Annotated in this window: 228 protein-coding genes, 1 tRNA gene, 1 pseudogene and 1 riboswitch (2 of these 231 cut by a window edge); of the genes and pseudogenes, 112 read left to right on the plus strand and 118 right to left on the minus strand. The window is 66.8% G+C overall.

Going from position 1 to position 224,029, the window contains the following annotated elements; translation table 11 throughout:
• Positions 1-383: the 3' portion of an adenosylmethionine--8-amino-7-oxononanoate transaminase gene (locus tag GV044_RS16920; RefSeq protein WP_159873045.1), read on the plus strand. Its footprint begins 871 nt before the window's first position; 383 of the gene's 1,254 nt are visible here — the last part of the coding sequence; its start codon lies off the left edge, out of view; the stop codon is at positions 381-383.
• 317 nt (positions 384-700) lie between these two features.
• Positions 701-1,309: a CDP-alcohol phosphatidyltransferase family protein gene (locus GV044_RS16925; protein WP_159873753.1), complete on the plus strand. Its 609-nt coding sequence runs from the start codon at positions 701-703 to the stop codon at positions 1,307-1,309.
• 75 nt (positions 1,310-1,384) lie between these two features.
• Here GV044_RS16925 and GV044_RS16930 read toward each other — a convergent pair whose 3' ends face one another.
• From GV044_RS16930 to GV044_RS16940, 3 genes are all read right to left on the minus strand, one after another.
• Entirely contained in the window at positions 1,385-2,428 is a 1,044-nt protein-coding gene (locus GV044_RS16930; protein ID WP_159873047.1) for a hypothetical protein, read from the minus strand.
• Between the two features lie 246 nt (positions 2,429-2,674).
• A complete protein-coding gene (map, locus tag GV044_RS16935) occupies positions 2,675-3,502 on the minus strand; it encodes a type I methionyl aminopeptidase (protein ID WP_159873049.1) in 828 nt (275 codons plus the stop codon).
• Between the two features lie 68 nt (positions 3,503-3,570).
• Positions 3,571-4,395, minus strand: coding sequence for a DUF4163 domain-containing protein (locus tag GV044_RS16940; RefSeq protein WP_159873051.1), 825 nt, complete (start codon positions 4,393-4,395; stop codon positions 3,571-3,573).
• Positions 4,396-4,441: 46 nt separating this feature from the next.
• Here GV044_RS16940 and GV044_RS16945 point away from each other — a divergent pair, with 46 nt between their 5' ends.
• The 5 genes from GV044_RS16945 (at position 4,442) to glnA (ending at position 9,513) form a co-directional block, all read left to right on the plus strand.
• Positions 4,442-5,824, plus strand: coding sequence for a M17 family metallopeptidase (locus tag GV044_RS16945; RefSeq protein ID WP_159873053.1), 1,383 nt, complete (start codon positions 4,442-4,444; stop codon positions 5,822-5,824).
• Positions 5,825-5,913: 89 nt separating this feature from the next.
• Positions 5,914-6,267, plus strand: coding sequence for an SH3 domain-containing protein (locus GV044_RS21925; protein WP_201299144.1), 354 nt, complete (start codon positions 5,914-5,916; stop codon positions 6,265-6,267).
• On the plus strand, positions 6,264-7,187 hold the full coding sequence (gene argC / locus GV044_RS16955; RefSeq protein ID WP_159873055.1) for an N-acetyl-gamma-glutamyl-phosphate reductase: 924 nt from the start codon (positions 6,264-6,266) through the stop codon (positions 7,185-7,187). The genes GV044_RS21925 and argC overlap by 4 nt, the downstream gene beginning before the upstream one ends.
• A gap of 452 nt (positions 7,188-7,639) precedes the next feature.
• Positions 7,640-7,978 carry a P-II family nitrogen regulator gene (locus GV044_RS16960; RefSeq protein WP_159873057.1) on the plus strand — a complete coding sequence of 113 codons (339 nt, stop codon included), beginning with the start codon at positions 7,640-7,642 and terminating at the stop codon, positions 7,976-7,978.
• 125 nt (positions 7,979-8,103) lie between these two features.
• Complete coding sequence (gene glnA / locus GV044_RS16965) at positions 8,104-9,513, plus strand: type I glutamate--ammonia ligase (protein ID WP_159873059.1); 1,410 nt, start codon at positions 8,104-8,106, stop codon at positions 9,511-9,513.
• Positions 9,514-9,590: 77 nt separating this feature from the next.
• On the opposite strand, the gene GV044_RS16970 is transcribed toward glnA, so the two are convergent.
• The 5 genes from GV044_RS16970 to GV044_RS16990 form a co-directional block, all read right to left on the minus strand.
• On the minus strand, positions 9,591-9,872 hold the full coding sequence (locus tag GV044_RS16970) for a hypothetical protein (protein ID WP_159873061.1): 282 nt from the start codon (positions 9,870-9,872) through the stop codon (positions 9,591-9,593).
• Positions 9,873-9,998: 126 nt separating this feature from the next.
• Entirely contained in the window at positions 9,999-11,384 is a 1,386-nt protein-coding gene (locus GV044_RS16975; protein WP_236555051.1) for a HAMP domain-containing sensor histidine kinase, read from the minus strand.
• Positions 11,385-11,720: 336 nt separating this feature from the next.
• Positions 11,721-12,566 (minus strand): arginyltransferase, encoded by an 846-nt coding sequence (locus tag GV044_RS16980; RefSeq protein WP_159873063.1) that lies wholly within the window; start codon positions 12,564-12,566, stop codon positions 11,721-11,723.
• A 200-nt stretch (positions 12,567-12,766) separates the two neighbouring features.
• Entirely contained in the window at positions 12,767-13,549 is a 783-nt protein-coding gene (locus tag GV044_RS16985) for an SDR family NAD(P)-dependent oxidoreductase (protein WP_159873065.1), read from the minus strand.
• A 64-nt stretch (positions 13,550-13,613) separates the two neighbouring features.
• Positions 13,614-14,915 (minus strand): threonine ammonia-lyase, encoded by a 1,302-nt coding sequence (locus GV044_RS16990; protein WP_159873067.1) that lies wholly within the window; start codon positions 14,913-14,915, stop codon positions 13,614-13,616.
• Positions 14,916-15,252: 337 nt separating this feature from the next.
• On the opposite strand from GV044_RS16990, the gene GV044_RS16995 reads away from it, so the two are divergent.
• The 3 genes from GV044_RS16995 (at position 15,253) to GV044_RS17005 (ending at position 18,686) form a co-directional block, all read left to right on the plus strand.
• Complete coding sequence (locus GV044_RS16995; RefSeq protein ID WP_159873069.1) at positions 15,253-16,149, plus strand: NAD(P)-dependent oxidoreductase; 897 nt, start codon at positions 15,253-15,255, stop codon at positions 16,147-16,149.
• Between the two features lie 133 nt (positions 16,150-16,282).
• On the plus strand, positions 16,283-18,031 hold the full coding sequence (locus GV044_RS17000; RefSeq protein WP_159873071.1) for an amidohydrolase: 1,749 nt from the start codon (positions 16,283-16,285) through the stop codon (positions 18,029-18,031).
• Between the two features lie 19 nt (positions 18,032-18,050).
• Positions 18,051-18,686 carry an SOS response-associated peptidase gene (locus GV044_RS17005; RefSeq protein WP_159873073.1) on the plus strand — a complete coding sequence of 212 codons (636 nt, stop codon included), beginning with the start codon at positions 18,051-18,053 and terminating at the stop codon, positions 18,684-18,686.
• A gap of 3 nt (positions 18,687-18,689) precedes the next feature.
• On the opposite strand, the gene tatC is transcribed toward GV044_RS17005, so the two are convergent.
• From tatC to argS, 8 genes are all read right to left on the minus strand, one after another.
• Entirely contained in the window at positions 18,690-19,499 is an 810-nt protein-coding gene (gene tatC, locus GV044_RS17010) for a twin-arginine translocase subunit TatC (protein WP_159873075.1), read from the minus strand.
• A gap of 25 nt (positions 19,500-19,524) precedes the next feature.
• Positions 19,525-19,899: a Sec-independent protein translocase protein TatB gene (gene tatB / locus GV044_RS17015; RefSeq protein WP_159873077.1), complete on the minus strand. Its 375-nt coding sequence runs from the start codon at positions 19,897-19,899 to the stop codon at positions 19,525-19,527.
• 26 nt (positions 19,900-19,925) lie between these two features.
• Positions 19,926-20,246 carry a twin-arginine translocase TatA/TatE family subunit gene (locus GV044_RS17020; RefSeq protein WP_159873079.1) on the minus strand — a complete coding sequence of 107 codons (321 nt, stop codon included), beginning with the start codon at positions 20,244-20,246 and terminating at the stop codon, positions 19,926-19,928.
• 153 nt (positions 20,247-20,399) lie between these two features.
• Positions 20,400-20,987, minus strand: coding sequence for an SMC-Scp complex subunit ScpB (gene scpB, locus GV044_RS17025; protein WP_159873081.1), 588 nt, complete (start codon positions 20,985-20,987; stop codon positions 20,400-20,402).
• Positions 20,984-21,784, minus strand: a complete 801-nt coding sequence (locus GV044_RS17030) for a ScpA family protein (protein ID WP_159873083.1) — start codon at positions 21,782-21,784, stop codon at positions 20,984-20,986. The genes scpB and GV044_RS17030 overlap by 4 nt, the downstream gene beginning before the upstream one ends.
• Positions 21,781-22,785, minus strand: coding sequence for a beta-N-acetylhexosaminidase (gene nagZ, locus GV044_RS17035; RefSeq protein ID WP_159873085.1), 1,005 nt, complete (start codon positions 22,783-22,785; stop codon positions 21,781-21,783). The genes GV044_RS17030 and nagZ overlap by 4 nt, the downstream gene beginning before the upstream one ends.
• A gap of 234 nt (positions 22,786-23,019) precedes the next feature.
• Positions 23,020-23,802, minus strand: a complete 783-nt coding sequence (locus tag GV044_RS17040) for an SPOR domain-containing protein (RefSeq protein ID WP_159873087.1) — start codon at positions 23,800-23,802, stop codon at positions 23,020-23,022.
• A 2-nt stretch (positions 23,803-23,804) separates the two neighbouring features.
• On the minus strand, positions 23,805-25,550 hold the full coding sequence (gene argS / locus GV044_RS17045) for an arginine--tRNA ligase (protein ID WP_159873089.1): 1,746 nt from the start codon (positions 25,548-25,550) through the stop codon (positions 23,805-23,807).
• Positions 25,551-25,627: 77 nt separating this feature from the next.
• Between argS and miaB the strand changes: the two genes are divergently transcribed.
• Positions 25,628-26,962 carry a tRNA (N6-isopentenyl adenosine(37)-C2)-methylthiotransferase MiaB gene (miaB, locus tag GV044_RS17050; RefSeq protein ID WP_159873091.1) on the plus strand — a complete coding sequence of 445 codons (1,335 nt, stop codon included), beginning with the start codon at positions 25,628-25,630 and terminating at the stop codon, positions 26,960-26,962.
• 31 nt (positions 26,963-26,993) lie between these two features.
• Here the strand turns inward: miaB and GV044_RS17055 are convergent, their stop codons facing one another.
• On the minus strand, positions 26,994-27,485 hold the full coding sequence (locus GV044_RS17055) for an RcnB family protein (RefSeq protein ID WP_159873093.1): 492 nt from the start codon (positions 27,483-27,485) through the stop codon (positions 26,994-26,996).
• 255 nt (positions 27,486-27,740) lie between these two features.
• Here GV044_RS17055 and GV044_RS17060 point away from each other — a divergent pair, with 255 nt between their 5' ends.
• From GV044_RS17060 to GV044_RS17085, 6 genes are all read left to right on the plus strand, one after another.
• Positions 27,741-28,769: a PhoH family protein gene (locus GV044_RS17060; RefSeq protein WP_159873095.1), complete on the plus strand. Its 1,029-nt coding sequence runs from the start codon at positions 27,741-27,743 to the stop codon at positions 28,767-28,769.
• A 128-nt stretch (positions 28,770-28,897) separates the two neighbouring features.
• Positions 28,898-29,218 (plus strand): hypothetical protein, encoded by a 321-nt coding sequence (locus GV044_RS17065; protein WP_159873096.1) that lies wholly within the window; start codon positions 28,898-28,900, stop codon positions 29,216-29,218.
• A gap of 39 nt (positions 29,219-29,257) precedes the next feature.
• Positions 29,258-29,749, plus strand: a complete 492-nt coding sequence (gene ybeY / locus GV044_RS17070) for an rRNA maturation RNase YbeY (RefSeq protein WP_159873098.1) — start codon at positions 29,258-29,260, stop codon at positions 29,747-29,749.
• 22 nt (positions 29,750-29,771) lie between these two features.
• A complete protein-coding gene (locus GV044_RS17075; RefSeq protein ID WP_159873100.1) occupies positions 29,772-30,695 on the plus strand; it encodes a hemolysin family protein in 924 nt (307 codons plus the stop codon).
• A gap of 52 nt (positions 30,696-30,747) precedes the next feature.
• Positions 30,748-31,632: a LysR substrate-binding domain-containing protein gene (locus tag GV044_RS17080; protein WP_159873102.1), complete on the plus strand. Its 885-nt coding sequence runs from the start codon at positions 30,748-30,750 to the stop codon at positions 31,630-31,632.
• A 154-nt stretch (positions 31,633-31,786) separates the two neighbouring features.
• Positions 31,787-33,973, plus strand: a complete 2,187-nt coding sequence (locus tag GV044_RS17085; protein ID WP_201299145.1) for a prolyl oligopeptidase family protein — start codon at positions 31,787-31,789, stop codon at positions 33,971-33,973.
• Between the two features lie 178 nt (positions 33,974-34,151).
• On the opposite strand, the gene GV044_RS17090 is transcribed toward GV044_RS17085, so the two are convergent.
• Together GV044_RS17090 and GV044_RS17095 are read right to left on the minus strand one after the other, a co-directional pair.
• Positions 34,152-35,264, minus strand: coding sequence for a hypothetical protein (locus tag GV044_RS17090; protein ID WP_159873104.1), 1,113 nt, complete (start codon positions 35,262-35,264; stop codon positions 34,152-34,154).
• A 99-nt stretch (positions 35,265-35,363) separates the two neighbouring features.
• Entirely contained in the window at positions 35,364-35,819 is a 456-nt protein-coding gene (locus tag GV044_RS17095; protein ID WP_159873106.1) for a peptidylprolyl isomerase, read from the minus strand.
• A gap of 126 nt (positions 35,820-35,945) precedes the next feature.
• On the opposite strand from GV044_RS17095, the gene mgtE reads away from it, so the two are divergent.
• The 3 genes from mgtE to GV044_RS17110 all read left to right on the plus strand — a co-directional run bounded on the left by mgtE (position 35,946) and on the right by GV044_RS17110 (position 39,329).
• A complete protein-coding gene (gene mgtE, locus GV044_RS17100; RefSeq protein ID WP_159873108.1) occupies positions 35,946-37,376 on the plus strand; it encodes a magnesium transporter in 1,431 nt (476 codons plus the stop codon).
• A 183-nt stretch (positions 37,377-37,559) separates the two neighbouring features.
• Positions 37,560-37,967, plus strand: coding sequence for a DUF1489 family protein (locus GV044_RS17105; protein WP_159873110.1), 408 nt, complete (start codon positions 37,560-37,562; stop codon positions 37,965-37,967).
• An 84-nt stretch (positions 37,968-38,051) separates the two neighbouring features.
• Positions 38,052-39,329, plus strand: a complete 1,278-nt coding sequence (locus GV044_RS17110; protein WP_159873112.1) for a cell wall hydrolase — start codon at positions 38,052-38,054, stop codon at positions 39,327-39,329.
• A gap of 66 nt (positions 39,330-39,395) precedes the next feature.
• Here GV044_RS17110 and GV044_RS17115 read toward each other — a convergent pair whose 3' ends face one another.
• From GV044_RS17115 to hemC, 3 genes are all read right to left on the minus strand, one after another.
• On the minus strand, positions 39,396-40,256 hold the full coding sequence (locus GV044_RS17115; protein ID WP_236555053.1) for a hypothetical protein: 861 nt from the start codon (positions 40,254-40,256) through the stop codon (positions 39,396-39,398).
• Positions 40,257-40,375: 119 nt separating this feature from the next.
• Positions 40,376-41,083 (minus strand): uroporphyrinogen-III synthase, encoded by a 708-nt coding sequence (locus GV044_RS17120; RefSeq protein WP_159873114.1) that lies wholly within the window; start codon positions 41,081-41,083, stop codon positions 40,376-40,378.
• A complete protein-coding gene (gene hemC / locus GV044_RS17125; RefSeq protein WP_159873116.1) occupies positions 41,080-42,021 on the minus strand; it encodes a hydroxymethylbilane synthase in 942 nt (313 codons plus the stop codon). The genes GV044_RS17120 and hemC overlap by 4 nt, the downstream gene beginning before the upstream one ends.
• Before the next feature lie 62 nt (positions 42,022-42,083).
• On the opposite strand from hemC, the gene tsaD reads away from it, so the two are divergent.
• The 5 genes from tsaD (at position 42,084) to GV044_RS17150 (ending at position 46,955) form a co-directional block, all read left to right on the plus strand.
• Positions 42,084-43,121 (plus strand): tRNA (adenosine(37)-N6)-threonylcarbamoyltransferase complex transferase subunit TsaD, encoded by a 1,038-nt coding sequence (gene tsaD, locus GV044_RS17130; protein ID WP_159873118.1) that lies wholly within the window; start codon positions 42,084-42,086, stop codon positions 43,119-43,121.
• Complete coding sequence (locus GV044_RS17135) at positions 43,118-44,137, plus strand: NAD(P)H-dependent glycerol-3-phosphate dehydrogenase (RefSeq protein ID WP_159873120.1); 1,020 nt, start codon at positions 43,118-43,120, stop codon at positions 44,135-44,137. Before tsaD ends, GV044_RS17135 begins: the two co-directional genes overlap by 4 nt.
• Before the next feature lie 86 nt (positions 44,138-44,223).
• Complete coding sequence (locus tag GV044_RS17140; RefSeq protein ID WP_159873763.1) at positions 44,224-45,636, plus strand: lipopolysaccharide biosynthesis protein; 1,413 nt, start codon at positions 44,224-44,226, stop codon at positions 45,634-45,636.
• A 73-nt stretch (positions 45,637-45,709) separates the two neighbouring features.
• Positions 45,710-46,327 carry a hypothetical protein gene (locus tag GV044_RS17145; RefSeq protein ID WP_371741641.1) on the plus strand — a complete coding sequence of 206 codons (618 nt, stop codon included), beginning with the start codon at positions 45,710-45,712 and terminating at the stop codon, positions 46,325-46,327.
• Between the two features lies 1 nt (position 46,328).
• Complete coding sequence (locus tag GV044_RS17150; RefSeq protein WP_159873122.1) at positions 46,329-46,955, plus strand: TetR/AcrR family transcriptional regulator; 627 nt, start codon at positions 46,329-46,331, stop codon at positions 46,953-46,955.
• A 17-nt stretch (positions 46,956-46,972) separates the two neighbouring features.
• Here the strand turns inward: GV044_RS17150 and GV044_RS17155 are convergent, their stop codons facing one another.
• From GV044_RS17155 to GV044_RS17165, 3 genes are all read right to left on the minus strand, one after another.
• The gene (locus GV044_RS17155; protein WP_159873124.1) at positions 46,973-47,563 is read right to left on the minus strand and encodes a carboxymuconolactone decarboxylase family protein; all 591 of its coding nucleotides are present in this window, start codon (positions 47,561-47,563) and stop codon (positions 46,973-46,975) included.
• 129 nt (positions 47,564-47,692) lie between these two features.
• Positions 47,693-48,514 (minus strand): sterol desaturase family protein, encoded by an 822-nt coding sequence (locus GV044_RS17160; protein ID WP_159873126.1) that lies wholly within the window; start codon positions 48,512-48,514, stop codon positions 47,693-47,695.
• A gap of 159 nt (positions 48,515-48,673) precedes the next feature.
• Positions 48,674-49,906, minus strand: a complete 1,233-nt coding sequence (locus GV044_RS17165) for an RsmB/NOP family class I SAM-dependent RNA methyltransferase (RefSeq protein WP_159873128.1) — start codon at positions 49,904-49,906, stop codon at positions 48,674-48,676.
• 65 nt (positions 49,907-49,971) lie between these two features.
• Between GV044_RS17165 and GV044_RS17170 the strand changes: the two genes are divergently transcribed.
• The gene (locus GV044_RS17170; RefSeq protein ID WP_159873130.1) at positions 49,972-50,154 is read left to right on the plus strand and encodes a DUF1674 domain-containing protein; all 183 of its coding nucleotides are present in this window, start codon (positions 49,972-49,974) and stop codon (positions 50,152-50,154) included.
• 103 nt (positions 50,155-50,257) lie between these two features.
• Here GV044_RS17170 and GV044_RS17175 read toward each other — a convergent pair whose 3' ends face one another.
• The 9 genes from GV044_RS17175 to GV044_RS17215 all read right to left on the minus strand — a co-directional run bounded on the left by GV044_RS17175 (position 50,258) and on the right by GV044_RS17215 (position 62,996).
• Complete coding sequence (locus GV044_RS17175; protein ID WP_159873132.1) at positions 50,258-51,253, minus strand: sensor domain-containing diguanylate cyclase; 996 nt, start codon at positions 51,251-51,253, stop codon at positions 50,258-50,260.
• A 115-nt stretch (positions 51,254-51,368) separates the two neighbouring features.
• Positions 51,369-51,905 (minus strand): murein L,D-transpeptidase family protein, encoded by a 537-nt coding sequence (locus GV044_RS17180; protein WP_236555054.1) that lies wholly within the window; start codon positions 51,903-51,905, stop codon positions 51,369-51,371.
• A gap of 2 nt (positions 51,906-51,907) precedes the next feature.
• Positions 51,908-53,197, minus strand: coding sequence for an adenylosuccinate synthase (locus GV044_RS17185; RefSeq protein ID WP_159873134.1), 1,290 nt, complete (start codon positions 53,195-53,197; stop codon positions 51,908-51,910).
• 157 nt (positions 53,198-53,354) lie between these two features.
• Positions 53,355-53,801: an SgcJ/EcaC family oxidoreductase gene (locus tag GV044_RS17190; protein WP_159873136.1), complete on the minus strand. Its 447-nt coding sequence runs from the start codon at positions 53,799-53,801 to the stop codon at positions 53,355-53,357.
• Positions 53,802-53,932: 131 nt separating this feature from the next.
• Positions 53,933-56,341, minus strand: a complete 2,409-nt coding sequence (gene treY, locus GV044_RS17195; protein ID WP_159873138.1) for a malto-oligosyltrehalose synthase — start codon at positions 56,339-56,341, stop codon at positions 53,933-53,935.
• Positions 56,338-58,296: a 4-alpha-glucanotransferase gene (gene malQ, locus GV044_RS17200; RefSeq protein WP_159873140.1), complete on the minus strand. Its 1,959-nt coding sequence runs from the start codon at positions 58,294-58,296 to the stop codon at positions 56,338-56,340. The genes treY and malQ overlap by 4 nt, the downstream gene beginning before the upstream one ends.
• A complete protein-coding gene (treZ, locus tag GV044_RS17205) occupies positions 58,293-59,996 on the minus strand; it encodes a malto-oligosyltrehalose trehalohydrolase (RefSeq protein ID WP_159873142.1) in 1,704 nt (567 codons plus the stop codon). Before treZ ends, malQ begins: the two co-directional genes overlap by 4 nt.
• Positions 59,993-62,098 (minus strand): glycogen debranching protein GlgX, encoded by a 2,106-nt coding sequence (gene glgX / locus GV044_RS17210; RefSeq protein ID WP_236555055.1) that lies wholly within the window; start codon positions 62,096-62,098, stop codon positions 59,993-59,995. Before glgX ends, treZ begins: the two co-directional genes overlap by 4 nt.
• Before the next feature lie 109 nt (positions 62,099-62,207).
• Complete coding sequence (locus GV044_RS17215) at positions 62,208-62,996, minus strand: energy transducer TonB (protein WP_159873146.1); 789 nt, start codon at positions 62,994-62,996, stop codon at positions 62,208-62,210.
• A 127-nt stretch (positions 62,997-63,123) separates the two neighbouring features.
• Between GV044_RS17215 and GV044_RS17220 the strand changes: the two genes are divergently transcribed.
• From GV044_RS17220 to GV044_RS17255, 8 genes are all read left to right on the plus strand, one after another.
• Positions 63,124-63,849 carry a PepSY-associated TM helix domain-containing protein gene (locus GV044_RS17220; protein WP_159873148.1) on the plus strand — a complete coding sequence of 242 codons (726 nt, stop codon included), beginning with the start codon at positions 63,124-63,126 and terminating at the stop codon, positions 63,847-63,849.
• Positions 63,850-63,867: 18 nt separating this feature from the next.
• Complete coding sequence (locus tag GV044_RS17225; protein WP_159873150.1) at positions 63,868-64,350, plus strand: DUF2271 domain-containing protein; 483 nt, start codon at positions 63,868-63,870, stop codon at positions 64,348-64,350.
• A gap of 32 nt (positions 64,351-64,382) precedes the next feature.
• The gene (locus GV044_RS17230) at positions 64,383-65,360 is read left to right on the plus strand and encodes a DUF4198 domain-containing protein (protein WP_159873152.1); all 978 of its coding nucleotides are present in this window, start codon (positions 64,383-64,385) and stop codon (positions 65,358-65,360) included.
• A gap of 3 nt (positions 65,361-65,363) precedes the next feature.
• Complete coding sequence (locus tag GV044_RS17235; protein ID WP_236555056.1) at positions 65,364-66,353, plus strand: FAD:protein FMN transferase; 990 nt, start codon at positions 65,364-65,366, stop codon at positions 66,351-66,353.
• 144 nt (positions 66,354-66,497) lie between these two features.
• Positions 66,498-69,023 (plus strand): TonB-dependent siderophore receptor, encoded by a 2,526-nt coding sequence (locus GV044_RS17240; RefSeq protein ID WP_159873154.1) that lies wholly within the window; start codon positions 66,498-66,500, stop codon positions 69,021-69,023.
• 85 nt (positions 69,024-69,108) lie between these two features.
• A complete protein-coding gene (locus GV044_RS17245) occupies positions 69,109-69,789 on the plus strand; it encodes a Fe2+-dependent dioxygenase (protein ID WP_159873155.1) in 681 nt (226 codons plus the stop codon).
• Positions 69,786-70,901 (plus strand): alpha-hydroxy acid oxidase, encoded by a 1,116-nt coding sequence (locus GV044_RS17250; RefSeq protein WP_236555057.1) that lies wholly within the window; start codon positions 69,786-69,788, stop codon positions 70,899-70,901. The genes GV044_RS17245 and GV044_RS17250 overlap by 4 nt, the downstream gene beginning before the upstream one ends.
• A 15-nt stretch (positions 70,902-70,916) precedes the next feature.
• Complete coding sequence (locus GV044_RS17255; RefSeq protein ID WP_159873159.1) at positions 70,917-71,948, plus strand: D-cysteine desulfhydrase family protein; 1,032 nt, start codon at positions 70,917-70,919, stop codon at positions 71,946-71,948.
• Between the two features lie 9 nt (positions 71,949-71,957).
• Here GV044_RS17255 and GV044_RS17260 read toward each other — a convergent pair whose 3' ends face one another.
• Complete coding sequence (locus GV044_RS17260; RefSeq protein WP_159873161.1) at positions 71,958-72,824, minus strand: LLM class F420-dependent oxidoreductase; 867 nt, start codon at positions 72,822-72,824, stop codon at positions 71,958-71,960.
• A 14-nt stretch (positions 72,825-72,838) separates the two neighbouring features.
• Positions 72,839-73,243 carry an EthD domain-containing protein gene (locus GV044_RS17265; protein ID WP_159873163.1) on the minus strand — a complete coding sequence of 135 codons (405 nt, stop codon included), beginning with the start codon at positions 73,241-73,243 and terminating at the stop codon, positions 72,839-72,841.
• Between the two features lie 167 nt (positions 73,244-73,410).
• On the opposite strand from GV044_RS17265, the gene GV044_RS17270 reads away from it, so the two are divergent.
• Positions 73,411-76,092, plus strand: a complete 2,682-nt coding sequence (locus tag GV044_RS17270; protein WP_236555058.1) for a M1 family metallopeptidase — start codon at positions 73,411-73,413, stop codon at positions 76,090-76,092.
• 144 nt (positions 76,093-76,236) lie between these two features.
• Here GV044_RS17270 and bla read toward each other — a convergent pair whose 3' ends face one another.
• Positions 76,237-77,130: a subclass B3 metallo-beta-lactamase gene (gene bla, locus GV044_RS17275; protein ID WP_159873165.1), complete on the minus strand. Its 894-nt coding sequence runs from the start codon at positions 77,128-77,130 to the stop codon at positions 76,237-76,239.
• 105 nt (positions 77,131-77,235) lie between these two features.
• Between bla and GV044_RS17280 the strand changes: the two genes are divergently transcribed.
• Together GV044_RS17280 and GV044_RS17285 are read left to right on the plus strand one after the other, a co-directional pair.
• Entirely contained in the window at positions 77,236-78,111 is an 876-nt protein-coding gene (locus GV044_RS17280) for a LysR family transcriptional regulator (protein WP_159873167.1), read from the plus strand.
• A 294-nt stretch (positions 78,112-78,405) separates the two neighbouring features.
• Entirely contained in the window at positions 78,406-80,901 is a 2,496-nt protein-coding gene (locus tag GV044_RS17285; RefSeq protein ID WP_159873169.1) for an EAL domain-containing protein, read from the plus strand.
• Here GV044_RS17285 and GV044_RS17290 read toward each other — a convergent pair.
• The gene (locus GV044_RS17290; RefSeq protein ID WP_159873171.1) at positions 80,874-81,539 is read right to left on the minus strand and encodes an HAD family hydrolase; all 666 of its coding nucleotides are present in this window, start codon (positions 81,537-81,539) and stop codon (positions 80,874-80,876) included. The two genes, GV044_RS17285 and GV044_RS17290, sit on opposite strands and share 28 nt — an antisense overlap.
• A 207-nt stretch (positions 81,540-81,746) precedes the next feature.
• On the opposite strand from GV044_RS17290, the gene GV044_RS17295 reads away from it, so the two are divergent.
• From GV044_RS17295 to GV044_RS17305, 3 genes are all read left to right on the plus strand, one after another.
• The gene (locus tag GV044_RS17295) at positions 81,747-82,118 is read left to right on the plus strand and encodes a cupin domain-containing protein (protein WP_159873173.1); all 372 of its coding nucleotides are present in this window, start codon (positions 81,747-81,749) and stop codon (positions 82,116-82,118) included.
• Between the two features lie 228 nt (positions 82,119-82,346).
• Entirely contained in the window at positions 82,347-83,843 is a 1,497-nt protein-coding gene (locus GV044_RS17300; RefSeq protein ID WP_159873175.1) for an ATPase domain-containing protein, read from the plus strand.
• Positions 83,833-86,442 (plus strand): ATP-binding protein, encoded by a 2,610-nt coding sequence (locus GV044_RS17305; protein ID WP_201299146.1) that lies wholly within the window; start codon positions 83,833-83,835, stop codon positions 86,440-86,442. The genes GV044_RS17300 and GV044_RS17305 overlap by 11 nt, the downstream gene beginning before the upstream one ends.
• 51 nt (positions 86,443-86,493) lie before the next feature.
• Here the strand turns inward: GV044_RS17305 and nudC are convergent, their stop codons facing one another.
• Genes nudC through GV044_RS17320 form a run of 3 tightly spaced genes read right to left on the minus strand, consistent with a single transcriptional unit; the run spans position 86,494 to position 89,779 of the window.
• Positions 86,494-87,402 (minus strand): NAD(+) diphosphatase, encoded by a 909-nt coding sequence (gene nudC, locus GV044_RS17310; RefSeq protein WP_159873177.1) that lies wholly within the window; start codon positions 87,400-87,402, stop codon positions 86,494-86,496.
• Positions 87,399-88,706: a serine hydrolase gene (locus tag GV044_RS17315; protein ID WP_159873179.1), complete on the minus strand. Its 1,308-nt coding sequence runs from the start codon at positions 88,704-88,706 to the stop codon at positions 87,399-87,401. The genes nudC and GV044_RS17315 overlap by 4 nt, the downstream gene beginning before the upstream one ends.
• Positions 88,703-89,779, minus strand: coding sequence for an A/G-specific adenine glycosylase (locus GV044_RS17320; protein WP_159873181.1), 1,077 nt, complete (start codon positions 89,777-89,779; stop codon positions 88,703-88,705). Before GV044_RS17320 ends, GV044_RS17315 begins: the two co-directional genes overlap by 4 nt.
• Before the next feature lie 29 nt (positions 89,780-89,808).
• Between GV044_RS17320 and GV044_RS17325 the strand changes: the two genes are divergently transcribed.
• From GV044_RS17325 to GV044_RS17340, 4 genes are all read left to right on the plus strand, one after another.
• Positions 89,809-90,417, plus strand: coding sequence for a DUF721 domain-containing protein (locus GV044_RS17325; RefSeq protein WP_159873183.1), 609 nt, complete (start codon positions 89,809-89,811; stop codon positions 90,415-90,417).
• A gap of 2 nt (positions 90,418-90,419) precedes the next feature.
• The gene (locus GV044_RS17330) at positions 90,420-91,133 is read left to right on the plus strand and encodes a thioredoxin domain-containing protein (protein WP_159873185.1); all 714 of its coding nucleotides are present in this window, start codon (positions 90,420-90,422) and stop codon (positions 91,131-91,133) included.
• Between the two features lie 110 nt (positions 91,134-91,243).
• Positions 91,244-91,996, plus strand: coding sequence for a thioredoxin domain-containing protein (locus GV044_RS17335; RefSeq protein WP_159873187.1), 753 nt, complete (start codon positions 91,244-91,246; stop codon positions 91,994-91,996).
• 39 nt (positions 91,997-92,035) lie between these two features.
• Positions 92,036-95,461 (plus strand): chromosome segregation SMC family protein, encoded by a 3,426-nt coding sequence (locus GV044_RS17340; protein ID WP_159873189.1) that lies wholly within the window; start codon positions 92,036-92,038, stop codon positions 95,459-95,461.
• Between the two features lie 87 nt (positions 95,462-95,548).
• Here GV044_RS17340 and GV044_RS17345 read toward each other — a convergent pair whose 3' ends face one another.
• The 4 genes from GV044_RS17345 to thiC form a co-directional block, all read right to left on the minus strand.
• Positions 95,549-95,905: a hypothetical protein gene (locus tag GV044_RS17345; protein ID WP_159873191.1), complete on the minus strand. Its 357-nt coding sequence runs from the start codon at positions 95,903-95,905 to the stop codon at positions 95,549-95,551.
• A 24-nt stretch (positions 95,906-95,929) separates the two neighbouring features.
• The gene (locus tag GV044_RS17350) at positions 95,930-96,319 is read right to left on the minus strand and encodes a DUF4440 domain-containing protein (protein WP_159873193.1); all 390 of its coding nucleotides are present in this window, start codon (positions 96,317-96,319) and stop codon (positions 95,930-95,932) included.
• A gap of 185 nt (positions 96,320-96,504) precedes the next feature.
• The gene (locus tag GV044_RS22610) at positions 96,505-96,633 is read right to left on the minus strand and encodes a hypothetical protein (protein ID WP_256377295.1); all 129 of its coding nucleotides are present in this window, start codon (positions 96,631-96,633) and stop codon (positions 96,505-96,507) included.
• Positions 96,634-96,788: 155 nt separating this feature from the next.
• On the minus strand, positions 96,789-98,651 hold the full coding sequence (thiC, locus tag GV044_RS17355; protein WP_159873195.1) for a phosphomethylpyrimidine synthase ThiC: 1,863 nt from the start codon (positions 98,649-98,651) through the stop codon (positions 96,789-96,791).
• A gap of 35 nt (positions 98,652-98,686) precedes the next feature.
• Positions 98,687-98,797, minus strand: a riboswitch (TPP riboswitch).
• 43 nt (positions 98,798-98,840) lie between these two features.
• Between thiC and GV044_RS17360 the strand changes: the two genes are divergently transcribed.
• The 4 genes from GV044_RS17360 to GV044_RS17375 all read left to right on the plus strand — a co-directional run bounded on the left by GV044_RS17360 (position 98,841) and on the right by GV044_RS17375 (position 102,127).
• Entirely contained in the window at positions 98,841-99,467 is a 627-nt protein-coding gene (locus GV044_RS17360) for an SOS response-associated peptidase family protein (RefSeq protein ID WP_236555060.1), read from the plus strand.
• Between the two features lie 100 nt (positions 99,468-99,567).
• Positions 99,568-100,026 carry a DUF2231 domain-containing protein gene (locus GV044_RS17365; protein ID WP_159873197.1) on the plus strand — a complete coding sequence of 153 codons (459 nt, stop codon included), beginning with the start codon at positions 99,568-99,570 and terminating at the stop codon, positions 100,024-100,026.
• Positions 100,026-101,387, plus strand: coding sequence for a sorbosone dehydrogenase family protein (locus tag GV044_RS17370; protein WP_159873199.1), 1,362 nt, complete (start codon positions 100,026-100,028; stop codon positions 101,385-101,387). The genes GV044_RS17365 and GV044_RS17370 overlap by 1 nt, the downstream gene beginning before the upstream one ends.
• Positions 101,388-101,536: 149 nt before the next feature.
• The gene (locus GV044_RS17375; protein ID WP_371741642.1) at positions 101,537-102,127 is read left to right on the plus strand and encodes a uracil-DNA glycosylase family protein; all 591 of its coding nucleotides are present in this window, start codon (positions 101,537-101,539) and stop codon (positions 102,125-102,127) included.
• Positions 102,128-102,199: 72 nt separating this feature from the next.
• Here the strand turns inward: GV044_RS17375 and GV044_RS17380 are convergent, their stop codons facing one another.
• Both GV044_RS17380 and GV044_RS17385 read right to left on the minus strand, forming a co-directional pair.
• The gene (locus GV044_RS17380; RefSeq protein ID WP_159873203.1) at positions 102,200-103,039 is read right to left on the minus strand and encodes a MipA/OmpV family protein; all 840 of its coding nucleotides are present in this window, start codon (positions 103,037-103,039) and stop codon (positions 102,200-102,202) included.
• Positions 103,040-103,126: 87 nt separating this feature from the next.
• Complete coding sequence (locus tag GV044_RS17385; protein WP_159873205.1) at positions 103,127-103,666, minus strand: GNAT family N-acetyltransferase; 540 nt, start codon at positions 103,664-103,666, stop codon at positions 103,127-103,129.
• A gap of 75 nt (positions 103,667-103,741) precedes the next feature.
• Between GV044_RS17385 and crtY the strand changes: the two genes are divergently transcribed.
• The 5 genes from crtY (at position 103,742) to GV044_RS17410 (ending at position 108,359) form a co-directional block, all read left to right on the plus strand.
• Positions 103,742-104,929, plus strand: coding sequence for a lycopene beta-cyclase CrtY (gene crtY / locus GV044_RS17390; protein ID WP_159873207.1), 1,188 nt, complete (start codon positions 103,742-103,744; stop codon positions 104,927-104,929).
• A complete protein-coding gene (locus GV044_RS17395; RefSeq protein ID WP_159873209.1) occupies positions 104,926-106,404 on the plus strand; it encodes a phytoene desaturase in 1,479 nt (492 codons plus the stop codon). The genes crtY and GV044_RS17395 overlap by 4 nt, the downstream gene beginning before the upstream one ends.
• A complete protein-coding gene (locus tag GV044_RS17400; protein ID WP_159873211.1) occupies positions 106,401-106,979 on the plus strand; it encodes a TIGR00730 family Rossman fold protein in 579 nt (192 codons plus the stop codon). Before GV044_RS17395 ends, GV044_RS17400 begins: the two co-directional genes overlap by 4 nt.
• The gene (locus GV044_RS17405) at positions 106,976-107,929 is read left to right on the plus strand and encodes a phytoene/squalene synthase family protein (protein WP_159873213.1); all 954 of its coding nucleotides are present in this window, start codon (positions 106,976-106,978) and stop codon (positions 107,927-107,929) included. The genes GV044_RS17400 and GV044_RS17405 overlap by 4 nt, the downstream gene beginning before the upstream one ends.
• Positions 107,930-108,212: 283 nt before the next feature.
• Positions 108,213-108,359 carry a lmo0937 family membrane protein gene (locus GV044_RS17410; protein ID WP_159873215.1) on the plus strand — a complete coding sequence of 49 codons (147 nt, stop codon included), beginning with the start codon at positions 108,213-108,215 and terminating at the stop codon, positions 108,357-108,359.
• A gap of 2 nt (positions 108,360-108,361) precedes the next feature.
• Here GV044_RS17410 and GV044_RS17415 read toward each other — a convergent pair whose 3' ends face one another.
• Complete coding sequence (locus GV044_RS17415) at positions 108,362-109,600, minus strand: multidrug effflux MFS transporter (protein ID WP_159873217.1); 1,239 nt, start codon at positions 109,598-109,600, stop codon at positions 108,362-108,364.
• A gap of 256 nt (positions 109,601-109,856) precedes the next feature.
• Between GV044_RS17415 and dinB the strand changes: the two genes are divergently transcribed.
• The gene (gene dinB, locus GV044_RS17420) at positions 109,857-110,969 is read left to right on the plus strand and encodes a DNA polymerase IV (RefSeq protein WP_159873219.1); all 1,113 of its coding nucleotides are present in this window, start codon (positions 109,857-109,859) and stop codon (positions 110,967-110,969) included.
• On the opposite strand, the gene GV044_RS17425 is transcribed toward dinB, so the two are convergent.
• The 3 genes from GV044_RS17425 to GV044_RS17435 all read right to left on the minus strand — a co-directional run bounded on the left by GV044_RS17425 (position 110,951) and on the right by GV044_RS17435 (position 112,600).
• On the minus strand, positions 110,951-111,445 hold the full coding sequence (locus GV044_RS17425) for an NUDIX hydrolase (RefSeq protein ID WP_159873221.1): 495 nt from the start codon (positions 111,443-111,445) through the stop codon (positions 110,951-110,953). The two genes, dinB and GV044_RS17425, sit on opposite strands and share 19 nt — an antisense overlap.
• Before the next feature lie 58 nt (positions 111,446-111,503).
• A complete protein-coding gene (locus GV044_RS17430; RefSeq protein WP_159873223.1) occupies positions 111,504-111,956 on the minus strand; it encodes a Dps family protein in 453 nt (150 codons plus the stop codon).
• 71 nt (positions 111,957-112,027) lie between these two features.
• Positions 112,028-112,600 carry a hypothetical protein gene (locus GV044_RS17435; protein ID WP_236555061.1) on the minus strand — a complete coding sequence of 191 codons (573 nt, stop codon included), beginning with the start codon at positions 112,598-112,600 and terminating at the stop codon, positions 112,028-112,030.
• Positions 112,601-112,751: 151 nt separating this feature from the next.
• Here GV044_RS17435 and otsB point away from each other — a divergent pair, with 151 nt between their 5' ends.
• The 7 genes from otsB to GV044_RS17470 all read left to right on the plus strand — a co-directional run bounded on the left by otsB (position 112,752) and on the right by GV044_RS17470 (position 120,058).
• Entirely contained in the window at positions 112,752-113,528 is a 777-nt protein-coding gene (gene otsB / locus GV044_RS17440) for a trehalose-phosphatase (RefSeq protein WP_159873227.1), read from the plus strand.
• Positions 113,525-115,366 (plus strand): glycoside hydrolase family 15 protein, encoded by a 1,842-nt coding sequence (locus GV044_RS17445; RefSeq protein WP_236555062.1) that lies wholly within the window; start codon positions 113,525-113,527, stop codon positions 115,364-115,366. The genes otsB and GV044_RS17445 overlap by 4 nt, the downstream gene beginning before the upstream one ends.
• Before the next feature lie 55 nt (positions 115,367-115,421).
• Entirely contained in the window at positions 115,422-116,867 is a 1,446-nt protein-coding gene (gene otsA / locus GV044_RS17450) for an alpha,alpha-trehalose-phosphate synthase (UDP-forming) (protein WP_159873229.1), read from the plus strand.
• Between the two features lie 117 nt (positions 116,868-116,984).
• Entirely contained in the window at positions 116,985-117,233 is a 249-nt protein-coding gene (locus GV044_RS17455; RefSeq protein WP_159873231.1) for a hypothetical protein, read from the plus strand.
• Positions 117,234-117,502: 269 nt separating this feature from the next.
• Complete coding sequence (locus GV044_RS17460) at positions 117,503-118,288, plus strand: sulfite exporter TauE/SafE family protein (protein ID WP_159873233.1); 786 nt, start codon at positions 117,503-117,505, stop codon at positions 118,286-118,288.
• 165 nt (positions 118,289-118,453) lie between these two features.
• Positions 118,454-119,458 (plus strand): UDP-glucose 4-epimerase GalE, encoded by a 1,005-nt coding sequence (gene galE / locus GV044_RS17465; protein WP_159873235.1) that lies wholly within the window; start codon positions 118,454-118,456, stop codon positions 119,456-119,458.
• A 15-nt stretch (positions 119,459-119,473) separates the two neighbouring features.
• Positions 119,474-120,058, plus strand: coding sequence for a thymidine kinase (locus GV044_RS17470; RefSeq protein WP_159873237.1), 585 nt, complete (start codon positions 119,474-119,476; stop codon positions 120,056-120,058).
• Between the two features lie 41 nt (positions 120,059-120,099).
• Here the strand turns inward: GV044_RS17470 and GV044_RS17475 are convergent, their stop codons facing one another.
• The 11 genes from GV044_RS17475 to ykgO all read right to left on the minus strand — a co-directional run bounded on the left by GV044_RS17475 (position 120,100) and on the right by ykgO (position 129,860).
• On the minus strand, positions 120,100-120,684 hold the full coding sequence (locus tag GV044_RS17475; RefSeq protein WP_159873239.1) for a hypothetical protein: 585 nt from the start codon (positions 120,682-120,684) through the stop codon (positions 120,100-120,102).
• 241 nt (positions 120,685-120,925) lie between these two features.
• Positions 120,926-121,687: a proteasome-type protease gene (locus GV044_RS17480; RefSeq protein ID WP_159873241.1), complete on the minus strand. Its 762-nt coding sequence runs from the start codon at positions 121,685-121,687 to the stop codon at positions 120,926-120,928.
• An 83-nt stretch (positions 121,688-121,770) separates the two neighbouring features.
• The gene (locus GV044_RS17485; RefSeq protein ID WP_159873243.1) at positions 121,771-122,649 is read right to left on the minus strand and encodes a transglutaminase family protein; all 879 of its coding nucleotides are present in this window, start codon (positions 122,647-122,649) and stop codon (positions 121,771-121,773) included.
• Between the two features lie 13 nt (positions 122,650-122,662).
• A complete protein-coding gene (locus GV044_RS17490) occupies positions 122,663-123,610 on the minus strand; it encodes an alpha-E domain-containing protein (RefSeq protein WP_159873245.1) in 948 nt (315 codons plus the stop codon).
• A gap of 28 nt (positions 123,611-123,638) precedes the next feature.
• Entirely contained in the window at positions 123,639-125,078 is a 1,440-nt protein-coding gene (locus GV044_RS17495; protein ID WP_159873247.1) for a circularly permuted type 2 ATP-grasp protein, read from the minus strand.
• A gap of 162 nt (positions 125,079-125,240) precedes the next feature.
• Complete coding sequence (locus tag GV044_RS17500; RefSeq protein ID WP_236555063.1) at positions 125,241-125,780, minus strand: CAP domain-containing protein; 540 nt, start codon at positions 125,778-125,780, stop codon at positions 125,241-125,243.
• Between the two features lie 492 nt (positions 125,781-126,272).
• Positions 126,273-126,935: a L,D-transpeptidase family protein gene (locus GV044_RS17505; RefSeq protein WP_159873249.1), complete on the minus strand. Its 663-nt coding sequence runs from the start codon at positions 126,933-126,935 to the stop codon at positions 126,273-126,275.
• Positions 126,936-126,941: 6 nt separating this feature from the next.
• Positions 126,942-127,553: a PEPxxWA-CTERM sorting domain-containing protein gene (locus tag GV044_RS17510; protein WP_159873251.1), complete on the minus strand. Its 612-nt coding sequence runs from the start codon at positions 127,551-127,553 to the stop codon at positions 126,942-126,944.
• Between the two features lie 110 nt (positions 127,554-127,663).
• Entirely contained in the window at positions 127,664-128,932 is a 1,269-nt protein-coding gene (locus tag GV044_RS17515) for a cytochrome P450 (RefSeq protein WP_159873253.1), read from the minus strand.
• A gap of 77 nt (positions 128,933-129,009) precedes the next feature.
• On the minus strand, positions 129,010-129,561 hold the full coding sequence (locus GV044_RS17520; protein ID WP_159873781.1) for an HAD family hydrolase: 552 nt from the start codon (positions 129,559-129,561) through the stop codon (positions 129,010-129,012).
• Between the two features lie 173 nt (positions 129,562-129,734).
• Positions 129,735-129,860 carry a type B 50S ribosomal protein L36 gene (gene ykgO, locus GV044_RS17525; RefSeq protein ID WP_003046794.1) on the minus strand — a complete coding sequence of 42 codons (126 nt, stop codon included), beginning with the start codon at positions 129,858-129,860 and terminating at the stop codon, positions 129,735-129,737.
• Positions 129,861-130,072: 212 nt separating this feature from the next.
• Between ykgO and GV044_RS17530 the strand changes: the two genes are divergently transcribed.
• The 3 genes from GV044_RS17530 to GV044_RS17540 all read left to right on the plus strand — a co-directional run bounded on the left by GV044_RS17530 (position 130,073) and on the right by GV044_RS17540 (position 132,744).
• Complete coding sequence (locus GV044_RS17530; protein WP_159873255.1) at positions 130,073-130,807, plus strand: hypothetical protein; 735 nt, start codon at positions 130,073-130,075, stop codon at positions 130,805-130,807.
• A 165-nt stretch (positions 130,808-130,972) separates the two neighbouring features.
• On the plus strand, positions 130,973-131,578 hold the full coding sequence (locus GV044_RS17535; protein ID WP_159873257.1) for a DUF4136 domain-containing protein: 606 nt from the start codon (positions 130,973-130,975) through the stop codon (positions 131,576-131,578).
• Positions 131,575-132,744: a M14-type cytosolic carboxypeptidase gene (locus GV044_RS17540; protein WP_159873259.1), complete on the plus strand. Its 1,170-nt coding sequence runs from the start codon at positions 131,575-131,577 to the stop codon at positions 132,742-132,744. Before GV044_RS17535 ends, GV044_RS17540 begins: the two co-directional genes overlap by 4 nt.
• A gap of 109 nt (positions 132,745-132,853) precedes the next feature.
• On the opposite strand, the gene GV044_RS17545 is transcribed toward GV044_RS17540, so the two are convergent.
• The 4 genes from GV044_RS17545 to GV044_RS17560 form a co-directional block, all read right to left on the minus strand.
• Positions 132,854-133,630 (minus strand): hypothetical protein, encoded by a 777-nt coding sequence (locus GV044_RS17545; protein ID WP_236555064.1) that lies wholly within the window; start codon positions 133,628-133,630, stop codon positions 132,854-132,856.
• A gap of 112 nt (positions 133,631-133,742) precedes the next feature.
• A complete protein-coding gene (locus tag GV044_RS17550; RefSeq protein ID WP_159873261.1) occupies positions 133,743-134,165 on the minus strand; it encodes a cytidine deaminase in 423 nt (140 codons plus the stop codon).
• Positions 134,162-134,878: a glycoside hydrolase family 25 protein gene (locus GV044_RS17555; protein WP_236555065.1), complete on the minus strand. Its 717-nt coding sequence runs from the start codon at positions 134,876-134,878 to the stop codon at positions 134,162-134,164. The genes GV044_RS17550 and GV044_RS17555 overlap by 4 nt, the downstream gene beginning before the upstream one ends.
• An 11-nt stretch (positions 134,879-134,889) precedes the next feature.
• Positions 134,890-135,372: a UPF0262 family protein gene (locus tag GV044_RS17560; RefSeq protein ID WP_159873263.1), complete on the minus strand. Its 483-nt coding sequence runs from the start codon at positions 135,370-135,372 to the stop codon at positions 134,890-134,892.
• A 354-nt stretch (positions 135,373-135,726) separates the two neighbouring features.
• On the opposite strand from GV044_RS17560, the gene GV044_RS17565 reads away from it, so the two are divergent.
• The 7 genes from GV044_RS17565 to GV044_RS22855 all read left to right on the plus strand — a co-directional run bounded on the left by GV044_RS17565 (position 135,727) and on the right by GV044_RS22855 (position 143,859).
• On the plus strand, positions 135,727-137,244 hold the full coding sequence (locus GV044_RS17565) for a replicative DNA helicase (protein ID WP_159873265.1): 1,518 nt from the start codon (positions 135,727-135,729) through the stop codon (positions 137,242-137,244).
• Positions 137,245-137,246: 2 nt separating this feature from the next.
• Positions 137,247-138,002, plus strand: coding sequence for an SDR family NAD(P)-dependent oxidoreductase (locus GV044_RS17570; RefSeq protein ID WP_236555066.1), 756 nt, complete (start codon positions 137,247-137,249; stop codon positions 138,000-138,002).
• A 126-nt stretch (positions 138,003-138,128) separates the two neighbouring features.
• Positions 138,129-140,075 carry a potassium transporter Kup gene (locus tag GV044_RS17575; protein WP_159873267.1) on the plus strand — a complete coding sequence of 649 codons (1,947 nt, stop codon included), beginning with the start codon at positions 138,129-138,131 and terminating at the stop codon, positions 140,073-140,075.
• A 159-nt stretch (positions 140,076-140,234) separates the two neighbouring features.
• Positions 140,235-141,239, plus strand: coding sequence for a serine hydrolase (locus GV044_RS17580; protein ID WP_371741643.1), 1,005 nt, complete (start codon positions 140,235-140,237; stop codon positions 141,237-141,239).
• Between the two features lie 91 nt (positions 141,240-141,330).
• Positions 141,331-141,404, plus strand: a tRNA-Cys gene (locus tag GV044_RS17585).
• 567 nt (positions 141,405-141,971) lie between these two features.
• Positions 141,972-142,592 carry a hypothetical protein gene (locus tag GV044_RS17590; protein ID WP_159873269.1) on the plus strand — a complete coding sequence of 207 codons (621 nt, stop codon included), beginning with the start codon at positions 141,972-141,974 and terminating at the stop codon, positions 142,590-142,592.
• An 871-nt stretch (positions 142,593-143,463) separates the two neighbouring features.
• The gene (locus GV044_RS22855) at positions 143,464-143,859 is read left to right on the plus strand and encodes a PilZ domain-containing protein (RefSeq protein WP_371741644.1); all 396 of its coding nucleotides are present in this window, start codon (positions 143,464-143,466) and stop codon (positions 143,857-143,859) included.
• A 1,015-nt stretch (positions 143,860-144,874) separates the two neighbouring features.
• Here the strand turns inward: GV044_RS22855 and GV044_RS22300 are convergent.
• The 6 genes from GV044_RS22300 to GV044_RS17620 form a co-directional block, all read right to left on the minus strand.
• Complete coding sequence (locus GV044_RS22300) at positions 144,875-145,030, minus strand: hypothetical protein (RefSeq protein WP_236555067.1); 156 nt, start codon at positions 145,028-145,030, stop codon at positions 144,875-144,877.
• A 27-nt stretch (positions 145,031-145,057) separates the two neighbouring features.
• Positions 145,058-145,366 (minus strand): hypothetical protein, encoded by a 309-nt coding sequence (locus GV044_RS22305; protein WP_236555068.1) that lies wholly within the window; start codon positions 145,364-145,366, stop codon positions 145,058-145,060.
• A gap of 38 nt (positions 145,367-145,404) precedes the next feature.
• Positions 145,405-145,641 (minus strand): hypothetical protein, encoded by a 237-nt coding sequence (locus GV044_RS17605; RefSeq protein WP_159873273.1) that lies wholly within the window; start codon positions 145,639-145,641, stop codon positions 145,405-145,407.
• Positions 145,641-145,820, minus strand: a complete 180-nt coding sequence (locus GV044_RS17610; protein WP_159873275.1) for a hypothetical protein — start codon at positions 145,818-145,820, stop codon at positions 145,641-145,643. Before GV044_RS17610 ends, GV044_RS17605 begins: the two co-directional genes overlap by 1 nt.
• Complete coding sequence (locus tag GV044_RS17615; RefSeq protein ID WP_159873277.1) at positions 145,817-146,446, minus strand: hypothetical protein; 630 nt, start codon at positions 146,444-146,446, stop codon at positions 145,817-145,819. Before GV044_RS17615 ends, GV044_RS17610 begins: the two co-directional genes overlap by 4 nt.
• A gap of 489 nt (positions 146,447-146,935) precedes the next feature.
• Positions 146,936-148,471 carry a terminase gene (locus tag GV044_RS17620; RefSeq protein ID WP_201299148.1) on the minus strand — a complete coding sequence of 512 codons (1,536 nt, stop codon included), beginning with the start codon at positions 148,469-148,471 and terminating at the stop codon, positions 146,936-146,938.
• A gap of 198 nt (positions 148,472-148,669) precedes the next feature.
• Here GV044_RS17620 and GV044_RS22660 point away from each other — a divergent pair, with 198 nt between their 5' ends.
• Positions 148,670-150,004 (plus strand): DUF4214 domain-containing protein, encoded by a 1,335-nt coding sequence (locus GV044_RS22660; protein ID WP_305778441.1) that lies wholly within the window; start codon positions 148,670-148,672, stop codon positions 150,002-150,004.
• Positions 150,005-150,243: 239 nt separating this feature from the next.
• Here the strand turns inward: GV044_RS22660 and GV044_RS17630 are convergent, their stop codons facing one another.
• The 10 genes from GV044_RS17630 to GV044_RS17675 all read right to left on the minus strand — a co-directional run bounded on the left by GV044_RS17630 (position 150,244) and on the right by GV044_RS17675 (position 156,296).
• Positions 150,244-150,831 carry a recombinase family protein gene (locus GV044_RS17630; RefSeq protein ID WP_371741645.1) on the minus strand — a complete coding sequence of 196 codons (588 nt, stop codon included), beginning with the start codon at positions 150,829-150,831 and terminating at the stop codon, positions 150,244-150,246.
• 76 nt (positions 150,832-150,907) lie between these two features.
• Positions 150,908-151,339: a hypothetical protein gene (locus tag GV044_RS21930; RefSeq protein WP_201299149.1), complete on the minus strand. Its 432-nt coding sequence runs from the start codon at positions 151,337-151,339 to the stop codon at positions 150,908-150,910.
• Entirely contained in the window at positions 151,332-153,524 is a 2,193-nt protein-coding gene (locus GV044_RS17640) for a bifunctional DNA primase/polymerase (RefSeq protein ID WP_159873283.1), read from the minus strand. The genes GV044_RS21930 and GV044_RS17640 overlap by 8 nt, the downstream gene beginning before the upstream one ends.
• Positions 153,521-154,000 carry a hypothetical protein gene (locus GV044_RS17645; protein WP_159873285.1) on the minus strand — a complete coding sequence of 160 codons (480 nt, stop codon included), beginning with the start codon at positions 153,998-154,000 and terminating at the stop codon, positions 153,521-153,523. The genes GV044_RS17640 and GV044_RS17645 overlap by 4 nt, the downstream gene beginning before the upstream one ends.
• A 129-nt stretch (positions 154,001-154,129) precedes the next feature.
• Complete coding sequence (locus tag GV044_RS17650; protein ID WP_159873287.1) at positions 154,130-154,366, minus strand: hypothetical protein; 237 nt, start codon at positions 154,364-154,366, stop codon at positions 154,130-154,132.
• Positions 154,363-154,593 carry a hypothetical protein gene (locus GV044_RS17655; RefSeq protein ID WP_159873289.1) on the minus strand — a complete coding sequence of 77 codons (231 nt, stop codon included), beginning with the start codon at positions 154,591-154,593 and terminating at the stop codon, positions 154,363-154,365. Before GV044_RS17655 ends, GV044_RS17650 begins: the two co-directional genes overlap by 4 nt.
• Entirely contained in the window at positions 154,590-154,901 is a 312-nt protein-coding gene (locus tag GV044_RS22860; RefSeq protein ID WP_371741646.1) for a helix-turn-helix domain-containing protein, read from the minus strand. The genes GV044_RS17655 and GV044_RS22860 overlap by 4 nt, the downstream gene beginning before the upstream one ends.
• The gene (locus GV044_RS17665) at positions 154,891-155,301 is read right to left on the minus strand and encodes a hypothetical protein (protein WP_159873293.1); all 411 of its coding nucleotides are present in this window, start codon (positions 155,299-155,301) and stop codon (positions 154,891-154,893) included. The genes GV044_RS22860 and GV044_RS17665 overlap by 11 nt, the downstream gene beginning before the upstream one ends.
• A gap of 23 nt (positions 155,302-155,324) precedes the next feature.
• Positions 155,325-155,843, minus strand: coding sequence for a hypothetical protein (locus tag GV044_RS17670; protein WP_236555069.1), 519 nt, complete (start codon positions 155,841-155,843; stop codon positions 155,325-155,327).
• A gap of 270 nt (positions 155,844-156,113) precedes the next feature.
• Positions 156,114-156,296: a helix-turn-helix domain-containing protein gene (locus GV044_RS17675; protein WP_159873297.1), complete on the minus strand. Its 183-nt coding sequence runs from the start codon at positions 156,294-156,296 to the stop codon at positions 156,114-156,116.
• A 124-nt stretch (positions 156,297-156,420) separates the two neighbouring features.
• On the opposite strand from GV044_RS17675, the gene GV044_RS17680 reads away from it, so the two are divergent.
• The 3 genes from GV044_RS17680 (at position 156,421) to GV044_RS17690 (ending at position 158,639) form a co-directional block, all read left to right on the plus strand.
• Complete coding sequence (locus GV044_RS17680) at positions 156,421-157,140, plus strand: hypothetical protein (protein WP_159873299.1); 720 nt, start codon at positions 156,421-156,423, stop codon at positions 157,138-157,140.
• Positions 157,124-158,320, plus strand: a complete 1,197-nt coding sequence (locus GV044_RS17685) for a tyrosine-type recombinase/integrase (RefSeq protein WP_159873301.1) — start codon at positions 157,124-157,126, stop codon at positions 158,318-158,320. Before GV044_RS17680 ends, GV044_RS17685 begins: the two co-directional genes overlap by 17 nt.
• An 82-nt stretch (positions 158,321-158,402) precedes the next feature.
• The gene (locus GV044_RS17690) at positions 158,403-158,639 is read left to right on the plus strand and encodes a hypothetical protein (RefSeq protein ID WP_159873303.1); all 237 of its coding nucleotides are present in this window, start codon (positions 158,403-158,405) and stop codon (positions 158,637-158,639) included.
• 259 nt (positions 158,640-158,898) lie between these two features.
• Here GV044_RS17690 and GV044_RS17695 read toward each other — a convergent pair whose 3' ends face one another.
• Entirely contained in the window at positions 158,899-159,948 is a 1,050-nt protein-coding gene (locus tag GV044_RS17695) for a dihydrodipicolinate reductase (protein WP_159873305.1), read from the minus strand.
• A gap of 110 nt (positions 159,949-160,058) precedes the next feature.
• Here GV044_RS17695 and GV044_RS17700 point away from each other — a divergent pair, with 110 nt between their 5' ends.
• On the plus strand, positions 160,059-160,448 hold the full coding sequence (locus GV044_RS17700) for a PilZ domain-containing protein (protein WP_159873307.1): 390 nt from the start codon (positions 160,059-160,061) through the stop codon (positions 160,446-160,448).
• Between the two features lie 37 nt (positions 160,449-160,485).
• Here GV044_RS17700 and GV044_RS17705 read toward each other — a convergent pair whose 3' ends face one another.
• The 5 genes from GV044_RS17705 to GV044_RS17725 all read right to left on the minus strand — a co-directional run bounded on the left by GV044_RS17705 (position 160,486) and on the right by GV044_RS17725 (position 163,414).
• On the minus strand, positions 160,486-160,953 hold the full coding sequence (locus GV044_RS17705) for a nuclear transport factor 2 family protein (protein WP_159873309.1): 468 nt from the start codon (positions 160,951-160,953) through the stop codon (positions 160,486-160,488).
• A 10-nt stretch (positions 160,954-160,963) separates the two neighbouring features.
• Positions 160,964-161,755 (minus strand): SDR family NAD(P)-dependent oxidoreductase, encoded by a 792-nt coding sequence (locus GV044_RS17710; RefSeq protein WP_159873311.1) that lies wholly within the window; start codon positions 161,753-161,755, stop codon positions 160,964-160,966.
• Complete coding sequence (locus GV044_RS17715; protein ID WP_159873313.1) at positions 161,752-162,255, minus strand: nuclear transport factor 2 family protein; 504 nt, start codon at positions 162,253-162,255, stop codon at positions 161,752-161,754. The genes GV044_RS17710 and GV044_RS17715 overlap by 4 nt, the downstream gene beginning before the upstream one ends.
• Positions 162,256-162,356: 101 nt before the next feature.
• Positions 162,357-162,923, minus strand: a complete 567-nt coding sequence (locus tag GV044_RS17720; RefSeq protein ID WP_159873315.1) for a DoxX family protein — start codon at positions 162,921-162,923, stop codon at positions 162,357-162,359.
• A 68-nt stretch (positions 162,924-162,991) separates the two neighbouring features.
• Positions 162,992-163,414, minus strand: a complete 423-nt coding sequence (locus GV044_RS17725; protein ID WP_159873317.1) for an Rrf2 family transcriptional regulator — start codon at positions 163,412-163,414, stop codon at positions 162,992-162,994.
• Between the two features lie 83 nt (positions 163,415-163,497).
• Between GV044_RS17725 and GV044_RS17730 the strand changes: the two genes are divergently transcribed.
• Positions 163,498-163,941, plus strand: a complete 444-nt coding sequence (locus GV044_RS17730; RefSeq protein ID WP_159873319.1) for a globin domain-containing protein — start codon at positions 163,498-163,500, stop codon at positions 163,939-163,941.
• A 34-nt stretch (positions 163,942-163,975) separates the two neighbouring features.
• Here the strand turns inward: GV044_RS17730 and dcd are convergent, their stop codons facing one another.
• The 3 genes from dcd to GV044_RS17745 are packed head-to-tail and all read right to left on the minus strand — an operon-like array spanning position 163,976 to position 167,073.
• The gene (gene dcd, locus GV044_RS17735) at positions 163,976-164,530 is read right to left on the minus strand and encodes a dCTP deaminase (protein WP_159873321.1); all 555 of its coding nucleotides are present in this window, start codon (positions 164,528-164,530) and stop codon (positions 163,976-163,978) included.
• Positions 164,531-164,580: 50 nt separating this feature from the next.
• The gene (locus GV044_RS17740; RefSeq protein WP_159873323.1) at positions 164,581-165,021 is read right to left on the minus strand and encodes a BLUF domain-containing protein; all 441 of its coding nucleotides are present in this window, start codon (positions 165,019-165,021) and stop codon (positions 164,581-164,583) included.
• Between the two features lie 15 nt (positions 165,022-165,036).
• On the minus strand, positions 165,037-167,073 hold the full coding sequence (locus GV044_RS17745) for a bifunctional diguanylate cyclase/phosphodiesterase (RefSeq protein ID WP_159873325.1): 2,037 nt from the start codon (positions 167,071-167,073) through the stop codon (positions 165,037-165,039).
• A 248-nt stretch (positions 167,074-167,321) separates the two neighbouring features.
• On the opposite strand from GV044_RS17745, the gene wecB reads away from it, so the two are divergent.
• The gene (wecB, locus tag GV044_RS17750; protein WP_159873327.1) at positions 167,322-168,467 is read left to right on the plus strand and encodes a non-hydrolyzing UDP-N-acetylglucosamine 2-epimerase; all 1,146 of its coding nucleotides are present in this window, start codon (positions 167,322-167,324) and stop codon (positions 168,465-168,467) included.
• A complete protein-coding gene (wecC, locus tag GV044_RS17755; RefSeq protein WP_159873329.1) occupies positions 168,445-169,758 on the plus strand; it encodes a UDP-N-acetyl-D-mannosamine dehydrogenase in 1,314 nt (437 codons plus the stop codon). The genes wecB and wecC overlap by 23 nt, the downstream gene beginning before the upstream one ends.
• A gap of 39 nt (positions 169,759-169,797) precedes the next feature.
• Here wecC and GV044_RS17760 read toward each other — a convergent pair whose 3' ends face one another.
• From GV044_RS17760 to GV044_RS17775, 4 genes are read right to left on the minus strand one after another with little or no spacing between them, the layout of a single operon-like run.
• The gene (locus GV044_RS17760) at positions 169,798-170,559 is read right to left on the minus strand and encodes a molybdopterin-dependent oxidoreductase (protein WP_371741647.1); all 762 of its coding nucleotides are present in this window, start codon (positions 170,557-170,559) and stop codon (positions 169,798-169,800) included.
• A complete protein-coding gene (locus tag GV044_RS17765; protein WP_201299160.1) occupies positions 170,556-171,395 on the minus strand; it encodes a cytochrome b/b6 domain-containing protein in 840 nt (279 codons plus the stop codon). Before GV044_RS17765 ends, GV044_RS17760 begins: the two co-directional genes overlap by 4 nt.
• Entirely contained in the window at positions 171,392-172,006 is a 615-nt protein-coding gene (locus tag GV044_RS17770) for a carboxymuconolactone decarboxylase family protein (protein ID WP_159873333.1), read from the minus strand. Before GV044_RS17770 ends, GV044_RS17765 begins: the two co-directional genes overlap by 4 nt.
• A 12-nt stretch (positions 172,007-172,018) precedes the next feature.
• Complete coding sequence (locus GV044_RS17775) at positions 172,019-172,435, minus strand: secondary thiamine-phosphate synthase enzyme YjbQ (RefSeq protein ID WP_159873335.1); 417 nt, start codon at positions 172,433-172,435, stop codon at positions 172,019-172,021.
• Between the two features lie 62 nt (positions 172,436-172,497).
• Between GV044_RS17775 and GV044_RS17780 the strand changes: the two genes are divergently transcribed.
• From GV044_RS17780 to GV044_RS17790, 3 genes are all read left to right on the plus strand, one after another.
• The gene (locus GV044_RS17780; protein ID WP_159873337.1) at positions 172,498-173,313 is read left to right on the plus strand and encodes an enoyl-CoA hydratase-related protein; all 816 of its coding nucleotides are present in this window, start codon (positions 172,498-172,500) and stop codon (positions 173,311-173,313) included.
• Positions 173,295-174,068 (plus strand): enoyl-CoA hydratase-related protein, encoded by a 774-nt coding sequence (locus tag GV044_RS17785; RefSeq protein ID WP_236555070.1) that lies wholly within the window; start codon positions 173,295-173,297, stop codon positions 174,066-174,068. Before GV044_RS17780 ends, GV044_RS17785 begins: the two co-directional genes overlap by 19 nt.
• Positions 174,069-174,249: 181 nt before the next feature.
• Positions 174,250-175,164 (plus strand): endonuclease/exonuclease/phosphatase family protein, encoded by a 915-nt coding sequence (locus tag GV044_RS17790; RefSeq protein WP_159873339.1) that lies wholly within the window; start codon positions 174,250-174,252, stop codon positions 175,162-175,164.
• A gap of 367 nt (positions 175,165-175,531) precedes the next feature.
• Here the strand turns inward: GV044_RS17790 and GV044_RS17795 are convergent, their stop codons facing one another.
• The 3 genes from GV044_RS17795 to GV044_RS17805 all read right to left on the minus strand — a co-directional run bounded on the left by GV044_RS17795 (position 175,532) and on the right by GV044_RS17805 (position 179,138).
• Complete coding sequence (locus tag GV044_RS17795) at positions 175,532-175,744, minus strand: hypothetical protein (protein ID WP_159873341.1); 213 nt, start codon at positions 175,742-175,744, stop codon at positions 175,532-175,534.
• Between the two features lie 280 nt (positions 175,745-176,024).
• Positions 176,025-177,956 carry an ATP-dependent zinc metalloprotease FtsH gene (gene ftsH, locus GV044_RS17800; RefSeq protein WP_159873343.1) on the minus strand — a complete coding sequence of 644 codons (1,932 nt, stop codon included), beginning with the start codon at positions 177,954-177,956 and terminating at the stop codon, positions 176,025-176,027.
• Positions 177,957-178,082: 126 nt separating this feature from the next.
• On the minus strand, positions 178,083-179,138 hold the full coding sequence (locus tag GV044_RS17805; RefSeq protein ID WP_159873345.1) for a histidine kinase dimerization/phosphoacceptor domain -containing protein: 1,056 nt from the start codon (positions 179,136-179,138) through the stop codon (positions 178,083-178,085).
• Positions 179,139-179,355: 217 nt separating this feature from the next.
• Between GV044_RS17805 and GV044_RS17810 the strand changes: the two genes are divergently transcribed.
• Positions 179,356-180,534, plus strand: a complete 1,179-nt coding sequence (locus GV044_RS17810; protein WP_236555071.1) for an aminotransferase — start codon at positions 179,356-179,358, stop codon at positions 180,532-180,534.
• Positions 180,535-180,538: 4 nt separating this feature from the next.
• On the opposite strand, the gene GV044_RS17815 is transcribed toward GV044_RS17810, so the two are convergent.
• The 4 genes from GV044_RS17815 to GV044_RS17830 form a co-directional block, all read right to left on the minus strand.
• Complete coding sequence (locus GV044_RS17815; RefSeq protein WP_201299150.1) at positions 180,539-181,582, minus strand: DUF3667 domain-containing protein; 1,044 nt, start codon at positions 181,580-181,582, stop codon at positions 180,539-180,541.
• Positions 181,583-181,653: 71 nt separating this feature from the next.
• Complete coding sequence (locus GV044_RS17820) at positions 181,654-182,475, minus strand: ParA family protein (RefSeq protein ID WP_159873350.1); 822 nt, start codon at positions 182,473-182,475, stop codon at positions 181,654-181,656.
• Between the two features lie 22 nt (positions 182,476-182,497).
• Positions 182,498-182,842, minus strand: coding sequence for a DNA-directed RNA polymerase subunit omega (gene rpoZ / locus GV044_RS17825; protein WP_159873352.1), 345 nt, complete (start codon positions 182,840-182,842; stop codon positions 182,498-182,500).
• 240 nt (positions 182,843-183,082) lie between these two features.
• Complete coding sequence (locus tag GV044_RS17830) at positions 183,083-184,384, minus strand: UDP-glucose/GDP-mannose dehydrogenase family protein (protein ID WP_159873798.1); 1,302 nt, start codon at positions 184,382-184,384, stop codon at positions 183,083-183,085.
• A 267-nt stretch (positions 184,385-184,651) separates the two neighbouring features.
• Between GV044_RS17830 and GV044_RS17835 the strand changes: the two genes are divergently transcribed.
• The 11 genes from GV044_RS17835 to GV044_RS17875 all read left to right on the plus strand — a co-directional run bounded on the left by GV044_RS17835 (position 184,652) and on the right by GV044_RS17875 (position 193,348).
• A complete protein-coding gene (locus GV044_RS17835) occupies positions 184,652-185,605 on the plus strand; it encodes a hypothetical protein (protein WP_159873354.1) in 954 nt (317 codons plus the stop codon).
• Positions 185,602-186,444, plus strand: coding sequence for a sugar phosphate isomerase/epimerase (locus GV044_RS17840; RefSeq protein WP_159873356.1), 843 nt, complete (start codon positions 185,602-185,604; stop codon positions 186,442-186,444). Before GV044_RS17835 ends, GV044_RS17840 begins: the two co-directional genes overlap by 4 nt.
• Positions 186,441-187,346, plus strand: a complete 906-nt coding sequence (locus tag GV044_RS17845; protein ID WP_159873358.1) for a hypothetical protein — start codon at positions 186,441-186,443, stop codon at positions 187,344-187,346. The genes GV044_RS17840 and GV044_RS17845 overlap by 4 nt, the downstream gene beginning before the upstream one ends.
• A gap of 6 nt (positions 187,347-187,352) precedes the next feature.
• Positions 187,353-187,478, plus strand: coding sequence for a hypothetical protein (locus tag GV044_RS22615; RefSeq protein WP_256377300.1), 126 nt, complete (start codon positions 187,353-187,355; stop codon positions 187,476-187,478).
• Positions 187,475-188,182 (plus strand): FAD-dependent oxidoreductase, encoded by a 708-nt coding sequence (locus GV044_RS22320; protein WP_236555072.1) that lies wholly within the window; start codon positions 187,475-187,477, stop codon positions 188,180-188,182. The genes GV044_RS22615 and GV044_RS22320 overlap by 4 nt, the downstream gene beginning before the upstream one ends.
• Entirely contained in the window at positions 188,152-188,637 is a 486-nt protein-coding gene (locus GV044_RS22325) for a hypothetical protein (RefSeq protein ID WP_236555073.1), read from the plus strand. Before GV044_RS22320 ends, GV044_RS22325 begins: the two co-directional genes overlap by 31 nt.
• On the plus strand, positions 188,634-189,041 hold the full coding sequence (locus tag GV044_RS17855; RefSeq protein WP_159873360.1) for a GtrA family protein: 408 nt from the start codon (positions 188,634-188,636) through the stop codon (positions 189,039-189,041). Before GV044_RS22325 ends, GV044_RS17855 begins: the two co-directional genes overlap by 4 nt.
• Before the next feature lie 5 nt (positions 189,042-189,046).
• Complete coding sequence (locus tag GV044_RS17860; RefSeq protein ID WP_159873362.1) at positions 189,047-189,829, plus strand: glycosyltransferase family 2 protein; 783 nt, start codon at positions 189,047-189,049, stop codon at positions 189,827-189,829.
• 76 nt (positions 189,830-189,905) lie between these two features.
• Positions 189,906-190,943, plus strand: a complete 1,038-nt coding sequence (locus GV044_RS17865) for a mannose-1-phosphate guanylyltransferase (RefSeq protein WP_159873364.1) — start codon at positions 189,906-189,908, stop codon at positions 190,941-190,943.
• A 13-nt stretch (positions 190,944-190,956) separates the two neighbouring features.
• Positions 190,957-191,766 carry a class I mannose-6-phosphate isomerase gene (locus GV044_RS17870; RefSeq protein ID WP_159873368.1) on the plus strand — a complete coding sequence of 270 codons (810 nt, stop codon included), beginning with the start codon at positions 190,957-190,959 and terminating at the stop codon, positions 191,764-191,766.
• 1 nt (position 191,767) lies between these two features.
• Positions 191,768-193,348, plus strand: a complete 1,581-nt coding sequence (locus GV044_RS17875) for a hypothetical protein (RefSeq protein WP_159873370.1) — start codon at positions 191,768-191,770, stop codon at positions 193,346-193,348.
• Positions 193,349-193,413: 65 nt separating this feature from the next.
• Here the strand turns inward: GV044_RS17875 and GV044_RS17880 are convergent, their stop codons facing one another.
• The 10 genes from GV044_RS17880 to GV044_RS17925 all read right to left on the minus strand — a co-directional run bounded on the left by GV044_RS17880 (position 193,414) and on the right by GV044_RS17925 (position 201,341).
• Positions 193,414-194,076: a hypothetical protein gene (locus tag GV044_RS17880; RefSeq protein ID WP_159873372.1), complete on the minus strand. Its 663-nt coding sequence runs from the start codon at positions 194,074-194,076 to the stop codon at positions 193,414-193,416.
• Positions 194,077-194,196: 120 nt separating this feature from the next.
• On the minus strand, positions 194,197-194,799 hold the full coding sequence (locus GV044_RS17885) for a hypothetical protein (RefSeq protein ID WP_159873374.1): 603 nt from the start codon (positions 194,797-194,799) through the stop codon (positions 194,197-194,199).
• Positions 194,800-194,956: 157 nt separating this feature from the next.
• Positions 194,957-195,703, minus strand: a complete 747-nt coding sequence (locus GV044_RS17890; RefSeq protein WP_159873376.1) for a sigma-70 family RNA polymerase sigma factor — start codon at positions 195,701-195,703, stop codon at positions 194,957-194,959.
• Positions 195,700-197,820 (minus strand): flagellar biosynthesis protein FlhA, encoded by a 2,121-nt coding sequence (locus GV044_RS17895; protein WP_159873378.1) that lies wholly within the window; start codon positions 197,818-197,820, stop codon positions 195,700-195,702. Before GV044_RS17895 ends, GV044_RS17890 begins: the two co-directional genes overlap by 4 nt.
• Positions 197,817-198,716 (minus strand): transglycosylase SLT domain-containing protein, encoded by a 900-nt coding sequence (locus GV044_RS17900; RefSeq protein WP_236555074.1) that lies wholly within the window; start codon positions 198,714-198,716, stop codon positions 197,817-197,819. Before GV044_RS17900 ends, GV044_RS17895 begins: the two co-directional genes overlap by 4 nt.
• Before the next feature lie 96 nt (positions 198,717-198,812).
• Complete coding sequence (locus tag GV044_RS17905) at positions 198,813-199,163, minus strand: flagellar protein FlgN (RefSeq protein WP_371741648.1); 351 nt, start codon at positions 199,161-199,163, stop codon at positions 198,813-198,815.
• A complete protein-coding gene (locus tag GV044_RS17910; protein WP_159873380.1) occupies positions 199,160-199,477 on the minus strand; it encodes a flagellar biosynthesis anti-sigma factor FlgM in 318 nt (105 codons plus the stop codon). Before GV044_RS17910 ends, GV044_RS17905 begins: the two co-directional genes overlap by 4 nt.
• A 255-nt stretch (positions 199,478-199,732) precedes the next feature.
• Positions 199,733-200,212 (minus strand): flagella basal body P-ring formation protein FlgA, encoded by a 480-nt coding sequence (locus tag GV044_RS17915; protein WP_159873382.1) that lies wholly within the window; start codon positions 200,210-200,212, stop codon positions 199,733-199,735.
• Complete coding sequence (locus GV044_RS17920; protein WP_159873384.1) at positions 200,209-200,670, minus strand: hypothetical protein; 462 nt, start codon at positions 200,668-200,670, stop codon at positions 200,209-200,211. The genes GV044_RS17915 and GV044_RS17920 overlap by 4 nt, the downstream gene beginning before the upstream one ends.
• Positions 200,670-201,341: a MotA/TolQ/ExbB proton channel family protein gene (locus GV044_RS17925; RefSeq protein ID WP_159873386.1), complete on the minus strand. Its 672-nt coding sequence runs from the start codon at positions 201,339-201,341 to the stop codon at positions 200,670-200,672. Before GV044_RS17925 ends, GV044_RS17920 begins: the two co-directional genes overlap by 1 nt.
• A 225-nt stretch (positions 201,342-201,566) precedes the next feature.
• Here GV044_RS17925 and flgB point away from each other — a divergent pair, with 225 nt between their 5' ends.
• The 13 genes from flgB to GV044_RS17990 are packed head-to-tail and all read left to right on the plus strand — an operon-like array spanning position 201,567 to position 211,144.
• Entirely contained in the window at positions 201,567-201,920 is a 354-nt protein-coding gene (flgB, locus tag GV044_RS17930) for a flagellar basal body rod protein FlgB (protein ID WP_159873388.1), read from the plus strand.
• Positions 201,921-201,923: 3 nt separating this feature from the next.
• Entirely contained in the window at positions 201,924-202,322 is a 399-nt protein-coding gene (gene flgC, locus GV044_RS17935) for a flagellar basal body rod protein FlgC (protein WP_159873390.1), read from the plus strand.
• Positions 202,319-202,621, plus strand: a complete 303-nt coding sequence (locus tag GV044_RS17940; RefSeq protein WP_159873392.1) for a flagellar hook assembly protein FlgD — start codon at positions 202,319-202,321, stop codon at positions 202,619-202,621. The genes flgC and GV044_RS17940 overlap by 4 nt, the downstream gene beginning before the upstream one ends.
• Positions 202,622-202,633: 12 nt before the next feature.
• A complete protein-coding gene (locus GV044_RS17945; RefSeq protein ID WP_159873394.1) occupies positions 202,634-203,428 on the plus strand; it encodes a flagellar hook-basal body protein in 795 nt (264 codons plus the stop codon).
• 26 nt (positions 203,429-203,454) lie between these two features.
• Positions 203,455-204,195 carry a flagellar basal body rod protein FlgF gene (locus GV044_RS17950; protein WP_159873396.1) on the plus strand — a complete coding sequence of 247 codons (741 nt, stop codon included), beginning with the start codon at positions 203,455-203,457 and terminating at the stop codon, positions 204,193-204,195.
• A gap of 17 nt (positions 204,196-204,212) precedes the next feature.
• The gene (gene flgG, locus GV044_RS17955; protein WP_159873398.1) at positions 204,213-205,001 is read left to right on the plus strand and encodes a flagellar basal-body rod protein FlgG; all 789 of its coding nucleotides are present in this window, start codon (positions 204,213-204,215) and stop codon (positions 204,999-205,001) included.
• Between the two features lie 5 nt (positions 205,002-205,006).
• Complete coding sequence (locus GV044_RS17960) at positions 205,007-205,699, plus strand: flagellar basal body L-ring protein FlgH (protein ID WP_236555075.1); 693 nt, start codon at positions 205,007-205,009, stop codon at positions 205,697-205,699.
• A gap of 2 nt (positions 205,700-205,701) precedes the next feature.
• A complete protein-coding gene (locus tag GV044_RS17965) occupies positions 205,702-206,805 on the plus strand; it encodes a flagellar basal body P-ring protein FlgI (protein ID WP_371741652.1) in 1,104 nt (367 codons plus the stop codon).
• Entirely contained in the window at positions 206,802-207,119 is a 318-nt protein-coding gene (locus GV044_RS17970; protein ID WP_159873402.1) for a rod-binding protein, read from the plus strand. Before GV044_RS17965 ends, GV044_RS17970 begins: the two co-directional genes overlap by 4 nt.
• Positions 207,120-207,122: 3 nt before the next feature.
• The gene (gene flgK, locus GV044_RS17975; protein WP_159873404.1) at positions 207,123-208,460 is read left to right on the plus strand and encodes a flagellar hook-associated protein FlgK; all 1,338 of its coding nucleotides are present in this window, start codon (positions 207,123-207,125) and stop codon (positions 208,458-208,460) included.
• 7 nt (positions 208,461-208,467) lie between these two features.
• Positions 208,468-209,391, plus strand: coding sequence for a flagellar biosynthesis protein FlgL (locus tag GV044_RS17980; RefSeq protein WP_159873406.1), 924 nt, complete (start codon positions 208,468-208,470; stop codon positions 209,389-209,391).
• Between the two features lie 36 nt (positions 209,392-209,427).
• Positions 209,428-210,291, plus strand: a complete 864-nt coding sequence (gene motA / locus GV044_RS17985; protein ID WP_159873408.1) for a flagellar motor stator protein MotA — start codon at positions 209,428-209,430, stop codon at positions 210,289-210,291.
• A gap of 1 nt (position 210,292) precedes the next feature.
• Positions 210,293-211,144: a flagellar motor protein MotB gene (locus GV044_RS17990; protein WP_159873410.1), complete on the plus strand. Its 852-nt coding sequence runs from the start codon at positions 210,293-210,295 to the stop codon at positions 211,142-211,144.
• A gap of 317 nt (positions 211,145-211,461) precedes the next feature.
• Here GV044_RS17990 and GV044_RS17995 read toward each other — a convergent pair whose 3' ends face one another.
• The 6 genes and pseudogenes from GV044_RS17995 to GV044_RS18020 all read right to left on the minus strand — a co-directional run bounded on the left by GV044_RS17995 (position 211,462) and on the right by GV044_RS18020 (position 218,807).
• A complete protein-coding gene (locus GV044_RS17995) occupies positions 211,462-212,841 on the minus strand; it encodes a lipopolysaccharide biosynthesis protein (protein ID WP_159873412.1) in 1,380 nt (459 codons plus the stop codon).
• Positions 212,838-214,055 (minus strand): hypothetical protein, encoded by a 1,218-nt coding sequence (locus tag GV044_RS18000; protein WP_159873414.1) that lies wholly within the window; start codon positions 214,053-214,055, stop codon positions 212,838-212,840. Before GV044_RS18000 ends, GV044_RS17995 begins: the two co-directional genes overlap by 4 nt.
• Before the next feature lie 269 nt (positions 214,056-214,324).
• Positions 214,325-215,557 (minus strand): WcaI family glycosyltransferase, encoded by a 1,233-nt coding sequence (locus GV044_RS18005; RefSeq protein WP_159873416.1) that lies wholly within the window; start codon positions 215,555-215,557, stop codon positions 214,325-214,327.
• A complete protein-coding gene (locus GV044_RS18010; RefSeq protein WP_159873418.1) occupies positions 215,554-216,516 on the minus strand; it encodes a GDP-L-fucose synthase in 963 nt (320 codons plus the stop codon). The genes GV044_RS18005 and GV044_RS18010 overlap by 4 nt, the downstream gene beginning before the upstream one ends.
• Before the next feature lie 6 nt (positions 216,517-216,522).
• Positions 216,523-217,092 (minus strand): annotated as a pseudogene (locus GV044_RS18015) (GDP-mannose 4,6-dehydratase); the annotation flags it as partial.
• Positions 217,093-217,979: 887 nt separating this feature from the next.
• A complete protein-coding gene (locus GV044_RS18020; protein ID WP_159873420.1) occupies positions 217,980-218,807 on the minus strand; it encodes a flagellin in 828 nt (275 codons plus the stop codon).
• Positions 218,808-219,057: 250 nt separating this feature from the next.
• Here GV044_RS18020 and GV044_RS18025 point away from each other — a divergent pair, with 250 nt between their 5' ends.
• The 5 genes in view from GV044_RS18025 to GV044_RS18045 are tightly spaced (at most 28 nt apart) and all read left to right on the plus strand, a layout consistent with a single transcriptional unit that may run on beyond the window.
• Positions 219,058-220,332 (plus strand): sigma-54-dependent Fis family transcriptional regulator, encoded by a 1,275-nt coding sequence (locus GV044_RS18025; protein WP_159873422.1) that lies wholly within the window; start codon positions 219,058-219,060, stop codon positions 220,330-220,332.
• Entirely contained in the window at positions 220,329-220,700 is a 372-nt protein-coding gene (fliE, locus tag GV044_RS18030; protein WP_159873424.1) for a flagellar hook-basal body complex protein FliE, read from the plus strand. The genes GV044_RS18025 and fliE overlap by 4 nt, the downstream gene beginning before the upstream one ends.
• Positions 220,701-220,703: 3 nt before the next feature.
• Positions 220,704-222,437 (plus strand): flagellar basal-body MS-ring/collar protein FliF, encoded by a 1,734-nt coding sequence (fliF, locus tag GV044_RS18035; RefSeq protein ID WP_159873426.1) that lies wholly within the window; start codon positions 220,704-220,706, stop codon positions 222,435-222,437.
• Positions 222,437-223,441: a flagellar motor switch protein FliG gene (locus GV044_RS18040; RefSeq protein WP_159873428.1), complete on the plus strand. Its 1,005-nt coding sequence runs from the start codon at positions 222,437-222,439 to the stop codon at positions 223,439-223,441. Before fliF ends, GV044_RS18040 begins: the two co-directional genes overlap by 1 nt.
• Positions 223,442-223,469: 28 nt before the next feature.
• Positions 223,470-224,029, plus strand: partial view of a FliH/SctL family protein gene (locus GV044_RS18045; protein ID WP_236555076.1) — the 5' portion only. The gene runs 31 nt beyond the window's last position; the window shows 560 of its 591 coding nt (coding positions 1-560); its start codon is at positions 223,470-223,472; its stop codon lies beyond the right edge, outside the window.

A 224,029-nucleotide genomic window follows, 5' to 3' on the forward strand; every position in this document is an offset into this window, starting at 1 on the left:
TCCACTCCTCGAGCTACACCGCCAACCCGATCGCCTGCGCCGCGGCCAATGCCAACCTCGCCATCTGGCGCGAGGAGCCGGTGCTCGACCGCATCGCTGCCTTGGCTGCGATGCAGGCGGAGCGGTTGGAGGCGCTGGGGCGCTACTGCCATTTCGATAACCCGCGCCAGCTCGGAACGATCGCGGCGCTAGAGCTCAAGACCGAGAACAACGGCGGCTACCTCGACACGCTTGCGCCGCGGCTCATGGCCTTCTTCCGCGAGCGGGACGTGCTGCTGCGCCCGCTGGGCAACACCGTCTACGTCATGCCGCCTTATTGCATAACGCCCGAGCAACTCGGCCAGGTGTGGGACGCCATTGGCGAGGCCGCGATCACGTTCTGACCACAGCGTCGAAGCCGCAATTAGCAACAAGAACCAGCCACCGCGCCGCTTGAGACCCGCCACGGCCCGCTTTCGCCTCCTCCCGGCGCAACAGATGAAACAGAACTGTCATAGTGTGCCAAGGTCCTGCATAGCGGCCGCTTATGCTCGACTCCGTCACCCACTCGCCCAAAGAGACCGGAGATCCGCTCGCCGCGAAGCCCGCCGATCGCCCCGTGCTGCAGAGCGTTCCGCCCGCTGAACTCAAGACCGTGCGTATCCAGGAGAACATCCTGGCGCGTCACGAGCGGCGCCTGCTCAACTGGCTTTGCGCCCGCATGCCGGCTTGGGTCACGCCCGATTTCCTGACGGCGCTGGGCGTGATCGGCGCGATCCTCACCTTCTCAGGTTACGCGGCCAGCAACCTGTCGGAGAACTGGTTGTGGCTCGCGATCGCGGGCTACGTTATCCAGTGGTTCGGCGATTCCATGGACGGTAGCCTGGCGCGCTGGCGCAAGATCGAGCGGCCGAGTTACGGCTACTTCATCGACCACAGCTGCGACGGCCTGACCACCGCGCTGATCGTCTGGGGCATCGGGACCACCCCTTACGTGACCATGGACGTCGTCATGGTGGCGCTCGTCGGCTACCTGCTACTGTCGATCCATGCCTATTTGTCCGCCCGCGTCTTGGGTGAGTTCAAGCTTTCGTACCTCGCCGCCGGGCCGACCGAACTGCGCTTCCTGCTGATCGGGTTGACGGTGGCGATGATGGTGCTCGGCGCGGGGCCGGGGCTGTTCGGCGCAATTTCCGGCTTCGACATCTTCGTCGGCGCGATCGGCGCGATCCTGATGACGCTGTTCGTAATCCAGACGCTGGTCACCGGCCGTCGTCTGGCTCTGGAGGCCGCCCGAGGCGGCGACCGCCGGCGCGATCCTGGGGTTTGAGGACGTAAATCGCGGCGGCGTCGGCGGGCCCCTCGGCGTAGCTCAAGACAGGCTTAGCCGCGGCTTACACCAACATCAAAGCTTGATCACGCTTGGCTTGCTCGACCGCTCGATCATGCCCACCGTTTCTTCGCCATCCCACACATAGCGCGCGTGCGCCTGCTGCACGATCGGGAAGTCGGGCGGCAGCACCGCGTGTCCCCTCGAGCGCACGTTGACGAAAGTCTCGCCCGCCACTTCGACCCGCCGGCCGTCCACCGTCTCGAGCACGAACGGCACACTCTCGCCGCGCGTGACCAACTGCCGTAGCCAAGGCACCTCGACCGGCCGCGCCGGAATGCGCGTACCGCTCTCGTCGAGGATGAAGCCCTCGGCGTAGCTGGGCTGGCCATCCTCGCGCGGCGGGTAGACGTTGAAGCCGAAGCCCTTGCCGCTCGGGAAGATCGCCGATTGCCAGCAATGCCCGGCAAAGCCCGAGAACGCGCGAAAGCCAGTGCGGCGGATCCGCAGGCCATTGCCGCGGAAGGCATGCTCCTCGCCGTCGATGCGCAAGGACCCTTCGCAGCGGAACAGCTGCTCGTAGCGCGGGCTCATGAAGTCGCCCTGTTCGCCGCCGAGCGCTTCGGCGGCCTCGGGCAGCAGCGAGCCGGGTATCCACGGCACGGCTGCCATCGTCATGGCGAGGTCGATGCCGATGTCCGACTGCAGCAGCTGGCTCTCGTCAGGGATTGGAGTGTCGATCAGCGTCTGCGTGGTGAGCGCGTCGGCCTCGCCCTCGAAAGCGGCGGTCCACAGGCGGAACGGCTCGACGCAGCGGAAGGTCATCGGCCCGGTGCCGCGGATCGTCGGCAGACCTTCCGGCCCGATCGCCGGCAGCGTGTCGGCGGCGATGCGACGCTGGTAGAGGCGGCCATCGGGGAACGCGACGTCGAGCCAAAGCTCATGACGGTCCCACCCTTCGGCCACCGCCTCGACGCCCAGGCGCAGCGCGAAGGCGCCGGTCTGCTCCTCGATCCAGACGTTCACCGCATCGCGTACGCCAGGTTCGGGCCGGTCGACTAGGACGTACTCGCGCTCGATCGGGATGCCGCCGCTCAGGTCGCTTGCGATGGTGGCCATGGGTGTCCTCCTCTTGCTCGACAGGGAGGCTGTCACGGCTCGGCAGTCAGGTCACGCGCGGTTGCGTGCGCAGGAGCGATATTGGCGGTGAGTGGCGCTGCGATCCTCCCCTGCAAGGGGAGGGGGACCACCGAAGGTGGTGGAGGGGTGTAACCCTCTCGGCCGCGCACAACGCCCGCCGCGACACCCCTCCGTCACGCACTTCGTGCGCGCCACCTCGCCTTGCAGGGGAGGATCGAGAGAAAATCAACTATACGGCGGCTTGTGCAGGCCCTTGGGGCTGGTCGTGAAGATCTCGCAACCGTCCTCGGTGATGCCGATCGAGTGCTCGAACTGCGCGGAAAGCGACTTGTCGCGCGTCACCGCCGTCCAGCCGTCGGCCAGCAGCTTCACCGGCGGCTTGCCCAGGTTGATCATCGGCTCGATCGTGAAGAACATGCCGGGCTTCAGCTCCGGCCCGGTGCCCGCGCGCGCCGCGTGGACCACTTCAGGCGCATCGTGGAAAAGCCGGCCGACGCCATGGCCGCAGAACTCGCGCACGACGCCGTAGCGGTTCTGCTCGGCATAGCTTTGGATCGCAGCGCCAATGTCGCCCAGGCGGGCGCCGGGCTTGGCCTTGTCGATGCCGATCATCAGGCACTCGTAGGTCACGTCGACCAGCCGGCGCGCCTTCAGCGAGACATCGCCGACCAAGTACATGCGGCTCGAATCGCCATGCCAGCCATCAAGCAGCGGAGTGACGTCGATGTTGACGATGTCGCCGTCTTTCAGCGTCTTTTCCGACGGAATGCCGTGGCACACCACGTGGTTGATCGAGACGCAGCTGGAATGCTGGTAGCCGCGATAGCCCAGCGTCGCGGGCACCGCCCCGCCTGCGAGCGTGAGTTCGCGCACCTTGTCGTCGATGGCGGCCGTCGTGACACCGGGCTGCACCATCGGCGCGATGTCGTCGAGAATCTCGGCGGCGAGCCGGCCGGCGCGGCGCATGCCCTCGAACGCAGCGGGGCCGTGGAGCTTGATGGTCCCATCACGCAGGGGCGTGTCGGCGGCGTCGATCGTCTGGTATTCGGTCATGCGCGGGATATAGCGGATTTGCGCGAGATTGCGAGGGCCCGCCTGTCCTCCCCATCTTGGGGAGGACTTTACCTCACCGAAAACTCGTCCTTGTACGCCGGTTTCACCGACCCGATGATGCGCTCGGTCACCGGCAGCGTGATGTCGAAGGTCCCTTCCGCATACGCCCCGGCTGCATAAGGCTCCACCAGGATGCCGATGCGGTCGAAGGTCTTGCCGTTGCTCGACCCCAGGATCACCGCATGCTCGGCCGGGTCGATGCACGCGTCGAACTCGTCCCCGCTCTGGCGGTTGACCGGCTCACCGCGCCGCTTGACGCGCTCCTTGTCGAGCGCAGCGCAGAACGGCTCGCGGATCGCGGCGCTGAGCGCGGCCTTGCTGATGAACAGGTCCCCCGCGGTGCGCGCCAGGTTCTGCTCGCGGTCCCACAGCAGTGCGTCGAAGAAGGTCATGCCGTGCGCGCCGCCGCTGTACTCGTACATCTCGGCCGAGAGCGAGAGCCAGCGCGGCAGGTCGGCCACTATTGCCCACTTCGCGCCCGAGCTATGCGCCCGATACGGGTAGCCGTTCTTGTTCGCCTCGACCTGGTCGCTCTTGGAGCTCTTCTCCAGTTCCGCGCGTGATGTCGCCAGCCGCTTGTCGAGCAGAGTCTTCAGCCCTGGAATGGCCGCTGCCTTGGGCGGGTAGGCATACTCGAACTCGTAGAGGTCGTTCGTGACCTTCTCGGTGCGGCCGGCAGGCAATTGCGCCAGCGGCTGCGGCGTGGGCTGGGGGTGGGGCTGGGCGACCGGCGCCGGAGCCTGGCTCGGCTGACCTTCGGGCGCAGGCGGCGTCCTGGCATCGCACCCTGCGGCCAGGAGGGCGATCGCTGCGGCCAGGATGATACGCTCCATGCTTTTCCTCTCGCGCTCGCGGCTCGGCGGGGTCTAGGACGAGGATATGACCGACAAAGACTCCCCGATCCAGCCTGACCGTGGCCAGCCTGCCGTAGCCATCCATCTCGTCGACAAGGATGGACTGGAGCAATTCCTCAAGGCTCGCCCGGTTCCGCAGCGCGCTGCGCTGGAGGGCCAGAAGTTCAAGGCGGAAAGCTCCACTCACGCGGTCATGCCCGATGGCGATGGCTGGGCGGTGGCCGCAGGCGTGGCAGATGCCGGCAAGCTGTCGACCTGGTGCCTGGCCAAGCTGGCGCAGAGCCTGCCCGCCGGAACCTACCGCCTGGCCGCGGGCGAGCCCGGGGCGGCACTGCTCGGCTGGGTCACCGGCCAGTATCGCTTCGAGCGCTATCTCTCCGAACCGTCTAGCGAAGGTATGCGCGTGCTGCTGACGGGCGAGCCCAAGGCGATCCCCGCCGTGCTCGCCGAGGCCGAGGCGACCGCACTGGTGCGCGATCTGGTCAATACGCCGGCCGAGGACATGGGCCCCGCCCAGCTGGAAGAGCACGCCGATACGCTGGCGAAGCGCTTCGGCGCACAGCTGCAGGTCACGCGCGGCGATGTGCTGGAGCAGGAATACCCGATGATCCATGCGGTCGGTCGGGCCGCAGCGCGCAGCCACGCGCCGCGGCTGATCGAGCTGGAGTGGGGCAATCCCGAGCACCCGCGCGTCGCCGTGGTCGGCAAGGGCGTGTGCTTCGATTCGGGCGGGCTCGACATCAAGCCGCCCTCGGGCATGCTGCTGATGAAGAAGGACATGGGCGGCGCCGCGCATGCGCTGGCCCTGGCGCAGCTGATCATGGATGCGCAGCTGCCGGTGCGGCTTCACTTGCTGGTGCCGGCGGTCGAGAACGCGATTGCCGGCAATGCCTTTCGTCCGGGCGACGTGCTGCGCTCGCGCGCGGGGATAAGCGTCGAGATCGGCAACACCGACGCGGAAGGAAGGTTGATCCTGGGCGATGCCCTCACCCGCGCGGGCGAGAAGGAGCCCGAACTGGTGATCGACTTCGCCACCCTCACGGGCGCCGCGCGCGTCGCGGTCGGCCCCGACCTGCCCGCGCTGTTCACCCGTCGCGACGAGACCGCCCGCGAGCTGATCGAGTCCGGCGAGTCGGTCGACGATCCGTGCTGGCGCCTGCCACTGTTCGACGGCTACCGCGAGTTCCTGAAGTCCGACGTGGCCGACATCAACAATGCCGGCTCCAGCGGCTTTGCCGGCGCGAGCACGGCGGCGTTGTTCCTCGACCGGTTCGTGCCCAAGGGCATGGACTGGGCGCACTTCGACACCTTCGCCTGGCGCCCGGCCGCCAAGCCGGGGCGGCCCAAGGGCGGCGACGCGCTGGGCCTGCGCGCGGCCTGGCGCATGTTGCAGGGGCGATATGGCTAAGCCCGGATCCTCCCCTGTCCACCCCCAAACTTGCACCCATCCACCGACCCGTCTAAGCGCGCCCATCCAACTTCGGAGTCACCTGTCAGTTGCCGCTCGAGCTTTCCCCCACGCGTCCGGACGTCGCCGAGCGGCTCCTTGCGCTCAGCGGGCCGAGCCTCGCAGCCGAACCGGGGCACCTGCCGGTCCGCGGTGACCTGGCGCACATCAAGCTCGCCGGTCGCTGCTTCGTGCCGCACTATGCCGTGCCGATGCCGCACCGGATCAAGCCGGGCGCCGAACTGCGCGTGCAGGGCCGCCCGGGTGCGGAGGTGATCGCGCAGCTTCCCGCCGGCGCGCTGTTCGAAGTGCTCGACATCGCGGGCGCCTGGACGTGGGGCCAGCTGGAGAACGACGGCCTGGTCGGCTACGTCGCGCAGGATCAGCTGGAGCCGTTGGCATGACCGCGACCGTCTTCATCGACGGCGCCGCCGGCACCACTGGCCTCGAGATCGCCGATCGGCTGGCCGGTCGCTCCGAGTTCACCTTGGTCACGCTCGACGAGGCGCGGCGCAAGGATCCGGCGGCGCGCGCGGAAGCACTGAATGACGCCGACTTCGTGATCCTGTGCCTGCCCGACGACGCGGCACGGGATGCCGTGGCGATGATCCGCAGCGAGAAGGTGCGCGTGATCGACGCGTCCAGCGCACACCGTACCGCAATCGGTTGGACCTACGGCTTCCCCGAAGTGATCGGGCGTGAGAGCGTAGCCTCGGCCCGCCGCGTCAGCAATCCGGGCTGCTATCCGACCGGCTTCATCGGCCTGCTCGCCCCGCTGGTCGGTGCCGGATTGCTGCCGAAGGACTGGCCCTACGTATGCCATGCCGTCTCCGGCTACTCGGGCGGCGGCAAGGCGATGATCGGCCAGTTCGAGGCCGACCGCGACATTGCCTTTAGGGCCTACGGCTTGGGACTTGGCCATAAGCATGTGCCGGAGATGCAGCGCCACGTCGGCTTGAGCCACGCGCCGCTGTTCGCGCCCGCGGTGGTCCCGGCGCATCGCGGCATGCTGGTCGAAGTACCGCTGCAGCTGAGTGCGATGTCGCTCGCCGCTGCGCCCGATGTGCTGCGCGCCAGCCTGGTCGAGGCCTATCGCGGCAGCCCGATCGTCAAGGTGCGCGAAGACCAGCCGGCCGAACTGCTGCTGCGCGGCTCGATGGCGCCGGTCGACACGCTGGAACTGCTGGTTTTTGGCGCCCGCGATGGTTCGCAGGCGCGGCTTGTCGCCATGCTCGACAACCTGGGCAAGGGCGCGAGTGGCGCGGCGGTGCAGAACCTGAACCTGATGGCCGGGCTCGACGAGACTGCCGGGCTGCGGCTCTAGCCTTCTCCTCCTGCTCGTGTTTTAACATTCTCGTGAAGGCGGGGATTCATCTCCATGGCTAGCGATCGCCGCAAGGGCGCGTTCATGCGCTTCGCGTCGCCACCACGTGCTCGCCGTCATCCTGCCGCTAAGGCGTGGGCGCAAGAGATGGAGCCAAGCCCTCGCGGGAATGACGAAGTGGAAGGTACAGTCTCAGCGTCGCCCTGCCCAACAATCGGGCAGCCCTGCCTCATTATTGATCAGCCTTAACCTTCCCCTACGAAGCATTGCTGCATTCCGTCCCGCGCTCACGCAACAAGTCCAGCATTTCCGCTCTTTTCGCGCCTGCACAAACGGCCTACGACCGACCCACCGGCCTGGCACGATTCTTGATGAGATCGCGCGCGAGGCATCGGGCCGACCTTCGTCGCGGGGACGAATGGACGCGGCCGAATGCAAGGAAACTGGCAGGCGTGAAAAAAATCGAAGCCATCATCAAGCCGTTCAAGCTCGACGAAGTGAAGGAGGCTCTGCACGAAGTGGGTGTGTCGGGCATCACTGTGACGGAAGCCAAGGGCTTCGGTCGCCAGAAGGGCCATACCGAACTGTACCGCGGTGCCGAATACGTCGTCGACTTCCTGCCCAAGGTGAAGCTGGAGGTTGTCGTACCCGACAGCCTGGCCGAGCGCACCGTGGAGGCAATCGCCGAGGCCGCGCAAACCGGCCGGATCGGTGACGGCAAGATCTTCGTCGTGCCGATCGAGACCGCCGTGCGCATCCGTACGGGTGAGCGGGACGACGCGGCGCTTTAAGAGCGCCTCCAATCGGATCGTCACCGGCGCGGGGGCCGGCGGCGATCTGGAAATGTCATCAAACCCCAAGCTTCTTTCGGGCCCAAGGATCGGGACTCCAAAGAGTAACTCGGAGATACATACCCATGTCTAGCGCAAAGGACGTCCTGAAGCGGATCAAGGACGAGGAGATCGAGTGGGTCGATCTTCGCTTCACCGATCCCAAGGGCAAGTGGCAGCACCTGACGATGGTCTCCAGCGTCCTCGGCGAGGATGAGCTGGAAGACGGCCTGATGTTCGACGGCTCCTCGATCGAGGGCTGGAAGGCCATCAACGAGTCAGACATGATCCTCAAGCCCGACCTCGACGCGGTCTATGTCGATCCGTTCAGCGCCACGCCGATGCTGATCCTGTTCTGCGACATCGTCGAGCCTTCGACCGGTGAGCTCTATGCCCGCGACCCGCGCTCGACCGCCAAGCGCGCGGAATCGTTCGTGCAGTCGGCCGGCTTCGGCGACACCGTCTACGTCGGCCCCGAGGCCGAGTTCTTCATGTTCGACGACGTGAAGTTCTACGACGGCTACGACGGCAACGGCTTCAAGATCGACGACATCGAGCTGCCGACCAACACCGCCAAGGAATACGACACCGGCAACCTGGGCCACCGCCCGCGTGCCAAGGGCGGCTACTTCCCGGTCGCTCCGGTCGATCCCTGCACCGACATCCGCGGCGAGATGGTCTCGACCATGATCGAGATGGGCCTGCCCTGCGACAAGCACCACCACGAAGTGGCCGCCGCGCAGCATGAGCTCGGCCTCACCTTCGGCAAGCTGGTCACCACCGCGGACCGCATGCAGATCTACAAGTACGTCGTGATGATGGTCGCGCAGGCCTATGGCAAGACGGCGACGTTCATGCCCAAGCCGATCATGAAGGACAACGGATCGGGCATGCACACGCATATCTCGATCTGGAACGGCGGCGAGAACACCTTCGCCGGCAACGGCTACGCCGGCCTGTCGGACACCTGCCTGTACTTCATCGGCGGCGTCATCAAGCACGCCAAGGCGCTGAACGCCTTCACCAACCCGACCACCAACAGCTACAAGCGCCTGGTGCCGGGCTACGAAGCGCCAGTGCTGCTCGCCTACTCGGCGCGCAACCGTTCGGCGTCGTGCCGCATCCCTTACGGTTCGGGCACCAAGGCCAAGCGCGTGGAGTTCCGCTTCCCCGACGCGATGGCCAACCCCTACCTGTGCTACGCTTCGCTGCTAATGGCCGGCCTCGACGGGATCAAGAACAAGATCCACCCGGGCGAAGCCATGGACAAGAACCTGTACGATCTGCCCCCGGCCGAGCTGGCCGAAGTGCCGACCGTCTGCGGTTCGCTGCGTGAAGCCCTGGAGTCGCTCCAGGCCGATCATGCGTTCCTGCTCGAAGGCGGCGTGTTCACCACCGACCAGATCGAGGCCTACCTCGAACTGAAGTGGCCCGAAGTGCTGCGCTGGGAAACCACGCCGTCGGCCGTCGAATTCGACATGTACTACTCGCTCTAATCCGAGCCAGTCAGTTCACCGAGGGGGCGTCCGGAGCAATCCGGGCGCCCTTCTCGTTGCTGCTTTAGTGCCGAGCGTCAGCGGCAGACGCGGATGCGGCGGTGGTGACGCCACTCGGTATGGCAGCGGGTGCGGTGGCGACGGTCCCAGCGGCTCTGTTCGTAACGGCGGCCACCACGGTTCCAGTCTCGATGATCGCGCCGATTGTCATTGTCATATCGACGTCCGCCGCGATCGCCCCGGTATTCGTCGCGATGCTCATAGCGATCGCGATCCCGGCGATGGTCCTGTGCCTGCGCCGTGGCGGTGGTACCCATCACGGCCAGCAAGCCGGCCGCGATCATCAACTTGATCTTCATGTTCGTTCTCCGTTGCCGACATGGGCAATGAGACCATCTACGCCCTGGCGCAGGTGCGGTTCCTGAACGAATGCGGGGAATGCGGCAAAGCACGGACATCACCGGCCAGGCAGGTCTCGCAGCACGTCAGATTGCGTGCGGCACCTGCACGGTGACGACCAGTCCTCCGCCGGTCCCGCTTGCGAACGACAGCGCTCCGCCGAAGCGGGCCAGCAGGCGATGGGCCATGGGTATGCCGAGACCAAAGCCCTTGGTCGTGCGCCCGCGAGCTTCATCCAGGCGGAAGAACGGCTCCAACACATCTGCGAAGTGGTGAGCGGGGATGCCGGGACCATCGTCGGCGATGGTGATGCGCCACCCGCCCCGGTCCTGCTGTACCTGCACCTTGGCGCTTTGCCCGTATCGGCAGGCGTTCTCGATCAGAGCCGCGAGCGCGAGCTGCACCGGCTCGCGATAGGTTTCGGTCACTGCGGGTTCCGCGCAGTCCAACTGCACGCAATCGCCCAGCGGAGCCACCACAGCTCGCAGCAGTTCGCACAAGTCCACCGGCTCTGGCTCGGACCGCAGATGCTGGGCACGCAGGAACTGCTGCAACGAATCGAGCAGTGCCTCCATCTCCGCATTGCTCTCCAGCAGCAGTGCGCCGAGTTCCGACTCCTCGACCAGCTCCGCTGCGATCTTCTGGCGTGCAAGCGGGGTGCGCAGATCGTGGCCGATCGCCTCGAACGAACGCGCCTGGTCCTCGACCAGGTGAGCAATGCGGTCCTGCATCTCATTCATGGCATGGGCCAGGTTGCGCAAGTCGGTCGGCCCGGTTTCGCGGATCGCCACGCGCCGACCCCCGCCGATCGCGCGCGCGGCGTCGGACATGCGGCGCAGCGGATGGGTGAGCACGCGCAGGGCCACCAGCGCCAGGGCGAGGCAAACAAGCGCGGTCATGACCGTCATCCACGTCGCCCGCAACGCGATCGGCCACATCGACGAGATGTCGCGCGATTCGAAGTTCAGCCAGCGACCGTCCGCAAGCTGCATGGAGCCGACGAAGTCGCGCCGGCCCTTTTCAGCGCGCACGATGGCAAGCTGGAGCGGATTGTCGCCCAGCGATGGCTCCCAGCGGACGATCTGTGCCGCAAGCTCGCGCAAGTCCGGATCCTGCCCTGCGTGCGAGACGCTGGGCTTGGCTGCGAGCGCCACTTCCAGGTGGCCCGAGGTCATGACTTGCGCAAGCGCCTCCGGGCGCAGCCGGGCCACGCGTTCGCTCACCACCAGCAGTTCGGCCACCCGCCGGGCATGGTCCTCACGCAAGGTCCGCGCGTCGATCGCCCGATAGAACGAGACGCTGGCGATCACTTGCACCAGCCCGATCGCCACGACCAGCACGGCGGCATACGCCGACAAGCGCAGCGACTTGGTGCCTGCCATGATCCTCTCTCCACCGCGCGCGGTGCCGCGCGTCAGGCCCTTGTGCCACACCCGGCGGTGCGTGGCGTCAAGGATTGCGGGGTGGCGCAACACTTTGTCTTGCGGCGAGGATTGTGGTGGGTCGATGGCTGGCAAGCTTCGACGCCCTGCAGATCCACCCCTGCAAGGGGAGTGGGACCACCGAAGGTGGTGGAGGGGTGTAACTCTCTCGTCCGAGCACTACGCCGGCGGTGACACCCCTCCGTCATGCACTTCGTGCGCGCCACCTCCCCTTGCAGGGGAGGATCTTGTGAAACGCAGCGTCAGTCGGCGTGCTTCGCCAAGCTCAGCAATGGCGGTATTGAGAGTGATGAAGGCAGGCGGCTGACGGCTGATCCTTGACCGCCCAAGCTGAGCTTGTTGAAGCCCAGCGACTACGCGTCCGGTTTACGCGACCGCACACCCGCCGCTGACCGCAAGTCCGTCCTTGCCCGAACCCTCACCACCGGCCCCGCGCGGGGTGCTGGCAGCGGCGGCGATCAGGCGGTCCTGTTCGGCTTCGGCCATGCGCTCCCAGCCACCCCGGGTGAGGCGCTCCAAAGGACGGTAGCGCACCTTGTACTGCATCCGCGGCGATCCCTCGACCCAGTAGCCCAGGTACACGTAGGCAAGGCCGGTCTCGGCCGCGCGGCGGATGTGGTCGAGGATGATGTAGTTGCCCAGACCCTGGCGCGCCTCGTGCTCGGGGTCGTAGAAGCTGTAGATCATCGACAGCCCGTCGCACTGCTTGTCGGTCAGGCAGGCGCCGACCAGCCGTCCGGGCGTGACGCCGTCCAGCGAGGGCTCGCGGTATTCGATGACGTAGCTGGTGACGGGCGTGTGCTCGACCATGTCGGCAAAGTCGACCTCGTCCATGCTGGTCATGCCGCCTTCGGGATGGCGCACGCCCAAATACTTCTGCAGCAGCTCGAACTGCTCGCTGGTGGACCAGGGACGGCAGACCGTCGCCACCAGGTCGCTGTTGCGCTTCAGGTTGCGCTTTTGCGTCGAGGACGGCGCGAACTCGGTCGCGGCGACGCGCACGGAGATGCAGGCCTGGCAGTCGAGGCACGAGGGGCGATAGGCGACGGTTTGGCTGCGGCGGAAACCGATGCGGCCAAGCGCATCGTTCAGCGAGTCGGCGTGCGGGCCCTTGAGTTCGGTGAACACCTTGCGCTCGCTGCGGCCCGGCAGATACGGGCACGGTGCCGGGCTGGTCACAAAGAAACGTGGAAACCGAACGGGGGCCGTCACTGTGGCGCCTCTTCCTTCTTGAACCCTGGCATGGTGCGTGAAGCCGATATGCATAGCGCTCGGCCGCGTTGAAAGTGTCTTAACCACAAAACGCGCGAGCCCCACGCAAAATCTGTGCAGCGGTGAACCTTTCGGGCGTGCGTTGTCCCAATAAGAGTCGATGTAGGCGTCATCTTTCATGAAGCGCCCGCATCCGCCGTTCAGGCCCCTTGCGCCGTCACCAGCGAGAGTCCGCCGTCGATGGTGACGGTGGTGCCGGTGATGTAGTCGGCGGTATCGGAGAGCAGGAACACCACCAGATCGGCGACTTCCTCGGCCGTGCCGGCGCGACGCCAGGGGATCGACGCCTCCTTGCGCTTGCGCTCCTCCACGTCGTCCAGGGCGGACTGGTTCATCGGCGTCAGGATCATACCCGGCGCCACGCCGTTCACCGCGATGCCCTGCGGCGCCAGCTCGAGCGCCAGCGTCGCGGTCAGCTGCGCGAGACCACCCTTGGCGCTGTCGTAGTCGACGGCGCCGGGTCTTGGTGCACGCTCGTGGATCGAGGAGACGTTGACGATGCGGCCCTTTCCATCACCCTCCTGGCTTGCTTCGAGCCCGCGCACGAAGCGACGGCAGGTGAGGAACGGGCCGGTGAGATCGGACCGCAGCACGCCATCGAATTGCGCCAGTTCCATCTTGGCGATCGGGGTATCGGCCATGTTGACCCCCGCCGAGTTGACCAGCAGGCTGACGGTGCCGAACGCTTTCTCCGCCGCGGCGAACAGCGCCTCGACATCCTCCTCACGGCCGACGTCGGCCTGGCAGGCGATTGCCTTGCCGCCCGCCTCCTCGATCGCGGCGACGACTTCGCGCGCCTCCGCTTCGCTCGAATGATAGGTGAGCGCGACCCGGACACCGGCGCGGCCGAGCGCAAGCGCGCAAGCCTTGCCGATCCCCGAACTGCCGCCTGTGACGACGGCGCAGCGTTGCTTGAAATCCATCACCTCGCTGAACGTGCGAGACAGGGCGGGGTTTCGCAAGCCGCTTGCAAAAATCCCATGAACTTCAGAGCTTTCGCTGGGAGCGGCCGGGCCGGCGGCCCGAGATGGTCATCACCTCGTAGGTGTAGCCCGCCGCTTCCAGATCGTGCAGCAGACCCTCGACCGCGTCCTTGTCGCGGATCTCGTATTCGATCTCCACTTCGCTGCCCTTGGCCGAAAGCACGCCGAAGATGCGCTGGTGCTGCACCTCGATGATGTTGGCATCGTTGCGGGTGAAGATCTCGGCGATCTTCGCCAGCTCGCCGACCTTGTCGGTCAGCAGGATGGCAAGCCGCCCGATACGCCCCGAGCGCGCCAGGTTGCGCAGGATCACGTTGGCCAGGAAGCGCGGGTCGATGTTGCCGCCCGTCAGGATCACGCCGATCTTGCGGCCGGCGAACTCGGGCCGGAACGCCCCATTCTTGAGCGGCAGCAGCGCGGCGAGGCCGACGGCGCCCGCCCCCTCAACCACCGTCTTCTCGATGTCGAGCAGCAAGGAGATCGCCTCTTCGATGCGCGTTTCGGACACCACGCGAACTTCGTCGACATGCAGCGCGACCGCCGCACGGGTGAGCAGGCCCGGTTCCTTGACGGCGATGCCCTCGGCGATGGTATCGCCGCCACCGGCCACTGCCTCTTTGCGGCTGAGCAGGTACATCGCGGGGTACTGGTTCGACTGGACGCCGACGACGCGGATGTCGGGTTTGATGCTCTTGGCCGCGACGGCGCAGCCGGAGATCAGCCCGCCACCGCCGATCGGCACCACGAGCGTGTCGAGTTCCGGCACATCGGCCAGCATCTCCAGCGCGACGGTGCCCTGCCCGGCCATGACCTCGCGATCATCGAAGGGATGCACGAAGATCAGTCCGCGCTCACCTTCGATGCGGCGGGCGATGGCATAAGCCTCGTCGAAGGTCTGGCCTTCGAGCACCACTTCGGCCCCATGGCCGCGGGTCTGCTGGACCTTCACGATCGGCGTCGACCTGGGCATCACGATCGTGACGGGGATGCCAAGGCGCCCGGCGTGATAGGCGAGGCCCTGCGCGTGATTGCCGGCCGAGGCCGCGATGACGCCGCGAGTCTTGGCTTCGGGTGGCAGGGTCAGCAGCTTGTTGAGCGCGCCGCGCTCCTTGTAGGCGGCGGTGAACTGCAGGTTCTCGAACTTGAGCCAGACTTCGGCGCCGACGATCCGGCTCAGCGTCTTGCTGTGCAGCGTCGGCGTATGGACCACCGCGCCAGCAATTCGCGCCGCCGCGGCGTGTACGTCCTCGGCGGTCAGCGCGGCCTGTGCAGGCGGCGCGGCGATGATTTCGAGCTGCTGGTCCATGGGGGCGCGGTACCGGAAACGGGTTGGGTTGGGAAGGTGGCGCCCCGGTCGATTTCCTGCGTGGGGTCGTGGAGGGGGAGGAGGAGGAAAGATGAAAGTGGTTCGCGCAGAGGCGCATAGGCGCAGGGAGAGAGAATGAGAGAGCTGGGCCGAAGGCCCTCTTAGGCTCCGACGTGTCTGCAGGCACTACTGTCGTCGGAGAAGGCGGCTTCGCCGCAAGAGCGATGCTCCCTTTTCCTCTCTGCGCCTCTGCGCCTCTGCGCGAACCCTTCTTCGAGACTTCCTCGCCACGAAACCGCCATTTGCTTTCGCCGCGAATGCGCTAGAGATGCGCGCCATGAGCGATGCACGAAAGGTTTCCTTCCTCGGCCTCGGCGTCATGGGCGGGGCGATCGCGCGCCATATCGGTGAGGCCGGGCACGCGCTGACGATCTACAACCGCTCGCCCAAGCGTATCGACGCCTGGCACGCGGCGAACCCGAGCCTGGACGTGCGCGTCGCCACCAGCCCCGCCGATGCGGCTGAGGGCGCGGACGTGGTGATCACCTGCGTGGGCAATGACGACGACCTTGCCGACGTGGTGCTGGGCCCGCGCGGCGTGTTTAAGACGCTGCAGCAGGGCGGCACCTTTATCGACCATACCACTGTCTCGGCCCGGATCGCGCGGCAGATCTCGGTAGAGGCGCGCGACTTGCAGGTCCATTGCGTCGATGCGCCGATGACCGGATCGCAGATCGGCGCGGAGAACGGTACGCTCACCCTGATGTGTGGCGGCCGCAAGTCCGCGATCGAAGCTGCGCGCCCGGTCATGGAGGCGTATTCGCAGCGGATCGTCCATGTCGGCAAGGCGGGTGCGGGGCAGACTGCGAAGATGGCCAACCAGATCTGCATCGCCGGCATCGTCGCCAGCCTGGCCGAGGCGGTGCGCTTCGCCCAGGCCTCGCACCTCGACATGGACCGCGTCTACGAGGCTATATCGGGTGGCGCGGCCCAGTCTTGGCAGATGGACAACCGGCTCAAGAGCATGAACGCGGACGAATTCGATTTCGGGTTCGCCATTGACTGGATGAGGAAGGACCTCGGCCTGGCGATGGACGAGGGGCGTGGCCTCGGCGTCTCGCTGCCGATGACCGCGCTGATCAACCAGTTCTACGCCGACGTGCAGGCGATGGGCGGCGGGCGTTTGGACACCAGCGCCATCATCAAGCGCCTGCCGCGCAAGGGGAAGGCTTGAGCCGCTCGGCGTGCTTCCGACTTACCCGTGAACGAAAAACACCGTCGCCCCCGCGAACGCGGGGACCCAGCTTTTCTTCAAGCGTTGAGCCGAACGCAGGCAGCGGGATCCCCGCCTTCGCGGGGATGACGAAATGAGAGGACGAAAGATCTTGTCGCGTAGCTGGAAGCTTGTTGCCCTCCCCCTGCTCGTGCTCGCCGCACCGGCCCTCGCCAAGGACCCGCCCCCCACTGGCACACTGGTCGACAACGTCGTCGGCATAACACCTGATGGCAAAGGCGGCGTCGAGCGCTTCACTGGCCTGCTGATTGACGGCAACGGCAACATCGCCGCCACATATCGCGACAAGGAGAGCCGCCCCAAGCGTGTCGCCTACAAGGTCGACGGCAAGGGCCGCGTGGTCGTGCCCGGCTTGATCGACGCGCATGTCCACGTGATGGAAACCGGCTTTGCCAGGATGACGCTCGACCTCTCGGGCGCACGCTCGCTGGAGGAGGCGCTGGTCATGGTCCGCGCCTATGTGGCCGCGCACCCCGACCGTGCCTGGATCGAAGGCGGCGGCTGGAACCAGGCGAACTGGGCTACAGACCGCATGCCCACCAGCGTCGAACTCGACCGCGTCACAGGCGGCAAGCCTGCGTTCCTCACCCGGGTCGATGGCCACGCCGCCTGGGTCAACTCCGCCGCTCTTGCTGCGGCCGGCGTCACCGATGCCACGGCTGACCCTGCGGGCGGGCGGATCGAGCGCACGGCAGGATCGCGCCGGCCCGCCGGCGTGCTGGTCGACGCCGCGCAGGAACTGGTACGCGCCAAGGTGCCGCCGCCGCGCCCTTCGGATAGGGATACAGCGTTCGGGGAAGCGCAGCTGGAGTTCCTGGCGCAAGGCGTCACCGCCGTCGCCGACATGGGCACGACCATCCAGGACTGGCAGGCTTACCGCCGCGCAGGCGACGCGGGCAACCTGCGCATCCGCATCGTCTCCTACGCCAAGGGCGTCGACAACATGGAGCTCATCGGCGGCTCGGGCCCTTCTGCCTGGCTCTATGGCGACCGGCTGAAGATCCAGGGCGTGAAGCTCTACCTCGACGGCGCGCTCGGCTCGCGTGGGGCCTGGCTCAAGGCGCCTTATGCCGATGCACCCGAGACCAGCGGCCTGCCGCGCATGAGCGAGACGCAGCTGGGCAATCTGATGAGCCGCGCCGCGATCGACAACTTCCAGGTGGCCGTCCACGCCATCGGCGACAAGGCCAACGAGACCGCGCTGGATACCATCGACCAGCTGTCCGACACCTACAAGGGCGACCGGCGCTGGCGGATCGAACATGCGCAAGTGCTTGCCCCCGCCGACATCGGCCGCTTCGCCGCGCACGGCACGATCGCATCGATGCAGCCGCAGCACGAGGCGAGTGACCGCCTCATGGCCGAAGCGCGCCTGGGGCCGCAGCGACTGGCGGGCGCCTATGCCTGGAAGTCGGTTTCAGCGGCTGGCGCGCGGCTGGCGTTCGGTTCGGACACACCGGTCGAGCCGCCCTCACCTTTCGTGGGCCTGGCCGTCGCCGTCAGCCGGCAAGGCGCGGACGGGCAACCCGCCGGCGGCTGGCAACCGCAGGAGCGGCTGACGTTCAGCCAGGCACTCGCCGGCTATACCACGGGAGCCGCCTACGCCATGTTCGCCGAGGACCGCCTGGGCCGCATCGCGCCCGGGATGAAGGCCGACTTCCTGTTCATCGACCGCGATCCGACCACGGCCACTCCTGACTCGCTGCGGCAGACCAAGGTGCTCGAAACCTGGATCAGCGGAGTGCAAGCCTGGAGCGCCGCGCGCGGGGTGTCCAGGCAACCCGTCCCCACCGTACCTGCACGCAACAACAGCGGTCACTGAGCCGGCTCGAAACAAGACGATGTGCAACCTTTATCGCATGACCAAGGGCGTGGTGGAGATCGCCCACCTGTTTGACGCGGTGCCCGAGACTGGCGCCAACTTCGCCGAAGAGGTCTACCCTGGCTATGCCGGCCTCGTCGTTGCCGAGGGTCGCGCGCGCACCATGACCTGGGGCTTCCCGCTCGCTCTCAGGGGACGGCAAGGCCAGGCGCTCAAGCCCAAGCCGGTGACCAATGCGCGAGAGGACAAGCTGCTCACCGGCTTCTGGCTACCCAGCTTCAAGAGCCGGCGCTGCCTGATTCCCGTCACGGCCTGGGCGGAGGCGGAAGGGCGGCGCGGTGCCATGACGCGCACCTGGTATCGCGTCGATGCCATGGACACTTTCGCAGTCGCCGGCTTGTGGCGTCCGACGACCGAGTGGGGCGACGCCTACAGCATGGTCATGACCGAAGCCTGTCCGCAGATGGGCGACGTGCACGACCGGATGCCGGTCATCCTGGCACCGGAGCACTGGCGCCGCTGGACCGATGGCTCCGCCGACGAGGCACTGCGCCTGTGCACGACATCCGACCTCACTCTCCACGTGGATCGCACGGAAGAACGCTGGGCGGGTGAACCGAAGCCGCCGCCGGAGCGACAGCCGCGCCTGTTCTGACGGCTATTCCGCCACTGCGGACTGCGACGCTTCCTCGCGCGCCTTCTCGCGCGCGTCGCTGCGTTCGGTGAACCACATCAGGATCAGTGTGCCTTCGAACAGCATCAGGAGCGGCACCGCCAGCAGCAGCTGCGAGATCACGTCGGGCGGGGTGGCAACCGCGGCGACGATGAAGATCCCGACCACCGCATAGCGCCGCGCACCGACCGTCTGGGCACGCGTGATGATGCCCGCGCGGTTGAGCAGCATCAGCAACACCGGCAGCAGAAAGCTGATCCCAAATGCCAGGATGAACTGCATGACCAGCGCCAGGTAGTCGCCGGTGCCCGGCAGCGCCTCCAGCTTCAAGCCGCCTTTCTGCCCTTCGAACCCAAGGAAGAAGTGGAAGGCGGTCGGCATCACCACGTAGTAGGCCAACGCCGCGCCCATCGTGAACAGCACCGGAGTGGCGATCAGGAACGGCAGGAAAGCCCGCTTCTCCTTGGCGTAGAGTCCCGGCGCAACGAAGGCCCATATCTGGTTGGCGATGATCGGAAAGCTGACGAAGAACGCCGCAAAAATGGCGATCTTCACCTCGACGAAGAACGCTTCGTAGAGCTTGGTGTAGATAAGCTTGCCCTGCCCCGGCGGGAACGCCTCGGTCAGCGGGCGCACCAGGAAGGCGAAGATATGGTCGGCGAAATAGAAGCAGATCGCAAAGGCGATGCCGAATGCGAACAGCGCGCGCAGCAGGCGGGTGCGCAGCTCGATCAGGTGGTCGAGCAGCGGCGCCTGGGTGTCGTCGATGTCCTGGATGCGGAAGGGCTTGGCCATTACCGCGGGCCTGCAGCGAGCGCGCTCATGGCGGGGGCAGCGGCAGCTGCGGCTCGGCCTCGTGCCGCGGATCGGCAGGAGCTGGGTGAGAGGGCGCTTCGAGCGAGGCCAGCGCCGCTTCGGCCGACGTGGGATGGGGCGCCATGTCCTCGCCCGACGGCAGCGTCGGGTGCGATTTCATGATGGCTTCGTTCTGCTCGCGCCACTTACGCTCCATCTCCTCCAGCTCGGCTTCGCGCACCATCGTGTCGATGCCGGCGCGGAAGTGGCCCGAGATGCGGCGCATCTTGCCGATCCAGCGCCCGGCGGTGCGCATGGCCATCGGCATGTCCTTGGGTCCGATGACGACGACCGCGACGATCACGATCATCAGCATCTCGGATGCACCGACGTCGAACATGAGGGAAGCCCCGACGCGCTTGCGGCTTACGCGCCGGTCTTGTTCTCGGATGACAGGTGGGTCATGCCGGGCTCCGGAACCGGGACGCCGGTAGCGGGATCGACGATGGTAGCGACAGGCGGCACGGCGGTCTGCACCGGCGCTTGCGGCGCGATCTGCGCGGGCGGCACCACCGGAGGCGGCGGCGGAGCGGCATGACGGTCGCCGCTCTCGTCGTTGATGCCTTCCTTGAAGCTTTTGATGCCCTTGCCGAAGTCACCCATGATGTCCGAGATCCGACCACGGCCGAACAGGATCAGCACGACCAGAAGGACGATGATCCAGTGCCAGAGCGAAAGGCCACCCATAACTGCGACTCCAAGTTCTTGCGCCAGGTGGTGGCGCGGGGCTCATCTAGTGCTTTGTAAGCGCGGATGCCAGTGGGATCAAAGGCCCGTACACCGATGCGAGCGACCGCCATGGCGAGGTGATATGTCTTTCGTGTGACGGGAGGACAGCAGTCAGTCGTCACGCTCCTCGCTCTCGCCCTTCCCGCCCAGGGCCAGTTCGATCATCTCGTCGTCGACCGGATCGAGAAGGCCTGCGGCGCGCATCTCGTCTACGCCGGGCAGTTCCTTGAGCGTACCCAGGCCAAAGTGGGCCAGGAACTCGGGCGTGGTGGCGTAGATCACCGGCCGCCCCGGTACTTCACGCCGGCCCGCGACGCGCACCCAGCCCGCCTCCATCAGCACGTCGAGCGTGCCCTTGGCGGTCTGCACGCCGCGGATCGCCTCGATCTCTGCGCGGCTGACCGGCTCATGGTAGGCGACGATCGCCAGCACTTCGGTGGCGGCACGGCTGAGCGGGCGAACATGCTCGCGCTCGCGCCGCAGCAGGTGCGCCAGATCGGGCGCGGTCTCGAAATGCCAGCGCGCGCCTCGCTCGACCAGCCGGATGCCCCGGTCGGCGTAGTGCTGTTGCAGCTCCCCCAGCGCCGAGCGGACCATCGCGCCACCGAGGTGTTGCGAGATCGCATCCGCCGACATCGGCGCCTCGGCCGCGAACAGCGTCGCTTCTACCGCGCGGACGAGATCGTCAGGCGGTGTCATCCTCCGACCGCCTTCAGCCGCAATGGCCCGAAGGTCTCCTCCTGCGCCAGCTCCGCCCTGCCTGTGCGCGCCAATTCGAGCGCGGCGACGAAGCTGGAGGCGAGCGCCGAGCGGCGCAGGCGCGGGTTCGCCCAGTCGCCCTGACTGCTCGGCGGTAGAAAGTCGCGCAACTCGATCCACTCGAGCGAAACGCCGAGCATCGAGGAGACCCGCGCGATCGCGCTCTCCAGCGTCATCACCATGCGCTCGCGCACCATATGGACCACCGGCTCGCTGCGCACCTTCACGTCGGCATAAGCGCGCACGAGGTCGAACCACTCGCACTGCCAGCGATTGCGACGATCGACGCGCAGGCCTTCGGGCATGCCGCGCAGGAACACGTCTCGGCCCAGGCGATCGCGCCCCATCAGCCGCGCCGCGCCTTCCCGCATGGCGCCCAGCCGCGCCAGGCGCAGCTGCAGCCGCAGGGCGAGCTCCTCCGGGCTGGGGTCCTCCTGTTCGTCCCGGGGCAGCAGCAGCGCCGACTTCAGATACGCCAGCCACGCAGCCATCACCAGGTAGTCGGCGGCCAGCTCCAACCGCAGTTCCTCGGCCTCGTCGATATAGCCGAGGTACTGGTCGACCAGCTCCAGAATTGAGATGCGCCGCAAGTCGACTTTTTGGCGTCGCGCCAGGTCAAGCAGCAGGTCGAGCGGCCCTTCCCAGCCGTCGATCTCGAGGTAGAGCGCGCCTTGCGGATCGGTGCCTGACGCCGGTGGACCGACGGCCCGCCAGTCCTCGGCAGGCTCCGCGATCATCCGGCCAGCGCCAGCAGCGTGTCTCGCTTGGCTGCAAGCTCGGCCTGCGGCGTATCCATGGCCGGGGCTGCGTCGAGTGCCCGGGCGAGGCGCTCGGCGGTGCGCTCCGGCATGGTCGGGCAGGCTTGGGCGATGCTGATCATGTCGTCCATCTTGGCCCAGCAATTGAGCGCGATGTCGCACCCCGCCGCCAGTGCCCGCGCCGCGTGCTCCGGCACCGAGCCTTGCAGCGCCTGCATGTCGAGATCGTCGGTCAGCAGCAGGCCCTCGAAGCCGATGCGGCGGCGGATCACCTCCCCAACCACGAAGGGCGAGAGCGTGCCGGGGTTCTGCGCATCCCAAGCGGTATAGCGCACGTGTGCGGTCATGCCGACGGGCGCGTGGACGAGGCTGCGGAACGGGCGCAAGTCCTCCTCCAGCTCCGCTTCGCTGGCGTCTACGGTGGGCAGTTCCTTGTGGCTGTCCGCCATCGCGCGGCCGTGGCCGGGCATGTGCTTGATGCAGCCGACGACGCCAGCGCGCGCCAGCCCATCAAGCGCGGCGCGGCCCAGGGCGGCGACCCGCATCGGCTCCGACCCGAAGGCGCGATCGCCGATCACATCATGCGCGCCGGGGCGCCGCACGTCGATTGAGGGGTAGCAGTCGACCGTGATCCCCGCTTCGGCCAGATCGAGACCAAGTGCCTGAGCATTGCACCGCGCCGCCTCGATCGCACTGGCGGGTGCGAGCTCATAGAGCCGGTCGAACGCCTCTCCGGTCGGATAAGCCGGCCAAACCGGCGGCTTCATCCGCGCGACGCGGCCACCTTCCTGGTCGATGCAGACGAACAGCCGCTCTCGGCCATGGATCGCGCGCAGTTCATCGGTGAGCGCGCGGACTTGCTCACGGCTTTCGATGTTGCGGCCAAACAGGATGTAGCCGGCCGGATCGGCATCGCGAAAGAAAGCGCGCTCTTCGGCGCTGAGGGTCAGGCCGGCCAAGCCGAAGATTGCGGGGACCATGGTGCGGAAGTCGCAGATTTGCGCGGGCTTCGCAAGTTGGCGGCAGGCGCTGTGCACAGCCTCCACTCGCGGCAGCCCACCAGATCCTCCCCTGCAAGGGGAGGGGGACCGCCGCCGCAGGCGGTGGTGGAGGGGTGTCACCCTGCCGGTCGAGCACTCGACTAGCGGTGACACCCCTCCCTCAGCCGCTAAGCGTCTGCCACCTCCCTTTGCAGGGGAGGATCGTGGCCAAGCTCAGCGCTTGACCTGGCAGCTCAGCCCCGCCGCCTTCAACGTCCCGCACAGTCGGTTTGCCGCTGCCGCATCGCCCGGCACCGCCTGCAGGCGATAGACCGTGCCGATGTCCGCCCGTCCCTCGACGATGCGGTGCTTCACGCTGCCCAGCGCCTCGTACTGCTGCGATAGGCGGGTCCAGCCCTTCTCCGCCGACTCGCGATTGGAATAGGCACCCACCTGCACGCCCACGCCGCTGACATCCGCGGGCGCAGCTTCGCTCGCCGCGGCACTCGGCGAGGCGCCGGGCGTAGTGGCCGCCTTGGGCGTGTTCGCCGGAGCGGGTGTCTCGTTGCCCATGCGCACCTGGCGCGTCTGGCCTTCCGCCACCGCGAAGCTGGTGTCGCCAGTGCCGGCGACCACTTCGCCGCCGGGATCGGCAGGCTTGGTCTTGTAGGGCGCTGCCGGCGCCTGGATAGTCTCGCCGTCGGCGACCAGCGCGGTATCGGGCTTGTCGCGCTGCAGCCACCAGATGCCGCCGACGATCAGCGCCAGCGCGACGAGGCCCAGCAGCACCAGCGCGATCAGCTGGCCGGTGTTGGAACCTACGTCCTCGTAGTCGTCGTCATCGCCTTCGAGCCACGGCAGGCGCACGTCCTCTTCGCCCAGGTCGAGCTCGCCTGTCTCTTCGAAGCGGCTGTCGAATGGGCGCTGGCCCGCGCCATGAGCGGGTGCCGCAGTGTCGTCCCCATCCTTGAACCCGGGCTCATCGCGCCCGCCCTCTCCTGGAAACGACATCGTCATCCTCACATTTCCTCCACCGCCTCGACGCCGAGCAGGGCGAGGCCGTTGCGTATCAGCTGCCCGATCTGGGTCGCAAGGAAAAGCCTAGCGGAGGTAAGGTTACCATCTTGTGCCACGATGAAGCGCTTTTCCGGCCGATCGTTGCCGACGTTCCAGTAACCATGGAACGCGGCGGCGAGATCCTGCAGGAAAAAGGCGATCCTGTGCGCCTCGCGCGCGGCCGCTGCCGCCTCGACGATGCGCGGGAACTGCGCGGCGAGCTTGATCAGCTCCAGCTCCTCATCCCCCAGCAGCTCAACGTGCTCGCCCGACGGCGCGAAACCCTCCGCTGCGCCCTTGCGCAGCGTCGAGCTAACACGGGCATGCGCATACTGGACGTAGAACACCGGATTGTCCTTAGAGGCTTCGACCACTTTGGCGAAGTCGAAGTCCATCTGCGCCTCGGGCTTGCGGGTCAGCATGGTGAAGCGCACCACGTCCTTGCCCACTTCGCGCACGACATCAGCCAGGGTGACGAAGGTGCCGGAGCGCTTGCTCATCTTCACCGGTTCGCCGTTGCGCAGCAGCTGGACCATCTGGACCAGCTTGATCTCGAACGGCGTCGGTTCGCCATCGGCACCCGTCATGGCAGCGACGGCGGCCTTGATCCGCTTGACGGTGCCGGCGTGGTCCGCGCCCCAGATGTCGACCAGCGCATCGGCGCTCTGGGCCTTCTGGTAGTGATAGGCGAGATCCGCTCCGAAGTAGGTCCAACTGCCGTCGGACTTCCTGATCGGGCGGTCCTGGTCGTCGCCGAACTTGGTCGAGCGGAACAGCGGCAACTCGACCGGCTCCCAGTCCTCAAGCGTCTTGCCCTTGGGCGCTTCGAGCACGCCATCGTAGACCAGGTCGCGCGAGCGCAGGAAGGCCTCGGCCTCCTCCGGCTTGCCGGCCGCCTGCAGCTCAGCCTCCGAGGAGAACAAGTCGTGTTCGATGCCGAGCAGCGCCAAGTCCTGCTTGATCATGACCAGCATGGCGGCGACCGCACGGGTCCGGAACAGTACCAGCCATTCGGTGTCGGGCGCGGAGACGTAGCGCGCGCCGAACTCGGCGGCGAGTTCCTGGCCGATCGGCACCAGGTAGTCGCCCGGATAGAGCCCCTCGGGGATCGTCACCGTCTCGCCCAGCGCTTCGCGGTACCGCAAGTGCACCGAGCGGGCGAGCACGTCGACCTGCGCGCCGGCGTCGTTGACGTAGTACTCGCGCGTCACCTTGTGCCCGGCAAACTCGAGCAGCGTGCACAATGCATCGCCCACGACCGCGCCGCGGCAATGGCCCATGTGCATCGGCCCGGTCGGGTTGGCCGAGACGTACTCGACGTTGACCACGCTGCCGCCGCCCATGTCGGACTTGCCGTAGTCCGCCCCAAGCTCGGCGATCGTCCGCAGCTCGGCGAGCCAGGCGGCGGGCGAGAGGCGCAGGTTGATGAAGCCAGGCCCGGCAATCTCGGCGCCAGTCACTTGCGGCAGCTTGGTGAGTTCAGCAACGAGTGCTTCTGCCAGGTCGCGCGGCTTCATGCCGGCAGGCTTAGCCAACACCATCGCGGCGTTGGTCGCCAAGTCGCCATGCGATGGATCGCGCGGCGGCTCGACCGTCACCGCGCCTCGCTTCACACCGCAAGGCAGAGTGCCCGCCGCTTCCAGCGCATCAAGCGCAGTGGCAAGGTGGCCGGTGAAGGCCGCGTAGAGGGTCTGTTGCGCGTTGGTCATGGCGCGCGCGGTTAGCGGGTTTGAGGCGCCAAACCAACCTTCTTCAAATCGCGGCCGCTTTCCTGTATCGGCCCGCGATGCCTCAGGATCAGTCCCCCAAGACCTATAAGGTCAAGAGCTTCGGCTGCCAGATGAACGTCTATGATGGCGAGCGCATGGCCGAACTGCTGGCAAGCCAAGGCCTCACCGCGGCGCCGGACGGCACCGATGCGGACCTCGTCGTGCTCAACACCTGCCACATCCGCGAGAAGGCGGCGGAGAAGGTCTACTCCGATATCGGTCGCCTAAAGCGTGACGATGGCTCATCGCCGCTGATCGCGGTCGCTGGCTGTGTCGCGCAGGCCGAGGGCGAGGAAATCATGGCGCGCGCACCTTCGGTGAAGATGGTGGTCGGCCCGCAAGCCTATCATCGCCTGCCCGAGATGGTGCGCGAGGCTGCGGCCGGTCGCCGCGCGACGGATACCGACATGCCGGCCGAAACCAAGTTCGGGCACTTGCCTGCGCGCCGCCGGTCGGGTCCGAGCGCATTCCTGACGGTGCAGGAAGGGTGCGACAAGTTCTGCACGTATTGCGTGGTGCCTTATACCCGTGGCGCCGAGGCTTCGCGTCCCTACGCCGACCTCATCACCGAGGCGCAGCGGCTGGTGGATGCTGGCGCGCGCGAGATCACGCTGCTGGGGCAGAACGTCAACGCCTGGACCGGCGAGGATACAAAGGGTCGCACGCTGGGTCTAGACGGGCTGATCCGCGCGCTTGCCGCGATGCCGGACCTCGCCCGCATCCGCTACACCACCAGCCACCCCAACGACATGACCCCCGGCCTGATCGAGGCGCATGCCAGCGAGCCCAAGCTCATGCCGTTCCTGCACTTGCCGGTGCAGTCGGGATCGGACCGGGTGCTGAAAGCCATGAACCGCAGCCACACGGCGGAAAGCTACCTGCGGATCCTGGAGCAGGTCCGCGCCGTGCGGCCCGACATCGCGCTATCGGGAGACTTCATCGTCGGCTTCCCGGGCGAGACCGATGCCGAGTTCGCGGACACGCTGCAGCTGGTCGAGACGGTAAGCTATGCGCAGTGCTTCAGCTTCAAATATTCGCCGCGCCCCGGCACTCCGGCGGCGACGATGGGCGATCAGATCGCGCCAGAGGTCATGGACGATCGCCTGCAGCGGCTGCAAGCCGCGCTCAACCGCAGCCAGCTCGTCTTCAACAAGGCCAGCCTGGGTCGTTCGTGCGAGGTGCTGGTGGAGCGCCGGGGCAAGCTCCCCGGCCAGTGGCTCGGCAAGTCGCCGTGGCTGCAGTCGGTGCACTTCATCGGCGATGCCGCCATCGGCGATCTGGTCCGCGTGGACCTGATGGAAGCGGGGCCGAACTCGCTCTCGGCCCGGCCCGCGCTCCAGATGGTAGCCTGACCCCGCAAAGCGGGGCCAGGCGCGTGGCCGCTTACCAGAAGAAGCGGTTGTAGACCTGCAGGACGCGACCGGTGCGCAGGTTCACCAGAGCCACGTCATTGCCATAGCGCACCCACTGCGCGCCGCGGCTCGGCGCCGGCAGGCGATAGCGGCCGTAGTCGCTCACCCAGTAGTTGCGGCCGTAGTAGCTCGGCTGGAAGCGATAGCCGACCGAAACCGGGCGATAGGCGTAGCCGCGCGGACCGACGTAGGCCTGGCGGCGATAGACGTCGCGGTTGGTGCGGCGATAGTCGCGCCAATCCTCACGCAGTTCGCGGCGCGAGTCCCGCACGTCGCGGCGAGCTTCGCGCACGTCGCCACGATCGCCGTAGCGCTGTGCCTCGCGCAAGTCGCGCTGGTCACGGCGCAGGTCGCGCTGACTGTCGCGCACTTCGCGAGCGCTCTGGGCCTGGGCCGCGATCGGAACCAGCGTCGCGGGAACCAGGGTGCTGGCGGCCAAGGCTGCCATGATGATCTTTCGCATTGCTTCTCTCCTACATTCGGCGCCCATCGAGTCCGGGCTGCGAGGGTCAACTTGGCCCTGTCGCGCTTAACCGGCCGGGAACCGCTCCTTCAGGAATGATGCAGAAGTGTCGCAGCGTGTATTCGGTTGCATGAACGCGCCGTTCAGCCGCACGTGACCACCGTTGTGGAAAGATGCTGGCGCCGGTCCTTGCGCAAGCCGCTCCGAAGTCTCAAGTTGAGCCCACACAAGAGCGCTTTCACATGAAAGGAGCGCATGGCCCGAAAGTCAGCGCAGCGTCCGGAGATGACGCAGTTCAGGCCCGACCACCCGGCGCGGCGGGCCCGTGTCGAAGTGGATTTCGACCAACCCGCGCTGCTCGGGACCCTGTTCGGCCAGTTCGACGCCAACCTTGTCCAGGTCGAAAATCGGCTCGGCGTCTACATCGCGGCTCGCGGCAATCGCATCCAGATCGAAGGGTCGGAAGATGCCGTGTCCCGTGCGCGCGAAACCCTGACGGGAATGTACCACCGGCTGGAGCAAGGCCATGACCTTGATTCCGGCGCTATCGAATCGTTGATCACCATGTCCGCAGAACCCACACTGGAAGGGATCATCACCGGCGACGCCGCGCTTGGCACCCCGCCGATCATGATCCGCACCCGCAAGAAGACCATCGTCCCGCGCTCGGCGACGCAGATCGAGTACATGCGCTCGCTCGCCAAGGCCGACATCATCTTCGCGCTCGGGCCGGCGGGCACCGGCAAGACCTATGTCGCGGTAGCGCAAGCGGTCAGCCAGCTGATGACCGGATCGGTCCAGCGCCTGATCCTCAGCCGCCCCGCGGTCGAGGCGGGCGAGAAGCTGGGCTTCCTGCCCGGCGACATGAAGGACAAGGTCGACCCCTACCTGCGCCCGCTCTACGACGCGCTCTACGACTGCATGCCGCCCGAGCAAGTGGAGCGGCGCCTCGCCAGCGGCGAGATCGAGATTGCCCCCATCGCCTTCATGCGCGGCCGCACTCTGGCCGACGCCTTCGTCATCCTCGACGAGGCGCAGAACACCACGCGCGAGCAGATGAAGATGTTCCTCACCCGCTTCGGCCAGAACAGCCGCATGGTGGTCTGCGGCGATCCGCGCCAGGTCGATATTCCCGGCGGCGACCGCATGAGCGGCCTTGCCGATGCCGTCTCGCGGCTGGAGGGCGTCGAAGGGATCGACGTGACGCGGTTCACCTCGGCCGACGTGGTACGCCATCCCATCGTTGGGCGGATTGTGGATGCTTATGAAGGCCCGGATGCCTGAAGCTCGGCACGGATCGATGGTGCGAACGGACTAGAGGCATCGGCAAAGATACTAGCAACGTGCGGTCCGTGGAGCGCGTTGATCGAACCGTACGCCTAACGGCAGAGTTTCGATCAGGAGGAACGCACGTGAAAGCCTTCGCCCTTGCCCTGCTCGGGGCCGCCGCGCTCGGCGCCTGCGCCGCTCCGGCGACTCGCATCTCCACTTCATTGCAGCGTTACGGCCTGGACCAGGCGCGGTCCGACTGTGTGGGCACTCGCCTGCAGAGCGATCTCTCGTTGGGTCAGCTGCAGCAGCTCGGCCGCGCGGCAAAGGCCTATCGATCGGGCGACACGAACCCCGGAGTCCTCACAGTGGGTGATCTCCTGCGCGTTGCGGGCGAACTGAACGATCCGGAGATCGCGCTCGTGCTGGGCAAGGCGGCGATCGGATGCGGCGTCACGCCCTGATTTCTAGGTTACATCGGAGCCTTGCGCTAAGGCACATCGATGAATCTCGAGATCGACGTCGAAGAACCCTGGCCCAACAGCACCGCATGGGAGGCGCTCGCCACCCGCGCAGCCGCGGCCGCGGCGCAAGTGGCCGAGGAGCTCGCCCACCCTCGCCTCACCGCAAGCGTGCTGTTCACCTCCGACGAGGACGTACACGCGCTCAACGCCGAGTGGCGGGGCAAGGACAAGCCGACCAATGTCCTCTCCTTCCCCATGCTGGAGCGTTCCGGCCTGCTCGATCTTGCCCCGAACGGCCCGCCGGAACTCATCGGTGACATCGCCCTGGCTTTTGAGACTTGCGCCCGCGAAGCTGAGGAGAAGGGCATCTCTGTCGAGGACCATGCCGCCCATCTGATCGTCCACGGCTTGCTCCACTTGGCCGGTTACGACCACGAGACCGGGGACGACGAGGCCGAGGCTATGGAAGCACTCGAAACAAAGGCACTTGCGGTCATGGGCCTGGCGGACCCATATGGCCGCGACGTTTAACTGACAGGGGCTGAATCACACGATGGCCGAGAATGGCCGCCACACCGACTCCGGACAGGGAGATCCGGACAGTAGTGGCTCGATCTGGCGGGTGATCCGCCGGATGTTCGTCGCCGACGTTGACCAGTCCCTGCGCTCGCAGATCGAAGACGTCATCAACGAGCACGAGGGCGAGGACAGCCAGGACCAGAGCGGGGACTTGTCTCCGCTCGAGCGCCAGATGCTGCGCAACCTCCTGCACTTCTCCGAGCACGATGCAGACGACGTCGCGGTGCCGCGCGGCGACATCATCGCCATTCCCGCTTCGGCCAGCTGGGACGAAGTGGTCGAGGCATTCGCGGAGCACGGTCACAGCCGCATGCCGGTCTATGGCGAGTCGCTCGACGAAGTCCGCGGCATGATCCACATCAAGGACGTGTTCCCGATACTCGCGCGCGGCAACGTTGCGCCGGCGGACTGGACCACGCTGCTGCGCCAGCCGCTGTTCGTGCCCCAGGCCCGCGGCGCGCTCGACGTGCTGGCCGACATGCGCGCGAAGCGCATCCACCTGGCCGTGGTGATCGACGAGTATTCGGGCACCGATGGCATCATCACCATCGAGGACCTGGTCGAGGAGATCGTCGGCGAGATCGAGGACGAGCACGACGACGCCCCCGAGGTCATGCTCGTCCCGCTGGACGATGGCATGTGGGATGCCGACGCCCGCGTCGAGCTGGAAGAGGTTGCGGAGAAGATCGACCCGCGGCTTGCCGAAGTGGAGGAAGCTGTCGATACTCTTGGCGGCCTGGCCTTCGTGCTGGCCGAGCAAGTGCCCGAGGTCGGCCGGATCCTGGAGCACGAGAGCGGTTGGCGCCTGGAGGTTACTCAAGGCAACGAACGCCACGTGACCAGGCTGCGGCTGCACCCGCCGGTTGAAGTAATTGCCAATGAATACGACGGAGAGTGACCCTGAATAGCTCGACCGGCGCGTTGCCGGCCACATCAAGCATGGTGCCGCGGTGGTAGTCCGCCGGCTACCCCCGTTACGCGCGCTGGAAGCGTTCGTGCGCGTCGTCCGCCTCGGCTCGGCCAAGGCGGCCGCGAGCGAGCTGGCGCTCAGCCCGTCGGCTCTTTCGCGGCGCGTCGCGGCGCTGGAGGACTTCACCGGCAAGCGGCTGTTCACCCGCCAGCATCAATCGATGAAGCTGACCGACGAGGGCCAGGCATTCTACAACGCGATCGCGCCCAAGCTGGAGGAGCTGGCCGAAGCGGTTGAGGCGCAGATCGACCGTGGCCAGGTCCTGCGCCTGCACCTGGGCGTGCCTTCGCTGTTCGGCGGGCAGCGGCTGTTCCCGCGCCTGCCCGAATTGCGCAAGCTGCACCCGCGGCTGCATATCGACATCGAGACCGGGCCGAACCTGGAAACCCAGGTCGGCGACTCGCTTGATTGCGCGATCATCCTGGCCAAGGCGCCCGATCCGGCGTTCTATTCGGTGCAGCTGGACCACAACAAGGTCTACGCGATCGTCTCCAAGCAGGTCGCGCAGGAACTTGGCGACGTGCCCGACCAGGCGAAGCTCTCGCGCCAGACGATCCTGATCCACAACGACTTGCCCGACAGCTTCGATGCCTGGAAGGCGGCGTTGGGCATGCCGAAGCTGGAGCCTGCTTCGGTCGACCGCTTCAACTCGGGCCAGCTTGTGCTCGAAGCCGCGGCGCAAGGGCTGGGCATCGCCATCATGCATGACGATCACTTCCGCCGCGCGGGCGACGATCGCCTGGCCGTGCTCTACGACATCGATGTCGAAAGCCCGTACCGCTACTGGTTCATCTGCCGCCACAAGGACCTGGAAAGCCGACCGGTGAAGATCTTCCACGAGTGGTTGCTGAAGGCTGGGTTGTAGGGTCGCCCCCGGAGCAGAGCAGGACTACAATCCGTTCGTGTCGAGCGAAGGGCGACGTGGTAGGGTCACCCTACCGAGGATGATTGATAAGCTTGTCCGCTGGCGCTCCATGAGCCTATCACTTGTGCATCAAGCAAGATCACAGGGGATCTCCATGGCTCGTCGCATGCTTCTCACCGGCCTTGTCGGCACTGCCGCCATCCTGGCGCTGACGGCCGCCGCTCCACCCGGACCGACGCCGTTCCCTGCGGGCAGCACCACCGACACGATCCAGGGCCAGCAGGTCGCAGACCCCTACCGCGAACTCGAGAACGCGGCCGACCCCAAGGTCACCGCCTGGAGCGATGCGCAGAACGTGCGCACGCGCGCCTACCTCGATGCGCTGCCCGGCCGCGCAGCGGTCGCTGCCAAGCTGACGCGCATGTTCAAGGACCGCTCGCCCGCGTTCGGCGGCCTGCATCACGCCGGCAGCCGCACTTTCGCCTACTACAGTGACCCAGCCTTGCAGCAGGGCATGTTGGTGACGCTCAACGGCGCTGCCGACCCCGCGACCCGCAAGCCGCTGGTCGATCCTAACACCATGGACCCGAGCGGCCACACCGCGATCGACTGGTTCGTGCCCTCGCCCGACGGCAGCAAGGTCGCCGTCTCGATCTCGCAGAACGGCAGCGAAGACGGCACGCTGCACATCTACGACGCGGTGACCGGCAAGGAAGTCGAGGCGCCGATTGACCGCGTGCAGTTCCCCACCGCCGGCGGTTCGCTCGCTTGGACCGGCGACGGCAAGGCCTTCTGGTACACCCGCTATCCCGAGCACTCGCAGCCCGAAAGCGAGTGGCACTTCAACCAAAACACTTACCTCCACGTGCTCGGTACACCGGTCTCGCAGGACAAGCTGGTGCTGAGCGCCACGGACGGCATTCCGCGCACGGCCGAGATCTTCCTCAGCAATGCCGAAGATGGCGCCGCTGCGCTCGCCTCGGTGCAGTGGGGCGATGGCGGGCAGTGGCTGCACTATGTGCTGACGACGGATGGCAAGGCCCGGAAGATCGCCGAGTACGAAGACCGCGTGATCGGCGGCGCGGTGATCGCGAAGGACGGCACCGTCTTTGGCGTTTCGCGCAAGGATGCGCCGATGGGCAAGGTGGTGAAGCTCGCTGCCCCCTACACCGGCGGCCTTGCCAAGGCGCAGGTGATCGTGCCCTCGCGCACCGATGGCGCCATCGTCGACGGCGGCCAGTCGGACGAGCCGTTGGTGCTGGCGAACGGCAAGCTGTTCGTCACTCGCATCGCCGGCGGGCCCAACTCGGTCGGCATCTATGATCTCGCCGGCAAGGATCTGGGTGCGCTGGACGTGCCGCCGGTCTCGTCCGTCAGCAACATCGTGGCGCTGCCGGGCGGTGACGTTCTCTATGACGTCAACGGCTATACCCAGCCGCCGCATTACTTGCGCTGGAGCGCAGGCACGATGAAGTCGACGCCGACCGCGATTCGGATGACCACCTCGGTCTCCTATGCCGATGCCGAGGTGAAGCAGATCTTCGCCACCTCCAAGGACGGCACCAAGGTGCCGGTCACGCTGGTGATGAAGAAGGGCACCAAGCTCGACGGCAAGAACCCGCTGCTGCTCTACGGCTACGGGGGCTACGGCGTGAACATGACGCCGGGCTTCTCGGCCGCGCGCACGCGCATGCTGCTGGACGGCGGCATGATCTACGCGCTCGCCAACATCCGCGGCGGCGGCGAATACGGCGAGACCTGGCACCAGCAGGGCATGCTGACCAAGAAGCAGAACGTCTTCGACGACTTCACGGCGGCGGCGCAGACGCTGATCGCGCAAGGCTACACCAGCCATGACAAGCTGGCGCTGCAGGGCGGCTCCAATGGCGGTCTGCTGATGGGCGCGCAGATCACCCAGCACCCCGACCTTGCCAAGGCGGTGATCTCACAGGTGGGCATCTACGACATGCTGCGCGTCGAGCTCGATCCCAACGGCGCCTTCAACGTCACCGAGTTCGGCACGGTAAAGGACCCGGCGCAGTTCAAGGCGCTCTACGCGTATTCGCCCTACCACCACGTGGTGAAGGGGACGGCCTACCCGGCGGTGCTGCTGATGACGGGTGCCAACGACGGCCGCGTAAACCCGTTCCACTCGCGCAAGTTCGCAGCCGCGCTGCAGGCGGCGACCTCGTCCAAGGCGCCGATCCTGCTGCGCACCTCGGCCAGCTCGGGCCACGGCCAGGGCTCGTCGCTGGACGAGGTGATCGCCCAGCAGACCGACATGACGATGTTCCTGTTCGACCAGCTCGGCGTCGATGCGGCTAGAGCGGCAGCGAAATAGGGCCGTCCTTGCATCGGTGGGCGGCTCACTCCCAGGCCGCCCAGTCTAGCTTGTCGCCAGGACGAGCGTCATGCAAGATCGAAGAGAAAGCGGGATCTCGGCTTAAAGCCGGGATGACGTGGGTTGAGGATGACTTGGGCTGAACAGGCGTGGGCCAAGCGCGTCCAGCCTACCCGCCTCACTCCGTCTTCGGCTCACTGGTCGGAGTAGGCTCCGGCACCGGTGCAGGCTGTAGCGCGGTTTTGCTGCGCCGCTCGCGCTTGATCCGTCCGCTGCGCTTGTCCGCTTTTTTGCGCGCATCCAGCGTCTCGGCGCGAGCCTTCATCTGCGCCTGGACTTCCGGATCGGGCGGCAACCCCCAGTGCAGGTTGGCGAGTTCGCCCTCGGGCTGCACCAGCTTGTTCGTCGCGACAGAGGACTTGGCAACGGCATCGGTCTTGGCGGCGATCCACGTCACGCAGGCGGCGAGATCGCGCACCGAGTGCGAGGCCACCCGGCCCTCACTGGGATGGCAGTTGATGATCAGCATGTCCTGGCGCACCGGCATGGAGCGGTTGCGCAGGACCTCCAGGATGTCGCCGCGCTCGGCAATCGCCACCCGCTCGCTGGCGTTGGGCTGCACCAGCGTGTATCGCGGCGAAGTGTTGAAGACGTAAGCGTCCACCCCCGCGTTCTCCAGTGAGACCTGGATCGCGATGGCGCCACCCAGCGAGTGACCCGTGACCGTGATCGGCACGCCCTGCCCGCCCTCGGCGTCGAGTTTGGCGCGCTCCTCCTTGTAGAGTGCCACGCCCTGGTCGCGCTGGGTGCTGCCGATATTGCCGTAGATCCAGTCGGCCAGCTGGCGGGTGTCGGTTCCGCGGTAGGCGATGACCCGGCGCTCCAGCACACCGGCGGCATTGCGCTTGTCGTAGATGGTGTAGTTGAAGCCGTGCGTCTTGCGCTTGCCCTCGGCCTTGCGGATCGGCTTCAGCTTGGCCTTGGCGGCCTCGTCGCCCTTGGCGGCGGCGCGCTCGAGGTCGCAGATGTCCTGGGTCGGCAAGCGGCGCACGACGGTGAAGCCGGCGGGCAGCTCGAACACGTCATTGTCGTCGCAATAGGCGTTGCTGGCGAGTTGGGCATACTGCCAGGACTTGATCGTGGCCGCGCGGGTGAAGCCGCACCAGCCGCCGTCCTCCTCGGAACAGGGACCGTGCGCCTGGGTCAGGTCGGGCAGCGACTTGGTGACCGCGCAGCCGCCCAGCAGGGTGGCGAGCGTGGCGGCGGCAAGGAAGCGGGGGAGTGCGGGCATCGGCAGCGTACCTGCCAGAGCTACGATCCTCGCGCCAGTGCCTGTGTGGGCTGGCCGGAAAGCGTCGACCCGGGGCTTGGCCCGGGTCGACGTCAATACTCAGCCCTCGGTAACAGTCGCCTTGACGATCTGGCCGGGCTCACGCGGCGGCTCGCCCTTGGGCAGCGCGTCGACGTTTTCCATGCCTTCGACGACCTGGCCCCACACGGTGTACTGCTTGTCGAGGAAGGTCGCATCGTCGAACACGATGAAGAATTGGCTGTTGGCCGAGTTCGGCGCGCTGGTGCGGGCCATCGAGCAGACGCCGCGCACGTGCGGCTCGGCGTTGAATTCGGCCTTGAGGTCGGGCTTGTCGGAGCCGCCGGTGCCGGTGCCGTTCGGGCAGCCGCCCTGCGCCATGAAGCCGTCGATCACGCGGTGGAACTTCACGCCGTCGTAGAAGCCTTCGCTCGCCAACTCCTTGATCCGCTCGACGTGGCCGGGCGCGAGGTCGGGGCGCAGCTTGATCTTCACGTCACCGGTGGTGAGCTGGAGGTTCAGGTATTCGTCGGCCATGAGAGTCTCCTGTAGGTTGGCGGTGCATATAGGGGCTGTGCGGGCGATGTCACCTTCGCACGTCGATCCCGCTGCATCGCACCATCGGCGGTTGCTTTTGAAGCCTGGCCGCGTAGACCCCCGTCCATGGCAGCCGAGCATCTCGAGGACGAACTGATCGAAGGCGTCGAGCGCCCTGATGATCCGTCCCCCGAGAACGAGCACCACGACGAGGACAACCGACTGAAGCCGGAATTCCTGCGCAGCGTCCGCGACGCGCTGCAAGAGGAAGACTTCGATCGGGTCTACAACCTGGTCGAGCCGCTGCACCCGGCGGACATCGCTGATCTGTTAGAGCTGTTCGAGGAAGATCAGCGGCTCGACCTGGCAAGAGCCATCAGCGACCTGATGGGCGTCGAAGTGATCGCCGAGCTCAACGACTGGGTGCGCGAGGCCCTGCTGGACGGCCTGCCCGCCGACGTCGTCGCCGAGATCGCCGAGCAGCTCGACACCGACGACGCGGTCGCCATGATCGAGGACCTCGATCGCGAGGACCAGCAGGCGGTCCTGGCCGAGCTCGATCCCGAAGATCGCGCCGCGATCGAGGCCGCGCTCGCCTACCCCGACGAGTCCGCCGGGCGCCTGATGAGCCGGGACTTCGTCGCGGTGCCCGAATCCATGTCGGTTGGCGACCTGATCGACTTCCTGCGCGAGCAGCGCCACCTTCCCACCGATTTCTGGGAAGTGTTCATCGTCGATCCGCTGCATCATCCGATCGGCACGTGCGCGCTCTCGTGGATCCTGCGCACGCCGCGCTCGATCCCGCTATCGGACGTGATGAAGCGCGAGCAAACGCTGATCCCGGTCATGATGGACCAGGAGGAAGTCGCGCTGCGCTTCCAGAAATATGCGCTGATCTCGGCCGCGGTGGTGGACGAGGCGGGACGTCTGGTCGGTCAGATCACCGTCGACGATGTCGTGCACATCATTCAGGAAGAGGCAGGGGAGGACGCGCTGCTGCTCTCCGGCGCGGGCGATGGCGACATCAACGAGCCGATTTTGCTGACGGTCCGCACCCGCCTCACGTGGCTGGTGGTCAACCTGGGCACAGCGATGATCGCGGCCTCGGTTGTCGGCCTGTTCCAAGGCGCGATCGCCAAGCTGGCGCTGCTGGCGGTGCTGATGCCGATCGTCTCGGGTATGGGCGGCAATGCCGGCACCCAGACGCTGGCCGTGGCGGTGCGCGCGCTTGCGACCAACCAGCTCACCAGTTCCAACACGCAGCGCATGATCCTGCGCGAACTGCGCATCGCGCTCACCAACGGCCTGGCGTTGGGCACGCTGATCGGCATCGGCACCACGCTGGTGTTCGGCAATCCGTTGCTCGGCGGCGTGATCGCGCTCGCCATGGTGATCAACAATCTGATCGCCGGGCTGGCGGGCATCCTGGTGCCGGTGACGCTCGATCGCTTCAACGTCGACCCTGCGGTGTCCTCCGCCGTATTCGTGACCATGGCGACCGACGTGATGGGCTTCTTCAGCTTCCTGGGCCTGGCGGTGCTGACCGGGCTGGCGTGATAGATCCTCCCCCCTTGGGGGAGGTGGCAGTCCGCAGGACTGACGGAGGGGTGTAACCCTCTCGCCCGAGTACTACGCCGGCGGTGACACCCCTCCGTCACGCGCTACGCGCGCGCCACCTCCCCTTGCAGGGGAGGATCTAGCGCGGGTTCAAAACGCGAGCGTCCACTCTACATACCCACGATGCCGCTCCACATGACGAAGATCGCCTACGGAACCGAGAGTCCGGCCACCCTGAAGGCCTGGCTGGAGAGCCACGCCCACAGCTCGGCAGGCGAGGCGCTGATGACCACGCGCTATCTGCCCAAGCGCCACGAGGAGATGGCCGGCGGCTCGCTCTATTGGATCTTCGAGCATGCGCTGATCGGCCGCTCGCCGTTGCTGGGGTTCAACCAGCGTGACGACGGGCGCTGGCACATCCGCCTCGAACCGCGGCTGATCGCGGTACACACCAGGCCCAAGCGTGCGCATCAGGGCTGGCGCTACCTCGACGAAGAGGATGCCCCGCGAGACCTGGCCGACGGCGAGGATGCCGGCGATGCACTTCCGGCACGGCTGATCGGCGAACTGGCGAAGCTGGGTCTGGTTTGACGAAGCGCTCGGCGCCGGCGCCAGCGGCCCGTCCGTCAGGTTCGGCCTAGCCACCCGCCCCCAGCAGGGTATGAGCCACGCGCAATGGCGATAAGCAAGCTTCTGAAAACCGGCACGGGATCGCCGGCCTTGGCGGGTCTTGCCGTGGGCCTGCTGCTTGCCGCACTGACCTTGCTTGTCGCCATGATGCGGATCGGCCCCGCCACTCTGTCTCACCGTGCGGCGCCCATGCCTGCGAGCAGGGCAACGGTGGCGCCGCCCGACGTCGTGCCGCAAGTCGAGCCGGCCGAGTTCCAGGCGCTCGCGCCCGCCGACGCGCGGACGTTCAATGCGTCCGTCCCGTTCAGCACCGCACCCAACCCGGCCGCGCGCCCGTTCGCTTTTGCCGGCAGCGACGAGGATCGCCTGCGCGCGCTCGACTGCCTGGCAGCGGCGGTCCTCTACGAAGCGGGCGACGATCCGGAAGGCCAGCGTGCCGTAGCGCAAGTGGTGCTGAACCGCGTGCGACACCCCGCCTTCCCGCGCACGGTCTGCGGTGTGGTGTTCCAGGGCTCCGAGCGGCGGATCGGCTGCCAGTTCACCTTCACTTGCGACGGCGCGCTCGCCCGTGCCTACTCGGAGGCTTTGTGGACGCGGGCGCGCGCAGTCGCCTCTGCCGCGCTGTCCGGCACCGTCTACAAGCCGGTCGGACAGGCGACGCACTACCACACCGACTGGGTGGTTCCATACTGGAGTGCCAGTCTCGACAAGATCGTGGCGGTGCATTCGCATCTGTTCTTTCGCTGGAGCGGGTGGTGGGGCACGCCCGCCGCCTTCCGCTTCCGCGCAACCGGCCAGGAGCCGCGGATACCGCAGCTATCCATCCGCTTTCCCGAGCACGGCTTCTCGATTGCGCCCGAGGCGGTCGGCGAAGCGGCACCCGGGCTCACGACCGCGTCGATCAGCAACCAAGGTTTCAAGCCCAGCAGCGACAGCCCGGACACCTACCTGGTCGTGCTCTCGCCGGGTCAGGCCGCCAACTTCGCGCAGATCGCCGCCTCCGCCTGCGCTGCGCGGCCACGCTGCAAGTTCATGGGCTGGACCGATCCCGCCAAGCTTCCGCAGAGTGCCTCGTCCAAGCTCTCGCCCGACCAGCTCGGCGCATTGTCGTTCAGCTACTTGCGCGACCGTTCGATCAACCTGGAACGCGCGCTATGGAACTGCGCCCAGTTCAAGCGGCCGGCGGGGCAGTGCCTGTGGAGCAAGTCACCCGCGCCGGTCGCAAAGCCGACCGCTGCTGCGCCGATCCCCTCTGTCGCGGCGCCCGTGATACTGAAGGGCGTGCGCTTCAAGGACTCTCAAGGATTGCCAGCGAAGCCTTAGCCGCTCGCTTTGGTGCACGCGCAGGCGCCGCAGCGACAAGAACCAACACCGTCTGCGCCCATTGGCTTAGCGTGCAGTGGGTATCCCGCTCGGCGTCGGGCTCGGTTCGGGCGTGGAGAGCGGGCTCGACTGTGTCACGTCCTGACCCGAGCCATCCTTCAGCCGACGCGGCTCCAGCATCGCCGTCGTCTCGATCAGGTCCAGCGCGCGCTGCGCGTCCTCGAAGCGGCGGGCGTCGGCGATCCACTTCTGGGCCGCTTCGGCGCCAGGCATGCGCTCCACTTCGTCTATCGCATTGTCGATCCGCCGCGCGGTGAGCATCAGCCGCGCGCGGTCGATGCGGGCCGCCGGAGTCAGCAACGTCGGGGAGTCGCTGTGCACGGTGAACAAGTTGGCCACCTCCTGCCGCGTACGCGACCACAGGTTCATGCTCTGCGAGGTGTCGGTCAGGTCGGGTGCGAGCGCTTCGAGGCGCGCGGTCAGCTGGTCGATCGTCACCGGGTTGCGCGCGAACGTGGTAATCGTCTGCACCGCCTGCGGCTGCGCATCGCCGAAGCGCAAGGTGAGCTGGTCGGCCACGAAACCGAGCTGCGCGCCACGCTCGACCAGGCGGCGGGCGGACGAGGCGATCAGCAGCGCCTCTGCCCGCGCGGCGTTGCCCGAAGCAGCGCTGGCCTGGAAGTCGAGGCGGGAGAAGCGATCCTCGAGCATGGCCAGGCGCGCCTCCATCGAGACCACGGCGTTCATCGCGGGCTGCGTACGGCCACCCGCAACTTGGGAGGCGGCGCCACTGCCGACCGCATCCTGTGCTCCACCGGTCGCGGATGACTGGCCGGCATTGCTTGGGGCGGGCAGGTAGCGAGCCAGGTCGCCATGCCAAGCAAGGTAAGCGACGCCGCCCGCGCCGGCCAGGAAGGCCAGCAGCACGGCGACAAATACGGAGCGAAAAGATCTGCGCCGCCGCGTAACGGGCGCCGCAGGTGCTGCAATCGTATCCGGGCCAATCGCTTCCGGAATCGTCGGGGTATCGTCCTGCATCGGGCCTTTCAGCGGGGGATTTCGGCTTCCCCGCCCAGGTCTTGGCACATCTCGCGAGCCAAGGCCAGAAGCGCTGCGTCGCTCGGCTGGGCGGCACTGCGCACCGCCGCCCAGCCTTTTCCGGCGAAGTCCGACACCCGTGGTCCGATGGTGGCAAGGGCAATGGTCGCGCGATCCACGGCGGCTGGCGTGCATATCCGATCGAAATGACGCGCCGCCTCGCCCGAATGGAGCACGACCACTGCGTCGCCTGTGAGTGCCCGCGCGAGGCCGGCGGACAGCGGCAGGGGATCGCTGGTGTAGACGATGCGCGTCTCGAGCGAAACATGCTCCGGCATATCGAGCGGCACATGCGCGGCGCCGGTCAGGCGCAGCAGGCGCCGATGCGCTGGCGCGAGTTCGACTACGACGTTCTGCAGGCCGCCCGAACCGACCGCGGCAATGGAGAAGCCTGCCGCAGCGGCTGCCTCGGCGGTCGTACCGCCCACGCAATATGCGGGCAGCCCTCGCAGGCTCTCCAGGTTTGGGCCACCATGGCGCAGGGCATTGACGCTGCCCAACAGCACCGCATCCACCGCATCGCGGGGGACCGGAACCCAGGGAAGCGGCCGGACGACGAAGATCGGGTGTGCCTCCGCGCCCAGCCCGATGGCCCGGGCCGCCTCGACAGTCGCGGTCGCGCCGGGCTCCGGGCGCACGACGATCAGCCGCTTCATGCCGGAGCTGGACCGGAGAAATGCACGGTGATGGCCGCTGGCGCGCGGGCCAGCAGGTCCGCTGCAAGCCGTGCCGGCGCCTCGCAGTCTTCCGGCGCGAACGTCGCGGCCGCCTCGACCTGCTCGGCACCATCAGGGCTGTAGAGCACGGCGCGCATCGTCAGGACTCCATCCTCCCGCTGCGTCAGAACGGCGATCGGGCTGTGGCAATTGCCGCCGAGCGCCGCCAGCAGTGCACGTTCGGCCAGCACCGCCTCGCGGCTCGGCGCGTCGTCGACACGCGCCAGGAAGTCTCGCGTGCGCGCATCGTCGGCGCGGCACTCGATCAGGATCGCCGCCTGGCCGGGCGCCGGCAGCCAGGCCTCCGCGTCGAGCGGGTGACCGGTGCCGGTCTCCCCCAGGCGGTTGAGCCCCGCGAGCGCGAGAAAGGTCGCATCCGCCTCACCCGCCGCCAGCTTGGCCAGCCGCGTCGCGACGTTGCCGCGGAAGGTGATCACCTTGCAGTCCGGCCGTGCATGCAGAAGTTGCGCGGCGCGGCGCGGGGCGCTGGTGCCGACAATCGCGCCTTGCGGCAGCGCGGTGACGCTGGCGGCGCCGACCAGCACGTCGCGCACGTCCTCGCGCGGGAGCACGGCGCCGATTGCGATCTCGGGAGGGCGGATCGTCTCCACGTCCTTGGCCGAGTGCACGGCGAAGTCGATCTCACCCGCGAGCAGCCAGGCATCGAGCTCCTTGGTCCACAGCGCCTTGCCGCCGATCTCGGCGAGCGCGCGGTCCTGGATGCGATCGCCGCTGGCAGTGACCGACACGATCTCTATATGCGCTGCCTCGATACCGTGCGCCGTCGCCAGCCGCGTCCGTGCTTCCTCCGCCTGTGCCATGGCGAGCGGGGAGCGGCGGGTGCCGAGGCGAAAGCGCGGGGGTTCAGGTGGGATCATGGGCGAAACGTGCTACTCGGCATTGCCGCTCAGGAAAAGACGGTGCGGGTGACGACGGTAAGATGACGACGGTATTGGGGATCGAAAGCTCGTGCGACGAGACGGCGGCGGCGCTCGTCACCGACGGGCGCGTGATCCTGGCCCAGCGCATCGCCTCGCAGGACGACGCGCACCGGCCCTACGGCGGTGTCGTGCCCGAGATTGCCGCAAGGGCACATGCCGAGCGGCTGACCCCGCTGATCGAAGCTACTTTGGCGGATGCGGGCATGACGCTGGCTGACGTGGATGCGATCGCGGCGACTGCAGGTCCCGGGCTGATCGGCGGCGTGATGGTCGGACTTGTCACGGCCAAGGCGCTGGCGATGGCGAGTGACAAGCCGCTGATCGCAGTCAATCACCTGGAAGGTCACGCCCTCTCTCCACGCCTGGCGGATGAGGCGCTGGCCTATCCGTATCTGCTGCTGCTGGTGTCGGGCGGACATTGCCAGCTGCTGCTGGTCGAGGGCGTGGGCAAGTACCGCCGGCTCGCCACGACCATCGATGACGCGCTGGGCGAAGCGTTCGACAAGACCGCCAAGCTGCTCGGGCTCGGCTATCCCGGCGGACCGGCGGTAGAGCGTCTCGCGCGCGAGGGCGATGCGAGGAAGGTGCCACTTCCCCGGCCGCTGGTCGGGAGCGCGGAGCCGCACTTCTCCTTCGCCGGCCTGAAGAGTGCAGTCATGCGCGCGAAGATGGCGATTGACGCGAGCACCTGCACCGATGCCGATATCGCCGCTTCGTTCCAGCAAGCCGCGATCGACTGCCTCCTCGACCGCACCCGCCGTGCCCTCGCTGCGAGCGGGCAGGTGACTGCGCTCGTGGTCGCGGGCGGCGTGGCGGCCAACACCGCGATCCGCTCGGCACTCCAGGCGTTGGCGGATGCGCATGGGTTGCCGTTCGTCGCGCCGCCGCTTGCCTTGTGCACCGATAATGCGGCGATGATCGCATGGGCCGGCGTGGAACGCCTCGGACAGTCGGACCCGCTCGACACGCCGGCGCGGCCACGCTGGCCGCTCGATCCCTCGGCTGAAGCCGTGCGCGGTGCAGGAGTGAAGGCATGACCGGACAAGTCGGCGTCGTTGGTGCAGGCGCCTGGGGCACGGCCCTGGCGCAGGCGCTCGCCAGCGACGGCAGCGAGGTGCTGCTGTGGGCCCGAGAGCCCGATCTGGTCCGCGAGATCAACACCGAGCGGCGCAACAGGCCCTACCTGCCGAGCGCCACATTGGCGCCGACGATCCACGCCACGCAGGACCTGGGAGAGCTCGCCAATCTAGCGGTGCTGCTGATCGTCGTGCCTGCACAGTTCCTCGCCTCGGTCATCGCGCAGCTGCCCGCGGGCACGCGAGACCTGGTGCTCTGCGCCAAGGGCATCGAGGCGGGCAGCGGCCGGCTCATGGCCGAAGTCGCTGCCGACGCCGATTCGAAGGCCCGGCTGGCCGTGCTATCCGGGCCGACTTTCGCGCACGAAGTCGCTGCCGGGCTGCCGACCGCGGTGACGCTCGCGTGCTCTGGCGGACAGGCGCAATGGGACCGGCTGGCGCCGCTGATCGCGCGGCCGGCGCTTCGTCCGTACTACTCGGACGACGTCGTCGGGGCCGAAGTCGGTGGCGCCGTGAAGAACGTGCTCGCCATCGCCTGCGGCGTGGTGGAGGGTATGAACCTCGGGCAGAACGCCCGCGCCGCGGTAATCGCGCGCGGCTATGCCGAAATGCTGCGCTTCGGCCTTGCACGCGGAGCACGGGGCGAGACGCTGGCCGGCTTGTGCGGCCTCGGCGACCTGGTGCTAACGTGCTCCTCCACTTCCAGCCGCAACTTCTCGCTGGGCCTCGCGCTCGGCCAGGGGCTGACCGCGGTCGAAGCACTGACCGGCAAGAGCAGCGTCGCCGAGGGTGCAGCGACCGCGCCGGTGCTCGCCCAACTCGCAGCGCGCGAAGGCGTGGCCATGCCGATCGTCGAGGGTGTCTGCCGGCTGCTCAGCGGTGAAAGTCCGGCGAGTGCCGTCGTCGCCGACATCCTCTCGCGCCCGCTCAAGGCCGAGCTCGAGGCCGATCGGAAGACATCGGGGCCCGCTGCTTGACCGGACCTGCGGCAATCGAAGGGCAAGGACAGGAGGACCTCGCGGCGATCGCCAAGGGTGGCCGCACGAACTTGCTCGGCTTCTTCATGCGCCTGGCCGCGCGCATCCCATTCCTGTTCATCGCCGGTCGCGCTCCTGGATACGGCCCAGCCGCGCTGGGCGTGTTCGCCTCGGCGCTGGTGCTGATCGAATTGACGGCCATGCTGTGCACGCTGGGCGAAAAGCGCGGGCTGGCGCAGCGCCTGTCGGAATCGGACGAGCATCCTGCCAACCTGATCGCAGATGGCTCGCTGGTAGCGCTGGTCGCCTCCTGCGCGGTGGCGCTGGGGTTCTGGCTGTTCCCTGCGCCGCTGTTCCCGGGCGGCAACTACACCTGGATCGATCGGCTGATGGTGCTGGCGATCCCGCCGCTCGCCCTGACCGAGATCTGGCTGGCTGCTCTCGCCTACCGATTCGATGTCGCCGCCACCGTGCGGGCTCGCGCCGTCGTGGAGCCCTGGACGATTTCGATCGTGGCCGGGATCATGGCCCTTGTCGCGCCTCGGAGCGGCCTCGCCGTGGCCTACCTCGCGTCGGTCTACGCCGCTGCGATCGCTGCCTTCGTACCGTTCCTGCGGGCCTATGGCCGCCCGCAGAACTGGCGGCCGTCGCTCAGGAACATGGGCAAGCTCACCTGGCGCAGCCTGCCGATCGCCACGGCCGACGCGATCGAGTGGGGCACGCGCCGGCTCGACATCTTCATCCTGGGCCTGTTCGCGGCGCCAAGTGCCGTCGGCGTCTACTACGTCGCCCAGCAGATCGCCTCGCTGCCTCAGAAGCTCAAGACCAGCTTTGAGCCGATCCTCGGCCCCGTCATCACTCGCAACCTCAAGACGCGCGACTATGCCGCCATCGGGCGCCAGGTGCGCCAGGTCGGCTTCTGGATCCTGGCGGCGCAGCTCGGCATTGCGATGGCCCTTTGCATCCCGGGCGAAGGCGTGATGGGCCTGATCGGGCCGCAGTTCGTCGGCGGTACGGGAGCCCTCGCCTTCCTGCTCGCAGCCGAGGTCGTCGCCGCCACCGCGGTGGTGAGCGAAGCGGCGCTGATCTACGTCGCGCGGATCCGCAATCTGGTGGTCTCGCTGCTGACCGTGGTGCTCCAGGCGCTGGTCACCGTCGGCGGCATCCTGCTGATGCAGGAGCTGGGCTACAACGAGCTGTTCCAGGCCGCCGCGGCGGCGCTGGGCCTGGCATTGGCGCTGGGGTTCGCCTCGCTGGTCAAGTCGCACATCCTCGCCGGCATTCTTGCCGAGTCGATCAACAACTGGCGTTGGGCACTCGTCCTGGCAGTGGTGCCGGCGGGGCTCGTGGGCTGGGCGGCGACGCGCTTCCTGCCCGAGTGGGCCGAGCTCGCTTTCGGCATCCCCGCGATCCTGGCGGTCTACTTCGGCGTCCTGTGGCGGCGCGCCTTCGGGCCCGAAGATCGCGTGCTGTTCCAGAAGTCTTCCGCCCCGGCTTGACTGGCGTGCCAGCCGGGACAAGGAGTGGCCCGGTATGGGGAGCCATATCGCTCCCGACCCAGAAGGATTTGCGATGACCCTGCTGCAGACGATCGAGGCCAACTGGCTGCTCTTCGCGGTGGCGCTGGTGATCGCGGTGATCCTCGCGTTCTGGCTGTTCGGCCGCGCAAGCAAGCCCAAGGTGCGCGAGCGGCGGCCCGACGTCCTCGACGAAGGCGCTGCCCCGGCACAGCGCAACCAGGCGCTGATCGACGCACCGCCTGCCGCCGCGACGATGCCGGCGCCGATCGTGCCCCCTCCCGTCGTGCCCCCTGCCGCGGCCGGCACTTTCGCGGGCATCGGCGAAGTCATCGCCTACGGCGCGCAGGACGAAGCGCGGGCGGCCGAGATCCCCGCGAGCGACGATCCCGTTGCCGAGCAGTCAGCCGTCGTTCCCGCCACGTCCGAACCCGGCGAAGACGACCTGCGCCGGATCAAGGGCCTGGGTCCCAAGCTCGTGGCGACACTGCATGCGTTGGGCGTGACCCGTTACGCCCAGATCGCGGCCTGGACCGATGCCGACCTCGACGAGCTCGACCCCAAGCTGGGCGCCTTCGCCGGGCGGCCACGGCGCGATTCCTGGGTCGAGCAGGCGCAACTGCTCGCAGGGGGCGACACCGGCGCCTACGAGGCGAAGTTCGGCAAGCTCTGACTTGGCCGCGGTAGTCAGCGAGGCCGATCTGAAGGCGAGTGCGGCCGGCCGGCGCATGGGGGCAAAGTCGTCCGAGACGCGCTCGTTCCTGCTGGACAGCGCCGAGACCATCATGCGCGAAGAGGGCTATGCCGCCGTCACCTCGCGCCAGTTGGCCAAGGCGGCACAGATGTCACCGCAGATCGTCTACTACTATTTCCGCACCATGGACGACCTGTTCGAGGCGCTGTTCCTGCGCTTCGCCGAAGTCCTGCACGCCGCCCTGGAAGAGGCGGCCCAGCATGACGAACCGATCCTGGCGATGTGGAAGCTCAGTTCCGATCCGTCGCGCGCCACCATCGTCACCGAGTTCCTGGCGCTGGCCAACCATCGCAAGGGGATCGCGGCGGTAATTGCGCAGTTCGGCGTGCGCTATCAGGCGCGCCAGGCGGAGATCATCGCGGAGACATTGGATCGGCGCGGCATCAAGTTGGCTGGCTGGACGCCGCAACGCTTGGCGACGGTGCTGGAGAACCTGGCGCGCAGCTTCCTGCTCGGCGCGAACTTTGACATGCCGGGCCACCACGACACGCACGCGTTCGTAACCGAGTGGCTGGCGCAGACGCTTTCCGGCAAGCCTGACGCCTGACGCCTGACGCCTGACGCCTACGCGGGCGCGCCGTACTTCTTCGCCAGTGCCAGCAGGTCGGGCATGCGGGGAATGGCTGTCGCCTTCATCATGTAGGCGACTGTCGTGTAGCAGCCGATCGCAAACAGGAAGTCGAGCATCTGGGCATTGTCCCACTCGGCGCTGAGTGCGGCCCAAGTGGCATCGCTGAGCGTTGAGGACTCGATCAGTTCCTCGGTCGCCAGGATCACCGTGCGCTCGAACGGCGTGAAGTAGGGATCGGAGGCGCCGACCTGGATCGGCCCGTACATCTCGGGATCGAGCCCGCACAGGACGCTCGTGTTGAGGTGGCTGGACCACATGGAGGTCGCCTTGGTCAGCCAGGCGAGCCGCATGATCGCGATCTGCCGCTGCTTCACCGGCAAGGTGCTGGTGGTGAGCACGTGGATGTTGAAGGCCGAGAACACGTCGGCGAGCGCAGGATTGTGCGCGAAGGTCAGCAGCACCGGATGCTGGTCGGCGTCCTTGAAGAAGCCGCCGCTCCACTTGTCCAGGAACGCGCGTGCCTCGGGGCCGATCTCGTCCGGGCGGATCGGCGGCATGCGCGCGGGTGGGTCTGGTGGCAGCATTGGTTCTCTCCCCGCCGGTTTCCACGTCGGCGCTGAGCACTCGGTTAGGACCAGCGGGAGAGGCGTGTCAACGCGAGGACCGGATGCGGGTTGATACGATCGGGCCCGGGATCAAGCGAACGACTGCCTTCAGGCCGCGGCTCGCTCCTCCAGCGCCTTGGTCTCCGCACGCTTGGCCTTGGCCTTGATCCGGGCGCGATGCTCATCACCGTAATCGAGCGTGCCGAACATCCAGTCGTAGAGCAGCGTGATCGTGGCGAAGTTGCCGCCGGTGAACTTGGCGTGGTGGTTGTGGTGCATCTCCGCCGCGTGATTCAGGTAGCGGAACGGAAAGCGATCGCTCTCCCACAAGTCATGGTTGTGCAGGTTGACCTGCGAGAACACGATCCAGGTCGCGACCACCGTCACCACGTGGAAGTCGCCCATGAAGCGAGACAGCGCGAAGATCGTCCCGATGTACAAGCTCAGCCCGATCGCGACCTCCAACGGGTGGATGTAGCTGGAGTCCCCGCGGCAGGGATTGTGCTGGCGGTGGTGCACGGCATGCATCCAGGTCAGCGGCCCTTGCCGGCCGTTGGCGTCGTGAAAAGCGAAACGGTGCGTCAGGTAGTAGACGAAGTCGTAGACCATCAAAATCACGACCATGTCGACCAGGACCTGCCACCAGGGCTGCGGCTGCGCGGTCAGACAGAAGGGCATGATCGCTGCAAAGATCACCGCAACGAAGATACCGCCCCACTTGCGGTTCCATTTCTGGTTGGCCGCGTAATTGGGTTTCGCCATCTTGTCGGCGTAGGCCTTGCGGTTGCGCGCATCCTCGGTGCGGAAGACCGGCACCAGCAGCACCAACTTGGCAAGGACGAAGTTCACCGCGAAGATCGACACCAGCGTCACCGCCGACAATCCCCAGTGATAATCGTTCGCCAGCGCGTCCAGCCAAGTCGCCTGCATGATCCCATCCCGTCGCTATCGGACAGACTCGTCCGTTGACCGGCTTATAGCGAGAACAGCATTCTCATGCAATTGTGAGTTTCGGCGGATCGTAGAAGTGGGGCTGATCTAGACTCTGTCCTGTGGGCCGGTGCCGCTTCCGCTTCATGCGGACAGACCCTAGGGCTTGGTCCAACGCGCTATGAAGAAGCCGTCGAGCCCGCCTACCTCGCGCAACATGCCCGGATCAGTGCGCACCCAGCCTTCGCCTCCCGGCGTAAGTCCCTGCGGCAGTTCGTCCGCTGCGATCGGGTTGGGGGTGAGGGCAACGCCCATGGCGCGCGCCTCGCCTTCCTCCGGCTCCAGCGAGCACACGGCGTAAACCAGCGTGCCGCCGCTCGCGAGCCAGCCACTCGCCCGCTGCAGCAGCGCATCCTGCAGCTCGGTCATCTCGACGATCTGGCGCGCGCCGATGCGATGCAGCACATCGGGATGGCGGCGGCAGGTGCCGGTCGCGCTGCATGGCGCATCGAGGAGGATGGCGTCGTAGGCGCCGTCCGGCTCCCAGGTCCGGGCGTCGGCGGTGACCACCTGCGCGCTCAAGCCTGTGCGATCGAGATTGTCGCGCAGCCGCTCTAGCCGCCGTTTGCTGACGTCCAGTGCGGTGACCTGCCAACCGGCCGCAGCAAGCTGCAGCGTCTTGCCGCCGGGAGCCGCGCACAAGTCCAGCACGCGCCGCCCCTCGCCCGGGCCAAGCAGCCGTGCCGGCAGGCTGGCGGCGAGGTCCTGCACCCACCAGGCGCCTTCGCGATAGCCCGGCAGGCTCTCGATCGATGCGCCGCGCGGCAGTCGCACATGGCCCGGCGCAAACGAGGTTCCGCCCAGCCGGTCGGCCCACTCGGCGGTTGCCCCAGGCTCACGCAAGGTCACGTCGAGCGGGGGCGGCACGGCCAGGCCTTGGGCGATGTCGGCGGCCCGCTCACCCCAGCGCTCGGCGACACCGGGCGGCAATGTCGGTACTTCGGGCAGCTCGGCGCCGCCCTTCATCAGCGTCGAGAACACGCCATGCGCCAGCCGCCGCGGCCCACCCATCAGCAGCGGCAATCCGGTGGCGATCACCGCATGGGCGGGCGTCTCCAGCCGCAGCACTTGCGCCAGCATGATCTCCAGCACCGCGCGTGCCTTGGCATCGTCGGGCAGCACCTGGTGCGTAGCGCCGTCGATCAGCGCATCGAGATCGGCGCGCCAGCGCAGGGCTTCCGAGGCGATCGCGCGGGCGAGCGCACGATCGGCATCGCCACGCACGCGCGCCAGCGCCGAGCTGCCCGCCTGCTCCAGGGTCTCGCCCCGGCGCAGCACCGCATCGATCAGGTTGAGCGCGGCGCGGCGCGCCGGAAGGCCGGGTATGTCCATGGCGCGCACCTAGGCGCACCTGGGAGCGATTGCCAAGCGACGCCGGCCGCCCCACATGGAAAAGCATGACCCAGCGAGCCAACCTTCAGCGAGCCACCCAGCGCCCGGGAACCTTCCACAAGCCCGCGCACTGGACCGACACGCCGCCGCCCGAGCCTGAAGCGGCCAAGCCGGAACAGGATCCCGATGGCCTCTCACCCACGCGCTATGGCGACTGGGTGCAGAAGGGCATTGCGATCGATTTCTGAAGAATACGGCTTGGTTCGTAGCGCGACCAGCTCCTCCTCGCCGAGGCGGGGATGCAGGGCTAGATGATCGGGCTTTGATTGCTTAGTCAGACTCGGCCCAAGTCTACGAAGCACTTGTCTCCGCAGCGACGCAGCGGTTGCGGCCACCGCGCTTGGCTGCATAAAGCGGCACGTCGGCAGCGGCGACCCAGTGCTCGGCATCGCAGATTGCGGGGCTGAGCATCGCCACGCCGAAGCTTGCCGTAACCACCAGGTGAACGCCCGGGGCCGGCTCGATCGAGGCGGAGGCGATCGCCTCGCGGAACCGGTCTGCCGCGGCCAAGGCGGCTTCGCTCCCGGTTTCGGGCATCAGCATGGCGAATTCCTCGCCGCCCAGCCGCCCGAGCAAGTCGTTGGGCCGCTTGGCCGCTTCGAGCACGGCCGCGACTTGGCGCAGCACCGTGTCGCCCGCGGGATGGCCATGCGTGTCGTTGATCGACTTGAAATGATCGATGTCGATCATCGCCAGGCTCGCCGGGCGGCCATAGCGGCGGAACCGCTCGATCTCCTGGTTCGCGCTTTCGACGAAGCCGCGGCGGGTCAGCGCCCCGGTCAGCTGGTCGCGCCCGGCGATGCGGCGCAGTTCCAATTCGTCGACGACGATACGCGCGAACTTGTCGAGGATCGCGATCTCGGCCGGCGAGAACTCGCGCGTCTGCGTGTCGATCGCGCAGAGCGAGCCGACGTTGTACCCTTCGGAGGTGCGCAGCGGCACGCCGGCGTAGCTGCGGATGTTGAGCTCGCCGCGCACGAGCGGATTGTCGGTGAAGCGCTCGTCCTGGGTCGCGTCGGGGATCACCATCGGCTCGCGCTGGGCTACAGTATGCGTGCAGAAGGACACGGCGCGGGAGGTTTCCTGGGCACCGATGCCGCTGCGCGCCTTGAACCATTGGCGGTCCGCATCGACCAGCGAAACCGCGGCCATCGGAACACCCAGCACCGTCCGGATCAGCGCGACCACGTTCTCAAATGGCTCTTCGGGCGGAGTGTCCAGCACCTCGAGGCGACGCAGGGCCGCCAATCGGGCGAATTCATCGTTCAACGCAGGATCTCGATACATCCCTTGCTCTCGTGTTTGACGACCACCGTGCCGCAACGCGGACCACAGATAAGTACACAAGTGATAGTTAAGAAATTTTCCCAGACGCCTCGTCTCACCGCGATCCTGGGTCGGATCAGGGCAGGATTTCGATCTGCGCGTCGTCCGGCACGATCCGCCACAAGGTTTCGATCTCGCGGTCGGACACCGCGATGCAGCCATCGGTCCAGTCGCCGGCCACGCGGCCCTGATAACCGTTGGGCTGACCATGAATCATGATCAGGCCGCCGGCGCTGCGCCCTTGTTCGCGCGCCGCTGCGACCTGCTCGCCGTTCGGATAGGAGACGTGGAGCGAGAGATGATAGGCGCTGCGCGGGTTGCGCCAGTCGATGCGGTACCGGCCCTCGGGCGTGCGGCCATCGCCCTCGAACTGCTTGGCCCCTTGCGGCTCGGGGCCGAGCTGGATGCCTGAGATTGTCAGCAGCAGCTGAGAGCCCGACCAAGCCTCCAGCGTGCGCGCCGCCTTGCGCACGCGCAGGAAGTCGGCCCGGTCGCTCTGGAGCGCAATTGGCGGAGCAGGTGCGGGTTGCGGGGACGACGGCACCGAACTGCAGCCGGTCACCATCAGCAGAGCGATGGGAAGACCTGTCCGCATCGCCCTGCCGCCGATCATTGTCAGTCCTGGAAAGGATCGCGCACGAGGATGGTGTCCTCACGCTCGGGGCTCGTGGAGACCAGCGCGACGGGCGTCTCAATCAGTTCCTGCACGCGCTGGATGTACTTGATCGCCTGCGCTGGCAGGTCCGCCCACGAGCGCGCACCGGCGGTGGTGCCGCTCCAGCCTTCCATCTCCTCGTAGATCGGCTCGACGTTGGCTTGGTCGGCGGCGTGGCTGGGGAAGTAGTCCAGCACTTTACCATTCAATCGATAGCCGGTGCAGATGCGCACTTTGTCGAAACCATCGAGCACGTCGACCTTGGTCAGCGCGATTCCGGTCACGCCGGAGATCGCGCAAGACTGGCGCACCAGCACCGCGTCGAACCAGCCGCAGCGGCGCTTGCGGCCGGTGACGGTGCCGAACTCGTGGCCCCGCTCGCCCAAGCGCTGGCCGGTCTCGTCCTCCAGCTCGGTCGGGAACGGGCCCGAGCCGACGCGGGTGGTGTAGGCCTTGACGATGCCGAGCACGAAACCAGTTGCCGAGGGCCCCAGGCCCGAGCCGCTCGCGGCGGTGCCGCTGACCGTGTTGGAACTGGTGACGAACGGGTATGTGCCGTGATCGACATCGAGTAGCACGCCTTGCGCACCTTCGAACAGGATACGCGCGCCGGCCTTGCGGACCTTGTTCAACCGCTTCCACACCGGCTGCGCATACTGGAGCACGAAGGGCGCGATCTCCTTGAGCGCGGCGACCAGCGCGTCCCGGTCCACCGGCGGCTCGCCGAATCCGGCGCGCAAGGCATCGTGATGGGCGCAGAGACGATCGAGTTGCGGCTCCAGCGCATCCAGGTGCGCGAGATCACAGACGCGGATGGCGCGGCGGCCGACCTTGTCCTCATACGCCGGGCCGATGCCGCGGCCGGTGGTGCCGATCTTGCCCGAGGCCGCCGCGGCCTCGCGCAGGCCGTCGAGCACGCCGTGGATCGGCAGGATCAACGGGCAATTGTCGGCGATGGCAAAGTTCTCGGTGGTGATCGAGACGCCCTGGCCTTCGAGTTTCTCGACTTCGGCCTTCAAGGCCCACGGATCGAGCACCACGCCGTTGCCGATGATCGAGAGCGTTCCGGTGACGATGCCCGAGGGCAGCAGGCTCAGCTTGTAGACCTGCTCGCCGACGACGAGCGTGTGCCCGGCATTGTGGCCGCCCTGGAAGCGCACCACGGCATCGGCCCGGCTCGCCAGCCAGTCGACGATCTTGCCCTTGCCCTCATCGCCCCACTGGGCGCCGATCACGGTTACGTTGGCCACAGTTACACTGCCTCCACCTGCCAGGGTGGATCCACGGAACGCCCTTCGACAGGACTCGGCGATCGGGATGGTTCGGTCGGGCAGCGAACCACCCGGATTGCGGGGGCGCTCGTAGGCAAGCGCAGGGGACGCGTCAAGCGGGCATCAAGGCGCCCCTTCACCTTGGCAGACCCACCCCCTCGTAGAACTCGCCGGTCAGATCGCCCGGGCCCGAATAGAGCAGCTCGTGCAAGCGCCACGAGATGCACCAGGGGTCGCCCCCGTCAACATAGTACTCGTAATAGCGGGCGATGGTCGTAGTGGGCGGGCCGAGGGTCCAGGCGTAATGCTCGGTGACGTAAGTCCGCCCGCTGGCGCGCTCCGCTCCGGTCAATTCGAGGTATGGGGTGCGGTAGCCGACCAGCACGCGCTTTACGCCGGCCAGCGTGCGCTCGAACTCGCGCACGATCTCGTCACGCCCCCGCAGCACCGAGCCGTCGACGCGCCACTCGGCATCGGGCGTGAAGCATTGGGCGAACGCGGCGGCGTCCTTGCGCCAGACCGCATCAGTATAGAGCGCATGCAACTGGCGTATGCGTGCCTCGGCAGTGGCGAAGTCGGTCATCGGCGAGTTGGCGTGCCGCGCTGGCCCCTTGGCGGACGTGAGTGGACGCTAGACCCGCATTCGCTAACCGTGGCAACTGACAGTCCGGTCCGATGCTCCACCGTATCGGATCGATCTGGCAGCCGCGCGCCTCAGTTCACGAAGACCGGGCCTTGCGCGAACACATCGCGCGCGAGCCAGGAACTGCCTTGCGCCTCGATCCGAGTGTCGCCCCACCAGTCGGCATCGGACGCCGGCTGCCGCTTGCCGAACAGCACGCCGCCGAGCCGCACTGCGACGGCGCAGACTACCGTCTCGTCTCCGTGCGCACGGGTGAAAGCAACGACATGCTCCGCGCGCTCGCCGGCGACGGCTACAGGCTCGTAGCCACCATCACGCAAGGCGGCATTGCCATTGCGCAACGCGAGCAGCCTGGCGACGAGGCGCAGCTTGCCAGCCTCGCCCTGCCCGTCATCCCCAGCAAGCAGGTCACGGCGGCGGGCGTAGTCGACCGGCCGGCGATTGTCGGGATCGACCATCGAGAAGTCGAATAGCTCGCAACCCTGGTAGGTGTCGGGCACTCCGGGCATCAGGAAGTGCAGCGCCGTCTGCGCCAATGTGTTCGCCAGCGCCGGCGCCGAGAGATCGTCCATGAAGGCGGCCAAGTCCTCGCGGAAGGCGGCGCCGGCTCCCTCCGTCAGCAGCAGAGTGGCGAGCGCATGGCAGCGCGCCTCGTAGTCCTCGTCGGGTGCTTCCCATGAGGAGCGCAGCTTGGCTTCGCGCAGAGCCTTGCGCTGCCAATCATGCACGCGCTCCAGCAAGCTCGCGTCGTTAGGCTGCCAGGATCCGACCAGCGTCTGGAACAGCAGATAGGCGTCCCCGGCGTCGACGAGCGGCCCATGCTCGGCTGCGACGGCAAGCCAACCCCTGACCCGCTGCTCCCATACGTCCGGGACCGCGCTGAGCATCGCCAGCCGGGCACGCGCATCCTCGCCGCGCTTGTGGTCGTGCGTCGCCGTGGCGAGCATCGCATGCGGCGTGCGCGCGGCACGCTCGCGCATCTCGGCGTGGAACTGCGCAAGATCGCAGGCGAAGTGCTCTGGCTCGAAGCCGACGTCGTTGGCCGAGAGGAGCACGCCGTGGCGGTAGAAGGCGGTGTCCTCCACGCCCTTCGCGGCGATCGGCGCGGAGAGTTGCTGGAAGCGCCGCACGGCGTCGGCCGCAGGTTCACCGCCCTTTCCCGCCAGCCAGCCGAGCACTGCGTCCAGCACCGGCACTTCGCCCGGCGGCATGAGCGGCAATGCCGCCTCGCGCGCGGAAGCCCGGATCGGCGCATCGGCATCGGGCGCGCCCAGGCCGGTCGCGTAAGTGCGGTAGACCGGAAAAACCCAGAGCAACCGCTCGATGGCGCGGCGCAGCATGCCACGCGTGATCCAGCTATGGTCGGAGCTGCCCTGCGCCAGAGTGTAGAAGCTCTCCACGCAAGCCGCCAGCTGGCCTTCAAACTGCCACGCCAGCAAGTCCTGCCGCGCGGGCACCGCCTCGTCTTCGAAGGCCGCGCTGCGACCGCCGATCTCCTCCCAGAGCTGACCGAGGGGTGCCTGACCGGCAGGCTCGTGGAGCACCTCGGACACCTGGCGCATGAAATCGTAGCCGCTGGTGCCATCGATCTGCCAGTCGGTGGCGAAAGGCTCGTCGCCGGCGAGAATTTTCTCGACCACGATATAGGCAGGCCGGTCGGACGCGATACCGTCGAAGCGGGCGCGCAGTGTGCGGCAGTAGCCGGCAGGATCGGTGAGGCCATCGACATGGTCCACGCGCACGCCGTCGATCAGCCCGCGCCGGAACAAGTCGAAGTAGAGCGCGTGGGTGCGTTCGAACACGGCCGGATCCTCGATCCGCACGCCGGCCAGTTCGTTGATCGAGAAGAAGCGCCGCCAGTTCAGCTCGTCATTTGCCGCACGCCAGTAGAGCAGCCGGTAGTGCTGGCGATCGAGCACTTGCGCGATCTCCCCGGCTGAGAACACAGCGTTCGGATCGGCTTGGTGAACCGGGTCGTCAGCCCGGATCGGGTAGGTCGCTCCGCCGTAGAGCTGCACGCCCAAGCGGTCGCCATGCCGCACCAGCTGGATCGCGCCATCGGCCAGCGCCTCGTCCAGCGGCGTGCCGAGCACCGGCAGGGCTACGCGCTCGCGCCAGTCGATGTCGAACACCGGCGCATACTCGCTGGTCTGCCCATGCTCCAGCACGTCCAGCCACCAGGCGTTCTCGTCGCCGGCGACGCCCATGTGGTTGGGCACGATGTCGATGATCAGCCCCAGCCCGTGCCGCTTCAGCGCGGCGACCAAGCTGAGCAGGCCCGCTTCGCCGCCCAGTTCCGGGTTGATGCGGGTGGGATCGATCACGTCGTAGCCGTGCGTCGATCCGCTCGCCGCCGCAGTGATCGGTGAGGCATAGAGGTGGCTGACGCCGAGATCGGCGAGGTAGGGCACCACCGCCTCGGCATCGGCGAAGGTGAAATCCTGGTGGAGTTGCAGGCGGTAGGTCGCTGTCGGCTTCATGCCCGCCGCGCCTCGATCAAGGCCGCCAGGCGGCGCGCCGTGGCGGGCTCGGCGAGCAGATCGGCGAGCGGACCGGACAGGCGGCGGCGCCAGTTGGGATGTTCGTCGATGGTGCCGGGCAAGTTGGGCTGCTCCTCCAGGCCGAGCAGGTCTTCCAGCGGGATGATCGCGAGCACGCTGGGCGTGCGGCCCATCTGCACGATGGCCGCTTCCACGACCGGCGCGGGTGTGTCGGCGGAGGGCTGCGGCGTGCCGCTGCCGATCGCGGACCAGAGTGCCGAGCGGTCGGCCATGCGTTGTGTCTCCTCGTTGTGCCAATTGCCGCGTGCGAGGCGGCGGTTCCAGCCGATGTCGCGGCCGGTCCACCATCCCGCGACGGTCGCGGTGTCGTGCGTGCCGGTCATGGCGATGGCCTGCGCCGGAAAGTCCTCTGCAGGGGCGAAACCGTTCCCGTTGCGCTCGAACCAGAGCACGCGCATGCCCAGGATGCCCTTGTCGGTGACCGGCTCCACGAAGCCGGGTGGGCGCGTGCCGAGATCCTCGCCGATGACGACGGCACCCGCGCGGTGGGATTCCAGCGCGATGATGCGCAGCATGTCGGCGAAGGGATAGCTGAGGTACGCGCCCTCGCTCGCGAGTCGGCCCTCCGGCACCACCCACAGGCGGGCGAGACCGAACGCATGGTCGATCCGCACGCCGCCAGCGTGGCGCAGCGCCGCGCGCAAGGTGGCGATCCACGGCGCAAAGCCGCTTTGCCGCAGGTCTTGCGGCGAAAACCCGGTCAGCGCCCAGTTCTGCCCGTCGGGTCCGAGCGGATCGGGCGGAGCGCCGATCGTCAGGCCGGTCAGCATCGTGCCCTGCAAGGCCCAGGCATCGCTACCCGCCGGGTCGATCCCGACAGCAAGATCGGCGATGAGGCCGATCGCCATGCCGCCCGACTTCGCCTCGCCCTGCACCGCCGCCAGCGAGCGTTCGGCGAGCCACTGCGCGAAGAGGTGAAACGCGATTTCTTCTGTCTGCTCGGTAGCAAAGCCAGCGATGCCCGGTGCTTCGGGATGCGCGTAGTCTGCAGGCCACTTGCGCCAGTCCCTCTCGTCCAAGTGGAGCGACAAAGCGTCGAACACGGCCTGCCGGTGAAGAGCAGATCCTTGCCTCTCGGACCAGGCATCTATCTCCTGCCGCTGCTCGGGCGTGAGGTCAGCGAAGGCGCGGCGCAGTTCGCGCTGCCGGCTCGCGAGGCCACTCGGCCAGTCGATCAGTTCCTGCTCCTTCTGGTCCGATAATCCTGCGTCGGCAGTGGAAGTATCGACCAGCATGGCGTTGAGGAACAACCGGCTCGAGGGGGAGTAAGGGTAGAAGCTTGTCCCGCCAGATAGCAGTGCGTGGACCGGGCTGATCGCCACGGCATCCGCGCCGCGCGCCGCAAACAGGCGCACCGCTTCGCGCAAGTCGGCGAAGGTGCCGTAAGGTGCGGGGCGCTCATGCAGCGAGGGGATCTGGATGGCGGTGCCCCAGAGGCGCTTCCTCGCGACGCCCGGCAAGTCGGCGGGGAGCAGGCAACGCGGCGGCGCCACGGCGAGCACCAGTGCGTGCTCGCCGATCTGCAAGCGATGATACCCGGGCTCGGCAATCGGCGGCAGGACGCCGCGCACGATCGGCAGTGACCGGCGCTCGCCCTGTTCCATCGTGAGCTCGGCGGCTTCAGCTGCCGCGAGCGATGCGGGCAGCGCCAGCGGGGCGTCGATATCGACCGAAAGGAACGCGGGCGGCCGGCTCATCTCTTCGCTGAGCGCGGCCACACTGGCGCTTGCCGCGTCGTCGTCATCGGCCTGATAACCCAGCGCAGCGAGCACGGCGGCAAGCGCATCATCGGAGACGACCTGGTCACGCCCGTCGGCATCCTGCCAGGTTCGCGCGACGCCAGCCGCTGCAGCCAGGGCGTGCAGCTGGCTCAAGCGGGAGCGAGCCGGGCGACGAACCGCCCGCCCTCGGCATGGATGATCTCGCCCGGCGCTTCAGGCAGTTCACCCGCTTGGTCGCCCAGATCGATGGTGATGGTCAGCACCGCGCCATCGCCCATGGTCCATGATGCCGTGACTGCCGCCTCGCCGATCGCCTCCGCGCCGATCGCCTTTGCGCCGACAAGGCGCGGAACGATGTGCTGCGTGCGCAAGGCGATGAGATTGCGGTACAGCGCCTCCCACTCGCCCGCATCCGGACCGGGCTGAGGACGCGAGGCGGTAAAGGTGCTCTCCGCATTGGGATCGGGAATTCGGGCGCGTGCGGCCTCGTCGGCGAAGGCTGCGAACTTGGCGAACTCCTTGCGCCGCCCTTCGCGAACGGCATCGGCCAGTTCGTCATGAAAGTCGGTGAAGAACAGGAACGCGGTTTCGGACCCGCTCTCATCGCCCATGAACAGCAGAGGGATCTGCGGGCTGAGCAGCAGCAAGGCGGTGGCTGCGTGCAGCTTGTCGGCGCTGGTCAGCAGCGTCAGCCGCTCGCCCATGGCACGGTTGCCGACCTGGTCGTGGTTCTGCAGGAAGGCGACGAAGCTGCTGGGCGGCAAGTGCCCGCTCAGCGAGCCGCGGTGCTTGCCGTCCTGGTTCGCGGATGCCTCGCCCTGGTAGATGAAGCCGTCCGCCAGGCACCGGGAAAGGCGCTCGGCAGGGCGATCCGCGAAGTCGGTGTAGTAGGCGTCCGTCTCGCCGGTCAGCAAGACGTGCAAGACGTTGTGGAAGTCATCGTTCCACTGCGCGTCGTAGCGGCCGGGGGCGAGCCGGTCGGCTTCGTTGTGCTCGTTCTCCAGCACCAGATGGACGTGCCGGTCCGGCAAGGCCTCACGGATGTCCTGCGCCAGACTGTCCAGGAACGCGGGATTGCCGATCGCGTGCACCGCATCGAAGCGCAGCCCGTCGAAGCGATAGTCGGTCAGCCACATCAGCGCGTTCTCGCGAAAGAACGCGGCGACCGCGGGCTCGTCGACAGCGACGGCTCCGCCCCATGGCGTGTCGACATCCGTGTGGAAGAAGCCGGGCGCATAGGCGCCAAGGTAATTACCGTCAGGGCCGAAGTGGTTGTAGACGACGTCCAGGAACACCATCAGCCCCAGGCCATGCGCGGTGTCGACCAATGCGCGCAACTCGTCTGGCGTGCCATAGCTTTCGGCCGGAGCGAAGGGCAGGACGCCATCGTAGCCCCAGTTGCGGGTGCCGGAAAAGGCGTTGATCGGCATCAGCTCGACCGCGGTGATGCCGAGCGCGGCGATCCGCTCCAACTCCTGCACGACACCGCTGAAGCCGCCAAGAACGCCGACGTGCAGCTCCTGCACAATCGTCTCTTCCCACGGACGCCCGCGCCAATCGGCGTGCTCCCACGCAAACGGCTCGGCATCGACCAAGACGCTCCAGCCGTGCACCCCGCCGCTCTGCGCGCGCGAGGCCGGGTCGGGCACGGCGAGCCCGTCGTCCAGCACGAAGCGATAGCGCGCACCTGGCGCCGCCGGCACTTCGGCCTCGAACACACCATGGTCTCGCGCGGTGAGAACGACCGGCGGCCGCCCCTCGATCTCCAGCTTCGGCGCGGTCTGCGCAGGAGCCCAGAGTTGGAAGTGCCACAAGCCCGGAGCGGCCTTGCGTGGCCCCCACCACTTCGTCACTGCGCGAACTCCGAGACGGAGCGGATCAGCGCCGCGCTGTGCGAGGCGAGCGTGTACTCGCCGCCGATCTCCTTGTCGGCCACATCGGGGCGAGAGCTGTCGACCAGCAGGGTTCGGGCGGCAACGGCGGTCGTGAGCGTGAAGGAGACGGGGTCATCACTGGCGTTGAGCAGCAGGTTGATCGCCTCCACCGAGCCATCCTCCAGGCGTGTCGCTCGGCGCATCGAGAGCGCGCGGCCTTCGGGGTTCTGCCAGTCCTCCGGGGACAGTTGCTGGCCGCGCTCGTCCCACCACTCGACATCGTTGATGCCCTCACCCGGTGAGTCTTGGCCGTAGAGGAACACCTCGCTGCGCAGAACCTCGTACTGCTTGCGCAGGGCGATCAGCCGCGACGTGAAGGCGTTGAGCGCAGCGCCTTCCTCGCTGTCGAGCAGCGACCAGTCCATCCAGCTGATCGCGTTGTCCTGGCAGTAGGCATTGTTGTTGCCCCCCTGGGTGCGTCCGAACTCGTCGCCCGCCACCAGCATCGGCGTGCCCAGCGATGCGAGCAGCGTCGTCAGCATCGAGCGCTGGACCTTGGCCCGGGTTTCCTTGATGCCCTGATCCTCGGTCGGACCTTCGGCGCCCCAGTTGCGTGAGAGATTGTTGTCGTGACCGTCGCGATTGTCCTCGCCGTTCGCCTCGTTGTGGCGCTCTTCGTAGGAGACCAGGTCGGCCAGCGTAAAGCCGTCATGGCTGGTGAGGAAGTTGACGCTCGCCCAGGGCCGCCGCGCTCGCCGGTCGAACAAGTCGCCCGAGCCCGAGAGCCGCGCCGCCAGATCGGCGCGCGTTCCCGCGTCGCCGCGCCAGAAGCGGCGGGTGGTGTCGCGGAACTTGTCGTTCCACTCGGCGAACCCGGGCGGGAAGTTGCCCAGCTGATAACCGCCCATGCCCACGTCCCACGGCTCGGTAATGAGCTTCAGCCGCCCGAGGATCGGATCCTGGCGCAGCACGTGGAAGAAGGCGGCATTGGGATCGAAGCCGTAGTCGGTCCGCCCCAGGGTCAGCCCCAGGTCGAAGCGGAAGCCGTCGATGCCGTACGATGTGGCCCAATGCCGCAGCGAGTCCGCTACCATCTGGATCACACGCGGATGCGTCAGGTTGAAGGTGTTGCCGGTGCCGGTGTCATTCAGGCAATAGCGCTTGTCGTCGGGCAGCAGGCGGTAATAGGTCGCGTTATCGAGCCCGCGCCAGCTGAGCGTCGGGCCCAGCTCCGAGCCCTCGCAGCTATGATTGTAGACGACGTCGAGGATCACCTCGATCCCCGCAGCGTGCAGGCGGCGCACCGCGACACGCAGCTCGTCCTGCGTGGACTCGTCGGCGAAGTAGCTGGGTTCGGGCGTGAAAAAGTTGAGAGTGTTGTAACCCCAATAATTGCGCAGGCCCTTCTCCTGCAGGAAGCGGTCCTGCGTGAAGGCATGGATTGGCAGCAGCTCCAGCGCGGTGACGCCCAGGCGCTTCAAGTGGTCGATGACCTTGGGGTGGGCGAGGCCGGCAAAGGTGCCGCGCTCCTGCGGCGGCGCTTCCTCCAGCAGCTTGGTCAGGCCCTTGGCATGGGCCTCGTAGATCACCGTCTCGGACCAGGGCGTGTTGGGGCGGCGATCTTCCGACCAGTCGAAGAAATCGTGCGTCACTACTGCCTTGGGCATCGCGGGCGCAGAGTCGCGTTTGTCGAAGCCGAGGTCGGCGCGGCGGCTGCGCAAGGGATAGGCGTGCAGCACGTCGTTCCAGCGGATGTTGCCGGCCAGCCGCCGGGCATAGGGATCGAGCAGCAGCTTGTTGGGATTGAAGCGGTGACCCTGTTCCGGCTCGTAAGGACCATAGGCGCGATAGCCGTAGGTCAACCCTGGTCGCGCGTTCGGGAGATAGCCGTGCCACACCTCGTCGGTGCACTCGGGCAAGGCGAAGCGCCCGACCTCGCGCTTGCCCGCGGGATCGAACAGGCACAGCTCGATTTTTTCAGCATGCGCGGAGAAGATGGCGAAGTTGACGCCAAGACCATCAAAGGTGGCGCCGAGCGGGTAGGGTCTGCCGCTCTCGAGGCGATCGGGAAGAAGGCTCAAGTGTGCTCCGTGCATCTTTTTGGCTTGCGGCAGGGGAAATGCCCGCTGACGCAATTGGATGCAGAGATGCGCGCTCAGCTCACAATAAATCGTGCCTCAGCGCGCAAGATCAGGCCTTGAGCACGAACGGGATGCTGACGATCCCGCGTACGGCCACGGCTGCGCCGTTGACCTTCTGCGGCGCCCAGCGCCAGCGCTTCACCGCAACGAGCGCGGCATTGTCGAGCAGCTGGCTGCCACTGCTGACCGCGATCTGGATATCGGAGACGCGCCCGTCTGGCCCGACCAGGAGGCGCAGCTTGACCGTGCCTTGCACCTTCTGCCGGCGCGCATCGATGGGGTAGGCCGGCGGCTTGGCCGAGATCACCTGGCTTGCCAGATCACCGCCGTCGATGGGCGCGCTCGGCGCTGGAGCAGCAGGCGCTGCGGCTGGAGCGGCGGGCGCCGCGATCACGGGTGCGACGGTGGCAGGCGGTTGTGCGGGCGGCGGCAGGTCCAGTGTCACCTGGGTCGGCCCAGGCGAGGGAAGCTGGATCTTCGGCTGCGGCACAAAGGCCTGCTGCGGCTGCCGAACCGGCGCGTCGAGTTTCTGGGCGGGAGGCGGTGGCGGCGGCGTGGTCTCCAGCTCCTTCATCGAGACGACCGTCAGGTGCGCCTGTTCCTTGTGCTGGGCTACGATGTTGAGCGTTGCGAGCGCGGCACCGATGGCAAGCAGGACGCCGGCCGATGCGAGGAAGGCGACGGGCCCGGACCGCCGCGACGGGCGGTACACGCCGCGCTCATACGCGGGCCCGCCCATCGCAGCCTCTCGCACGTCGGCAAGCGAGACCACCTCACCGCGCGTGACCGGCGTCGGTGCAGCCTGTGGTATCATTCGTGCCGATGCAAGCGTCGCCATGAAAGCTCCTTCTCGAACGCAACAACCAAGCTATTGCGAGTCATTCGCATAGGCACTAAGGACCGTTCCGTCCAGAGCTAATGGAGCCTCTGGCCCCCGGTCTCCCACGGGACGGTTCCATCGCTCCATGTTTCATTCCAGTGGAAAGTCGCGCACGTTGGAAGCCGTCGAACTCGCCGAGCCTGCAGCAGCCCCGCGCAGCGCGACGCAGCCCGCCCGCACGCTGGCAGCGCCGCGCAAGAGCCGCAAGGTGCGCACCTTCTGGCTGAAGCAGCTGCACACCTGGCACTGGATCAGCGCGGCGATCTCGCTGGCGGCGATGCTGCTGTTCTCCGTGACCGGACTAACGCTGAACCACGCAGCTTCGATCGCCGCCGAACCGGTGGTCACGCAGAGCAACGGCCGGCTGCCGATGGCCTTGGTAGAAAGCCTGCCCAAGCCGGGCGACAGCCATGCCCCCCTGCCCGACCGCGTTGCCGCGGCCGTGGCCAAAGTGGTGCCACTCGACCCTGCGGGCTTTGCCGCGGACTGGTCGGACGAAGGCGAAGTCTACGTCGCCATGCCCGGCCCCGGCCGCGATGCCTGGGTCAGCATCGACCGCACGACGGGCGCGGTCAGCGCGGAGCGCACCGAGCGAGGTTGGATTTCCTACGTCAACGACCTGCACAAGGGGCGCAACACCGGCTCGGCATGGTTCTGGTTCATCGACGTGTTTGCGGTCGCCTGCCTAGTTTTCACGATCACCGGGCTGGTCCTGCTCCAGCTCCATTCCAAGCATCGCCCGGCGACCTGGCCGCTGGTCGGCCTCAGCCTCGCCATACCCGTCATCGTTGCCGTCTTCTTCATCCATTAACGTAAAGGTTCGCCTCAGATGAACAAGGTCCTGCCCTCCCTTCCCTTGCTGGTCGCAGGTACGGTGGCGATGCCTGCCGCCGCTGCGACCGTCAGCATCACCGTGCCGCGCGTCGACGTCGCCGAATACCACAAGCCCTATGTCGTGGGCTGGCTGGAGCCGGCTGCCGGTGGCGAGGCGAAGACGATATTCGTCTGGTACGACGTCAAGAAGGGCGGACGCGAACCGGGCACCAAGTGGCTTTCCGACCTGCGCAGCTGGTGGCGCAAGGGTGGCCGCTCGCTCAAGCTGCCCGCCGATGGCGTGAGCGGCGCTACGCGATCGCCCGGCACCTACCAGATCCCCATCCCCGGCAACCTGCCCGCCGGTCAGTACGTGCTGAAGGTGGAGGCCGCGCGCGAAACCGGCGGACGCGAGCTCGTCTCGGTGCCGATCACGCTTCCCAAGGGCCGCGGCGCCGCCTCGGGCAAGACCGAGCTGGGCGCCGTCACCGTTCGCTGAAACATCTGCATCTCTTCCTACAAGGATCCATCATGCGCACTCGTCACGCCCTGATCGCCGCCGCTCTTCTGGCCACCGGCCTGTCCTCGCCCGCCTGGGCTCACCGCCAGTGGCTGCTGCCGTCCACCACCACCCTCGCCGGGACCAGCGAGTACGTCACCGTGGACGGAGCGGTCTCCAACGACCTGTTCTACGCCGATCACTTCCCGATCGACCCGGCGCAAGTGAAGGTCTGGGCGCCTGACGGCACCGAGGCCAAGGTCGAGAATGCAGCCACGCTGCGCTACCGCTCCACCTTCGACGTCAAGATCGACAAGCCGGGCACCTGGGTCATCGGCACCGAGCGCAGCGGCCTGATGGGCACTTTCAAGGTCGATGGCGAGACGTGGCGCGTCGGCAGCCGCGGTCGTAACGGCGGCCAGTTCGGCGGAGCAGGCGGTGCGGGCGGACCGGGTGCGCCCCGCCCCGCTGGCGCGCCGCCGCGGGGTGAGCGTCCGGGTGGCATGGCTCCCGGGGGCGTGGGTCCGGGCGGCATGGGCCCTGGTGGTCCGGACGGCGCGCCGATGAAGTTCGTCGCCACCGCGGCCGAGATCCCCGCCGACGCCACCGACATCAAGCTGACCGAGACGATCGCGCGCAACTATGTATACGTCACCGCCGATGCGCCGACCGAGAACGCCTACAAGGTCACCGGCAAGGGCCTGGAGTTCCAGCCGATCACCAAGCCAGGCGCGCTTTCGTCGGATGAGGAGGGCCAGTTCCGCTTTCTGGTCGACGGCAAGCCGGCAGCCGGCATCACCGTCGGCGTCGTGCCCGGCAGCAAGAAGTTCCGTGAATCCGAAGACGCGCAGGAGCTGAAGACCGGTGCTGACGGCGTGCTCCATGTCAAGTGGCCGGTCCCGGGCATGTACTGGCTCAATGCCAACGTGACTGACAACAAGACGAGCGAGCCACGCGCCACCGAGCGGCGGCTGAGCTTCACCACGACGCTGGAAGTCGTCGCGCCCTAAGCCTTGCGCCTCGCCGTCCCGCTCGAACTCGCCCCGGCCGCGCTCGACGGCTGGCGCGCCCATGCGCCGGTCGTCGACCTCGGCGGCGAGACGATGGGCACGACCTGGCACGTGCGGCTCGCGGCGCCTCTTGTCTTCGATCGCGCAGCCTTGCAGGCGGCGATCGAGGAACGGCTCGAGGCGATCCTGGCGCAGATGAGCCACTGGCGCGCGGACTCGCTGCTGGGCCGCTTCAATCGTGCGAGCGGCGGGTCCTGGTTCACGTTGCCGCCCGACTTCGCCACCGTGTACGAGGCCGCGCTCACCGTAGCCGAGCGCAGCGGCAGCGCCTTCGATCCGGCGATCGGCGCGCTCGTGAACCTGTGGGGCTTTGGCCCGGAGCGGGTCGCAGGTGCGCCCCAGGCATCGCAAATAGAGCATGCCCGCACCGTCGTCGGCTCGGCGCTCCTGGCGTACGATCCGGAGACGAAGCGGCTGCGGCAGCACGGTAGCGTTCAGCTGGACTTCTCGGGCATCGCCAAAGGCTTCGCCGTCGATGCCATCGGCGCCACGCTGCGCCAGCAGGGCTGCCGGCACGCACTGGTGGAAGTCGGCGGAGAGCTCCTCGGGCTGGGACTGCGCCCTGACGGCGATCCGTGGTGGGTGGATCTGGAAACACCGGTGCGGGACATTCCTCCCCTGCGGGTGGCGCTGCACCAGATGGCCGTCGCCACCTCGGGCGACTACGTACGCGGACGGCACACGATCGACCCGCGCAGCGGAGCACCGGTCGAACACGCTCTCAGCGTCAGCGTGCTGCACGCCAGCGCCATGTTGGCGGACGCTTGGGCGACTGCCTTGAGCGTGCTCGAAGGCGCCGAGATGCAGGCACTGGCAGCCCGCGAAGCGCTTGCCGTGCGCTCGCTCACCCGCGTGGCGGGTGGCTTGCGCGAGTGGATCAGCCCTGCGCTCGGAGCCATGATCGACGAGGTGGAAGAGCCGCGCAGCGCTTAAGCCTGGCTCCGCTAAGCCGCTCCAGGACCCCGCGCTTCGCTCTGTAAACACAGCATCTTCGACATAGACCCTTGCTACTGAGTTTGACTCGCAATATCGGGCGCTCAGATCAAAAACACGTCATGTCCTCGAAGGGGGAAATCCATGTCATCCAAGCCGTCGCCGTCGGCCGCGCGCCGTACCTTCCTGGCGCTCTCGTGCATCGCCCCCGCTTTTGCCGGCGCCGCCCACGCACAGCAGGCCGAAACGCCCGAGCGCTCGCTCGGCGGCGTGACCGTCACTGACACCGTGATCGAGGAAGGCAGCTACAAGGTCGACAAGCCCAGCTCGCCCAAGTTCACCGCCCCGCTGGTCAACACGCCGCGCTCTGTCACTGTCGTGCCCGCGCAGGTCATCAAGGACACCGCCTCGGCTTCGCTCGTCGAAGCACTGCGCACGGTGCCCGGCGTCACTTTCGGCGCCGGCGAGGGCGGCAACCCGCTGGGCGACCGGCCCTTCATCCGCGGCTTCGACAGCCAGGCGAGCACTTACCTCGATGGCGTGCGCGACATCGGCGCGCAGAGCCGCGAGATCTTCGCGGTCGAGCAGATCGAGGTGGTCAAGGGTTCGGACAGCGCGATGGGTGGCCGCGGCAGCGCCGGCGGCAGCATCAACCTGGTCTCCAAGATGCCCACGGGCGAGCGCTTCGCCGCCGCAAGCGGCGCGATCGGAACCGACGACTACAAGCGCGCGACGCTGGACGTGAACCAGCCGCTGAACGACCTCGTCGGCGTGCGCGTCGCGGCGATGTGGCACGATCAGGACATCGCCGGCCGCGATGCGCTGTTCTCCAAGCGTTGGGGCGTGGCCCCGTCGGTCAAGATCGGCCTCGATGGTCCGACCAGCCTGACGATCGGCTACTATCACCTGCACACGAACGAGCTGCCGGACTCGGGCATCCCGTACCTCTACACCGGCACCAACGCCCCCGCCGGGGTGACCGAGACCTCGCCCGCGCGCCACTTCACGACGATCTCGGGCGTCGAGGTGAACCGCCCGCGTGACGCCTTCTACGGCCTCAAGGACCGCGACTTCCGCAAGACCGACGTCGACAACCTGACTGCGCGCTTCCAGCATGAGTTCGACGGCGGCGTCACCATCCGCAACACCTCGCGCTATGGCCACAGCACGCAGGGCTACGTCTGGACCCAGCCCGACGACCAGCAGGGCAACGTCTACGGCGTGCGCAATGCAGCCGGCGTGATCACCGCGCCAGGCAACCAGGTCTGGCGCCGTGCCAACACGCGCTACAGCTTCGCCGAAGGGCTCATCAACCAGACCGACCTGTTCGGCGAAAAAACGTTCCTGGGCCTCAAGCACAATTTCGCCGCTAGCCTCGAATTCGCTTGGGAGAACGCGGCCAACGGCACCTACGTCTCCGATGCCGCGACGGGCACCGCGATCTCGACTGGATCGACGGTCTCGCCCCGTTGCTCGGCAACGAACATCAACCGGTTCAACTGCACTAGCGTCGACAATCCCAATCCGAACGATCCATGGGTCAGCTATGCCGCCGACGGCTCCGACACCTTGGCCGGGATCGAGCGCAGCCAGCCCAAGACCTGGACGCTGACCCAGATCGAGAGCTACGGCGCCTCGCTGTTCGACACGATCACCATCAGCGACAGCTTGCTGCTCAACCTTGGCGGCCGTTATGACCACTACAAGGTCGAAGTTAGCCCCGGCCTTGCTGCCACTTCGACTAATGTGTCCCGGACCTGGGTATCGCGCACCGACGACTTGTGGAACTACCAGGCCGGCCTGGTCTTCAAGCCGACGCCGGAGACCAGCCTCTACGTCTCGACGTCCAGCTCGGCGACGCCTCCGGGCTCCTTCCTGGCGCAAGGCTCCGAGGGCAACGCCCTTGGTACCTCCGGCAGCACCGTCAACGGCGTGGTTCTGACGCCCCTTACTGCGCAGCAGCTGACCGACCAGCTCAAGATCGAGAAGACGAAGTCGTACGAAGTCGGCGCCAAGGCCAACCTGTTCAACGAGAGCCTGTCACTCAGCCTGGCCGCGTTCCAGACCGACACCAAGAATGCCCGCACGACCGGTCCGAACAACACCGTCGAATTCATCGGCGAGCGCCGCATCCGGGGCATCGAGTTCGGCTTCAACGGCAACATCACGCCCGAGTGGAGCGTCTTTGGCGGCTACACCTACATGGACGCCAAGATTCGCGACGGCGGCTTTACCGCCACCACGGCTGTCGACAGCGTCACCGGAGTGTCGCGTACGCTGCTCGCCCCGTCCGTGAACACCGGCAAGCCGTTCCCCAACACGCCCAAGCACAGCTTCACCGCCTTCACCAACTACAACGTGACCGACAGGTTCACCGTGGGCGGCGGCGCGATTTACATGAGCAAGGTCTACGGCGGCTTCCAGGAAGTGGGCGCACGCACCATCCGCAATGGCGTGGTCGTGATCCCCAGCCAGGTCATCGGCCGCATGGTGCCCAGCTACTGGCGCTTCGATGCGAACGCCTCGTTCAAGCTGAACGATGCGGTCCAGATCCAGGCCAACGTCCAGAACGTCGCCAACAAGCTGTACTACGACAAGGCCTTCACCGCGCACTACGCCAACCAGGCCGCAGGCCGCACCGCGATCCTGACGGTCAACGTCAAGTACTGAGCCACGGCGCTCTCGCAGGACCCGGCAGGCGCTTCATCACAAGCGCTTGCCGGGTCTTCGCTTTTGGCGGCACAAGGGAGGCGACATGGTCATCGAGATCCCCGAGCTGTTCGATCCTGCCGAAGTGCGCGAGGTGCGCGCCGCGCTGGAAGCTGCCGAGTGGTCCGATGGCCGCGCCACTGCCGGGCACCAGGCAGCGCGGGTCAAGGACAACGAGCAGCTCGCGCTGGACCTGCCGCTGGCGCGCGAGCTGGCGGACAGGGTGCTTGCCCGCCTCGCACGTACCCCTCTGTTCATCGCCGCCGCCCTGCCCGCGCGCGTGCTGCCACCCCGCTTCTCGCGCTATGCCGGCAAGGGTCAGTACGGCGCGCACGTAGACAATGCGATCTTTCCCCTGCCCGGCACCGGCGAGCACGTGCGTTCCGACATCTCGGCCACCCTGTTCCTCTCCGACCCCGCGGGTTACGACGGCGGAGAGCTGGTGATCGAGGACATGTTCGGCACCCACAGCGCCAAGCCGGCCGCCGGGCACCTGATCGTCTACCCCGGCAGCAGCCTTCATCGCGTCACGCCGGTGACGCGCGGCGTGCGCTATGCCGCGTTCTTCTGGGTGCAGAGCTTCGTCGCTTCGGCAGAGCAGCGCCGGCTGCTGTTCGACCTCGACGGCGCGATCCAGTCAGTCGCGACCGACCATCCCGAGCACACCTCGATCGATACCCTGACGCAAGTCTACCACAACCTCCTGCGCCAGTGGTCGCAGACGTGACCCTGCCGCCGCACCCCGGCGTGCCGCCCGGCATCGCCACTCTGGCGGACTACGAGACGGCGGCGCAGGCACATCTGGAACCGAAAGTCTGGCGCCACATCCAGGAAGGCGCCGGAACAGAGCGGAGCCTGGCGGAGAACCGCGCGGCCTTCGCGCGCTGGGGCTTCCTGCCGCGTGCGCTGGCCGACTTGCGTGGCGGCGGCACGGGGCTGACGCTGTTCGGCCATCGCCACGCCGCGCCCCTCCTGCTCGCACCAATGGCGTACCAGCGCCTGGCGCACCCAGACGGCGAGCTCGCCGTGGTGCGTGCCGCTGCCGCGCTGGAGACCGGCATGGTGGTGAGCACGCTCGCCAGCATGACGCTGGAGCAGGTCGCCGATGCTGGGAGAGAGGCCGCGGCAGCGCTCGGCAAACCGTCTCCGCCGCTGTGGTTTCAGCTCTACCTACAACCCGATCGGCAGGACTCGCTTGCACTGGTCCGGCGGGCGGAAGCGTCCGGCTACGAAGCGATCGTGCTGACCGTGGATGCCGCGATCAAGCCTGCAGGCATCACGCTTCCCGCCGGCGTTGAGGCCGCGAACCTGATGGGCATGCACCGCATCCGGCACACCGCGGTTCCTGGCGGCGGCATCGTGCTGGGCACGCCGCTGGCAGACACTGCGCCGCGCTGGGAAGACCTGGAATGGCTGCGCAGCGAGACGCGCCTGCCACTGCTCGTGAAGGGCATGCTGCTAGGCGGTGACGCAGCGCAAGCCGTGGGATGCGGCGCCGATGGGCTGATCATTTCCAATCATGGCGGGCGCGTGCTCGATGGCGTGCCCAGCGCGCTCGACATGCTCGGCGCTGTCGCGGATGCGACCGGGGCCCGCGTGCCGCTGCTGATGGACGGCGGCGTGCGCACCGGCTCCGATGTGGTCAAGGCGCTGGCGCTAGGCGCCTCGGCCGTGCTGCTCGGCCGTCCGCAGATGCATGCCCTGGCGGTCGCCGGCATGGCCGGTGTCGCCCACGCCATTCACCTGCTGCGAACCGAGCTGGAGGCGACTATGGCGCAGCTCGGCTGCGGAACGCTGGATGCGATCAGCTCCGAGCGGCTGTGGGCGTTCGACGGCTGACGCACGGAGGATCGGATGCTGGAAGACCTGAACGCTCGACTGAGCCAATACGGGCGCTACCCGCTCCTGGAGGGGCCGACGCCGATCCAGCGCCTGTCGCGCCTGGAGGCCGTGCTGGGCGACGAAGCCGGCGGTGCCCGGCTCTGGGTCAAGCGCGACGACCTGATGGAGGTTGGCGGCGGCGGCAACAAACTGCGCAAGCTAGAGTTCCTGATCGGCGAGGCGCTCGCACAAGGCTGCGACACATTCATCACCACCGGCGGCCTGCAATCAAACCACGCGCGCCAATCCGCCGCTGCAGCGGCGCGGGCCGGCATGGCTTGCGAACTGATGCTGGCCGACGTGGTGCCGCGCCACGACCAAGATTATCGGAACAACGGCAACCTGCTCCTCGACCAAATCTTTGGAGCTCGCGTCCATCGCTTGTCTCCAGGCGCCGCCCCTGTCGCCGCCGCCCAGGCTCGCGCCGACGAGCTTCGTGAGCAAGGCCACAAGGTCTATGTTGTCGGTAATGGAGGATCGTCGCCGCTGGGTGCATTGGGCTACGCAGCGAGCGCGGCCGAGATCATCGCCTGGGAAGCCACATCGCAGGTCCGGTTCGACACAATCGTGGTACCCAACGGCAGTTCGGGCACTCACGCCGGACTGGTCGCAGGACTGGCCGCTGCCGACGATGCGCCAGAGCGTGTGCTTTCATACACGGTGCTGGCGCCCTTGCACACTGCGCTCAGCGACACCCGGCGGCTGGCAAAGGATGCGCTGCACTTGCTCGATCCGGAGCGGCAGATCGCCGATCAAGCGATCATCGTCGACGGCAGTCAGCGGGGCGAGGCCTATGGCATACCCACCGGAGCCATGCTCGCTGCCGTCCGCACGCTCGCGCGGAGCGAAGGCCTGCTGCTCGACCCGGTCTACAGCGGCAAGGCCTTCGCCGGCTTCCTGGAGCGCGCACGTTCGGACGCCTGGGCCAATCGTGACGTGCTGTACGTGATGACGGGCGGCACTCCGGGCCTGTTCGCCTACGCGCAGGCGTTCGTGGGGCAGTAGCGCCTCACGTCAGCCCTCGTCGAGCATCCGCTTGACCTCGGCGAGGTAGTCGATGTGCGCATCGATGTCGTTGCCAAGGCCCTTGTTCATCGATTGAACCGTGCCGTGGGTGCCGCCCGCATCGCACCAAAGCTTGAGGTGGTCGGCCGCCTCCTGCTGGTTGCGCGCGAAGATCGCCAGGAGATCGCGACCGAAGCCGTCCTCCTCGCGGCCAGCCTCGCGCAAGTGGTGGCGCACCCGGCTCCACGCTTCCACCGCCCCTTCCCCGGGTGCGGCGAAGACGAAGCCATCGCCGATGCGAGCCCCGCGCTCGTAGGCCGGTTCCGAGTGCCCGCCGAGCCACAGCGGGATCGCGCGGTGTGGGCGCGGGTTGATACCGGCGCGGTCTATACGGTCGAAGCGGCCCTGGAAGTCGACCACCGGTGTCGTCCACAGCTGGCGCAGCAGGTCCACCTGCTCCTCGATCCGCTTGGCCCGCGTCTTGAAGTCCTGGCCGAGCGCTTCGTACTCGACGTAGTTCCAGCCGATCCCGATTCCCAGGCGCAGCCGCTTGTCGGAGAACAAATCGACGTCTGCCGCCTGCTGCGCGACTAGCGCGGTCTGGCGCTGCGGCAGGACCAGCACGCCCGTCGCGAACTCGAGGTTCGTGGTGATGGCGGCTGCAAAGCTGAACAGCGTGAACGGATCGTGGAAGCTGTCCTTGTCGGTATAAGGTCCCGTCAGCTTGGGTTCGCGCCCTTCGTGCGGGCACTTCACCACGTGGTCGTAGGCCATCATGTGCGCAAAGCCGAGTTCTTCGGCCGCGCTGCAGAACTTGCGGATTGCCTGCGGATCGCCCGCGACTTCGGTGGTGGGGTAAGCAGCGCCGATCTTCATGGGTTCGCTCTCGATCAGGATTTCAGTGCCGCGCGAACGGCATCGAGGTCGGTGTCGTGCTCGACGACTGTCAGGATCCGGAACGAGGAGCGGTCGAACAGCTGCTCCTCGTCAGCGACGATCTCGGGCGGCATCAGCGAACTGGTGAGATAGGCCAGCGTGCCCCGGAACGTTGCCTCGTCGTCGAACCACAGCTCGGTGATCACATCGTAGGGCAGTTCCCCCGGCTCGCCGGTCTCGGGGTGCGGATGCGCGTCCAGGTAGCGCCGCACGTAGCGGCTGAGCATGCCCGACGACCTGGCGGCCAGCGGCGCGTGGTGCGTCTCGTAGTACTCACGGAAAGCTTCGACCGACATGCCCGGCTTGCGCTTCATCGGCAGCAGGATCTTGTACGTCGTCGCGGCCCTGGCGTCGGGCATGGTCTGGCTCCTCTCGCTCGTTATCGCATGGGGCATAGCGCGCATGCAGGGGATAAGCACCACCGCGTACAAAGGACGAGCAGGCACGGGACTGGATCGGACCGGCGGCTCGGGCTAGACAAAGGCCCAAGTCGTCAAGAATTCCTGTGTGTGGAGCACCTTAGAACATGCGTTCAGCCTTCCGTCCGTTTGCCACCGCTTCCGCCGTGATCGCCCTGGCGGTGTCGCTGCCGGCGCTTGCCGCTCCCGCGAGCACGCCGGCGCCCGCACTTGCAGCGCTGCCCGAGACGGTACCGAGCGACCTGCCGCGCACGGCCCGCCCCACGCATTACCGCATCGAAGTCACGCCGGACGCCAAGGCATTGAGCTTCAACGGTAAGGTCGCCGTAGACTTGGTGGTGTTCACGGCAACGGACGCCCTGACGTTGCACGGCAACGGCCTCAAGGTCGCTTCGGCGCAGCTCGTCGCCCAGGATGGCAAGAAAACGGCGCTGACCGCCTCGACCGACGAGAAGGCGCAGCAGCTGCGCTTTAACGCGCCATCGCAGATCAAGCCGGGCACTTATCGCCTCGACATCGCGTACTCCGGCACCATCGGCACGCAGCCTTCGGGCCTCTTCGCGCTCGACTACCCCGACAAGCGCACCGGCAAGGACACGCGCGCGCTGTTCACCCAGTTCGAGGCGCCCGACGCACGCCGCTTCGTGCCCAGCTTCGACGAGCCCAGCTACAAGGCGACCTTCGACCTCTCCGCTGTCGTCCCCGCCGGCCAGATGGCGCTAAGCAACATGCCGGTCTCGCGCGAGGAGAAGCTTGCCGGCAACCTCAAGCGCGTGACCTTCGCCACCACGCCCAAGATGAGCTCGTACCTGCTGTTCTTCGGTGTCGGCGACTTCGAGCGCGCGGCAAAGATGGCGGCTGACGGGGTCGAGGTCGGCATCGTCTCGCCCGCCGGCAGCGGCACGCAGGCCGAGTACGCGCGCGATGGCCTGGCGCAGATCCTGCCGTGGTTCGACGACTACTTCGGCGTCAAGTTCCCCCTGCCCAAGCTCGACAACATCGCCGCACCCGGCAGCTCGCAGTTCTTCGGGGCGATGGAGAACTGGGGCGCGATCATGACCTTCGAGCGCATCCTGCTGCTCGATCCCGCGACCACCAGCCCCGAAGGCATGCAGGACATCTACAGCACCCAGGCGCACGAGACCGCACACCAGTGGTTCGGCGACCTAGTGACGATGGCCTGGTGGGACGACATCTGGCTGAACGAAGGCTTCGCCAGCTGGGCGGCCGACAAGATCACCGACCACTTCCACCCTGAGTGGAACTATCGCCTCAACGCCATCGACGGCCGCGAGGCGGCGATGTCGCTCGACGCGCTGCCGACGACCCACCCGATCGTGCAGACGATCCGCACCGTGTCGGAGATGGAGCAGGCCTTCGACGCGATCACGTACCAGAAGGGCCAGGCGACGATCGCCATGCTCGAGGACTACGCCGGTGCCGATACCTGGCGCGCCGGCATTCGCGCCTACATGGCGAAGCACGCCTACGCCAACACGCAAAGTCAGGACCTGTGGGCGGCAATCGAAGGCGCGGGCGGCAAGGACGTAAACTTGATCGCCGAGGCGTTCACCCGCACCCCGGGCGTGCCACTGCTGCGCGTCAGTTCGATCACGTGTCAGAGCGGCAAGACCCGGCTCAGCCTGGCGCAAGACGCCTTCTCGCTCGATCCCGCCGACCGTGGCGGGCAAAAGCCGACCTGGCCGCTGCCGCTGCTGGTGCGCGTGGGCGATGCGACGCCTGCGAGGCACCTGATGAGCACCAAGACGGACAGCGTCGTGCTACCGGGCTGCGGGCCCGTGCTCGTGAACAGCGGACAGCTGGGTTACTATCGCACGCTCTACGACACCGCCTCGCTGCAGAAGCTGGTCGCGAACTTCGCCAAACTAGCGCCGATCGATCAGTATGGCCTGCTGCGCGACAACCTCTCGCTCTCCATGGCAGGCTACCAGGACATGGCCGCTGGCCTGTCGCTGCTGTCGGCCGTGCCCGCCACCGCCGACGCGACGCTGACGGACAACGTGGTGGGTCAGTGGCAGACGGTCTACGACCTGCTCGACAAGGGCACGGCGCAGCAGCAGCTCGGTGGATTGATCTCGCGCACATGGTCGCCGCGCCTGCAGAAACTCGGCTTCGACCCGGTCGCCGGCGAGCCGCTGACCGACACCAAGCTGCGCGCGCAGCTGATCCGCACCCTGGGCGCAACGGGCGATGCCAAGGTCGTCGCCGAGGCACGGCGCAGGTTGCAGGGCCTCGCCACCAACCCGGCCGCGCTCAACGGTCCGCTCAAGCGCACCTGGCTCGATGTCGCAGCGGCGAATGCCACGGAGTCGGATTGGGAGCTGCTCCGCCAGCAGGCAGCCAAGGCCAGCGGTGTCGTCGATCGGCAGCTATACTACAGCAGCCTGGGTGCCGCGCGCGACGAGGCACTCGCGACCAAGACGCTGGCGCTGGCGATCTCGGGCACGCCCGACGCAACCAGCGGCTCGCAGATGATCACGTCGGTGTCGCGCGAGCATCCCGAACTGGCGTTCGACTTCGTGCGCTCGCATCAGGCCGAGGTGGACAAGCTGGTCGAGCATGCCGGCCGCCCGCGCTTCATCGCCCGCCTGGTGGCCGCGAGCACCGAGCCCGCCATGATGGGCAAGCTGCAGGCCTATGCCGCCAGACTGCCGGCGGACGAGGCCAAGCCGGTGATCCAGGCGCAGACCGGCCTGAAGCAGCGCCTCGCCAATCGGCCGACCCAGCGGGCGCAGCTCGCCGCTTGGTTGAAGACGCAGGGGAAGTAAGAGCGCATCGGCCTTCGACAGGCTCAGGCCAAGCGGTGCGGGAGTAAACCTGAGGGTGAGCAGACAAAGGCAGTCAGCCGCTCACCCGCCACCGCCTATGCCGAGCTTGTCGAAGCATGCCAGCCGAGGGCGCGGCCTTGTCGGTCACCGCCCGGCCTCCTCCCGCAGCCGCTTGTCGAGAAGCGCCTCGTGCTTGTCCGCATAAGCCTTGCATGCCGCGGGATCGCGGAACGGGTTCGGCCTGGCTCCTGCACGCAAGGCCGCAAGCTTGCGGTCGCCGCCCGATTGGTCCGGGTGCGCGCTGAGCAGGATGTCGCATGGCAGCTGGCGAAAGCGCGCGAATGTGCGGCGGAACATCGAGACGCGTTCGGGATGATCGGAGAACCGCCAGCTGTCCGAGGAGATCGGATTGAGGCTGGAGGCGAAGAGCACGGTGGCGCAGGCCTTCCCCTCGCACGCTTGCCACTGCCAGCTCGTGCTACCTTCCGTATGGCCGGGTGTGGCGACGGCGGTCACGGTGACGTTCCCCAGACGGATCCGCTCACCATCGCGAACCGCGCGCACCGTCTTCACCGCCGGGAATGTCGCGAGGTCCGCCGCTTGCGGATCGGCGGCGTCCCGGCCGCCGTTGCGCAGCACCGGCGCGGCCTGAGCGCCCGCCAGAACCGTCGCACCGCTGTCGCGTGCCAGTGCGGCCAGGCCGCCGGCATGATCCCAGTGCGGCTCGGTCGAGAGGATCAGCTTCACGTCGCGGATCGACAGGCCCACCTTGCGCAGGTTGGCTTCGATCTGTGGCACGGCCTGCGGGACGGCGCCATCGATCAGGATCAGCCCTGCATCGGTGCGAATTACCGCCACCGTGAGACCACCGAAACCGACGAGGTAGGTGTTGCCGAATAAGCGCGTCGGCACTTGCGGAGCGAGCCAGCGCTTTGCGTATTCGGGCGAGATCGGCCGCAGCAGGAGATCGTCCGCAGGTGCGGTGGCCGCCAGGCTCATCGCAGCCACACTGATGGCTGTCGCCCATTTCATGATCATGCTCCGGCTCCCAAGACTTTGATGCCGGCACCTTGGCCACGCCTGTCGACCAGCACAAAGCATTCATTCTCGACTGAGCCATCAGCTGATCTTATGGATTGAGAGATGGACCGTGCGCAGATCCCGCTCAATGCCCTGCGCGCGTTCGAAGCTGCCGCGCGGCACCTGTCGTTCACTCGCGCCGGCGCCGAGCTGTGCGTCAGCCAGGGCGCTGTAAGCCAGCAGGTCGCAGCGCTCGAGGCAAGGCTGCGAACAGCGCTGTTCCGTCGCCTTCCGCGTGGCCTGGCGCTCACCGACGAGGGCCGGGCCTTGTTCCCGGTGGTCGCCGATGCGCTCGACCGGGTGGGCGGCCTGCTTGCCCGGATCGAAGCCGGCCAGCCACGTGAGGTGCTGTCGCTCGGCGTCGTGGGCACATTCGCCAGCGGGTGGCTGCTGACGCGGCTTCGGGACTTCGAGCGAGCCTGCCCGCAGGTGGACCTGCGCCTTTCCACCAACAACAACCGCGTCGACATCGCCGGCGAGGGCCTGGACATGGCCATCCGCTTCGGCGGGGGCGCCTGGCACGGAACCCATGCGGAGCCGATCCTCAATGCACCGCTCACCCCACTGTGCACGCCCGAGATCGCGACACGCCTCTCCGATCCCACGCTGCTGGGCCGAGAGCTGCTGCTGCGCTCATACCGAAGCGAGGAGTGGCCGGCATGGTTCAGGGCCGCCAACCTGCCCTGTCCGCCCCTGCGGGGCCCGGTGTTCGACAGCTCGGTGCTGATGGTCGACGCGGCACGCCGTGGCCTCGGGATCGCGCTGGCGCCCGCCGCGATGTTCGCCGCCGACTTGCGAGCGGGGACCCTGGTACATCCGTTCGCCACCACGATAGAGGCCGGGAGCTACTGGCTCACCCGCCTGCAATCGCGGGCGGATACGCAGGCTATGGCGCTTTTCCGCACCTGGCTGCTGAACGCGGCGGCAACAGGCGCCTGACTTGTTTGCAAAGTCTGGCCCGAACCTTGTCGCAACGTTGCGCATCAGACACAGGCACCGCAGCTACGCCTTCTTAAGCCTTTGCACGCTAACGACCTTTTAGGAAGAGCGCGGCGGAGGGCGCCAATCGTCCGACGCTGCGCTGTCCAGCGCGAGACGCGCACAGGCGATCCTGGAAGGGCTGAGTTGGCACAGATGAAGGAGGTTTCTGAGCACGACGGAAAGGCCCCGATGCCGCTCGAGAGCGCGCGGGCGGCCCACCTCCTTCGCGAGTTACAACGTGTCGCCCCGACTATGGCTTTGGCGCAAAATCCGTACGAGCCCTTGCAGCCGCTCGCACCGCAGGACATCATCGACGCACTCAGCCGCGCCCACGTCGGTGTCGTCTGCCGCTCGCTCGACGGGCGTATCCTGGCGGTAAATGATTGTTTTTGCGACCTGATCGGGCGCAAGCGCGATGAACTGGCGGGCATCTCGCTCGAACAGCACTCGCACCCCGACGAAATCGGCCCGTTGCTGGAGCTCTATCGCCACCACGCACGCAACGGCACGCCGTTTCGGATGGAGCGGCGTTACCTGCGGCCCAACGGCACCCAGACCTGGTGTCTGGTCCATGTCAGCTTCCTGTGCGCCAGCGACGGCCGGCCCACGGCGACCGTGGCCGTGGTGCTCGACGATACCGTCCGCCGCAACGCCGAAGCCGAACTGCGCGAGAGCGAAGCGCATTACCGCAATAGCATCGAGCTCGCGCCGCAGATCCGCTGGACCGCCACGCCCGATGGAGCGATCCTGGAGGTGAGCCCGCGCTGGGCCGACGTCACCGGGACCTCGGCCGAAGACGCGCTCGGCCATGGCTGGATGCGCGCGCTGCACGATGACGATGTGGCTCCGACCTGCCGGGATTGGGAAGCGGCACTCACGACCAAGCAGCCGGTGGACGTCTCCTACCGGCTGCACACCGCCGACGGGACCGACCGATGGTTCCGCGCCCGGGCGGCTCCTAGGCTGGACGAGGCCGGCGAGGTCGTGCGCTGGTACGGCACTCTCGAGGATGTCGACGACCGCATGCGCACGGAGGAGGCCCTGCGCGAGAGCGAGGAACGCTTTCGTCTAGCCGCTCAGGCGGCCGGCCTGGGCATCTGGGACTTCGACGCGGTACAGGGGCGGCGCGAGTGGTCAGACGATTTCAAGCGGATGCTGGGCCTACCCATCGACGCGGAGCCGGAAATCACCACGGCGCTGGCCCTGGTGGTGGCGGAGGACCGCCACCTGCTACAGGAACTGGTCGCGGCGGTGCAGGCCAACGACAGCGAGCACCGCTTCGAGGTGCTCCTGCGCATCCGACGTGCCGACGACGGCGAGGAGCGCTGGATGCAGACCAGCGGCTGGCGGATCGAAGCGCCGAACGGCCGGCTCGACCGCGTCCTGGTGACCATCCGTGACGTGACCGAGCAGCGCAATGCCGACGAACGCGTGAGGTGGACCGCCAATCACGATGCCCTGACCAAGCTGCCCAACCGCGCATTCTTCCACGAGCATCTGGAGACCGCAATCGAGCGCGCGCGTCAGCAAGGCACCGCGCTCGCCCTCGTCATCTTCGATATCGACAACTTCAAAGAAGCCAACGACACCATCGGCCACGATGGCGGGGACGCCTTGCTGCGCACCTTCGCGGCACGTCTGAGCGCCTACATCGGCGAGACCGGCTTCGTTGCCCGCTTGGGTGGCTATGAGTTCGCCGCCTTCGTCCCCATCGAAGATGAGGCACTGCTGCACGCGCTGGTGCTCCCGTCGCTTCAGGACAACCCCGATGGTCCCGAGGGCGACGGCCCGGGCATCGCGTGCGAGGCGAGTGCGGGTGCAGCGCTGTTCCCGCGCGATGGCGGCACGACCGACGAACTGCTCAAGGCGGCGGACATCGCGCTCTATGCCGGCAAGGCCGCGCAGCGCGGTACGCTGACGATCTTCCGGCCGCAGTTGCGCGAGCCGGTGCAGCGCCGCGCCTCGATGCTCGCGACGGCGCGCAAGGTCATCGCGGACGAGCGAGTGATGCCGTACTATCAGCCCAAGGTCAGACTGACGGATGGCAGCATCGCCGGGTTCGAGGCCCTGATGCGCTGGCGGCACGATACGTTGGGCGTGCTCGGGCCCGATCACTTGTGGGCCGCGTTCGAGGACCTCAACCTTGCGACCGCGCTCGGTGCGCGCATGCTGGACGGGGTCTGCCGCGACATGGCGCGCTGGCGCGACGAGGGGTTGAACTTCGGGCGAGTGGCGGTGAACCTCTCCCCCGCCGAGTTCCGGCGCGAGGACTTGTTCGACCGCGTCATGGCCTGCCTGCACCGGCACGCCGTGTCCCCGTCGCTGCTCGAGATCGAGGTTACCGAGACCGTGTTCCTGGGCCGAGGCGCGGAATCGGTCAGCGATGTCCTGGAGCGGTTCCACCGTGAAGGCATTTCCCTGGCGCTTGACGATTTCGGCACCGGCTATGCCTCGCTCACCCATCTGCAGGCGTTCCCGGTCGACGTGATCAAGATCGACCGCAGCTTCGTCACCAATCTCGCGCCCGATTCCGCCAACGCCGCGATTGTCGATGCGATCATCGGACTGGCGGACCGGCTCGGCATGGACGTGATCGCCGAAGGCATCGAAGCGGCGGAAGAGGCGCGCTACTTGCGGACGCGCGGCTGCCGCTATGGGCAGGGTTTTCTGTTCGGCCGGGCCATGGAGGCAGATGCCGTGCGCCGCCTCCTGTCACAGCCTCAGCGATTGAGGGGCGAACCCTCGTAGTCCGCAAGCAAGGCTGCGACATCGTCGTAGATCGCAACCGCGCCGGCAGCGTTCAGCGCCGCATCCGGGAACTTGCCCGAGCGCACGGCCACCGCGGCAATCCCGCACTTGGCGGCGGCCTCGATGTCGTAGGGCGTATCCCCTACCACGACGGCCTCCTGCGGCGTGAGCGGCGCCAGCTTGGCGAGGGCCGCGGCGAAGATGTCGGGCGCTGGCTTGGTACGCGCGACCTCGTCGCCGTTGGTCGAAACGTCGATGAGATCGGCGGCATCCATCAGCTTCACATAGTGCTCCAGTTCGGAGGCCGAAGCCGATGAGGCCAGGACCACGGTCTTGCCGTCAGCGTGCACCCGGGCCAGCAAGTCGTGCGCAGCGGCAAAGGGCCTGACCTTGTCCAGGTAGTCGGCCTTGAATATCTCGCCATGGAGGTCACCGGCCCGGTCCTGGGTGGCGGCATCGGCATCGGGCAGCAGCGTGGGGACGAGCATGTCCTTGCCCTTGCCGATCTGCCCGTGAATCGTCTCAGCATCGACCGGCACGCCGACCTGTTCGAAGGCGCGCTGCCAGGCGAGGACGTGCAGGTCGTTGCTGTCCACCAGGGTTCCGTCGATGTCGAAAAGCACGGCGCGGATGGGCATGGTGGGGGAAAACTCCTGTCGCGTGGGTCACCGTGGCAACGCACGGAGGCGCCGGATGGTACCGCGCCGATGCCGTCAGTTTCGCAGCCGGCGGGGAGGAACCTTCGGCGCACACGCATCGTTGTGGGCAGCGGAAGGCCGGATTGCAGGAACGGCCGCACTTCCAGACGCTTGCTTGCCTATCCAACTTGCGAAAAGGATCCCCGCATGGCCGTGTTCAACAAGGACATCATCGCTCTCACCACGAAGAACAAGAACTTCCAGAAGGAAGTCTACTATGACGAGAACTGCCAGATCGTGATGATGAGCATCGAGCCTGGCGACGACATCGGCGAGGAAACGCACGACGCCGACCAGACGACCTTCTTCGTCTCTGGCGAGGGTCAGGCGGTGGTCGACGGCAGCCGATCGAAAGTTACGCCCAACCACATCATCGTCATCCCCAAGGGCGCCAAGCACAACATCATCAACAAGGGCGAGGAACCGCTTAAGCTGTTCACCGTCTATTCGCCCCCGGCCGAGGAGCAGGGCGTGAGCCACAAGACTAAGGAAGAGGCTGAGGCGGCCGAGGAGGAGTGATCTCCCGGCCTGCGAAGGAGCGGCGCTTTTTGCCGTTGCCTCAAAGGCCTAGTGCATGGAACCGAACCTGACGGTAAGGGCGCCACCAATCGGCGGGATGGGGATGCTTTGCGCCCCGTTCCGCCATGGTGACGATTGCCGCATCCCGTATTTTCCGGCAGTCCGTAAAGTTCGAACCGCAAGCGCCGACATGCGCTTGTGGGTTCCTGCAGGGAAGATCCGAGGGCGATGGCTGACCAGACGACGATATCGACAGGCAACGATGGCCTGGACATCATCCTCAAAGGTGGACTCACGCCCAATCGGCTCTACTTGCTCGAAGGTGCGCCCGGCTCGGGCAAGACCACTCTGGCGCTCCAGTTCCTGCGCGAAGGCGTGGCACGCGGAGAGCGCGTGCTCTACATCACGTTATCCGAAACCCGCGAGGAACTCCGCGCCGTCGCGGCCTCGCACGACTGGGATCTCGAAGGCTTCGACGTCTTCGAGTTCAACTCGGCGGACGATGTCTTCGGCGGCGGGCGCGAACAATCGATCATCCATCCCTGGGAAATGGAACTGGGCGAGACCGTAAGGCTGATCCAGGACGAGGTCGAGCGCGTGCGCCCCGCCCGCGTCGTGTTCGACAGCCTCTCGGAGATGCGGCTGCTGGCCCAAGACCCGCTACGGTATCGCCGCCAGGTGCTCGCACTCAAGCAGTTCTTCGCCGGACGTGCTTCCACGGTGCTGCTGGTCGACGATATGACCGGATCGATCGAGGCGCGCGACGCGCATCTGCATAGCCTGTGTCACGGCGTGATCACGCTGGAGCGGCTGACGCTCGACTTCGGCGCGGCGCGGCGGCGCATGCAAGTGCAGAAGCTGCGCGGGATCGACTTTACCGCCGGGTACCACGACTTCGTCATCCGCAAGGGTGGCCTCGATATTTTCCCGCGCCTGATCGCCGCCGATCACCACCAGGACTTCAAGGAAGAGCCGATGTCGAGCGGCATCGGCGAGCTCGATGATCTGCTGAACGGCGGTCCCTTGCGCGGCACCAACGTGCTGGTCACCGGGCCCGCGGGTTCCGGCAAGACAACGATCGCGCTGCAGTATGTCCAATCTGCTTGCGAGCGGGGTGAGCCGGTCTCGATCTTCCAGTTCGACGAGCGCGTCGGCACCTTGATGAGCCGGGCCGCCGCCTTTAACCTCGACATCGCCACGCACCTGGACAGCGGCTGCATGGTCCTGCAGCAGATTGACCCGGCCGAGATCTCGCCTGGCGAATTCGCGACCCGCGTGCGCCGAGAGGTAGAGCTGCGCGGGGCACGCGTGATCGTGATCGACAGCCTCAACGGCTACATGGCCGCCATGCCGCAGGAACAGCAACTGCTGCTGCAGATGCACGAGCTGCTCTCCTATCTCAGCCAGCGCGGCGTGGTGACCTTCCTGATCAACCCGCAGCAAGGGCTGGTCGGCACCATGGCGACCAACCTCAACATTTCCTATATCGCGGACGCCGTGATCCTGCTGCGCTACTTCGAGGCGGGGGGCCGCGTGCGCAAGGCGATCTCGATCATTAAGAACCGGGGCGGCATGCACGAGGATTCGATCCGCGAGTTCCGCATCGATGGCAATGGCCTGCGGATCGGTGCTCCCCTGGTGGAGTTCAGAGGCATTCTGACCGGCACGCCCGAATTCACCGGCGAAGGCTCCCCGCTGATGGAAGACCGGCTGAGTGCCAACTGAGGCATCGAACGAGGGCCGGCGGGTTGTTGTCTGCGCGCCGTTCGGCCGTGATGCGGAGAGCGTTGCCGCGCTGCTGACGCGTGAGGGTTACGAGGCGGCGCCTTGCGCTGATCTCGCCCAAGTGGCGGCGCACATAGACGATGAAGTCGGCGCCGTGCTGGTGACCGAGGAGGCGCTGGGCACGGGGATAGAACTGCTGCGCGACGCCTTGTCCCGGCAGCCGCCGTGGTCGGATTTGCCGTTCGTGCTCCTCAAAGCACAGCGCACCGGCCGGTCGGCGCCGAACACCGCGCTTGAAGGACTGGCCGGGCTGGTCAACAACACCGTCATCCTGGAGCGGCCGCTCGGCATAGCCTCGCTCGTCAGCGCCGTTGCGTCTGCGCTTCATGCCCGGCGCAAGCAGTTCGAGATGCGGGATCGCATCGCCGAGCTCGCCAGTTCGGAAAGCCGCCTGCGTCTTGCAACCGAAGCCGCTAATATCGGAACTTGGGACTACGATCCCATTGGCGACGTGCTGCGTTGGGACTTGCGCTGCAAGGCGCTGTTCGGCCTGCCGCCGGATGCGGAGATCACATTCGAACACAGCTTCATCGCCGGCCTGCACCCTGAAGACCGCGCGCGCACGGTTGACGCGGTCAGCCGCGCACTCGATCCACACGGCAAGGTCGACTACGACATCGAATACCGCACTATAGGGCTGTCCGACGGCGTGGAGCGCTGGGTCGCGGCAAAAGGTGGCGCGGTGTTCGATCAAGAGCGCGCCACGCGTTTCGTCGGCACCATCATGGACATCTCCGAACGCAAGCGCGCCGAGGCAGCGCTTGCTGCCTCCGAAGCCGCGCTGCGAGAAGAAAGCCATGCGCTGGAGATCCTCAACCGTACCGGCAGCAAGGTAGCGGCCGAGCTCGACCTCGACAGCCTTGTACAGGCGGTGGTCGATGCCGGCCGCGAGCTTACGGGCGCGGAGGCTGGTGCTTTCTTCTACAACAAGGTGGATGACGACGGCGAAAGCTACCTGCTGTTCAGCCTGTCGGGGCCGCCACACTCTGCCTTCGAGAACTACCCCATGCCGCGCAACACCGCGGTTTTCGGCCCGACATTCGCGGGTGAGGGCGTGGTGCGCTCCGACGACATCCGGCAGGATCCTCGCTACGGTCAGAACGACACCTACCACGGCATGCCCGCGGGCCACATCCCGGTGGTCAGCTACCTCGCCGTGCCGGTGGCTTCACGCTCGGGCGAAGTGATCGGCGGCTTGTTCTTCGGCCACAGCCAACCGGCTCAGTTCAGCGACCGCTCCGAGCGGCTTGCCGTCGGCCTTGCTGCCCAGGCTGCGATCTCGATCGAGAACGCGCGGCTGATCCAGGCGGCCCAGCGCCTGAACCAGACGCTCGAGCAGAAAGTCGCCGAGCGCACCCACGACCTCGAAGCCGAGATGGCGAGCCGCGCCCGCGCGGAGGCAGCGCTGCGTCAGAGCCAGAAAATGGAGGCCGTGGGTCAGCTGACGGGCGGCATCGCGCACGATTTCAACAACATGCTGACCGGGGTCATCGGCGGCCTCGACATCGTCAAGCGCCGCATCGCCTCTGGCCGGACGCAGGACCTCGATCGCTTCATGGACGCGGCCTCCGCCTCGGCGCACCGCGCGGCAGGGCTGACCGCGCGCCTGCTCGCCTTTTCGCGCCGGCAGTCGCTCGATGCGCGGCCGCTCGACGTCAATGCGCTGACCGCTTCGCTTGACGACCTGCTGCGCCGCACGATCAACGAGAACATCGCACTCAAGATCGTGCCCGGGCGGGACGCGCCGCACGCCATTGCCGATGCCAATCAGCTCGAGAACGCGATCCTGAACCTCGCGATCAACGCGCGCGATGCCATGCCTGATGGCGGCCAGTTGACCGTGGAGGTGCAGAGCGTCGAGCTGGACGAGGCCTATGCCGCCACGGAGCCCGATGTGGCGCCCGGCCGCTATGTCGTGATCGCCGTCTCGGACACCGGCGTTGGTATGCCGGCCGACGTGATCGAGAAAGTTTTCGAGCCGTTCTTCACCACCAAACCGATCGGCCAGGGAACGGGCCTGGGCCTCTCCATGGTTTACGGCTTCGCGCGCCAATCTGGTGGCCAGGTGCGCATCCACAGCCGCCCGGGCGAAGGCACGTCGGTGAAGATCTACCTGCCCGCGTGCGAGGGTGACGCCACTAGCCAGAGCGACAGCCCCGGCGCCGTGCAGGAAGGCCATGGTCAGACCGTGCTGGTGGTCGAGGACGATCCGTCGGTACGCCTGCTGGTACGCGAGGTGCTGGAAGAGCTCGGCTATGCCCCGCTCGAAGCCGGCGACGCCGTCGAAGCGATCCCCATCCTGCGCTCGGCCCAATCGATCGACTTGCTGGTGTCCGATGTCGGGCTGCCTGGCATGAACGGGCGCCAGCTGGCCGAAGTCGCGCGCGAGCATCGGCCCGACCTGCCGATCCTGTTCGTCACCGGCTATGCCGAGAACGCCGCGATCCGTGCCGGCTTCCTGGGCACCAACATGGCCATGATCACCAAGCCCTTCGCCATCGAGGCGCTGGCGGCGAAGATCGGCGAGATGGTGAATTAGGGATCCCTCATCCTCTTCCCGCCGGGATAGGAACGCAGCTCGGACGCTGGCTTAATCCCCGCGATCGTACCACCAGCGCAGCAGGACATGCGCGATCGCGGTCGCGGGCGGGGCGCCGAAGCTGCGGCCCGCATCGCCGCTGGCGATCGCCTGCAACGCATCGCCCACGTCCTCGCGCGAGAACCAGCGCGCGTCTTCCAGTTCGGTGGTGTCGACGGTAATTGCCGGATCGTCGGCTTGCGCGTGGCAGCCGATCATCAGCGAGGACGGGAACGGCCAGGGCTGGCTGGCGACGTAGGTCACGTCGCGCACCCGCACCCCCGCTTCCTCGAACACCTCGCGCGCGACGGCCTCCTCGATCGTCTCGCCCGGTTCGACGAATCCGGCTAGGGCCGAGTAGCGCCCGGCCGGGAAGCGCGGTTGCCGCCCGAGCAGCACCTGGCCCTGATGCTCCACCAGCATGATCGTCACCGGATCGGTGCGCGGGAAGTGCTCGGCCCGGCAGTCCGGATCGGTGCAGTTGCGCTGCCAGCCGCCTTTGGTCAGTGTGGTGGGATGCCCGCTCTGAGCGCAGAAGCGGTGCCGCGCATGCCAGCCGACCAGTGCGCGCGCGGCGCCATAGCTTGCGAGTTCGTCGGCGGGCAGCACCGCCATCGCCTGCCAGCTCCGTGGCCCTGCGATCATCGCCTCGCGCGGGAAATGCGCGGGGACTTGCGCGAAGCACCCGATCCCGCCGTGGTCCGGATCGATACCGAGGAAGACCAGCTCGGCGTCCGCTGCAAGCCGCGCGACGTCGCTCCAGGCTAGGCGGCCATCCTCGGTCAATACCGGGTCGAGGCCTTCCATGTGGAGCAACCGGCCGCCGTCCCTCAACGCTTCCAGCGCGACGGGATCGGAACGGATGTGATCGGCGCGGTCGATCCGCGCCCCGGCGAAGGCGATCGGGGGCAGAGTGCTCATCGTTTCTCCAGGAGAGCCATGACGTCCGCTTTCAGCGCAGTCTGGAACTCGGGCAATAGCTTCATCGAATCGGCAGGCATGAATTGCGCGAAGATCTGCGAGCGCAGGCCGTGCACCATGTCGACCATGCCAACCGTGCCCGCAGCGCCCGCCCAGCCGTAGATGCCCGCCTCAGGCCCCAGGCCGACGCGGCCGCCCGCGCCGAATCCCCCGGCAGGTCCCATGATCGCGGGTCCGGCGACGCCCTTGGGCAGGAGGTTGGACGTGCCCAGCCGCACCGCCTTTTCCGACAGTACGCGCTTGCCGTCGATCTGCCCGAACTGCGCCAGCATCCGCAGGAAGCGGTCGTAGTCACGTGGCGTGCTCACCAGCCCCGCGCCGCCGAAGGGTGCGGCCGGCTTCTCCAGGAACAGCGAGCGATTGCCCTCGTCGATGGCGACGAAGATGCCCTGGATCACACCATAGTTCGTCGCCAGCCGGCCTGCGTCCGCACGTGGCACCTGGAACACGGTGTCCTTCATGCCCGCCGGACCGAAGATCGTGTCCTTCAGATACTGATCGAACGGTTTGCCGCTCAGCAGTTCGATCACGTGGCCCATCAGGTCGAGCCCCATCGAGTAGCTCCAGTGCGTGCCCGGATCGTAGACCAGCGGCACTTGCGCCAGGGCATCGGCGAAGGCCTTGAGCCCGGAGATCGACTTGGCGCGGGTGAAGCCATTGATCGGCAGCTGCGTGACCTGGCCGGGGATCAGGCCCTTCTGCTCCATCAGCCGCACGATCGGGCCGCTCTGGACGATGGCATAGCCAAGGCCCGAGGTATGCGTCAGCAAATGGCGCATGGTGATCGGCCGCGGCGCCGGGTGGAGTGCGGTGATCGAGCCATCGTAGGTGTTCTGGACTTTCATGTCCTTGAACTGCGGCAGCACCTCATGGACCGGCTGATCGAGCGCCATCTTGCCTTGCGCGATCAGGTGCATCGCCGCCATGCCGGTGATCGGCTTGGTCATCGAATAGATGCGGAACAGCGTGTCGGGCGTCATCGGATCGGCGTCCGTGAAACCCTGGCTGCCGAGCGAAACGAACTCGGGCGCCTGTCCCGGCCGGCCGAGCGAGGCGACCAGTCCGGGAAACTTGCCCGGCCCCACCCACCGGGTCAGCAGCGCGCGCACGTTGGCGAGCATGTCCGGGCGAGCCGCCGCCTGCGCCAACCCAGGCAGCAAGCCGCTCAGGCCCGCAGCCGCTCCCAGCTGGAGCAGCGCTCGGCGGTTGAGGGCAGCTTCGAGCACGCGATTTTCGGACTTCAAGCCTCGACTCCGGTTGTGACCAGCGCGAGGCGCGCCGCCTTGGCGAACAGAGTGGGCAAGCCGGCCTCTTCGATGCGCTCGACTGGCCACCACTCGCCTTGTTCAGCGTCGAGAGTGGCCCATTCGTTCCCGCGATAGATCATGAGGTGCAAGTCGAGACTGAAGTGGGTGAAGACATGCGCCACCGTGCCGCCCGCGTCCCAGGCGCCGAACACCGGAGCCTCGCCGCTGCCGTCGCTCTTCGCGCTCCAGCCATCGTCGGGCAGCGCCCGCATGCCGCCGAGCATCCCCTTACCGGCGCGGCGCACCAGCCAAACCGCACCGGCGCGCTCGATCCAGAATGTGCGTCCGGTGCGCTGCGGCCGTGCCTTCTTCGCGGCCTTGACGGGAAAGCGCTCGGGCTCGCCCGTCTTGCGCGCCGTGCACAGCGCCGAAAGCGGGCACAGCAGGCAGCGCGGACTGCGCGGCGTGCAGATGGTGGAGCCCAAGTCCATCATGGCCTGCGCGAAGTCACCGGCGCGCTGCTCCGGGGTGATCGCGTCGGCATGGCGGCGGATCGCGGGTCGAGATCCCGGCAGCGGCTCTGCCATCGCGAACAGGCGCGAGACGACGCGCTCCACGTTGGCGTCGACCACCACCGCCCGGCGACCGAACGCGATCGCCGCTACCGCCGCTGCGGTATAGGCTCCCAGCCCCGGCAGCGCCCGCAGGCCCTCCTCAGTGTCGGGGAACGAGCCGCCTCGCGCCAAGATCTCACGCGCGCAAGCCAGCAGGTTGCGCGCCCGTGCGTAGTAGCCCAGCCCCGCCCACGCGGCCATCACCTCTCCTTCCGGAGCCTCGGCCAGGGCGGTGACCGTCGGCCAGCGGCGGGTAAACTCGGCGAAGTAGCTCTTCACCGCTGCCACAGTGGTCTGCTGCAGCATGACTTCGGACAGCCACACGCGATAGGGATCGGGCGCGGCGCTTCCCGGCTGCGCGCGCCAAGGCAGCGTACGGGCATGCGCATCGTACCAATCCAAGAGAGCAGGGGCGAGCAGCGCGGGCGCGGCGGCACTATGCGAACTGGCGTCCATCGCGCCGCTATGGCATTGGCTGGCCGGCAATGGAACGGGCCGAACGGGTGTCAGATCGCGATACGGGCAAGGATGCCGCGGATAAGCCGGCGAAGACCTCTGCCCGCAGCACGGAGGCGGGTGCCAAGGCCGCCGGCCTGAAGCCCTACGAACGCCCTCGCGGCGGCCAGGCCCGCGCCATCAGCGACCTCATGCCCGAAGTCGGCCGCACGGCGTTCCGCCGCTTCGGCTTCGTCCAGTCGAGCGTCGTCAGCCGCTGGCCCGAGATCGTCGGCGTGCGGCATGCCAAGGTCTGCACGCCCGAATCGATCCGCTTCCCGCCGGGCGAGAAGCACGACGGCATCCTGCAGCTGGTGGTCGTTCCCGCCCACGCACCGCTGATCCAGCACGTGATCCCCGAGATCATCGAGCGGGTGAACCGCTTTTTCGGCTACAATGCCGTGGCCCGCGCCAAGATCCGGCAAGGCGAGGTTAAGCCGCCGCCTGCTTCTGGGCCCAGAAGCGCACCTCCCTCGCTGAAGCCGATCCCGATGGAACTTGGCGAGTCCTTGCGCGATATCGGTGATCCGGAGCTTCGCGCCGTGCTCGAATCACTCGCCCGCAGCATGGGCGCGGCCAAGGACAGGACTGAGGACTAGACGTGATCCATCGTAGCATCCGCCTGATCGCCGCACTCGTGCTGGCCGCCTTTTGCACAACCGTCGCACCGGCCCCGTCGTTGGCGGCACCTGCGTCCGCCAGCCACGGCAACTGGAACGCCGCGGTCGTGCAAGGCACCGACGGCACTTTCACGCTCGGCAACCCCAGGGCAAAGGTGAAACTGACCGAGTATGTCAGCTACACCTGCCCGCACTGCGCGCACTTCCACAAGGAAGCCGAACCGCTGCTGCGCCTGAGCTACGTGCCTCAGGGCAAGGTCGCGGTCACCGTCTCGCAAGTGGTGCGCAATCCGATCGACCTGACGATCGCCATGCTGACTAGTTGCGGCGATCCCAAGACCTTCTTCACGCGGCACAACGGCTTCATGGCCTCGCAGGATCGCTGGCTCGCCAAGTACGACAGCTTCACCGAGGCGCAGACCGCGCGCTGGACCAGCGGCCCCGTTCCCACCCGCCTGCGCGCGATTGCATCGGACTTCGACTTCTACGCAATCATGGCCCGCTGGAGCTACAGCCGCGCGCAGGTCGATCGCTGCCTGGCCGATCCGGCCGTGCTCAAGCGCGTGACCGCCCAGACCGAAGCCTCTTCCGCCAAAGGCGTGGACAGCACGCCCAGCTTCGCGATCGGCGGCGACGTGCTCGTCGGTACCCACGACTGGAAGACGCTGGCGGCGCAGATCGACGCCCGCCTCTGACATCAGCGCAGGCGCAAGCTGTGGAGACATCCGGCCTGAGCCAGCGCTTCCGCTTTGATCCTGCGCCGCTCTGCGCTAGCGCACTCTCTGTTGTGAGAAGGACCTCTTGCATGGCTTCCCGTTTCCGCTCGTTCGCCTTTGCCGCTGCCGCACTCCCGCTGGCGCTCGCCCTTTCGGCCTGTGGCGACAAGAAGACCGACGCTGCGCCGAGCGGTGAATCTGCGGCCAAGGTCGCACCGCCTGCCGGCAAGGCCTGGAGCGATGTCGTCACCAAGACGGAGGAGGGCGGCTACCGCGTCGGCAACCCGAACGCGCCGATCAAGCTGGTCGAATATGGCGCCCTCTCCTGCTCGCACTGCGCCCAGTTCGCCAAGGAAAGCGGCGAGAAGCTGCTGAACGACTACGTTGGCAGTGGTCGCGTCAGCTACGAGCTGCGCTTCTTCATGCTCAACGCCTTTGATGTGCCCGCCACCCTGCTGGCGACATGCGGCGCGAACGAGGCAGTGGTTCCGCTCTCGGAGCAGTTCTGGGCCTGGCAGCCGAACATGTTCACCAACCTGCAGACCGCGGGCGATCCCAAGATCCAGCAGGCTGCTGCGCTCCCACCCGCGCAGCGCATGCAGGCAATCGCGCAGCTTGCCGGCATGAGCGAGTTCTTCGCCTCGCGCGGCATCTCACGCGACCAGGGAGCGGCTTGCCTCGCCGACACCGCCAAGGCCGACGCGCTCGCCAAGCAGACCGAGACCGCGTCGACCAAGTACGAGGTCTCGGGCACGCCGACGTTCTTCATCAACGACGCGCCGGTCGGCACTGCCGACTGGGCGACGCTTGAGCCCAAGCTGCAGGCCGCCGGCGCGCGCTGATGCACCATTCGCCGCCCTGCAGATCCGCCTGATCACGCGATGCACTTCCGGCGGCTGAAGCTCAGCGGTTTCAAGAGCTTCGTCGAGCCTGCCGAACTGCGCATCGAGCCGGGGCTGACGGGCGTCGTCGGCCCCAACGGCTGCGGCAAGTCCAATCTCCTCGAAGCGATCCGCTGGGTCATGGGCGAAAGCTCGGCCAAGTCGCTGCGCGGCGGTGGCATGGAAGACGTGATCTTCGCCGGCACCGCCAGCCGCCCGCCCCGCGCTTTTGCCGAGGTGGTCCTGCAGGCCGGCACGGCAGCGGGCGAGGACCTGGAAGTCGTTCGCCGGATTGAGCGCGGCGCCGGCAGCGCCTATCGCGTCAACGGGCGCGACGTGCGCGCCAAGGACGTGGCGCTGATCTTCGCCGATGCCGCGACCGGCGCCCACTCGCCCGCGCTCGTCAGCCAGGGCCGCATTGCCGCCGTCATCAACGCCAAGCCCGCCGAGCGGCGCGCGATGCTGGAAGAGGCCGCGGGCATCGCCGGGCTCCACGTCCGGCGCAAGGACGCCGAGACCCGCCTGCGCGCCACCGAAGCCAATCTCGCGCGCCTCGACGACCTGATGGCCGGCCTCGACAAGCAAGTAGCGACCCTGCGCCGCCAAGCACGCGCGGCGGAGCGTTACCGTACCCTCTCCGACCAGATCCGCGTCGCCGAGGCCCGCCTTGTCTTCGCCCGCTGGCGCGATGCGGCGGCGGCAGCAGAGGCCGCGCGCAAGGAAGCGCAAGCCGCCGAGGCGGCAGTCGCCGGCATGCAGGATGTCACGCGCCAGGCGCAGGCTGCGCAAGCTGCGGCAGCGCAGGCGCTCGCTGATGCGCGCGAAGCTGTGACCGACCGGCGCGACGATGCCAGTGCGCAAGGTCACCGTCTGGCCACCCAGGCGGGCAAGCTCGAGGCGGCCGAGCAGCGACTTGCCGACCTCGACCGCCAGCGCGCCCGCATGGAACAGGACCGCAGCGATGCCGATCGCCTGACCCGCGATGCCGCCGGTGCACTCACCCGCCTTGAGCACGAGCTCACGGAGGCGTCCGAGCGCCTCCAAACCGCCGGGAGCGAACGTCCGCAACTCGTCGTCGCACTCGACCGTGCCGAAGCCGCATCGCGCGCCGCCGAGCTCGCCCTGGCGCAGGCCACTGCCGAGCAAGCCGGCGTCGAAGCCGAGTGGCGCATCGCCGAAGCCGAGCGGACGCAGGCACACGGTAGGCTCGAACGGCTCGCCAGCGAGAGCACCCGCCACGCGGCGTTGCTCGCCGAGCTCGATCGCGCCGGCGACCCGGAGGACGCGGTTACACGGGCTGCTGCGCGTCGGGACCAAGCGACGGCATCGTTGGCTGCGGCGCGTGTCGCGCTGACAGATCTGACCACTCGCAAAGCCGACCTGCAGACCGCCCGCGACGAGGCCAGCGCCGCACTGGCAGGCGCGCGCGCCGATTTCACCGGCATCGAGCGCGAGCATGCCGCGTTGCTGCGAGACCGGGAGGCGCGGGCGAAAGGTGCCAAGGCTGCCCACGGCCTGCCGGTCGCCATCGATGCGCTGAGCGTTGAGCCGGGCTACGAACGGGCGCTGGCAGCGGTGCTGGGCCGCGATGCTAAGGTTCCGCTCGGCAGTCCCACGGCCTCGGCGGAGGGGCGGTTCTGGACAGGTGCCCCGACACCGCCCCCGCGAGCCGACAGCCTGTCTCATCACGTCACCCGCTGCCCACCCGAACTCACCGCCCGCCTCGCACTGGTCCGCGTGGCCGAGGCGGACGACGGCGCGCCGCTCCCTCCCGGCGAGTGGCTGGTGACTCGCGCCGGAGCGCTGCGCCGCTGGGATGGCTTCGTGGCTCGCGGCGAAGGTGCGGCGGAGGCCGCGCGATTGGAGGCCGAGAACCGCTTTGCCGAACTCGACGCGCAGCTGCCGCCACTGCGCGACCGTGCCGCCGCCGCCGAAGTGGCGCTAGCTGACGCGCAACGGTCACTGTCCGCCCTCCAGCAGGAGCTGGTCGCCGCCGAGCGCACCGTCTCTGCCGCGGTCGAGGCGGAGCGCGCGGCGCTGCGTGCCCTCGACCGGGCCGAGGATGCGCGCAATCGCCAGGCCGCGCGCCGGGCCGAGCTCGAGCGCACCGGCGCCGACCTTGCCGAGCAGACCCGCGCCGCCCAAGCCGATGCGGATGCCGCCGCCGCCCGGCACGCCGCCCTTCCCGACCCTGCCGCCGGCCGCGCTGCCCTCGCCGCCGCTCGCACCGCAAACGACGAGGGGCGGCGCGCCTTGCAGTCCGCCACCGCAGCGCTGGCGTCGCACGACCAGGGCTTGGCGGCGCTGCGGGAGCGGACGGCCACGCAGCGCGCCGACATTCGCGGCTGGCAGGCACGCGCCGGGGACGCCGCCAAGCGCTTGGCCGACACCGCGCTGCGGCTCGAAACCATCGAGGACGAGCGCGCCGGCATCGCTGCCATTCCGCCCGCGCTCGCTGCCGAGATCGAGGCGGGCGAAATAATCCGCCAGCGTCTCGCCGCCGAGCTTGCGCAGGCCGAGGCCGCGCTGGCGCAGGCCACCGAAGCCGCCCGCCTGGCCGACGCCGCGCTCGCCGCCGTGCAGGAGAGCCTGGCCGCCGCCCGAGAGGCCCGCGCCGGGGCGACCGCCCGCGCCGAGAACGAGGATGCGCGCCGGGTCGAGATGAACCGCGTATCGGGCGAGCGCTTCCAGTCCCCGCCGCCGCTGCTGCCCGGCCGCTTCGGGTTCGCCAGCGAGGAAGTCGGCCTCGCCGTCGACGAGTCCGCCGCGATGGACCGCCTCTCCACCGAGCGCGAGCGGATCGGGCCGGTCAACCTCGTCGCCGCTGACGAACTCGTTCAGGCCGAGGCGCAGCTGGGCACCAACGCCACCGAGAAGGCCGAGCTGACCGAGGCCGTGCACCGCCTGCGCGGATCGATCGGCAACCTCAACCGCGAGGGGCGCGAGCGGCTGCGCGCGGCGTTCGAGGCGGTGGACGCGCACTTCCGCCGGCTGTTCACCCGGCTGTTCCAAGGCGGCCAGGCACACCTGGCGCTGGTCGATTCCGACGATCCGCTCGAAGCCGGGCTGGAGATCTTCGCCCAGCCGCCCGGCAAGCGCCTACAGTCGCTCACCCTGGCGTCCGGCGGCGAGCAGGCGCTGACCGCGGTGGCGCTGATCTTCGCGCTGTTCCTCACCAACCCCGCACCGATCTGCGTGCTCGACGAAGTGGACGCCCCGCTCGACGATGCCAACATCGAGCGCTTCTGCGACCTGCTCGACGCGATGGTGACCGAAACCCACACCCGCTACCTGATCGTCACCCACAACGCCGTGACCATGAGCCGCATGCACCGCCTGTTCGGCGTGACCATGGTCGAGCGCGGGGTCAGCCGCCTCGTCAGCGTCGACCTGGGCGGCGCGGAGGAGCTGCTGGCGGCGGAATAGGTCCTGTCCAGTCGGTCCGTTCTGCGGGAAGCGTTACGAAGAGCTTCCAGTGCTGCGCCAATGCTCTGTCTTCACAGGCTGCGACCGTCATGTGGCATCTTCGGAAGACGCTGTTGAGTTGTTCGAAGGAGCAAACGTGATTTTCGCCCAAGGTATCGGACAGCCCACATCCAATTCGCGTTGCGTGCTTCTGTGTAGAATAGCCGCCATACAGCGCGCGGCTTTGAGGACACTTTTGCGAGCATCCCGCGCCTTGACTAGAGCATCGATAAGATCTTCGTGCACCTGCTGTACCTTGTCCGCCGGTAAACCTGATCCACGCAATCCCGCGACGGCATCGGCAAAGGTTCGCAAGGTAGTTTCCGTGGCGCTATCAAGACTGTCGACGGTATCTCGAACGCCCTGAGCAACGACCAAGACCGCGCCTTCAGTCAAATCGTACATACATTTGCCCCTTCTGAGTTCGTATCAAGCCATCGTGACAAACACTTCCGCCTCGATCACCCACTCGCCTGCGACTTCGCGCCACTTGGCGGCGTAAGTGCCGGTAGCGGCGGCATCGCCGTCGGAAGCCAGGGCATCCCAGCTGCCGTGTTCCATGGCGATCGGGGCGAGGGTGGAGACGTCGAAGGTCTCGGGGCTGCGGACGTAGATGTCGCGGGTCGGGGCGGCGAACTCGCGGCGCCAGACTTTCACTTGGGCGAGGCGGCCGGCGATCACGGCGCTGTCGGTGCCGGTGAGCATCACGCAGTCGCGGGCGAGCAAGGGGCCGATGGCGGCCAGGTCGCCTTGTGCGATGGCGCGGTTGAACAGGGCGCGACGGGCGCGGATGGCGAGTTCGGTGGCGGCGGGGTTCATGCTTGCGGTTGTGCGATGGCGCGGCGGCGCGGGCAAGCGCGAGGGCTTTGGCCGGCGCGAGGGTGACGGTGTGGGGAGCGCGAGGGCAGTGGCCCTCGCATCTCTTTGCTTCGCCTTGTGTCGCCTGCCCCTCCACTTCTCGCTACGCGAGCGGTCCCCCTCCCCGAGACGAGCTCGGGGAGGATCTAGGCGGCGTGGTCGCGGAACCAGGCGGTGAGTTCGTCTTCGCTGAGTTCGCCGGCGCCGAGGGACAGAACGGTTCGGATCGGCTCTTGCGGATCGAAGTTGAGCGTCACGCTGTCCCGGGCAGGCACGGATCCATCTCCTGAGCTCGCGTAACACGAACCACCCGGAGATGGATTTCCGCCTTTCGCGGGAATGACGAAGGAGGGCGGAATGACGCGGACCCATCCCTGAGGAGTGCAGTTGGAGAGGGCGGCAAGTGCGCGCCGCCCTCCCCCTTTCCGCCTCAGTCGTGCTCGCGGTTGCCGGCGCCGACGTAGAGTTCGCGGCCGCCTTCCTCGTACTTGGCGCTCATTGCCTTCATGCCGGCTTCGGCTTCTTCTTCGGAGGCGATGAAGGTCTGGACCGGCTGGTTCTGCTTGGCGGCGAAGTCGCGCACTTCCTGGCTGATCTTCATCGAGCAGAACTTGGGGCCGCACATCGAGCAGAAGTGCGCGGACTTGGCGCCTTCGGCCGGCAGCGTCTGGTCGTGGTACTTCTCCGCCGTGTCCGGATCGAGTGACAGGTTGAACTGGTCGCGCCAGCGGAACTCGAAGCGCGCCTTGCTCAGCGCATCGTCGCGGACTTGTGCGGCCGGGTGGCCCTTGGCGAGGTCGGCGGCGTGGGCGGCGAGCTTGTAGGTGACCACGCCGACCTTCACGTCGTCACGGTCGGGCAGGCCGAGGTGCTCCTTGGGCGTGACGTAGCAGAGCATCGCGGTGCCGTACCAGCCGATCTGGGCGGCGCCGATGCCGCTGGTGATGTGGTCGTAGCCGGGCGCGATGTCGGTGGTGAGCGGCCCGAGTGTGTAGAACGGCGCTTCGCCGCACGCCTCGAGCTGCTTTTCCATGTTCTCCTTGATCTTGTGCATCGGCACGTGGCCGGGGCCCTCGATCATGACCTGCACGTCCTGCGCCCAGGCGCGCTTGGTCAGTTCGCCGAGGGTGTAGAGCTCGGCGAACTGGGCCTCGTCGTTGGCGTCGTAGATCGAGCCCGGGCGCAGGCCGTCGCCCAGCGAGTAGGCGACGTCGTAGGCCTTCATGATCTCGGTGATCTCGTCGAAGCGCTCGTAGAGGAAGCTCTCCTTGTGGTGCGCGAGGCACCACTTGGCCATGATCGAGCCGCCGCGGCTGACGATGCCGGTCATCCGCTTGGCGGCGAGGGGCACGTAGGGCAGGCGCACGCCGGCGTGGATGGTAAAGTAGTCGACGCCCTGCTCGGCCTGCTCGATCAGGGTGTCGGCGAAGATCTCCCAGGTGAGGTCTTCCGCCACGCCGCCGACCTTCTCCAGCGCCTGATAGATGGGCACGGTGCCGATCGGCACGGGGCTGTTGCGGATGATCCACTCACGCGTGTCATGGATGTTGCGGCCGGTGCTGAGGTCCATGACGGTGTCGGCGCCCCAGCGGATCGACCAGACCATCTTGTCGACTTCGGATGCGACGTCGGACGCAACGGCGGAGTTGCCGATGTTGGCGTTGATCTTGACCAGGAAGTTGCGGCCGATCGCCATCGGCTCGCATTCGGGGTGGTTGACGTTTGACGGGATGATGGCGCGGCCGCGGGCGACCTCGTCGCGCACGAATTCGGGCGTGACGTAGTCGGGGATGGAGGCGCCGAAGCTTTCGCCGTCGCGCTTGTATTCGGCGAGGCGGGCGCGACCCAGGTTCTCACGCTCGGCGACGTATTCCATCTCAGGCGTGATGATGCCGCGGCGGGCGTAGTGCATCTGGCTGAGGTTCATGCCGGGCTTCGCGCGCAAGGGGCGGCGCAACGCGGTGGGGAACGGGGGCACGCCGCCGGAACGGTCGGGGCCGAGCTGGCCGTTGTCCTCCGGCTTCACCTCGCGCGGGGCGTACTCCTCGACGTCGCCGCGCGCGAGCTGCCAGGGGCGGCGCAAGGGGGCGAGGCCGGAGGCGATGTCGATCCGCGCGTCAGGGTCGGTGTAGGGGCCGCTGGTGTCGTAGACGCGCACGGGCGGCTCGCCGCTGCCGGGCTCCAGGTGGATCTCGCGCATCGCCACGCCGAGCGGGCCGACGTGGATCTTCTTGGAGCCGCGGATCGGGCCGGTGGTGACGCCGATTTCCAGCTTGCTGTTGATGTCGGCCATGCGCGCTCCTCGGATTGGCGGATCGGAGCGGATTGCGGGCGGGCCCGTCCAACTCCCTCCGCCCGTGCTAACGGGTTCAGGTTCGACGGGTCGTGAGGAGCATACCCTCACCTCTCAGCCAGCTGCTGGCTCCCCGGTGGTGCTGCGGATGATAGACTGCGCCGAGCCATGCGTCTAGCGGGCCTTGCGATGACGATGCTCTATCGCCTCGACGCTCCCGCTCGTGATGTGGCGCGTACCTTCGGTGCGGACGAACGCGAGGGTCCGTGGGCGGGCGGACACGTAGCGCCGGGCGGCTTCGCGCCGGTGATCACGGCGGGGCGCGAGTTCATCGCCGGGCCACGGCCCGACGTGAAGGCGCCCCGGCGCATGGTGCCGCGGCTTTGGGGCGTGCCGCCGCCGCCCTCGGCGATGGAGGCCAGGCCAGTGCTCTCGGTCCGCAACGTCGACAGCCCGTTCTGGATCGGCAACTTGCGCAATGCCGAGTTCCGCTGCCTGGTCCCGGCGACGGCGTTTATGGAGTGGGGAAAGGGTACCGACAGGGACGGCAAGCGCGTACGCCACTGGTTCGCCTGCGCCGACCAGCCGGTCTTCGCCCTCGCCGGCGTGTGGAAGGACAGCGAAGTCCCCAGCTTCGCGCTGCTCACTTGCGAGCCGAATGCGGCGCTACGGGCGGTCGGACGGGATGCCATGCCGGTGATCCTGCCGGCGGATCGTGCGGCACAGGACGTGTGGCTGCGTGGCGGATGGGACCGCGCAGAGGGTTTGCTGGTGCCGTACCCGTCTTCACTCATGCTGGAGCGCGAGACGAGCTGAACGGATTACGGCGAGGCACGGCCTCGTTAAATATCAGCCACTTCGGGAACTGTCCCTGCCACCACTCGTAGTTCTGGCAGCTTGCATTGAGGACACGACGATGGCCAGGAGCTCTGCTACCAACGCACCCCGGCTGATCGGGCCCAGGCTCCTCGGACCCAGAGCGCATCCGCTTTATCCGGCGCTGCTGCCGATCCCGATCATCTGCTTCCTCGGCGCGCTGCTGACCGATCTGGCCTACATCGCCAGCGCGCAGATGATGTGGCTGGATTTCTCGTCGTGGCTCCTGCTCGCCGGACTGGTCGGCGGCGGCTTGGCTGGGGCGTTGTTGATCGTCGAGCTGGTTCGGGCGCGTGATCGGCGCGCGCTTTCGGCGCACTTCGTGTTCCTGCTGGCAGCGTGGATCGTCGAAGTCTTCAACTCCTTCATCCATGGTCGTGATGGCTGGACCGCCGTCGTACCGACCGGGTTGTTCCTGTCCATGCTTGCAACCGTGCTCGCACTGATCGCCGGATGGTTCTGGCAATCCGCCACTCGGCGCTCGGCGGAGATCGTGTGATGACGCGCAGCCTGATAGCCACCCTTGCGCTCCTTCCCCTTGCCGCATGCGGAAGCGGCCAGACGATCGACCCGAACAGCCAGTTCGGCGCCAATCCCGTCCTCCCCGCACCACACGAGCAGCTCGTCGCCGATGTCGGCGTGTTCGACACGGTGGGCTGGCAGCGCGGAGAGACACCCAGCGTCCCGGCCGGCTTCCAGATCGCAGCGGTTGCGCAAGGGCTTTCCAACCCGCGCAACGTGCTTCCGCTGCCCAACGGCGACATCCTGATCGTCGAATCGCGCAACGATGGCAGCGAGCCGGTGCAACGGCCCAAGGACCCGATCCGCGACTGGATCATGGCAAAGGCGCACTCACAGACCAAGAGCGGCGAGGGTCCTCCGGCAAGCAACCGGATCACCCTGGTGCGCGATGCGAATGGCGATGGCCGGCCCGAAGCGCGCTCGGTGCTGGTCAACCATCTGAATGCGCCGTTCGGCGTCGCGGTGCTCGATGGCTCTCTGTTCGTCGCGAACACCGATGCGATCATGCGCTACCCGTTCGTGCCCGGCCAAACCCGGATCACCGCGCCCGGAACGAAGCTCGTCGATCTGCCCGCCGGAGCGATCAACCATCACTGGACCAAGAGCCTGACCGCCAGCCCGGACGGCTCACGGCTTTTCGTCAGCGTGGGATCGAACAGCAATGCCATGGAGCGCGGGGTCGACGCCGAGCGAGACCGGGCGGCGATCCTTGAAGTCGATCCGCGCACGGGTCTGATCAAGCCTTACGCGACCGGTTTGCGCAACCCGAATGGACTGACGTTCTACCCCGGATCGAACACCTTGTGGACGGTGGTCAACGAGCGCGACGAGTTGGGGCCAAACCTCGTCCCCGACTACATGACATCGGTGCGGCCGGGCGGGTTCTATGGCTGGCCCTACAGCTATTATGGCCAACACGTCGACCCGCGCGTGCGGCCGCAGCGGCCCGATCTCGTCGCCCGAGCGATCCAGCCCGATTACGCATTGAGTTCGCACGTCGCGGCGCTTGGCCTGACCTTCTACACTGGCGCGAACTTTCCCGCGGCATTTCGAGGTGGTGCATTCGTCGGCGAGCATGGAAGTTGGAACCGCACCGACCCGCACGGCTACAAAGTGGCGTTCATAGCCTTTCGCGGCGGCCGCCCGACCGGCATTCCGCAGGACTTCGTCACCGGTTTCCTCAAGGACGGCAAGGCGCGCGGGCGGCCTGTCGGGGTGGCGGTCGATCGTACCGGTGCGCTGCTCGTCGCCGATGACGTCGGGAATACCGTGTGGCGGGTGAGCTATGCGAACAACCGGGTGGGCGCCCCCAGCGTCCCGCCAGCGTCGGCGCGGTAGGCGGCTTGCCATAGCTCGATGCGGCGTTCCGCAGCTGGAGTGTTGGCTTGCGCATTGCGGCTGGTAGCGGAGCGGTCCGAAGGCCGACTACGTCCCGGCATCTCGCATCTCGTCTTGCGGGCGGCCCTCTCGCGTCACATCTGCCTTTGGTGACGACCGATCCCCTCGACACCCTGCTCGCCGAAATCCGCGCCTGCCGTGCCTGCTCCGGCGTGCTCGCACATGAGCCGCGGCCGTTCGTGGCGGGGTCCTCCACCGCGCGATTGCTGATCATCGGGCAGGCACCGGGAAGCAAGGTGCATGCGAGCGGGATCGGCTGGAACGACGACAGCGGCGACCGCCTGCGCGACTGGCTGGGGATCGACAAGGCCGTGTTCTATGACACGTCGCGCGTGGCGCAGATGCCGAGCGGGTTCTGCTATCCGGGTAAGGGTGACGGCGGCGACTTGCCGCCACGGCCCGAGTGCGCGCCTCGGTGGCATGGGCGCATGCTGGCCGGGTTGCCGCAGGTTCGGCTGACCTTGCTGGTCGGGATGCATGCGCAGAAACGCTATCTGCCCAAGGGGTTCGCGCCCAACATGACCGAGGCGGTCCGGCGCTGGCGCGAGGCGCCGGCAGGGTTGTTTCCGCTGCCGCATCCCGCCTGGCGCAGCCGGATGTGGATGGCGAGGAACCCGTGGTTCGAGGCGGAGGTGCTGCCGGAGTTGCGGGCGCGGGTGGCTGAGGTGATTTTTGGATGAGATGGGCTAGCTTATGCCCGTGCCGTTCCACCCCGACTTTGTCGGCGGTGGAGGGCTTTCTCTCGCCTCAGCTCAGAACGTGTAGGCTAGGCCCAGACCACCGATCCACTGGTCCGCATCGCCACGGATGCGCGTGTAGGGCGTGTCCTTGCCGTCGTTCAGCATCTTGGAATACGAGCCGAGCGCGAAGACCGCGAGGCCGCCGTTGAGCAAGTCGCCGTCGAGGTCGTAGGCGCCGAGCACGCCGAAGCTGACGCTGTCCCAGCCCTTCTTGGCGCCGTAGATCGGCAACCCGCTGGCCGCGCTCTGGCCCGGGTTGACCGAGTAGTAGTAGCGGTTGAACTTGCCGTCGCCGTGGTGCGCGCTGGCGTTCAGCGTCACCAGCGAGCCCTTGCTGAGCGGCGTGGTGTAGGTCAGGTTCGGCGTCCAGACCATGCCCTTGTAGGCGCCGGCAACGTCCCAGCGTGCGTCGACCGACAGGGTGAGCGAATCGTAGGGGTTGGTCAGCTTGTAGGCGGTGACGCCGGCTGTGACGCCCAGCTCCACGGCATCGTCGAGCTTGCCGGCGCGCTTCACCACGTTGTCCTTGATGCCGCGCGCGCGGTTGCCGGAATACGTGGCGACCGGGCCAAGCGAGAAGCCGAAGCCGCTGTCGCGGTTGTCGGGGATGAAGTCGAGCGCGACACCGCCAGCGCGCGGGTTGATGTCGATCCCCTTGAACGTGCCCTGGATCACCGGGATCGGCGAGACGCTGTAATCGTCCGAGCCGCGGTAGCTGGGCATATAGACGCCGCCGACGCCGATGGTGATACGGTCGGCATCGAGCGCCGACGGATCGGTCGCGTCCTGCGCGAAGGCAGGTGCGGAGGCGAGCGCGGCGGTGAGGCCGCCGAGGAGAGCGAGCTTACGCATTGGTGAGGAACCCCTGTGTTTTGCCCGCTGAACGCGCAGGACGTGTCTGCGTTGCACTGCGGCATGCCTCAGCTAAGTAAAAGCTGCTCAAGTGTGTCCTTCGGGCAACGTTTCGTTCCCGGCACCCAGCTTGCGCTGCATCATGAACACGTCGGTCCACTGCCCATGCTTCCACCCGGCGCCGGTGAGCGTGCCGCAGGGCAGGTAGCCGGCGCGCGCGTGGAGCACGACGGACGCCGGCTCCGTCCCCGCAATCAGCGCGAAGGCCTGGCGATAGCCGCGGTCCTCGCAAGCGGCGAGGAGCGCGTTGATCAGCATGGTGCCGATGCCGCGGCCCAGCGCATCGTTGCGCACGAAGATGTGCGTCTCGCAGCTATAGAGGTAACCCGCGCGCGGGCCGAACCGCTCGGCATAAGCAAAACCGAGCACGCGATCTTCGGCATCGCGCACGACCAGCCAGGGATAACCCCCGCCCAGGATCTTGGCGATGCGCCCGGCCATGACTTGTGCATCCGGCGGCTCGGTTTCGAAGCTGGCGGCGCTTTCGAGAACATAGTGCGCGTAGATCTCGGCGATGGCCGCGGCATCCCCCTCGCACGCATCGCAAATGGTCAGCTCATCGGTCATCGAAGTGAAACATGCCCCAAAGCTCTTCCCGCGCCAAGTTGCGGTCGAGCATCCCCGTCCCTAAACGTGCCAGTGATGAGCGCGCCGTCAACCGATATTGCGATCCTGGGCGGCGGCCTGGCCGGTGGGCTGATCGCCCTGGCGCTCGCCACACGTCGGCCAGAGCTGCGGGTGACCGTGTTCGAGGCAGGCGAGCGGTGCGGCGGCGACCACGTGTGGTCCTACTTCGCCAGCGACGTGGGCGACGGCGCGGACCTGCTCGAACCGCTCGTCGCAGCGCGCTGGGACGGATACCTGGTGCGCTTCCCCAAGCGCCAGCGATCCCTGCGCACGCCCTATCGCAGCGTGACCAGCGAACGGCTTGACCTGGTGCTGCGCGCGACCCTGCCCGAGGGAGCGCTGCTGACCGGCGCCACTGTCACGCAAGTCGCCGCCGACCGGGTCACCTTGGCCGACGGGCGCAGCTTCACGACCGGCGCCGTGATCGACGCGCGCGGCGCGGCCGGGCTGGCGCACATGGTGGGTGGTTGGCAGAAGTTCGCCGGGCAGATGCTGCGGTTGAAGGTCCCGCACGGCCTGACGCACCCGATCGTGATGGACGCAAGCGTCGCGCAAGCTGACGGCTATCGCTTCGTCTATGCCCTGCCCTTCACGTCGGATGCGGTCTTCGTCGAGGACACGTACTATTCGGATAGCCCGTCGCTCGACCTGCCGGTGCTGCGCCAGCGCATCGCCGCCTACGCCGCCGCGCAGGACTGGCGAGTGGAGGCGATCGAGTACGAGGAGACGGGCGTGCTGCCGGTTGTGGCCGATGGCGACTTCGACGCGTTCTGGAGCGCAGGCGAGCAGCCGGGCATCGCCCGTGCCGGTGCCCGCGCCGGGCTGCTTCACCCTCTGACCAGCTACTCGCTGCCGATCGCACTGCGCCTTGCCGTGCACCTTTGCACTCTCGACAAGCTCTCGGGCGAGGCCGTAGAGAGGGCCTGTCATGCATGGGCACGCGAGCACTGGCGCCAGGGGCGCTTCTACCGGATGCTGACTGCGATGCTGTTCGGCGCCGCGGTGCCGGATCAGCGCTACAAGGTTCTGGAGCGGTTCTACGGCCTTCCCGAGCCGCTGATCGAGCGCTTCTACGCCGGACGATCGAGCTCAGCCGACATGCTGCGCATCCTTGCAGGCAAGCCGCCGGTGCCGATCGGCGCAGCGGTAGCCAGCTTGCGAGGGAAGGGGCGACCGCTTGCCCCGCTAGGAGACTCACGATGAAGCGCGCCTGTGTCATCGGCTCCGGGTTCGGCGGGCTCGCGCTCGCCATTCGCCTGCAGTCCGCCGGGATCGCCACCACCTTGCTGGAGGCGCGCGACAAGGTTGGCGGCCGCGGCTACGTGTGGGAGCGCGAAGGCTTCACCTTCGATGCGGGGCCGACCGTGGTCACCGATCCGGACTGCCTGAAGGAGCTGTGGGCGCTGTCCGGCCACGACATGGCCGACGACGTCACGCTGATGCCGGTCATGCCGTTCTACCGCCTCAACTGGCCCGACGGCACCACCTTCGACTATTCCAACGACGACGCCTCGATGCGGCGCGAGTTCGCCCGCGTCGCGCCCGACGACATTGCCGGGTACGAGGACTTCCTCGCCTACTCGGCCGGGGTCTACCAGGAAGGCTACGTCAAGCTGGGGCACACGCCGTTCCTGGACTTCTCCAGTATGATCAAGGCCGCGCCGGCGCTGGCCCGCTATCAGGCGTGGCGCTCGGTCTATTCAATGGTCTCGCACTTCATCAAGAGCGAGCACTTGCGCCAGGCGCTCTCGTTCCACACGCTGCTGGTGGGCGGCAATCCGATGACCACCAGCGCGATCTACGCCCTGATCCACAAGCTGGAAAAGGACGGCGGCGTGTGGTGGACCAAGGGCGGCACCAACCAGCTGGCGCAAGGCATGGCCCGGCTTTTCGAGCGGCTTGGCGGCACCGTGCGCCTCTCCGACAAGGTGGTGCAGATCCACACCGTCGGCGACCGCGCGACCGAAGTCGAGACGCAGAGCGGCTGGCGCGAACGGTTCGATGCGGTTGCCTCCAACGGGGATATCGTCCACACCTATCGCGATCTGCTGAGCGACAACTGGCGCGGTGTCGACATGGCCAAGAAGCTGGCGAAGAAGCGCTTCTCGCCCAGCCTCTTCGTGGTGCATTTCGGGGTGGAGGGTACCTGGCCGGGCATCCCGCACCACATGATCCTGTTCGGCCCGCGCTACAAAGGCCTGCTCGACGACATCTACGCGCACGGCGTGCTGCCGCAGGATTTCTCGATCTACCTGCACCACCCGACGGTGACCGATCCCGGCATGGCGCCGCCCGGCAAGAGCACGTTCTACGCGCTGGTGCCGGTGGCGCACATGGGCAAGCTGCCGGTCAACTGGGACGAAGTCGGCCCGGTGCTGGCCGAGCGGATCATCGACGAGGTCGGCCGTCGCCTGATCCCCGACATCCGCGACCGCATCGTCACGCAGTTCCACTACGCCCCGCCGGACTTCGCGACCGACCTGCAGGCGCACCTGGGCAGCGCGTTCAGCCTCGAGCCGATCCTGACGCAAAGCGCCTGGTTCCGCGGCCACAACCGCGACGACAAGCTGAAGAACGTCTACCTCGCCGGCGCCGGCACACACCCGGGCGCAGGCATTCCCGGCGTCGTCGGCAGCGCCAAGGCGACGGCCAAGCTGATGTTGGAGGATCTACAGTGAAACGCCTTGCCGTCTATTGCGGCTCCGCCACGCCCGCCGACCCGCGCTACGTCCAGTTGGCCAGCGACGTCGGCACTGCCTTGGCCAAGCAAGGCATCGGCGTCGTCTACGGCGGCGGCAAGCTGGGGTTGATGGGCGCGGTTGCCGGCTCCGCGATGCTGGCAGGCGGCGAAGTGATCGGCGTCATTCCGCAGGCTCTGGTGCGCGGCGAAGTAGCCAACTACGATTGCGAACTCACCATCGTCGCCGACATGCACGAGCGCAAGGCCGCCTTCACACGCCTGTCCGACGGCTTCCTGGTGCTGCCCGGCGGCGTCGGCACCATGGACGAGCTGTGGGAAGCGGTCAGCTGGGCGCAGCTGGGCTATCACCACAAGCCCGTGGGCGTGCTCAACGCCTTCGGCTTCTACGACGGGCTGCTCGCCTTCAACCGGCACATGGCCGAAGTCGGCTTCGTCCGTCCAGCACACCAGGGCATCCTCCTGGCCGACACCGAACTCAATCCGCTGCTCGAACGCATGCGCGACCACCAGCCGCCGCAGACGATCACGACGATGGACCCTGCCACCTTGTGACCGGACCATCGCGCGAGGACCTGGTCGAGGCCGCGCGCCAGTCGATCCGCAAGGGCTCGGCCAGTTTCCGCGCCGCCAGCCGCCTGTTCGACAGGACCACGCGCGAGCGGGTGTGGATGCTCTACGCCTGGTGCCGCGCGTGCGACGACCTGGCCGACGACCAGGACCACGGAGGTGCCCTGGGCCCGCAGCTCAACCCCGAAGCGCGGCTCGCCACCATCCGCACCCTGACCGAACTCGCGTTCGCCGGCGAGCAGACGGGCAACCCCGCGTTCGACGCGCTCGGCCAGCTTGCGCGCGAAGTGCCGCTGACCCGCGCCATGGCCGACGACGTGATCGCCGGCTTCGCACTCGACGCCGCCGACTGGCGCCCGCGGTCGGAGACCGACATGCTGCGCTACTGCTACCATGTCGCCGGCGCGGTGGGTGTGATGATGGCCTGCGTCATGGGCGTGCCCGAAGGCGACGAGGACACGCTGGACCGTGCCTGCGACCTCGGCCTGGCGTTCCAGCTCAACAACATCGTGCGCGACGTGCTGGAGGACGACGCCGCCGACCGCCGCTACCTGCCGGTCGAATGGACGGTCGAGGAAGACGTGCCGATGGGCGAGCTGACCAAGCCGCACTATCGCGCCCAGCTGGTCCGCATCGTCGCGCGTACGTGCGATCTGGCCGGCCAGTACGAGGCTTCCGCAAGGGTCGGCGCCGCGCGCCTGCGGTTCCGCCAGCGTTGGGCGATCCTGGCGGCCGCCAACATCTACGGCGCGATCGGGCGCAAGGTGGTGGAGCGCGGCGCCCACGCCTGGGACCATCGCGTGCGCACCTCCAAAAGCGAAAAGCTGAAGCTGGTCGCGGCCGCCGGGTGGGAGGCGCTGCGCGCCCCGCCGGTCGCGGCGAGAGGGCCGAAGCCGTCGCGGCGCGAGTTGGCTGACCTGGCGCGGGGCGGCTGAAAGCACTGCGCTCGTCTCCCCGCCTGCGAGAGGATCAAGGCTTGGCTCGGCAGGAGCGTAGCCGCAGTTGGAGAGGGCTTGTGCACTCTCGAGTGCCGAAGCGCTAACCGCTTCGCGGCAAGATACGCTACCTTTCCCCGGCGGGAGAGGAGAAGGTCACGCTAGAGCTTCGCTTGATCGCCTTCCCGGGCCGGGGAGGCGAATCGTTGCTGCGTCGTTTCCGCCCGCGCAGCCTTCGGCGCAATGCCGCGTTTCCTCTGTCGAGCCAACAAGGAGGCCGCACATGCTTTTCACGATCGCTGCCATTCTCGTCGTCCTGTGGCTGCTCGGCTTCGTGGTCTTCCACGTGACAAGTGGTGTGATCCACATCCTGCTCGTGCTGGCGCTGATCGTCGGCCTGGTGCAGCTGTTCCGCGGCCGGCGAGTCTAGGCTTAAGCTGCCGGGCGTGCCGGCGGATTGAGCCGCCGGAACAGCACGCCCCGCTCTGAGTAGAGCACCAGCGCCAAGGCCAAGACGCCGGCCACAGTCATCGCTGCCAGCAGTGGCCTGGCCGTGCCGTCGTAAGCCTGGCCGATCAGCGTGCCGAGCACGGCGCCGAAAAGCAGCCGCACGAACGCCATGACCGAAGCCGCCGCGCCAGCCGTGCGCGCGAACGGTTGAAGCGCGATGGAAGCGAAGTTCGAGCCGATGAACGACATCATGCACATGCTGATGGTCATCAAGGGCACGAACACCCATAGGCTCTCGCCCAACACTGCGCAGGTCAGGTGTACGCCGGCGACCACGATATAGGTGATCGCCGCGGCGTGGCTGACCCGCCGCGCGCCGAACCGCTCGACGATGCGCGAATTGACGAAGTTGGTGCCCGACATGACCAGAGCCATGCCGCCGAATATCGCGGGAAAGAACACACCCGCGCCGAAGTGCTCGGCCACCAGCTGCTGCGAGCTGTTGATGTAGCCGAACAGCGCGCCTTGCACGAATGAGGCGCCCAGGAAGTACCCCAGCGCAGCTCGGCAGCGCAGCGCCTCCCACATATTCGCCAGGATCGTGCGCGGGGCGATCGCCTGGCGGTAATCGGGGTGCAGCGTCTCGGGCAGGCGGGCCCAGGCCCAGAACGTCACCCCGGCGGCGAGCAGCGCCATGACGCCGAAGATCCAGCGCCACCCGGCAATCAGCAGGACGGCCTGGCCGATCGTCGGCGCGAACATCGGCACCACCATGAACGTCATCGAGATCAGCGACTGGATGCGCGCCATGCGATCGCCCGAGAACTGGTCGCGGATGATCGCCATCGGCATCACCATCATGCCCGCGGTGCAAAGGCCCAGCATCGCGCGCAGCGCCAGCAGCGCCGAGAAGTCGGTGACGAGCGCCGAGGCCAGCGAGATCGCCATGTAGAGGCCCAGGCACGTGAGCACCACTGGCCGGCGCCCGAAGCGGTCGCCCAGGGCGCCGGGGAACAGCGAACCCAGTCCGCTGCAGATGAGGAATATGCCGACCGCCAGCTGCCGCTCGTTCGGGTCCGTCACGCCCAGATCGTGCGAGATGGTGCCGAGCGCGGGCAGCATGACGTCGATCGCCAGCGCCTGCAACGCCTGGATCGCCGCCATCAGGGCGACGAACTCCGTCTCGCGCAACGGCGATTTCTGGGCCTGGGGGAGTCGCATGCGAGCGCTCATGGCGCATGCGCGCGGCGGTTGCCAGCGCAAGCGATGGCCGCGTCGGAATAATCTGTCCTCCCCGATGCGGGGAGGGGGACCATGCGAAGCATGGTGGAGGGAACTCGCGTCCTTCCGCTGCGGTGCTGGTGCGAGCTGAGGAGGTGGTGAGATGCGGAGAGTCCCCTCCACCACCAGCTGTGCTGGCGGTCCCCCTCCTCGTGCCGGGGAGGACAAGCATCGCTCGCCTAGCTATGATGGCTGCATGGAGCAGGCCGAAGATGATCCGCAGGACGAAGTCGGTCTGCGCAAGATCATCCACGTCGACATGGACGCCTTCTACGCCAGCGTCGAACAGCGCGACGATCCCTCACTGCGCGGCAAGCCGCTCGCAGTCGGCGGCTCCTCGGGGCGCGGGGTGGTGGCGGCGGCGAGCTACGAGGCGCGCAAGTTCGGGGTGCGCTCGGCGATGCCTTCGGCGCGCGCCGTGCGGCTGTGCCCCGACTTGCTGTTCCGCAAGCCGCGCTTCGACGTCTACAAGCAGGTGAGCGACCAGATCCGCGCGATCTTCCTGGACTACACGCCGCATGTCGAGCCGCTCTCGCTCGACGAAGCCTATCTCGACGTGACTGCGGATCTGAAAGGCATCGGCTCGGCAACTGCGATCGCCAGGGAGATCCGGCGGCGGATCAAGGAGGACACGCAGCTGACGGCCAGCGCCGGCGTGTCGTACAACAAGTTCCTCGCCAAGCTCGCCAGCGACCAGAACAAGCCCGACGGACTGTGCGTCATCCGCCCTGGCGAAGGCGCAGCGTTCGTGGCCGGGCTGCCCGTCAGCCGGTTCCACGGCGTCGGTCCGCGCGGGGCGGAGAAGCTGGCGACGCTCGGCATCCAGACCGGCGCGGACCTCGCCGGTCGCGACCTGCCGTTCCTGCGCGCGCACTTCGGCAGCTTCGCCGAGTACCTGTTCCGCGCCGCGCGGGGCATCGACTTGCGCGCTGTGCGCGCCAATCGGGAGCGCAAGTCGGTCGGCGGCGAGCGTACGTTCTTCGACAACATCGAGGATCCGGACAAACTGCGCGAGACGATGGACCAGATCGTCGACATCGTATGGGAACGGATCGAGCGCTCGGGCGCCACTGGCCGCACGGTAACGCTGAAGCTGCGCTATGCAGACTTCCGCACCCTCACCCGCGCCCGCTCGGTCACGCCGCGCGTTGCCGACAAGGCGATGTTCGCGCGCCTCGGCCATGGTCTGCTGGAGGAACTGATGCCGCTGCCTCAACCGGTGCGGCTGATGGGCCTGACGCTCTCATCCCTGGAACGCGAGCCGCGTGAGGGCGGCAAGCCTAAGGACGGTCAGCTCTCGCTGTTGTAGGCCGCGATCCAGCCGGCAAGCCCGTCGGCGATGTGGCGCGAGGCATCCGGCGGCAGCGCGTCGGGTACGAACCAAGCGGCCTCGTCGACCTCGCGGTGATCGGGCTGCAGCATGCCCGAGGCGTGGCCGACCACGACATGCACCACGTTGTAGGCGCCCATAGGCCGCTCCAGCAGCTGCGCCACCTTGCGCGCGCCGGAGAGGATGCAGCCCGTCTCTTCGGCCAGTTCGCGCACTGCCGTGGCGACCGGGTCCTCGCGCCGGCCGACGCTGCCGCCGGGCGTAACCCACTGGCTGGAGCCATAGGACTGCCGGATCAGCAGCACGCGGCCCTGGTCATCCAGTGCGACAATCCGGCAGCCGTGAACGGTCGGCTTGAACGTGCGCCACCAGGTCGAGCGCGCCCAGTAGGCCAGGCGATAAAGCCGGCGGTGGAGCGGGGCGGGGATGAGAGTAGTGAGATCGCTTACCGGCATCGTCTTGTGGCGCCCTGCCCCTCCGCCACCGCCGCGGCGGCGGTGGAGGGGCGAAGCGTTACGCCAAAATCTCGCGCAGGAACCAGGCGCGCTGTTCGGCCTGGTCGGTCCAGTCGTCGGCGATGCCGCTTGTGGCGTTGTCGCCGGCCTCTTCCGCCGCCGCCTTCACCTCGCGGATGCGCGCGATGTAGGTGTCGTTGTCGTCGGCCAGTTCCTTGACCATCGCCATCGCGTCGAGGCTGGTGTCGTCCTGCGGCTTGATCTGCGTCTTCTCCGCAATGACGCTGGGGCTGGTCAGCGTGGTGCCGCCCTGCTTGCGCACGCGCTCGGCGACCAAGTCGGTCAACGCGAAGATCTCGGTGGCCTGCGTATCGAACAGCAGGTGCAGGTCGTGGAACTGGCGGCCGCGCACGTGCCAGTGGAAGTTCTTGGTCTTGATGTAGAGCGCGAACGTGTCGGCGAGCAGGCCGTTGAGGCTGTCGATCAGCGCGGCCTTGGCGTTGTTGGTCATCGTGCGTCCTCCATGGTGGCGATATGATGCATAACGGCGATCAGAGGCATCCGTCGTCACGGTTTTGACGATTACAGTATTCCTCGGACGCGCAGGAACATGGTGACGGCGATGAGGAACAACAATCCTCCCACCACTCTGCGCGCGATGCGGATGCCCGGTGAGGCGAGCGCCCTCGGCAAGGCCCAGGCGCTGCCGACCAGCAGCAGCCCGGCCAATCCTCCGCCCAAGCCCGCCGCGATCGGCGCGCCCATGCCGATCGCCAGGCCGAACAGAGTGAAGCGCGCCGCATCCGTGACCTGGTGCGCCAGCAGGACGATGCCCAGCGCGCCCAGCGAATGCGTCGGCTCCTTGGGGTCCAGGCGCGGCGAGAGGATCAGCGACTCCAGTCCTGCGAGAGCCAGCGCGATAGCCACGAGGATCGGCCTGGCCGGCAGCGGCAGGGTGACAAGGACCTGGCCCGCGGCGTAGGCGGCAAAGGCGCTCGTCGCTGCGACCACGGTCAGCCCGGTCGCCAGCACGCCGAAGCGCTGGCCGTGCGCACGGGTCAGCGCCGCGATCGTCACCTGGTCGCGCGCAGCGATCCCGGACAGCAGCACCGCCACGAACGTAAGATAGAATGCCCCCATGTCGCCGCCCAGCATGGCCGCTCGGGCTCGGCAATTCAACGCTGCTCGCGGAATCAACATAGCTTAAGGAACTGGCGCGCCCCCGGGCCGTTCGAACGCGGGTAAGCGGGGTGCGCGTGCCGCAAGGGCTTGGCCCTGCCCTCCAGCAATGCCACACGGAAAGGCCATGACGATCGCGATTTTCCCCGAGTTGCCTGCGTCCCGCGAGCACGCCCCCCTGCCCGCGCCGCCGCAGTTGGGCGCGGGTGCGGGTCTGGCGCTGTTCCTCGACTTCGACGGCACGCTGGTGGAAATCGCCGACCATCCACAAGGCGTCGTGGTCGCGCCCGAACTCCCCGAAGCACTCGCGGCCCTGTCCCAGCGGCTGGAAGGCCGATTGGCGATCGTCAGCGGCCGCGCGCTGGCAACGCTCGACCGTTTGCTCGATCATGCGCCGGTCGCCATGGCAGGCTCCCATGGTGGCGAGTTCCGCCCGGTCGGCGCCTCGCAGGTCGAGCCGCTGGCCGATCCCCTGCCCAAGCCGGTATGCCAGGCGCTCGATACCTTCGCGCAGGAGAACGGCGGCCTGGTGTTCGAGGCGAAGCCCTTCAGTGCCGCCGTCCACTATCGCGACCGGCCCGAGATCGGCGAGGCGCTTCACGATTTCGCCGCTGCACTGGCTGCCGACAACGGCTTGAAGATCAAGCACGGCAAGATGGTGGTCGAGCTCAGCATGCCTGGCTCGGATAAGGGCAATGCCGTCAACCGCTTCATGGAACTGCCGCCGTTCGCCGGCACCCGGCCGCTTTTCGTGGGCGACGACGTGACGGACGAGGACGCCTTTGGTGCCGTGCGCCGCTTCGACGGCGGCGGCATCCTGGTCGGCCCCATGCGGCAGACCGCGGCGCTGTGGCGTCTGGACAATGTCGCCGCGGTTCATCGCTGGTTGGAGGAACAAGCTTGAGCACTGCAAACGCCCCGACTTCTGCGACGACTTTGGCCACGCCTTCATCCTCGCCCTCCTCGCTGGAGCTTTGGCCGATCGGCAACTGCCAGGTCTCCGGCCTGATCGACGCGTCCGGCGCATTGGTCTGGGGCTGCGTGCCCCGCGTCGATGGCGACCCGACGTTCTGCGCCCTCCTGCGCGGCGACGAAGGCCAGGACCTGGGCACCTGGCGCTTCAGCCTGGAGAACCAAGTCTCGGTCACCCAGGAGTATGTGCGCAACACGCCGATCCTGCGCACCCGGCTGCAGGACGCGAGCGGTGGCGCGGTCGACGTGTTCGACTTCTGCCCCCGGTTCGAGCGCAACGGACGCATGTACCGCCCGGTCGCCTACGCGCGCGTGGTGCGGCCGGTCACCGGCTCGCCGCGTATCCAGGTGACGCTGACGCCGATGGACGGCTATGGCGCGCGGCAGGCGCCGATCACCCACGGCTCCAACCACATCCGCTACCTCAACGAGCGGAACGCGCTGCGGCTGACCACCAACGCGCCGGTCAGCTACATCCTCGACGAGCGGTACTTCCGCCTGGAAAAGGAACTGGCCTTCTTCCTCGGTCCGGACGAGCCGTTCAGCGGCGACATCGCCGACCAGCTCGACGCCATGCTGCGCCAGACGCAGAGCTACTGGCAGCTGTGGGTGCGGGGGCTGGCGACGCCGATGGACTACCAGGAGGCGGTGATCCGCGCCGCCATCACCCTGAAGCTGTGCCAGCACGAGGAGACCGGCGCGATCGTCGCCGCGCTCACCACCTCGATCCCCGAGGCGCCTGGCTCGCAGCGCAATTGGGACTATCGCTACTGCTGGATCCGCGACGCCTACTACACGGTGCAGGCGCTAAACCGGCTCGGCGCGCTCGACGTACTGGAGAAGTACCTCGCGTACTTGCGCAACCTGGTCGACGATTCGCACGAAGGCATCATCCAGCCGCTCTATTCGGTGAGCGGCGCCAAGGAGATCATCGAGTGGGAGGCCGAAGCGCTGCCCGGCTATCGCGGCATGGGCCCCGTACGCGTCGGCAACGCCGCCTACTACCAGATCCAGAACGACTGCTACGGCCAGATCATCATCCCTAACATCCAGGCGTTCTCCGACCATCGCCTGCTGCGCATGGGTAACGCCGACGACTTCACCAGCCTGGAGAAAGTGGGCGAACTTGCCTGGAAGCTGCACGACCAGCCCGATGCGGGCCTGTGGGAGCTGCGCACGCGCACGGCGGTGCACACCTACTCGGTAGTGATGAGCTGGGCCGCGTGCCACCGCCTCGCCAACGCGGCCGAAGTGCTGGGCCTCGCCGATCGCGAGAAGCTCTGGCGCGAGCGCGCCGACACGGTGCGCGAGCACATCGAGGCTGAGGCCTGGTACAAGGAGGGGGGGCACTACGCCGCCAGCTTCGGCGGGCAGGAGCTTGATGCCAGCCTGCTGCAGATGGTCGAGCTAGGCTATGTCGACGCCACCGATCCGCGCTTCCAGGCCACGCTGCGCACGGTTGAAAAGGTCCTGCGCCGCGGCGAGCACATGCTGCGCTACGCCAACGAGGACGATTTCGGCCTGCCCGAGACCGCTTTCAACATCTGCACCTTCTGGCTGATCGAGGCGCTCCACCTCGACGGCCGCAACGAGGAGGCGCGCAATCTGTTCGAGGCGATGCTGGGTCATCGCACCCAATCGGGCCTCCTGTCCGAGGACATGGACTTCGAGACCAGCGAGCTGTGGGGGAACTTTCCGCAGACTTATTCGCTAGTTGGCATAATCAACTGCGCCGGGCTGCTCTCGCGGCCATGGCGCGACTGGCGCTAGGAGCCTCGCTCCAGCGCACCCATTTGCCCGGTGATCGCCGTCATAAGGGGCTGGAATGAGCAGGCTTATCGTTGTGTCGAACCGGGTTTCGGTTCCACAGGCCATGGGTGCCGCCGGCGCCCAGGGCGGCCTTGCCGTCGCGCTCAGCGCTGCGCTTCGCGAACATCGCGGCATCTGGTTCGGCTGGTCGGGCAAGGAGACCGAGACCTTCACCGGCCACCTCGACATGCAGCGCAACCAGGACGTCACCACTGCGACGATCGACCTGGAGCCGCAAGACATCGAGGAATACTACAACGGCTACGCCAACCGCACGCTATGGCCGCTGTTCCACTACCGCATCGACCTGACCGAGTACGACCGCAACTTCGACGAGGGCTATGAGCGGGTCAACTTGCGCTTTGCCGATTCGGTGCTGCCGCTGATAGAGCCCGACGACCTCGTCTGGGTTCATGACTACCACCTGCTCCCGCTCGGATCGATGCTGCGCGAGAAGGGCGTGACCAATCGCATGGGGCTGTTCCTGCACATCCCCTGGCCGCCGACGCGGCTGTTCGTCTCGCTGCCCAACCACGAGCAGTTGGTTGCCTCGATGCTGCGCTACGATCTGATCGGCTTCCAGACCGACGAGTGGCTCGACAGCTTCACCCACTATCTCAAGAAAGAGTTGGGCCTGAAGGTCAGCCCCGATGGGGTGATCGAATACGAGGGCCGGCGGATCGTCGCGCGCGCGTTCCCGATCGGCATCGACTACGACGAATTCGTCGCCTCTGCCGGCACGGACCTGGCGCAAGGTGCCTATCGTCGCCTCAAGGACAGCCTGGGCGAAGGACGCAAGATGCTGATCGGCGTCGACCGGCTCGACTATTCCAAGGGCCTGGGCGAGCGGTTCGACAGCTTCGACCGTTTCCTCACCGACAATCCCGAGATGGCGAAGGACGTCGTGCTCTTGCAGATCGCCCCGCCCTCGCGCGGGGAAGTCGCCAGCTACCAGCTGATCCGCCACGACCTGGAGCGCAAGGCCGGCCACATCAACGGCGCCCATGCCGATGTCGCCTGGGTGCCGATCCGCTACGTCAACCGCGGCTATCCCCGCGCTGAACTGGCCGGATTCTACCGCGCGGCGGACATCGGCCTTGTCACCCCCTTGCGCGACGGCATGAACCTGGTCGCCAAGGAATATGTCGCGGCACAGGATCCGGAGGATCCCGGCGTGCTCATCCTGTCGCGCTTTGCTGGCGCCGCGCCGCAGATGGAAGAGGCAGTGCTGGTCAATCCGCACAGCACCGAGGAAGTGAGCGACGCGATCAAGCAGGCGCTGCACATGCCGCTTGCCGAACGGCGCCGCCGGCACGAGCGCCTGCTCGAGTCGGTCCGCGACGAAGACGTGGTGCGTTGGCGCGAGAATTTCGTGACCGCCCTGCGCGGCGATCCGCAGGCGGATGCGGCACTCGACGCACCGCCGGTGCTATCTGCCGTGCCTTCACGAAATTCGCACTGAACTGAAACTCTCCCGCCACACACGACGTTCATGGGTTCGTTGCAGGACGGGACCGATCGGCCCCGCGGCATCGTGACGAAGTTGGGAGCTGCCCCTGCCTGGGGCCGAAGTGATCTGATGGCGATATACGGCGAATGCATCGGTGTGCGCGAACGCACGCCCGTCACGATCTCGGCGCTCGACGGGCTCGAGTGCGAATTGCAGCCACAGACCAGCACTGCCGCGATCGAGGGGCGCATGGACTTGTGGATCGGCGCCATCGGCCCGCTCTCCGTCACCGCCAAAAACAACGGCAGCGGACGCTATTGCGCGACCTTCAGCGAACCGCTCGATGCGCGGATCATCGCCCACTTTGCGCACGCTTGAGGTTGTCGGATAGGTCGCAGCCCCTCAGCGCCTAAGCACGCAAAGCGGATCTCCACCCCGGCAAAAGAGAATTCACTTGCCACCGCCGCGTGAGCCGCCATGGTCGCCGGCGCAACGGTGCTGATGTGTGGGCACCTTTGCACGCAACATAGTTCCTGAAGGTCGCAGCCTGCGGAACGGACAAGACAGCAGACGATCGACTACCACGCCGTGCTCTCCCAGACCCCGCTCATCCCGCCGGCAGCGCGCGCTGGGCGCTACCTAGCGCCATGACCGAGCTTTATTACTCGCTGGCCGGCGCCCTCGTCGGGTTCCTGGTCGGCATGACAGGGGTCGGCGGCGGGTCGCTGATGGCGCCGATCCTGGTGCTCGGGTTCGGCTTTGCCCCGTCCCTGGCCGTGGGCACCGACTTGTGGTTCGCCACCTTCACCAAGGTCGTAGGCGGTCTGGTCCACCGGCGTTTCGGCTCGCCCGACTGGACCGTGATCGGCCGTCTGGCGATGGGCAGCGTGCCTGCCGCGGTCCTGACGCTGCTCTACTTGGGCTTTGCCGAAGGCGGAAAGCTGAATTCCGACCTGCTGATGAAGCTGCTGGGCGCCATGCTCGTGATCACCGCGGTGCTGGTGCCGATCAAGCACATCATCCACGCCCCCGTCACCCGGATGCGCGCGCTGCTCGGCGAGCGGCTGGGCGTGACGCAGCTGGCGGTGACCATTGCGGCCGGGGCAGTCGTCGGCTGCCTGGTGACGCTGACCTCGATCGGCGCGGGCGCGCTGGTCGCCGTGGTGCTGATGTTCCTCTATCCGCTGCGGCTCAATGCCAAGTCGCTCGTCGGCACCGATATCGTCCATGCCATTCCGCTCGCGCTCATCGCGGCGATCGGTCATTCGTGGCTCGGCAACGTCAACTGGGAGCTGCTGGGCATGCTGCTGATCGGCTCGATCCCGGGCGTGATCGCCGGATCGCTGGCAGCAGGCAAGATCGGCGAGACCTGGGTGCGGCTGGCGCTCGCGGCGATGCTGGCCTTCTCTGGCGTGAAGATGCTGACCGCCTGAGGGGAGCGCAAAACGGCGCGCCCCCATCTCCGTTCGTGTCGAGTGGGAGTGGCCATTTCCTGATAGCTGGCCGATCGTGGACCAGCCTTCCTGTTGCCAACCGCGCCGCAGCGCAACATAAGCGCGAGCAGGCGCAAGGGGGCGCCGGGTAGCCGGGCGACACGCATGCAAAGACCTCCCGTTCTCGTGACCGGCGGCGCCGGCTATATCGGCAGTCATGCAGTGCTCGCGCTGGTCGACCGCGGCTGGCCGGTCTGCGTGATTGACAACCTGGTCACCGGATTCCGCTTCGCCGTACCCGAGGGCGTGCCCTTTTACGAAGGCGACATCGACGACGCCGCGCTGCTCGCCCGCATCTTCGCCGAGCAGGAGATTGGCGCGATCATGCACTTCGCTGGTTCGGTGGTGGTGCCCGAGTCGGTCGAGAACCCGCTCAAGTACTACGGCAACAACACCGCCAAGACCCGCGCGCTGATCGAGGCGGCGGTGACGGCCGGCGTGCCGCACTTCATCTTCAGCTCGACCGCGGCGACTTACGGCATCCCCGAGGTCTCGCCGGTGACCGAGGACAGCCCCAAGCAGCCGATCAACCCCTATGGCATGTCCAAGCTGATGACCGAGTTCATGCTGGCCGACACCGCCCGGGCGCACCCGATGAACTACTGCGCGCTGCGTTACTTCAACGTCGCCGGTGCCGACCCGCAAGCGCGCACCGGCCAGTCGACCGCCGGCGCGACCCACTTGATCAAGGTCGCGGTTGAGGCGGCGCTGGGCAAGCGCGAGAGCGTCGGCGTGTTCGGCACCGACTTCGACACGCCCGACGGCACCGGCGTGCGCGACTACATCCACGTCTCGGACTTGGCCGAAGCCCACGTCCTGGCGCTCGAGGCTTTGGTGGCCGAAGCCACTCGCTCGCTGACCATGAACTGCGGGTACGGTCGGGGCTTCTCGGTGCTCGAAGTGCTCGATGCGGTCGATCGCGTCACCAACCGCACCATCGATCGCCGCCTGCAGGGCCGCCGCGCCGGCGACCCGGATGCGCTGATCAGCGACAACAGCCGGATCAAGAGCACGCTACCCTGGGTGCCTAAGTATGCCGAGCTCGACACCATCGTGAGCCATGCGCTCGCCTGGGAGCGCAAGCTGGGCGAGATTCGCGGCGAGAGCTGATCGGCACCACCGCTCATGGCCAAGCTCTACTTCTACTACGCCAGCATGAACGCGGGCAAATCGACCACGCTGCTGCAGGCCGACTTCAACTATCGCGAGCGCGGCATGGCGACGATGCTGTGGACTGCAGCGATCGACGGGCGTGGCGAGCACCATGCGATCGAGAGCCGCATCGGCCTTGGCGCCGATGCCCGGCGCTTCGACGCAGCGACCGACTTGTGGGAGGCCGTGACCGCCTCCCACGCGCAGGCACCGCTCTCGTGCGTGCTGATCGATGAAGCCCAGTTCCTGATTCCAGAGCAAGTGTGGCAATGCGCTCGGCTCGCCGACTTCGCCGGAATACCGGTGCTGTGCTTTGGCCTGCGGACCGACTTTCGCGGCGACTTGTTCCCCGGCTCAGGCGCGCTGCTGGGCGTGGCCGACAAGCTGGTGGAGCTAAACGCCTTCTGCCACTGCGGTCGCAAGGCGACCATGAACTTGCGCGTCGACGCCGGAGGCGAGCCGATCCACGACGGCGCACAAACGCTGATTGGCGGCAACGAGCGCTACGTCCCGCTATGCCGCCGGCACTTCTGCGAAGCGATGCACGGCTGGGCTTAGGACAGGCTTCAGGCCGCACTTGTTGACCCATCTGGTGCGAGCTAGGTGTTGGCGATGCAGACGTTTCTCCTGGCCGCAGCAATCGCCGTGTCGGCCAGCCCGCGCCAATTGCCCACCACGGTCAGCTGGATGTCGCCATCGAGCATCGTGTGCACGCCCATGGGCGGGTAGACGGCCACCACCAGGTAATCGCCCACCAGCAGGGTCACGAACAGGATGCGCAGCATCTTGATCGTCCGCTCATACCCCGCAGCCTGCATGATGATGAAGGTGTTCCATAACACGATGGTCATCAGCACGAGGCGTCGGACGGCGACGCCGGGGTTGATCGCCCAGCTCAGGCTGATCCAGCACCAAGCCAGCGCCAGCAGCAAGGGCCAGGGCATGATCAGCGAGGTCTTGCCGGGCCCCTGCTTGATCGCCGCGAAGATCGAGAACAGCAGGATCGCGACATAGCCCACCTGACGCACCGAGCTGCCCTCGCCAGAGCCGCTGATGTCGCCGGCCGCGACTTCGCGCACGACCATGGCCGGCGCGAGCAGGATCATCGCGAAGAAGGCAAAACCGGCGATGTAGAGCAGCCGGTCCTTGCCCGAGGACTGCGAAGCGGAGGCGGCGATCTTCATGGGAGGGACGGTTTCTCCGGTGAACAGCGGGCCTCGAGGCGCCGCTTCACTCAGGCGTTATCCGTATAGAGATATCGGCCACGGGTCCAGCGTGGATGGTTGCCGAGAGGCTGGCCGGCAGCCTTCGACAAGCTCAGGCTTGGTGAGGTAGGGGACGCTGCGGCTGATGACGTCGCACCTCAGCCCGCCAGCGCCGGTCTGAGCTTGTCGAAGCACGCCAGCCTCAAGCGCAGCCTTGCACTCACTCCGCCGCGAGGTGCAGCGGCTCGTCGATCTCATAATTGGGCAGCGACAGGAACGCCCGCTTCAGCGCCTCGCCCCAGCCGGTGCTGATCGACTTGAAGTAGGGATCGTTCCCGTCGATGCGGCGCTCGTGCAGCGGTTCGAAGCAGTCGCGCTCGATCACCAGCAGGTCGAGCGGCAGGCCGACGGACAGGTTCGCCTTCAGCGTGGAATCGAAGCTGACCATCAGCAGCTTCACCGCGCTTTCGAAGGTCATGTCCCGCTCGTAGCCGCGCAGCAGGATCGGGCGGCCGTACTTGGTCTCGCCGATCTGGAAGAACGGCGTGTCGTAGCTCGCCTCGATGAAGTTGCCTTCGGGATAGATCAGGAACAGCCGCGGCTCCTGCCCCTTGATCTGGCCCGAGACGATCATCGAGGCGCCGAACGTGCCCGCTGCGCTCTGGCCATTGTTGGCGGCGCGACCGTTGATCGTCTCACGCAGCAGGTCGCCCACGATCGTCGCCACCTGGAACATCGTCGGCGCTTCCAGCAGCGAGTTGTGCCGCTCGGCCGGTGCCTTGTTACGCTCTTCCAGTTTGCTGATGACCGATTGGGTCGTCGCGAGGTTGCCTGCCGTCATCACCGTGATGATCCGCTCACCCGGGATCGACCAGTGGAACATCTTGCGGAACACCGAGATGTTGTCGACGCCCGAATTGGTGCGGGTGTCGCTCATCAGCACGAGCCCACGATCCAGCAACATGCCCACGCAATACGTCATGCGACTTGTCTGTCCTTCGTACCCTTCGGCTACTTGACCGCCCCCGCGGCCCTTTCACCGACTTGACCCACTCACTTCTCGCCCTAGTCGCCGCCGGGCTGCTGCGGCCCACCTTGCGACTGGCGCTGTCCATTCTGCGACTGCTGCTGCTGTCCTACCCGATTCTCGTCTACCGACAAATGAACGGACAGGCGGCTTTCCCCCGTACCCGTAGCAATACCTGTGAACGGCGCCGCGTCGCTGTAATCGCAGCCCGATGCGACGCGGACATAGCGCTCGTCCGGGCAGATCGCGTTGGCGACATCGAAGCCGACCCAGCCCAAGCCCTGCACATAAGCCTCGGCCCAACCGTGGCCGGCGTCCTGCTCCACCTGCCCGTCCATCTTGAGGTACCCGCCGACATAGCGGGTGGGGATGTCGACCAACCGGCCGGCGCTGATGAACACGTGCGCCTGATCCTGGCAGACCCCGCGCCCGGCCGCGAGCGCCTGCTCGGCCGAAGTTTTCACGTCGGTGGTGCCCGGCACGTAGTCGACCGCGGCGCGCACCGCCTCGCTCAGCTTGTGCAGGAACTCGAGCGGCTGCTTGCGATCGGCATCGATGCCCGCCACCAGCGCGCGCACCTTGAGGCCCGCGCGGGTGAGCGGCGTCGCCCGCAGGAAGCACCATAGCGGGAAGTGGCCGGTATGCTCGCCCACCACGCCGCTGTTGTCGGCTGTGCGCACCGTGCCCTTGCAGGTAACCACCACCTCGCGCGCACCGGGCTCGAGCGAGACGAGCTCGACATGGTTCTGATGCTGGTCGTCGTACTCGGCTTCCGGCTGGGCGCCTTGGAGCTCGGTCGTCCAGTCGACGATCTGCTGTCCGTGCGTCGACTTGGGCCGCAAGCGCAACCGCTGCAGGCCGTGACTGACGCCATGATCGAAGCTGTAGCGAGTCTCGTGTTGAATGGTGAGGAGCACGTGGGCAGCCGTCCTATGCGATGAACCGGTAGTCGGCGGCGATCGCCTCGCCGATCCGATAGGTGCGGCCGATGACGTCCTGCAGGAATTCATGCAGGCCACCCTCGAAGATGCGTTCGATGTTGGTGTCGTGCAGGCGGGTGCCGGCGTCCCGCAGCAGCTGATGCGCCTGCGTTTCGCCGCCGTACTGCTTGGCGAGCCCGGCCATGTTGCTTCGCAGCTTTTCGTAGCAGAACACCAGGCTGCGCGGAAAACGGCCATCGAGGATCAGGAACCGGGCGATCCCGCGCGGGTCCATCGACCCGGCGTTCAGCCACGAATAGGCCCGGTTGCCCGCGACCGAGCGCAGCAGCGTATCCCACTGCACGTTGTCGAGGCTGGACCCGACCCAGGCGACCGAGGGCAGCAGAACGTAATACTTCACGTCGAGGATACGCGCGGTGTTGTCCGCCCGTTCGATGAACGTGCCGATGCGCGCGAAGTTGAACACCTCGTTCCGCAGCATCGAGCCTTCCATTGCCCCGCGCACCAGGGTGGCGCGCTGGCGGATGGTGGAGAGCACTTCGCGCAAGTTGGTCTCACGCACCGGGCGTGCCAGCAGCTCGCGCAGGATCATCCAGGTCTCGTTGGTGGCTTCCCAGACTTCGTTGGTCAGGCTGGTGCGCACCACGCGTGCGTTGGTGCGCGCGTTCTCGATCATGGACAGGACGCTGCCGGGATTGTCGCGATCGCGCAGCAGGAAGTTGAACACTGCAGCGCCGGACAGCTCCTGGTTGCGGGCAAGGAACGCGGGCTCCTGGCCCGTGGTCGTCAGGACCGAGCGCCACTCCTCCTGCTGGCTTGCACGGCTGCCGCGGGTGAGCGCGAGGTGGAAGCCCACATCGATCAGGCGCGCGGTGTTCTCCGCCCGCTCCAGGTAGCGCGCCATCCAATAGACGCCATTCGCGGCCCGGCCGAGCATCAGCGGGGCTCCTGCATGGTGAGCGCCATCATTCGTCCAGCACCCAGCTGTCCTTGGTCCCGCCGCCCTGCGACGAGTTCACCACCAGCGAGCCCTTCTTCAGCGCCACGCGCGTCAGGCCCCCGGGCGTGATGTCGATACCGTCGGGCGAGCACAGCACGAACGGCCGCAGGTCGACATGCCGCGGTGCCAGGCCTTCCTTGGTGAAGATCGGCACCGTCGAGAGCGAGAGCGTCGGCTGGGCGATGTAGTTGTCCGGCTTGGCGGCTAGCTTGGCGGCGAACTCGGCGATCTCCTTCTTGGACGAGGTTGGCCCGATCAGCATGCCGTAGCCGCCCGATCCGTGCACTTCCTTGACGACCAGCTCGGCCAGGTTGTCGAGCACGTACTTGAGCGAATCCGCCTCGCTGCAGCGCCAAGTCGGCACGTTCTGCAGGATCGGTTTCTCGCCGGTGTAGAACTCAACGATGTCGGGCATGAAGCTGTAGATCGCCTTGTCGTCGGCAATGCCGGTGCCCGGCGCATTGGCGATGGTGACGCCCCCTGCCCGATACACATCCATGATCCCGGCGACGCCCAGCACGCTGTCGGGCTCGAAGCTCAAGGGATCGAGGTAGTTGTCGTCGACGCGGCGGTAGATCACGTCGACCGGCTTGTAGCCCTCCGTGGTGCGCATCTGCACGTGGCCGTTGCACACGCGCAGATCGCTGCCTTCGACCAGCTCGGCGCCCATCTGGTCGGCGAGATAGGCATGCTCGAAATAGGCGGAGTTGAAGATGCCCGGCGTCAGCACCGCCACTGCCGGGCGCGACCCCTTGGAGCGCGCCCCGGCAGGCGCACAGGCCTGCAGCGAGCGCATCAGCCGGCGCGGATAGTCCGAGACCGGCCGCACCGGGATCTTGGTGAACAGCTCCGGGAACATCGCCATCATCGTCTCGCGGTTCTCGAGCATGTACGAGACGCCGGACGGCGTGCGGGCGTTGTCCTCCAGCACCATGAATTCGTCGGGGCCAGTGCGGACCAGATCGATGCCGACGATGTGGGTGTAGACGCCGCCTGGGGGCGTGAACCCGATCATTTGCGTCAGGAACGCCTCGTTCTCGCGCAGCAGCTGCACGGGGAGGCGGCCCGACTTCACGATTTCCTGGCGGTGATAGAGATCCTGCAGGAAGGCGTTGATCGCCCGCACCCGCTGCTCGATCCCGCGCGTCAGCTTGCGCCATTCGCGCGCGGTGATGATCCGCGGGATCATGTCGAAGGGGATCAGCCGCTCTTCGCCGGCATCGTCGCCATAGACGTTGAAGGTGATGCCGATGCGGCGGAAGAAGCGCTCAGCCTCGGCATCCTGGCGGCGCAGCCAGGCAATGTCCTGCCCATCGTACCAGTCTCGGAAATCGGCATAGGCGGAGCGGACCGAGCCATCCCCGTGAAGCATTTCGTCGTAGCGTGACCCGCCCGCAGAACTCATCGTGACTCCCGTTTGTCACAGGTGTGCATTAAGGATCATCGCTTGCCAAGCGGGTTACGCTGCGGGTGCGAAAAGAAATGCCGCCAAGGGCCTGATCTTTGCGGACAAGGCTACGCGGCACCGGCCGCGATCGATCCACCTGTGCTGGGTCAGGCCAGGAGGTCAGAAGGGCCGCTCGCCCATGTAGTTGCCGGCCTCGCTGTACCGGCATACCAGCACATCCTCGCCCGCGCTGCTGGCCAGCGCACAGCCGACACGGCGGGTCTGGCGCCAGACCAGCTGCGTGTAGTGGCCCACGTCTTCGACACGTCCCGTCGTGCTGTTGTTCGGGAAGGTACCTGGGCGGTAGTAGCGCTTCTCCCGCACCCAGCCATCGACCATCGCCTCCAGACCATAGTAGCCCCGCGTGCCCGCCCACAGGTTCTCGCCCTGCGGGTCAGTCGCGCGTTCCGGGGCGTGCTGGAACGCGCCGGATGCCGACAGGTGCGCCGCCCACGCCCGCGCCGAGCTCGCCAGCGCCGGGTCCCACTGCAATGGCTCGATCCCGAGCGCCAAGCGCTCACGGTTATGCGCGGCGAGCACGCGCTGCTCGAACCGGCCGGTGAAGTCGGTCGCACCCAGCAATGCCGGCGCGCTCGCAAGCAAGGCCAGACCCAGCACTTTCCTTCGCCACCCGCGCGACATGATCCCGAACTCCGCCACTCAGGCGAGCCTTGTGGACGAGCGCGGTGACCGGGCGGTTTGGGGCTATGGTTACCCGGCGATTCAGATGTTTGTGTGTATGATCAGATGGTTGGGACGTGCGCATGGTGGCCGCACCGAATGGTGTGCCAGCGCAAAAGGGCCTGCCGAGGCGGAGGCGCAAACTAGGCCAGCACGGCACCATCGACCGCACGGCCTCAGCTCGTCGGAGGCCTTCAGGCGCTCGCTGGTCTCGCCTGCTCGAAGTCAACACTCACCGTCGGCTGGCATGCTTCGACAAGCTCAGCATAGGCGGTGTTGGGGAGTGTCGCGCCGATGCGATTGATTCGGTAAACGTGACATGGCCTTAGACACAATCGCCTGGAGCAATTTGCGCGCTGGCCGTGATCACCTCATGACCTAGCTTAACACCGCCTGGGCTGAGCTTGTCGAAGCCCGCCAGCCGTCGTGCGTTCTCGCGTTCGCACCGCTTTCGCTCGCCACAGCGACAGCTCAGCTACGCTCGGCGCCGATGATCGCGACCTTGTCACCCCGCCGTGCCTGCTCGAACAGGCGCCGGGCGAACTCGGGAGGGACGCCGATGCAGCCGTGCGTCGCGGCAGCCGCGCGCACGTTGCTGGCGTGGATGGCGACGCCATCCGGCGTCAGGCGCAGCATGAAGGGCATGGGTGCATCGTAGAGGGTGGAGCGATGGTGCCGCGCGCGTTCGAGGATGGGGTAGACGCCGGGCGGGGTCGGCTTGCCCTCGGCGCCGTAGAGGATCACCGTCGAGCCGATTTCGTGCCCGGCGCGGAACACGGACAGGACTTGCAGCCCCAGATCGACCCGGATCCACACCGGTCCGGCAGGTACGCCGGCATCGTTCCAGACGAACTCGCCAAACTCCATCGGTTTGCCGATATCGAGCAGGCTGCGCACCTGACGCCGCTCGCCGCCGGGCAGATCGAGAACCGGCAGGTGTCCGGCCGGGTAAGTGATGCGCCCGTGCGCCGCCGGGATCGCTGAGACGGGAAGCGGAACCGGCGCCTTCGGCGCAAGCATGGCCGCAGCCGCAAGCCAGATGACGCCCAGCAGCGCAACCGGCGCCAGCACCGCGCCGAGCCGTCGCCTCCGCACGCGGCGTGGATCTTCTGGCTGGACGAGGTACAGCCGCATCGACGGTCAGCCGCGGCGCACGCCGCGGTTTGGACCGCGGCTCCGCATGGCCCATCCGATCGCGCCTAGTCCCAGGATCATCATGGCCCATGTCGTTGGCTCCGGAACCGCTGGGCCGGGCGCCACGGGCACTTCGGGTTGGGTGCCGCCTGTGGAGGGCGCCACGTCTCCCCCGCCGAAGGATGGCACGTCGAAGCCCGGGGTCTGGCCCGGCAGGCCGACGCGCGGGAGATCGAATGCGCTGGAAGGAGAGCCCAGCAGCCTGGCGTCGAGCGGCGGCTCTGCCAGGGCCAGCGCCGGCGCGTTGGGCCGAGTGCGCACGTTGGAGAGCACCCGCTCTCGCGGCAGCACCACGCCGGGCCTTGGCGCACCGGCACGGCGACTGGCGGCGAGGCGCTGCTTGGTCTGCAGCAGCGCGCCGCCCACACGCGCACCGGGCGAGCGCGCGGAGAACACCGACAGCGGATTGCGCAACGTGGCCGCAACGGCCGCGCGATCCTCTGCCCGCGCGAACAGCCCGAAGTAGGCGGCGCTGGTCACCAGCGCCAGCAGCGCAAAGCCGCCCAGCCGCCGTTGCAGGGGCGTCAGCTTAGCCAGTAATCGCTTGAACGCCTCCATGGCGCGAATCCCCCGCAGCATCTTGTTTTAACAGGAGGACGTGCTGCGCAGTTCCGCTTATGATCCAGAGTGGAGCTAGTTGTTATACGGAACGTGCAAACGCGAATGGATCAGGCGGGTTCGGGCTCCATTTCGCGCGCCGGTGTGAAGGCGATCGGCAGGCCCCTGATGCCCCATGCACCCGGGAAGGGACGCCAGCCCGGCACTGCCGCCAGTGCCGGCTCGCGCATGCGCTGGGCGACCTGGTGCAGCGCCTCCTGCAGCTGCGCGCGCGCGATGTACTGGCCCAGGCACATGTGCCGTCCGAGCGCAAAGGCCAGGTGGCGCTTGTCCGGCTCGACCGTACGCTCGGGATCGAAGGTCCAGCCCTCGGGGAAGGTACCCGGATCGCGCCCGGATATCGAGAGCGGGAAGAACAGCATGGTGTCCTTGGGGAACGTCACGTCGCGGTAGGTGAACTCGGTATCGACGTATCGCGCCACGGTGCTGGGATTGAACCAGCGCAGCGCCTCCTCGATCACCTTGCGGCAATAGTCGTGATCGGCCGCGCACCGCTCGTAGATCTCGGGCCGGTCGAGCAGCGTGTGCATCGTGTAGGTCAGCACGTTTTTGGACGTGTCGTAACCGGCGATGAAGAAGAACATCAGCAGGTCGACCAGCTGCCGGTCCGAGACGCCGTTCTCCGCGCCGGTGCGCACCAGGATGTCGAGCAGATCCTCGACGTGATCGCTTCTTCGCGGGTTGGCGCGGCGCTCGGTGATGCAGTCGGCCGCGAACTGCTCGACGCGCACGATGCCCTCCTGGATGCGCGGGAACAGGTCGAGGTTGTAGCTGTGCGCCAGGCCGATGACCTCCAGATCGTCGCGCAGCAGGCGGATGCCCTCCTGCGGCGCGCCGACCAGGGTGAACATGACCGAGATCGGGAAGTGGGAGGCGAACTCCTCGAAGTCGATCTTCCGCCGCTCGCCCCCGATCGGAGCCCAGTCATCCAGCAGGCCGGAGATCGTCTCGCGCATCATCGGGCGCAGCTCGTTCGCGTTGCGCGGGGTGAAACGCGCGGCAAGGGCACGGCGCAAAAGCATGTGCTGCTCGGGCGGCAAGGAAATCAGCTGCTCCTGGGTGAAGCGGCCCCAGGGCGTGCCCTCCTGCCCCAGGTGCCCGACCACGTCGGCGTAGGGGGGGCGCAGCTGGTCGTCGCGGCCGAACAGCTCGCGCATGGCCCGGTACTCGTGGATGACCACGCCGTTGCCCTCCCACTTCGCCAGCCAGGGGTGGACGGCTCGAGCCTTGTCGAATTCGGACCAGGGGTCCTCACCCATCGCCGGCTCGCCCAGCGGCATGGCATAGAGCTCAAGCTCGTTCGGAGTCAGCATCGTCATCCTCTCCGCCGTTACGGATACTAAGCGACTGCTTAGTGACGGCGAGGACCAGCGTCAACGTTATGGAATGCCGTGGATCATAGGAGTCCGCGCGCCGTCAGGTCGGCTTCCAGCGTCAAGGCGTCGGTAAAGTGGTGCACCTGCCAGCCGAGGGCGCATGCGGCTGCGATGTTGGCGGCATTGTCATCGATGAACAGCATCGCCGTGGGGTCATGGCCGAAGCGGCGCGCAGCCAGTTCGAAGATGCCGGCATCGGGCTTGGCGATCTTCTCGTCGCCGGATACCACCACCTCGCGGAAGTGCGCGAAGCTGGGCTGGGTCGGCGCGAACTCGGCCCAGAACGGACTGGCAAAGTTAGTGATGGCGTAGAGCGGCATGCCGCGACCAGCCAGCCGTTCGAGCAGCTCGTGCGATCCCGCGACCGGGCCGGGGATCGTCTCGATGAAGCGGGTGGCATAGGCGTCGATTAAGGCGGCGTGATCGGGGAAGGTCAGCTTGCGCTCGGCCACCATCTCGGCCAGCTCCCGCCCGGCGTCGTGCTGGAAATGCCATTCCTCGCTGACGACATGGGTGACGAACCATTCGAGCTGGTCCGGATCGTCGATCAGCTTGCCGAACAGGCAGCGCATGTCCCACTCGACCAGCACGCGGCCGACATCGAATACGACGGCCGTGAGCGGAGCCTTGACTTGACCGTTTGGCTGGGTTCCGGACACAACAAAAGCCCCCGCGTCAGCGGGGGCCTTCAACGGCGATGCGATCCCGCCGTGAGTGCCGGCGCCCCTAGGGGCGCCCGCCAAGATCAGCCCTGGCGCGCCTTGAAGCGGCGGTTGGTCTTGTTGATCACGTAAGTACGGCCGCGGCGACGGATGACGCGGTTGTCCCGGTGGCGGTCCTTCAGCGACTTGAGGCTGTTGCGGATCTTCATGGTCGTTCTCTCGTGATTCGCTATTGGGGCGGTTACCGACCGCCGGAAAATCGAAGCCGCGCCGTTAGGGGCGCGCCGGGCCCGAGTCAAGGTGGCGTGTTCTGGTGGCACGGCTTGCCGCAGGTAATCGGCCGGGGCTACCACCCGTTCATCGCGCGGCAACCGCCACCATGCTCTACATATCTGTGGCGGCATATCTTTCAGGAAGTCTCATGCGAACACTCTCCGTCGCCATCCTCGCCACATGCCTGCTTTCAGCGCCGTCTTCATCCTTCGCTCGGCCCGGTGGTTGGGGTGGTCCCGGGTGGGGCGACGACTATGGTTCGCGCTGGGGTGATGCCCCGACAGCCAGCCGGGCGCGCTCGGCCAGCCGCTCGGACCCGCGCGAGGGGCGCATCCAGGTCAACCGTTTCATCACCCAGGACCTGGCAGGCATCGACCTGCTGGGACACGGCGCCGTCGCCGTCAGCTCGCAGGCAGGGTCGGGGAACGACGGACCGGGTGCGGGTGGGATCCAGGACTATCTGGCGCAAGGTGCCCGCGCGCCGTTCGAGGCGGCGGTGCTCGATCGCCTGGTGGCGGTCGGCTACGACACCGTCCATGCCGATCCGTCCGGCGGTCAGGTCGCCGAAGTGCGGGTCACGCGTGAAGTGCTGGTGCCTGGCGAGATCAAGCGCAGTCCGGTCAGCGGCACCGCGGCGATGGAAGTCGGGAACCGCGGCTCGGCCTATGGCTTGGGCATCAACGTCGACATGACCAAGCCGCGCTCGGCACTGCTCTCCACGCGCCTCGATGCGCGGATCAAGGATCGCGCCAGTGGCAAGGTGCTGTGGGAAGGCAACGCCCAGATCGCCACGCGCGAAGGCGACGAACGTTGGACCGACGGCGCCGTCGCCACCCGCCTCGCCGAAGCGCTGTTCGACGACTTCCGCCAGCCGACGGGGTAGGAGTTCATCGTTGTCCCTCGGTCGTGTCGAGGGCGGGGGAACACAGATGAAGCGGTAACCTGAGGAAGCCTAGCCGCTGCCACGCTAGCCCTTGCAAGCGCATGGCATAGCGCTCAAATCCTTGTGGCACCGGGACAAACCCGCAGGTGCCACGGAGACGATGCCATGATGCCGATCGCTCGCGCGCTGCTGCCAGCGCTGGTTGCCGGAACGCTGTTCTCTGGATGCGCCACGCCGGTGGGCCCGGTCGAGGTCACGCGCTTCCACTTGCCCGACACGACCGTGCTGGGCCGCGGCGCCATCCGCGTCGAGCCGGCACCGGGCGACGATGGTTCCAGCATCGAGTTCCGCACTTACGCCGCCGCCGTCGCGCAGGAACTGACCCGATTGGGCTACAGCGAGGCACTGCCCGGAGGCCCGGCAGGTAGTCAGGTCGCGCTGCTGCATGTCGAGCGCGAGACGCTGGCGCCGGTTCGCCGCGGCGGTCCGGTTTCGGTCGGTGTCGGCGGCGGCACCGGCAGCTATGGCTCGGGCCTGGGCGTGGGCCTGGGCATCAACCTGTCGGGCCCGCCGCCCGAGCAAGTTGAGACCCGCCTAAGCCTCGTGATCCGCGATCGCGTCGGCGGTCAGAACCTGTGGGAAGGCCGCGCCCGCTTTGCCGTGCGCGCCAACGCGCCGCTGGCGCAGACTTCGCTCGGCGCCGCGAAGATGGCGCAGGCGCTGTTCAGGGGCTTTCCGGGAGAGTCGGGCGAAACTATCGTGGTTCCATGACCATCCAGATCAGCTCCGCATTCGATTCCGGCAACATCGAAGTTCTCTCCATCCAGGGCGACGAAGCGCGGCTCGCCATTCGCCGCGACCACGCATCCGACTTCTTCCAGTGGTTCCACTTCCGCGTCTCAGGCGCGCGCGGCCGAGAAGTAACGCTGCGCATCACCGGGCTGAACGGCTCGGCCTATCCGATGGGTTGGCCGGGCTACGACGCGCGCGTGTCGGAGGACCGGCAGTTCTGGGGCATCGCGGCGTCGACCTGGGACGGCAGCGCCGACGGCGGCACCCTCACCATCCGCTACACCCCATCGAGCGACCTCGCCTGGTTCGCCTACTTCGCACCGTACTCGACCGAGCGGCACCACGATCTGGTGGCGCGAATCGCTGCGGCTCCGGGCGTCGACCATCGCTGCCTCGGCACCACGCTGGACGGCCGCCCGCTCGACTGCCTGGAGACCGGTGCAGGCCCGGTGCAAGTCTGGTTCTACGGCCGCCAGCACCCGGGCGAATCGATGGCCGAGTGGTGGATGGAAGGCGCGCTGGAGATGCTGGCCGATCCCGCCAACTCGACCGCGCGCGAGCTGCGCCGCCGCTGCCGCATCCACGTCGTGCCCAATGCTAATCCCGACGGCTCTGCGCGTGGCCACTTGCGCACCAATGCCGCGGGCATGAACCTCAATCGCGAGTGGGAGGCGCCAACCATGGAGCGCTCTCCCGAAGTGGTCGCCATCCGCGATGCCATGGATGCGAGCGGTGTCGACTTCGCCATGGACGTACATGGCGACGAGGCGATCCCGGCGGTGTTCCTGGCAGGCTTCGAGGGCATCCCTTCGCTTCGACCCGAACAGTCCGAAGGCTTTCGCCGCTACGCTCAGACGCTGGAACGCCGCACGCCGGACTTCCAGACCAAGCGCGGCTATCCGGTGACCCCGGCCGGTCGCGCCAACCTGGCGATGTCGACCAACCAGCTGGCCGAGCGCTTTTCCGGCCGGGGCTGCGTATCCATGACGCTGGAAATGCCGTTCAAGGACAACGACGACGCCCCGGACTCGCGCCAGGCGTGGAGCCCGGAACGCTCCAAGCAACTCGGCCGCGATTGCCTGGGCGCGCTGCTCGAGTGGCTGGAAGCGAGGGAGAGCGTGGGCGACGTGGTGGATTATCCTTGAGCGGGGCGTTCCTCGTCCCGTTCGTGTCGAGCGAAGTCGAGACACCACACACAGCGTCACCGTGTCTCGACTTCGCTCGACACGAACGGACAAGGAAGCAGCAATTGGATCAGCCCGCGCCCCTCCGCACCGAATAGTCGATCCGGATCCGCACCCACTCGCCCACTTGCGGCTTGTTGTCGATCCGTGGTGGCTTGACCAGGAACTGCCAGGCCGCGTTCTGCACCGCCCGACCGAAACCGGAACCGCGCGGCGATTCGCCCAAGATCTGGCAGTCCTCGACGTGGTAGCGCTCCACCGTGCGGCAGGCGATCAGGCCCCAGCCTTCCAGCCCACCATTCTGCGGCATGTAGGTGGCAAGCTCGGCGTCCGTTGGCCGGCGGTACCAGTCCGCTTCATAGAGGCGCACGCCCCCAGGACCCTCGCCCGGACCATAGGCCGCGCGCGAGTCCGTGCCCTTGCCGTTGCTGTCGGAGCCTTGCGCGCTGCCCTTCATCTTGCCGATGTCGGCGGCGGCAAGGTCGCTCTTCGACATGTGGATGAAGCCGGGGATGCCATCCTCTGCGTCGGGGCGCTCCACTTGCTTCTGGATGGTGATCGGCGGCTTGGGCGTGGCCGTGGCCGGCTGCGGCTTGGCGCGGGTGGCCACGTGCGGCGCTTTCGGCCGTGCCTGGGTGGTGCGCGCGGCCTTGTTCGGATTGTCCGCCTCGACGCTGAAGGTCACCGTGCGCCGCTGGTTCGCCCGCTCGGGCGCGACCACCGCCTGGGATACGAAGGCGAGCACCACCAGCACGATGATGCCGATCGACAAGGCGGACGATATCAGCCGCTCGCGCGGGGATCCCGGCTGATACCCGGTGCGGGGCCGTTCACTGTCCGAGTCCATCGCGCGCGGCGCTAGCCGGGAAGCGGATGTGCGGCAATCGCGCGATGAGGTCGCGACAATTCATTACGAGCGGGCTGGATCAATCCTCCCCCTGCAAGGGGAGGATCTGGCGTCAGGCGAGATTCGCCGGCCCGAACGCGTGGGGCAGCAACGCGGAGAGCGTGGTCTCCACCACGTCGTCACCATCGCACCAGACCACCGGGTCGGTCCCGCCCAGTTGCGCCACTTCGTTGAGCATCTGCCGGCACCGTCCGCATGGGCTGACCGTCGCGCCCTGCCCGGGTCGGCCCGGCGCGCCGCCGGTGACGGCCACGGACACCAGGTCCCGCCGCCCGCCCCCGCTCAGCACTTTGCCGACCGCCACCGTCTCGGCGCACAGCGACAAGCCGTAGCTCGCGTTCTCGACGTTGGCCCCGGTCACCACCGAGCCGTCGGCGAACAGCAGCGCGGCGCCGACGTGGAAGTTCGAATAGGGCGCATAGGCGCTCGCTGCTGCCTTCCGCGCCAGCTCCAGCAGTTCGTCGCGCTCGATCATCGCTGGATCACCACCCAGCGCAAGCCCTGGTCCGACACTTCGTTCGCGAGCGCAGTGTTCGCCGTCCACATCGTCCATGGCCGCCCTGCATAGTCGGGCTGCACGCGGTCCTCCACCAGCCACAGGTTGCGGTCGAGCTTGCGCGCCACGCCGTAGCGCGCCTCGAAAGCCTTGGTGATCTTCAGCACCGTGGCCTTGCCGGTGTGCGTCTCGACCTGGTTGAGGAAGGTCATCAACTCGCTTTCCATCTTGGCGTCGGTAACCTTCACCGGGCACGCGTCCGCCAGCATGTCGAGCTCCACGGCCGGCGGCAAGAGCGCCGCATCGCGCGGCACCGTGGTGACGAAGTTGGCTGCCTGCTGGCCAGCTGGTTGGCAAGGATCGTACCGGTGAACCGCCCCCACCGGCATGCCGGCGGCGCGCGCCTTTTCGAAGTTCGCGACGAACGCCGGATCGCGCGCAAAGACGCTGACGCTGGCGTCGAGGTAGGCGAAGTCGGCGCCGATTGCCTTGAGCGACGCAAAGTTGACATCGCCGTCCGCCGCGCCCACTTCCACGCCCTGCATCGGAAAGGCCGCACGCTCGGGCGTCCAATGGTGCAAGTGCCACCAAGCCCAGCCGCCGCCGATCAGCGCCACCAACAGCAGCGCGGCCGCGATACGCACGCCCATGCTCGACCGTGCGCCGCCGCGCCGCTTCTTCGCTCTTGCCACCGTGCTCCCCCTCAGCCGCGGATGTGCAGGACGCAGATCAAGGTGAAGAGCCGCCGGGCCGTGGCGAAATCGGTCTCTACCTTGCCCTCCAGCCGTTCGAGCAGCATCTCGGCCGCTTCGTTGTGGACACCCCGGCGGGCCATGTCGATGGTCTCGATCTCCAGCGGCGTCGCCTTGCGGATCGCCTGATAGTAACTCTCGCAGATCGCGAAGTATTCGCGGATCGGACGGCGGAAGCGGGCAAGGCCCAGGATCAGCGATTCGAGCAGCTCGCCCTCGCCGCCTGACACCTCCAGCGACAGCCGCCCGTCCCGCACGGAGAGGCGCAGGCGGTAGGGCCCGTGGTGGCCGGCCTCAAAAGCGCGCAACGGCTTGAAGGTGTTGTCCTCGATAAGATCGAAGATCGCGATCCGGCGCTCCTGCTCAATATCGGCGTTGCGCCACAGGATGGTCGCATCGTCGAGTTCGATGTGGGAAATGCGCAGGTCCGCCATGGTGGCGAAGGGCCTTACGCTTTTGTGGCAATTCGGGGAAGGGTAGCTCTTCAGTCGGAGCGGAAGAAGTAAGTGGGTTCGCGCAGAGGCGCAGAGAGGAGGCCGCTGAGCGCCGCAGGCTTTATCCTCTCGAGAACGGTTGTTCTTGCTCTGACCAGTGAGAGGATAACGCGGCTTTCCCGCAAGCACGACCTCTCTGCGTCTCTGCGCCTCTGCGCGAACCCACCTTTTCTTCTTCGTCCAGCCGCGACTCCGCGCCTTCGCGTGATCCTCGTCCAATCCACAGCCTGTGGAAGAATATGCTGAAATAGTTCGCTTGCCCCCACCCGCGCCCACGCGCAAAATCGTCAGCTTATGGCAACGGCACCCTCTCTCGTCCGCGATGCGGAAGTCCCAGCGATTCGCGCGCTGCCCTCTAACGTTGAGGCCGAGGCCGCGTTCCTGGGCGCCGTCCTCATCGACAACCGCGTGCTGGAGGAACTGCAGACCCCGCTCACGCCCGGGCACTTCTTCGAGCCCGTCCACGCCCGCATCTTCGAGCGTCTGACTCAGCTGCTCGACCGCAAGGCGGTGGTCACGCCCGTCACGCTGCGGCCCTATTTCGAAGCCGACGAGGCGCTGAAGGCTCTGGGCGGGGTCGCCTACCTCGCGCGCCTTACTGCCGACGGACAGGGCCTGCTCGCCCCGCGCGAACTGGCAGACCAAATCTATGACCTCGCCTTGCTGCGCGAGCTGGTGTCGGTCGGACGCGGCCTCGTTGAGGGGGCGATGGACACGTCGGAGTCGGTCGAACCGCTCGAGCAGATCGAACACGCCGAAGCCGCGCTCTACAAAGTGGCCGAAGGCGCCTCGACCGGCAGCGAGGCCAAGAGCTTCAGCGCCGCCACGCGCGTCGCGATAGAATCGATCGAAAGGGCGTTCAACTCGGGCGGCCACATCTCGGGCAAGACCACCGGGTTCGATTCGATCAACGGCAAGATCGGCGGCCTGCACGATTCCGACCTGATCATCCTCGCCGGGCGTCCCGGCATGGGCAAGACCTCGCTTGCCACCAACATCGCCTTCAACGCCGCCGAGCGCCTGCGCCGCGACATTGCCGACGGCATCCCGATCGAGAAGTCGGTCGGCGCCGCCACTGCGTTCTTCAGCCTGGAAATGAGCGCCGACCAGCTTGCCACGCGTATCCTGGCCGAGCAGTCGGGCATCAGCTCATCGGCGCTGCGCATGGGCAAGATCAGCCGCGAGGACTTCCAGCAGCTCTCCTTCGCCAGCCAGCGCCTGGCCGAGCTGCCGCTTTATATCGACGACACGCCCGGCCTCACCATCGCCGGCCTGCGCACCCGCGCGCGGCGCCTCAAGCGCCGTCACGACATCGGGCTGATCGTGATCGACTACCTCCAGCTGCTGCAAGGCAGCGGCCGCGCCAGCGACAACCGCGTGAACGAGATCTCCGAGATCAGCCGCGGCTTGAAGACGCTGGCCAAGGAGCTGCACGTGCCGGTCATCGCACTCTCGCAGCTCAGCCGTGCGGTCGAGCAGCGCGACGACAAGCGGCCGATGCTGTCCGACCTGCGCGAATCGGGCTCGATCGAGCAGGACGCCGACATGGTGTGGTTCGTCTATCGCGAGGACTACTACGCGATGGCGACCCAGCCCAAGGAGGCCAGCGACACCGATCCGCCCGACGTGCGCGCCAAGTGGGAGGACTGGAAGGAGAAGATGGAGCGCATCACCGGTCTTGCCGAACTGATCGTCGGCAAGCAGCGGCACGGCGCCACCGGCAAGGTGCGGCTGCGCTTCGAGGCGCGCATCACCAAGTTCTCCGACCTAGCGCCCGATGACCTGCGCGCGGCCTATACGGACGACGATTGAGCGTGAGCGCCGCCGGCCCGCAAACGGGCAAGGTCATGCTGCTCGCCGGCGGCAGCGGCTCGGTCGGCAGCGCCATCGCCCGCGCGGCACACGCGGAAGGCTGGACGCTGGCGATCCATGGCCGCAGCCAGGACAAGGTCGCGGCGCTGGTGGATGAGCTCGCCGCGCATGGGGCGGCGGAGGGTTTCCTCGTCGATATCTGGCAGGCCGACGCTGCGGAGGTGCTGGTCGCCGAGGTGGTCGAGCAGTTCGGCAGGCTCGACGCGGTGATCGATTGCACTGCGACCGGTCCTGGCGGGATTACTGGCCTTTTCCGGCAGACCGAACCTGCCGCATTCGGGCAATTCCTCGACCTCTCGGTCGGTTGGCTGCAGCGCCTCGCCCATGCCGCCTACCCGCACCTGGCACGTGATGGCGGCACGCTGATCGCGTTCGTCTCTGACGCCGGCGTATTCGCCGCTCCGCGTCAGGCGCTGATCGGTGCTGCCCGCGCCGGGACCATCGGCTTCGTCCGCAACTTCGCGCTGGAAGCCACCCGCGATGGCATCCGTGCGCACTGCATCTCGCCTAGCTATGTCAAGGGCAGCGACAGCGCGCGCAAGATGGGCTCCGAGCGCATGGCCAAGGCTGCGGCGCGGGCCGGGCTGGGCCTGCCCGCGGCCGAGGACATTGCACCGCTCGCGGTGTTCCTGTGCGGCGATGGCGCTCGCAAGATCACCGGGCAGGTGATCAGCGTCAATGGCGGGTTGAACGCTTAGGTCTCTCTCCCTTCCTCTTCATAGGAGGGGAGGCGAAGCCACCCCTTCAACCCTCTTGCGCGCCGCACGCAGGAGCGTAAAGCGCGCCGCCCGCCATCTCGCGGGTGCACACAAGGCGTGTCACCGATGACATCTGCGTCTTTACCCACCGATCCTGCCGCAAGCTCCGACCACAACGAACCCCACCAACCTACCGGCCCGCTGCTCCCGCTGACGGTGGGCGCGATCGGGGTGGTGTTCGGCGATATCGGCACCAGCCCGCTCTACGCGTTCCGCGAAGCGCTCGGCCAAGCCGCTTCCGACGGCCTCGTGCGCGAGGAGATCCTGGGGGTGATGAGCCTGATGCTCTGGGCCCTGATCCTGATCGTCACGGTCAAGTACGTCCTGTTCCTCATGCGCGCCGACAACGAAGGCGAAGGCGGTGTGCTCGCGCTCTTGGCGCTGGCGACCGGGAAGGCAGCGATGGGCGGGACGGTGCTGGTGCTCGGCGCGGTCGGCGCAGCGCTGTTCTATGGCGACGCGATCATCACGCCGGCCCTCTCCGTGCTCTCGGCGGTGGAGGGCATGCGCTCGCTCCATGGCATCGGCCCGTGGTTCACCGAACACCGCACCCTCGAGATCAGCCTGGTGATCCTCGCCGCGCTGTTCCTGGTGCAATCGCGCGGCACCGCCGCCGTGGCCAAGCTGTTCGGCCCGATCTGCATCCTCTGGTTCGTGGCGCTCGGGCTACTGGGCGCGATCCACATCGCCGATGGGCCCGGCATCCTCGCCGCCTTGCTGCCCTGGCATGGCGTCCTGTTCGTGATCCACCACGGCGTGCTCGGCCTCTTCGTGCTGGGCGCCGTATTCCTCACGGTCACCGGCGCCGAGGCGCTGACGGCGGACATGGGCCACTTCGGCAAGCGCCCGATCCGCCTCGCCTGGTTCGTGCTGGTGTTCCCCGCGCTCACCCTCAACTACCTGGGCCAAGGCGCCTTTGCGATCCACACGCTGGACGTGGCGCAGGCGAGCGGAAAGGCCTTCGCCAACCAGGACTGGTTCTTCCTGATGATCCCGCCCGCGGTGCGCCTGCCGATGGTGCTGCTGGCCTGCGCCGCGACCATCATCGCCAGCCAGGCGGTCATCACCGGCGCCTTTTCGCTGACCCAGCAGGCGATCCAACTGGGCCTGCTGCCGCGCCTCAACATCCGCCAGACTTCGGCCGGGCATTCGGGCCAGATCTACATCGGCGCGGTCAACTGGCTGCTGCTCGCCGGCGTCGTGATCCTGGCGCTCGGCTTCCGCAACTCCTCGGCGATGGCGGCGGCTTACGGCATCGCGGTGACCGGGACGATGGTGGTCACCTGCTGCCTGGCCTATCTGGTGCTGCGCCGCCGCTGGGGCTGGAGCATGCCTTGGGCGCTCGCCCTCATCCTGCCGTTCCTGGCGATCGACACGTTGTTCTTCGGCGCCAACATCCTGCGCGTGATCGAAGGCGGCTGGGTGCCGCTGCTGGTCGGCGCAGGCGTGCTGCTGGTGATCCTCACCTGGAATCGCGGCCGCCGCTTCATCGCCGACATGGAGAACGAAGGCGCCGTGCCGATGGTCGACATGGCGGGCATCCTGGCCAAGCGCCCGCCTGCCCGGGTGGAGGGCGTCGCCGTGTTCCTCACCGCGCGGGGCGACCTCACCCCGCATGCGCTCCTGCACAACATCAAGCACAACCACGTGCTGCACCGGCGCAACTACATCACCACCATCAAGGTCCTGCGCCGTCCCACCGTGGACCCTGCCGAGCGACTCGAGATCACCCCGATCGACGAGAACTTCTGCAAGGTGACCCTGCGTTACGGCTTCATGGAGTCGCCCGCCGTGCGCGACGACCTGATCGCCGCCTCGGATCGCATCCCGGGCGCCGACAAGGCCAGCTTCTTCATCGGCCGCAACAACTACGCGATGTCCGCCGATGTCGGCATGCCACTGTGGCAGGATTTCCTGTTCCTGGCGCTCTATCGCAACGCCGCCGACCCGACGGACTACTACCGCATTCCGCACAACCGGGTCATCGAGCTGGGCGCGCAGTACGCCATCTGAGACCCACGTGCTCGTCACAAGCGACGGAGGGTTCCTGCGATTATCGCAAGCAAAGTGCAACTTGTCGCTGGGCTGTGGCGTTTGCACGGTCGGCAGTTAAGTCTTTGCCAAGGTGGAATGATCTAGGGTGGCCCTGCATCGGGGGCAGGCAGGACTGATATGAACCGATTCTTCCGGGTTGCGGCGGCAGCCGTCGCCATGCTCATGCCGCTCGCTCCTTCGCACGCGGGCAGCCTCGAAAGCTCGGGCATCGATGAGGTTCAGAGCGCGTTCGATTCGCTGCTCGGTACCCAGCAGCGGGCACCACGCACGTACCAGTCCGGCTTCGAACAACAGCTCGCCGCACTTGCCGAAGGTTCGCAAGGACGCATCGGTGTCGCCGCGCTCGATCTCGGCACGGGCCGCACGGTGGATGTGCTGGGCGACCAGCGCTTCCCGATGGCCAGCACCAGCAAGATCGCCATTGCCGCCACCTTCCTGGAAGGCGTGGACCAGGGCCGCTTCAGCCTGTCATCCGAATACCCGATGATGATGCCGCTGCCATCGAAGCCCTTCTCCAGCTCCGTCGCCCCGGTGCGTCCGGGCACGTACATGAGCGCGCGCAGCCTGATCGAGGCGATGATCACGCGCTCTAACAACTACGCCACCGATGCGCTGCTCAAGGTCGTCGGCGGCCCGCGCGCGGTGAACGACTGGGTGCGCCGCGCCGGCGTGACCGACTGGCACATCGACCGCGACATCGCCACGCTCGTGCGCGACGATGGAGCGGTGAACCCCGCCACCACGATCGACAGCCGCGACAGTGCAACGCCGCTGGCGATGGTCCGCCTGCTCTCGCAGATCTACAACGGTCAGATGCTCTCCGGTTCCAGCCGCGACGTGCTGCTGGGCGCGATGGGCCGCTGCGTCACCGGCAAGCGCCGCATTCCGGCCTTGCTGCCGATGGGCACCACCGTGCTGCACAAGACCGGCTCGCTGGCCAACACCTCCAGCGACGTGGGCATCATCCGCGCGCCGGACGGCCGCGCCTATGCCGTCGCCATCTACGTCACCGGCCAGGGCAACCGCCTCAACCGGGAGAGCCGCATCGCCAGCATCGCCCGTGCCCTCTTCCACGGCTATGCCGCCGAGCCGCAAGCCTACCCCCGCACCGCCGTGCGCTGAGCGTTCGGGCGAGCATCGCCCGCGAAAGCCGTTGCGCAGTCCCGGCAGGGTTGCTAGGCGCGCTTCTCCCCGCAAGGGGCACGCCCCGGATGGCCCGATGGCGGAGTGGTTACGCAGAGGACTGCAAATCCTTGCACGCCGGTTCGATTCCGGCTCGGGCCTCCATATTTTCCTAGTGAAGTCAGCAACTTGCAACGTCACCGCCGAACAGGCGGAAATTGCCGTGTTGCATCCTGTTGCCGCTGAATACCGCGGTTTTCCGCCAATTGCGATTGGGTGACCGCCGCTCCACGCAACACGCATGCGACACGGCAGAGTGGCGGAAGCGCTACCTGCAGCAGGGTTGGCTGAGTCGGACGGCTTGTTATGCAAGCCCCTCTTCCCGCAAATGAGGGTTCTGGCTTTGCCAAACCACTACAAGAATCAGAACACGCCTTTCGGCACTCAGGTCGGCGTCAAGCTGAGCAAGGACGACCTGGAACTGGTGGACCCTTGGATAGCTGCCAATGCGCCCGAGGTGAGCCGGCCCGGAGCGATACGGCGAATCTTGCGCCTAGTGGCTATGCGGGTGCCGGAGTGATGCGCAGCGTCGGCGCAAGTCCGTGCGCAGCTATTGGTCTCGGCAACGGCGTTACTGGTTAAGTTCGATCAACCAAGCCGCTTGAGGGGGCGGTAAAAGATCATGGGCGATCTAGTCTCACGCGGACGTAACCCGCGGGGGGAACTTAGAAAATGGAAGTTGCAAACCTAGTATCGCGCCGCCACGAGCTTCGCGGCATCGTTGGTATCGTGCGTACGGTCTTTGCTGCAATCATCGCGTTTGGGATCACCAGCTCTGCCGTGGCGCAGCCGCTTGCCGAGCCGGTACTGATCGTGCCAGCTCCGGTTTCTGCTGCCGCAGCGCCTGCGGCCGTTCAGCCAATCACGAACCCAGCGCACGCGTCGGCATCCCCAGCGGCATCCGGCGGGCCGAGTCGCGCTGAGAAGCTACGTCGTCTCGACATCATGCTGATGGTCACCGCATTGCGCTGCCGCAAGACGGCTGACGACTTCCAGGCCGATTACGACCGCTTCGAGGTCCGCCACCTGGCGGAAATGAACGGCGCCGTTAGCGACTTACGCAAGCAACTCGTTAAGGAGCACGGTGTCCTTGGAGCCATGCGCGCTCTCGATCAGGTGAGCACGTCAATCGCCAACTCTTACGGGGATGGCCATCCTTGGCTCGGCTGTCACGATCTTAAGACGGTGACCCAGCTGCTGGTGGACGTCGAGACCGCCGACACACTGGTTGAGGCAGCGGATCAACTGCTCGACCGTGAGCGCGCGCCGCAGTTCGCAATGGCCGGCCGCTGAGAAGTTGCCGCGCCAATGTGATTCTTTTGCACGGCTAAGCGGAACGATCGCAGCTTGGGCGGCATTGACGGACATCAAGGTGCTACGAGGAAAGCCCGATGTCAGCTGCTAAAGCCGCACTACTTCATGGCGAGGCAGACCGGTGTCGACGCTTGGCGAGGATGGTTGGCGATCCCGATGCGAGGCAATTGCTCCACTTGGCGTGCGACTACGATGAGAGGGCGAACCAGGTCGAACACGACCCGTACAGCTTACTCGACGATCGCCCCCGAACCTTCGGCCGATCCGATTGGTAAGCTTCGCCGGGCGGCCCCGCCTTATGCGGCCTTAGGCAAGTAAATCGGAGTGCAGGTCCGCGGCGGCAGAGCATAGCAAAAAGGTGCGCCGGCCGGAGCCGGAGCGCCTTCCTTAGTGGCACAGGAATGCCACTTGCAGCCGTTAGCAGTTCACGACGATCGGTTCACCGGCTCAAATGCCCCGCCAAACGGAGCCTATCTGAGGTGCAGAGCGCCAAAGCCGCTAGTAGTGCAGCCATCCGCGCTGCCGCAGCGATCACGCCAGCCAACGTCAAGGACGTCATGACTATAGACTTGGTGATTACAGCCGCGCACATTCGCTGACGGCTGAACCGCCATTGCGCGCATAAGTTCGCCACGACGGCGGTGAAGGCCGCTGTCCCGATCGTGATAGCCCAAGCTGATTGCATACAAGCCCCGTGAAGCTTCATTCCCGACTGCCACCGCCACGTGACACAAGCTAAGTTGACACACTAAAGTTAAGGCAGGGTTGATCAAGCAAGCTCGCCGGTTTACGCCCGCATAGTCACACCCCTTTAAGCAAATTATTAAGCATCCTCGCGCATGAAGACGTGATGTTGGCCAGCTCCCCATCTGTGAACTTGGCATGCCAGACCGGTCGGCGCGTGAGCGCGCGACTTCGTACAAGACTTGCCGCTCGGCTAGAAGTGCTCGACGGGGTCCAAGACTGTATCCTGGTCGACATCTCTCTTGAGGGTGCTTGCATCCGAACGAACAAGCCTGTTCGCGTCAGGAACGAGGCTGTACTCACTTGGCATGGCTTTGAAGCGTTCGGTCAGGTGGTTTGGGCCACAGGAACTCATTGCGGTGTATCGTTCCTCGATCCCATCACCGCTACCGTGTTGCTTGCTACCCGTCGGTTAGATCAGACCGACCGCCTCCCCGAAGGTCGTGAACTCGCGCGGTATTGGGCGCGATCATACTTGGAGAGCGGCTCGGCTCTAAGTTGATACGCGTGAGGCCGGAGTGCCCTGGAATTCCAAGGGACCGGTCTTCAATAAACTCCTGTTGTTTAATGCTCATACAAGCCCCGCCCTGACAGGGCAGCGGAGCGTTAGCGGCTAGGTCCGCCGCGCGTGACGGCTTCACTCCTCCGTCGGTCGCCCTGCTAGGGACACGGCAAGCTCGCTCCGGCCAGACATGCCGCCAAGGGGTCCCAGCATCGAGACCTGCGGCACGGCCCAGTTGGTAGCGCTTGAGGCGACGTCCAATTGTGGTGCTGATCGTCCGGCGCGGTCACACAAACCACCTTACCGGCCGCGCTAACCTCTAGCCCGATGAGGTCGCCCAACGGCCGATTGCAGTTCAGCAAACCGACCTGAGAAGAAATGGTGCAGGACGCACACGCTCAGGATCCGCTACTGCGGCAGCTCTGTTTCTCCGAGCAGCGGGCCCCCCTTCAGAACCCTGCGCGCCCGCGCGCTCACGCCCCCTTGCACGGCAAACCTTCGCAATCGCAAGGATGCGCTGATGCTCCTGCCACACGGCGACATGAGCAACCGCAAAGCCGTCGAAGTATGCTGCTTCCGAGTAGTTCATATGAGTTCACCGAGACGGATGGGGCAGGTCATCTAAGGCACCGGGTAGGCCGTAGGTCCTGGAGAACCTACGGCCTTGGTTCGGGTACACCTCGACGCGGGGGTGGGTCTGCCGAGGCAACCTCAAGATGAGCTGCAACTCTTAACGGGCTGTAAATTTCTCCTAACAAAAATCGTCGGCCTGTTCACCTTCCAGCGTTAAGGACGCTTAACCGAGATCTGCATCACTCCTGCTCAAGAGCCTGCCGCCAATGCGGACTCGCTAACAGCCGCAACGCCGCCTCGGTCTGCTTGTCAGGATAGATCTTCGCCGCCGACCTGTTCACGCCTGGAGGATCAGGCATCGTAGGCTCCTGGCTCACCCTCCGCATCTCGCGAGCCATTCCTCGCAGCCGATCGAAGGCGGAGAAGTGAGGCACAGTCGGCATCAATAGATCCCGTCATATCCGCGCTGGTACGTTTGCGCGCCAGACTTCATGTTCTTGTACTGCTGCGCACCATCGAGCAGCGATCCGGCTGCATCAAACCCAGCTTTGACGATCGCCATCGTGCCTGCGCTGCGCTGAGCGTTCGCCTCGCCCATGTAGTTGGAGGCCTGAATGTCAAAGCCTCACACGTTCTGCTGCGTCTGCTGGTAGATCCGCTGAGCGTCCTCACGCCCTAGCATCTCAGTATCATCCTGGATCCAAGCAGCGGTGCCGAAGTCGACACTAACACCTCCGGCCGCGGCCCGGGCACGCTGCGCACCCTTGAGTTGGCCCAGCTTACGATAATGGTCGAGGTTGGCCTCGCGACCGTTCTGAAGCGCCTGCTGTGCGGCCTCGCGCTCCATGGAGGCGTTCTGCTCAGCGATCTTGGCCTTGAAGCGTGACTGAGCATTTGCGGCCAGACCGCCGGTGATAGCGCCTGCAGCCGCCATGCCAGCAGCTATGATTGGAAGCGCTGGTCCGCACATAGTCAGCCCCTCCCGCCGAGGGCGCGGCGTCGACCCGTTACCCACGCCTGCCAACCAGAAGCGGACACGTAGCCAGCAGGCGCGCGAGGAAGCGGCGTGTTCGGCTGCACCTGGCGGTCAATCGGGACCTCACCGCGGGCGATCTGCGCCGCGAGGTAGCCGCCCCAGCTTTCCGGAAGGCTCGCGGTTGCAACGCCGTCGGTGCCGCGGGTAAACGCGCCCGAGCTGCCCAGGATCATCACCGGACCACCCGCACGACATCAGCACCGCGCGTGTCGTCGCCGGCGCCATCACGGCCGCGCTCCTCTTGCTCGCGAAGAGCCTCCTGCACGGCGTGCCAGCCAGACACCGGCAGGCGCGGCCTGTGCGCCGCTGCGGTCGTGCCCGGAGGCAACGCGCTCCGTTTCTTGCTGCTCATGCCAGTTCCCTTTCAGGCGCGATCCGTCCAACACAGCGGAGGACATTCTTGGTCTCGCCTTGCTCGCGATCCGCCAGAGTGATGCCTTGGAGCACGCGCGCGTCATTCGAGATGGCCGCAGTGACCAGCGGAAGGAGCATCTCGGTTCTTGCGAGCGATTCGAAGGCACCCTGCATCTGATTGCTGGCGACGTGGGCCGGCATGTTCACCGGCTTGTAATGCGGTCGATAGGCAGTGACGGCAGAGCGCAGCTGCGACGTCAGCGCATCATATTCGGCCATTTCATTGCCAAGGGTTCGAGCGATCTTCTCGATGCGCGCGATGGTCGCTTCACGCTGGGCCAACAGGCTTTCGGTATCCTCCGACAGCTTGTTGTACGCCTCTTGGCGAGCCTGCCTCACCTCAGCAGCGCGGATGCGATCAGACTCAACGCGAGCGGCCTCCAAACCCTCCAACTGACCCACGACAAGGTCGAGGGCTTGCTTGGCGGTCAGCACGTCTGCGTCAGTACCGGTGCCCATCGCGGCTTCGAGGTTGGCGCGGCGATAATCGGCATCTGCCTTCTCGCGCATCTCCACTAGCTCGGCATGGCGTTCGTGGAATTTTTCAGGCGTCAGCAGTTTCATGGCCGTCCCTTTCGCTGGTGGTCATTCGATCGGACACGACGGTGCGGAGGAGTTCGCTAACTGTGAGACCTGCCAAGCTGGCGCGCTCGTGCAAGGCGCCGGCAAGACGATCGCCCGCGCGGAACGCTATAAACCTGGAATGCTGGGCTTCGCGCATCTGCGCCTCCGTCGTGTTTAACAGAGGCTAAGCGAGGCGAGGCGGCGGTTGAATCGCGGCTATGACGCTCGCTAGAGGTGGAGCGCTAAGGAAAGGCAACACGCGGCAGTGGAGTACGCGAGCCCGCCGATGATGAGCTGTAGGGGTGACCAGCGGATGCGCCCTGACACAAGGCGCGTACCTGCGAGCATGTGGTTGAAGCCGGCGAGAATCAGCCAGGCGGAAAGCCCGCAAAGAACCAGAACCACAATGCCCCCGATCGGCTGCACACCGATTGCCCAGATGCCGGGTACAGCATTGTGCTTGACGATCGGTTTACGCGTCGGTGCGCATCAGTGCACGCGAGAAGAGCAACCCACCTCTTCGTACCGGTCATATTGCTTAGGGCTCCCGAACTCCGTTGCCGGGTTGTAGTAGAACGAGTTCTCAACCGGCATGACCGGCTCGGCAAAGGTCAGCGCCAGAGCATCGCCATCATCGGGCGAAGGCATGCCACGGGCTTTCATGTCCTTCTTGGATTCAAGCTGGATCGACACCTGATCAGCGCCGTAGCCGTACTCAGGCCCCGTGAGATCCGCCTCTAGGTTGTCTTCGTCGGGGATGGCGCCGGTCGCCAGCCAGGAGCGCATGGTGGTCCACATCTCGGCGCGCCTGTTCTTCGTTTTCACCCGAATGCCGTTGGCCCACTCGGCGTCACGGCCCTTACCGCCGAACCAGATCTCGTAGACGTTCTCGACGCCAAGCTGCCGGAGCCTGTCAATGACAGCAGCACCGATGTTGCCCGCGTCCACGAAGATCGCAGCCGGCTTCCAGCGCTGAGCCTCGAGCGCGATGTCACCTGCCAACGTCATGGCGTCCTGATCTTCCCACTGGCGCCAGGCAATACCCCGCGCATCTCGGCCGCGACGAATGGCGAGGGTCGAATGGTCATCACCGAACCGGGCGCAGTCCACGCCAAACACCAGCGGATCGGACGCCAGCATGGGTACTTCTCGCTTGCGAGCAGCCTGCACCAGGTCAGTGCCGATGAACTGCGAGGAGGAGCGTGATGGGAACTGCCCTTTGACTCGAACCCGCACGAAGTCGCTGTCCTCGCCATATGCATCGATCCAGGCCTGCAGCTGGGCCTTGTTCGTCCTCTTGACGTTGCGCCCATCGATCATGCGATGGCGCCACTGATTGCGGAACCGGCCGACGATCACGTCGCGGAAGCGCCCGCTGTTCCTGGTCGGATTACCGTACGCCAGCCACAGCAGTTCAGTCCCGGCATCCGTCAGGCCGCCGCTGGCCGTGTCCCAGATGGGATCGATGATCGAGGACGCCTCGTCGAAGAGCAGGATCACCCGCTTGCCCGCGTTGTGCAGGCCAGCGAACGCCTCCGTGTTGCGCTCAGACCAAGGGATGGCATCGATACGCCAGGTGCGCTCGTGGCCGCTCTCCGTCGAGTGGATCGAGGTGGCCTCCAGCACGAACATGTCGCGCAGGCAGTCGAACTGCAGGAGCGAGTACCACTTCGACAGCTCCGGCCAGGTCTTGGTGCGCAGCTGGCCCTCAGTGTTGGCGGTGACCACGCCACGGGTATCCTCGTGCGTCATCACCGCCCATAGGATCAGCCAGGACACCTGCGACGACTTGCCGATGCCGTGACCTGAGGCGGTAGCGTCTTGAATGGGCTTGTGCGGATTGGCTCGCAGATCAGCCCCGATCGCCTCCAGCTGCTCGCGCTGCCAGAGGTCAGGGCCATCTTCTTTCGCCAGCGAGGTGCCTTCTACGCCCCACGGGAACGCCCAGAGCACAAAGCCTAGTGGGTCATGGGTGAAGCGGCCGAGGTCGGCGATAACTTCACTGCGGATCTCTGCGGGGGTCATGGGCTGCTCCTAATGGGAATGCAGCATGAAGATTGACGTCTGAGGCTTGAATCGCTCGATGAAGGATCCAGCTGATCGTAAACAGCTCGTTAGCCATAGTAGTTCCGGCAGTGTTCAATACTTCTGACTATCACCCTCGCCGAGGTATCGGATTGGATTGTGATGAGGATAGTCGCCAACCCCAACGCCCCGTTGGACATGTATGAGACGGCAGTTGCGAGCGCGCTGGCTCCGGTCTCATACGTCGCGGATGGTGAGTCGATTACTGTCGGGTACCAGGACTCATACGGCAACATCTCTCCGTACGTTGATGTCCTGCATGGAGATTCCTTAAGCATCTCCAAAGATGGAGCATTGTCCTCAGGGCTCGTCAGATCACTCGACGAGTTCCTTAACTCAGTTCACCAATTCACGATTTCAGATGTCGCGCTGACCGTCAGTCCGGATGATCTATTTTCAAGCTCTGATCGTATAGGGTTTTTCGATGATGCGTTGAGCGGCGACGACTACATAATTGGGTCGTATGGGGACGATCGCTTGTATGGCGGCAGCGGCAATGACACACTTTTTAGCCTAGGTGGCAGCGATGATCTCGATGGTGGAACAGGCGACGATACCTTCCACGCCGTAGGATCTGGCTCGTTCATATATGGCGGAGATGGGGTTGACGCTGTGATTTATGCCGCGCTGGCGAAATTATTTACAGTATCGTCTGAAAACTTTTCCGCCACAGTAGAAGCAGACTTCCTTTCCGAAGTAGAGGATATTCACTTCCTTGATGCCACTCTTACTTTCAATGTGGACAGCGACGCAGCCTTCGTGCTGCGGCTTTATGATGCCGTTCTCAATCGTGAGCCGGACGCTGTTGGCCTGGATAGCTGGTTAGATGATTTAGGCGCGGGCACCACTAGAATGGATGTAGCACTCGGCTTCCTTAACTCGCCGGAGTTTTCCGCTGCCACAGGCAATCTGTCGACGCCTGATTTCGTTGAGTACCTCTACAACTCGGCTCTTGGTCGTCCGTCCGATGCCGGTGGCAAGGCAAGCTGGGTGCAAGCCATCGAGAGCGGCACCAGCAGAGCCGATGTCCTGATTGGTTTTTCCGAGAGCCAAGAGCACCGCGACCAGACCGCTGCTGTCTTGGCCAAAGGCTTATGGACCACGGACAATGACTTCCAGCAGATTGCGGCCTTGTACGACACCTTCGGCAACCGACTGCCAGATCAACAAGGCCTCCTGAACTGGGTTGCTGAACTGAAGGATGGAACCTCGCTGAGTTCAGTCGCAAGCGGCTTCGCTGGCTCAGCTGAGTTTGCAGAGAAAACGTCAGGTTTCTCCAACGAACAGCTGGTGGATTACATGTACCACAACACGCTGGATCGTGAAGCCGACGCCGGGGGCAAGCAGGCTTGGGTGAGCGCCCTAGATAGCGGTCTCAGCAAGGGTGACCTTCTGCTCGGCTTCTCTGAAAGCACGGAGCACTACGGCCTGATGCAGTATCAACTGTTTGCTGGTGTCGATTTTGTGATGTGATCGGGAGTGCTGCTGGCGGGCTCTAGTCTCGCCAGCAGGTTCCGCACGCTCGACGCGTGCCACTTGCCGCCGCGTGCCGTGACTATGCCGGCAGCGGCTAACATTGCTCCCACCGCTTGGGTGTGCGCTCTATCAACGCGCCGCCCGTCTCGCGTGTCTCGGTCCAGGTTTGCACCAGCTTCATGCGCCCGAGCCTTATCCGCCCGCCGTGAAGCGTTCGGGTGCTGAGCAGCTTGGGATCATGCATCCTGAAGCACCCGATAAACGCTGGCTCGACCAATGCCCATCTCACGTGCGATGGCAGCAGCGCCCATGCCGCTCGCCTTGAGCGCCTGGACCTTGGCGGCATCAATCGTTGCCGGACGTCCCTTGTAGACGCCCTGAGCCTTCGCCTTCTCAATCCCGTCCTTCTGACGTTCGCGGCGTATATCGTTCTCAAACTCAGCGACAGCGCCCAGGATCGCCAACATGAGCTTGCCAGTGCTGGAAGACGTGTCGACACCCCCTTGCTGCAGACAGCGGAAGGACACGCCCTCCGCAGTCAGTCGCCCCATGATCGCGTGCAGATCGCCGACAGAGCGCGCCAGGCGATCCAGGCGGGTGACAACGAGCGTATCGCCCTCTCGAGCCTGGTCCAGCGCCTTGGTAAGCTCAGGGCGCTCCGTGCCGCTCTTTCCGCTGCGCTTCTCCTGGTAGACCTTCTGACAGCCTGCATCCTTGAGGGCCTGCACCTGAAGATCAAGCGATTGCCCAACGGAACTAACACGCGCGTAACCTACCAGCATGGGAGACCTCCTGTCTCGTTTGGCTCTAGAGGTTACATGCATAGTGTCTCGTTACCCCGCAATCAACCCTTATAACACGCTTTCCGGTATGTCGTGAGACGTATTGCCGAAGTATACTCTAATGAGACGATGCAGGGGCGGGTACACTCACACCCATGGCTCGACGCCGCGCCTGTTCCAGCATCGACGCAGCAGCCTCGTCCGACTTGAGCTCGATTCCGAGATCCTGACGCGGACGACCCCAGCCACGATCCAGCAGCGCCGTAGCGGCCGTGGCTCGCACCGCCTCGCTTTCCGCGTCCAGCAAGGTGACAAGCGTTTCGACCGCGCTCAGGGTGTGCTCGCGCGCCACTTGAACCAGCGTCCTGCCGTCATCCAACACGATCTTCGGCCGCCCGCCAGGGTTGGGACTTTCGCCGGGTTTCCACTTCGCCATCGCTCGCCATCCTGAGGTGCTGAGAACACGCCCGACGTTATGCGCAAGATTGGACCTCCCGTTGAATCGCGGGCTGTGGCGCATCGACTTCAGCAAGCCGCCCACATCAGTCATCCGCCTCTCCTTCCATGGAGGGCGCTGCGGCCCTAGTGGCAGCGCCCGAATAGTACGTAGTACTAGTAGTGTGTTCTCGGGGGTGTTCGGGCCGGTGTTCGGGAGCGTTCGGGAAGTGTGTTCGGGGAGCGTTCGGGGATGCGTTCGGGAAACCATCGGGCACCTCGACGATGATGTTTTTCGTGCCTGATTTGCCTGGCCGCTCGACTGTCTGAACGGCGATACGGCCCATCCGGAAGAGACGATCCATTGCCCCCTTCAGGGCAGCCTTCTTTACCCCCTTAGCCTCCGGCATGCCCTCGAATTGAGACGGTGCGTAGTTGGGGCCAGAGCTGGGACCGACAGCCCGCTCGACACCCTCGCTCGCTCGCTGGCGCAGGCAGCGCAGGAAGGCCTCGCACTGAGCGTTCGCGGCCGATAGTTCGCGCAGCTGGGCCGCCGCGCTGGGTTCCAGATCCTCGTCGCGGATGAAGGCACCAGCGAACCAGCGCACTTCAATGCGATTGCCGGCGCGCGAATAGTTGGCCTTGGGGTTCGTCAGCTCACGCACGTCCGGGTCGGCACATTCCTCCGGCCGTGCCAGCAGCATGCGGGAACGGAACTGATTATTGTAGGCGACCGAGCCTAGGTAATCCTGTCCCGCCTTATTGGTGTGATGGAGCAGAACCACCGCCCCGTTGCGCTGGGTCGCGAGAGTGCCAAGCCAGTGGGCGAACGGAGCGACCTGGTCGACCGCGTTGTGATCGATGCCCGCGGTCTGAGAAGCGTTGTCGAGGATGAGCAATCCGATGTAGTGACGCTCCACCAAGCGCTCCAGCTTACGGCCAAGGGGTGTGACGCTCACGCCGGTGTCGCCCGCCGTCACAAGGAAGGGGTTCGCCTCCAGTGTATAGGACACAAGATGCAAGCGGCCGGCGAGAGAGGCCATAGGGATGGCCATTGCCTCACAGATGGACTCCTGACGCCGCCACAGCTCTTCTGCGTCGTCTTCCCAGCTCAGATAGGCTGCGTTCGCCTGCCGCGTCTCGACGCCTAGGAATGGACGCCCGAACGCCACGCAGGTGGCCTGTATTTGAGCGAGCAGCGACTTGCCCATGCCGCCGTCACCAGCGAGCAGCGTTGCTTTGTTCGCAGGCACCCAGCCATCCACTAGCCACTCCCGCGCAGGCGCCCTCTTGGCAGCACACGCGGTCAGATCGAGCGAAGGCCATTCGTCCGCATCGGGCTCAGGCTCATCGAAGCACTCGCCCGTGTCATGATCGTAATGATCATGCTGCGGCCCAGGATCGCCGGCCTCACGAAATCCTGTCGGCTCGTCGCGGTCAGGCGCGCTGCGGGGATTGGCTGCGCCATCTGCTAGACCACGCCCTACCTTCGCAACGATCTTCTCTGGCGTCCAAGCATCCCGGGGATTGTAGGACGGCATCGCCAAGCCAGCGGCTATTAGGCTGGATTGCGCCGTGCCGATCGTAAGCTCACCACCAGCGACAAGCGCACCGATCTTCAGCGCCGCCTCGTTCAGCGCGCACTCCTGTTCGCCGTTGCCGGCCGAACGGACGGCGGCACACTCTCGATCGAGCGCAGCCAAGCCATAGCGTGTATCGGCGCCGTCAGTTTTAAACTCACTGCTCGGCTTCTGATCCCGGCTGGAGCCCCTCAGGATGACAGCGAGCAACTCGGCCGGCGCCTCGACCACGGTTGAGCCATCATGCCAGGCATAGCGCCGACCACTTGGATGCAGCGATGGCGGGACGATGACATAGCCGCCATCCCCTCGCGTCTCCGCGCCGGGCAGCTCGGAGAACGGCCAGCCCCGCTTCGGGTGCCGCTGGTGGTTCCGCATCGGCGCCGCCGGGTCATACTTGAAATACAAGTGATAGCCCTTGCCGGTGTCGACGCGGCGCGTGGCGGGCATATCGAAGCGACAAGAGCTCTCGAACTGCTCCGGATCGTCTATGTCGAGCGCCCAGAACCCAGTGGCAGCCCCGGTCGGCATGCCGATCATTGCTTCAGGCCAACGCGCCCACCAGCCCCGCACCGTCTCCGGATCTTTGCTTGCCGACTGAAAGCCCTCTTTTACCAGCGGCTGCTTGTTCTCGTCGCATGGAAAGACCGGCAGCCCCTTCGCTGCGTAGTTGAGTGCTGCCGCTTGCAGGTCGACGCTCATAGTAGAGGACGCGTTCACGCATGCCCCCCTTCGACCGTCGCGAGCCAGATGAACCGGCCAGGCGCGAGCTTCTGCACCAGCGCGAGCCAGGCAATCTCCTGCTCGGGCCGGGTCTCAACAATGACGGTGTTCTGCCGAGTCGCGGCTGCCGCGAGAGCCATCGCTGTGTACGCGTCTGCCTGCGGCCCACTCGATATGATGGCGAAAGAGTGGGACGACCGGATTGCACGCCGAATCGAGGGCATGTGGAAGCCTTCCGGGCCGAGGGCCTTGTCGAAGTCGTCGCCGACCATGAAGATGACCGGGCGTGTCGTGCCAGCAGGAACCCTGAAGGCTCCGGCGCCCTGCCCCGCAAAGAGCATGTCCACGCCATGGTCGCGCACGGCCTTCACGATCGGCCGCAGGTGCGGCGCGGCATTCACCATCGCATGATCGAGATCGGCGCGGGTTGCGGGCGAGTTGATGAGGGTGCGAGCCGTCATGTCGAGCACCATGCCGGTGGCGATTGCCGCGCTTCTACGGACGGCCGCGATCTTGCGACCATCAACCCGATCCGGTATGAAGGGAGCCGATCACCCGCAAAGAGATCAGCGCGCCGGCCCTTGCCCGGGCGGCGTCGTTGTCTAGGCATCACGGGGCACCTCCGCGAGCTTGAGGTAAGGCGCAGTGCCGGTGATCGCAAAGATGCCGGGGAACGTGTCCTCGAAGTACTCAGACGCCCACTGGTTCGCGGCTTCGCGCGTGCCCTCGTACCACTGCATTTCCCGCATATCGGCGGACACCGCGGCGAACACACCCCAGCCACCCGGCACAGGATGAACCTCGACGCCGGACTTCACCGGCCCTGCGACCGTCTTCACGCGCAAGGCTCCCAAAGCTGGAGGATCGGCGCCGGCATCGCACCATCGACATGGAACAGCTGATCGATAGCGTGGTGCTCACGGGCGAGCTGGTTGGCATCGCAAGCATGCAGCCGGAAGCCGATCGCGCGACGGCCGAGAACGCCGTATCGCTCGACTTCATAGCCAGCCTCGTTCGGCAGTTCGCGGACGCGGATGAGCGCAGGCTCGATGGCAACGGCGCTCATGCAGCACCTACGAGCTTGCGGAGGCTTGCAGCGGGTATGAGCCGCCGCTTGCCCACCATCACTGTGGGAATCGTTCCGTCGCGGACACGGCGCCACACTGTAGCTTTTGAAAGGCTTGTCCGCCGAGCGGTTTCAGCAATCGAGAATGCGAGTATCTCGCCGGGTAATTCTTGCACGTGCCGCCTCCGTGTTGAATGCGACACCCTGATTACGCATGCTTTCGCATGCTTTGAATCGCGGCAATTGCAGGAGCCGAAGTCATCCCGCGATGGATGCGAAAGCAGGCTTTTCTCGCGGCTAGATTGCATCTTCTTCGCCGCCAGGATCGCTGATCGAGCAGCCCGGTCCACCGATTGCTGGTCTCTTGGCGCTGTAGCAGTCCTCGTCGTACTGCCCGGCGGGGTCGTCCTCCTCGTCGTCCTCGTTCTGGGTGATGAGGCACTGCCCTTTCTTCTGCGACTCCCGCAACGTGTGCCACTCAGCGTACGCCGGATCGTCAGCATCGGCCGTGATGTCGCCAGGGACACGTCGACCAAAGCCAAGCGCGATCCACGAGTGGGCGAACGAGTCCTCCACATCCCCCTCCTCCTCGTCGGGATTGCCATCAGCGAGGTCGAGGAGGTCGATCGCAACGGCGATGAAGCCTTCCAGCTGGTGCCGGTTGAACGTGGCAAGCATGCGCGAGATCGCAGCCGGCGGCGCCGGCATAAGCCTTTCCATCCTGCCCATGATTAGAACCTCCCGCTGATGCGGTTCAGATCCGCCACGAGGATGTCGATGTCGTATGGATCTTCATCAACGCTGCGGACCGTCTCGATCTTGAGAGTGAGATCCTCGACTGTGCGAACCGGGTACGCATAGACTTCGCTGAACGCCGCGAACCACTTATCGCCCAACGCGTCGCTCTGCTGGTTCAGCCCCCTGGCCAGCCACTCCGCGTCGATCTGTTCAAGCTGGGCATTGCGCCGGTCGAGCGCTTCGCCGAGCTCAGTACAGCAGCGTCCGAAATCATCGTCCTGATAGGTCCAGTGGTCGCGGCGGCTTGTGACGATCACGGCTTCGGATGTCCGGCAGCCGGTGCTCATGTGGACCATCTTGCCGAAGGTGTTCTCGAATGACGCCTTAGTTGTGTAGTGCGGTACGGCCGCTCGAGCAGCCTGGTATGCCGTGGACGCAGGATCGAAGACGGTCTCGTGCCAAGCGTCCGCCACGTTCTTAGCCCGGCGATACGCTGCAATGACCCGCAGCAACCCTGCGTCGTAAGCAGCAGAGGTACCAGCCGCGGCAGAGGCAAGAGCCGGAGCCGCTAGTGCAGTAAGTGACGCGGCGCCGGCCAGCAGCCCACGACGCGAAAAACTAAGATCAGCCATTGTGTCATCTCCAAATGGCGCACCTCTTCGTCACCAGAAGCGAGCCTGGCGGGTGCGACTTGATGTTGGAGCGGGTGTGTGCGATTGGCTGGCGCGTCGGGGTCCAATTCGACGCAGAAGCCCTCTCGCCACCCGCGAGGGGGTTTCTTTTTAGCTAGCCGCAGCTTGAGAGCTGAAAGCCCGATCCAGCTCGCTCTTGCGAAAGAACATGATCCGACCTTTGCGGATGACCGGCAGCTCTCCGCGGTCAACCATATGATAGATGGTGCGGCGAGTCAGACCACAATAGGCAGCCGCCGCAGCTGCGCCGTGGATGAGATCGGCATTGAGCATTTGCTAAACCTCCGTTGATTCCGTAGCGGTACTTCTAAGAAACGATGCTATGCAACGTTACACAGGTAGCTACGCCTCTTCCGTGCATGCCGCAAGAGGTTTAGAAACTTTTCACAGGTGGTGAATGCGCGTTTGGAGTGTCACCTTTGGGGAGCTGGAAGCTGCACTGGCGGAGATGCACGATGTCGCGGCTTCAAAGCGTACGGCGTTCCAAGCGCGCTTGAAGAACTTTCACCGTTTAGCGTTCCCGCCCGAATTTGAGGCGGTAAAGGGCCGAGCTGCGCAATACACGCCCGCGCAGGCTTACGAGATGGCGTTGGCTGTGGAACTCACCCAGCTTGGTTTGCCGCCAGACCGAGCAACGACTGTTCTGTCATGGAATCGCTTTGAAACGACGATGGCTGCCCGAATGGCGACTGACACGTTAGCAAGCCTGGGTAGCTCCGCCGGAGCGCCGCTGCAGATGTTCATCTATTTCGATCCCAACGCTCTGTCGCCGCTGACAAACCGGCCGGATGATAGCGTGTCAGTTGACGCAGAAAGCTTCTTCTACGGCGGAGCCGACGTCATCGCCGAGTACCTCCGGCTATTCGAGCCTGGCACGTCCCCTCGATTATCAATGGTCAACGTAACGTCGATGTTAGCCGCATTCGACGCGGCACTGCCGGTGGGATATCTCGCCGCGCTCTCATCTTGGACGAGGGAAGTTGACGAGCTTGAGTACGGTAATGTCGATTACGCGATCGCTCGCTTGAAAGAGGCCCGCCGTCATGGCCTAAAAAGCGAAGCTTACAAGCTCGCGCTTACAGAACTGATCGAGACAAGCAATGGCCGCCATTCGTAAGCGCACCTGGACCGCCTCAGACGGCACACAGAAGCAAGCATGGCTCGTCGACTACCGCGACCAGGCAGGCAAGCGCCGGGCTAAGCAGTTCGCGCGCAAGAAGGACGCCGATGCGTTCGTCACCAAGGCAAGCTGGGAAGTCAGTCAGGGAACGCACACAGCCGACTCGCAGAGCATAACCGTCGAGAAGGCAGGCCAGAATTGGATCGAGCGAGCCGAACGTGAGGCATTGGAGCCGTCGACCATCAAGTCCTACCGCGAGCACCTCCGGCTGCACATCAATCCCCTTCTGGGTGCTAAGCGGCTCAACCAACTCACCAAACCGATGGTCGAGGAGTATCGTGATCAACTGCTCGATGGCGGCCATTCCCGCATCATGGCGGCAAAGGTCCTCCGCTCGCTATCGTCCTTGCTGAAAGAGGCTCAGCGCGTCGGGTACGTCGGCCAGAACGTCGCCCACGGCATCACCGTAAAGCGGTCCGGACGCGACAAGGCGAAGGTCGTGCCACCCACCAAGGAGCACATGCGCGCCCTCATCGAAGCTGCCGGTGCTGAGACAGCGCGGCCGATCGACAAGCCGCTTCTCTTGGTGCTTCTGTTCGCCGGGCTGCGAGCATCTGAGATCCGGGCTCTGACCTGGTCGAACGTGGATCTGAAGCGAGGCACAATCACCGTCGACCGCCGCGCGGACCCGGCCAACCTGATTGGCCCGCCAAAATCCGCATCAGGCTTCCGGACGATCCCGGTGCCGGTCAGCGTCGTAAGCGAGCTGAAGCGGTGGAAGCTACGCTGCCCGGCCTCCAGGCTTGATCTCGTGTTCCCCAGCGCGGCGGGCACGCCCATCTTTCACAACAACCTGGTGCTGAGCTTTCAGGAACCGCTGCAGCTGGCAGCCGGCATCAGCCGTCCCAAGCTGGTCGACGGCAAGCCGGTGAAGGATGAGCAAGGACAGACCGTACGTGAAGGGCTCTACAGCCTGCACGACTTCCGCCATGCCGCGGCTTCGCTCTGGATCGAGCAGAAGGTCGCCCCCAAGCGGGTGCAAGCGTGGATGGGTCACGCCTCGATCGCGCTCACCTTCGACGTTTATGGGCACTTGTTCGCTGCGCAGGAAGAGGACGCGGCGGTGATGGCAGCGCTTGAGGCTGGTGTGCTGGGCGCAGGTGGATCGGCGGCATAGCCGCGCGAATACGAAGTTACGCTGTGCTTAGAGGATGCGACCTTTGAGGCAGCGCTTGCGCCCGTGAGCGGCAAAAGGAGACATGGAAATGGTCAACCGAATCCTTGCGAATAATGAAACATTGCTGAGGCAAGCCTCGAAGACGGCCGAGCAATACCTTCAAGATGCGATCGGCAGCATCGATCACAGCCTTGGGCAAGGCTATGCCGAGCAACACCCCGAACTGATCGCGGGTTTCATGACCACTGCGGCTCTTGATTACGGCGCGTCCGTGATTGCGCGAGCTCTAGGCTCCTTGGGCGACGGCCTGGACGACTGAGTGATTTCGATCAGCTAAATGGCTCCGACGGGTGGGGTATGTGGCGCCGCCAAACTTGCAGCGTTCTCCTTCGAAACACACATGCAACACGGATGCAACACGGCCCCGAAAACCCTAGGAATTCTGCGGCCTACGCCTAAGACTGCAAATCCTTGCACGCCGGTTCGATTCCGGCTCGGGCCTCCAACTTCCGGCATGACGGATGCGATCCGCGCCGCCTCACCTGACTTTTCATTACTCGGGCATGCAATTGCGGCCCTCAGCTCTCGATTAGCTGCGGCGTCAGCATCGGCAGGTCGCGCGTCTCCAGTACGCCGGGCTGCGCCTCTATGACGTGGCAGGCGGCGTTGATCACCGGGTGCGCGGTCAGCCCAGGCGAGTAGGCAGCGTAGTCTTCGGGCGCGACATCGAAGGCGATCGTCACGTCGAGCGAGGTGTCGCCCTTCACCTGCATGCTCCAGCCTGACTCGCGCAGCTCCCAGGCCGGATCGAGGTCACGCGTGACGTACCAGGTCGAGTAGCGGCGCAGGATCCGCTTGTCGCCGCGCACGCCGAATACGCCCATGCGAATGGCGCCGATCGTGCCCGCCTCGATTACCCCGGCGGCGATCACCTCACGCTTGCGGGCGAGCGCATACTCGACCGAGCCGACCACTTCTTCGAGCGGCAGGCCGATCGCGGCGGCCAGCGCGTTGAAGCTGGAGGTGGTGCTCTGCACCGTGACCGGCTGGCGGTTCGGGTCCATATCCTCCACCTGCGCGCCGAAGCCGAGCCGCTCGAGCATGATCGGCGAATCGCGCTCCGCCATGTCGGCGTAGTCGGTGATGGTCAGGCTTTCAAATCGGCGCTGCATCATCATCAGAGTCAGCGGCATCACCTCGGTCGACCAGCCCGGGCTCGAGCCCGTGGAGTAGAGCGAGCTGCTGCCCGCCGCGCACGCCGCCTCCAGTCGCCCGAGGACTTGTGGGTCGAGCGAGGCGCGCTGGTTGAAGCCGATGCAGGCGGTGACGAGGTTCGCGCCTGCCTCCAACAGGCGGCACATGTCGTCCACGTCCGGCTGGTCGGGCAGGTAGATGACACAGTGCGGCCTGGCGGCGATCACGTCCTCGATCGAGCCGGTGGCGACAATGCCTGTCGACCCGGCGCCGAGGGGATCGCTGCCCGTCAACTCACGGGCATCGCGGCCGATCTTCGCGGGCGAGAAGACGCGCACCGCCACCAGCTCCATCGCCGGATGGTCCAGTATTGCGCGCAGTGCCTGCAGGCCGACGTTGCCCGTTCCCCATTGTGCCACGCGATATCGGCTCATCCTGGTTCTCCTTTGTTCTTGCTGGCGGCTTGGGCCGTTCACAGTCCCCCGTTGGCTTACCTATGCGGGCGGAAGCAGCAGGGTAGGCGGCGCCGACTAGAAGCGTCGCCATGGTCCGCACTCCGCCATCCTCGCTTCACAACCCACCGGGCCGGCGTGCCAGCGCACGGCTGCGGGTGCGGCTTGCCGCGCGGCTGGTGAGCCGCGCCGGCACGCAGCACGCGGTGCTCACCGACTTGTCGACGCGCGGCGCACAAGTGGCTTTGAGCGAGCCGCTGCGCATCGGCGACGAGGTCATGGTGCTGTGGAACGGCTTCGAGGCGTTCGGCGACGTGGTTTGGAGCGGCCAGCGCCATTGCGGCATCGCGCTGGCCGACCCGCTGGCGCAGGCGGTGCTGGTCGCCACTCGCCAGCTCGACGCGACCGAACGCCTGCCGGCCGAGCGTGAACTGACGCGGCGCTCGGCGCAGTCGTTCGTGAAAGGCAACGTGCGCCTTTGAGGGTGATTGATGCCGCCTGATCGCGCCACGGCGACGCTCAAGGCTTGGAGTTGCCAATGGCCGACTTGAACAGGCTGCCTTCCGCCTCCCAGTCCATCCTCACACGGCGGTGCGCGATCAGCCAGGCGCCGTCGACCTTGGCAAAGCGGTCGAGATAATAGCCGGCGTGGTCGGGTCCGATGTCGGTCCAGGCAACCCAGTAGGTCCGTGCCTGCGCCGAGTGGTGCCCAGTGATTTCGATGCGGGAGGTCGAGAGGTGATGGCGCACGAAGGTAGCCCCGTGCGTCGCGCCTTCCCTCAGCAGCCAGCGCTCCTGCCACTCGCGGATGGCCTGGTGGCCTTCGTAGCGGAACGCGCGATCCTCGGGCACATGCTCGCTCTCGATCACGCCGTTGGGGGTGAAGCACTCGACGAATTCGCCGATCCGCAGTCGATCGCCCGACGTGGTGTAGCGCGCCATCAGGTCGCGGATCGCCTCGCGGGCGAGCAGTTCATCGACCGTCACGCAACGCACCTCACGACATCACCAGCCCCGCATCGACGTTGATCGACTGGCCCGTTACCGTACGCGCATCGTCGGAGGCGAGGAATAGCGCCATGCGCGCGACATCCTCGGGCGTGGAAAATGTCTTGAGCGGCAGCGGCGCAACGATGCCCGCTTCGATCTCTTCCAGGCTGCGCCCCTGCTCGGTGGCGACGCGCTTCATGTAGTTGACCATCAGGTCGGTGCCGATCGCGCCGGGCACCACGCAGTTGCAGCGGATGCCGTATTCGCCCACTTCGCGTGCGATCGTCTTGGTCAGGATGCGCAGTGCGCCCTTCGCGGCGGAATAGTGGCTCTTCCTCACCATGCCCTCCCAGCCGGCGCTGGACGAGAAATTGACGATCGATCCGGTCCGCCGCTCCAGCATCGAGCGGTTGAGCACTTCACGGCTGCATAGCATCGCGGCCATGCAATCGACCTTGTAGGTGTCGAGGAAGTTGTCGACCGTCTGTTCCCAGATGTACTTGTCGGTGCCCGGGACCGCGGCGTTGTTCATCATCACGTCGACCTGGCCCCAGCGGCTCATCGCCGCCTCGACCATGGCCGCCACGTCGCCCTCGTCGGTGACGTCGGCGCGCACGGCGACGGCTTGCTCGCCGATGGTCGTCACGGCTTCCTCGACCAGTGCCAGGCGCCGGGCCGCCAGCACCAGCTTCGCGCCTTCCGCTGCCATCATCCGGGCCATGACCGGTCCCAGCCCGGTGCTGGCGCCGGTGATGATGGCGACCTTGCCTGCAAAGCGCCGTCCGGTGTGGGCGCTCATATCGCCGCTACTTTGCGCATGGTTTCGTGGCTCTCCGGCGAGCCGTCCAGCGCCCGGTTGAAGCGCTCAACGATCCGCCAGCCATGATCGGTGCGCCGCAGCGTCCAATGGTTCACCGCCGCGCGCCACAGGAACCAGCGGTCATCTTCCTTGAGAATCACCACCGAATAGCCAACCGCCTGAGCCTCGTCGCCCTTCACGCTGATCTTGGGCGTGGCAGTCAGGTGCGCGCAGCCGGTGTTCACCAGTTCGAGGTGGCCGTCCCAGTGGTACATGCCGGCGATCTCGTCGGGTGCCTCGAGGCGCTTGGTGCCGCCGTCGGGAAGCGTGAAGTTGTAGCCGCCGCCTTCGACCCACAGCTCGCCGGCGGGGCGGGCGGTGGCACTGTCGACCAAGGGACCATAGGTGTTCAGCAGGTTGAGGATCTCCAGGTGATCCTCCGCCTTGCGACACCGCGCCTCAAGGGCAGCGAGCCGCTGCTCGATCGAGCCTTCGGTCATGGTCTCTCCGACTGTTCTTGTCTGTTGAACACCAGTTCAGCGCAGACGCGGCCGGAGGGCAAGTTCCCGCTTGGGGGCGGGCAGCGGAGCAGATCCGGCGCCTACCAGTCGAACCAGCGGTTGCGGCGGCGCACGCGGGTGTCGGCGAGACCGTCATGGTCGGTATCGACATAGTGCGTGCCCGCAGGCGCAGTGGTGCGCACCGCTTCGGCGGTCGCCTCGGCCCGGGCGGCGCGCAGTTCGGCCTCATGGACGCGGCGCTCGGCGTCCAGCGTCGCTGTCTCGCTGCGGCGGGTCGTGCGCAGGGTGTAGTAATGGCTCCACATCTGACTGTGCGCGAACGCGAGCGCCAGGCCGCCGATGATCGCCAGGTTCTTCAGCGCCTGCGCAGCCTGCGCCGGGTCAGTGAAGCGGTTGTGCGCGAACAAGATGGTGCCGGCCGTGAACACGGCCAGCAGTACGGCCACCAGCCTGACCGCGAAGCCGGCCGCAAGGCACAGTCCGGCGACCAGCTCGAACAGGGCGACCGGCACTGCGAAGCCCGGAGGAAGGCCGTAGCCACCCAGCATGGTCGCGGTCGCACCGATGCTGGTCAGCTTGGTGATACCGCTGACGATGAAAAGGAGCCCGATCAGCACACGTCCGATGATGGCGGCAATCTTCGACATGGCCTGCCTCTTCCCTGCTGAGGTTGCGTGGAATGAAGCGCCGTGCGGCAGGTTTGTTCCCGGCGCGGCTAAACCGCGGCGAGCATCCAGGGTGCGTGGGTCAGGCCGGGCTTTGCCGCCTGCGCCAGGGTCTCGCCATCGAGCACTGCCATGAACGCAGCCAGGGCACGGGCGAGCAGCGGGCTGGTGCCGCAGTTGCTGGCCAGCACGCAGCCGCTGCAGTCCGCCAGCCGCATGCCCTTTTCCAGCGCGCGGACGACTTCGCCGACCGTGATCGCGTCCGCCGATCGAGCCAGCGATACCCCTCCGCTGCGCCCACGATGGCTGACGATGAAGCCTTCGCGCACCAGCTTCTGCGCCACCTTGGCGACGTGATGGTAGGAAAGGCGGTGCTCGGCCGCGAACTCGGTCAGCGCCACAGGGCCCCCGTCGGCACGCGCCAGGACGATCAGGAGGCGCAGGCCGTAGTCGGTGTGCTGGGTCAGCTGCATGTCGACCCAAGTGAAATCTGCGCTTGCGGAAATCAAGCAAAGATAATACCGGTATTTAGAGTACCAGTATTCAGGAGGACCTCATGCGCACTGCCAGCCCCGAAGCGATCGCCATCGTCAAAGCCACCGCGCCCGCCATCGAGCAGCATGGCCTTGCCATCACCACCGCCATGTACCGCCGCCTGTTCGACAACGCAGAGGTTGCTGCCATGTTCGACCGCGCTGCGCAGGACAGCGGCGAACAGCCCAAGCGGCTGGCGGCGGCGATCCTCGCTTACGCCAAGAACATCGACAAGCTGCAGAACCTGGGCCCGGCGGTGCAGCGCATGGTCGCGCGCCATGTGCAGACGGGCGTGAAGGCCGAGCATTATCCGCTCGTCGCCGAGGCGCTGTTGCCGGCAGTGCGCGAAGTGCTGGGCGCCGAGGTGGCAACCGACGAAGTGCTCGCCGCCTGGGGCGAGGCTTACTGGATGCTGGCTGACATTCTTATCGCCGCCGAGCGCGAGGAGTACGCGAAAGCGGCGTGATGTTCGTCCTCTCCCCGCTGGGGAGAGGAGGGTTTCACAGCTTCGGGAGGGTCACCCCGAGCTGGCCCATGTACTTGCCCGCACGGTCGGCGTAGCTGACCTCACACGGTTCGTTGCCCTGCAGGAACAGGAACTGACACGCGCCCTCGTTGGCGTAGACCTTGGCCGGCAGTGGCGTGGTGTTCGAGAATTCGAGCGTGACGTGCCCTTCCCAGCCCGGCTCCAGCGGCGTCACGTTGACGATGATCCCGCAGCGCGCATAAGTCGACTTGCCCAAGCAGATCACCAGCACGTCGCGCGGCACGCGGAAGTATTCGACCGTGCGCGCCAGCGCGAAGGAATTGGGCGGGATCACGCAGCAGTCGGTCTTGCGGTCGACGAACGAGTTGGCCGCGAAGTTCTTGGGATCGACTACGGCCGAATCGACGTTGGTGAAAATCTTGAACTCGTCCGCGACACGAGCGTCGTAGCCGTAGGACGAGAGGCCGTACGAGATGCACCCGTCACGCCGCTGCGCCTCGACGAAGGGCTCGATCATACCGTGGGAGCGTGCCTGCTCGCGGATCCACTTGTCGCTTTGAATTGCCATGCCGGGCACATTCCCGAACCGCAGCGGCTCGGCAAGCGAAAGCTTGCGCTCTAGACCGGCTCCGCTTCCACGGCGCCATGATCGAGCAGTCGGCGCATCTGCGAGACGGCCTCGCGGGCATTGATGCCGACCAGAAAGTGCACTTCCTCCAGATCGTCGCGCAGCTTGAGGGCAGTGCTCGTGCCGCCGCCCAGCAGCGCCATGCTCCATTGCGAGAATATGCGCTCGCGCACCGGGACCAGGTCGATCAGCTTGACCTCGTCATGGCGAAAGTCGCAGCAGATGGCTTCAAACGTTCGCTCGATGGCACCGATCGGCCCTTCGAGGACCTGCACGAAGTGGTCACCGACATGCAGCAGGCTGCCGGTGAGGCCTGATCCGGCATTGCGAACGGCCGATCGGTCGGCCAGTTCGCGCACCACCGCGTCGCGCTCGGGCCCGGTCTGGCGCATTGCGCAGCGGCTGACGTAGAGAAGACGGCTTAACGGCATGATGAGTGCTCCCGACTACGCCGCGATCGACGCGGTGCGCGCCTTCACGAGCGCGAGGAAGTCGCCGACGCGGATCGGCCGGCTGATAAGGAAGCCCTGCACGTGGTCGCAGCCATGCTCGGCGATGAAGGACAGCTGCTCGCTGGTTTCGATGCCCTCGGCGGTGACCTTCATGTCCAGGCTTTCGCCCAGCTGGGCGATGGCGCGCACGATCGAGGCACTGCCGGGATCCTCCGGCAGCTTGCGGATGAACGAACGATCGATCTTGATCCGGCTGATCGGAAAGCGATGCAGGTAGCTCAGCGAGGAATAGCCGGTGCCGAAGTCGTCCAGCGAGATGCGGACGCCCAGGTCGCGCAAGTGGTTGAGCGTGCGCAGCGCCGCCTCGTCGTCGCCCAGCAGCGCGGTCTCGGTGATCTCCAGCTCCAGCCGGTCGGAGCGCAAGCCGGAATCGAGCAGCGCCTGCGCCACGATCTGCGGCAGCCGCGGGTCGAGCAGTTGAACCGGCGACACGTTCACTGCGACGTCGAGCTCCTCGGGCCAGGTGGTCGCATCGTGGCAAGCCTGCTGCAGGACGTTGGCGCCGATGCGCGAGACGAGCCCCAGCTCCTCCGCGATCGGGATGAACTCCGCCGGCGAGACATCGCCCCGGCCCTCGCAATGCCAGCGCAGCAGCGCCTCGGCGCCGGTGACGATCCCGGTCTTGGAGTCGATGACCGGCTGGTAGAACACCTCGAACTCGTCGCGCATGCAGGCGCGGCGCAAGTCGACCTCCAGGAAGCGGCGGCGCTGCATCGCGTCCATCATCTCTGTCTCAAACAGGCAGAAGCGGTCCTTGCCGGCGCGCTTAGCCGAATAGAGAGCGACGTCGGCATGCTGGACCAGCTGCTCGCTTTCGCCGCCATGATCGGGCGCGAGCGCGATACCGAGGCTTGCGCCCAGCTCCGCGACGCTGCCACCGACGATGAACGGCCGCGACATGATCTCGACCACGCGCGCGGCGAGCGCGGAGGCCTGCTCGGCGTCGGCGATGCCGAACGCGACGATCGCGAATTCGTCGCCGCCGATGCGCGCGACCATGTCGCCTTCCCGAACCGCCTGGCGCAGGCGGTTCGCCACCCGCTGCAGCACCAGGTCGCCCACCGGATGGCCCAGAGTGTCATTGACGGGCTTGAAGCGGTCGAGATCGAGCATCAGCAGCGCGAATGGGCGGCCGTAGCGCTCCAGCTTGCCGCACTCGCTTTCCAGCGTCAGCGAGAAGCTGTGTCGGTTGGCAAGGCCGGTCAGCGCATCATGCATGGCGATATGCGCCAGCTGGTCTCGCGATTCGGACTGGGTGCGGCTCTCCAGCAAGTAAGTGGAGATGCCGGTACCGACGATGAGCAGCGCCACCATAGCAATCGCCAGCGCGACGGCGGTGAAGGCCTCGCTATCGGCTCCGGCCGACACGCCCGGGATCGGCGCCACCGAGAATGCCGCCATGCCGGTGAAGTGGAGGCCGACGATCGCGATCACGAGCATGGCCGTGGGCACCAGCCGGTCGGCGGGGCGCGAGCGACGCAGGCGGTAGATCAGCGCCATGGTCAGGCCGGCGGCGACGAACAACGAGGCGATCACGTAGATCGGCCGCCACTCGACGATGCCCTCTGCCCGGTAGGCGAACATGCCGACGTAGTGCATCGCCGCGATCGACAGGCCGATCGCGCCGCCGCCGATCACCACCGAGAATGCACGGTCCTTTGCGGTCGCGAGCAGCAGCCCGATGGCGATGCCGCCCACCGCGATCAGCGCCGAGGCGATGGTCAGTGGTCCGTCCAAGTCGATCGGCACGCCCGACTTGTAGCCCAGCATGGCGATGAAGTGCGTGGCCCATGTCGCCGCGCCGGCGGTCACGGCCGAGAGAAAGCACCAATGGAACCGCGCAGTTCCGCTTTCGGCCAAGGTGCGGCGGAACAGCGTCACTGCTACGATCGAGCCCGTCAGACACATCAGCGCCGCAAGGAGCACGATCCACAAATCGTGCTCGTAGAGAAGGCAGGTGAGAACGCGCATGCAAGGCTCCGAGATCACGAGCTCGAAGCCCGTGGATGGCTCATCGCCCGAGACCCCTTAAGAAAACTTTCCTTAACTGTAAAAAGCAGTCATTTTCAGCGCCAATCCGGAGGAATTGCCCCTGGGTGCAAAGCCTTAAAGATCAGTCCTGAGCGCCGTTACGAGCGTACTCGCGAACACGGCCTCTGGGATCTCGGTTCCGGGGCCAGGTTATTTCATGCTTAACATAGCGCTGGTATCGCGCCCTTATGACCAGCAGCACCGCCTCGCGCATCCTCGTCGTCTTCGGCACCCGTCCCGAAGCCATCAAGCTCTTCCCGGTGATCCACGCGCTCAAGGCGGACCCGCGGTTCGAGTGCGTGGTGTGTGTGTCGGCACAGCACCGGCAGATGCTCGACCAGGTGCTGGAGATTGCCGGCATCGTGCCCGACCATGACCTTGACGTTATGCAGCCCGACCAGACGCTCGACGCGCTGACGGCCAATCTGCTGACAGGTCTGGGCAAGGTCATGGACCAGGTTCAGCCGGCCCGCGTGATCGTGCAGGGCGATACCGCCACGGCGATGGCTGGCGCGCTCGCGGCGTATTATCGCAAGCTGCCGGTCGACCATGTCGAGGCGGGCCTGCGCAGCTACAACATCTATCACCCCTGGCCCGAGGAGGTGAACCGCAAGATCATCGGTTCGATGGCGAGCCTCCACTTCGCGCCGACGGCGACCGCCGCCGCGGCATTGTTGAGGGAGAATGCCGATCCGGCGCGGGTCCATGTCACCGGCAACACCGTGATCGACGCGCTGCACTGGGTTTCGGCGAAGATCGAGGCCGAGCCGTCGCTTGCAGGTGGCCTGGCCGAGCTGGAGGCGCGATTCGCGCAGCGGCGGATCATCGGCGTCACCAGCCACCGTCGCGAGAACTTCGGCGAGGGCATGGACGGGATCGCCCGCGCCATCCGCGAGATCGCCGCGAAGCCGGACGTGGCGGTGATCTTCCCCGTGCACCTCAACCCCAACGTGCGCCGCGTGATGAACAGCGCGCTCGTCGGGCTCGACAATGTCGCGCTGATCGAGCCGCTGGACTATCCGCACTTCGCCCGCCTCATCAACATCGCCGAGATCATGCTGACCGACAGCGGCGGCGTGCAGGAGGAAGCGCCCGCACTCGGCAAGCCAGTGCTCGTCATGCGCGAGACCACCGAGCGGCCAGAAGGCGTCGAGGCCGGCACCGCCAAGCTGGTCGGCACCGATGCCGCCACCATCGTTACCGAAATTTCAACCCTGCTCGACGATACGGAAGCCTACGAGGCCATGGCGCGCGCCCACAACCCGTTCGGGGATGGGCACAGCTCGGCCCGCATCGTGGAGCTGCTCGCCAATGAAATCGGATTCGAAGCCTGACGTCTGCGTCGTCGGCCTGGGGTATATCGGACTTCCCACTGCGGCGGTGATCGCGCGCGCCGGCTGCAAGGTGCTCGGCCTCGACGTCTCGCAGCGGGTGGTCGACACCATCAACCGCGGCGAGATCCATATCGAGGAAGTCGACTTGGATGGCCTGGTTCATGGTGTCGTCGCGCGCGGACTGCTCTCGGCCTCGATCACGGTCGCGCCGGCCGACGTGTTCGTGATCGCGGTGCCGACGCCCTTCGGCAAGGACGAGTCCGGCGATCACGTGCCTGACATCTCCTACGTGCTGGCCGCGGGCAAGACGATCGCACCGGTGCTGAAGGCAGGTGACGTGGTGATCCTCGAATCGACTTCGCCGGTCGGCACCACCGAGCAGCTGCGGGACATGATCGCCCAGATGCGTCCCGACCTGAAGGTGCCGGGCTGCACGCGCGAGACGCCCGACATCTCGATTGCCTATTGCCCCGAGCGCGTGCTGCCCGGGCGCATCCTGGAAGAGCTGACCAACAACGACCGCTCAATCGGCGGCATCACCCCGCGTTGCGCCCGCAAGGCGCTGGCCTTCTACAAGCGGTTCGTGCGCGGCGAGTGCGTCGTCACCGACGCTCGCTCGGCCGAGATGACCAAACTGGTCGAGAACGCCTACCGCGACGTCAACATCGCCTTCGCCAACGAGCTGTCGATGGTGTCGGACCGCATGGGGCTCGACGTTTGGGAGGTGATCCGCCTGGCGAACCGCCACCCGCGCGTGAACATCCTCTCGCCCGGCCCCGGCGTCGGTGGGCACTGCATCGCCGTCGATCCCTGGTTCATCGTGCACGGTGCGCCCAAGGAGACGCCGCTGATCCGCACAGCGCGCGGCGTCAACGACGGCAAGATGCACCACGTCATCGCCAAGGCGGACGAGCTGGTCGCCGCGCACCCGGGCGCGAAGATCGCCTGCCTCGGCCTGGCGTTCAAGGCCAACATCGACGACTTCCGCGAAAGCCCGGCGCGCTTCGTTGCCGCGCGCCTGGCACGCAAATACGGCGAGCGGGTCCACATCGTCGAGCCCTACGCGAGCGAACTGCCGATCGAGTTCACCGACACCGGCGCGGTGCAGATCGACGTCGACGAGGCGCTGGAGACTTGCGACATCCTGATCGTGCTGGTCGACCACGACGTGTTCCGCGTCGTGCCGCTGGCGGAGCGGGCGAGCAAGCTGGTCTACGACACCCGCGGGATCTGGCCGGACCAGCCGCGGGTCGTGGCGGAAGAGCCGGAGCTTGTGCGGCTGGCGGGATGATCGACATCTCCTCTCCCCGGCGGGGAGAGGACCCTTACCTCATATGCCCGCATACCAGGCGTAGGCGCTCCGGTCCTCCCAGTAGCCGCCCCTGCCGCCATACACCCCCGCCAAGGTATCGCGCGCCTCGATCCGCATGACGAACTTGGCGTGCTTGTACCCCAGCTGCCGCTCGACCCGCAGCCGTATCGGCGCGCCATGCGCCTCCTCCAGCGGGCGCCCGTTCATGCCCCAGGCCAGGATCGTCTGCGGATGACGAGCATCCACCATGTCGATTGATTCGTAGTACGGCGCGCCGCCGTAAATGTCGGCACAGTGGAACACGAGGTAGCGGGCCGACGGTCTCACACGCGCCAGGTCCAGCACGTGGCTGAGCTGCGGCCCATGCCACTGCCCGATCGCACTCCAGCCCTCCACGCAGTCGTGGCGCGTGATCTGAACCCGTTGCGGCAGCGCCTTGAGCGCGGTCAGCGGCAAGTCGAGCGGCCGCTCCACCAGGCCGTCCACACGCAGCGCCCAGCGCGCGAAGCCCTGCGCCAGGTGCTGCCTATACGCCTCGCCAGCCCCTTGCGTGCTGCCGTTGGCACGGAACACCGGCGACATGTCGGACGGCCTGAACTCGCGCGCCAGCGCCTGCCCGCCGAGCGCGCGCTGGGTCATGCGGTGCAAGTCCTCAGCGCTCTCCAGAGCTCCGCGGAACGCCGGCTGCTGGTAAAGTTTGTCACAACCCGACAGCAGCAAGCCGCCGCCCAGCGCTCCGGTCCGGATCAGCGTCCGGCGCGAGAGGACCAGCTTGCTCACGACCGCTCCTGCGGCAGGCGGTACCAGCCGGTGACGATCGAGCGCACTTCGTTGATCGGTCCGGCGAGCAGTACCATCGCCACATGGACCACGAAGAACGCCACCAGCCCCCAGGCGCACAGGAAGTGCACCGACCGCGCCGACTGTCGACCACCGAAGATCTCCGTCACCAGCGGCGCCCACGCATCGGTGCCGGGCGACATGCCGAGCCCGGTCAGGATCATCAGCGGGATCAGCCCGAACAGCACGCCGGCATAGGCGATCTTTTGCAGCACATTATAGCGCAGCGCCGCGGCTCCAGTGGGAAAGCGCAGCCGCGCGTGATCCTTGATGTCGCGCCAGATATGCGCCGGCCGCCACTCGTGCGCGGTGATGTGAAGGTCCCTGCGCACATGCCCGTTCTTCAACGAACGCAGCAGATAAACCAGCAAGCCCAAGGCCAGCACCCAGGCGAAGGCCAGGTGCCAGATCCGCCCATCCGCCAGGCTGTAGCTCGATGGCAGGGTCGCCCAGTAAGGGAACGCGCGGTGCCGCTCGATCCCGCCCGCATCGGTCCAGGCCCCGAGCACGCCGCCGGTCGCTACCTGCCACGAACCGATCCGCAAGTACCCGGCGCCGCCCTGCTGCCCGATCTCGAGCCAGGCATGATCCAGGTTGGCGCCGTACTCGCCCCAATAGAGCCGTGGGTGGGCGTTGAAGATCATCAGCCCGCTCATCAGCAAAACCAGCAGCGTCACCGCGTTCACCCAGTGCCAGACGCGGGTGGAGAGCCGGTGGCGCCGCACCAGCTCACCGCCCTGTGGCCCCAATGGCTGCGGATCGGCGGCCTCGCTCACCGGCGCGAGAGCCCCTCTTCGCAGCCCTCGAGCCGCGATCGCAGCGTGTTCTGGACGTACGCCGTAGCGACATACTGGCCGACCAGCATCGGGAATTCGATCAGTTGCGCCTCGTCCCATGACCGGGCGAGCGTGGTCCAGGTCGCGTCCGACACCGCCTTGTCCTCGATCAGCTCCTCCACCCCGGCCAGGATCGCGCGCTCATGCTCGGTCCAGCCATCGGCCTGCGAGCCCTGGCGCGCCCGCTCCACCGCTTCGGCGCCGATGCCCAGACGGTTGGCAATGCCGACGTGCTGGCCCCACTCGTAGGGCGCGCCGCAGAGCCACGCCACGCGTAGGATCGCGAGTTCACGCTGCACCGGCGGGATCACACCGTTGTAGAGCACGGTGCCGAGGTCCATCTGGCTGCGGAACAGCTCCGGGTGACGCAGCATCGTGCGCATGTACTCGGGCGCGCTGCCCACGTACGGCCCGGCCCCGGCACCCGCCCGTACCGTATTGATAAGGTCGATGTCGGTCTGCGTCAGCGCATCGTCCGCCAACGGTTCGATGCGGGGCGCCTCGCCAACGACGTGGCGCTCGCGCTCGATGATGTCCCATTCGATCGGCATGCTCTTTCCCTTTTACTCGCCCATCAGGTGGACGGCTACTTCCCGGTGGTGCGGACGGCGGCGATGCTCGGCCAGGTAGATGCCCTGCCAGGCGCCCAGCCGCATCCGGCCGCGCAGCACCGGGATCTGCAGGGTCACGCCGGTCAGCGTCGCGCGCAAGTGCGCGGGCATGTCGTCAGGCCCCTCATCGTCGTGGCGGTAGTGGTCGCCTTCGGGCGCCACCTGCTCGAGCCAGGCCATCAGGTCGCTGCGCACCTCGCGCGCGGCGTTCTCCTGGATCAGCAAGGAGGCCGAGGTATGCCGGCATAGCAGCGTCAGCACGCCTTCCTGGACGCCGGTCGCTCGCAGCCACTCGTCCACCGCTGCGGTGATATCGATCAGCCCGCGGCCGGGCGTGTCGAAGCCAAGGGTTGTACTGGCCTGTCGCATGCTGTGTGTTTGACGAGTGTCCAGCCCGCTGACAAGCCGGGCGGCCTCCAAGGAGAGAGCGCATGCAAGACGTCTACACCCGCACCCAGCACAGCCAGGTCGCCATCAACGGTCATGTCATGACTGTCACGCTGAACCGCCCCGACATGCGCAATGCTCTGCACGGCGAGGCGAACTTCGAGCTGGGTGAAGTGTTCGACGCCTTCGAGCGCGATCCCGGGCTCTGGGTGGCGATCCTGACCGGTGCGGGCGACAAGGCCTTCTCTGCGGGCGCGGACTTGCGCACGCCCTTCGACAAGAACGACGCGCGTGCCCACAACGGCATGCCCGTGCCGGAGAGTGGCTTTGCCGGCCTGGTCTGGCGCTTCGGCCGCCGCAAGCCGGTGATCGCGGCGGTGAACGGCTACGCGCTGGGTGGCGGGTTCGAGGCCGCGCTCGCCTGCGACATCATCGTCGCCGCGGACAACGCCAGCTTCGGCCTGACCGAACCCAAAGTCGGCCTGGCAGCGCTGGGCGGCGGTATCCAGCGGATCGTCCAGGAGCTCGGCCCCAAGCGCGCGCACGCCATGCTGCTCACCGCCAGCAAGATCGACGCGGCGCAGGCGCACGAGTGGGGCCTGGTCGCGGAAGTCGCGCCCGCTGGCGATCTGATGGCCTGCGCCCGGCGCTGGGCGGAGCGCATCTGCGAGTGCTCCCCCTCTTCGGTGATTGCCACCAAGGCGGTGATGCAAAGCTACTACGACGATGGCATGGAAGCTTCAAACCGCCGGATGTTCGCCTTGCCCGAAGTGCGCGCGATGTTCACCGGGCCGGACGTCGCCGAGGGCGGTCGCGCGTTCGTGGAGAAGCGCACGCCGGCATGGTCGAACCCGCAATGAGCGCTGCGGTCTTGGTCGAGCACACCGGCGCGCTTGCCACGCTGACGCTGAACCGGCCCGAACGGCGCAACGGTGTCACGGTCGAAATGTGCGCCCAGGTCTACGACGCGGTCCGTGCGATCGCCACCAGCGAGGCGCGCGTGCTGATCGTGCGCGGCGCCGGGGAGGACTTCTGCGTCGGCGCGGACATCACCGGCGAGAGTGGCGGCGCACCGCCGACGGCGGAGGACCTGGGCGACATGCACCAGGCTTCCGCCGTGCTTCACTCGATGCCGCAGGTCACGATCGCGGTGATCGACGGCGGATGCGCCGGGGCAGGCCTGGGCTGGGCGGCGGCCTGTGACTTGCGCTGGGCTTCGACGCGGGCACGCTTCTCCACCGCGTTCCTGAACGTCGGCGTTTCGGGCGACATGGGCGCGGCCTGGTCGCTCGATCGGCTGCTCGGCCCGGCCGTTGCGCGCGAATGGCTCTACTTCGCGGCCAAGTACGACGCGCAAGCGGCATTGGACGCCGGTTTCGTGACGCGCCTGTTCGCTCCCGACGAACTGCACGCCCGCGCCCGCGATCTCGCGCGCAGCCTGTGCGAACGCGATGCGCTGGCGCTGCGGCTGATGAAAGCCAATTGCCTCTCTGCCGAGCATCTGCCGATCGATGCCTTCATCCGCGTCGAGACCGAGCGCCACCTGCAGACCACGGATCGACCCGAGCTTGCGGCGCGGATGCGGGCGGGCTACCTTCGCAACCGCAGCAATTGACTTCGCAGCCCCGCGACCAGCAAGCGGTCGCACCGACAAAGGAACCGGCGATGTTGCATCATATGGCGGATGCCGCCGCGTTTGATGGCAGTCCGCACCGGAGCACCTGCGCCTGATCGACCCGCAACCTCGCAGCCGGCGGCGACGGCGCGCCCGCTTCCTGGCGCGTGCTCTGGTGGGCATGGCAGCCGCTGCGGCGAGTGCAGTGGTGCTGGTGGGGCAGCTCGGCCGTACGCATCATACGCTCGACCAGTTCAACGTCATGCTGCCGCTGCTGCTGCCGGTGCTGGCGCTATGCCTTGCCGGCGCGCTGCGGCTGCGCGATCAGCCCAGCATCGCGGTCGCCGCGATCGGTTTGCTGGTGGGTGGATACCAGCTGGGCGGCGCGGTGCTCGCGGGCTTCGGACGCGTCGGAGAGAGCGCGGTCGGTGCCGGCTTGCAGGTCAAGGTGCTGACGCTCAGCACCTTTCACGCCAACCCCGATCCAGGCGCGATCGCCGCGGTGGTGAATAGCGAGGCGCCGGATATTGCGCTGTTGCAGGAGACCAACGGCACGGTCGCGCCGTTCCTGGCGGCATTGTTGCCGGGCTATCACCGCATCAAGTCGTGCGGCGGTGGTGGCCCATGCTCGCTGACGATCCTGTCTCGCTGGCCGATCGAGCGCGTGCCGGTGACCTGGCCGCCGCACGCGAGCCATGCCGACCTGCTGCTGGGAGAGATCCAGACACCCGGCGGTCCGCTGCGCGTCATCGACGTGCACATGGCGCGGCCCTACGTGAAGTTCGCCCAGCACTACATGCAACAAGCCGCCGAACTCGCCCGCGCGGAGGCTAAGATGCCGCTAGTCGTGGGCGGAGACTTCAACGCCGGCACCGGCACCTTCGGCCTTGCCCGCTTCGCGCAAACCAGCGGACTACGCCGGCACGACAGCTTCATCCCAACTTACCCCGCCAATCGGCCGGCGCCTGCGTTTACCGGCATTGACCACGTGTTCGCCAGCAAGCACTGGCTGCGCGAGGGCTGCCATCGGACCAGCGCGGGGCACTCGGATCACTACGGCGTGATCTGCCGCTTGCGCCTGCGGACTGGGAGCTAGAGCACGATCCTCTTCGACTAAGTGCCCTGCACGGCGGGGTGAACGATGACGCCAGGCCGCGCGTCCACGCCAGCGTGGGTACACCCAGCTCCCGACCTCCTCCCTCAAAGGAGGAGGAGCAGATTGCGCGTTGAAAATAGCCCACGCTCCAGGCGTTCGCTGAGCAAATTTGTGGGCACGTCGGTGGCGTGGTAATTGGCTAAGTAGATGGCTCCATCGCCGGGTATGTTCGGCAACGCTATCGCCCTACGTCTCTGACTGGTGACACCGCTTTTTCGCAAGCGCCGGCTAACCTAAGAACGGCGGCTTGCAGCGTAGCCGGCACTTAGTGGCGGAGCTCGAGCCGTCTCCGAACCTTTTGAGCGGGTCACCTCTGCGCAGCCTGGTTGAGCTTGTTGAAGCTCACCGCGATTGGTTTAGCCAGCGGACATCCCAAGTGCAGCACGCCATCACCGGCATGGTGAAGTGTGTCGGTCTCTGCGGGCGAACGTACGTCAGCGATCACGCTTGAAGTGAGCCGCCGCCCAGCTGCCACCTCTTCTGGCTGGGCCAATCCGTGAAACAGCACCTCAGCTGGCATGCTCCGAGAAGCTCAGCATTGCCGGTGAAGGAGCGAGGTCGGCAGCGGGTAGCGCGGGGCCCGAGCGGTTTACGAAGAGCCCGCACGCCTCAGGACTGAGCTTGTCGCCGAAACTCAAGGCGAGCCCGCGGTAGCTGGACGAGACTGCGGACTGACGGAGACGCGTCGTAGGCATGGTGCGCCAGACGGATCATGCCAGCCCGCCAGCCTACCGCGCCCAACAAGAAGAGGGCCGGAGTTGCCCCCGGCCCTCTTCCGCAAACTCAAACGCAGCGGAGCTTCAGGCGCCTTGCGGTGCCGCGCCGCCGGAGTAGCGCTTGCCGGCCTTCGGGATCGACGAACCGCGAACCGGAGCCGTGCGGGTCGGGCCCTTGGGCTCGTTCGGCCGGTCGAGTTCGCCGGTGTCCATCAACTGCTTGATGTCGTCGCCGCTCAGCGTCTCGTACTCGAGCATGGCTTTGGCCAGCAGGTGGAGCTTGTCGCTCTCCGTCTGCAGGATGTCGGTCGCGCGCTTGTGCGCGGTTTCCACCAGGCTGCGGATCTCGGAATCGATCAGCTTGTTGGTCTCGTCCGAACCCATCAGGCGGTGCGAGCCGCCCATGCCCAAGTAGCCTTCCTGCTGTTCCTCGTACTGCAGCGGACCCAGCTTGTCGGACATGCCCCACTTGGTGACCATGTTGCGCGCCAGGCTGGTGGCGTACTGGATGTCCGACGACGCGCCCGACGAGACCTTGTCGTGCCCGAAAATGATCTCCTCGGCCACGCGACCGCCCATGGCGACCGAGAGGTTCGCGAGCATCTTGTCGCGATGGTACGAGTAGCTGTCCCGCTCGGGCAGGCGCATCACCATGCCCAGCGCACGGCCGCGCGGAATGATCGTCGCCTTGTGGATCGGATCGGACGCCGCCTCGTTGATCGAGACGATCGCGTGGCCTGCCTCGTGGTAGGCGGTCATCTTCTTCTCGTCCTCGGTCATGACCATGCTGCGGCGCTCTGCGCCCATCATGACTTTGTCCTTGGCGTCCTCGAACTCCTGCATCGCGACCAGGCGCTTGTTGCGACGCGCAGCGAGCAACGCGGCCTCGTTGACGAGGTTGGCGAGATCGGCACCCGAGAAGCCGGGGGTGCCACGCGCGATCACGCGCGGATTGACGTCGGGTGCCAGCGGCACCTTCTTCATGTGCACGGCGAGGATCTTCTCGCGACCGTCAATGTCGGGCACCGGCACTACGACCTGCCGATCGAAGCGGCCGGGACGCAGCAGCGCAGGGTCGAGCACGTCGGGGCGGTTGGTCGCCGCGATGATGATGATGCCTTCGTTGGCCTCGAAGCCGTCCATCTCGACCAGCAGCTGGTTCAGCGTCTGCTCGCGCTCGTCGTTCGAGTTGCCAAGGCCATGGCCACGATGACGGCCGACGGCGTCGATTTCGTCGATGAAGACGATGCAAGGCGCGTTTTTCTTGGCCTGCTCGAACATGTCGCGCACGCGGCTGGCGCCGACGCCGACGAACATCTCGACGAAGTCAGAGCCCGAGATGGTGAAGAACGGCACGCCCGCTTCGCCCGCGATGGCGCGGGCCAGCAGGGTCTTGCCGGTGCCAGGCGAGCCGACCAGCAGCGCACCCTTGGGAATCTGGCCACCGAGCTTGGAGAAGCGCGAGGGATCGCGCAGAAACTCGACGATCTCCTCCAGCTCCTCACGCGCTTCGTCAATGCCGGCGACGTCGTCGAAGGTGACGCGGCCCGAGCGCTCGGTCAGCAGCTTGGCCTTGGACTTGCCAAAGCCCATCGCGCCGGAGCCGCCGCCCTTCTGCACCTGGCGCAGCGCGAAGAACGCGATGCCCAGGATCAGCACGAACGGCAGCGCCTGGACCAGGATGTAGAGCAGCAGGTTCGGCTCTTCGGCGGCCTTGCCGGCGTAGCTGACGTTGTTCTCCTGCAGCAGCTGCGGCAGCGAGGTGTCGTTGGGGATCGGGATTGTGCTGAACGAGTCGCCGTTCTTGTACTTGCCGACGATGCGATCGGTGCCGATCTGGACTTCGGCAACCTGGCTGTCCGCCACCTTCGCGCGGAAGTCCGAATAGCGGATCGCCTGCCCGACATCGCCGCGCGAGCCGAACATCGAAACCACCATCAGAAGCGCGAGGAAGATGCCGCCCCATACCAGGAGGCTCTTGACCCAGGGATTGCCGTTGGGCTGATCGTCGTTCATAGATTCTTTCGGAGTCCTTTGACCCCACTAATGTAGGCTAGCCGCGCTGAATGACAAGTTAGCGCAACCCCTCACGGCGAACGAACCAGCTCCTGTTTGGAGGCGTTCGTCGGCAGAACCGATCGATCACGCCACGAGAGGCCCACCGGCAAAGCGCGCCTCAGGCAACGACAAGCACATCCGGCATCCCGGGGCCGTGTCGTGAAGGGCGTAATCCGCGCCCAATTGCCGGCTGAGCACGCGCGAGATGCGCAGGCCCAGGCTGTCGGCCTGAGCGGCATCGAAGCCTGGCGGCAGGCCCGCGCCATTGTCGCGCACCTCCAGCCGCACGGAGCCGTCACCTTGTTCCAGCAGAACGGTGACGCTGCCGGCTGCACGCCCGGCTAAGCCATGCTCCAGCGCATTGGCGATCGCCTCGGCCAGGATCAGCGCCATGGGCACGGCGGCGTCGGGGGGCAACACCAGGCCAGTCGCCGCCTCGATCCGCAGGGTCACGCCGGGACCACCGCTGGAGCGCATGATCTGCTCGCTGACTTCGCGGATGAAGTCGTCGAGCGGGACCAGCTCGCCATTGCTGCGGTAGAGCCGGCGCTGGATGCTGCCGATCACCTGCACGCGCGCCACTGCATCGGAGATCGCGCGGCGCGCCCGCGGCTCGTCCAGGCCGCGCAGCTGGAGCGAGAGCACGGCGGCCACCATCTGCAGGTTGTTGCCGACGCGGTGCTGCAGTTCCTGGAACAGCAGCTCGGATCGCTCGGCCAGGCGGTCGCTTTGTTCGGCATGGAGCTGCCCCTCTTCGCGTGCGGCGCGCAAACGGCGGTTCGTCACCTGCATCCAGTGGATCAGCGCGATGTCGACGACGATCACGCCGGTATAGAACGCCATCGCCACCAAGCTTCCCCGATCAAACGAGAAGACGCCGACCGGCGGGATGAAGTAGTACCAGGCGAAAAGGCCGCACACGAAGCCGGCCAGGATGCCGGCCATGCGTCCGAACACGAATGCGGTGACGATCACGGTGGGGAAGAAGACCACGAACGGATAGCCGACCGGCAGCCAGTCCTTCAGCGACCAGCGCAGCTGCACCGTCGCAAGGCTGAGCACCACGGCAAGCACGCAGCGCAGCACCGGTTGCTTCTGGAGCAGCGGCAAGCGCTCGATCAGTGTGGCGGTGCGGCTCATGCGCCGGCGCTCCGCGGCTGTGTCGCATGCCCAGGCAAGCCGGTGCGCACCCGAGGCGCGCGGTGGTGACTGCCGAGGCGGCGTGGCACGATCATCTCCCTTCACCATCACGGCTACCAACACGGCGGTGCCATGGCGAGGCTTTAATCCTTGAGGCGCGCCAAGCGATCCCGCCGATGGGATCGAAAGCGGCTGACGAGGCGCTGCGCGTGACGCTATGCCAGGGCTCATGATGCGCATTAATCTGATCTACGCCGCGCTGGAGCGCACCGTCTTCGACCGGATGAGCGGCCTTGCGCGCGAAACGGGCGCGATCAACCTTGGCCAAGGCTATCCCGATACGCCGCCGCCAGAGCCGTTGATCGAGGCGGCCGCGCGAGCGCTGCGCGACCGTTCCAACCAGTACCCGCCCGGCGCCGGCCTGCCGCAGCTGCGCGAAGCGATCTGCGGGTACTATGCCCGGCGGCAGGAGCTGTCGCTCGATCCCGATCAGGTGACGGTGACGTCCGGCGCCACCGAGGCGATCGCCGCGGCCGTGCTCGCTCTGGTGAGCCCGGGCGACGAGGTGATCCTGTTTCAGCCCGCCTACGACGCCTACGCGCCGATGGTGCGGCGCGCTGGCGGCGTGCCCGTCTCGGTGCCGCTCGCGCCGCCGGAGTTCGCCTATCCACTGGAGATGCTGGAGCGCGCGATAACCTCGCGGACGCGAGTGCTGATGCTTAACGATCCGCTCAACCCGGCGGGCACCGTGGCGAGCGAGGCGGAGCTGGCGGGCCTGGCGCGGCTGTGCGTCGCACATGACCTAGTAGCGATCTGCGACGAAGTCTGGGAGGACGTGCGCTTCGACAGGATTGCGCACAGATCGCTCATGGCGTTTCCCGGGATGTCGGCGCGGAGCGTGAAGATCGGCTCGGCGGGCAAGATCTTCGGGCTCACCGGCTGGAAGATCGGCTGGATGGCGGGCGCAGGCGCGATCGGCACGGCGCTCGCCCGAGCGCACCAGTTCCTGACGTTCGCCAGCGCGCCGCCGCTGCAATGGGCGGTGGCGGAGGGCCTCGCCATGCCCGACGCGATGCTCGATGCGCAGCGCGCCGGGTGGGCCTCTGCACGATCGCGGTTGCAGGCGGGCCTAGAGAGCGCCGGCTTCGCGGTGCTGCCCAATGCCGCCACCTGGTTCTTGTGCGTGGATCTCGCACAGTCCGGCATCGCGATGGACGATGCGACCTTCGCCGAACGCGCCGTACGCGAAGCGGGCGTGGCGACGATACCCGTTTCCGCGCTTTACGAAACGTCGCCGCGCCCCACCTCGATCGTCCGGCTATGCTTCACCAAGCCTGACGCGGTGCTCGACGAAGCCGTGGCGCGGCTGGCGGCGTTCCGCGCCGGATCGACCTGACGCGTCACTCGCCGCCGGTGGTCGCCATCAAGCCACTGAAGAACAGCAGCAACGCCATCAGCGCGAAGCTCACCAGCAGTACGGTGCGCCACAAGGCACCGCGCCGGCTGAGGTCGTAAGTGCCTTTCAGCTGCGCGTACATGTGGAACGGCGGCACGAAGAACAGCAGCCCGGCGACGCCGCCCAGGCCTACGGCGTCGATCAGCATCTCGGCCACTGCCAGCAGCGTCATGAAGCACAGCGAATACGTGACGAAGACGGTGTGGTCGTAAAGATGGAAGCGTCGGCTGAACGGAAACAGCAACCAGAGGAACGGCACCGAGATCGGGATCAGCGCCCAGCTGTATTTGTAAGCGTAAGTCTGGAGCTTGTAGGCAGCCAGTGCCGGGTTTTCCCTGAAACTCTTGAGCGCCTGCGCGACGATCGGGATATCGATATTGCCCTTGGCATCCTGCGTAGAGCGCACGCCCGAAGCCTGGAGGTCGCGCAGCGTGTCCAGCTTCTCTTCTGCATCGTCGATCTGCTGATCGAGCGTGTCGGTCTCGCCCCCTTGGGCTTCGCGCGTGGCGAGGACCTGCTTCAGCCGCGCGATCTCGGCCTTCTGCGCCGTCACGGCGGCGTCGAGATTGTTGAGGTCGATGTTGGCCGGGATGTTCTCGCCCTCGGTCGCGTGGAACACCGCGAACATCAGGAACACGCAGAACAGGAACAGCGCGATGGGCGAGACGTAGATCGCGCGCCGGCCGTCGATGTACTCGCGCGTCAACACGCCCGGGCGCCGGACCAACAGCGGCAGCGTGCGCCAGATCTTGCCTTCGAAGTGGAAAACGCCGTGAAGCAGGTCGTGGAAGAAGGCCCCCAGCGTGCGGTGGACGTGCGCCGCCTGGCCGCAAGAATGGCAGTGGCTGCCCACCAGCGCGGTGCCGCAATTCAGGCAAACGGCCTCATGCGTGTGCCCGGTGTCCACCTCACCAGTGCGCGGCTCCACCGCATGCGCGGCGAGCGCACCCTGCCCCACTTCGGCCAACCCTTGCGCGATATCGCTCATCTGCTCGCCCCCGCCTGGCGTGATGGTAACGGACGAGAGGCGGCGGGCAAAGCCCCGCTACGGCGTGGCGATCAGCGCTCGCCCAGCTTGCGCTCGATCGCGCGCCACAGGCCAATGAAGCGCTGGGCTGAGGGGCTCTGCGGCGCGATGGCGCCGACCGGCCGCTGCTGCACCGCGCATTGCTCCACCGCGTTGGCATAGGGGATCGCCGGCCAGGCCGGGTTCTCCTCGCGCGCGGCCTTGTGCAGGGCGCGGCGCATGTCGAGCATCGAGAGCACCGGCAGGATCGGCGGGTGGCGCTTGGCGTGATCGGCCACTTCGCGCACCACCAGTTCGAGCGCGCGGGCGGACAAGGGCGAGGGCGGCAGCGGCACGATGATCAGGTCGGCGGCGCGCACCACTTGCGCGCTCAGCTCGTTCATCACCGGCGGGCAATCGAGCACGATCCGCTCGTAGCGCGCGCCCAGCGTCTCGGCCAAACGGGCCAGTCGCTTGCGCTTGCCCATCGCGGTGAGCGTAGCGTCGAGGGTGCGGATCGATTCGTCAGCCGGCAGCACGTCGAGGCTGTCAAAGGTCGTGCGGCGGATCAGCTTCTCGGCATGGCCCTCGCGCGCGAAGACTTCGCCAGCCGCGCGCGAGCGGTGCGGTTCCAGGCCGTAGAGGAAGCCCGATCCGCCGGCCGCGTCGAGGTCCCACAGCAGCGTGGGACGACCGGACAGTTCGGCGGAACACCAGGCGAGGTTGGCGGCGATGGTGGTCTTGCCGACGCCGCCTTTGACCGAGTAGATCGCGACCGTCGCGGCGCTCTCGGCCTTGGCGGGAGAAACCGCCTGCAAAGCTCCGGAGACACGCGCTCCGGCAATCCTGGGCAGGGTGCGATCGCGCTTTGCCATCTGCCCTGCCCCTTTTCAGCGCTTAACCGTCGTAGTCGGACCCGATCGAGGTATTCCGGGTCGGCGCTGCGGCGGTGATGCGCAGGGCTTCGGCCGACTGGCTGAGCGAGCCGATCTCGTCCATCTCGTCGTCATCCTCGGGCAGCACGCGCTGCAGCGAAGTTACCAGCGTTTCCCTGAGATTGACCGGCTGCACGGTGGTCTCGGCGATCTCGCGCAGGGCGACCACCGGGTTCTTGTCGCGATCGCGCTCGATGGTCAGCTCGGCGCCGCCCGAGATCTCACGCGCACGCTGCGCGGCGAGCAGGACGAGGTCGAAACGGTTGGGGACCTTGTCGACACAATCTTCGACGGTAACGCGCGCCATGGGCACTCCACGAGAAATCAGCAGGAACGGTAAAGGCGGGCAGGTAGCGGGGAGATGTGGAAAAGTCAATGTGAGTGGGTTGGAGCATTACCCGCGACGCAGCTGTGGAGCAGCTGCAAGGCTTTCCCTCCTTCGTCATTCCCCCCTCGCCGCAAATGACGAAGTGGGTGGAGCAGCGATTATGGAAGCTCGCGACATGGCGAAACCGGTCCCGGGTCAAGCTCGGGGACGACGATGCCCTTACCGCCCGATCCCGCAGTACGTGAACCCAAGCTCCTCGCACCGTGCGCGCGGGTAGATGTTGCGCAGGTCCACCAGCACCGGCGCCGCCAGCAGGCTCTTCACCCGCTTGAGATCGAGCGCGCGAAAGTTGTCCCACTCGGTTACGATCACCAAAGCCTCGGCGCCCTCCATCGCGGCGTAGGGCTCGTCGAAGTAGGTGACGTTCTCCAAGACCTTCTGCGCCTGCTCGGTGCCTTCCGGATCGTGCGCATGCACCTGGGCGCCGGCGTCCTGCAGCGTCTGGATCACGGCAATGGCCGGCGAATCGCGCATGTCGTCGGTGTTGGGCTTGAAGGTGAGGCCCAGCACGCAAACGGTCTTGTCACGGATCTCGCCACCGACCGCGGCGATCACCTTGCGGCCCATCGCGCGCTTGCGGTTGTCGTTCACCGCCACCACCGCCTCCACGATGCGCTGCGGCGCCTCATAGTCCTGCGCGGTCTTGAGCAGGGCCAGCGTGTCCTTGGGGAAGCATGAGCCGCCATAGCCCGGTCCCGCGTGGAGGAACTTGGAGCCGATGCGGTTGTCGAGGCCGATGCCCCGCGCCACGTCCTGCACGTCGGCGCCGACCTTCTCGCACAAGTCGGCGATCTCGTTGATGAAGGTGATCTTTGTCGCGAGGAATGCATTGCCCGCGTACTTCGTCAGCTCGGCCGCGCGGCGGCCCATCTCCACGATCGGCGAGCGGCCGATGGCGAGCGGACGGTAGATGTCGCGCAGGACGGCGAGCGCGCGCGGATCGTCGCTGCCGATGACGACGCGATCGGGACGCTTGAAATCCTCGATCGCGGCGCCTTCGCGCAGGAACTCGGGGTTGGAGACCACCGCGAAGTCGGCCTCAGGCGCGGTAGCGTGGATGATCCGCTCCACCTCGTCGCCGGTGCCGACCGGGACCGTCGATTTGTCGACGATCACTGTATAGCCCTTGAGCGACCGTGCGATCTCTTCCGCGGCGGCGAAGACGTAGGACAAGTCGGCATGGCCGTCGCCCCGGCGCGAGGGCGTGCCGACGGCGATGAACACCGCATCCGCCTCGGCGACGGCCGGGCCGAGGTCCGTGGTGAAGGAGAGCCTTCCGCGGCGCACGTTGTCGGCCACGAGGCGATCGAGTCCGGGCTCGAAGATCGGGATCGCCCCGCCGTTCAGCGCCGCGATCTTGCGCTCGTCCTTGTCGACGCACACCACGGTATGCCCGAAGTCGGCAAAGCAAGCTCCGGATACGAGGCCGACATACCCCGATCCGATCATCGTGATGCGCATTGAGCTGGTTCCTCCCCTGAAGCCCGTGTCGGACATGGCCCAATCCCGCACATGCCGCAATGCGGGATGCCACGGTAATGAAGCTAGGCAGGTGGTAACTCGCGAACATGGCTGTGGTTCGCATGGGGCCGCCCCACGCGACTGCAGCATTGTCCTGAAATTGGCATCTATCGGTGGTTCTACGGATCATCTACTTGTAGTGACAGGCCCGAAGACCGGCGCATTGAGCCCGCGAGGGCGCAGGTGCGCAGCCAAGAAGGATCGACGTTGGACGGATTGATCGGCCATACCGGCTTCGTCGGCAGCAACCTGGTCCGGCAGCACGACTTCGGCGCGCGCTTCAACAGCGCCAATGTCGGCGGCATGGCCGGCGCCGCGTTCGACACCCTGGTCTGCGCCGCCGCGCCCGGCTCGATGTTCGAGGCCAACCGCTTCGCCGACCGCGATGCCGCGCGCATCGATGCGCTCATCGGTCAGCTCGACGCCGTGGGATCGGCCACGCGCTTTGTGCTGATCTCGACCGTGGCCGTGCTCGCCGGGTTCGCCGCCGAGGACGAGGACACCACCGCGTTCGAGACTGCCACGCCTTACGGCGTCAACCGCCGACGGCTGGAGGCTTTCGTCGCCGAACGCTTTCCGGGCGCGCTGGTGGTGCGGCTGCCGGCGCTGTTCGGGCCGGGACTGAAGAAGAACTTCCTGTTCGACCTGATGAACCCCATGCCCTCGATGGTGCCGCCCGCCAAACTGGAGCAGCTGCACGACGTGGCGGGTGGCTCGCTGGCACCGCTGCTGGACACGCTCTATCCGCTCGATGCGGAGCTGGGCATGCACGTGATCGACCGCGCGTCACTCGATGCGACGGGCCGCCGCGCGGCGCTGGAGGAGGCGATCGTAGACGCAGGCCTCGGCGCGCTGCGCTTCACGCACCCGGACAGCCGCTTCCAGTTCTACGACATGCGCCGGCTCTGGCGGGATATCGGGCTTGGCCTGGAGCACGAACTGGATGTGCTGCACCTGTCGCCGCCGGCGCTGACCGCAGGCGAGGTGCACCAGGCGGTCACCGGCGCGCCGATGCCCGAGACCTCCGCGCGCGTGCATAGCGAGGACATGCGCACGCGGCATGGCGCTCTGTGGGGACAGGACGGCCCTTACATGGCGACACGCGAGCAGGTTCTCGCTTCACTCACGCAGTTCGTGCAAGCTGAGCGCGTTGCGGCATGAAGCTCGCCGCCTCCAATATTGCCTGGCCTGCGGGCGAGCGGGACGCGGCCTATGCGATCCTCGCTGAGGCCGGGTTCACCGGGCTCGAGATCGCGCCGGGGCTGTTCCTCGCCGGAGCTGCCGATCCCTTCGTACCGAGCAAGGCCGAGGCAGATGCGGCGCTGGCACCGATGCGCGAGGCCGGACTGACGCTGGTCTCCATGCAGTCGCTGCTGTTCGGTGTCACCGGCGCCGCGCTGTTCGAGGGCGAGGAGCCGCGCGCCCGCCTCGTTGCCGGGATGGAGCGGGCGATCGCGCTTGCCGAGCGGCTGCAGATCCCCAACCTCGTGTTCGGCTCGCCCCGCCAGCGTGTCTACCCCGAAAGCCTGTCGGCGCAGGACGCGCAGGCCCAGGCCGCCGAGGTGTTCCGCCGCCTCGGCGAGCGTGCGTTGGCAGCGGGCACCCGCATCGCCATGGAGCCCAACGGCCGCGCCTACGGTACAAACTTCCTAAACCGGATCGAAGAAGCCGAAGCCTTCGTACGCCGCGTCGATCACCCCGGCGTGGTGCTCAACTTCGACATCGGCGCGCTGCACATGGAAGGCGACTTCGAGCGCATCGAGGCGATCGCCGCGCATGCTGTCGACACGATCGGCCACGTGCACGTGAGCGAACCGCACCTTGCACCCGCGCCCGCCGATCCGGCGCAAGCGGCGCGCGCGATCCAGGCGCTCCAAGCTGCCGGATACGCCGGGTGGTACTCGATCGAGATGGCCGCGACGTCGACGCCGCTGGCGGACCTCGCCACGTCGGTGAACAAATTGAAGCAGGCGCTCGCCGAGCCGGCCGCGCACCGGTGAGCCAGCCGCGCGACGATCTGCTGGTGTCGGTTGCCTTGTCCGGTCCTCCGCGCGACCAGGCGCAGCTGCAGCAGCTCGTCGCGCTGAGCCGGCAGCTCGATGCCCGGTTCCGCTATTGGGAGGTCCTGCTCGCCTGCGATCCGGGGCACGATGCTCCATCCGAACTGGCTGACGGTCAGCTGCAGGCCAGCGTACCCAACTTGCGCCTCCTGCAGCCGCGGCCGGGCGCGAGCTTCTACCAGCGGCGCCTTGCGGTCGCGTCCGAGGCGATCGGTGATGTCGTAGTGCTCACCGCGGCATCCGAGGTCGGCTACCTCAATCTGGCCGCGATGATCGAGACGGCCGAGGCGCGCCATTCGCTGGTCGTCGGTCGGCATGTCGACGCCAACCCGCTCGGCTCGCTGGCGATGGCACTCGGCCGCGGCGCCGGGCTGACGATCGGCCCGCACGACATGCTGACGATCGCGTTCCCCCGCGCCTTGCTGGGGATCGTGCTGGCGCATCCCGATCGGCTGCTGGCGACGCGTTTTCCGCCGGTCGACCAGCGCCTGCCAATCGTGCGGCAGGACATGCGCGCGGGCGCCGGGCTGCCGCGCTTCCGCTCGGGCTCGGAAACCGGGCCGCTGCTGTTCCGCCGCACCGAGATCCTCCACCGGCTGACGATCAGCTCGGCCCCGCGCGTGCTGACGCTGGTGGCGGTAGCAGCGCTGCTGGCGGCGTTCGGTGGCACCCTGTTCGCGATCTACAGCGTGATCGTGTGGCTGACGCTGGCGCACATCCAACCCGGCTGGTTCACCACCTCGCTGGCGCTGAGCCTGACCGCGGCGTTCCTCGGCTTCGCCATCTTCGGCCTCTCGATCGGCCTCCGGCGCTTGCTGGAAGCGCTGACCGGGGGCCCGTAGGACCTGGTGATCGACGAGGCCGCGCCGATCGACCTGTTCGGCAAGGTCATGGACGAGTTCAACGTCGAGATCGCCACGTCACGGGACTCCGCTCAAGACCACGGCGCGCCGGTGCGCAACGCCGCGGAATGAGCGATGAGACCGACTACCTGGTCGTCGGCGGCGGCTTCTACGGCTGCGCCCTGGCGCTGTTCCTGCGCTCGCTCGGCAAGCGGATCGTGCTGGTCGAGGCGGGTGAGGAACTGCTGGCGCGCGCCTCACGGGTCAACCAGGCGCGGGTGCACACCGGATTCCACTATCCCAGGAGTGCGCTGACTGCAGTCAAGTCGATGGTGCTGCACCGCCGCTTCGCCACCGACTTCCCCGATGCGGTAGTCGACGACTTCCAGATGCTCTACGCGATCGCGCGCCACCGCTCGAAGGTCTCTGCCTTGCGCTTCCAGCGCATGTTCGCCGAGATGGGCGCGCCGATCGCGCGGGCGACACCCTCCCAAGCCGCGCTGTTCTCCCCCAACACCATCGAAGAAGCGTTCGCCTGCGACGAGTTCGCGTTCGACTGGTCGGTGCTGGCGCGCCACATGGGCAACCGCCTGGACGCGCTGGGTATCGAGGTGCGCCTGGGGACGCGCGCCGACAGCGTCGAAGCACGGGCTGAGGGCGCAACGGTGCACCTGTCCGACGGCTCGGCGCTGAACGCACGCTTCGTCTTCAACGTGACATACGCGCAGACCAATGCCCTGCTCGCCTCCGCGGGCCTGCCACAGGCGAGGCTGAAGCACGAGCAGACGGAGATCGCGCTGTCGAAGTGCCGTCCGAGCTGGCTCCTTACGGCCTGACCGTGATGGACGGGCCGTTCTTCTCGTGCATGCCTTACCCTTCTGCCGGGCTGCACTCCCTGACGCACGTGCGCTACACCCCGCATGCGCACTGGACCGACGGCTCGGCCGGGCGCGCGGCTTACGACGTGTTCGCCACCCTCCCGCGCGAGACGCGCCAGCGGCACATGGTGCTCGATGCCGCCCGCTACGTGCCGGCGCTCGCCCAGGCCCGCTACGACCGCTCGCTGTTCGAGGTGAAGACGGTGCTCGCCAAGAACGAGCGCGACGATGGCCGCCCGATCCTGTTCCAGCGCCAGCCCGAAGGTTCGCCGGTGATATCGATCATGGGCGGCAAGATCGACAACATCTACGACTTGTTCGACATCCTGCGCCAGGCAGGCCCGGAGTGGGCAGAAGCGGACGATCGCTTCGTCCACGGCCGGGCGATGGCATCGGGCGGTGTCGGGGCATGATCGCTAGAACGCTACAAGGCCTGCTCGCCTCCTCGCTGGTGCGGTTCGGGCTTGTCGCCGTTGCCGGTCTGTGCGTCGACCTCGGCACCGCCTGGCTGCTGCGCTCGCTGATGCCGCTGCCGCTCGCCGCCTTCTTCGGCTTCTGCGTGGGCGCGGCATTCAATTACCTGCTGCACGAACGCTGGACCTTCGGCACCCGCCAAGCCTCCGCCAGACGCGGATCGCTCTACGTGCTGGCGCTGCTGGCGACGCTCGGCACGCGCGTTGGCAGCGTCGCGCTGCTCGAGCGCACCGCCCTGCCCGACTTGGCCGTGCTGGCGCTGGCGACGGGCGTCTCGTTCGTCGTCAACTACGTGCTCAGCCGCTTCCTCGTGTTCCGCCCTGCTCCGGAGACTCCTGCTTAACCGAATTGCCGCGCCAAGTCCCCGCACACCGCGTCGACCTTCTGGGCGATCGGCGCCACGACCATGTGCTGGTGATCCCGGTCATCAACGAAGGCGAGCGCATCCGCGCCCAGCTTGCGCGCGTGGCCGCGGCCAACCTGCCGGTCGACGTGGTGGTGGCGGACGGCGGCTCCACCGACGGCTCGCTCGATCTCGACTTCTTGCGCGAGCAAGGCGTTCGCGCGCTGCTCACCAAGACCGGGCCGGGCAAGCTCAGCGCCCAGCTGCGCATGGCCTATGCGTGGTGCCTCGATCAAGGCTACGAGGGCGTCATCACCATCGACGGCAACGGCAAGGACAACGTCGAGGCCGTTGCGCAGTTCGTGGCGAAGCTGCGCGAGGGCTACGACTACGTCCAGGGCTCACGCTATGCGCCGGGCGGCAAGGCCGAGAACACGCCGCTGGAGCGCACGATCGGCAACCGCTTGATCCACGCCCCAGTCCTGAGCCTTGCCGGGCGGCACTGGTTCACCGACACCACCAACGGCTTTCGCGCCTACTCGCGCCGCTACCTCACCGACCCGCGCGTGCAGCCGTTCCGCGACGTGTTCTTCGCCTACGAGCTGCTGTTCTACCTAACGGCCCGCGCCGGCCAGCTCGGCTACCGCGTGTGCGAACTGGGCGTGCGGCGCAGCTATCCGGCGGGTGAGGCGGTGCCGACCAAGATCACCGGTGCTGGAGCCAAGTGGGGCATCATCAAGCAGTTGCTGGCGGCGGCGTTCGGCCGCTTCAATCCCAACTCGCCCTAAGAGGCTGAGCAACCACTATGAAGCTCGTGCATTGCGCGCTTAGCATTTCGCAAGCGCATCATTAAGAGGGGGCGTGATGAGCAAGCTTGTACCCGTGATTCTGTGTGGCGGCAGCGGCACCCGACTTTGGCCCCGCAGCCGGGCGACCAAGCCCAAGCCCTTCCTGCCACTGGTCGGCGACACCACGCTGTTCCAGGCGACGCTGGAGCGCTGCCCGGCGACGGAAGGCTTCGGCGCACCGGTCGTGGTGACTGGCAAGGCTCACTTGGAGCATGTCGAGGATCAGCTGGGCGACCGCCCCGGCTCCGAAATCATCGTCGAGCCATGCGCCCGCAACACCGCCGCCGCCATCGCGCTCGCGGCACTGCGCCTGCCCGAGGACGCGGTGATGCTGGTGTGCCCCAGCGACCACCACATCGGCGACGCCAAGGCCTTTGCCGAAGCTGCCTGCACCGCTGCCGAGCTGGCGCAGCAGGGCTGGTTGGTCAGCTTCGGCATCGAGGCGACCGCGCCGGAGACTGGCTTTGGCTACCTGAAGCGCGGCGAGCCGATCACCGACAGCGCCTTTCGCACCGCCCAGTTCGTCGAGAAGCCCGATCTGGAGCGCGCCAAGTCGTTCCTGTCGGAAGGCATCTACGCCTGGAACGGCGGCATCTTCGCTTTCCGAGTCAGCGACTTCCTCAAGGAGCTGGAGGCGCACCGTCCGCAGATCCTGAGCGCAGTGCGCAAGGCGGTCGAGCAGGGCAGCAGCGATGGCCATCGCTTTCACCCCGACGCGCAAGCCTTCGCCGCGGTGGAGAGCGAGTCGGTCGACTACGCGGTGATGGAGAACACCGGCCGGGCGGCGATGGTCCCGGCCGACATGGCCTGGTCCGACATCGGCAACTGGCAGGCCCTGCACATCGCCCGCGAGCGTGACGAGCAGGGCAATGCGACGCGAGGGGACGTCGAATTGGTCGACTGCCGCAACGTGCTGGTCGACAGCGATGGACCCAAGGTCTCGGTCATCGGTTTGGAGGATGTCTACGTCGTGGTCGACGGCAACGACATCATGATCACCACCGCCGCCGGCGCGCAGAAGGTCGGCAAGCTCTCGGGCGCGGTGAACCAGTAAGGACTCAAAGGCGATGAGCGGTCAGCTCCCCATCAAGGAAGTCGAGAAGCCCTGGGGCAAGGACACCCTGCCCGCGCCCTTCGTGGCCGAGGCAGGCAAGAAGATCGGCGAGATCTGGTTCGAGCCGCCGCCCGAGCTGCCGCAGCTGCTGGTCAAGTACATCTTTACCAGCGAGCCGCTTTCCGTTCAGGTCCACCCGACCGACGCGCAGACCATCGCCAAGGGCATGGGCCGCCAGGGCAAGGAAGAGTGCTGGGTGATCGTCGCGGCCGAGCCGGGCGCCAAGCTGGGCATCGGCTTCAAGCAGGCGATCGACGCCGATGCCATGCGCGCCGCCGCGCTCGACGGCTCGATCGAGCACTTGATGGAGTGGCACACGGTGTCGCCGGGTGACTTCTACTACATCCCGGCCAACACCGTGCACGCGATCGGCGCCGGGATCAGCCTGATCGAGGTCCAGCAGAACTCGGACATTACCTACCGCCTCTACGATTACGGCCGCCCGCGCGAGCTGCACCTGGACGAAGGCATGGCCGTCGCAAAGGGCGAGCCTTATGCCGACAAGTGGAAGGGCAAGGCGCCCGAGGCCACCTCGGTGAACCTCGTGCCGGGCCCGCTGTTCACGCTCGACCAGGTTGCCGGTACGCCCGACGAGGCAACCACGGCGCGCTATCAGGGCAAGCTGCTGGTGATCCCGCGCGAGGGGCCCGTCCACGTCGCCGGTCAGGAGATCGCGCCGGGCGGGTGTGGCCTTGCCGACAGCCTTGCCGACGTGTTCTTCGCCAGCTCGGGCCTGTGCCTCCTGGCGGCGCCCTGCGCCTGAGGTGACGGGCGCGCAAGCTGCCCGGAAGCTGACTGCCCCGCGCCCCGCGGCCTACGCGTGGGCATGTCTGATCGCGCTGCTGGTGCTTGCGCTGGCGGGCGCCCTGCAGTCGAGCCGCGGGCTGTGGCAGGACGAATCGACCCTCCTGGCGAACTTGGGACTGCCGTTGCAGGCTTACTTCGGCAGCCTGCCCTTCTACGACCAAGCCGCCCCGCCCTTTGCCTTGCTGACGCTCGACGGGGCCTACGCGTTGGCAGGTCAGTCGGTGCAGGCGACGCGGTTGATCCTGCTCGGCCTCAACCTGGCGCTGCTGGGCGGCCTCGCCCTCGTCGCAAATCGACGTTCCGATCGTGCGGCGTTGCTCGCCATTGCGATGATGGCGGTGACGCCGCTGGCGATTCGCTACTGCCTGGAACTCAAGCAATACGGCTTCGAGATGCAAGCGAGCCTGCTGTTCCTCCTCGCGCTGCGCTGGCTGCCGCAGCGCCCTGCCGCGGTGATGGCGCTGGCGGGGATGCTGTCGTTCGTCTCCTTCTCGATCATGCTGGTGGTCGGAGTGGCCGTGCTCGATGCAGCGTTGCTCCGCCACCGCGGCGCACTGCGCTGGCGCTGGCTGGGTCTGCTCGCCCTCTACACTCTGGGATGGATCGCCTGCTACCTGCTGCTGTTCCGCCCCGCCACCGCGCTGCAGACCGCGAACTATCCGGCAGCTTACCAGCGGTTGGCCATGGCCGAGTACGTGCAGCACCCCGGCCTGCTGCTGGCCCAGTTCGAGGTGATCGGCCGGGCACAGGCGGCGCTGGCGCTGATCTGCGCGCTTGCCGCGACGGCAGTCCTGTTCGTGCTCGGCAAAGGCCTGACCTCGCCGCGTCTGTCATTCGCGGCACCGGTGTGGCAGCCCTTGCGCCTTCTGGCCGGGCTGATCGCGATCGTCGCGGTGCTCTGGCTGGCCCGGCTCTACCCGGTGTCGACCAACAAGCAGTTTCTCTTCACCATGCCGATCGGCGCGCTGCTGGTGGCCGAGTTGTTCGTCCTGGCAGCCGACAGGGTCCGGGCGAGCGCTGCGCTCCCGCTCGCCCTTGCGCTCACGCTGGTGCCGAGCGCCGCGAACGCCTTGGTGCGGGATTGGAGGCGGGACACCGACATCCAGGACACGCGCGGCCTCTACGCCTTCATCAAGGCACACCCCGACGCGCTGGTCTTGCCCGACATCCTGTTCGAACCGACCCTGCGCCACTACGCCGCGCACGATCCGAGACCACCTCGCCGGATCGATGCGCTGCTACGCGCAGAGAGCCGGCCGATGGAGAGCCCGGTTGAAGTCGCTCGCCCGCTTTCCACGGGCTCACCGGTGCTATCCCAGCACGTATGGGAGCGGCTCGATGCGATGCACGGCTATCCGGCATACTCCGACTGGGTGGTTCGGCATGCCAAGGGGCGTGGTCCCGCCCTGATCGCCGCGACGTACCTGGGTCCGGAGCGGGAGCGCATCTATGCCGAGGCGGCGCGGCGTCATGGCTGCCGGATGGGGGTGGCCTATCGCTCGCGCGAGGTCGTGGCGCTGCGGCTGCAGTGCCCGTAAGGCGCGTGGTTCTACACGCTCAGCATAGGCGCTATCGGCATAAGCCCTAGGGTAGTGCGCGCGGTTTACACCAAGACCGACCTGCGCTTGCCCAGGTTGGTGCTCGCCCTGAACAGCAGCACCATCAGCGGCAGCGCCCAGATCACGCGTGTGTTGTAGCGTGCGAACGGGCCGGAGAGCCAGGCGCAGATCGCGTCGTTCAGCAAGATTGCCACCAGCACGACCCACACCATGGCCCGCAGATCGGAGCGCGCGGCAGAGCGCCGCCATGGGAATGCCGCCAGCGCCGCTAGCACCAGGAACAGCGTCAGGGCCGAGATCACGCGGTCGCTGAAAGGCAGCGGCGTACCCTCCGGCACCGCCTCGAACGGGCGATCGGCGCGCATCTGGCCGGCGAGGTATTCGGGGCGGAAATCGTGCAGGCGCAGGTTGCCCGCGAGTTCGAGGAAGTCTCCGCCCAGCGCCGCCGCGGTCTCGGCTGGATAGGCGCGGGCGACGGCGAGCGCGAACCGAGCCTGCTCCTGCGACACGTGCACGGCGTCGTCACGCGGCAGCGCCTTGAACCCGCCGCGTGGCCGGGTGGGCTCCCACAGGAACACCTCGGCGGTGACCGGTTGCAGCACGGGGTAGCTGCACAGGACGAACGGCGCGTCCGCGCATCGCTCGGCCAGGAAGCGTCTGGCCGGTCCGTCCTCGATCAGCCTGGCAGTGAGGAACGGCGGACGCACGGGGCTCGCGCCGGTGGTGACGCGCGTGGCAAGGCCGAACAGCGCCTCACCGCCGATGCCGATCAGCGCCGTCGCCAGCAGAGCGCTCGCGGCGAGGGCGACCGTTCGCGAGTGCAGGCGTCACGCGGCCGCCAAGCCAGCGACGGCCAGCAAGCCGAGCAGCGCCACTGCGGTCGAATGCGAAAGCGCGGCGAATGCGAGGAGCGCCAGCATGCCGATGCGCCACCAAAGCCGCTCCACGCGCCAGCGGCAAAGCAGCAGCGCCGCCACCGGGATCGCCAGGCCGACGACGAGATCGGGCATGAGGAAGCACACGAAGAACGGCAGCGGCGTCAGCGCCAGCAGCGCGAACGCGGCGAGGCAGGTGCGCGCAAAGGCGCGCTCGTGTGCGGGATCGACGAAGTGGCGCACGATGCCGACGATCGCCGCTCCGGCAGCAAGCGCCTGCAGCACGACCGGCACCCAGAAGCTCTTCGCCAGCAAGCCAAGATAGAGGAACAGCCCGAAGTAGAGCGAGCGGCCGTAGAGTACCATGCCGGGCTCGGCCTTGGTGGCGCCCGGCGCTATGTCGGACACCGGCGTCGCGAAGAACGCGTCCGAATGGCCGGTCAGCTTGGCCCAGACCGTGTCGGCGCCCCGCAGGTACGATACCGTATCGTTGAAGCCGAACACGTCGCCGTGCAGAATTGCGGGCCAGAGCAGCAGCACACCGAGCAGGAGCATGAGATTCTGATGCCCGCGCAAGGGGGAGATGGTTGCTTGCGTTGAACTCACCCCTTTCGCGCTCCCCCCGCGGCTCAGGGCGAGACCATGCAGGGTGGCTGGTGTGGTGGCAATGGGCGAGAGGCCCTCCCGTGAGGCTGCGGTTTACCTCCGGATCTCACATCACGTCCGCGACACCCTCCAGCGCCTCACGCAGCTTGGCCAAGGCTTGCGCCTTCAGCTGATGCACGCGCGGGATCGAGACCTGCAGCACTTGTGCGATCTCGGCGAGGTTCAGCTCCTCGACGAAGTAGAGCGAGATGATCAGCCGCAGCCGCTCGGGCAAGTCGGCGATGGCTTGGATCACTGCGCCGCGGGTCTCCTCGTCCTGCAGCAGCGTGAGGCTGTCCGGCGTCTGGTCGGCAAAGGCGCCGTCCTGGTCGGAATAGACCTCGTCAATCGAGTCGAAGCGCAGCGGCTGGCTGGTGTCGCGCAGCAAGGCGAGATGCGCCTCGTCGATACCCATTGCGGCGGCGAGTTCGTGCGCCAGCGGCTCGCGGCCCAGTTTCCCGCGCAGCTCTGCTTCCTTGTCGCGCAAGGTGCGGCTGCGCTCCGAAGCGCCGCGCGACATCGGGATGGTGCGGCGGATGAGGTCCACCATCGCCCCGCGCACACGCATCTTGGCATAGGCGGCAAATCCGTCCTCGGTGGGACCAGCGTGCTTCTGCGCGCACTCGGTCAGGGCGACGAGGCCGGCCTGGACCAGGTCCTCCAGCTCGATGCCGGGGCGCCCGGTGCCGTTCACGTGCCAGGCGAGGCGGCGCACCATCGGCAGGAACCGGCGAACCCGGTCGGCGACATCACCGCCGCCATAGGCTCCGGCGATGCGGCGAGAAGAGGCGAAAGGCGAATGGTCTAGCTTCATGCGGCCATGTCCATGGATTCGATGATGTGCGGTTCAGGGAGCGAAGGCGCGGCCGGAGCGGCGCCGATGACGTCGACCACCTCGATCGGCTGCGTCGGCGGCAGTTCCGAGATCGAGATGACGAGGCAGGAGGGCGCGCGCATCCGCAGCAGGGCGGCAAGTACGCGGCGAGCGCGGGGCTGGACGACGAGCGCCAGCGGCCCGGCATTGGCACCGCGAGAGGCGGCCAGGTTGGCAATCCGCTCGCCGATCATGCGGGCGAGGTCGGGCTCGATCACCGGCTGACCGGTGACGGGATCGTGCATGCCCTGAACGATCGCGGCCTCGAGCCCGGCGTCGAGCGTCAGCACCGGCAAGCGCTCGTGCGGCGGGCAGATGCGGCCGACGATCAGCGGGCCAAGGTCGGCGCGGACCAGTTCGACCAGGCGCTCGTGCTCGACCGTCTGCATCACGCCGCGGCTGAGCGAGGCGAGGATCGGCAGCGGATGGCCGATCGGGATACCATCCTCCAGCAGCGCGCGCAGGACGCGGGTGATCGCGGCCAGGCTGAGCGGGGCGGGGTGGATCGTCTCGACGAGGCCAGCGGAATGCTCCTTCACCCCCTCGATCAACGTCTTGACCTCGTCCGGGCCGAGCAGGTCCTGCGGGCGCTCTGCCAGCAGCTGGTTCAAGTGCGTGGCGATGACGGTGCCGGCGTCGACGGTGAGAAAGCCCTCGGCCACGGCATGATCGCGCGCAGTGGGATCAATCCACAGCGCCGGGCAGCCGAAGCTGGGGTCACGCGTGGCGTCCCCGCGGAGCGTATGGGTCGGGCGCGCCTCCCCGGCGTCGATCGCGAGGATGCGGTCGGCGCGGATGGTGGCGCCACCCAACGTCACGCCGCCCAGCACGATACGATAGTCGTTGGGCGCCATGTCCAATGCATCGCGGACACGGAACTGCGGCACGATGAAGCCGAAAGTCTGCGAGAGCTGCTTACGCACGCCGGTGATGCGGGCGATCAGCGGCGATCCCTTGCGCTCGTCCACCAGCTGGACGAGGCCGTAGCCGAGCTCGATGGTGACCAGCGTGTGGTCGGATACGTCCTCCAGCACGATGCGGCCGGGGTCGGGCAGTTCGGCGGCGATCGGCTCGATGACGACGACCGGCTTGTTCGCGCGCTTGCGCAAGGAGTGCCAGATCCACCCGGCAATGCCGGCGGCAGGAAGGAAGATCACCTGCGGCATCGCCGGGATCATGCCGATCGCGCCGAGCACGACGGCCACCGGCAACCAGGTGCTCGGCGCTGCGAACTGCCCGCCGATCTGGCCGGCCAAGTCGCGCTGGTCGGACACGCGGGTAACGATCACGGCGGCGGCGATCGAGAGCAGCAGCGAGGGCACCTGCGCCACCAGCGCGTCGCCAATGGCGAGGGTGATGTAGTGCTGCGCGGCCTCGCCGGCGGAGAGGCCGTGGCTGATCATGCCGAGGCAGAAGCCGGCGATGATGTTGACGCCCAGGATCAGCAGCGCGGCGACGGCGTCGCCCTTCACGAACTTGCTGGCACCGTCCATCGAGCCGTAGAAGTCCGCCTCGGTCGCCACTTCGCGGCGGCGGGCCTTGGCTTCGTCGGCGGTCATCAGGCCGGCGGCCAAGTCGGCGTCGATCGCCATCTGCTTGCCGGGCAAGGCGTCGAGGGTGAAGCGTGCCGAGACTTCGGACACGCGGCCCGCGCCCTTGGTGACCACCACCATGTTGATGATCATCAGGATCAGGAACACGAAAATGCCGACGGCGAAGTTGCCGCCGATCAGGAAGGCGCCGAAGCTTTCGATCACCATGCCCGCCGCGCTCTCGCCCTCGTGGCCGTGAACCAGCACGACACGGGTCGAGGCGACGTTCAGGGCCAAGCGCAGCAGGGTCGCGAACAGGAGGACGGAGGGGAACGAGGAGAAGTCGAGCGGCTTGGTCGCGTTCATCGCCGCCATCAGGATGGCGACCGAGAGCGCGATGTTAAGCACGAAAGAGACGTCGAGCACGATCGCGGGCACCGGCACGATCATCAGCACGATCAGGATCAGGATGCCGGCGGGCAGGGCCAGCGAGGCGCCGCCGGAAATGCGGTTCAGCAAGTTCACAAGCCGAACCTCGCAAGCTTGGCATAAGCGTCACGCACATGCGCCGGAGCGCCCGGCGCAGTGCCGCCGAAGGAGTCGTTGAGGGTCTCGGCCATCGAGCGGGTCGTCATTGCGGGTGCGCTCGGCATCGCGGCTTGCGCCGAGTGGAACTCCTGCGCAATCGGGCCACCGACCGGCAGGTTGAAGCCGGGCGCGGCGGAGTAGCTTGCCGAGGCATATTCCGACGCACCCGGCGCAGCGGACGCCCACAGCTCTGCACTTCCGCTCTCCATCGCACCCGCGACACGCCCACGGATCAGGTCCATGACGCCAGAGACGCTGCGTGCGCCGCCGGGTCCGTAGAAGATGGAGCGGTTGGCAGCGGCGGCTTGCGGCAGGATTCTCGCAGCGCTGGCGTTGGGATCGCTGGCGAGCGTGGTCAGGAACGAAGTCGCACCGCCGATGCCCAGGAAGTGGCCGAGGTACAGCTCGGCAGCATCGGGCTCACGGCCAAGTGCGGTGGCGAGTTCGGCGCGGCTATCCGCGGCCAGCTCGCCCGCCATCAGTGCCGAGGCATTGGGATCGTAGCGCAGCGCCATGATCTGCGCACGCACACTGGGGTCGGTGATCCGCCCGCCGGAGATCGCATCGCCGGCCCAGCCCAGGCCATGCTCGGCGCCGTGGCGGTCGAGCGTCTGCAGCCAGGTGCCATTGGTGAACTGGTACAGCCCCGCCGCGCTGGACGTGCCGGCCTTGGCCGAAGGGTTGAGGCTCGACTCGATCTTGGCTTGGGCGAGCAAGTAGTTGAAGTCGACGCCGGTTGCCTGCGCCGCCCGCGCAATCGCGGCGCGCACGGGTGTGCCGTTCCCGGCGATGGCAGCGGCGGCTGAGGCGCCAAGATAGGGTGTATCGGGCAATGCTAGCTCCGGGTGAACGTACCGGAGTGTTCAGCAAGAGGCGTGCCAGATTGTGGTCGCTGCCCTCTCCCCGATGCTGGGGAGTGGGAAAGCGGTTCAGCCGCGCGTGCCCATGTAGGCGTACTGCGGGCCGGCGCGGTAAAGCTGGGGCGTGCCGGTTAGTGCGTTGAGCCGCGCCGTAACGTTGGCCGCGACCAAGTTGCGCACCTGACGATTGACCTCGTTCAGCCGACGCGCGGCTTCGAGCATGCCGCGGCATTCGTCATCCAGCACCGCGCCCGCGCAATCCTCGAGCGAGCCGCACAGCGAGTTCTTGTCGTTCGCCGCGCCCATCAGCGCGTCGACGTCCAGACCGGCAAGCGCCTGCCGTTCCTCTTCCAGGACGGCAAGCATCTGCCGCAGCTGGTCGCGCAAGGTTGCCGCCGGCAAGGTCTGGAAAATGCTCACGCGTTACCGCTCCTCAGGAACATGCCCGCCGCGATCATGGCATCGGCAATGCGCGCCGGGACCAGCGGGTAATTGCCGCTTTCGACCGCCTTGCGGATCTGCGCGACCCGATCGGTGTTGATCGGCGCTTCGCCCGGATCGAGCGTAGCGTTGGTGGCAACCGCCGGCTTCGCGTTGGCTGCTGCCGAGGGCGCGGCAGTCGCAGATGCAGGCACCGCGGCGGCGGGAGGGTTGATGTCGGCGCCCGACTTGCGGGCAATCTCGGCACTCACCGCGCCGATCGCGCGGGGAGCACCCACTTCGATGGGTGGCATTTTGGCCGCTCCTTGTTCACTTGTCATAGCGAAGAACGGTAGCGGCGAAGTCGGTTTAAGGGTCTGAGCGGCAATTCGTTGCCGCTGGTGCCGGCAAATTGCTGTTCAGGTATATATACTTAGACATGATCCACTGGCGTGGATGCGGCACCGGCCCGCGCCCCCACCCGACTTCCCACGGAAGTATACTTGATGGGAGGTCGGGTGGGGGCGTGGGCCGGTGCCGCACCTGATCCAGCCTCGCTGGATCAGATCCTAGTCTAGCGGGAGCGACACCAGGCCGGGCCGCACGACCTGCGCGCGCATGGGCTCGGCATTGGGCTTGGCGTTGATCGGGCGGACGCGGATCCAGGCGCCCACGGCCCCTGCCTCCATCGCCTCGCCAGGCTGCGCGACGGTGAAGCCATCGCCGCTGACGGCGATCGAGATGCCATCGCCGCGGTTGATCGCCGGCGCGCCGCCGAGCGCCTGGACTTCGCGCTTGACCGGCACGAACAAGCGCCAGCTGCCAGGATCGCCGCACTGGACGACGACGCTCTCGTGGTTCTGCGTGCGCCAGGACAGCGCCAGCGGCGAGCGGCAGGCCTGCAACCGCAAGCGGCGGTCGACACCGGTCAGCGCGCCGCCGCTCTGGCCGATCTCGGCTCCGGTGAAGCCCGCGACCTCCCGGTCGATCGTGTCCAGATCGGCATAGCCGGCCGAAGCGGCGGCGAGGATGGCGAGAAGGATGCTCATGGTCGGTCCTTGGTCTGGGTCTTGTCCGCAGAACTACGCAAGCTATGTGCCAGCCGCGCTTCGGGTGCGTCGTAGCCGATGACGACGCGGGCTGTGCCCTTCTCGCCCGGCATCCCTGGCTCGACGACGACACGCGCGTCTCCGGCCTCGCGCGCGAGCGCCTGGGCCTTGGTGAGGGCCTCGGCCATCGCGCCGGGCGCGTAGCTGGCGGTGATGGTGACCTGCTGGCGCGGGTCGCGCGGTTGCTGGGCCAGCCACTCGCGCAGCGGCGGCGCGCCCTCGCCCGCGATCCACACCGCGACCGGCTCGCTGCGCGGTGTGGCTGTGGGAGCGCCGACGGCAGGCGCGGCATGCGCCTTGGGATCTTGCCGCGCGACCGCGCTGGCGGTCAGCATGAACAGGATCATCGATAGGTCGGCGATGATCGTCTGCCAGCCGGTGCCGACTTTCACGCTCATCAGGCGCGCACCTGCTTGGCCGAGGGGACCGGTGCGGTTTCGTGCAGCTTGGGAACGGCAGGCGCGATCTGCGCTTCGAGCCAGTCGACGACGCCCTGCCGCTCGCGCTCCTCGGCTTGCGCAGCACGCTCGACGACCCGGGCGAGCGGGGCGAACACGATGTTGCCCAGCAGCAGGCCATAAAGCGTGGTCAGCACCGCCATACCGATGGCGCCGGTGAAGTCGCCGCTCGCCGCGCCGCCGGACGGCAGTTGGCTCAGCGAGATGAGCGTGCCGGCGAGGCCGAAGACCGGCGCCAGCTCTGCCGCTTGCGCAAAGGTGTCGACGGCATGGCGCGCGCGCTCCTGGCGCTTGGTTCGATGGCTGCGGTGCGCATCGCGCAGCGCGGTCAGCGAGTGCGACTGGGCCATGGCGTCGCAGGCTTCGTCGAACTCCGGGTCGCCGAAGTGATGCGACTGCGCGCGGACCAGGCCGTCGCGGCGGATCGCCTGGACATGCGTCGCCAGCTCTCCGCGCGCGCGTTCGGCGTTGAAGCGCGGTTTCCTGAGCGCGAACAGCGCACCGATGGCAGTGCGGCAATCGGCCAGGCCGCAGCGCAAGAACGTCGCCACCAGCGTACCGCCGACCACGATGGTGGCGGACAGCGGATCGATCAGGCTTTCGACATGCATGGGGTGATGAACTCCTTCGCAACAGGAGAACGGCCGGCAATTTACCGGTTTTCGTCCGCGGCGTGCATTTGCCGGAAAGCGGCAAACCTTTGCCGGCTCCAGGCGGATCGCGGGCAATTTGCCGCCCACGCAAGTTTCCGGATGCCTCTCAAGGGCAATTGGCACGCTGTTTGCTGAGATACGTCGCGAACCGATGAAACGTCCACTCGAACAAGGAAAGATGCCATGAGCGATAGCCTGTTCGGCATCCATGCCGCCGCTCTTGAACTGCGCTCGCAGCGCATGGGCATGATCGCCAGCAACATCGCCAATGCCGCGACCCCTGGCTACAAGGCCAAGGACATCGACTTCAAGGCCGCGCTCGCCGCGAGCCAGAAGAGCACCGGCGGCGACACCGACACGGCGGCCAAGGGCGCGGTGCTCTATCGTACGCCGGTGATGCCTTCGATGGACGGCAACACCGTCGAACTGCAGAACGAGCAGCTCGCGTTCTCCGAGAACGCGGTGGGCTATTCCACCACGCTCGAGTTCATCCGCAGCCGCGTCGACACGATCACGCGCGCGATGAAGGGCGACTAAGCGATGCCCGGCACAATCTTCGACGTCGCCCAGCGCGGCATGTCCGCGCAGCTGGTGCGCATGAACGCGGCCGCGTCCAACCTCGCCAACGCGGGCACAGTGACCGGCAGCGAAGCCGAAGCCTACCGCCCGATCCGCGCCGTCTTCGCAGAGGACCTCGATCGCGCGACGGGCATGGCCTCGGTCAAGGTGCAGGGCGTGGTGCGCGAGAATGCCGCGGCGATCCGCCAGCACGATCCCGACCATCCGCTGGCCGATGCCAATGGCGACGTCTGGACCGCCCCGGTCGATGAGAACGCCGAGATGGTCGAGATGCTCGAAAGCTCGCGCCAGTACCAGAACATGGTGGAGGCACTCTCCACCGCCAAGCAACTCATGCTCGAAACGATGAGGCTCAAATGACCGTCAGCTCCGTATTCTCGAACTACTCGACCACGTCGACCGCGGCGAAGACGGACACGTCCTCGTCGAAGGGCGGCCTCGCCTCGCTCGGCGCAAACGACTTCATCAAGCTGATGACGGCGCAGATGCAGCAGCAGGACCCAACCGATCCGGTGGACCAGAAGCAGATGCTTTCGCAGATGGCGCAGTTCTCCACGCTCGCCAACAGCACGGAAATGGGCAGCACGCTGAGCGCCATCGCCGGCAAGCTCGACGTGCTGATCTCCAAGACCGCAGCCAACAACTCCACCGCTTCTTAAGGAGCCAGTCCCATGTCCTATTACACTTCGATCAGCGGGCTGAAGAACGCCCAAACCGACCTCAACGTCATCAGCCACAACATAGCCAATGCCGAGACCAACGGCTTCAAGAAGTCGCGCGTGGAGTTTGCCGACATCGTCGCGAGTTCTTCGTTCACCAATCCCAAACAGCAGCAGGGCATCGGCTCGGCCGTCGACTCAATCACGCAGAACTTTGCGATCGGTCCGGTCGAGCAGACCGGCTCGGCGCTCGACGTCGCAATCACCGGCGACGGCTTCTTCGAGATCAAGGCGCCAGGCGGCCAGACCATGTTCACGCGCAACGGCTCGTTCGCGGTGGACGAGAACGGCTTTATCCATGACGGTTCGGGCAACCGCCTGCAGGCCTTCGCCGGCACCACCACCACCGGCGATCCGGCCGACATCCAGATCCCGCCGACCGCCGGCACGGCCACCTTCACCGGCGTCACCATCAGCCCCAAGGGGGCGGTAACCGCATCCTATTCGGACGGCACCAACACGCAGGTCGGCACCATCGCACTGGCGACCTTCATTGCGCCGTCCGGCCTCAAGCAGGTCGGCAGCTCGAACTGGACGCAGACCGGTCTTTCCGGCGCTCCCACCTTCGGCGCCCCCGACACCGGCGCCAACGGCGCGCTGCTCTCGGGCTCGATCGAGCACTCGAACGTCGATGTGGCCGAGGAGCTGGTGAACCTGATCACCGCGCAGCGCTACTTCCAGGCGAACGCCAAGGCGATCGATACCGCGACTCAGATCTCGCAGACCATCATCGGCCTGCGTTCGTAAAGCCAAGAGACGCAAGGAACTGACCGATGGACCGGCTCGTCTACACCGCCGTCTCGGGCATGAACGCGTCGATGGTGCGGGAACGCATGATCGCCAGCAACATGGCCAACGCGCAGACCATCGGCTTCAAGGCCGAGGTCCTGCAAGCGCAGTCCGTTACTCTGAACGGACCGCAGCTGGACGTGCGTTCGATGAACCGGTCCGAGGTCAAGGGCGCCTCCATGAAGGAGGGCGCGATCGTTCAGACCGGCCGCCCGCTCGATGTCGCCATGACCGGCGACACGATGCTGGCGGTGCAGTCGGTCGACGGCAACGAGGCCTACACCCGCCGCGGCGACCTGACCGTCTCGATCACCGGTGTGGTCGAAAACGGCGAAGGCCTGCCGGTGCTGGGCGAGAGCGGCCCGCTGATGGTGCCTCCCGGCTCCATGGTCTCGATCTCGCAGGACGGCTCGGTGCTGGTTACCGATCCGACCCAGCCCGAGCAGCAGCCTGCCAAGATCGACCGGCTCAAGCTGGTGAGCACCAAGGGCTCGCCGCTCGAGAAGGACCTGGCGGGCGTGTTCCGCGTGCCCGGCGGCGGCGTGCTGCCGGTGGACGACAATGCCAAGGTGATCCCCGAGGCGGTCGAACAATCCAACGTCAATTCATCCGAAGTCCTGGTCGACATGATCGAGGCGCAGCGCCTGTTCGATCTGCGCACCAAGCTCGTCTCGACCGCCAAGGAGCTCGACGAAGGCTCGTCCAAGCTCATGCGCCTCGACTGATCCAAGGAATATAGACCATGCCAACCTCCGCCCTTCACGTCGCCCGCACCGGCCTGGAAGCCCAGGACCAGCGCATGCGGGTCATCGCCAACAACCTGGCGAACGTTTCCACCACCGGGTTCAAGCGCGACCGCGCCAACTTCGCGACGCTGGCCTACCAGAACGCGCGCGTCGCCGGCGCGCAGTCCTCGACCGAGACGGCTTACGCGACCGGCCTGAACCTGGGCACCGGTGTCGGCCTGCAGTCGACCACGCGCATCGAGACGCAAGGGACGATGGAGCAGACCGACCGCTCCTACGACATGGCGCTGGACGGCGACGGCTACTTCCAGGTGCAGCTGCCCGGTGGACAGCTGGGCTACACCCGCGCCGGCAACTTCTCGCTGACGCAAGATGGCCAGGTGGTGACGACGCAGGGCTACCCGCTGCAGCCGCCGATCAACGTGCCCCAGGGCACGACCTCGATCACGATCAGCCAGGACGGGACCGTCTCGGCAACCGTGACCGGCCAGGCCGAGTCGCAGGACCTGGGCCAGATCACCATCGCCAGCTTCACCAATCCGGCGGGCCTGCAGGCGGCTTCCGACAACTTCCTGATGGAGACCAGCGCTTCGGGTCCCGCGCAGATCGGCATCGCCGGCGAAGAAGGCCGCGGCCACATCCGCCAGGGCATGCTGGAGGGCTCCAACGTCAACATCGTCGAAGAGATGGTGGACATGATCGAGACGCAGCGCGCCTACGAGATCAACTCCAAGATGATCTCCTCGGTCGACGAGATGCTGCGCAACGCGAACCAGACGCTGTGAGCACGATGCCTGCCCCATTCCGCAACATGGTGCGCATGGCCGGCGCCATCGCTGCAGCTGCCGCGATCAGCGCCGTGCTGCCCGATCCCGCCGCGGCCAAGAAGGCGCCCAAGCCGTCGGGCTTCGAAGCCACCCTGCCCGTCGAGGCCGCGCCGCTGCCGGCGAACGGTTCGATCTTCCAGGCGAGCTACGGCTATGCCGCGCTGTACGAGGGCAACCGAGCACGCCGCATCGGCGATCCGGTAACGATCCGCCTGGTCGAGAGCACCACCGCCTCAAAGTCGGTAAATTCCAAAAGTAACAAGGGCGGAGACGCCTCGATCACGCCGCCCTCATCAGGACCGTTATCGTTTCTTAACCCTAATGCCCTTAATGCTTCCTCGTCCTCGACGTTCAACGGACAGGGCAATGCGGGGCAGACGAGCAGCCTTTCGTCGACGCTTGCAGTGACCATCGCCGAGGTTCGGCCGAACGGCACCGCACTGGTCAGGGGTGAGAAGCAGATGATGTTGAGCCAGGGCGATGAATGGGTGCGGTTCTCCGGCATCGTGCGCCTCGTCGACATCGACGCGGACAACATCGTGCTCTCCACGCGCATCGCCGACGCCAAGATGGAATATTCGGGCAAGGGCGCGCTGCAGCGGGCGAGCAAGCAGGGCTGGCTCGGCCGTTTCTTCAACATCATTTCGCCGTTCTGATGATGCGCAGCCTCTTTCACACTCTCGCCGCCGCCCTTCTCAGCGCCATGCTGGTGATCGTGCCCGCTCATGCCGAGCGCGTGCGCGATCTCGGCCAGTTCCAGGGCGTGCGCTCCAACCAGCTGACCGGCTACGGCATCGTCGTCGGCCTGCCCGGCACCGGCGACGACAACCTCGCCTACCTGACCCAGGCGATGAAGGGCGTCTCGGGCCGCATGGGCCTGACGCTCCCGCCCGGCGTGCAGCCCGGCCTCAAGAACGCGGCTGCGGTGATGATCACGGCCGACCTTCCTGCGTTTGCCAAGCCCGGCCAGCGCATCGACGTGACCGTCTCCACGATCGGCAAGGCCAAGTCGCTGCGCGGTGGCGCGCTGATCATGACCCCGCTGTACGGCGCGGACGGCCAGATCTACGCGATGGCACAGGGCAACCTCGCGGTTGGCGGCCTCGATGTCGGCGGCAAGGACGGCTCCAACGTCACCATCAACATCCCGACTGTCGGCCGCATCTCGGAGGGCGCCAGCGTGGAACGCGCGGTCGCGACCGGGTTCGACAACGGCGCCGACCTCAGCTGGAACCTGTTCACCGCGGACTTCCTTACCGCCAGCCGCGTGCGCGATGCGATCAACCGCAAGCTGCCCGGCACGGCCAGCGTCACCGACGGCGTCAGCCTCTCGCTGCGCTTGCCGCCTGACGCCGACACCCGCGCCAGCCTGATGGCCGCGATCGAGATGATCGACGTCTCGCCCGCAGAAACCCCGGCGCGCGTCATCGTCAACAGCCGCACCGGCACCGTGGTCATCAACAACGCCGTGCGCGTGGCGCCCGCCGCGATCAGCCACGGCAAGCTGGTAGTGCGCATCGACGAGAAGCCGACCGTGGTCCAGCCCGCGCCGTTCAGCCAGGGCCGCACTGCGGTGGAGCAGAACTCCAAGCTCAGCGTCGAGGAAGAGAACCGCAAGGTCATGATGTTCCAGCCCGGCGCCTCGCTCAGCAAGATCGTCGACGCGCTCAACATGCTGGGCGTCACTCCGTCGGACCTCGTGGCGATCCTTGAGGCACTGAAGCAAGCCGGAGCCCTGAAAGCCGAGATGGTGGTGATATGACGAGCGTTTCTGCCACGAACCTGGCTTCGACGAAGCTGATCGGCGCGAACGCCACCGATCGCGAGAAGCTGTCGGCCGCGGCCAAGCAGTTCGAAGCGGTGTTCGTGCGCCAGATGCTCAGCGCCGCGCGCAAGGCCGATTTCGGCGGCGACGACCTGTTCGGCGGGCAGGCGCTCGATACCTTCCGCGAGATGCAGGACAACAACTTCGCCGACATCACCGCGCAGACCGGCGCGCTGGGCTTCGCCGCCAAGATCGAGGCGCAAGTCGCACGCTTCCTGCCGTCCAGCCAGACCTCGCAGAAGGCCAAGTAAGCCATGGCCAGCGACCTCCTCGCCATTGCGCGCAGCGGCACCCGCGCCGCCCGCGCCGCGCTCGACGTCACGGCGCAGAACATCGCCAATGCCTCGTCCGAGGGCTATGTGCGGCGCTCGGTGTCGCTGTCGGAAGTTTCGGCGACGAGCACGCTCAGCGGTACGGCCAGCATCAGCCTGTCGGGCGTGCGGGTCAGCGGCATCGCGCGCAACGCGGACTTGTTCCGCCAGGCCGAAGTGCGCCGTACCGGCTCCGACGCCGCGCGCGCCAGTGCCGAGGTCCAAGGCCTGGAGAACATCGAATCCGCCGTCGAGCAGAGCGGCCTCTATGAAGCCTCGGTGGCGTTCGAAGGCTCGCTCCAGCAGCTCGTGTCCGATCCCACCGACGGCTCGCTGCGCGCGGCCGCGCTGGAAAGCGCGCGCACGCTGGCGAGCACCTTCAACGTCACGTCCAAGAGCCTAGACGCAGCCGGCGAAGGCTTGCGCTTCGAGGCGCAGGACGGCGTCGACCAGGTCAACCTGCTGTCCGGCGAACTGGCACGGGTGAACGCCCGTCTCACCCGCACGGCCGACGGCTCCAGCGATCAGTCGACGCTCCTCGACCAGCGCGACACGCTGCTGCAGAAGCTGAGCTCGCAAGTCGACGTCACCACCGTGTTCTCGTCCGACAAGACCGTCGAAGTGCGCCTGGGCGGTAGCACCGGGCCGCAGCTGGTCTCCGGCCAAACGGTCGGCGCGCTGGCGATGCAGACCGCGACCGATGGCACGATCGGCTTCACCGTCAACGGCACCGCCGTCGCTCCTGCTTCAGGCGCTTTGGCCGGCAAGGCCCAAGCGCTGGTGCAAGTCGCGGAGACCCGGACCAAGATCGATGCCGTCGCCGGAAGCGTGATCGCCACCGTCAACGCCGCGCAAAGCTCAGGCGTGGACCTTGCCGGTGCGGCCGGCCAGCCGATCTTCTCGGGCACCAAGGCGGCCGACATCGCCGTGGTCGCCACCAGTGGCAGCCAGATCGCCACCGCTCCGGCTGGCACAACGGCCGGGAGCCGCGACTCGGGCAACCTTGCTGCGCTGCGCACCGCCCTGAGCGCCGCCAACCCCTCCGGCGGCCTCGATGCCACCTTGTTCGACATCTCCAGCGCCGTCGCCGGCCGCACCGTGACGCGTGACGCGCTGGTTTCCATCGCCGACAGCGCCAGCATCGCGCTGCAGACGCAAGCCGGCGTCGACCTCGACCAGGAGGCGGTGAACCTGGTGCGCTACCAGCAGGCCTTCCAGGCTTCGGGCCGCGTGATGCAAGTCGCCAACGATCTTTTCGACACGCTCCTGGGCATCCGCTGAGGCTATCATGACCATCCTGACTTCCAACAGCACCAGCGCCTTTTTCGACCGCGCGCGCAGCGACATGACGGCGCTGCGCAAGCAGACCGAGAAGCTCCAGTCGCAGATCGGCAGCGGTGCGCGTCTGGGGCGGTCATCGGACGATCCGGTCGCCGCATCGCGCCTGCGCACGCTGGCGCGGGCGGATGCCTTGGCCAAGATCGACAGCACGAACGCCAATCGCGCCACGTCCGATCTCAACATCGCCGATTCGACGATGTCGGACTTCACCACCGCAATCGCGCGCGCCAAGGAACTGGCGACCCAGGCGGCCACCGGCACGCTCAGCGCCGACCAGCGCGCCAGCATCGGCAAGGAGCTGGAGGCGATCCACGGCACGCTGGTGGGCCTCGCCAACACCCGCGACTCGAATGGCAACGCCCTGTTCGGCGGCGAGAACGCGACGATGGCCTATACGCTCGATGCCTCGGGCAACGCTGTCTACGCCGGCACGCCCAGCAGCGGCGACTTGCCGCTGGGCGACGGCCAGACCGTCACCCGCTCGATGACCGGCCCCGAGTTCCTGAACTTCAAGGTCGACGGCCAGGACACCGACTTGATGGCGGTGGTGAAGTCCTTGTCGGACACGTTGCAGGCCGGCGGCACCGATGCAGCGGGCGCGGCCAACAAGGCGCTCGACGCGCTCTCGGCCGGGCTCGACACCGTCAGCACCGGCCAGACCGTGGTCGGCTCGCGCCTGGCCTGGATCGAGCTCACCACCGACCGGCGCAGCAACCTTGCCGAACTGCGCGCGGGCGAGGAAACCGACATCGGCGGTGCCGATCCGGCCACCTCGATCGCGCGCCTGCAGGAGATGATGGTGGTGCTCCAGGCCAGCCAGGCCAGCTTCACCAAGCTCTCGCAACTCAGCTTGTTCAACCAGCTCAACTGACGCAGCCGCACACGACTTTTCGGGGGTATTGAAGACATGTTTGCTGCAGTTGGTGTGGTCATCCTGCTGGTGATGGTGTTCGGCGGCTTCGCCCTCACCGGCGGTGCGCTTGGCCCGGTGATGGAGGCGATCCCGCACGAGATGCTGATCATCGGCGGCGCCGCGATCGGCGCCATCGTCACAGGCAACTCGATGCATGAGCTGAAGGGCCTGGGCGGCTCGTTCAAAAAGATCTTCAAGGGCCCCAAGCACAACAAGCAGGACCACGTCGACGCCATCGTGCTGGTCAGCCGGCTGATGAAGCTGCTGCGCGCCGAAGGCCCGGTGGCGCTGGAATCGCATGTCACCGACCCGCAATCCTCCTCGCTCTTCGCCGAATTTCCCCGCCTGCTGGCGAACAAGCCGCTGATCGCGCTGATCTGCGATACCCTGACCCTGATCGTCGTCTCCTCCGGCACGCTCGAGACCCACGCGGTCGAAGAGGTGATGGACAACGCGATGAAGACCACGTTCCACGAGATGCACGAGCCGCAGCACGCGCTGCAGACGCTGGCCGACGCGCTGCCCGCGCTGGGCATCGTCGCCGCCGTGCTCGGCGTGGTGAAGACCATGGGCTCGATCGACAAGCCGCCCTCAATCCTGGGCGGCATGATCGGCTCGGCGCTCGTCGGCACCTTCATGGGCGTGCTGCTGGCCTACGGCATCGTCGCGCCGATGGCCGGCCGCCTGAAGCAGATCGTCGAGCAGGACGAGATGATCTTCCACGCGGTGAAGCAAGTGGTGATCGCAAGCCTCCATGGCTGGCCGCAGCCGCTGGTGGTGGAGAGCGCGCGCTCGGGCCTGGGCCATGCCTTCCGCCCTGGCTTGTCCGAACTGCTCGATGCGATGCGGGGCCGGTAAGATGGCCAGCGCGCCCGCCGCCAAGCGCGGCAAGAACGAACTGCCTGCGCCGATCATCGTCAAGAAGGTGACGATCGTCGCCGGCGGGCACCATGGCGGCGCCTGGAAGGTCGCCTATGCGGACTTCGTGACCGCGATGATGGCGTTCTTCCTGCTGCTGTGGATCCTGGGCGCGACGACCGAAAAGCAGCGCAAGGGCATCGCCGACTACTTCTCGCCCACGCTGGTCAAGACCAAGGAAGGCAGCGCCGGCTCGGCCGCAGGCCTGCTCGGCGGCGATTCGCTGACCGATGCCGACAAGTACCCGCATCGGGCCGGGCAGACCGGCACCAAGTCGATCACCATCCCGCGCGACGCGACCGGCGGCCCCAAGGAGGGCGGATCCAAGATCAAGCGCACTGCGCGAGCCAAGCAGGCGCTGGAGCAGAAGCTCGCCTCGACGCAAGCACTGCGCAAGCTCGCCCGCCAGGTCCGCATGGTCGACACCACCGAAGGCGTGCGCATCGATCTCGTCGACGACGCCGACTTCTCGATGTTTCGGATGGGCACGACCGTGCTGACCCCCCAAGCCAGCGAACTGCTGGTCGCGATCGCGCAAGCGGTAGGCCCAGACAAGGGCTCGCTCACCATCCGCGGCCACACCGACGCGACCCCATGGCGCGACGGCGTGCCCGGCAACAACTGGTCGCTCTCGGCCGGGCGCGCGGAAGCGACCCGCCAGGCGCTCTTGCGCAGCGGCATCGGCGAGAACCGCTTCAACCGCATCGAAGGCGTGGCCGACCGCGAGCTGCTGATCCCGGGTGACCCGTCCGACCCGCGCAACCGCCGGATCTCGATCCTGCTGCTGGACTGACGCGCAGCCTTCCCCGCTCGCACTCACGCCCTTCCATCGCATTCTTCCTGGAACGAGAGTAAGAAAAGGGCGGTGGCGTTCACCTGAACGATGAAGGACCGGGTCGCTGTACGGCGACGCCGGCTAACGCGGTGATGGCGCGCGATGGCTGGACTGCTTCACAGCGGACGGGCGCTGGACAGGCGACCTGTTCGAGGCGCACGGCCACGCAGTGCCGCGACGGTCGATAGTGGTTAAACACAACGTCGACAGTCTTGGTGAGTGTCGAACTCAGCGAGCCGCCGGCCCAGCCACCACACTGATGGCTGCGGCAGCGATCACGGCTGCGATGAGCCGCTAATCCGCGCTGTTCTTCGGCGCAGGATGTGTGCATGGCCGGTCTGGCGCAGCGCGCGAAACGCTGCGCCAAGTTCAGGAATGGTGACCAGATGCCGGCGCACGAGCCGCGCGACCACGGTCAGCATCGCAAAGTCGAGCACCGCGAGGCTCAAACCCGCGCCGCTCACGCCCAGCTGCGCGACCAGGGCGCCGGCTAGCGGCAGGCTCGTCAGCGCCAGGCCGAGGTACCAGCCGGTATACTGCGCCTGCCGATCGCGCGCGAGCATGAGGTTTGACAGGGGGTACCACAGTCCACCCGCCGCGATGGCCAAGCCCATCGTGGCGACGAGCGCAGCCGGTGCCGCGATCGCTCCGTGCGTCCACAACGCGATCGCCTCGTCACCGAACAGCGCAAAGCCCAGCGCGAACGGCAGCACCATCCCTGCCGAGAACAGCAGCACCGCCAGCACCATGGCCGCCATCGCCCGCCGATCCTCCCGCGCCGCCGCGGCCGAGAACTCGGGCATCAAGGGCGTGCTAACGATCCAGCACAACTGCATGCCCACGCGCGACAGGGTGCGCGCCGCGGCGAACACCGGAACGGCGCTCTGCCCGGCGACGGCACCGACGACGAGCGCGGTGCCTTGCAACACCACGGCCTGTGCGATCGGCATCAGCATGACGGCGCCCGCCGGCGCCATCAAGGTGCGCGCCTCGCTCCAGCTGCCTTGTGCCAGGCCGATCGTCAGCCAAGGCACCTTGCGCCTTAGCAGCAGGTTCTGTCCGGCCAGCCCGACCAGTCGACCGACCAGCCACGCACTGGCGGCCGCGACGATGCCGCCTCCCGCAACGACGGTGACCACCAGCGCCGCATTCTCGATCAGCAACACGATCGCATTCCAGAACGCGCCGACCGGGAACAGCTGCGCGGCGCGGAAGCCCGCGAAGACGATGCTGCCCTGCACCGCCACGACACCATAGAGCCCGAGCACCGCCAGGGCCATGCGCAAGTCCTGAACCGGCGCTGCCGGCCTCGGGCCGAAGACCGCGTCCGGCAGGCACCATGCCGTCAATAAGACCAGGCCGATCATGCCGGCGGACGTCACCAGGATCGCGCGCCAGCCGCTCTGGAAAATATGCACCGCCTCTGCCCGATCGCCACGCGCCGCCGCCATGGTCATGCGCGTGCCGGCCGCCGTGGCGAAACCGAAATCGCTGACGCTCAGGAACTGCGGCAAGGTCGCCAGGATCAGCCACTGCCCGTAGAGTTCGAGACCCCACCGGCTCGCCAGGACCGGCACCAGCAGCAGTTGCGTGCCCGCGATCACGAGCTTGTCGAACACGGTCATGCCGATGCCGGCCGCCACGCGCCGGATCACCGGACCTGCTCCGCCATTAACCCGATCGAGACCAGACCGGCCGCAGCGATGAAGTAGAACTGCCCCGCCGACTTGAACCGGCTGATCCGCACCAGCCACAAGCCGCAGACCGGCCCGCCCGTCAGCAGCGCCGCACAGCCGACGAACGAGGCATCGAAACGCCACATCGCGATGGCCGCGAAAGCGCCCATCATCTGCACCACGCGCGCGTTCGGGGCGATCAGGCGGTAGACGTTGTGCCACAGCAGCACGAAGGCACACAGGCCCAGCGGCCAGAACCAGCCGAAGTTGGCATAGCTCTCACCGTACAGCGTGGAATTGAGCGCCAGCGAAGGCATGTGCGCGATCCCTTCGCCCAAGAAGAGGCCGAAGTTCTCCGGCCTGCTCGGCCACACGGCGCCCGGCAGCAGCAGAGTGACGGGCCGCGCAAACATCGCGAACTGTAGGAACGGCCGCTCGACGGTGCCATAGCTCTGCACGATCCAGTTGAGCACTGCGATGTTGGACGATTCGAATATGCCGTCCAGCGAGGCGGCGAGGCTCCCGGGTGCCAGCTCCTGCGCCCGGCGCGCAGCGGACCAGGCTTCGGAAAAGGCGCTTGCCGAATAGCCCTGCGCCGTGGCGAGTCCGCGAAAGGCCGGCCACAGGGTGCTGAATGCCGACAAGCCGATCAAGCTCGCGATAGTCGCCAGCATCATGCGGATCGGCCGGTGCTTCATCAACAGCATGGCCATGATCAGCAGGTAGACGGCGGTGATGCGGTTGAAGGTGGTGAACAGGTCGACCAGCGCCAGCACCAGCCCTGCCAGGAGCGCCGAGCCGACGGTCATCTCCCCGCGCGTAACGCGATACAGCAGCACCGCGAACACGGCATTGCGCGCGACATTGGCGGCATACTTGATGGGCAGGAACGCAGGGTTCGTGAAGGCGCCGTCCACGTTTTCCTGCCAGTGGCCGCCGCTCGTCAGGCCGGTCAGCAGGAACGACACGGCGCCGGTGACGATGAACAGCATCACCACGGTCGAGACCATGCGTGGGTCGCTATGGTCCGGGCTCTCGGGATCCACGCGCGCAAAGGCGAGGCGCAGCGTCGGAAACAAGTACATGCCGCCGATCAGCATGCCGCTCGTCGCGACGTCGCTGTAGGGTCGGTAGACGAGTTGCAGGTCCGGCACCTCGGACTGTCCCTGGAACAGGAACACGGCGAGCGGCACGATGACGTAATAGCCTTGGCCGATCGATGCACGCCCTCATCTGGACGCTGTTCCTGGGCGGCGTCGCGATCAACCTGCATCTGTTCGCACGCATCGACTTGTCGCGGCTCGACTTCCTCGACGGCATTCGATGATCCGCGCCTGGACCTGCGGCGTCCACTTCGCGTGGATCGCAGCCCGCGCCCTCGCCCGGACCTGCTCACGCGGCGGCGCGCGGAGCCGGATAACTATGCGCAACGGCATCTTGTAGGAAAGAACAAAATGCGAACTCATGCAACGAGTTCGCGCAGCTGGCGTTCGAAGCGGCCAAGGATCTGCGATTGGCTCCAGCGCTCTTCGGCACGACGGCGACCCTCCTGGCCGAGCCTGGCGCCGAGCTGCGGATCGTCGACCAGCCGTTCGATCGCGGCAGCGAAGGCGTCCGCATTGCCGGGCGCGGTGACGATCCCGCAGCCCTCGACCTCTTGAGCAAGGCCAGTGCCCGACGCCGCCGTGGCCACGACCGGCCGGCCCGACGCGAGCATGTTGGTAAGCTTGGAGGGTAGCAGCAAGTCCGCCGCGCCGGCGATCTGCGGCAGGAGGTGCACGCTTGCCAGGCCGAGGAGGTCGGACAAGCGCTCTCGCGGTTGAAGCGCGTGGAACTGGATATTGTCTAGCCCGGCAGCGGCAGCCATGATCGCCGCGCGTTGCGGCCCCTCGCCGCAGATCACGAAAGCCAGGTCGCGCCGGTGCTGCAAGCGCTGGGCGGCGGCCACGATCAGGCCGAGCCCCTGCTTGTTGGCGATGCTGCCCGAATAGACCGCCACGTGCGGCCGATCGATGCCCCACTCCGCCCGGTATGCCGATGCTTCGCTCAGCGGGACGATCTCATCCACGGCGGCCCAGTTGCGCAACTCGATAATCTTGCGCAGTGCCACGCCCCGTCCTGCCAGCCGCGCGCACGTTTGTGGCGAGATCGTGCTGACCCGGTCCGCGCCGAACGACCAACGCTCGAAGCCTTGCGCCAGGCGGGAAAGCAGACCTCCGAGCAGGCTCTTGCCGGACAGCAGCCCTGTGGCGAAGACGGCCTCCACTTCGAAGTCCTGCACGTGCAGCCACAAGGGAACGCCGAGAAGCCGCGCCGCGCCTCGCGCCACCACGCTCGACAGCAGCGATGGCGCGACCGCCACCACCACGTCGGGGCGGCGTCGCCGCGCTTCCGCGATCACTGCCGGAATCGCGGCAGCGACGAAGCTCAGGTGGTGGAGCAGCCGACGCGGCCCGTCCGGCTTGGCAGGCACGTAGATCGGCAGACGCACGACCGTCACGCCCTGCTCGCTATACCGCCGTGCTCGGCGTCCGCGATGAGCGATCGGCACGCTCCAGGACGGATAGTACGGCCGTGCGCAGACGACCGTCACGCGGTGACCGGCATCAGCCAAGGCTTCGGCCATGCCCGTGGTATAGGGACCGATGCCCACCGGTTCGGGCGCATAGTTCAGGCCGATGACGAGGATGTTCATGCCGCCCGTGCCTCCCCGGCCAGGCTGTCGAGATAAGCCCGGTACGCCGCCGCAATCCCTGCTTCCAAGCCGATCCGCGGACGCCAGCCGAGGCTCGCGAGCTTCGCGCCGCACATCAGCTTGCGCGGTGTGCCATCGGGCTTGTCGAGGTCGTGCCGGATCGCGCCCGCGAAGCCGACGATGCGGCACACCAAATGCGCTAGTTCGGCAATCGCGATGTCCGATCCGGAGCCGACGTTGACGTGCTCCTCGCCCGAATAGCGCTTCATCAGGAACACGCAGGCGTCGGCAAGATCGTCGACGTGGAGGAACTCGCGCCGCGGCATGCCGGTGCCCCAGATGGTGATCGCGTCGGCACTGCGAAGCTTCGCCTCGTGCGCCTTGCGGATCAGCGCCGGCAGCACATGGCTCGTGGCAAAATCGAAGTTGTCGTGCGGCCCGTAAAGGTTGGTCGGCATCGCCGAGATGAAGTCGCACCCATGCTGGCGGCGATACGCCGCACACAGCTTGATCCCGGCGATCTTGGCGAGAGCGTACCACGCGTTGGTCGGCTCCAGTGCGCCCGTCAGCAGCGCATCCTCACCGATCGGCTGCACCGCGTCGCGCGGGTAGATGCAGCTCGATCCAAGGAACAGCAGCTTGGCCGTCCGGTATTGGTACGCAGCCTCGATCACGTTGGTGGCGATCTGCAGATTGTCGAGCAGGAAGTCGGCCGGGTAGCTGTCGTTCGCCAGGATCCCGCCGACCTTTGCAGCGGCCAGGAACACCGCCGCCGGCGGCTGCTCGGCAAACCAGGCGCGCACGTCGGCCTGGTCGCGCAAGTCGAGCTGCGATCGATCGGCGGTCAGCACTTCGCACTGCTCGCCGGCGAGACGCCGCACCAGCGCCGAGCCGACCATGCCGCGATGACCGGCGACGAACACGCGCTTGCCCCTGAGATCGAACGGTGCCTTCGGCATGGCGCGTCACAGCGCCTGGGCGAGCGGCGCGTGGCGCATCAGCGCCAAGTCGGCCGTCACCATCTCGCGCACCAGGTCGCGCACCGGCGTCTCGTGGCTCCATCCCAAGCGCTGCTTGGCCTTGCTGGGATCGCCGATCAGCAAGTCAACTTCGGTGGGGCGGAAGTAGCGCGGATCGACTTCGACCAGGCACTTGCCGGAGCGGCGGCAGTAGCCCTTCTCGTCCGCCGCGTGCCCGTCCCACTCGAGCGCGATGTCCACATCCTAAAACGCCCACTCGACGAAGCGGCGCACTTGCGTGGTTTCTCCGGTAGCGAGGACATAATCATCGGGATCGTCCTGCTGCAGGATCATCCACATGCCGCGCACGTAGTCACGCGCATGGCCCCAGTCGCGCCGGGCGTCGAGGTTGCCGAGCCACAGCTTGTCCTGCCGCCCCAACTTGATTGCCGCGGCGGCGCGGGTAATCTTGCGGGTCACGAAAGTCTCTCCGCGCAACGGGCTCTCGTGGTTGAAGAGGATGCCGTTGAACGCGTGGCGACCGTAAGCCTCACGATAATTCACCGTCGTCCAGAATCCGCAGAGCTTGGGGTCGAGATGAGATGTGCCGAGGGCATGTGGTCAGCAGACGATCTCTGTCCGGAGCTGTTAGCTGGTCTGCGATAAAGCTGCTTAGGCGTTCAGCGGACCCTTGGATTGATCGAGCGCATATATTGGCCGAACATGACTGAAGCTTGTGTGCTCCCCTTGTTCAAGGGCGTCATCGTTTAATTCGTCGTCCTCTAGACTCTCATCGCCATCGACTGCGTCGAGTAGTGTGATCAGAATATCAACAGCTGACCCTAGTATTCCTCTGACATCACAGAATATCTTATTTTTGCTCGCAGCCTCGTTAGACACAACGCTCCACTGGTTTAAATGCATTCTGTAAGCCCCTGTACTGGCCTTATAAGATGTATCAGACGCTCTTACCTAAGGTTAAGCATCTATGGTCTTAGGAGACCAGCAACCAGCGATTCGGGCAATTTACAATTCTGTAAATGTAAGCGTCTGATGACTCCTATTTACCAAGTTTTAACTTCTGCGAATCGCTGGGAACATTTAGCGAACGTGTCAGCAAGAGCTGCTGCGCGCGGGATTGGTTTAGTCGCGACAGGAGCGCGCTCAGGGAGAATAGGCGCGCTTTTTCCATCCGCACGACGCTTGCGTCGCATCCCCGGCTCCAGCCTAGCTGCTCTTGCTAACTCGTCACGGATGCAATCCATCTCCAGGTGGCTCCTGCTCCGCGATGTCAGGAGATCGATTCCCCGCCAGTGCGGGAATGACGAAAGGAATGAAGTGATAAGCCGGGCTACACTCGCCACCCCCTTCGCGCACACGCCAAAAGGCCCGGCGGTCTGGGGAACACCGCCGGGCCCGTACCTGCCCCTTGCGGGCAGGCTAGCCTTCTATGCAGCCCGCGATTAACGCAGGAGCGAGAGGACGTTCTGCTGGCTCTGGTTAGCCTGCGAGATCATCGCGGTCGAAGCCTGTGACAGGATCTGCGCCTTGGCGAGAGCGGTCGTTTCCGTCGAGTAGTCGGTGTCCTCGATGCGCGAACGGGCATCCGACAGGTTGGTGACGTTGCTGGTCAGGTTGTTGACGACCGATTCGAGGCGGCTCTGGCCGGCACCGAGCGTGGCGCGGGCCGAGGAGATCGAGTCGAGCTCGGTGTCGACGGTGCCGAGCAGCGTGTTGGCAGCCGTGGCGCTGGAAACGTCGTACGAACCGGCAGCGCCGCCGCTGGCGGCCAGCGAGGTCAGGTCGGCCATGGCGAGGTCGACAGTGTCGGCGCTCTCCGAACCGGTCTGGATCGTGACGGTCGCGGTGCTGCCATCGAACAGCTTGACGCCGTTGAACTCGGAGTTGGTGATCACCTGGTCCATCTGCGAGGTCAGCTGATCGACTTCGGCCTGCATGTAAACGCGGTCGGTGGTGTCGCTGTAGGTGCCCGAAGCCGACTGCACGGCCAGTTCGCGGACGCGCTGCAGCATGTTGGTGACTTCGCCCAGCGCGCCTTCAGCGGTCTGCGCCAGCGAGATGCCGTCGTTCGAGTTGCGGATCGCCTGGCTCATGCCCTTGATCGACGAGGTCATCGAAGTCGAGATGGCGAGGCCGGCGGCGTCGTCCTTGGCGGAGTTGATGCGCTTGCCGGTCGAGAGGCGCTCCATCGAGGTGCCCAGAGCCTTGTTGGCGCTGATCGAAGCGTTGGAAGCCTTCATGGCGGAGATGTTGGTGTTGATGGCGGACATGGTGTGTACTCCCGTGTGGTCCCGAAAACCGTCAGCCTGCCAGCCCATCCGGCGCAGCTGCCAGCCACCAGAACGGGTGGAAGCCGCCGAACTTTAAGCGACTTTTTTTGGGAACCATTTTCCTGCCCCTTCGTGCAACGTAAAAAACTACGTAGTTTCCCCAGGCCTTAAATTACCGATGCCTTTGACGTTTCGGCCGCAGAGAGGGTCCAACGAAGCGTGGTTAATTTCCACTGGGGGTTGCAAAGAAATGACCGTTCTGGGGATCGGCGAAAATGTTGCGCGCAAGCACGGGCTCCTCGCCCAGCGCGCCAGTGCAGTGGCAGCGACGCTCGTGGGGGCGGGCCAAGTTTCGCTGCTGGACGTAGAGGAAGCGTCGGTTCCTTCCGCCGGTCTGCGCCGCATTGCGCTAACTCGCGGGCTCACCGCGATTTCTCGCCAGGGCGCCGGACGCACCGTGGTCAGCTATGCCGATCCCGCCAGCGAATCGGCTCTGGCCATGACGCTTGCAGCGATGGCGGGCCCGGGTGAGCCGATCGCGGCCGATCCGGAAAGTCTCTCGGTCTTCGCGCTTGCCGACCGTCTCGCCGTCAGCGACATCCCCGTCTTGATTAACGGCCCGACCGGGACCGGCAAGGAAGTGCTCAGCCGCTTCATCCACGCTCGCTCCAAGCGCGCTGCCGGACCTTTCATCGCCGTTAACTGCGCCGCGATGCCCGAGCACATGCTGGAGGCCATGCTGTTCGGCCACCAGAAGGGCGCCTTCACCGGTGCGACCGGCGCGAGCGAGGGCTTCATGCGCGCAGCCGACGGCGGCACCTTGCTGCTGGACGAGATCGCGGAGCTGCCCCTCTCCCTCCAGGCCAAGCTGCTGCGCGCGCTGCAGGAGCAGGAAGTGGTGCCGATTGGCGCGACCAAGCCGATCCCGGTCGATATTCGCGTGATCGCCTGCGCCAACCGCGACCTGCCGACCGAAGTCGCCGAGGGCCGGTTCCGCGCCGACCTTTACTACCGCCTCAACGTCTTCCCGCTTTCGCTGCGCCCGCTGCGCGAGCGCGCCGACGACATCGCCCCCCTCGCCTTCGGCATGGCGCTGCGCCACGCCCCCAACCCGGCGCGGGTGCCTTGCTTCAACGAAGCCGCGCTCGCCATGCTCAAGATCCACGCCTGGCCGGGCAACGTGCGCGAGCTGGAGAACGTGGTGCGCCGCGCGCTGCTGCTCGCCGGCGAATCGGGCACGATCACCCCCAACGATATTGTGTTCGACAGCCCGGCTCGCCTGGTGAACGTGCCGATCGCGGCCGCCGAGGTTGTCGAGATTGACACCACCGCCCGCAAGCTGTCGAGCGTCGTGCAGCTCTCCGAAGCGCGCGCCATCATCGACACGCTGGAAGCCTGCGGCGGCAACCGCCTGCAGGCCGCCCGCGAACTCGGCATTTCCGAGCGCACCCTTCGCTATCGTCTGGCATCGTTCCGTGACGCCGGCATCGAGATCAGCCGCGCTGCGGCGGGTGGCCGTCGATGAGCGCGATCTCCGGCATCGGCGGCGGCGCGGCCGGCGTCCAGCAGATCATGGCGCTGCGCCAGCAGATCATGGATCGCAACCAGGTCCTCCAGCAGCTCCACGCGCCGCAGGGAACGGCACCTACGGCCGGCACGCAAGCCGCGCCCGCGCAGAACTTCGCCGACGCGTTCAAGACCGCGCTCGACGGCGTCAACGCCACGCAGTTGAAGGCGGAAGGCATCTCCGAAGCCTACCAGCGCGGCGAAGTGACCGACGTCGCCAAGGTCATGCTCGCGCGCCAGGAAGCCAGCGTCTCGTTCGAAGCGACGCTGCAGGTCCGCAACAAGTTGCTCAGCGCCTACCAAGACATCATGCGGATGGGAGTGTGATAGATGGCTGACCTGGTTCCTGCCACGGCCTCGGCCGGCGGCTCCGGCGTTCCTCCCGGTACCTCCATCCTGGCCCCGCTTACCGATCCGGCGGGCGGCTCCGTCCTCACTCGCATGAGCGCTTTCACCGCCCAACCGGCGGTGAAGCGCATGTTGCCGTGGTTCCTGGGCGTTGCCGCGCTCGGCGGCGCTGCGCTGACCTGGGCCGCCGTCGCGCCCTCGCCGCAGCGCGTGCTCTACAGCCAGCTCGACGACAGCGAGCGTGCGGGCGTCGTCGCCGCGCTCGACACCGCCAACATCGGCTACCACATCGACAACGAGACCGGCGCACTCACCGTCGACGAGAGCGACTTCTACAAGGCGCGCATGCTCGTCGCCTCGGACGGCGGACTGGCGGCACCCGAGACCGGCGACCAGATGCTCGACAAGCTGCCGATGGGCGCCAGCCGCAACCTTGAGGGTGAGCGTCTGCGCTCCGCCCGCGAGCGCGACCTGCAGCTCTCGATCATGGAGATCGACGGCGTCGAATCGGTGCGCGTCCATCTCGCCGAAGCCGAGAAGTCGGTCTTCGTGCGCGAGAACCTGGCGCCGACCGCCTCGGTCATGGTGCGCCTGAAGTCCGGCCGCCAGCTGAGCGACGGCCAGGTCTCGGCGATCGTCAACCTTGTCGCCGCTTCGGTGCCCGGCCTCTCGCCCGACGCCGTCCGCGTGGTCGACCAGCACGGCTCGCTGCTTTCCGCGCAGCGCAGCGGCGACTCCGAGCGGCTCGACATGCAGGGCCGCATGGAAGACAAGCTGCGCGCGCAAGTCTCGCAGATCCTGCGCCCGATGCTGGGCGAAGGCAGCTTCTCCAGCGAAGTCCAGGTCGAGCTCAACATGGACGACGTGACCTCCGCGCGCGAGAGCTACGACAAGGATGGCGTGGTCCGCTCCGAGACGCAGGAGCAGTCGCAGTCGGCCAGTGCCGCGCCCGCCGTCGGCATCCCCGGCGTGCTGTCGAACACTCCGCCGCCCGCCACTCAGGCGCAGAACGGCCCGCCGCAGGGCACGCAAGCTCCGGCCACGAACGGCCAGCAGCCCGCCAACGGCGAGTCCAGCTCCACCCGCACCTACGAACTGGGCCGCGAGGTCTCGGTCTCGAACCAGCGTCCCGGCGGCATCAAGCGCCTCTCGGTCGCCGTGGTGCTGAGCAAGGACGCACTGAAAGGTGCCAAGGCCAAGGACCTGGCCGACATCGAGGCGCTGGTCGGCGCCGCGGTCGGTGCCAATCCGCAGCGCGGCGACCAGGTCAAGGTCGTGATGCGCAGCTTCGAGGCCGTCAACGACAACCCGCCCGCGTTCTACGAGACGCCCTGGTTTGCCACACTGGTGCGCTATGGCGCGGCCGTGATCGCGGTGCTGCTGGTGCTGCTGCTCGGCGTGCGTCCCCTGATCGCCAAGATCGGCGGCGACAAGGCGGCCAAGCCCAAGAAGGGCAAGAAGGGCGCCGCCGCCAACGACGAGGACGATGACGAAGTCGCCCGGATCGGTGCGGGCAGTGCGGTTGCGGCCATCGCGATGACCAAGCGTGACGAGAACGGCGTCGACGTCGACATCTCGCGCTCCGAACTGCTTGCCCGCCAGGTCGAGCTCGCCCAGCGCATCGTTTCCGAGAAGCACGGCAGCTCGGTCCAGGCCCTGCGCCAGATGTTGAACGAAACGCCAGGCCAGCCCGGCCCGCAGGCGGAGGCAGCCTGATGAGCGTGCTCGCGAACCTCGATCCCGCCGGCAACGCCGCGGTCATGGTCATGCTGCTGCAGGATGACCAGGCCGCCCGGATTCTCGCCGAACTCGAGCCCGCCGAACTGCGCCTGCTCGGCCAGAAGATGGTCGAACTGGGCGAGATTGGCCCCGAAGTGATCGCCGGCGCCATCGCCGGTTTCGTCGAGAAGACCGAATCGCTCGGCCTCGTCGCGCACGATCGTGTCGGCCAGGTACGCAACATGATGGGTCGCGCAGTCGGCGAGGTGAAGGCCGACAGCCTGATGCGCCGCATCGCGCCCGAGGCGAAGGCCTCCACCATCGAACTGGCACGCTGGCTGGTGCCCGAGGCACTCACCCCGCTGATCAAGGGCGAGCATCCGCAGATGATCGCGGTGCTGCTGGTCCAGCTGGACCCGGAGGTCGCCGCCGCCGTGCTCCATGCGCTGCCGCCCGCCGATCAGGCCGAAATCGTCCATCGCATCGCCACTCTGGGCCCGGTCGCGCCCGAGGCGATCACCATCTTGGAGGAGCTGCTCACCCGCAAGATCGGCGAGCGCCACGGCCAGGCACCGCTCTCGATCGGTGGCATCAAGGAAGCCGCCGACATCATCAATGGCGCCGGCAAGATCGTGGAAGCCCGCGTGCTCCCGCAGATCGCCAAGCTCGACAAGGTCCTCGCGCGCAAGATCGAGGAGGAGATGTTCAAGTTCGAGCATCTGTTCGTGCTCGACCCGCAGTCGATGGGTGCGCTGCTGCGCGAGATCGAAAGCGATGTGCTGATCGGCGCGCTGAAGGGCATTCCGGAGAGCGAGCGCGACGTGTTCTTCCGCGCGATGTCGAGCCGTGCCGCCGATGGCGTCAAGGACGAGATTGCGGCCCGTGGCCGCACCAAGCTGGCTGAAGTGATCGAAGCGCAAAAGGCGATCGTCGCGGTGGCCCGCAAGCTGGCTGCCGACGGCACCATCGCGTTCGGATCGGGTGACGGCGATTATGTCTGATAGACTTGGGTCTGACGGCTATGCACGCATGTCCCTGAACGCGCTGCCCGCGGCATCGGGATTCCGCGCGAGCAGCCGCTATGGCGACCAGCCGGGTGTGACCGTGCTCGAACCCGAGCCGGTCCAGGCGATCCGGCTCGAACCTGAGCCTGATCCGATCGGCGAGGCGTTCGCTCAGGGGTACAGCAAGGGCTACGAAGAGGCTCGTGCCGAGGCCGACGCCATCGCGCTGGAGGACTCCGAAGCGGCCGAAGGTCTGGCGCTGGCGTTCGCGCGGTTCGATACGGCACTGGAAGAGCAACTGCGCCAGCGTTTGCGCGACACCGTCGCTGCCTTGTGCGAGGCGGCGATCACGCCGCTGACGCTGGACGAGGACCTGCTGCTGCGCCGCGTCACCGCCGCCGCGGCGATGCTCGCACGCGCCGACGATGATCGCGTGATCCGCGTTCACCCCCAGGATCTCGCGCTGATCGCACCGCGCATGCGCGCCGAGTGGGATGTGCAGCCGGACGCGACGCTTGATCGCGGCGCGATCCGGGTCGAGGGCGCCCACGGCGGCGTCGAGGATGGGCCCGCCACCTGGCGGCG

The sequence above is a fragment of the Novosphingobium sp. 9U genome, from assembly GCF_902506425.1.
Lineage (GTDB): Bacteria > Pseudomonadota > Alphaproteobacteria > Sphingomonadales > Sphingomonadaceae > Novosphingobium.

Coding starts and splice junctions, on each gene's coding strand:
- GV044_RS16925 (WP_159873753.1), top strand. CDS start 701: ATGCCGGCTTGGGTCACGCCCGATTTCCTGACGGCGCTGGGCGTGATC.
- GV044_RS16930 (WP_159873047.1), bottom strand. CDS start 2,428: ATGGCCACCATCGCAAGCGACCTGAGCGGCGGCATCCCGATCGAGCGC.
- map (WP_159873049.1), bottom strand. CDS start 3,502: ATGACCGAATACCAGACGATCGACGCCGCCGACACGCCCCTGCGTGAT.
- GV044_RS16940 (WP_159873051.1), bottom strand. CDS start 4,395: ATGGAGCGTATCATCCTGGCCGCAGCGATCGCCCTCCTGGCCGCAGGG.
- GV044_RS16945 (WP_159873053.1), top strand. CDS start 4,442: ATGACCGACAAAGACTCCCCGATCCAGCCTGACCGTGGCCAGCCTGCC.
- argC (WP_159873055.1), top strand. CDS start 6,264: ATGACCGCGACCGTCTTCATCGACGGCGCCGCCGGCACCACTGGCCTC.
- glnA (WP_159873059.1), top strand. CDS start 8,104: ATGTCTAGCGCAAAGGACGTCCTGAAGCGGATCAAGGACGAGGAGATC.
- GV044_RS16970 (WP_159873061.1), bottom strand. CDS start 9,872: ATGAAGATCAAGTTGATGATCGCGGCCGGCTTGCTGGCCGTGATGGGT.
- GV044_RS16985 (WP_159873065.1), bottom strand. CDS start 13,549: ATGGATTTCAAGCAACGCTGCGCCGTCGTCACAGGCGGCAGTTCGGGG.
- GV044_RS16990 (WP_159873067.1), bottom strand. CDS start 14,915: ATGGACCAGCAGCTCGAAATCATCGCCGCGCCGCCTGCACAGGCCGCG.
- GV044_RS16995 (WP_159873069.1), top strand. CDS start 15,253: ATGAGCGATGCACGAAAGGTTTCCTTCCTCGGCCTCGGCGTCATGGGC.
- GV044_RS17000 (WP_159873071.1), top strand. CDS start 16,283: ATGAGAGGACGAAAGATCTTGTCGCGTAGCTGGAAGCTTGTTGCCCTC.
- GV044_RS17005 (WP_159873073.1), top strand. CDS start 18,051: ATGTGCAACCTTTATCGCATGACCAAGGGCGTGGTGGAGATCGCCCAC.
- tatC (WP_159873075.1), bottom strand. CDS start 19,499: ATGGCCAAGCCCTTCCGCATCCAGGACATCGACGACACCCAGGCGCCG.
- tatB (WP_159873077.1), bottom strand. CDS start 19,899: ATGTTCGACGTCGGTGCATCCGAGATGCTGATGATCGTGATCGTCGCG.
- GV044_RS17020 (WP_159873079.1), bottom strand. CDS start 20,246: ATGGGTGGCCTTTCGCTCTGGCACTGGATCATCGTCCTTCTGGTCGTG.
- scpB (WP_159873081.1), bottom strand. CDS start 20,987: ATGACACCGCCTGACGATCTCGTCCGCGCGGTAGAAGCGACGCTGTTC.
- GV044_RS17030 (WP_159873083.1), bottom strand. CDS start 21,784: ATGATCGCGGAGCCTGCCGAGGACTGGCGGGCCGTCGGTCCACCGGCG.
- nagZ (WP_159873085.1), bottom strand. CDS start 22,785: ATGGTCCCCGCAATCTTCGGCTTGGCCGGCCTGACCCTCAGCGCCGAA.
- GV044_RS17040 (WP_159873087.1), bottom strand. CDS start 23,802: ATGACGATGTCGTTTCCAGGAGAGGGCGGGCGCGATGAGCCCGGGTTC.
- argS (WP_159873089.1), bottom strand. CDS start 25,550: ATGACCAACGCGCAACAGACCCTCTACGCGGCCTTCACCGGCCACCTT.
- miaB (WP_159873091.1), top strand. CDS start 25,628: ATGCCTCAGGATCAGTCCCCCAAGACCTATAAGGTCAAGAGCTTCGGC.
- GV044_RS17055 (WP_159873093.1), bottom strand. CDS start 27,485: ATGCGAAAGATCATCATGGCAGCCTTGGCCGCCAGCACCCTGGTTCCC.
- GV044_RS17060 (WP_159873095.1), top strand. CDS start 27,741: ATGGCCCGAAAGTCAGCGCAGCGTCCGGAGATGACGCAGTTCAGGCCC.
- ybeY (WP_159873098.1), top strand. CDS start 29,258: ATGAATCTCGAGATCGACGTCGAAGAACCCTGGCCCAACAGCACCGCA.
- GV044_RS17075 (WP_159873100.1), top strand. CDS start 29,772: ATGGCCGAGAATGGCCGCCACACCGACTCCGGACAGGGAGATCCGGAC.
- GV044_RS17085 (WP_201299145.1), top strand. CDS start 31,787: ATGGCTCGTCGCATGCTTCTCACCGGCCTTGTCGGCACTGCCGCCATC.
- GV044_RS17090 (WP_159873104.1), bottom strand. CDS start 35,264: ATGCCCGCACTCCCCCGCTTCCTTGCCGCCGCCACGCTCGCCACCCTG.
- GV044_RS17095 (WP_159873106.1), bottom strand. CDS start 35,819: ATGGCCGACGAATACCTGAACCTCCAGCTCACCACCGGTGACGTGAAG.
- mgtE (WP_159873108.1), top strand. CDS start 35,946: ATGGCAGCCGAGCATCTCGAGGACGAACTGATCGAAGGCGTCGAGCGC.
- GV044_RS17105 (WP_159873110.1), top strand. CDS start 37,560: ATGCCGCTCCACATGACGAAGATCGCCTACGGAACCGAGAGTCCGGCC.
- GV044_RS17110 (WP_159873112.1), top strand. CDS start 38,052: ATGGCGATAAGCAAGCTTCTGAAAACCGGCACGGGATCGCCGGCCTTG.
- GV044_RS17120 (WP_159873114.1), bottom strand. CDS start 41,083: ATGAAGCGGCTGATCGTCGTGCGCCCGGAGCCCGGCGCGACCGCGACT.
- hemC (WP_159873116.1), bottom strand. CDS start 42,021: ATGATCCCACCTGAACCCCCGCGCTTTCGCCTCGGCACCCGCCGCTCC.
- tsaD (WP_159873118.1), top strand. CDS start 42,084: ATGACGACGGTATTGGGGATCGAAAGCTCGTGCGACGAGACGGCGGCG.
- GV044_RS17135 (WP_159873120.1), top strand. CDS start 43,118: ATGACCGGACAAGTCGGCGTCGTTGGTGCAGGCGCCTGGGGCACGGCC.
- GV044_RS17140 (WP_159873763.1), top strand. CDS start 44,224: ATGCGCCTGGCCGCGCGCATCCCATTCCTGTTCATCGCCGGTCGCGCT.
- GV044_RS17145 (WP_371741641.1), top strand. CDS start 45,710: ATGACCCTGCTGCAGACGATCGAGGCCAACTGGCTGCTCTTCGCGGTG.
- GV044_RS17155 (WP_159873124.1), bottom strand. CDS start 47,563: ATGCTGCCACCAGACCCACCCGCGCGCATGCCGCCGATCCGCCCGGAC.
- GV044_RS17160 (WP_159873126.1), bottom strand. CDS start 48,514: ATGCAGGCGACTTGGCTGGACGCGCTGGCGAACGATTATCACTGGGGA.
- GV044_RS17165 (WP_159873128.1), bottom strand. CDS start 49,906: ATGGACATACCCGGCCTTCCGGCGCGCCGCGCCGCGCTCAACCTGATC.
- GV044_RS17170 (WP_159873130.1), top strand. CDS start 49,972: ATGACCCAGCGAGCCAACCTTCAGCGAGCCACCCAGCGCCCGGGAACC.
- GV044_RS17175 (WP_159873132.1), bottom strand. CDS start 51,253: ATGTATCGAGATCCTGCGTTGAACGATGAATTCGCCCGATTGGCGGCC.
- GV044_RS17180 (WP_236555054.1), bottom strand. CDS start 51,905: ATGATCGGCGGCAGGGCGATGCGGACAGGTCTTCCCATCGCTCTGCTG.
- GV044_RS17190 (WP_159873136.1), bottom strand. CDS start 53,801: ATGACCGACTTCGCCACTGCCGAGGCACGCATACGCCAGTTGCATGCG.
- treY (WP_159873138.1), bottom strand. CDS start 56,341: ATGAAGCCGACAGCGACCTACCGCCTGCAACTCCACCAGGATTTCACC.
- GV044_RS17215 (WP_159873146.1), bottom strand. CDS start 62,996: ATGGCGACGCTTGCATCGGCACGAATGATACCACAGGCTGCACCGACG.
- GV044_RS17220 (WP_159873148.1), top strand. CDS start 63,124: ATGTTTCATTCCAGTGGAAAGTCGCGCACGTTGGAAGCCGTCGAACTC.
- GV044_RS17225 (WP_159873150.1), top strand. CDS start 63,868: ATGAACAAGGTCCTGCCCTCCCTTCCCTTGCTGGTCGCAGGTACGGTG.
- GV044_RS17230 (WP_159873152.1), top strand. CDS start 64,383: ATGCGCACTCGTCACGCCCTGATCGCCGCCGCTCTTCTGGCCACCGGC.
- GV044_RS17240 (WP_159873154.1), top strand. CDS start 66,498: ATGTCATCCAAGCCGTCGCCGTCGGCCGCGCGCCGTACCTTCCTGGCG.
- GV044_RS17245 (WP_159873155.1), top strand. CDS start 69,109: ATGGTCATCGAGATCCCCGAGCTGTTCGATCCTGCCGAAGTGCGCGAG.
- GV044_RS17255 (WP_159873159.1), top strand. CDS start 70,917: ATGCTGGAAGACCTGAACGCTCGACTGAGCCAATACGGGCGCTACCCG.
- GV044_RS17260 (WP_159873161.1), bottom strand. CDS start 72,824: ATGAAGATCGGCGCTGCTTACCCCACCACCGAAGTCGCGGGCGATCCG.
- GV044_RS17265 (WP_159873163.1), bottom strand. CDS start 73,243: ATGCCCGACGCCAGGGCCGCGACGACGTACAAGATCCTGCTGCCGATG.
- GV044_RS17270 (WP_236555058.1), top strand. CDS start 73,411: ATGCGTTCAGCCTTCCGTCCGTTTGCCACCGCTTCCGCCGTGATCGCC.
- bla (WP_159873165.1), bottom strand. CDS start 77,130: ATGATCATGAAATGGGCGACAGCCATCAGTGTGGCTGCGATGAGCCTG.
- GV044_RS17280 (WP_159873167.1), top strand. CDS start 77,236: ATGGACCGTGCGCAGATCCCGCTCAATGCCCTGCGCGCGTTCGAAGCT.
- GV044_RS17285 (WP_159873169.1), top strand. CDS start 78,406: ATGGCTTTGGCGCAAAATCCGTACGAGCCCTTGCAGCCGCTCGCACCG.
- GV044_RS17290 (WP_159873171.1), bottom strand. CDS start 81,539: ATGCCCATCCGCGCCGTGCTTTTCGACATCGACGGAACCCTGGTGGAC.
- GV044_RS17295 (WP_159873173.1), top strand. CDS start 81,747: ATGGCCGTGTTCAACAAGGACATCATCGCTCTCACCACGAAGAACAAG.
- GV044_RS17300 (WP_159873175.1), top strand. CDS start 82,347: ATGGCTGACCAGACGACGATATCGACAGGCAACGATGGCCTGGACATC.
- nudC (WP_159873177.1), bottom strand. CDS start 87,402: ATGAGCACTCTGCCCCCGATCGCCTTCGCCGGGGCGCGGATCGACCGC.
- GV044_RS17320 (WP_159873181.1), bottom strand. CDS start 89,779: ATGGACGCCAGTTCGCATAGTGCCGCCGCGCCCGCGCTGCTCGCCCCT.
- GV044_RS17325 (WP_159873183.1), top strand. CDS start 89,809: ATGGAACGGGCCGAACGGGTGTCAGATCGCGATACGGGCAAGGATGCC.
- GV044_RS17335 (WP_159873187.1), top strand. CDS start 91,244: ATGGCTTCCCGTTTCCGCTCGTTCGCCTTTGCCGCTGCCGCACTCCCG.
- GV044_RS17340 (WP_159873189.1), top strand. CDS start 92,036: ATGCACTTCCGGCGGCTGAAGCTCAGCGGTTTCAAGAGCTTCGTCGAG.
- GV044_RS17345 (WP_159873191.1), bottom strand. CDS start 95,905: ATGTACGATTTGACTGAAGGCGCGGTCTTGGTCGTTGCTCAGGGCGTT.
- GV044_RS17350 (WP_159873193.1), bottom strand. CDS start 96,319: ATGAACCCCGCCGCCACCGAACTCGCCATCCGCGCCCGTCGCGCCCTG.
- thiC (WP_159873195.1), bottom strand. CDS start 98,651: ATGGCCGACATCAACAGCAAGCTGGAAATCGGCGTCACCACCGGCCCG.
- GV044_RS17360 (WP_236555060.1), top strand. CDS start 98,841: ATGACGATGCTCTATCGCCTCGACGCTCCCGCTCGTGATGTGGCGCGT.
- GV044_RS17365 (WP_159873197.1), top strand. CDS start 99,568: ATGGCCAGGAGCTCTGCTACCAACGCACCCCGGCTGATCGGGCCCAGG.
- GV044_RS17370 (WP_159873199.1), top strand. CDS start 100,026: ATGACGCGCAGCCTGATAGCCACCCTTGCGCTCCTTCCCCTTGCCGCA.
- GV044_RS17380 (WP_159873203.1), bottom strand. CDS start 103,039: ATGCGTAAGCTCGCTCTCCTCGGCGGCCTCACCGCCGCGCTCGCCTCC.
- GV044_RS17385 (WP_159873205.1), bottom strand. CDS start 103,666: ATGACCGATGAGCTGACCATTTGCGATGCGTGCGAGGGGGATGCCGCG.
- crtY (WP_159873207.1), top strand. CDS start 103,742: ATGAGCGCGCCGTCAACCGATATTGCGATCCTGGGCGGCGGCCTGGCC.
- GV044_RS17395 (WP_159873209.1), top strand. CDS start 104,926: ATGAAGCGCGCCTGTGTCATCGGCTCCGGGTTCGGCGGGCTCGCGCTC.
- GV044_RS17410 (WP_159873215.1), top strand. CDS start 108,213: ATGCTTTTCACGATCGCTGCCATTCTCGTCGTCCTGTGGCTGCTCGGC.
- GV044_RS17415 (WP_159873217.1), bottom strand. CDS start 109,600: ATGCGACTCCCCCAGGCCCAGAAATCGCCGTTGCGCGAGACGGAGTTC.
- dinB (WP_159873219.1), top strand. CDS start 109,857: ATGGAGCAGGCCGAAGATGATCCGCAGGACGAAGTCGGTCTGCGCAAG.
- GV044_RS17425 (WP_159873221.1), bottom strand. CDS start 111,445: ATGCCGGTAAGCGATCTCACTACTCTCATCCCCGCCCCGCTCCACCGC.
- GV044_RS17430 (WP_159873223.1), bottom strand. CDS start 111,956: ATGACCAACAACGCCAAGGCCGCGCTGATCGACAGCCTCAACGGCCTG.
- GV044_RS17435 (WP_236555061.1), bottom strand. CDS start 112,600: ATGCTGGGCGGCGACATGGGGGCATTCTATCTTACGTTCGTGGCGGTG.
- otsB (WP_159873227.1), top strand. CDS start 112,752: ATGACGATCGCGATTTTCCCCGAGTTGCCTGCGTCCCGCGAGCACGCC.
- otsA (WP_159873229.1), top strand. CDS start 115,422: ATGAGCAGGCTTATCGTTGTGTCGAACCGGGTTTCGGTTCCACAGGCC.
- GV044_RS17455 (WP_159873231.1), top strand. CDS start 116,985: ATGGCGATATACGGCGAATGCATCGGTGTGCGCGAACGCACGCCCGTC.
- GV044_RS17460 (WP_159873233.1), top strand. CDS start 117,503: ATGACCGAGCTTTATTACTCGCTGGCCGGCGCCCTCGTCGGGTTCCTG.
- galE (WP_159873235.1), top strand. CDS start 118,454: ATGCAAAGACCTCCCGTTCTCGTGACCGGCGGCGCCGGCTATATCGGC.
- GV044_RS17470 (WP_159873237.1), top strand. CDS start 119,474: ATGGCCAAGCTCTACTTCTACTACGCCAGCATGAACGCGGGCAAATCG.
- GV044_RS17475 (WP_159873239.1), bottom strand. CDS start 120,684: ATGAAGATCGCCGCCTCCGCTTCGCAGTCCTCGGGCAAGGACCGGCTG.
- GV044_RS17480 (WP_159873241.1), bottom strand. CDS start 121,687: ATGACGTATTGCGTGGGCATGTTGCTGGATCGTGGGCTCGTGCTGATG.
- GV044_RS17490 (WP_159873245.1), bottom strand. CDS start 123,610: ATGCTCGGCCGGGCCGCGAATGGCGTCTATTGGATGGCGCGCTACCTG.
- GV044_RS17495 (WP_159873247.1), bottom strand. CDS start 125,078: ATGAGTTCTGCGGGCGGGTCACGCTACGACGAAATGCTTCACGGGGAT.
- GV044_RS17505 (WP_159873249.1), bottom strand. CDS start 126,935: ATGCGGCTGTACCTCGTCCAGCCAGAAGATCCACGCCGCGTGCGGAGG.
- GV044_RS17510 (WP_159873251.1), bottom strand. CDS start 127,553: ATGGAGGCGTTCAAGCGATTACTGGCTAAGCTGACGCCCCTGCAACGG.
- GV044_RS17515 (WP_159873253.1), bottom strand. CDS start 128,932: ATGACGATGCTGACTCCGAACGAGCTTGAGCTCTATGCCATGCCGCTG.
- GV044_RS17520 (WP_159873781.1), bottom strand. CDS start 129,561: ATGCGCTGCCTGTTCGGCAAGCTGATCGACGATCCGGACCAGCTCGAA.
- ykgO (WP_003046794.1), bottom strand. CDS start 129,860: ATGAAGATCCGCAACAGCCTCAAGTCGCTGAAGGACCGCCACCGGGAC.
- GV044_RS17530 (WP_159873255.1), top strand. CDS start 130,073: ATGCGAACACTCTCCGTCGCCATCCTCGCCACATGCCTGCTTTCAGCG.
- GV044_RS17535 (WP_159873257.1), top strand. CDS start 130,973: ATGATGCCGATCGCTCGCGCGCTGCTGCCAGCGCTGGTTGCCGGAACG.
- GV044_RS17540 (WP_159873259.1), top strand. CDS start 131,575: ATGACCATCCAGATCAGCTCCGCATTCGATTCCGGCAACATCGAAGTT.
- GV044_RS17545 (WP_236555064.1), bottom strand. CDS start 133,630: ATGGACTCGGACAGTGAACGGCCCCGCACCGGGTATCAGCCGGGATCC.
- GV044_RS17550 (WP_159873261.1), bottom strand. CDS start 134,165: ATGATCGAGCGCGACGAACTGCTGGAGCTGGCGCGGAAGGCAGCAGCG.
- GV044_RS17560 (WP_159873263.1), bottom strand. CDS start 135,372: ATGGCGGACCTGCGCATTTCCCACATCGAACTCGACGATGCGACCATC.
- GV044_RS17565 (WP_159873265.1), top strand. CDS start 135,727: ATGGCAACGGCACCCTCTCTCGTCCGCGATGCGGAAGTCCCAGCGATT.
- GV044_RS17575 (WP_159873267.1), top strand. CDS start 138,129: ATGACATCTGCGTCTTTACCCACCGATCCTGCCGCAAGCTCCGACCAC.
- GV044_RS17580 (WP_371741643.1), top strand. CDS start 140,235: ATGAACCGATTCTTCCGGGTTGCGGCGGCAGCCGTCGCCATGCTCATG.
- GV044_RS17590 (WP_159873269.1), top strand. CDS start 141,972: ATGGAAGTTGCAAACCTAGTATCGCGCCGCCACGAGCTTCGCGGCATC.
- GV044_RS22855 (WP_371741644.1), top strand. CDS start 143,464: ATGTTGGCCAGCTCCCCATCTGTGAACTTGGCATGCCAGACCGGTCGG.
- GV044_RS22300 (WP_236555067.1), bottom strand. CDS start 145,030: ATGGGCGAGGCGAACGCTCAGCGCAGCGCAGGCACGATGGCGATCGTC.
- GV044_RS22305 (WP_236555068.1), bottom strand. CDS start 145,366: ATGGCGGCTGCAGGCGCTATCACCGGCGGTCTGGCCGCAAATGCTCAG.
- GV044_RS17605 (WP_159873273.1), bottom strand. CDS start 145,641: ATGATCCTGGGCAGCTCGGGCGCGTTTACCCGCGGCACCGACGGCGTT.
- GV044_RS17610 (WP_159873275.1), bottom strand. CDS start 145,820: ATGAGCAGCAAGAAACGGAGCGCGTTGCCTCCGGGCACGACCGCAGCG.
- GV044_RS17615 (WP_159873277.1), bottom strand. CDS start 146,446: ATGAAACTGCTGACGCCTGAAAAATTCCACGAACGCCATGCCGAGCTA.
- GV044_RS17620 (WP_201299148.1), bottom strand. CDS start 148,471: ATGACCCCCGCAGAGATCCGCAGTGAAGTTATCGCCGACCTCGGCCGC.
- GV044_RS22660 (WP_305778441.1), top strand. CDS start 148,670: ATGTATGAGACGGCAGTTGCGAGCGCGCTGGCTCCGGTCTCATACGTC.
- GV044_RS17630 (WP_371741645.1), bottom strand. CDS start 150,831: ATGCATGTAACCTCTAGAGCCAAACGAGACAGGAGGTCTCCCATGCTG.
- GV044_RS21930 (WP_201299149.1), bottom strand. CDS start 151,339: ATGACTGATGTGGGCGGCTTGCTGAAGTCGATGCGCCACAGCCCGCGA.
- GV044_RS17645 (WP_159873285.1), bottom strand. CDS start 154,000: ATGGTGCTCGACATGACGGCTCGCACCCTCATCAACTCGCCCGCAACC.
- GV044_RS17655 (WP_159873289.1), bottom strand. CDS start 154,593: ATGAGCGCCGTTGCCATCGAGCCTGCGCTCATCCGCGTCCGCGAACTG.
- GV044_RS22860 (WP_371741646.1), bottom strand. CDS start 154,901: ATGCAATCTAGCCGCGAGAAAAGCCTGCTTTCGCATCCATCGCGGGAT.
- GV044_RS17665 (WP_159873293.1), bottom strand. CDS start 155,301: ATGCCGGCGCCGCCGGCTGCGATCTCGCGCATGCTTGCCACGTTCAAC.
- GV044_RS17675 (WP_159873297.1), bottom strand. CDS start 156,296: ATGCTCAATGCCGATCTCATCCACGGCGCAGCTGCGGCGGCTGCCTAT.
- GV044_RS17680 (WP_159873299.1), top strand. CDS start 156,421: ATGCGCGTTTGGAGTGTCACCTTTGGGGAGCTGGAAGCTGCACTGGCG.
- GV044_RS17685 (WP_159873301.1), top strand. CDS start 157,124: ATGGCCGCCATTCGTAAGCGCACCTGGACCGCCTCAGACGGCACACAG.
- GV044_RS17690 (WP_159873303.1), top strand. CDS start 158,403: ATGGAAATGGTCAACCGAATCCTTGCGAATAATGAAACATTGCTGAGG.
- GV044_RS17695 (WP_159873305.1), bottom strand. CDS start 159,948: ATGAGCCGATATCGCGTGGCACAATGGGGAACGGGCAACGTCGGCCTG.
- GV044_RS17700 (WP_159873307.1), top strand. CDS start 160,059: ATGGTCCGCACTCCGCCATCCTCGCTTCACAACCCACCGGGCCGGCGT.
- GV044_RS17710 (WP_159873311.1), bottom strand. CDS start 161,755: ATGAGCGCCCACACCGGACGGCGCTTTGCAGGCAAGGTCGCCATCATC.
- GV044_RS17715 (WP_159873313.1), bottom strand. CDS start 162,255: ATGACCGAAGGCTCGATCGAGCAGCGGCTCGCTGCCCTTGAGGCGCGG.
- GV044_RS17720 (WP_159873315.1), bottom strand. CDS start 162,923: ATGTCGAAGATTGCCGCCATCATCGGACGTGTGCTGATCGGGCTCCTT.
- GV044_RS17725 (WP_159873317.1), bottom strand. CDS start 163,414: ATGCAGCTGACCCAGCACACCGACTACGGCCTGCGCCTCCTGATCGTC.
- GV044_RS17730 (WP_159873319.1), top strand. CDS start 163,498: ATGCGCACTGCCAGCCCCGAAGCGATCGCCATCGTCAAAGCCACCGCG.
- dcd (WP_159873321.1), bottom strand. CDS start 164,530: ATGGCAATTCAAAGCGACAAGTGGATCCGCGAGCAGGCACGCTCCCAC.
- GV044_RS17740 (WP_159873323.1), bottom strand. CDS start 165,021: ATGCCGTTAAGCCGTCTTCTCTACGTCAGCCGCTGCGCAATGCGCCAG.
- GV044_RS17745 (WP_159873325.1), bottom strand. CDS start 167,073: ATGCGCGTTCTCACCTGCCTTCTCTACGAGCACGATTTGTGGATCGTG.
- wecB (WP_159873327.1), top strand. CDS start 167,322: ATGACCAGCAGCACCGCCTCGCGCATCCTCGTCGTCTTCGGCACCCGT.
- wecC (WP_159873329.1), top strand. CDS start 168,445: ATGAAATCGGATTCGAAGCCTGACGTCTGCGTCGTCGGCCTGGGGTAT.
- GV044_RS17770 (WP_159873333.1), bottom strand. CDS start 172,006: ATGCCGATCGAATGGGACATCATCGAGCGCGAGCGCCACGTCGTTGGC.
- GV044_RS17775 (WP_159873335.1), bottom strand. CDS start 172,435: ATGCGACAGGCCAGTACAACCCTTGGCTTCGACACGCCCGGCCGCGGG.
- GV044_RS17780 (WP_159873337.1), top strand. CDS start 172,498: ATGCAAGACGTCTACACCCGCACCCAGCACAGCCAGGTCGCCATCAAC.
- GV044_RS17785 (WP_236555070.1), top strand. CDS start 173,295: ATGGTCGAACCCGCAATGAGCGCTGCGGTCTTGGTCGAGCACACCGGC.
- GV044_RS17790 (WP_159873339.1), top strand. CDS start 174,250: ATGGCAGCCGCTGCGGCGAGTGCAGTGGTGCTGGTGGGGCAGCTCGGC.
- GV044_RS17795 (WP_159873341.1), bottom strand. CDS start 175,744: ATGCCAGCTGAGGTGCTGTTTCACGGATTGGCCCAGCCAGAAGAGGTG.
- ftsH (WP_159873343.1), bottom strand. CDS start 177,956: ATGAACGACGATCAGCCCAACGGCAATCCCTGGGTCAAGAGCCTCCTG.
- GV044_RS17805 (WP_159873345.1), bottom strand. CDS start 179,138: ATGAGCCGCACCGCCACACTGATCGAGCGCTTGCCGCTGCTCCAGAAG.
- GV044_RS17810 (WP_236555071.1), top strand. CDS start 179,356: ATGCCAGGGCTCATGATGCGCATTAATCTGATCTACGCCGCGCTGGAG.
- GV044_RS17815 (WP_201299150.1), bottom strand. CDS start 181,582: ATGAGCGATATCGCGCAAGGGTTGGCCGAAGTGGGGCAGGGTGCGCTC.
- GV044_RS17820 (WP_159873350.1), bottom strand. CDS start 182,475: ATGGCAAAGCGCGATCGCACCCTGCCCAGGATTGCCGGAGCGCGTGTC.
- rpoZ (WP_159873352.1), bottom strand. CDS start 182,842: ATGGCGCGCGTTACCGTCGAAGATTGTGTCGACAAGGTCCCCAACCGT.
- GV044_RS17830 (WP_159873798.1), bottom strand. CDS start 184,384: ATGCGCATCACGATGATCGGATCGGGGTATGTCGGCCTCGTATCCGGA.
- GV044_RS17840 (WP_159873356.1), top strand. CDS start 185,602: ATGAAGCTCGCCGCCTCCAATATTGCCTGGCCTGCGGGCGAGCGGGAC.
- GV044_RS22320 (WP_236555072.1), top strand. CDS start 187,475: ATGAGCGATGAGACCGACTACCTGGTCGTCGGCGGCGGCTTCTACGGC.
- GV044_RS17855 (WP_159873360.1), top strand. CDS start 188,634: ATGATCGCTAGAACGCTACAAGGCCTGCTCGCCTCCTCGCTGGTGCGG.
- GV044_RS17865 (WP_159873364.1), top strand. CDS start 189,906: ATGAGCAAGCTTGTACCCGTGATTCTGTGTGGCGGCAGCGGCACCCGA.
- GV044_RS17870 (WP_159873368.1), top strand. CDS start 190,957: ATGAGCGGTCAGCTCCCCATCAAGGAAGTCGAGAAGCCCTGGGGCAAG.
- GV044_RS17885 (WP_159873374.1), bottom strand. CDS start 194,799: ATGCTCCTGCTCGGTGTGCTGCTGCTCTGGCCCGCAATTCTGCACGGC.
- GV044_RS17890 (WP_159873376.1), bottom strand. CDS start 195,703: ATGAAGCTAGACCATTCGCCTTTCGCCTCTTCTCGCCGCATCGCCGGA.
- GV044_RS17910 (WP_159873380.1), bottom strand. CDS start 199,477: ATGCCACCCATCGAAGTGGGTGCTCCCCGCGCGATCGGCGCGGTGAGT.
- GV044_RS17915 (WP_159873382.1), bottom strand. CDS start 200,212: ATGAGCATCCTTCTCGCCATCCTCGCCGCCGCTTCGGCCGGCTATGCC.
- GV044_RS17920 (WP_159873384.1), bottom strand. CDS start 200,670: ATGAGCGTGAAAGTCGGCACCGGCTGGCAGACGATCATCGCCGACCTA.
- GV044_RS17925 (WP_159873386.1), bottom strand. CDS start 201,341: ATGCATGTCGAAAGCCTGATCGATCCGCTGTCCGCCACCATCGTGGTC.
- flgB (WP_159873388.1), top strand. CDS start 201,567: ATGAGCGATAGCCTGTTCGGCATCCATGCCGCCGCTCTTGAACTGCGC.
- flgC (WP_159873390.1), top strand. CDS start 201,924: ATGCCCGGCACAATCTTCGACGTCGCCCAGCGCGGCATGTCCGCGCAG.
- GV044_RS17940 (WP_159873392.1), top strand. CDS start 202,319: ATGACCGTCAGCTCCGTATTCTCGAACTACTCGACCACGTCGACCGCG.
- GV044_RS17945 (WP_159873394.1), top strand. CDS start 202,634: ATGTCCTATTACACTTCGATCAGCGGGCTGAAGAACGCCCAAACCGAC.
- GV044_RS17950 (WP_159873396.1), top strand. CDS start 203,455: ATGGACCGGCTCGTCTACACCGCCGTCTCGGGCATGAACGCGTCGATG.
- flgG (WP_159873398.1), top strand. CDS start 204,213: ATGCCAACCTCCGCCCTTCACGTCGCCCGCACCGGCCTGGAAGCCCAG.
- GV044_RS17960 (WP_236555075.1), top strand. CDS start 205,007: ATGCCTGCCCCATTCCGCAACATGGTGCGCATGGCCGGCGCCATCGCT.
- GV044_RS17965 (WP_371741652.1), top strand. CDS start 205,702: ATGCGCAGCCTCTTTCACACTCTCGCCGCCGCCCTTCTCAGCGCCATG.
- GV044_RS17970 (WP_159873402.1), top strand. CDS start 206,802: ATGACGAGCGTTTCTGCCACGAACCTGGCTTCGACGAAGCTGATCGGC.
- flgK (WP_159873404.1), top strand. CDS start 207,123: ATGGCCAGCGACCTCCTCGCCATTGCGCGCAGCGGCACCCGCGCCGCC.
- GV044_RS17980 (WP_159873406.1), top strand. CDS start 208,468: ATGACCATCCTGACTTCCAACAGCACCAGCGCCTTTTTCGACCGCGCG.
- motA (WP_159873408.1), top strand. CDS start 209,428: ATGTTTGCTGCAGTTGGTGTGGTCATCCTGCTGGTGATGGTGTTCGGC.
- GV044_RS17990 (WP_159873410.1), top strand. CDS start 210,293: ATGGCCAGCGCGCCCGCCGCCAAGCGCGGCAAGAACGAACTGCCTGCG.
- GV044_RS18005 (WP_159873416.1), bottom strand. CDS start 215,557: ATGAACATCCTCGTCATCGGCCTGAACTATGCGCCCGAACCGGTGGGC.
- GV044_RS18010 (WP_159873418.1), bottom strand. CDS start 216,516: ATGCCGAAGGCACCGTTCGATCTCAGGGGCAAGCGCGTGTTCGTCGCC.
- GV044_RS18020 (WP_159873420.1), bottom strand. CDS start 218,807: ATGTCCGCCATCAACACCAACATCTCCGCCATGAAGGCTTCCAACGCT.
- GV044_RS18025 (WP_159873422.1), top strand. CDS start 219,058: ATGACCGTTCTGGGGATCGGCGAAAATGTTGCGCGCAAGCACGGGCTC.
- fliE (WP_159873424.1), top strand. CDS start 220,329: ATGAGCGCGATCTCCGGCATCGGCGGCGGCGCGGCCGGCGTCCAGCAG.
- fliF (WP_159873426.1), top strand. CDS start 220,704: ATGGCTGACCTGGTTCCTGCCACGGCCTCGGCCGGCGGCTCCGGCGTT.
- GV044_RS18040 (WP_159873428.1), top strand. CDS start 222,437: ATGAGCGTGCTCGCGAACCTCGATCCCGCCGGCAACGCCGCGGTCATG.